The organism is Pseudarthrobacter sp. H2, from assembly GCF_050157045.1.
Classification (GTDB): Bacteria; Actinomycetota; Actinomycetes; order Actinomycetales; family Micrococcaceae; genus Arthrobacter.
This window is the reverse complement of record NZ_CP189594.1, coordinates 451,026-677,889: the sequence shown is the minus strand read 5'-3', so window position 1 is coordinate 677,889 and position 226,864 is coordinate 451,026. Positions and strand designations below refer to the sequence as shown.

210 protein-coding genes, 4 tRNA genes and 3 pseudogenes (2 of these 217 only partly in view) are annotated in these 226,864 nt (G+C 67.3%); 78 read left to right on the top strand and 139 right to left on the bottom strand.

The window, feature by feature from the left end:
• Positions 1-131, top strand: the 3' end of a protein-coding gene (locus ACQCSZ_RS03235) for an Lrp/AsnC family transcriptional regulator (protein WP_211880745.1). Its footprint begins 373 nt before the window's first position; only the last 131 of its 504 coding nucleotides appear in the window; the start codon falls outside the window, past its left edge; it ends in the stop codon at positions 129-131.
• Between the two features lie 54 nt (positions 132-185).
• Here the strand turns inward: ACQCSZ_RS03235 and ACQCSZ_RS03230 are convergent, their stop codons facing one another.
• Positions 186-1,427: an MFS transporter gene (locus tag ACQCSZ_RS03230; protein ID WP_427006669.1), complete on the bottom strand. Its 1,242-nt coding sequence runs from the start codon at positions 1,425-1,427 to the stop codon at positions 186-188.
• A 176-nt stretch (positions 1,428-1,603) separates the two neighbouring features.
• Here ACQCSZ_RS03230 and ACQCSZ_RS03225 point away from each other — a divergent pair, with 176 nt between their 5' ends.
• The gene (locus ACQCSZ_RS03225; RefSeq protein WP_427006668.1) at positions 1,604-2,101 is read left to right on the top strand and encodes an Lrp/AsnC family transcriptional regulator; all 498 of its coding nucleotides are present in this window, start codon (positions 1,604-1,606) and stop codon (positions 2,099-2,101) included.
• Between the two features lie 37 nt (positions 2,102-2,138).
• Positions 2,139-3,134, top strand: coding sequence for a magnesium/cobalt transporter CorA (corA, locus tag ACQCSZ_RS03220; RefSeq protein WP_211880743.1), 996 nt, complete (start codon positions 2,139-2,141; stop codon positions 3,132-3,134).
• A 63-nt stretch (positions 3,135-3,197) separates the two neighbouring features.
• Here the strand turns inward: corA and ACQCSZ_RS03215 are convergent, their stop codons facing one another.
• The 6 genes from ACQCSZ_RS03215 to ACQCSZ_RS03190 form a co-directional block, all read right to left on the bottom strand.
• Positions 3,198-3,521 carry a hypothetical protein gene (locus tag ACQCSZ_RS03215; RefSeq protein WP_427006667.1) on the bottom strand — a complete coding sequence of 108 codons (324 nt, stop codon included), beginning with the start codon at positions 3,519-3,521 and terminating at the stop codon, positions 3,198-3,200.
• Between the two features lie 48 nt (positions 3,522-3,569).
• On the bottom strand, positions 3,570-5,165 hold the full coding sequence (locus ACQCSZ_RS03210) for an ABC-F family ATP-binding cassette domain-containing protein (protein ID WP_427006666.1): 1,596 nt from the start codon (positions 5,163-5,165) through the stop codon (positions 3,570-3,572).
• A 71-nt stretch (positions 5,166-5,236) separates the two neighbouring features.
• Positions 5,237-6,340: a methyltransferase gene (locus tag ACQCSZ_RS03205; protein ID WP_427008475.1), complete on the bottom strand. Its 1,104-nt coding sequence runs from the start codon at positions 6,338-6,340 to the stop codon at positions 5,237-5,239.
• 350 nt (positions 6,341-6,690) lie between these two features.
• Positions 6,691-7,155 carry a GatB/YqeY domain-containing protein gene (locus ACQCSZ_RS03200; RefSeq protein ID WP_427006665.1) on the bottom strand — a complete coding sequence of 155 codons (465 nt, stop codon included), beginning with the start codon at positions 7,153-7,155 and terminating at the stop codon, positions 6,691-6,693.
• Positions 7,156-7,246: 91 nt separating this feature from the next.
• The gene (locus tag ACQCSZ_RS03195) at positions 7,247-8,149 is read right to left on the bottom strand and encodes an MFS transporter (RefSeq protein ID WP_427006664.1); all 903 of its coding nucleotides are present in this window, start codon (positions 8,147-8,149) and stop codon (positions 7,247-7,249) included.
• A 460-nt stretch (positions 8,150-8,609) separates the two neighbouring features.
• Complete coding sequence (locus tag ACQCSZ_RS03190) at positions 8,610-9,842, bottom strand: amidohydrolase (protein ID WP_427006663.1); 1,233 nt, start codon at positions 9,840-9,842, stop codon at positions 8,610-8,612.
• Between the two features lie 420 nt (positions 9,843-10,262).
• Here ACQCSZ_RS03190 and ACQCSZ_RS03185 point away from each other — a divergent pair, with 420 nt between their 5' ends.
• Positions 10,263-11,390, top strand: a complete 1,128-nt coding sequence (locus ACQCSZ_RS03185) for an EAL domain-containing protein (RefSeq protein ID WP_427006662.1) — start codon at positions 10,263-10,265, stop codon at positions 11,388-11,390.
• A 75-nt stretch (positions 11,391-11,465) separates the two neighbouring features.
• On the opposite strand, the gene ACQCSZ_RS03180 is transcribed toward ACQCSZ_RS03185, so the two are convergent.
• The 6 genes from ACQCSZ_RS03180 to galU form a co-directional block, all read right to left on the bottom strand.
• Positions 11,466-11,999: a recombinase family protein gene (locus ACQCSZ_RS03180; RefSeq protein ID WP_427006661.1), complete on the bottom strand. Its 534-nt coding sequence runs from the start codon at positions 11,997-11,999 to the stop codon at positions 11,466-11,468.
• 389 nt (positions 12,000-12,388) lie between these two features.
• Positions 12,389-12,461: transfer RNA gene (locus tag ACQCSZ_RS03175), tRNA-Ala, on the bottom strand.
• 46 nt (positions 12,462-12,507) lie between these two features.
• Positions 12,508-13,308, bottom strand: a complete 801-nt coding sequence (locus ACQCSZ_RS03170; RefSeq protein ID WP_427006660.1) for an SDR family oxidoreductase — start codon at positions 13,306-13,308, stop codon at positions 12,508-12,510.
• A gap of 24 nt (positions 13,309-13,332) precedes the next feature.
• Positions 13,333-14,352 (bottom strand): hypothetical protein, encoded by a 1,020-nt coding sequence (locus ACQCSZ_RS03165; protein ID WP_427006659.1) that lies wholly within the window; start codon positions 14,350-14,352, stop codon positions 13,333-13,335.
• 117 nt (positions 14,353-14,469) lie between these two features.
• A complete protein-coding gene (locus tag ACQCSZ_RS03160) occupies positions 14,470-15,090 on the bottom strand; it encodes a GNAT family N-acetyltransferase (RefSeq protein WP_427006658.1) in 621 nt (206 codons plus the stop codon).
• A 5-nt stretch (positions 15,091-15,095) separates the two neighbouring features.
• A complete protein-coding gene (gene galU / locus ACQCSZ_RS03155; RefSeq protein ID WP_427006657.1) occupies positions 15,096-16,013 on the bottom strand; it encodes a UTP--glucose-1-phosphate uridylyltransferase GalU in 918 nt (305 codons plus the stop codon).
• A 96-nt stretch (positions 16,014-16,109) separates the two neighbouring features.
• On the opposite strand from galU, the gene ACQCSZ_RS03150 reads away from it, so the two are divergent.
• The 3 genes from ACQCSZ_RS03150 to ACQCSZ_RS03140 all read left to right on the top strand — a co-directional run bounded on the left by ACQCSZ_RS03150 (position 16,110) and on the right by ACQCSZ_RS03140 (position 18,067).
• Positions 16,110-16,736 carry a 5-formyltetrahydrofolate cyclo-ligase gene (locus ACQCSZ_RS03150; protein WP_427006656.1) on the top strand — a complete coding sequence of 209 codons (627 nt, stop codon included), beginning with the start codon at positions 16,110-16,112 and terminating at the stop codon, positions 16,734-16,736.
• A gap of 128 nt (positions 16,737-16,864) precedes the next feature.
• Positions 16,865-17,125: an FmdB family zinc ribbon protein gene (locus tag ACQCSZ_RS03145; protein WP_427006655.1), complete on the top strand. Its 261-nt coding sequence runs from the start codon at positions 16,865-16,867 to the stop codon at positions 17,123-17,125.
• Between the two features lie 111 nt (positions 17,126-17,236).
• Positions 17,237-18,067 (top strand): RcpC/CpaB family pilus assembly protein, encoded by an 831-nt coding sequence (locus tag ACQCSZ_RS03140; protein WP_427006654.1) that lies wholly within the window; start codon positions 17,237-17,239, stop codon positions 18,065-18,067.
• Here ACQCSZ_RS03140 and ACQCSZ_RS03135 read toward each other — a convergent pair.
• The 9 genes from ACQCSZ_RS03135 to ACQCSZ_RS03095 all read right to left on the bottom strand — a co-directional run bounded on the left by ACQCSZ_RS03135 (position 18,060) and on the right by ACQCSZ_RS03095 (position 31,799).
• Entirely contained in the window at positions 18,060-19,685 is a 1,626-nt protein-coding gene (locus ACQCSZ_RS03135) for a hypothetical protein (RefSeq protein WP_427006653.1), read from the bottom strand. The genes ACQCSZ_RS03140 and ACQCSZ_RS03135 overlap by 8 nt on opposite strands.
• A complete protein-coding gene (locus tag ACQCSZ_RS03130; RefSeq protein ID WP_427006652.1) occupies positions 19,682-20,284 on the bottom strand; it encodes an IS607 family transposase in 603 nt (200 codons plus the stop codon). Before ACQCSZ_RS03130 ends, ACQCSZ_RS03135 begins: the two co-directional genes overlap by 4 nt.
• Positions 20,285-20,428: 144 nt before the next feature.
• Positions 20,429-24,604, bottom strand: coding sequence for an AAA family ATPase (locus tag ACQCSZ_RS03125; RefSeq protein WP_427006651.1), 4,176 nt, complete (start codon positions 24,602-24,604; stop codon positions 20,429-20,431).
• Between the two features lie 244 nt (positions 24,605-24,848).
• Positions 24,849-26,438, bottom strand: a complete 1,590-nt coding sequence (guaA, locus tag ACQCSZ_RS03120) for a glutamine-hydrolyzing GMP synthase (protein WP_427006650.1) — start codon at positions 26,436-26,438, stop codon at positions 24,849-24,851.
• 297 nt (positions 26,439-26,735) lie between these two features.
• A complete protein-coding gene (locus tag ACQCSZ_RS03115) occupies positions 26,736-27,248 on the bottom strand; it encodes a DUF3817 domain-containing protein (RefSeq protein WP_427006649.1) in 513 nt (170 codons plus the stop codon).
• The gene (locus ACQCSZ_RS03110; RefSeq protein ID WP_427006648.1) at positions 27,245-28,108 is read right to left on the bottom strand and encodes an SURF1 family protein; all 864 of its coding nucleotides are present in this window, start codon (positions 28,106-28,108) and stop codon (positions 27,245-27,247) included. The genes ACQCSZ_RS03115 and ACQCSZ_RS03110 overlap by 4 nt, the downstream gene beginning before the upstream one ends.
• Before the next feature lie 164 nt (positions 28,109-28,272).
• Positions 28,273-28,761, bottom strand: a complete 489-nt coding sequence (locus ACQCSZ_RS03105) for a PTS sugar transporter subunit IIA (protein WP_211876580.1) — start codon at positions 28,759-28,761, stop codon at positions 28,273-28,275.
• Positions 28,762-28,837: 76 nt separating this feature from the next.
• Positions 28,838-30,589, bottom strand: a complete 1,752-nt coding sequence (locus tag ACQCSZ_RS03100) for a glycerol-3-phosphate dehydrogenase/oxidase (RefSeq protein ID WP_427006647.1) — start codon at positions 30,587-30,589, stop codon at positions 28,838-28,840.
• A 73-nt stretch (positions 30,590-30,662) separates the two neighbouring features.
• A complete protein-coding gene (locus tag ACQCSZ_RS03095) occupies positions 30,663-31,799 on the bottom strand; it encodes a GuaB3 family IMP dehydrogenase-related protein (RefSeq protein WP_427006646.1) in 1,137 nt (378 codons plus the stop codon).
• Positions 31,800-32,075: 276 nt separating this feature from the next.
• Between ACQCSZ_RS03095 and ACQCSZ_RS03090 the strand changes: the two genes are divergently transcribed.
• Entirely contained in the window at positions 32,076-32,720 is a 645-nt protein-coding gene (locus ACQCSZ_RS03090; protein ID WP_427006645.1) for a DUF3105 domain-containing protein, read from the top strand.
• Between the two features lie 208 nt (positions 32,721-32,928).
• On the top strand, positions 32,929-33,387 hold the full coding sequence (locus ACQCSZ_RS03085; RefSeq protein WP_427006644.1) for a DUF305 domain-containing protein: 459 nt from the start codon (positions 32,929-32,931) through the stop codon (positions 33,385-33,387).
• Positions 33,388-33,447: 60 nt separating this feature from the next.
• On the opposite strand, the gene ACQCSZ_RS03080 is transcribed toward ACQCSZ_RS03085, so the two are convergent.
• Positions 33,448-34,185: a hypothetical protein gene (locus ACQCSZ_RS03080; RefSeq protein WP_427006643.1), complete on the bottom strand. Its 738-nt coding sequence runs from the start codon at positions 34,183-34,185 to the stop codon at positions 33,448-33,450.
• Positions 34,186-34,429: 244 nt separating this feature from the next.
• Between ACQCSZ_RS03080 and ACQCSZ_RS03075 the strand changes: the two genes are divergently transcribed.
• The 7 genes from ACQCSZ_RS03075 to ACQCSZ_RS03045 all read left to right on the top strand — a co-directional run bounded on the left by ACQCSZ_RS03075 (position 34,430) and on the right by ACQCSZ_RS03045 (position 38,987).
• On the top strand, positions 34,430-34,612 hold the full coding sequence (locus ACQCSZ_RS03075) for a hypothetical protein (protein ID WP_427006642.1): 183 nt from the start codon (positions 34,430-34,432) through the stop codon (positions 34,610-34,612).
• Positions 34,613-34,637: 25 nt separating this feature from the next.
• Positions 34,638-34,937, top strand: a complete 300-nt coding sequence (locus ACQCSZ_RS03070) for a hypothetical protein (RefSeq protein ID WP_427006641.1) — start codon at positions 34,638-34,640, stop codon at positions 34,935-34,937.
• 107 nt (positions 34,938-35,044) lie between these two features.
• A complete protein-coding gene (locus tag ACQCSZ_RS03065; RefSeq protein WP_427006640.1) occupies positions 35,045-36,622 on the top strand; it encodes a hypothetical protein in 1,578 nt (525 codons plus the stop codon).
• A gap of 602 nt (positions 36,623-37,224) precedes the next feature.
• The gene (locus ACQCSZ_RS03060; RefSeq protein ID WP_427006639.1) at positions 37,225-37,653 is read left to right on the top strand and encodes an RNA polymerase sigma factor; all 429 of its coding nucleotides are present in this window, start codon (positions 37,225-37,227) and stop codon (positions 37,651-37,653) included.
• Positions 37,650-37,922, top strand: a complete 273-nt coding sequence (locus ACQCSZ_RS03055) for a hypothetical protein (RefSeq protein ID WP_427006638.1) — start codon at positions 37,650-37,652, stop codon at positions 37,920-37,922. Before ACQCSZ_RS03060 ends, ACQCSZ_RS03055 begins: the two co-directional genes overlap by 4 nt.
• 313 nt (positions 37,923-38,235) lie before the next feature.
• Positions 38,236-38,487 carry a hypothetical protein gene (locus tag ACQCSZ_RS03050; protein ID WP_427006637.1) on the top strand — a complete coding sequence of 84 codons (252 nt, stop codon included), beginning with the start codon at positions 38,236-38,238 and terminating at the stop codon, positions 38,485-38,487.
• Between the two features lie 215 nt (positions 38,488-38,702).
• Complete coding sequence (locus ACQCSZ_RS03045) at positions 38,703-38,987, top strand: DUF1540 domain-containing protein (RefSeq protein WP_427006636.1); 285 nt, start codon at positions 38,703-38,705, stop codon at positions 38,985-38,987.
• Here the strand turns inward: ACQCSZ_RS03045 and ACQCSZ_RS03040 are convergent.
• From ACQCSZ_RS03040 to ACQCSZ_RS03030, 3 genes and pseudogenes are all read right to left on the bottom strand, one after another.
• Positions 38,886-39,566 (bottom strand): hypothetical protein, encoded by a 681-nt coding sequence (locus ACQCSZ_RS03040; protein ID WP_427006635.1) that lies wholly within the window; start codon positions 39,564-39,566, stop codon positions 38,886-38,888. The two genes, ACQCSZ_RS03045 and ACQCSZ_RS03040, sit on opposite strands and share 102 nt — an antisense overlap.
• 42 nt (positions 39,567-39,608) lie before the next feature.
• Positions 39,609-40,484: pseudogene (locus tag ACQCSZ_RS03035) on the bottom strand (Dyp-type peroxidase); the annotation flags it as partial.
• A gap of 1,177 nt (positions 40,485-41,661) precedes the next feature.
• On the bottom strand, positions 41,662-43,548 hold the full coding sequence (locus tag ACQCSZ_RS03030; protein ID WP_427006634.1) for an ABC transporter ATP-binding protein: 1,887 nt from the start codon (positions 43,546-43,548) through the stop codon (positions 41,662-41,664).
• 196 nt (positions 43,549-43,744) lie between these two features.
• On the opposite strand from ACQCSZ_RS03030, the gene ACQCSZ_RS03025 reads away from it, so the two are divergent.
• Genes ACQCSZ_RS03025 through ACQCSZ_RS03010 form a run of 4 tightly spaced genes read left to right on the top strand, consistent with a single transcriptional unit; the run spans position 43,745 to position 47,493 of the window.
• A complete protein-coding gene (locus tag ACQCSZ_RS03025) occupies positions 43,745-43,873 on the top strand; it encodes a hypothetical protein (RefSeq protein WP_427006633.1) in 129 nt (42 codons plus the stop codon).
• 2 nt (positions 43,874-43,875) lie between these two features.
• On the top strand, positions 43,876-45,405 hold the full coding sequence (locus tag ACQCSZ_RS03020) for an aldehyde dehydrogenase family protein (RefSeq protein ID WP_427006632.1): 1,530 nt from the start codon (positions 43,876-43,878) through the stop codon (positions 45,403-45,405).
• Positions 45,398-46,663, top strand: coding sequence for a CaiB/BaiF CoA transferase family protein (locus ACQCSZ_RS03015; protein ID WP_427006631.1), 1,266 nt, complete (start codon positions 45,398-45,400; stop codon positions 46,661-46,663). The genes ACQCSZ_RS03020 and ACQCSZ_RS03015 overlap by 8 nt, the downstream gene beginning before the upstream one ends.
• An 11-nt stretch (positions 46,664-46,674) precedes the next feature.
• Positions 46,675-47,493 (top strand): enoyl-CoA hydratase/isomerase family protein, encoded by an 819-nt coding sequence (locus ACQCSZ_RS03010; RefSeq protein ID WP_427006630.1) that lies wholly within the window; start codon positions 46,675-46,677, stop codon positions 47,491-47,493.
• Here ACQCSZ_RS03010 and ACQCSZ_RS03005 read toward each other — a convergent pair.
• The 5 genes and pseudogenes from ACQCSZ_RS03005 to mmsB all read right to left on the bottom strand — a co-directional run bounded on the left by ACQCSZ_RS03005 (position 47,465) and on the right by mmsB (position 51,404).
• On the bottom strand, positions 47,465-47,719 hold the full coding sequence (locus ACQCSZ_RS03005; protein WP_427006629.1) for a hypothetical protein: 255 nt from the start codon (positions 47,717-47,719) through the stop codon (positions 47,465-47,467). The genes ACQCSZ_RS03010 and ACQCSZ_RS03005 overlap by 29 nt on opposite strands.
• A gap of 32 nt (positions 47,720-47,751) precedes the next feature.
• Positions 47,752-48,159, bottom strand: a complete 408-nt coding sequence (locus tag ACQCSZ_RS03000) for a tRNA-dihydrouridine synthase (protein ID WP_427006628.1) — start codon at positions 48,157-48,159, stop codon at positions 47,752-47,754.
• 168 nt (positions 48,160-48,327) lie between these two features.
• Positions 48,328-49,251: pseudogene (locus ACQCSZ_RS02995) on the bottom strand (IS982 family transposase).
• Positions 49,252-49,437: 186 nt separating this feature from the next.
• Complete coding sequence (locus ACQCSZ_RS02990) at positions 49,438-50,298, bottom strand: quinone oxidoreductase family protein (protein WP_427006627.1); 861 nt, start codon at positions 50,296-50,298, stop codon at positions 49,438-49,440.
• A gap of 203 nt (positions 50,299-50,501) precedes the next feature.
• Positions 50,502-51,404, bottom strand: coding sequence for a 3-hydroxyisobutyrate dehydrogenase (gene mmsB / locus ACQCSZ_RS02985; protein WP_427006626.1), 903 nt, complete (start codon positions 51,402-51,404; stop codon positions 50,502-50,504).
• Between the two features lie 127 nt (positions 51,405-51,531).
• On the opposite strand from mmsB, the gene ACQCSZ_RS02980 reads away from it, so the two are divergent.
• Entirely contained in the window at positions 51,532-52,452 is a 921-nt protein-coding gene (locus ACQCSZ_RS02980; protein ID WP_427008474.1) for a LysR family transcriptional regulator, read from the top strand.
• Positions 52,453-52,565: 113 nt separating this feature from the next.
• Here ACQCSZ_RS02980 and ACQCSZ_RS02975 read toward each other — a convergent pair whose 3' ends face one another.
• The 3 genes from ACQCSZ_RS02975 to ACQCSZ_RS02965 form a co-directional block, all read right to left on the bottom strand.
• On the bottom strand, positions 52,566-53,978 hold the full coding sequence (locus ACQCSZ_RS02975) for an MFS transporter (RefSeq protein ID WP_427006625.1): 1,413 nt from the start codon (positions 53,976-53,978) through the stop codon (positions 52,566-52,568).
• Positions 53,979-54,238: 260 nt separating this feature from the next.
• The gene (gene guaB / locus ACQCSZ_RS02970) at positions 54,239-55,750 is read right to left on the bottom strand and encodes an IMP dehydrogenase (RefSeq protein ID WP_427006624.1); all 1,512 of its coding nucleotides are present in this window, start codon (positions 55,748-55,750) and stop codon (positions 54,239-54,241) included.
• Between the two features lie 223 nt (positions 55,751-55,973).
• Positions 55,974-58,103 (bottom strand): acyltransferase family protein, encoded by a 2,130-nt coding sequence (locus tag ACQCSZ_RS02965; RefSeq protein WP_427006623.1) that lies wholly within the window; start codon positions 58,101-58,103, stop codon positions 55,974-55,976.
• Between the two features lie 270 nt (positions 58,104-58,373).
• Here ACQCSZ_RS02965 and ACQCSZ_RS02960 point away from each other — a divergent pair, with 270 nt between their 5' ends.
• The gene (locus tag ACQCSZ_RS02960; protein WP_427006622.1) at positions 58,374-59,324 is read left to right on the top strand and encodes a DUF389 domain-containing protein; all 951 of its coding nucleotides are present in this window, start codon (positions 58,374-58,376) and stop codon (positions 59,322-59,324) included.
• An 87-nt stretch (positions 59,325-59,411) separates the two neighbouring features.
• Here the strand turns inward: ACQCSZ_RS02960 and groL are convergent, their stop codons facing one another.
• From groL to ACQCSZ_RS02945, 3 genes are all read right to left on the bottom strand, one after another.
• Entirely contained in the window at positions 59,412-61,022 is a 1,611-nt protein-coding gene (groL, locus tag ACQCSZ_RS02955; RefSeq protein ID WP_427006621.1) for a chaperonin GroEL, read from the bottom strand.
• Positions 61,023-61,106: 84 nt separating this feature from the next.
• Positions 61,107-61,403 (bottom strand): co-chaperone GroES, encoded by a 297-nt coding sequence (groES, locus tag ACQCSZ_RS02950; protein ID WP_427006620.1) that lies wholly within the window; start codon positions 61,401-61,403, stop codon positions 61,107-61,109.
• Positions 61,404-61,642: 239 nt separating this feature from the next.
• Entirely contained in the window at positions 61,643-62,122 is a 480-nt protein-coding gene (locus tag ACQCSZ_RS02945) for a hypothetical protein (RefSeq protein WP_427006619.1), read from the bottom strand.
• A 54-nt stretch (positions 62,123-62,176) separates the two neighbouring features.
• Between ACQCSZ_RS02945 and ACQCSZ_RS02940 the strand changes: the two genes are divergently transcribed.
• Positions 62,177-63,412 (top strand): THUMP-like domain-containing protein, encoded by a 1,236-nt coding sequence (locus ACQCSZ_RS02940; RefSeq protein ID WP_427006618.1) that lies wholly within the window; start codon positions 62,177-62,179, stop codon positions 63,410-63,412.
• Between the two features lie 63 nt (positions 63,413-63,475).
• On the opposite strand, the gene ACQCSZ_RS02935 is transcribed toward ACQCSZ_RS02940, so the two are convergent.
• Entirely contained in the window at positions 63,476-64,318 is an 843-nt protein-coding gene (locus ACQCSZ_RS02935) for a shikimate 5-dehydrogenase (RefSeq protein ID WP_427006617.1), read from the bottom strand.
• A 62-nt stretch (positions 64,319-64,380) separates the two neighbouring features.
• Positions 64,381-65,829, bottom strand: coding sequence for a glycoside hydrolase family 3 N-terminal domain-containing protein (locus ACQCSZ_RS02930; RefSeq protein WP_427008473.1), 1,449 nt, complete (start codon positions 65,827-65,829; stop codon positions 64,381-64,383).
• A gap of 385 nt (positions 65,830-66,214) precedes the next feature.
• Between ACQCSZ_RS02930 and ACQCSZ_RS02925 the strand changes: the two genes are divergently transcribed.
• Entirely contained in the window at positions 66,215-67,366 is a 1,152-nt protein-coding gene (locus ACQCSZ_RS02925) for a glutamate--cysteine ligase (RefSeq protein WP_427006616.1), read from the top strand.
• 250 nt (positions 67,367-67,616) lie between these two features.
• Positions 67,617-67,817: a hypothetical protein gene (locus tag ACQCSZ_RS02920; protein WP_427006615.1), complete on the top strand. Its 201-nt coding sequence runs from the start codon at positions 67,617-67,619 to the stop codon at positions 67,815-67,817.
• A 1,350-nt stretch (positions 67,818-69,167) separates the two neighbouring features.
• On the opposite strand, the gene ACQCSZ_RS02915 is transcribed toward ACQCSZ_RS02920, so the two are convergent.
• Entirely contained in the window at positions 69,168-69,755 is a 588-nt protein-coding gene (locus ACQCSZ_RS02915; protein ID WP_427006614.1) for an adenylate kinase, read from the bottom strand.
• A 66-nt stretch (positions 69,756-69,821) separates the two neighbouring features.
• A complete protein-coding gene (gene exaC / locus ACQCSZ_RS02910) occupies positions 69,822-71,345 on the bottom strand; it encodes an acetaldehyde dehydrogenase ExaC (protein WP_427006613.1) in 1,524 nt (507 codons plus the stop codon).
• A gap of 665 nt (positions 71,346-72,010) precedes the next feature.
• Here exaC and ACQCSZ_RS02905 point away from each other — a divergent pair.
• Entirely contained in the window at positions 72,011-72,349 is a 339-nt protein-coding gene (locus tag ACQCSZ_RS02905; protein WP_427006612.1) for an RNA polymerase sigma factor, read from the top strand.
• Here ACQCSZ_RS02905 and tsaD read toward each other — a convergent pair.
• The 6 genes from tsaD to ACQCSZ_RS02875 all read right to left on the bottom strand — a co-directional run bounded on the left by tsaD (position 72,330) and on the right by ACQCSZ_RS02875 (position 77,898).
• Complete coding sequence (tsaD, locus tag ACQCSZ_RS02900) at positions 72,330-73,466, bottom strand: tRNA (adenosine(37)-N6)-threonylcarbamoyltransferase complex transferase subunit TsaD (protein WP_427006611.1); 1,137 nt, start codon at positions 73,464-73,466, stop codon at positions 72,330-72,332. The two genes, ACQCSZ_RS02905 and tsaD, sit on opposite strands and share 20 nt — an antisense overlap.
• On the bottom strand, positions 73,463-73,930 hold the full coding sequence (gene rimI, locus ACQCSZ_RS02895; protein WP_427008472.1) for a ribosomal protein S18-alanine N-acetyltransferase: 468 nt from the start codon (positions 73,928-73,930) through the stop codon (positions 73,463-73,465). Before rimI ends, tsaD begins: the two co-directional genes overlap by 4 nt.
• Before the next feature lie 50 nt (positions 73,931-73,980).
• Positions 73,981-74,652 carry a tRNA (adenosine(37)-N6)-threonylcarbamoyltransferase complex dimerization subunit type 1 TsaB gene (gene tsaB / locus ACQCSZ_RS02890; protein WP_427006610.1) on the bottom strand — a complete coding sequence of 224 codons (672 nt, stop codon included), beginning with the start codon at positions 74,650-74,652 and terminating at the stop codon, positions 73,981-73,983.
• Entirely contained in the window at positions 74,652-75,308 is a 657-nt protein-coding gene (tsaE, locus tag ACQCSZ_RS02885; RefSeq protein WP_427006609.1) for a tRNA (adenosine(37)-N6)-threonylcarbamoyltransferase complex ATPase subunit type 1 TsaE, read from the bottom strand. The genes tsaB and tsaE overlap by 1 nt, the downstream gene beginning before the upstream one ends.
• Positions 75,305-76,594: an alanine racemase gene (alr, locus tag ACQCSZ_RS02880; protein ID WP_427006608.1), complete on the bottom strand. Its 1,290-nt coding sequence runs from the start codon at positions 76,592-76,594 to the stop codon at positions 75,305-75,307. Before alr ends, tsaE begins: the two co-directional genes overlap by 4 nt.
• 215 nt (positions 76,595-76,809) lie before the next feature.
• Entirely contained in the window at positions 76,810-77,898 is a 1,089-nt protein-coding gene (locus tag ACQCSZ_RS02875; RefSeq protein WP_427006607.1) for a carbohydrate kinase family protein, read from the bottom strand.
• 129 nt (positions 77,899-78,027) lie between these two features.
• Here ACQCSZ_RS02875 and ACQCSZ_RS02870 point away from each other — a divergent pair, with 129 nt between their 5' ends.
• From ACQCSZ_RS02870 to ACQCSZ_RS02860, 3 genes are all read left to right on the top strand, one after another.
• On the top strand, positions 78,028-79,518 hold the full coding sequence (locus tag ACQCSZ_RS02870; RefSeq protein ID WP_427006606.1) for a 6-phospho-beta-glucosidase: 1,491 nt from the start codon (positions 78,028-78,030) through the stop codon (positions 79,516-79,518).
• A 143-nt stretch (positions 79,519-79,661) separates the two neighbouring features.
• Positions 79,662-80,927, top strand: a complete 1,266-nt coding sequence (gene mshA, locus ACQCSZ_RS02865) for a D-inositol-3-phosphate glycosyltransferase (RefSeq protein ID WP_427006605.1) — start codon at positions 79,662-79,664, stop codon at positions 80,925-80,927.
• Between the two features lie 65 nt (positions 80,928-80,992).
• Positions 80,993-82,777, top strand: coding sequence for a formate--tetrahydrofolate ligase (locus ACQCSZ_RS02860; protein ID WP_427006604.1), 1,785 nt, complete (start codon positions 80,993-80,995; stop codon positions 82,775-82,777).
• A gap of 701 nt (positions 82,778-83,478) precedes the next feature.
• On the opposite strand, the gene ACQCSZ_RS02855 is transcribed toward ACQCSZ_RS02860, so the two are convergent.
• On the bottom strand, positions 83,479-84,018 hold the full coding sequence (locus tag ACQCSZ_RS02855) for a DUF2306 domain-containing protein (RefSeq protein ID WP_427006603.1): 540 nt from the start codon (positions 84,016-84,018) through the stop codon (positions 83,479-83,481).
• Between the two features lie 92 nt (positions 84,019-84,110).
• Here ACQCSZ_RS02855 and ACQCSZ_RS02850 point away from each other — a divergent pair, with 92 nt between their 5' ends.
• Entirely contained in the window at positions 84,111-84,734 is a 624-nt protein-coding gene (locus ACQCSZ_RS02850; protein ID WP_427006602.1) for a MerR family transcriptional regulator, read from the top strand.
• A gap of 81 nt (positions 84,735-84,815) precedes the next feature.
• Here the strand turns inward: ACQCSZ_RS02850 and ACQCSZ_RS02845 are convergent, their stop codons facing one another.
• From ACQCSZ_RS02845 to glmS, 8 genes are all read right to left on the bottom strand, one after another.
• On the bottom strand, positions 84,816-85,901 hold the full coding sequence (locus ACQCSZ_RS02845; protein ID WP_427006601.1) for an inositol-3-phosphate synthase: 1,086 nt from the start codon (positions 85,899-85,901) through the stop codon (positions 84,816-84,818).
• A 151-nt stretch (positions 85,902-86,052) separates the two neighbouring features.
• On the bottom strand, positions 86,053-87,108 hold the full coding sequence (gene mgrA / locus ACQCSZ_RS02840; RefSeq protein ID WP_427006600.1) for an L-glyceraldehyde 3-phosphate reductase: 1,056 nt from the start codon (positions 87,106-87,108) through the stop codon (positions 86,053-86,055).
• Between the two features lie 29 nt (positions 87,109-87,137).
• Positions 87,138-88,928 (bottom strand): malto-oligosyltrehalose trehalohydrolase, encoded by a 1,791-nt coding sequence (gene treZ / locus ACQCSZ_RS02835; RefSeq protein WP_427006599.1) that lies wholly within the window; start codon positions 88,926-88,928, stop codon positions 87,138-87,140.
• Between the two features lie 40 nt (positions 88,929-88,968).
• Complete coding sequence (gene treY / locus ACQCSZ_RS02830; protein ID WP_427006598.1) at positions 88,969-91,296, bottom strand: malto-oligosyltrehalose synthase; 2,328 nt, start codon at positions 91,294-91,296, stop codon at positions 88,969-88,971.
• A complete protein-coding gene (gene glgX / locus ACQCSZ_RS02825) occupies positions 91,293-93,686 on the bottom strand; it encodes a glycogen debranching protein GlgX (protein WP_427006597.1) in 2,394 nt (797 codons plus the stop codon). The genes treY and glgX overlap by 4 nt, the downstream gene beginning before the upstream one ends.
• Before the next feature lie 111 nt (positions 93,687-93,797).
• Positions 93,798-95,324, bottom strand: a complete 1,527-nt coding sequence (locus ACQCSZ_RS02820; protein WP_427008471.1) for an NAD(P)H-hydrate epimerase — start codon at positions 95,322-95,324, stop codon at positions 93,798-93,800.
• A 92-nt stretch (positions 95,325-95,416) separates the two neighbouring features.
• Positions 95,417-95,764 (bottom strand): holo-ACP synthase, encoded by a 348-nt coding sequence (locus ACQCSZ_RS02815; RefSeq protein ID WP_211876623.1) that lies wholly within the window; start codon positions 95,762-95,764, stop codon positions 95,417-95,419.
• 4 nt (positions 95,765-95,768) lie between these two features.
• A complete protein-coding gene (gene glmS / locus ACQCSZ_RS02810; RefSeq protein ID WP_427006596.1) occupies positions 95,769-97,661 on the bottom strand; it encodes a glutamine--fructose-6-phosphate transaminase (isomerizing) in 1,893 nt (630 codons plus the stop codon).
• Positions 97,662-97,765: 104 nt separating this feature from the next.
• On the opposite strand from glmS, the gene coaA reads away from it, so the two are divergent.
• Positions 97,766-98,731, top strand: coding sequence for a type I pantothenate kinase (coaA, locus tag ACQCSZ_RS02805; protein ID WP_427006595.1), 966 nt, complete (start codon positions 97,766-97,768; stop codon positions 98,729-98,731).
• Between the two features lie 5 nt (positions 98,732-98,736).
• A complete protein-coding gene (locus ACQCSZ_RS02800) occupies positions 98,737-99,630 on the top strand; it encodes a D-alanyl-D-alanine carboxypeptidase family protein (RefSeq protein ID WP_427006594.1) in 894 nt (297 codons plus the stop codon).
• 35 nt (positions 99,631-99,665) lie between these two features.
• Here ACQCSZ_RS02800 and glmM read toward each other — a convergent pair whose 3' ends face one another.
• Entirely contained in the window at positions 99,666-101,027 is a 1,362-nt protein-coding gene (glmM, locus tag ACQCSZ_RS02795) for a phosphoglucosamine mutase (RefSeq protein ID WP_427006593.1), read from the bottom strand.
• Positions 101,028-101,244: 217 nt separating this feature from the next.
• Here glmM and ACQCSZ_RS02790 point away from each other — a divergent pair, with 217 nt between their 5' ends.
• Both ACQCSZ_RS02790 and ACQCSZ_RS02785 read left to right on the top strand, forming a co-directional pair.
• Positions 101,245-102,483 (top strand): glycosyltransferase, encoded by a 1,239-nt coding sequence (locus tag ACQCSZ_RS02790; protein WP_427006592.1) that lies wholly within the window; start codon positions 101,245-101,247, stop codon positions 102,481-102,483.
• Complete coding sequence (locus tag ACQCSZ_RS02785; RefSeq protein WP_427006591.1) at positions 102,480-104,429, top strand: ArnT family glycosyltransferase; 1,950 nt, start codon at positions 102,480-102,482, stop codon at positions 104,427-104,429. Before ACQCSZ_RS02790 ends, ACQCSZ_RS02785 begins: the two co-directional genes overlap by 4 nt.
• Before the next feature lie 148 nt (positions 104,430-104,577).
• Here the strand turns inward: ACQCSZ_RS02785 and rpsI are convergent, their stop codons facing one another.
• Positions 104,578-105,087, bottom strand: coding sequence for a 30S ribosomal protein S9 (gene rpsI / locus ACQCSZ_RS02780; protein ID WP_427006590.1), 510 nt, complete (start codon positions 105,085-105,087; stop codon positions 104,578-104,580).
• Positions 105,088-105,123: 36 nt separating this feature from the next.
• Complete coding sequence (gene rplM / locus ACQCSZ_RS02775) at positions 105,124-105,567, bottom strand: 50S ribosomal protein L13 (protein WP_211876635.1); 444 nt, start codon at positions 105,565-105,567, stop codon at positions 105,124-105,126.
• Positions 105,568-105,862: 295 nt separating this feature from the next.
• Between rplM and ACQCSZ_RS02770 the strand changes: the two genes are divergently transcribed.
• From ACQCSZ_RS02770 to ACQCSZ_RS02715, 12 genes are all read left to right on the top strand, one after another.
• Positions 105,863-106,528, top strand: a complete 666-nt coding sequence (locus ACQCSZ_RS02770) for a prepilin peptidase (RefSeq protein WP_427006589.1) — start codon at positions 105,863-105,865, stop codon at positions 106,526-106,528.
• A 270-nt stretch (positions 106,529-106,798) separates the two neighbouring features.
• Positions 106,799-106,990: a Flp family type IVb pilin gene (locus tag ACQCSZ_RS02765; RefSeq protein ID WP_427006588.1), complete on the top strand. Its 192-nt coding sequence runs from the start codon at positions 106,799-106,801 to the stop codon at positions 106,988-106,990.
• A gap of 241 nt (positions 106,991-107,231) precedes the next feature.
• The gene (locus tag ACQCSZ_RS02760) at positions 107,232-107,687 is read left to right on the top strand and encodes a TadE/TadG family type IV pilus assembly protein (protein ID WP_427006587.1); all 456 of its coding nucleotides are present in this window, start codon (positions 107,232-107,234) and stop codon (positions 107,685-107,687) included.
• 8 nt (positions 107,688-107,695) lie between these two features.
• Positions 107,696-108,706, top strand: coding sequence for a pilus assembly protein TadG-related protein (locus ACQCSZ_RS02755; protein ID WP_427006586.1), 1,011 nt, complete (start codon positions 107,696-107,698; stop codon positions 108,704-108,706).
• A gap of 47 nt (positions 108,707-108,753) precedes the next feature.
• On the top strand, positions 108,754-109,503 hold the full coding sequence (gene cpaB / locus ACQCSZ_RS02750) for a Flp pilus assembly protein CpaB (RefSeq protein ID WP_427006585.1): 750 nt from the start codon (positions 108,754-108,756) through the stop codon (positions 109,501-109,503).
• Positions 109,500-110,696 (top strand): AAA family ATPase, encoded by a 1,197-nt coding sequence (locus ACQCSZ_RS02745; RefSeq protein WP_427006584.1) that lies wholly within the window; start codon positions 109,500-109,502, stop codon positions 110,694-110,696. Before cpaB ends, ACQCSZ_RS02745 begins: the two co-directional genes overlap by 4 nt.
• On the top strand, positions 110,693-112,138 hold the full coding sequence (locus tag ACQCSZ_RS02740; protein ID WP_427006583.1) for a CpaF family protein: 1,446 nt from the start codon (positions 110,693-110,695) through the stop codon (positions 112,136-112,138). The genes ACQCSZ_RS02745 and ACQCSZ_RS02740 overlap by 4 nt, the downstream gene beginning before the upstream one ends.
• Complete coding sequence (locus ACQCSZ_RS02735; RefSeq protein WP_427006582.1) at positions 112,135-113,082, top strand: type II secretion system F family protein; 948 nt, start codon at positions 112,135-112,137, stop codon at positions 113,080-113,082. Before ACQCSZ_RS02740 ends, ACQCSZ_RS02735 begins: the two co-directional genes overlap by 4 nt.
• A 31-nt stretch (positions 113,083-113,113) precedes the next feature.
• The gene (locus ACQCSZ_RS02730) at positions 113,114-113,983 is read left to right on the top strand and encodes a type II secretion system F family protein (RefSeq protein WP_427006581.1); all 870 of its coding nucleotides are present in this window, start codon (positions 113,114-113,116) and stop codon (positions 113,981-113,983) included.
• Between the two features lie 2 nt (positions 113,984-113,985).
• Positions 113,986-114,435, top strand: coding sequence for a TadE/TadG family type IV pilus assembly protein (locus tag ACQCSZ_RS02725; protein WP_427006580.1), 450 nt, complete (start codon positions 113,986-113,988; stop codon positions 114,433-114,435).
• Between the two features lie 53 nt (positions 114,436-114,488).
• Complete coding sequence (locus ACQCSZ_RS02720) at positions 114,489-115,877, top strand: pilus assembly protein TadG-related protein (RefSeq protein ID WP_427006579.1); 1,389 nt, start codon at positions 114,489-114,491, stop codon at positions 115,875-115,877.
• 123 nt (positions 115,878-116,000) lie between these two features.
• Positions 116,001-116,450, top strand: a complete 450-nt coding sequence (locus tag ACQCSZ_RS02715) for an Hpt domain-containing protein (protein WP_427006578.1) — start codon at positions 116,001-116,003, stop codon at positions 116,448-116,450.
• Here the strand turns inward: ACQCSZ_RS02715 and ACQCSZ_RS02710 are convergent.
• On the bottom strand, positions 116,447-117,223 hold the full coding sequence (locus ACQCSZ_RS02710) for a response regulator transcription factor (protein ID WP_427006577.1): 777 nt from the start codon (positions 117,221-117,223) through the stop codon (positions 116,447-116,449). The two genes, ACQCSZ_RS02715 and ACQCSZ_RS02710, sit on opposite strands and share 4 nt — an antisense overlap.
• 208 nt (positions 117,224-117,431) lie before the next feature.
• Between ACQCSZ_RS02710 and ACQCSZ_RS02705 the strand changes: the two genes are divergently transcribed.
• Complete coding sequence (locus ACQCSZ_RS02705) at positions 117,432-119,126, top strand: sensor histidine kinase (protein ID WP_427006576.1); 1,695 nt, start codon at positions 117,432-117,434, stop codon at positions 119,124-119,126.
• Positions 119,127-119,219: 93 nt separating this feature from the next.
• Positions 119,220-119,714 carry a transposase gene (locus ACQCSZ_RS02700; protein WP_427008470.1) on the top strand — a complete coding sequence of 165 codons (495 nt, stop codon included), beginning with the start codon at positions 119,220-119,222 and terminating at the stop codon, positions 119,712-119,714.
• Between the two features lie 257 nt (positions 119,715-119,971).
• Here ACQCSZ_RS02700 and ACQCSZ_RS02695 read toward each other — a convergent pair whose 3' ends face one another.
• Positions 119,972-121,432 carry a S8 family peptidase gene (locus tag ACQCSZ_RS02695; protein ID WP_427006575.1) on the bottom strand — a complete coding sequence of 487 codons (1,461 nt, stop codon included), beginning with the start codon at positions 121,430-121,432 and terminating at the stop codon, positions 119,972-119,974.
• 176 nt (positions 121,433-121,608) lie between these two features.
• Between ACQCSZ_RS02695 and ACQCSZ_RS02690 the strand changes: the two genes are divergently transcribed.
• Positions 121,609-123,003 carry an IS1380 family transposase gene (locus ACQCSZ_RS02690; RefSeq protein WP_427006574.1) on the top strand — a complete coding sequence of 465 codons (1,395 nt, stop codon included), beginning with the start codon at positions 121,609-121,611 and terminating at the stop codon, positions 123,001-123,003.
• A gap of 434 nt (positions 123,004-123,437) precedes the next feature.
• Here the strand turns inward: ACQCSZ_RS02690 and ACQCSZ_RS02685 are convergent, their stop codons facing one another.
• The 31 genes from ACQCSZ_RS02685 to rpsJ form a co-directional block, all read right to left on the bottom strand.
• On the bottom strand, positions 123,438-124,328 hold the full coding sequence (locus tag ACQCSZ_RS02685) for a tRNA pseudouridine synthase A (RefSeq protein ID WP_427006573.1): 891 nt from the start codon (positions 124,326-124,328) through the stop codon (positions 123,438-123,440).
• A 31-nt stretch (positions 124,329-124,359) separates the two neighbouring features.
• Entirely contained in the window at positions 124,360-124,944 is a 585-nt protein-coding gene (rplQ, locus tag ACQCSZ_RS02680) for a 50S ribosomal protein L17 (protein ID WP_427006572.1), read from the bottom strand.
• 78 nt (positions 124,945-125,022) lie between these two features.
• Positions 125,023-126,033 (bottom strand): DNA-directed RNA polymerase subunit alpha, encoded by a 1,011-nt coding sequence (locus ACQCSZ_RS02675; protein WP_136321891.1) that lies wholly within the window; start codon positions 126,031-126,033, stop codon positions 125,023-125,025.
• A 132-nt stretch (positions 126,034-126,165) separates the two neighbouring features.
• Positions 126,166-126,567: a 30S ribosomal protein S11 gene (gene rpsK / locus ACQCSZ_RS02670; protein ID WP_246527167.1), complete on the bottom strand. Its 402-nt coding sequence runs from the start codon at positions 126,565-126,567 to the stop codon at positions 126,166-126,168.
• Between the two features lie 51 nt (positions 126,568-126,618).
• Entirely contained in the window at positions 126,619-126,993 is a 375-nt protein-coding gene (rpsM, locus tag ACQCSZ_RS02665; protein WP_136321890.1) for a 30S ribosomal protein S13, read from the bottom strand.
• 183 nt (positions 126,994-127,176) lie between these two features.
• A complete protein-coding gene (gene rpmJ / locus ACQCSZ_RS02660; RefSeq protein WP_009358722.1) occupies positions 127,177-127,290 on the bottom strand; it encodes a 50S ribosomal protein L36 in 114 nt (37 codons plus the stop codon).
• Positions 127,291-127,359: 69 nt separating this feature from the next.
• Positions 127,360-127,581, bottom strand: a complete 222-nt coding sequence (infA, locus tag ACQCSZ_RS02655) for a translation initiation factor IF-1 (protein WP_011775571.1) — start codon at positions 127,579-127,581, stop codon at positions 127,360-127,362.
• Positions 127,582-127,749: 168 nt separating this feature from the next.
• Complete coding sequence (locus tag ACQCSZ_RS02650; RefSeq protein WP_427006571.1) at positions 127,750-128,718, bottom strand: P1 family peptidase; 969 nt, start codon at positions 128,716-128,718, stop codon at positions 127,750-127,752.
• A 110-nt stretch (positions 128,719-128,828) separates the two neighbouring features.
• On the bottom strand, positions 128,829-129,656 hold the full coding sequence (map, locus tag ACQCSZ_RS02645; protein ID WP_427006570.1) for a type I methionyl aminopeptidase: 828 nt from the start codon (positions 129,654-129,656) through the stop codon (positions 128,829-128,831).
• 124 nt (positions 129,657-129,780) lie between these two features.
• Positions 129,781-130,350, bottom strand: a complete 570-nt coding sequence (locus ACQCSZ_RS02640; RefSeq protein ID WP_427006569.1) for an adenylate kinase — start codon at positions 130,348-130,350, stop codon at positions 129,781-129,783.
• Between the two features lie 5 nt (positions 130,351-130,355).
• A complete protein-coding gene (gene secY, locus ACQCSZ_RS02635) occupies positions 130,356-131,666 on the bottom strand; it encodes a preprotein translocase subunit SecY (protein WP_427006568.1) in 1,311 nt (436 codons plus the stop codon).
• Positions 131,667-131,847: 181 nt separating this feature from the next.
• Positions 131,848-132,342, bottom strand: coding sequence for a 50S ribosomal protein L15 (rplO, locus tag ACQCSZ_RS02630; RefSeq protein WP_058931722.1), 495 nt, complete (start codon positions 132,340-132,342; stop codon positions 131,848-131,850).
• Positions 132,342-132,548 (bottom strand): 50S ribosomal protein L30, encoded by a 207-nt coding sequence (rpmD, locus tag ACQCSZ_RS02625; RefSeq protein ID WP_211876664.1) that lies wholly within the window; start codon positions 132,546-132,548, stop codon positions 132,342-132,344. The genes rplO and rpmD overlap by 1 nt, the downstream gene beginning before the upstream one ends.
• Positions 132,549-132,551: 3 nt before the next feature.
• Positions 132,552-133,235 carry a 30S ribosomal protein S5 gene (gene rpsE / locus ACQCSZ_RS02620; RefSeq protein ID WP_211876665.1) on the bottom strand — a complete coding sequence of 228 codons (684 nt, stop codon included), beginning with the start codon at positions 133,233-133,235 and terminating at the stop codon, positions 132,552-132,554.
• Between the two features lie 26 nt (positions 133,236-133,261).
• Positions 133,262-133,645, bottom strand: coding sequence for a 50S ribosomal protein L18 (gene rplR, locus ACQCSZ_RS02615; RefSeq protein WP_211876666.1), 384 nt, complete (start codon positions 133,643-133,645; stop codon positions 133,262-133,264).
• A gap of 2 nt (positions 133,646-133,647) precedes the next feature.
• On the bottom strand, positions 133,648-134,184 hold the full coding sequence (gene rplF / locus ACQCSZ_RS02610) for a 50S ribosomal protein L6 (RefSeq protein ID WP_427006567.1): 537 nt from the start codon (positions 134,182-134,184) through the stop codon (positions 133,648-133,650).
• Positions 134,185-134,202: 18 nt separating this feature from the next.
• Positions 134,203-134,601 carry a 30S ribosomal protein S8 gene (gene rpsH / locus ACQCSZ_RS02605; RefSeq protein ID WP_056425243.1) on the bottom strand — a complete coding sequence of 133 codons (399 nt, stop codon included), beginning with the start codon at positions 134,599-134,601 and terminating at the stop codon, positions 134,203-134,205.
• Between the two features lie 91 nt (positions 134,602-134,692).
• The gene (gene rplE / locus ACQCSZ_RS02600) at positions 134,693-135,274 is read right to left on the bottom strand and encodes a 50S ribosomal protein L5 (RefSeq protein ID WP_211876668.1); all 582 of its coding nucleotides are present in this window, start codon (positions 135,272-135,274) and stop codon (positions 134,693-134,695) included.
• Positions 135,274-135,633, bottom strand: coding sequence for a 50S ribosomal protein L24 (rplX, locus tag ACQCSZ_RS02595; protein ID WP_024366125.1), 360 nt, complete (start codon positions 135,631-135,633; stop codon positions 135,274-135,276). Before rplX ends, rplE begins: the two co-directional genes overlap by 1 nt.
• Before the next feature lie 3 nt (positions 135,634-135,636).
• Positions 135,637-136,005: a 50S ribosomal protein L14 gene (gene rplN, locus ACQCSZ_RS02590; protein WP_024366126.1), complete on the bottom strand. Its 369-nt coding sequence runs from the start codon at positions 136,003-136,005 to the stop codon at positions 135,637-135,639.
• Between the two features lie 692 nt (positions 136,006-136,697).
• Positions 136,698-137,006: a 30S ribosomal protein S17 gene (gene rpsQ, locus ACQCSZ_RS02585; RefSeq protein WP_211876669.1), complete on the bottom strand. Its 309-nt coding sequence runs from the start codon at positions 137,004-137,006 to the stop codon at positions 136,698-136,700.
• Positions 137,003-137,338: a 50S ribosomal protein L29 gene (gene rpmC / locus ACQCSZ_RS02580; RefSeq protein WP_211876670.1), complete on the bottom strand. Its 336-nt coding sequence runs from the start codon at positions 137,336-137,338 to the stop codon at positions 137,003-137,005. The genes rpsQ and rpmC overlap by 4 nt, the downstream gene beginning before the upstream one ends.
• Before the next feature lie 2 nt (positions 137,339-137,340).
• Entirely contained in the window at positions 137,341-137,757 is a 417-nt protein-coding gene (gene rplP, locus ACQCSZ_RS02575; RefSeq protein ID WP_211876671.1) for a 50S ribosomal protein L16, read from the bottom strand.
• Entirely contained in the window at positions 137,758-138,591 is an 834-nt protein-coding gene (gene rpsC / locus ACQCSZ_RS02570; RefSeq protein WP_427006566.1) for a 30S ribosomal protein S3, read from the bottom strand.
• Positions 138,592-138,957, bottom strand: a complete 366-nt coding sequence (rplV, locus tag ACQCSZ_RS02565; RefSeq protein ID WP_069949298.1) for a 50S ribosomal protein L22 — start codon at positions 138,955-138,957, stop codon at positions 138,592-138,594.
• Between the two features lie 38 nt (positions 138,958-138,995).
• Positions 138,996-139,277 carry a 30S ribosomal protein S19 gene (rpsS, locus tag ACQCSZ_RS02560; RefSeq protein WP_211876675.1) on the bottom strand — a complete coding sequence of 94 codons (282 nt, stop codon included), beginning with the start codon at positions 139,275-139,277 and terminating at the stop codon, positions 138,996-138,998.
• 12 nt (positions 139,278-139,289) lie between these two features.
• The gene (rplB, locus tag ACQCSZ_RS02555; protein WP_211876677.1) at positions 139,290-140,129 is read right to left on the bottom strand and encodes a 50S ribosomal protein L2; all 840 of its coding nucleotides are present in this window, start codon (positions 140,127-140,129) and stop codon (positions 139,290-139,292) included.
• A gap of 29 nt (positions 140,130-140,158) precedes the next feature.
• Positions 140,159-140,464 carry a 50S ribosomal protein L23 gene (gene rplW, locus ACQCSZ_RS02550; protein ID WP_024366132.1) on the bottom strand — a complete coding sequence of 102 codons (306 nt, stop codon included), beginning with the start codon at positions 140,462-140,464 and terminating at the stop codon, positions 140,159-140,161.
• Positions 140,461-141,084, bottom strand: a complete 624-nt coding sequence (gene rplD / locus ACQCSZ_RS02545) for a 50S ribosomal protein L4 (RefSeq protein WP_211876681.1) — start codon at positions 141,082-141,084, stop codon at positions 140,461-140,463. The genes rplW and rplD overlap by 4 nt, the downstream gene beginning before the upstream one ends.
• A 4-nt stretch (positions 141,085-141,088) precedes the next feature.
• Complete coding sequence (gene rplC, locus ACQCSZ_RS02540) at positions 141,089-141,739, bottom strand: 50S ribosomal protein L3 (protein WP_024366134.1); 651 nt, start codon at positions 141,737-141,739, stop codon at positions 141,089-141,091.
• Positions 141,740-141,756: 17 nt separating this feature from the next.
• Positions 141,757-142,065, bottom strand: coding sequence for a 30S ribosomal protein S10 (gene rpsJ, locus ACQCSZ_RS02535; protein WP_038464699.1), 309 nt, complete (start codon positions 142,063-142,065; stop codon positions 141,757-141,759).
• A gap of 601 nt (positions 142,066-142,666) precedes the next feature.
• On the opposite strand from rpsJ, the gene ACQCSZ_RS02530 reads away from it, so the two are divergent.
• On the top strand, positions 142,667-144,115 hold the full coding sequence (locus ACQCSZ_RS02530) for a GH1 family beta-glucosidase (RefSeq protein WP_427006565.1): 1,449 nt from the start codon (positions 142,667-142,669) through the stop codon (positions 144,113-144,115).
• Between the two features lie 9 nt (positions 144,116-144,124).
• On the opposite strand, the gene ACQCSZ_RS02525 is transcribed toward ACQCSZ_RS02530, so the two are convergent.
• The 7 genes from ACQCSZ_RS02525 to rpoB all read right to left on the bottom strand — a co-directional run bounded on the left by ACQCSZ_RS02525 (position 144,125) and on the right by rpoB (position 156,851).
• Positions 144,125-144,256, bottom strand: coding sequence for a hypothetical protein (locus tag ACQCSZ_RS02525; RefSeq protein WP_427006564.1), 132 nt, complete (start codon positions 144,254-144,256; stop codon positions 144,125-144,127).
• A gap of 133 nt (positions 144,257-144,389) precedes the next feature.
• A complete protein-coding gene (gene tuf / locus ACQCSZ_RS02520) occupies positions 144,390-145,580 on the bottom strand; it encodes an elongation factor Tu (protein WP_211876684.1) in 1,191 nt (396 codons plus the stop codon).
• A gap of 263 nt (positions 145,581-145,843) precedes the next feature.
• The gene (fusA, locus tag ACQCSZ_RS02515) at positions 145,844-147,958 is read right to left on the bottom strand and encodes an elongation factor G (protein WP_427006563.1); all 2,115 of its coding nucleotides are present in this window, start codon (positions 147,956-147,958) and stop codon (positions 145,844-145,846) included.
• Positions 147,959-148,026: 68 nt separating this feature from the next.
• The gene (gene rpsG, locus ACQCSZ_RS02510; protein WP_011692813.1) at positions 148,027-148,497 is read right to left on the bottom strand and encodes a 30S ribosomal protein S7; all 471 of its coding nucleotides are present in this window, start codon (positions 148,495-148,497) and stop codon (positions 148,027-148,029) included.
• 1 nt (position 148,498) lies between these two features.
• Positions 148,499-148,873, bottom strand: coding sequence for a 30S ribosomal protein S12 (rpsL, locus tag ACQCSZ_RS02505; protein ID WP_011692814.1), 375 nt, complete (start codon positions 148,871-148,873; stop codon positions 148,499-148,501).
• Positions 148,874-149,328: 455 nt separating this feature from the next.
• Positions 149,329-153,228 carry a DNA-directed RNA polymerase subunit beta' gene (locus ACQCSZ_RS02500; RefSeq protein ID WP_427006562.1) on the bottom strand — a complete coding sequence of 1,300 codons (3,900 nt, stop codon included), beginning with the start codon at positions 153,226-153,228 and terminating at the stop codon, positions 149,329-149,331.
• A 104-nt stretch (positions 153,229-153,332) separates the two neighbouring features.
• Positions 153,333-156,851 carry a DNA-directed RNA polymerase subunit beta gene (rpoB, locus tag ACQCSZ_RS02495; protein WP_427006561.1) on the bottom strand — a complete coding sequence of 1,173 codons (3,519 nt, stop codon included), beginning with the start codon at positions 156,849-156,851 and terminating at the stop codon, positions 153,333-153,335.
• Positions 156,852-157,288: 437 nt separating this feature from the next.
• Between rpoB and ACQCSZ_RS02490 the strand changes: the two genes are divergently transcribed.
• Both ACQCSZ_RS02490 and ACQCSZ_RS02485 read left to right on the top strand, forming a co-directional pair.
• On the top strand, positions 157,289-158,488 hold the full coding sequence (locus ACQCSZ_RS02490) for an acetyl-CoA C-acetyltransferase (protein ID WP_427006560.1): 1,200 nt from the start codon (positions 157,289-157,291) through the stop codon (positions 158,486-158,488).
• Positions 158,489-158,495: 7 nt separating this feature from the next.
• A complete protein-coding gene (locus ACQCSZ_RS02485; protein ID WP_427006559.1) occupies positions 158,496-158,969 on the top strand; it encodes an aminoacyl-tRNA deacylase in 474 nt (157 codons plus the stop codon).
• A gap of 174 nt (positions 158,970-159,143) precedes the next feature.
• Here ACQCSZ_RS02485 and rplL read toward each other — a convergent pair whose 3' ends face one another.
• From rplL to ACQCSZ_RS02445, 8 genes are all read right to left on the bottom strand, one after another.
• Positions 159,144-159,518, bottom strand: coding sequence for a 50S ribosomal protein L7/L12 (gene rplL / locus ACQCSZ_RS02480; RefSeq protein ID WP_211876692.1), 375 nt, complete (start codon positions 159,516-159,518; stop codon positions 159,144-159,146).
• Between the two features lie 73 nt (positions 159,519-159,591).
• Positions 159,592-160,215 (bottom strand): 50S ribosomal protein L10, encoded by a 624-nt coding sequence (gene rplJ / locus ACQCSZ_RS02475; protein ID WP_427006558.1) that lies wholly within the window; start codon positions 160,213-160,215, stop codon positions 159,592-159,594.
• Between the two features lie 336 nt (positions 160,216-160,551).
• On the bottom strand, positions 160,552-161,661 hold the full coding sequence (locus ACQCSZ_RS02470; RefSeq protein ID WP_427006557.1) for a GNAT family N-acetyltransferase: 1,110 nt from the start codon (positions 161,659-161,661) through the stop codon (positions 160,552-160,554).
• A gap of 221 nt (positions 161,662-161,882) precedes the next feature.
• On the bottom strand, positions 161,883-162,590 hold the full coding sequence (gene rplA / locus ACQCSZ_RS02465; RefSeq protein ID WP_211876698.1) for a 50S ribosomal protein L1: 708 nt from the start codon (positions 162,588-162,590) through the stop codon (positions 161,883-161,885).
• A gap of 140 nt (positions 162,591-162,730) precedes the next feature.
• A complete protein-coding gene (gene rplK / locus ACQCSZ_RS02460) occupies positions 162,731-163,162 on the bottom strand; it encodes a 50S ribosomal protein L11 (RefSeq protein WP_024365990.1) in 432 nt (143 codons plus the stop codon).
• Between the two features lie 130 nt (positions 163,163-163,292).
• Positions 163,293-164,207 carry a transcription termination/antitermination protein NusG gene (nusG, locus tag ACQCSZ_RS02455; RefSeq protein ID WP_427006556.1) on the bottom strand — a complete coding sequence of 305 codons (915 nt, stop codon included), beginning with the start codon at positions 164,205-164,207 and terminating at the stop codon, positions 163,293-163,295.
• 113 nt (positions 164,208-164,320) lie between these two features.
• A complete protein-coding gene (gene secE / locus ACQCSZ_RS02450) occupies positions 164,321-164,605 on the bottom strand; it encodes a preprotein translocase subunit SecE (protein WP_427006555.1) in 285 nt (94 codons plus the stop codon).
• 78 nt (positions 164,606-164,683) lie between these two features.
• Positions 164,684-164,756: transfer RNA gene (locus ACQCSZ_RS02445), tRNA-Trp, on the bottom strand.
• Between the two features lie 275 nt (positions 164,757-165,031).
• Here ACQCSZ_RS02445 and ACQCSZ_RS02440 point away from each other — a divergent pair.
• On the top strand, positions 165,032-166,249 hold the full coding sequence (locus ACQCSZ_RS02440; protein ID WP_427006554.1) for a pyridoxal phosphate-dependent aminotransferase: 1,218 nt from the start codon (positions 165,032-165,034) through the stop codon (positions 166,247-166,249).
• 467 nt (positions 166,250-166,716) lie between these two features.
• On the opposite strand, the gene ACQCSZ_RS02435 is transcribed toward ACQCSZ_RS02440, so the two are convergent.
• Together ACQCSZ_RS02435 and ACQCSZ_RS02430 are read right to left on the bottom strand one after the other, a co-directional pair.
• Positions 166,717-167,391: a LuxR C-terminal-related transcriptional regulator gene (locus ACQCSZ_RS02435; RefSeq protein WP_427006553.1), complete on the bottom strand. Its 675-nt coding sequence runs from the start codon at positions 167,389-167,391 to the stop codon at positions 166,717-166,719.
• Complete coding sequence (locus tag ACQCSZ_RS02430; protein ID WP_427006552.1) at positions 167,388-168,833, bottom strand: PspC domain-containing protein; 1,446 nt, start codon at positions 168,831-168,833, stop codon at positions 167,388-167,390. The genes ACQCSZ_RS02435 and ACQCSZ_RS02430 overlap by 4 nt, the downstream gene beginning before the upstream one ends.
• A gap of 124 nt (positions 168,834-168,957) precedes the next feature.
• On the opposite strand from ACQCSZ_RS02430, the gene ACQCSZ_RS02425 reads away from it, so the two are divergent.
• The 5 genes from ACQCSZ_RS02425 to ACQCSZ_RS02405 all read left to right on the top strand — a co-directional run bounded on the left by ACQCSZ_RS02425 (position 168,958) and on the right by ACQCSZ_RS02405 (position 173,147).
• Positions 168,958-170,490: a PspC domain-containing protein gene (locus tag ACQCSZ_RS02425; RefSeq protein ID WP_427006551.1), complete on the top strand. Its 1,533-nt coding sequence runs from the start codon at positions 168,958-168,960 to the stop codon at positions 170,488-170,490.
• Between the two features lies 1 nt (position 170,491).
• Complete coding sequence (locus ACQCSZ_RS02420; protein ID WP_427006550.1) at positions 170,492-170,839, top strand: hypothetical protein; 348 nt, start codon at positions 170,492-170,494, stop codon at positions 170,837-170,839.
• 3 nt (positions 170,840-170,842) lie between these two features.
• Positions 170,843-171,097 carry a PspC domain-containing protein gene (locus ACQCSZ_RS02415; protein WP_211876731.1) on the top strand — a complete coding sequence of 85 codons (255 nt, stop codon included), beginning with the start codon at positions 170,843-170,845 and terminating at the stop codon, positions 171,095-171,097.
• A 219-nt stretch (positions 171,098-171,316) separates the two neighbouring features.
• On the top strand, positions 171,317-172,342 hold the full coding sequence (locus ACQCSZ_RS02410) for a 6-phosphofructokinase (RefSeq protein ID WP_427006549.1): 1,026 nt from the start codon (positions 171,317-171,319) through the stop codon (positions 172,340-172,342).
• Between the two features lie 97 nt (positions 172,343-172,439).
• Entirely contained in the window at positions 172,440-173,147 is a 708-nt protein-coding gene (locus tag ACQCSZ_RS02405) for a GNAT family N-acetyltransferase (protein ID WP_427006548.1), read from the top strand.
• A gap of 18 nt (positions 173,148-173,165) precedes the next feature.
• On the opposite strand, the gene ACQCSZ_RS02400 is transcribed toward ACQCSZ_RS02405, so the two are convergent.
• From ACQCSZ_RS02400 to ACQCSZ_RS02375, 6 genes are all read right to left on the bottom strand, one after another.
• Positions 173,166-174,758, bottom strand: a complete 1,593-nt coding sequence (locus ACQCSZ_RS02400) for a DHA2 family efflux MFS transporter permease subunit (protein ID WP_427006547.1) — start codon at positions 174,756-174,758, stop codon at positions 173,166-173,168.
• Positions 174,759-174,951: 193 nt separating this feature from the next.
• Positions 174,952-175,365: an ankyrin repeat domain-containing protein gene (locus ACQCSZ_RS02395; protein WP_427008469.1), complete on the bottom strand. Its 414-nt coding sequence runs from the start codon at positions 175,363-175,365 to the stop codon at positions 174,952-174,954.
• Between the two features lie 41 nt (positions 175,366-175,406).
• Positions 175,407-176,489, bottom strand: coding sequence for a YgfZ/GcvT domain-containing protein (locus tag ACQCSZ_RS02390; protein WP_427006546.1), 1,083 nt, complete (start codon positions 176,487-176,489; stop codon positions 175,407-175,409).
• A gap of 22 nt (positions 176,490-176,511) precedes the next feature.
• A complete protein-coding gene (locus tag ACQCSZ_RS02385; protein ID WP_427006545.1) occupies positions 176,512-177,240 on the bottom strand; it encodes a flavodoxin family protein in 729 nt (242 codons plus the stop codon).
• A 67-nt stretch (positions 177,241-177,307) separates the two neighbouring features.
• Complete coding sequence (locus ACQCSZ_RS02380; protein ID WP_427006544.1) at positions 177,308-177,922, bottom strand: FABP family protein; 615 nt, start codon at positions 177,920-177,922, stop codon at positions 177,308-177,310.
• 183 nt (positions 177,923-178,105) lie between these two features.
• On the bottom strand, positions 178,106-178,840 hold the full coding sequence (locus ACQCSZ_RS02375; RefSeq protein ID WP_427006543.1) for a permease: 735 nt from the start codon (positions 178,838-178,840) through the stop codon (positions 178,106-178,108).
• A 233-nt stretch (positions 178,841-179,073) separates the two neighbouring features.
• On the opposite strand from ACQCSZ_RS02375, the gene ACQCSZ_RS02370 reads away from it, so the two are divergent.
• The 9 genes from ACQCSZ_RS02370 (at position 179,074) to ACQCSZ_RS02330 (ending at position 188,627) form a co-directional block, all read left to right on the top strand.
• A complete protein-coding gene (locus ACQCSZ_RS02370; protein WP_427006542.1) occupies positions 179,074-179,772 on the top strand; it encodes a winged helix-turn-helix transcriptional regulator in 699 nt (232 codons plus the stop codon).
• A gap of 460 nt (positions 179,773-180,232) precedes the next feature.
• On the top strand, positions 180,233-181,270 hold the full coding sequence (mshD, locus tag ACQCSZ_RS02365) for a mycothiol synthase (RefSeq protein ID WP_427006541.1): 1,038 nt from the start codon (positions 180,233-180,235) through the stop codon (positions 181,268-181,270).
• A 102-nt stretch (positions 181,271-181,372) separates the two neighbouring features.
• A complete protein-coding gene (locus tag ACQCSZ_RS02360; RefSeq protein WP_427006540.1) occupies positions 181,373-183,712 on the top strand; it encodes an RNA degradosome polyphosphate kinase in 2,340 nt (779 codons plus the stop codon).
• A gap of 11 nt (positions 183,713-183,723) precedes the next feature.
• Positions 183,724-184,707 (top strand): NUDIX hydrolase, encoded by a 984-nt coding sequence (locus ACQCSZ_RS02355; protein ID WP_427006539.1) that lies wholly within the window; start codon positions 183,724-183,726, stop codon positions 184,705-184,707.
• Between the two features lie 78 nt (positions 184,708-184,785).
• Positions 184,786-185,589: a thymidylate synthase gene (locus ACQCSZ_RS02350; protein WP_427006538.1), complete on the top strand. Its 804-nt coding sequence runs from the start codon at positions 184,786-184,788 to the stop codon at positions 185,587-185,589.
• Entirely contained in the window at positions 185,586-186,182 is a 597-nt protein-coding gene (locus tag ACQCSZ_RS02345) for a dihydrofolate reductase (RefSeq protein ID WP_427006537.1), read from the top strand. The genes ACQCSZ_RS02350 and ACQCSZ_RS02345 overlap by 4 nt, the downstream gene beginning before the upstream one ends.
• 2 nt (positions 186,183-186,184) lie before the next feature.
• A complete protein-coding gene (locus ACQCSZ_RS02340; protein ID WP_427006536.1) occupies positions 186,185-186,424 on the top strand; it encodes an NF038396 family protein in 240 nt (79 codons plus the stop codon).
• A gap of 40 nt (positions 186,425-186,464) precedes the next feature.
• Complete coding sequence (gene asd, locus ACQCSZ_RS02335; RefSeq protein WP_427006535.1) at positions 186,465-187,607, top strand: aspartate-semialdehyde dehydrogenase; 1,143 nt, start codon at positions 186,465-186,467, stop codon at positions 187,605-187,607.
• A gap of 96 nt (positions 187,608-187,703) precedes the next feature.
• On the top strand, positions 187,704-188,627 hold the full coding sequence (locus tag ACQCSZ_RS02330) for an IS982 family transposase (RefSeq protein ID WP_427006534.1): 924 nt from the start codon (positions 187,704-187,706) through the stop codon (positions 188,625-188,627).
• Positions 188,628-188,645: 18 nt separating this feature from the next.
• On the opposite strand, the gene ACQCSZ_RS02325 is transcribed toward ACQCSZ_RS02330, so the two are convergent.
• Positions 188,646-189,821 (bottom strand): winged helix DNA-binding domain-containing protein, encoded by a 1,176-nt coding sequence (locus tag ACQCSZ_RS02325; protein WP_427006533.1) that lies wholly within the window; start codon positions 189,819-189,821, stop codon positions 188,646-188,648.
• A 97-nt stretch (positions 189,822-189,918) separates the two neighbouring features.
• Here ACQCSZ_RS02325 and ACQCSZ_RS02320 point away from each other — a divergent pair, with 97 nt between their 5' ends.
• Positions 189,919-190,458 (top strand): hypothetical protein, encoded by a 540-nt coding sequence (locus tag ACQCSZ_RS02320; RefSeq protein ID WP_427006532.1) that lies wholly within the window; start codon positions 189,919-189,921, stop codon positions 190,456-190,458.
• Positions 190,459-190,725: 267 nt separating this feature from the next.
• On the opposite strand, the gene ACQCSZ_RS02315 is transcribed toward ACQCSZ_RS02320, so the two are convergent.
• The 4 genes from ACQCSZ_RS02315 to ACQCSZ_RS02300 are packed head-to-tail and all read right to left on the bottom strand — an operon-like array spanning position 190,726 to position 194,087.
• Positions 190,726-191,793, bottom strand: a complete 1,068-nt coding sequence (locus ACQCSZ_RS02315; RefSeq protein WP_427006531.1) for a UDP-N-acetylmuramate dehydrogenase — start codon at positions 191,791-191,793, stop codon at positions 190,726-190,728.
• A gap of 59 nt (positions 191,794-191,852) precedes the next feature.
• The gene (locus ACQCSZ_RS02310) at positions 191,853-193,130 is read right to left on the bottom strand and encodes an MFS transporter (protein WP_427006530.1); all 1,278 of its coding nucleotides are present in this window, start codon (positions 193,128-193,130) and stop codon (positions 191,853-191,855) included.
• 16 nt (positions 193,131-193,146) lie between these two features.
• On the bottom strand, positions 193,147-193,599 hold the full coding sequence (locus tag ACQCSZ_RS02305; RefSeq protein ID WP_211876772.1) for a MaoC family dehydratase: 453 nt from the start codon (positions 193,597-193,599) through the stop codon (positions 193,147-193,149).
• A gap of 2 nt (positions 193,600-193,601) precedes the next feature.
• Positions 193,602-194,087: an FAS1-like dehydratase domain-containing protein gene (locus ACQCSZ_RS02300; RefSeq protein WP_427006529.1), complete on the bottom strand. Its 486-nt coding sequence runs from the start codon at positions 194,085-194,087 to the stop codon at positions 193,602-193,604.
• Positions 194,088-194,228: 141 nt separating this feature from the next.
• Between ACQCSZ_RS02300 and ACQCSZ_RS02295 the strand changes: the two genes are divergently transcribed.
• Together ACQCSZ_RS02295 and ACQCSZ_RS02290 are read left to right on the top strand one after the other, a co-directional pair.
• Positions 194,229-194,606 (top strand): ArsR/SmtB family transcription factor, encoded by a 378-nt coding sequence (locus ACQCSZ_RS02295; RefSeq protein WP_427006528.1) that lies wholly within the window; start codon positions 194,229-194,231, stop codon positions 194,604-194,606.
• Positions 194,603-196,258 carry a SulP family inorganic anion transporter gene (locus ACQCSZ_RS02290; protein WP_427006527.1) on the top strand — a complete coding sequence of 552 codons (1,656 nt, stop codon included), beginning with the start codon at positions 194,603-194,605 and terminating at the stop codon, positions 196,256-196,258. The genes ACQCSZ_RS02295 and ACQCSZ_RS02290 overlap by 4 nt, the downstream gene beginning before the upstream one ends.
• Here ACQCSZ_RS02290 and ACQCSZ_RS02285 read toward each other — a convergent pair.
• The 5 genes from ACQCSZ_RS02285 to ACQCSZ_RS02265 form a co-directional block, all read right to left on the bottom strand.
• Complete coding sequence (locus ACQCSZ_RS02285) at positions 196,248-196,472, bottom strand: DUF3188 domain-containing protein (protein WP_427006526.1); 225 nt, start codon at positions 196,470-196,472, stop codon at positions 196,248-196,250. The two genes, ACQCSZ_RS02290 and ACQCSZ_RS02285, sit on opposite strands and share 11 nt — an antisense overlap.
• Positions 196,473-196,561: 89 nt before the next feature.
• Positions 196,562-197,425, bottom strand: coding sequence for an HpcH/HpaI aldolase/citrate lyase family protein (locus ACQCSZ_RS02280; RefSeq protein WP_427006525.1), 864 nt, complete (start codon positions 197,423-197,425; stop codon positions 196,562-196,564).
• 99 nt (positions 197,426-197,524) lie between these two features.
• Positions 197,525-200,509: a hypothetical protein gene (locus ACQCSZ_RS02275; protein ID WP_427006524.1), complete on the bottom strand. Its 2,985-nt coding sequence runs from the start codon at positions 200,507-200,509 to the stop codon at positions 197,525-197,527.
• A 128-nt stretch (positions 200,510-200,637) separates the two neighbouring features.
• Positions 200,638-201,600 (bottom strand): aldo/keto reductase, encoded by a 963-nt coding sequence (locus ACQCSZ_RS02270; protein ID WP_427006523.1) that lies wholly within the window; start codon positions 201,598-201,600, stop codon positions 200,638-200,640.
• Positions 201,597-203,291: a glycoside hydrolase family 13 protein gene (locus ACQCSZ_RS02265; RefSeq protein ID WP_427006522.1), complete on the bottom strand. Its 1,695-nt coding sequence runs from the start codon at positions 203,289-203,291 to the stop codon at positions 201,597-201,599. The genes ACQCSZ_RS02270 and ACQCSZ_RS02265 overlap by 4 nt, the downstream gene beginning before the upstream one ends.
• Positions 203,292-203,397: 106 nt before the next feature.
• On the opposite strand from ACQCSZ_RS02265, the gene ACQCSZ_RS02260 reads away from it, so the two are divergent.
• Complete coding sequence (locus tag ACQCSZ_RS02260) at positions 203,398-204,600, top strand: ROK family protein (protein ID WP_427006521.1); 1,203 nt, start codon at positions 203,398-203,400, stop codon at positions 204,598-204,600.
• A gap of 26 nt (positions 204,601-204,626) precedes the next feature.
• Here the strand turns inward: ACQCSZ_RS02260 and ACQCSZ_RS02255 are convergent, their stop codons facing one another.
• From ACQCSZ_RS02255 to ACQCSZ_RS02220, 8 genes and pseudogenes are all read right to left on the bottom strand, one after another.
• Positions 204,627-206,198 carry a Na+/H+ antiporter gene (locus ACQCSZ_RS02255; RefSeq protein ID WP_427006520.1) on the bottom strand — a complete coding sequence of 524 codons (1,572 nt, stop codon included), beginning with the start codon at positions 206,196-206,198 and terminating at the stop codon, positions 204,627-204,629.
• A 123-nt stretch (positions 206,199-206,321) separates the two neighbouring features.
• Positions 206,322-206,987: an NAD(P)H-binding protein gene (locus tag ACQCSZ_RS02250; RefSeq protein WP_427006519.1), complete on the bottom strand. Its 666-nt coding sequence runs from the start codon at positions 206,985-206,987 to the stop codon at positions 206,322-206,324.
• 202 nt (positions 206,988-207,189) lie between these two features.
• A pseudogene (gene yidC, locus ACQCSZ_RS02245) lies at positions 207,190-207,996 on the bottom strand (membrane protein insertase YidC); the annotation flags it as partial.
• A 74-nt stretch (positions 207,997-208,070) separates the two neighbouring features.
• Positions 208,071-208,457, bottom strand: a complete 387-nt coding sequence (locus ACQCSZ_RS02240; RefSeq protein ID WP_427006518.1) for a hypothetical protein — start codon at positions 208,455-208,457, stop codon at positions 208,071-208,073.
• 182 nt (positions 208,458-208,639) lie between these two features.
• Positions 208,640-208,713: transfer RNA gene (locus ACQCSZ_RS02235), tRNA-Met, on the bottom strand.
• 61 nt (positions 208,714-208,774) lie between these two features.
• A tRNA-Thr gene (locus tag ACQCSZ_RS02230) sits at positions 208,775-208,846 on the bottom strand.
• 231 nt (positions 208,847-209,077) lie between these two features.
• A complete protein-coding gene (locus ACQCSZ_RS02225; protein WP_427006517.1) occupies positions 209,078-211,285 on the bottom strand; it encodes a DEAD/DEAH box helicase in 2,208 nt (735 codons plus the stop codon).
• Positions 211,286-211,759: 474 nt separating this feature from the next.
• Positions 211,760-212,413, bottom strand: coding sequence for an MOSC domain-containing protein (locus tag ACQCSZ_RS02220; protein ID WP_427006516.1), 654 nt, complete (start codon positions 212,411-212,413; stop codon positions 211,760-211,762).
• A 245-nt stretch (positions 212,414-212,658) separates the two neighbouring features.
• On the opposite strand from ACQCSZ_RS02220, the gene ACQCSZ_RS02215 reads away from it, so the two are divergent.
• From ACQCSZ_RS02215 to ACQCSZ_RS02200, 4 genes are read left to right on the top strand one after another with little or no spacing between them, the layout of a single operon-like run.
• Complete coding sequence (locus tag ACQCSZ_RS02215) at positions 212,659-213,279, top strand: Tat pathway signal protein (protein WP_427006515.1); 621 nt, start codon at positions 212,659-212,661, stop codon at positions 213,277-213,279.
• 2 nt (positions 213,280-213,281) lie between these two features.
• Positions 213,282-214,508, top strand: a complete 1,227-nt coding sequence (locus ACQCSZ_RS02210) for a glutathionylspermidine synthase family protein (RefSeq protein ID WP_427006514.1) — start codon at positions 213,282-213,284, stop codon at positions 214,506-214,508.
• Positions 214,505-216,028, top strand: coding sequence for an APC family permease (locus ACQCSZ_RS02205; protein WP_427006513.1), 1,524 nt, complete (start codon positions 214,505-214,507; stop codon positions 216,026-216,028). Before ACQCSZ_RS02210 ends, ACQCSZ_RS02205 begins: the two co-directional genes overlap by 4 nt.
• 21 nt (positions 216,029-216,049) lie before the next feature.
• Positions 216,050-217,240 carry an acyl-CoA dehydrogenase family protein gene (locus ACQCSZ_RS02200; protein ID WP_427006512.1) on the top strand — a complete coding sequence of 397 codons (1,191 nt, stop codon included), beginning with the start codon at positions 216,050-216,052 and terminating at the stop codon, positions 217,238-217,240.
• A gap of 85 nt (positions 217,241-217,325) precedes the next feature.
• Here the strand turns inward: ACQCSZ_RS02200 and ACQCSZ_RS02195 are convergent, their stop codons facing one another.
• The 5 genes from ACQCSZ_RS02195 to ACQCSZ_RS02175 all read right to left on the bottom strand — a co-directional run bounded on the left by ACQCSZ_RS02195 (position 217,326) and on the right by ACQCSZ_RS02175 (position 223,429).
• Positions 217,326-218,711, bottom strand: a complete 1,386-nt coding sequence (locus ACQCSZ_RS02195) for an MFS transporter (protein WP_427006511.1) — start codon at positions 218,709-218,711, stop codon at positions 217,326-217,328.
• On the bottom strand, positions 218,708-219,247 hold the full coding sequence (locus ACQCSZ_RS02190; protein ID WP_427006510.1) for a winged helix-turn-helix transcriptional regulator: 540 nt from the start codon (positions 219,245-219,247) through the stop codon (positions 218,708-218,710). The genes ACQCSZ_RS02195 and ACQCSZ_RS02190 overlap by 4 nt, the downstream gene beginning before the upstream one ends.
• Before the next feature lie 231 nt (positions 219,248-219,478).
• Positions 219,479-220,759, bottom strand: a complete 1,281-nt coding sequence (locus ACQCSZ_RS02185; protein WP_427006509.1) for a glycosyltransferase 87 family protein — start codon at positions 220,757-220,759, stop codon at positions 219,479-219,481.
• A 6-nt stretch (positions 220,760-220,765) separates the two neighbouring features.
• Positions 220,766-221,968, bottom strand: coding sequence for a cystathionine gamma-synthase (locus ACQCSZ_RS02180; RefSeq protein WP_427006508.1), 1,203 nt, complete (start codon positions 221,966-221,968; stop codon positions 220,766-220,768).
• Positions 221,969-222,040: 72 nt separating this feature from the next.
• On the bottom strand, positions 222,041-223,429 hold the full coding sequence (locus ACQCSZ_RS02175; RefSeq protein ID WP_427006507.1) for a cystathionine beta-synthase: 1,389 nt from the start codon (positions 223,427-223,429) through the stop codon (positions 222,041-222,043).
• Between the two features lie 146 nt (positions 223,430-223,575).
• Between ACQCSZ_RS02175 and ACQCSZ_RS02170 the strand changes: the two genes are divergently transcribed.
• Positions 223,576-224,799: an SLC13 family permease gene (locus tag ACQCSZ_RS02170; RefSeq protein WP_427008468.1), complete on the top strand. Its 1,224-nt coding sequence runs from the start codon at positions 223,576-223,578 to the stop codon at positions 224,797-224,799.
• 82 nt (positions 224,800-224,881) lie between these two features.
• On the opposite strand, the gene ACQCSZ_RS02165 is transcribed toward ACQCSZ_RS02170, so the two are convergent.
• Positions 224,882-225,340: a VOC family protein gene (locus ACQCSZ_RS02165; RefSeq protein WP_427006506.1), complete on the bottom strand. Its 459-nt coding sequence runs from the start codon at positions 225,338-225,340 to the stop codon at positions 224,882-224,884.
• A 241-nt stretch (positions 225,341-225,581) separates the two neighbouring features.
• On the opposite strand from ACQCSZ_RS02165, the gene ACQCSZ_RS02160 reads away from it, so the two are divergent.
• Together ACQCSZ_RS02160 and ACQCSZ_RS02155 are read left to right on the top strand one after the other, a co-directional pair.
• Positions 225,582-226,658: an NAD(P)-dependent alcohol dehydrogenase gene (locus ACQCSZ_RS02160; RefSeq protein ID WP_427006505.1), complete on the top strand. Its 1,077-nt coding sequence runs from the start codon at positions 225,582-225,584 to the stop codon at positions 226,656-226,658.
• 146 nt (positions 226,659-226,804) lie between these two features.
• Positions 226,805-226,864 carry the 5' end (the start) of a DNA-3-methyladenine glycosylase family protein gene (locus tag ACQCSZ_RS02155; protein WP_427006504.1) on the top strand. Its footprint extends 921 nt past the window's final position, so 60 of the gene's 981 nt are visible here — the first part of the coding sequence; it begins with the start codon at positions 226,805-226,807; the stop codon falls past the right edge of the window.

The following is a 226,864-nucleotide window of genomic DNA, read 5'->3' as shown; positions in this document are numbered from 1 at the left end:
CGGTGGCCACCACGGAGGATCTGCGCGACTGGGTGCTGGACAACCTGGCCACGGATCCCGTGGTGGGCCATACCGAGACCACCCTGGTCTTTGACCATATCCAGGGCAACCACGGCCCGCTGCCGGAATAGCCCGCCGGACCACGCTGCCGGACGAGCCGCGGCGGCCGCGGCGGCTGGCCGGCGTCAGGACCGCCGGCGCAGCGCCGTGCGGAGGGTGACAGCCGCCAGCGTGAACGCCGCAATTGAACACAGCACGACGAAGCCGGCCACGGCCGCCTGGAGGCCGAAGGCTGCCGCCGCGAGTCCCAGCCCGATGACGGGGAATGCACTTCCGAGGTACGTGATGACGTAGACGGTGCTGATGATCTGGGCGTGACGGGCCGCCTCGACCTTGCCCGCGACATCGTTGAAGACGGTCCGGAAGGCGATGCCCTGCCCGATCCCGGCGGTGATGCTGGCCAGGATCAGCAGCCAGGGGCCGCTCCACGCGGCGGCCGCGGCGATCAGCAGCACGGACGCCCCGAGCACGGCCAGGCCCGCGGGAACCACGAAGCTGCCACGCACAGCCAGCAGTTGGCTGAGCGCGGAGGATCCGAGCGTGAGCCCCGCCAGCAGCCCGATCAGGGGCCGTGAATCGGCGTGGACGATCTGCGCGAAGTACCCGGGCGCGAGTGAGAGGCAGAAGCCGAAGACCGCGAAGCTGAGGAACCCGACGGCCGAGGCCAGCCAGAAGGATCCCAGGGCCGCGCGGGAAACGGAGGGGCGGCGGGGCGCCAGGACCTTCAGCGGCTGCGGACCGGCAGCCTGGCTGATGGCGGGGCGCGCCTTGAGCAGGTACAGCGGGACCAGCAGGGCGGCCAGCAGGAAGGAATGCAGGTAGTACGGCGTGGACGTCGGCCCGGGCAGGAGCGAGAGGACTCCCCCGATGGCCGGCCCGGCGGCGACCCCGCCGGCGGAGGCCAGGAGGGTGAACCGCGAGGCCCATTCGGGCCGGCTTGGCAGCAGCTCACGCAGGGCGGCGGAGCTCGCGCCGGTGGCAAGCGCCACCGCGATGCCCTGCAGCGCCCGGCCGGCGGAGAGCGCCAGCAGGCTGTCCGCCGTGGCGAAGACGGAGCCGCCGGCGAGGCCCACCAGCACAGCCAGCACGAGGGCAGCCCGGCGGCCGATGTGGTCCGACCAGTGGCCGGTCAGCATGAGCGTGGCCACGAGGGCCAGCACGTAGGCGGAGAAGGCCACCGTGACGTCCAGCGCGGTGATGCCAAGCTTCGCCTGCAGCAGCGGGTAGAGCGGGGTGGCCAGATTCGCGCCGACGAGCAGCGTGAAGATCACGACGCCGGCCACGGCCAGCCGTGCCGTGGTGGAAGCGTCCCAGCCCCGGCGTGCAGCCGTGGCGGGGCGCATGCGGAGTTCGCTGAAGACAGTCATGTCGGTGCCCTTGCGTGGTGCCGGGCCGCGCTTTCCCTCTTGTGGAGGAACCAGCCGGCCCGATTGAAGATTGATACCTACAGAATGAGGCACCAGCGACGAACCGGATTATGTTTTGTGCCAAAATTGATCAAAACAGTCAATCGTGGGCCGCCACAGTGAGCCGGAGTGATGATGTGAACAGCCTGGACCCCACCGACCTGAAGATCCTGCTGGAACTGATCCGGGATCCGCGGATCCAGATCGGCGAGCTGAGCGAAAACCTCGGGATCGCGCGGAACACCGCCCAGTCCCGGGTGCGCCGGATGCTGCGCTCCGGCCTGCTGCACGACGGCGGCCGGGAGATCGACCTCGAGGCGGTGGGCTACGACGTCGTCGCCTTCGTGACGATCGAGGTGACCCACCGGGAGCTCGACGGGGTGGTGGGTGCCCTGCGCCTGATCCCGCAGGTCCTCGAGGTCCACGAGATCTCGGGCCGCGGCGATGTCTGGTGCCGGGTGGTGGCCACGGACACGCACGGCCTGCAGTCCGCCTTGCGTTCCATCCTCAGGATCAAGGGCGTGATCCGGACGGAGACCGTGCTGGCCCTGCACACGCACATCCCGTACCGCACGGAGCCGCTCATCAGCCGGCTGGCCCAGGGCAGCGCGCTGGCGCCCGGCCGCGCGAAGTGATGCACGGCACCGCTGCCGCAGGCTGGATAATTGGCCCGTGACTATCATCGATAACGCCGTCTACGTTGACGGCGTCCGCAGTGCCGAGCCGCAGAGCCTCGAGCAGACTTTCGAGACCCTGGCCAGGCACGGCGGCATGGCCTGGATCGGGCTGTACCGGCCGACGGAAAGCGAGATGGCCGCCGTCGCGGCCGAGTTCGGCCTGCACGAACTGGCCGTGGAAGACGCCATCTCCGCGCATCAGCGGCCCAAGCTGGAGCGCTACGGCGACAACCTGTTCACGGTGCTGCGGCCGGCCCGGTATCTGGATGACACCGAAACGGTGGAGTTCGGCGAACTGCACGTCTTCACCGGCAAGAACTTCGTCGTCACGGTCCGGCACGCCGAAACGGGCAGCGTCGCGCAGGTCCGCCGCCGGCTGGAGGGGCGGCCGGACCTCCTGGGCCACGGCCCCGAGGCGGTCCTGTATGCCCTCGTGGACCAGGTCGTGGACGACTATGTCCCGGTCGTCCTCGGGCTGGAAAATGACATCGACGAGATCGAGGACCAGCTCTTCAGCGGCGATCCCAGGGTATCCCGGCGCATCTATGAGCTGGCCCGGGAAGTCATCCAGTTCCAGCGCGCCCTCCACCCGCTCCCTGCCATGATGCAGCTGCTGCGGCGCGGGTTCGAGAAATACGGGGTGGACACGGAGCTCCAGCACAACCTCCGGGACGTCGAGGACCACGTGGAGCGCCTGATCTCCCGCGCCGATTCCTTCCGCGACCTGCTGCAGAACGCCCTCACCCTCGACGGAACGCTGACGGCAAACCGCCAGAATGAGGCCAGCGCGAAGCAGAATGAGCAGGTCAAGAAGATCTCCTCCTGGGCGGCGATCTTCTTTGCGCCCTCCTTCGTGGCGGGCGTCTACGGCATGAACTTTGACCATATGCCGGAACTGCATTGGGCCCTGGGCTACCCCATGGCGATCGGCCTGATGGCGGCCACGGCGGCGCTGATGTACGGAATCTTCAAGAAGAAGGGCTGGCTGTAGCCCTGTCCCGGCGTGCCACTACGATATCTGCCCCTACCGTATCTGCCCCTGCTGTATCTTCCCCTAAAGGGAGGTCCGCCGGTTGCGCGCCAGGGCCACGAGCCGGGAGAACGCCAGAATGAAGACCGCCTCGATCAACACCATCAGCCCGAGCAGCAGCCACTGGCCGCTGCCGACGAAGGCGACCGCCCCGATGAGGACCAGCGTGGTTCCGAGGACCAGCGCATAGACGGCGAAGCCGAGCGCCACGCGGGCGCTGCGCACCCCCGTGCGGAAGCCGAACCCCTGGGGCTCGCCGCCGGGGTACCCTCCGATTCGGTCGGGGCCTGCGGGCTTGAGCCTGTCGAACTCTTCCCAGGGGTCCCGGTCCTGATCCTGCTCGGTCATAGTTTCATTATCCCGCGGATCCGGCGGTTCTGCAGTGTCCGCAGGCCCTCAGGCGGCGCGCACGTCGATTTCACCGCGTTCTGCGCCATCGGCGCCGAAGACGAGGTGCCGGTTGGCGATCTTTTCGGTGAAGAAGCGGTCGTGGCTGACCACCACGACGGCGCCGGGGAAGTGGAGCAGCGCCCGCTCCATGACCTGGGTGCTGGACATGTCCAGGTGGTTGGTCGGTTCGTCCAGCAGCAGCACGGAGGCTCCGGAGAGCAGGCATTGGGCCATGGCGACACGCGCCTGCTGGCCGCCGGAGAGGTTTCCGATCCGCTGCTTGAGGTCGGCCTCGGAGAACTGGAACATCGTCAGGAAGCGGTTCACCGACTTTTTCGTCGCCGTGAAGGCGAGGCTGCCCGGCATCGCATTGACGGCGTGGGTGACCGTGTCGTCCGGGTCGAGGTCCTCGAGCACCTGGTTGTAGGACACCACGGAAGTCCCGGCGGCCCACGCCACCGTGCCGGAATCGGCGGGTTCCTCCCCGGTCAGCACGCGCAGCAGGGTGCTCTTGCCGCTGCCGTTCGACCCCAGGACGGCAATCCGGTTGCCCCGCCTGATTTCCAGGCTCAGCCCTGTGAAGAGTGCCTTCCCGCCGTAGGACTTTCCGAGCCCTTCGATGCGGCACAGCACGTCCTTGACGTGCAGGCCCCCGTAGATCTCGGTGATGATCTGGTCCACGGGCCGGGGTGCCCGGGACTTCTTGATCCGGGCCAGCTGGTTGCCCAGGCTGCTGCCGGCCGCCTTCGCGGCCTCACGGCGGTCGGCGATGCCCTCGGCCTCGAACGCCAGCAGTTCGGACTCGTGCACGAACTGCGCCTCGAGGGTCTTGAGCCGGAACTGTTTCTGGATGACGTACTCACCGAAATTGCCGGGGTACTCGTGGAGGTGGAAGTTCTCCACCTCGATGATCCGGGTGACGACGGCGTCCAGGAACTTCCGGTCATGCGAGACGATGACCGCGGCGCCCCGGAAGTCCCGGAACCAGGCCTCGAGCCACTCGACGCCGGCCACGTCCAGGTAGTTGGTGGGCTCGTCCAGCAGCAGCACGTCGGGGGCCTCGAGCAGGATTTTAGCCAGGGCCGCGCGGTTGCGCCAGCCGCCGGAGAGTTCGTCGATCGCGCAGACGCGGTGGGCCTCGTTGAACCCGAGCGTGGTCAGTACGGTGTCGATGCGCCGTTCGTAGTCCCAGCCGTCGAGGCGGTCCATGTCCTCGAACAGGCCGGCCTGGCGGTTGACCAGCCGGTCCAGTTCCGCGGCGTCCGAGGGGTCCGCCGCGATGTCGGCGTCGATCGAGGCCAGCTCGGCTTCAATGGACTTGATGTCGGAGAACAGCCCGTCAAGCACGTCCGTGATCGTGGCGTCGCCGTTCAGCTCGGAGAACTGCGAAAAGTACCCCACCTTCGTCCCCAGTTCAAGGGTGACGGTACCGGTGTCCGGCGCCACCTGGTCAAGGATCAGCTTCAGGATGGTCGACTTTCCCGAGCCGTTCCTGCCGATCAGCCCGACCCTGTCCTTCGCTTCGAGGCGGAAAAACGCCTCCCGCAGGATCTGTGTGTTGTCGAAGCGGACGCTGACGTCTTGCAGCCGGATCAGGCTCATGGGTGTTTCTCTCTCGAATGGGGGTTGTGAGGCCGGGAACGGCATTGCGCGACTTCGCGGCGGGGGCGGGACTAGCGGGGAACGAGCCGCCACAGGGAGGTGACCTCGGCAGCGCGCGCCTCGAACAGCGGATCGCTGCGGTCGGATGCCTTCGGATGTGTTGGCTTGGTGTCGAGCCGTTCCAGCACCGTCAGCCCGGCCGAGTCAATCGCGGACAGCAGATCGTTCCGGGACCGCAGGCCAAGGTGCTCGGCCAGGTCCGAGAGGACGAGCCAGCCCTCGCCCCCCGGCTCCAGATGGTCGGCGAGCCCGTTCAGGAAGCGGAACAGCATCCGGCTGCCGGGGTCGTAGACGGCGCTGTCCAGGGACGAATGCGGCGTGGCCGGAATCCACGGCGGGTTGCACACGATGAGCGGTGCGCGTCCGGGCGGGAACATGTCGGTCAGTACGGCCTCGGCGCGGTCCTGCACCCCGAGGTTCCGGAAATTCTCGCGGGCGCAGGCGATGGCACGGGGTTCGTTGTCCGTTGCCACCACGCGGCGGACGCCGCGGCGGGCGAGGACGGCGGCAAGCACTCCGGTGCCCGTTCCGACGTCGAACGCCAGCGTGTCGGCTGGCAGCGCAGCGGCGGCCACGAGGTCCACATACTCGCTCCGGGTCGGGAAGAACGTGCCGTAGTGCGGGTGGATGCGGCCCTTCAGGGCGCCGACGTAGACGCCGTTCCGTCGCCACTCGTGGGCTCCGATTGCGCCCACCAGCTCATGCAGGGACACAATCGAAGGTTCGCCGATTGCGCCGTACGCCTCGGCGACAGTCTCGCGGAGATCCGGGGCCCGCCGCAGCGGCACCACGGCGCCCGGATCCAGCGGAACCAGGAGCAGGCCGAGAATGCGTGCACGATGCGAGCGGGACTGGCGATATCGGTAGAACCCATCGGCCGGAGTGCCGGCGGCCTTCTTCGTTCCGGCGCCCAGACGGCGGTCCATGGCGTTGAGGATCTGCCGTGCGTTGTGGAAGTCACCGTGCCAGAGCATCGCGATGCCCTGGGACGCCATCCGGTTCGCGTCGTCGGCCGTGAGCGAGTCGGTGACCACTTCGACGCGCGTCGGCGCCGGCCTGCCGTTGGCCGAAAGCCATCGGGCCGTCCTGCTGCCGCCGGCCTCGGCCCAGGCCACGACGGCGTGCCCGTCCGGCGTGGCAGCGTCCGGCGTGGCAGCGTCCGGGGCCTGGAGGCCCGGCGCCGGGATTCCCAAGGGGCTTTGCGCGTCGGTAGTGATAAAGGTCCATTCCCAGCGTCCGAGGGCAGGTCGGAGACTGACGTTTGCCCGGAATTCCGCGGCGTCCGGCCATCTGGCCCAGGTTTCCGGAGGGTCGTCCGGCCGCGAACCGGTCTGGATCGCTGGCCAGCCATGTCGTTCAAGCCGCTTTCTCAGGATACAGGTGGGCATGGCCGCCGTCCGCCACGGCCGGAGCAGGGAGCTTCCGGCCGGCCCGGCCTTGTTACCCGGCCTGTTACCCGGCCCTATTACCCGGCGATGCGATTTCGCACGATCTCGCTGACGGCCTTGCCGTCGAAGCGTCCGGCGACCTTGGCGGTGACAGGCTTCATCACGGCGCCCAACTGCCGGATGGACAGCTCGACGCCGTCGGCCTTCAGGGCAGCAATGACGTCGTCGACGATGGCTTCCACCTCGGCGGCACTCAGTGCCTTCGGCAGATACGCCTCGATGACCTCGGCTTCGGCGATTTCGGCTGCGGCACGGTCTGCCTCGCCGGCCTCCGTGTAGATCCGGGCGGTGTCGTGCCGCTTGGCGGCTTCCTTCTGCAGCAGGGCCGTCACCTGGGCATCATCAAGCTCGACCGGCGTCTTGCCGGACTTCTCCCGGGTTTCGATTTCTCCGAGGACGTTGCGCACCGTGGTGAGCGCAACCTTGTCGTGGTCCTTCATGTGCCTGACGACGTCAGCGTGGAGGCGTTCTTTCAATGTCATGGCGTTCCTCGTTTCGTTGGCTGCCCCTCCCGCGGGGCACTCCGGGCGTGATGCCGTGCCGGTCCTTGCGGGCCGGCACGGCGGTGACTTTCTAGCTTCCGATCGATGGTGTCGCCGGGACCTCGGGCCGCTTGACAGACCGCTCGTCGGGCACCGTGACCATGATGGCGATGATGGCGACAACCACCATGAGCAGGTTGAACAGGATGCCGACGGCACCGCCGAACCGCAGGCCGACGTTCTCCTGGTTCCCGATGAACAGGCCCCAGGAGCGGATGGTGGCCGGGTCCATGGCCTGGGCCGCGACGTAGAGGGCCGCCGAGACGGCCACGCCGATAGCGTTGCCCAGCGAGGAGGCCATCTTGTAGATGCCCGCTGCGGCCCCGGCCTCATCGTCCGGCACGTTGGACAGTGCGGCGTCCGTGGACGGCGTCGCGTAGAAACCCAGGCCGACGCCGAACAGGGTGAAGCCGATGACGGAAAGGACAATGTACTGCCCGATGAGGGTGAACGTCATGGACGTCATGAGGATCCCGACGCCGGCGATCGCGCTGCCCCAGATCATGGGCCGCTTCGGCCCGAAACGCTGGAGCAGCTTCTCCCCGACGCGGATGGTGGCCAGGATCGCCACCAGGTAGCCGAGGGTCAGCAGGCCCGACTGCAGCGAGGACATGCCCGCGGCGACCTGGACCAGGCCGAGGGAGACGATGAGCGTGCCGGCCGCGCCGTTGAGGAGGAAGTTCGACAGGGTGGCGCCGGCGAACGTTGAGTTGCGGAACAGCGTGAGGTTCAGGACCGGGTTGTTCCGGCTCGTCTCGATTCCGAAGAACACGAGCGTCGCGACGACCGCGGCGGCGATGAGCCCGATGCCGGCCCAGCTGAGCCAGCCGATCAGCGGCCCCTGCGAGATGTACACGTTGAGGGCCACAAGCGCGACGACGAGGCTCACCATGCCGCCCCAGTCGAACGTTCCACCGGCTTTCGCGGCTGACATTGGACTCCGGCGTGCCCCGCAGCAGGAACAGGGCGAGGACCGAAAGCACGATCGAGATCCAGAAGATGGACCGCCAGCCCAGGAACGACGTCGCCATCAGGCCACCGAGCAGGGCGGCCGCCGTGAGGCCGCCGGCGTTCTCCGGGGTCAGGGCGATCAGGAGCGATCCGAGGATGCTCAGGTAGATGCCGGTGTTCATGATCCTGACGCGGCCCAGCCGGTCCGCGAGCCCGCCGGCAACCACAATGAAAATGCCTGAGAACAGCGAGGTGACGGACACCGCGAGGTTCCCCAGTGTCCGTTCGATCCCGAGTGATCCCTGGATGCCCGGGATGACATTGAGCAGGGTCTGCGCGAACAGCCAGAAGTTGATGACGGCCAGGACGATGCCGATCAGCCAGGCATCGTTCGGTTTCCATTGAGTTTCGGTCTTTGCTGTGGACTGGGCAGTGCTCATGGTTTACGCCTCCTGGGAGAGGTAGGACAGTGCGGCGACGACATGGGCCTGGACGCCCATGGACAGGGTCGGGTCGATCACGGGGGCGAAGAACGGGGAGTGGTTCCCCGGGATGTCCTGGGCCACTGTTCCCTTCGCGGCCGCGGCCCGGTAAGTCTCCGGGTCCACACCGCCGAGGAGCCAGAATGTGTACGGCACACCGAAGGCGTCCGGAATGCGGCTGAAGTCCTCGGAGGCGGTCTGCCTCTCGGCATGGTGCACCGGGTCCGCTCCGAAGTGGGCGGAGAACGCGGCCCTGACCTGCTCTGTCACCCCCGCGTCGTTGCTGGTGAGCGGGAACTGGTCGTAGTACTCGAAATCAGGTTCCCGGGGCGATCCGGCGGTAAGGCACTCCCCCTTGACGATCCGCTCAATGGAGGCGAGCACCGCGGCCCGGACCTGGTTGTCGTAGGTGCGGATGTTCAGCAGCAGGGTTGCGCGGTCGGGGATGATGTTCGATTTCGCGCCGGCGTTGAGCGCCCCCACGGTGACGACGGCGAAGTCGCCCGGCTTCGTCTCCCGCGAGACGACGGTCTGGAGCCGGAGCACGATCGAGGCGGCCAGCACCACCGGGTCAACGGACATGTGCGGCATCGAGCCGTGCGCGCCCTTCCCGTACACGGTGACCTTGAGGGAATCCCCGGCCGAGAGGACCGGCCCGGCCGTGGTGGCGACGGTCCCCGCCGGCATCGGCATCACGTGCTGGGCGAGGGCGATGTCGGGCCGCGGCACTTTGGCGACGAGTCCGTCGTCGACCATTGCCTTGGATCCTGCTCCGACCTCTTCGGCCGGCTGGAACAGCGCGATGTACGTCCCGGACCAGGCTCCGCGCCCGTCCGCCATGAGCTTCGCGGCGCCGAGCAGCGCACTGACGTGCATGTCGTGCCCGCACGCGTGCATGACGCCGTCCACCGCCGAGGCATAGGGCAGCCCCGTGGCCTCGGTGACGGGCAGTGCGTCCATGTCGGCGCGCGCAAGGACCGTTGGGCCGTCCCCGTTCGCGAGGACACCGACGACGCCGGTGCCGCCGATGCGGGTCACGGCATAGCCGAAGGAAGCGAGTTTCTCCTCGACGAGCCTGGAGGTCTCATGCTCCTCGAGGCTCAGTTCGGGATGCCGGTGCAGCTGTGTGTACGTTTCCCGGAGCCAGCCGAGCTCGGAATCAAGGCCTGCCAGGACTGTGTCGGAACGGCTCATGCGCATCGCTCTCCCTCGGAGTCCGGGCGCCCGGGCGGCCCGGGCGCAACTGGCAGAATCAGCATAGACCCGGCGAGGAACCTTTAGGGGTGTCCCTGGGTGCTTGGGATTTTTCTTCGGGAGAGGCGCCGGACGGCGGGTTTGTTTACGTTGAGGCGGTGGACTCGGTCTTTGATTTTGAACACGAGTTTTAACCGCAGCGATGCGCCGCATGGTGAGACTTTCAAAGCTGGTTGGCTGCCATTTCGCAGTGATATGTTTCACCGCGTTGGTTGTTCCACATCCACAAGGGTCACACGTGGTCCGTACCGTGGTACTATCCGTTCACGGCCTTCCGCCCTCCGGGATCCGGGATTCTGGGTTCTGGACGAGGCGGGCCGGTTCCGGGCTCAGCCGGAACGGGGAACAAAGGAATAGCCCATGTCTATGGATCCGTCGTCCTTGCCAGCATCCTCCGAAAGCCAACCTCCCGCAGACCCGGCACCCGGCGGGCCTCGCCGCGATGCCGCTTTGGGGATACGCCGCCAGGCCTCGGCCATCATCGACACAGTGCTCTCAGACCCCGTGCCGGAGCAACGCCATGTCAGGGATCAGCTTCGCGAACACGTTGCCGCCCATCCCGGGCACCCGGAAACGGCGCTGACCGAACACCTGATTTCCCTCAGGTCCCTGACCAGGATCCCCGCCGGCGCCTCGAAGGTGCGGCCCCCGGCGGCCGGGTCCGCCATTCAGCCGCAGACCGGAACCCCGGCTCCGGCAGCGGCGGAGCGCGCCTCGCGGATCGAGACGGTCCTGAAAGGCAGGATGCTGCTGACCGCTTTTCAGCCGATCTACGAACTCTCCACCGGCTCCGCTGTCGGCGTCGAAGCGTTCACACGGTTCGTCTCCGACGGGAGCGACAACGCGGGCTACTGGTTCGCGGAAGCCGCCGAGGCGCAGCTGGGAAGCGAACTGGAATTCGCGGCGCTGGAGTCCGCACTTGCCGCCGCGCAGCACCTGCCGACCCACCTGTACGTGGCGTTAAAGCTGTCCCCGGCCACCTGTTTGGACCCCCTGCTGCCGGGCTTGCTTGAGGAATCCATGCTGGCCCCTGACCGCATGATCCTTGAACTCACCGACGCCCTGACCGCGGAGCAGCCCGCCGCCCTGGGCGCCGCGCTGGCACCCCTGCGGCAGCGCGGAGTCCGGCTCGCGATCGACCATGCCGGCTCCTACTTCGACTCGATCCGCCACATCCGGCAGCTCCAACCCGACATCATCAAACTGGACCGCAACCTCATCGCCGGAATCGATACGGACACCCTCCGCCATGCCTTCGGCGAGGTCATGGTCGGCTTCGCCGAGCAGCTCGGAGCAGCGCTCATCGCCGCCGGGATCGAAACCAATGACGAACTGGCAGCTGTCGCCGGTCTCGGCGTGACAGCCGTGCAAGGCTACTTCCTCGGCCGGCCCACCACCCGCCCCCAGGACTGGGCCCACTGGATCCTCCCGGCTCCCTCAAAGACGGGATCGGTTATCTCTCCCCCAATAGCTTCGATTTGGTATTGACCACGGTCATACAGCGCCCTGCTCTCCTTGGCACTATTCCGTACGGCTTGGGCGGCCTGTAATGAGCGGTCTCGTTTATGTTGTCTTCTGCGCTATGCGGTACACGGTGCTGCGCGCGGCTCCGAAGAGCTCGGCGATCTCGGCAGTGGTGTGCTGACCTCCCCTATAAAGGGAGACGAGATGGGCTTCCTGGCTTTTTGTGAGTTTGGGCTGTTTGCCCCGCAGTCGGCCTTTGGCTGTGGCGACCTGCATGCCTTCCCGGGTATGGGCACGGAGGAGATCGGATTCGAATTCGGCGACCATGGCCAGGACGTTGAAGAGCAGCCGGCCGACAGGGTCGGTGGGATCGTGTACGGATCCACCAATGCTCAGCTTCGCTTCCCGTCTGGTGAGATCTTCAATGATGTCCTTGGCATCCGGGAGGGACCGAGCGAGCCGGTCGAGCTTGGTAATGACTAGGGTGTCGCCGGCACGCACAGCCGCGAGGGCTTCGCCCAGCCCCGGCCCGCGGCAATCCCATCCGCAATCTCCTGCCCGGTCGTCTCCTGGCTCGGTATGCCCGGTCCGGCAATGATCCCCGGCTCGGTAATTTTCCGGGGGCCCGGGCATGTCCTGCTCATGTGAGCGCCGGATGCAGCCCTTGGAAGGCTTCGCCCCCGGCAAGCCATGAACGGCCCTCAGACGACCTGGCAGTCCTCGTCCCGGGTTTTGGCTCGTAGGCCGCCCCAGAAAGGGCTGACGCCCTCCAAAGCGCCCGCGGCAGTCCTCGGCGCCGTCTCAATAGTGACGGTTGCCGGGTTTTCCGCCTTGGCATCGGCCATGGCCTCACTGCGATCGATTTCCAGCCGGCTGCAGGCGCCTTCGGCACGGTCCGCAGGCCTGGGTACGATGAGCCGATGACACACACGGCTGCGGCCCCTTCGGCTGCAATTTCCGGCCAAAGTGTTACCAGAGTGATTATCACAAGCACTCAAAGGTTCAGGAACCCCTGAAAACGGTGGAGCTAAGGAGATTCGAACTCCTGACCTCTTCGATGCGAACGAAGCGCTCTACCAACTGAGCTATAGCCCCAAAGCAACGCCGGTCCTGAAGGAACGGCGTTGCCGGTATCCCTAGGCTACAAACTATCGGCGTTCATTGCCAGCCAGCCACGGAATGTCTCGGTTCCGTGGCGTTCTTCAGGCGCCAGGTTCAGGCCCGCACGCAGGTATTTGCCCATGGCGCCCGGCACCGGCAGCCGCACGGGACGGCCACGTGAGCCGCGGGCCTGCTTCCAGTCCAGGGCCAGCTCCCCCATCTCCGCGATCTCCGGTCCCCCGACGGTCCGGACACGGTGCCGCACGCCCGAGGGCGCCGCCAGGGCCGTTTCCAGCAGGGCCGCGGCGACGTCCGAGGGTGAGATGGGCTGGAACCGGGCGCCCTTCAGCACGGGGATGATCCCCAGCGGCGAGCCGGCGGCGAAGATGCCCGCCAGCAGGGAGTGGAACTGCGTGGCCCGGACCGCGATAGTTTCCAGCCCGGACCGCTCGTAGGCCTGCTCCTTGGCCGCCCTCGTCCGGTAGTAGCCGAAGCTGCTCCGGTCACAGTTGATGATGGACAGCACCACCGCCCTCGCCACCCCGGCGTCCTGGGCAGCGGCGAGAAGCCGGGCCCCGCCGTCGGCGAAATTCTTCAGGGCCTTCCCAGACCGCGCCTCAAGGCAGTCGATGACGACGTCGGCGCCGGCCAGGGCTGCCGCCAGCCCTTCCCCCGTCGTGACGTCGCCCCGGAAGTACTCCGCGCCGTCGTGCTGGCCGGCGTCCCCGGCCGGCGGCGGATGACGGCTGACGGCGGCGACCGCATGTCCGCCGGCAACAGCCCGGCGCACCACCTCCCGCCCCACCTGGCCCGTTCCGCCCGCAACGCAGATTCGGGTCATGGCCCGAGGCTGCCGGTTTCCGGGTCAGGCGCGGCGGCGCTGGAGGACATCGTCGAGGTTGCTCAAAGCGCTCTGGCCCTTGCCGGGCTGCGCGTCGGACGCTGCCGGGGCCTCGGCGGCAAGCGCCCGTCCCGCGCCCTGCGAGAGTCCCTGCTTGAGCGAGGGCTTCCCGACGGCTTTGGGGGCTTCCGGAAGATCGAGCGGTCCGGGGGCCGCACGCTCGGCCTTGGGTGCTTCAACGTAGGTGGGCTTGGGGATTTCCACCGGCTCCCAGCTGGACCCTGCCGGGGACAGCCGTACGGAGGTGTCCCCGGACGCCGCGGCTTCGGCCATGGCGGCCTGCCGCAGCTCCTGGGCGGTCAGCGCCTGCGGAGCGGTTTTCGGGGCGGCTTCCGGGGCGCCGGCGCCTGACTCGGCGTCGAAAAGCTGGCTCTCGGGCCGTTTCGCCGGCTCGCGGACTTCCGGGGCGTGGACGCCGGGCGTGCGTGCCGGAGCGGACTGCGGCGCCCGCGACTGCAGCGACGGGCTTGCCCCGGGGGCACTCATCGCCGCCCGGAACGCCGCCTCCACCTTGCGCCGACGGTCCCGCACGGCAAGCCGGCGGAGCAGCACGACGGCGCCGGCAGCGCCCGGGAGCGCCACGGCCGGCAGCCAGGCGGTGCCGATTCCAAAAATAAGAAGGGCCGCAGAAAGGACGCCGGTGAGCAGGGACAGCACGCCTGCCAGCGCCAGGGCCAGGCGCCCGTAGCGGATCCTGAACGCCGGGCCGGCTGCCGGACGTTTGGGGGCCCCGCCGACGTCGGCCGTGCGCTTGACGGGTTCGGTGCGCTGGGTGCTGGTCATCGGATTCTCCTGCTGGGCCGTCATCTTCATGACCCTCCCGGCTAGGGGGTCTGCGGGTTCAAGCTCTATGACATCCGCCAGGAACTCGCCCGCAGGCTGCAGCTGGTAGCGCCCGTTCCGCAGAACGTAGGGCGCCACCCACACAATCCAGAGCGCAACAGCAATGACAAGGATCACAGAGCTGCTAAGAGGGAAGTCCACAATCAAAACGGTACGAGCAACACCGGGAACGGCGCCGCATTATCCGCGGTGTGTCGTGGGGCGAGTGGCAAACGACTGGATTTACGCCGGAACGCCGGGCCGGGACCTCACCGGCGGTCAGGCCTGGCGGCTTCGAAGCCACCGTGCGAGGAGCCCCTCCGGGACTTCCTCCGAGGTCAGCGCAAAGGTGCGGTGATCGGCCCATTCGCCATTGATGTGCAGGAACCGCGGACGGTATCCCTCATCCCGGAATCCGAGTTTCTCCACCACGCGCAGGCTGGGTCCGTTTTCCGGCCTGATGTTGATCTCCATCCGGTGCAGGCCCAGGGTACCGAAGCAGTAATCCGTTGCCATCGCCACGGCCGTGGGCGCGATGCCCTGGCCAGCCCGGTCCCTGGCCACCCAGTAGCCCAGGGTTGCCGACATCGCCGAACCCCACACGATCGATGAGACCGTCAGCTGGCCCACGATCACCGGATCCTGGATACCCGGCGTCCACGCCGTGATGACGAAGGGCAGGGCCGTGGCCTGGGCAGCCTGGACCTTGAGGGAGCGCACCATCTGCCGGTAGTCGGGCAGGCCGCCGCCGGGTGCGGGGTTCGATGCTTCCCAGGGTGCCAGCCACTCGCTGTTCCGCGAGCGGAGCGCCGTCCACTCCCTGCGGTCCCGGTACCGGATCGGGCGCAGCACAATATCGCCGCTCTCCAGCGTCACCGGCCATTTGAAGTCGCCCCCCACGGGAATTACTTGGTCAGGCTGGGAGTCAGGCTGGCGGCGAAGCCTGGCAGCCATTCGCGCAGGCCGGGCCCGAGGTCGTCGCTGTCGCAGGCAAGCTGGACGCAGGCCTTCAGGTAGCTGAGCTTGTCGCCGGTGTCGTAGCGGCGGCCGCGGAAGACAACGCCATACACTCCGTAGCCCTCGCCTTCGCCGGACGCCAGTTCCTGCAGCGCGTCTGTGAGCTGGATTTCCCCGCCGCGTCCGGGCGCGGTGCGTTCCAGCACTTCAAACACGGCCGGGTGCAGGACATAGCGGCCGATCACGGCCAGGTTCGACGGCGCGTCCGCGGCGTCGGGCTTCTCCACAAGGTGCTTGACGCGGACATAGTCCGCACCCTCGACGACGTCGACGTCGGCGCAGCCGTAGGCGCTGATCTGGGACGGCTCCACTTCGATCAGGGCGATGACCGATCCGCCGGTCGTGGCCTGGACCTCGATCATGGTGCTGAGCAGTTCATCGCGGGCATCGATCAGGTCATCGCCGAGGAGGACGGCAAATGGCTCGTAGCCCACGTGCTGTTTCGCCCGGAGGACGGCATGGCCAAGGCCCATGGGATCGCCCTGGCGCACGTAGTGGATGTCACCGAGGTTGCTGGCGGCCTGGATGGACTCCAGCTTGGCGGTGTCGCCCTTGGCTTCGAGCGAGGCTTCGAGCGAAGGGACGCGGTCGAAGTGGTCTTCCAGCGCGCGCTTGTTGCGGCCGGTGATCATCAGGATGTCGCTCAGGCCGACATTGACGGCTTCCTCCACGACGTACTGGATGGCTGGCTTGTCGACGACGGGCAGCATTTCCTTCGGCATGGCCTTGGTGGCCGGAAGGAACCTGGTACCGAGGCCCGCCGCGGGGATGACGGCCTTGCGGACGGAAGCGTTGGGTGTACTCACTCGACTAATCTAACGGAGGTACCAAACATTCGGTAATCATTCCGGCCCCTTGGAAGTCCCCTTCCCGGGCTGCAGCAGGCGGAAAGACAGGACATCATGGCGTCAAAGGAAGACATCCGGTCCGGCCACAGGCTCGGGCGTGCCACGCTCTCCCCGGCAGCGCGGGAAGCTGCCGCGGCGGGCATCGCCCGCCACGGGCTGGACTGGGCAGCCGGACTCGCCGGCGGCCGGCCCGGCACCTTTACCGCCTATCTCGGCGTGGGTTCCGAACCGCCGACCCTTCCCCTGCTGGCGGCCCTGCACGGCGCCGGACACCGGGTGCTGCTTCCGGTCTGCGAGCCGGAACTCGAGCTCAGCTGGGTGTACTGGACTCCGGACTCCGGGTTTGTCCGCAGCCGCTACGCCCCCATCCAGGAACCCGTCGGAGAACGCCACGGGACTGCGGCGGTGCGGCACGCCGCCGGCATCTTCCTGCCGGCCACCGCCGTCGATCTCTCCGGCAACCGGATCGGCCAGGGCGGCGGCTATTACGACAAGTTCCTGGCCGCGCTCCAGGACGCCGCTGGACTGCCCCCGCACGACGCCGCCCCGGTGCCGACGGCCGCCGTCGTCTACGACACCGAGGTGCTTCCTGCCGGCAGCATTCCGGCCGAGTCGTTCGACCGGAAGGTGTCCGCCGCCCTGACGCCGGGTGGGGTGGTCCGGCTTGGTCAGGCCGCGTAGCCGGGGTGATAGAATTAGCACTCAGGCCCTGCGACTGCTAAGTGACGGAACCTGTCGATAGAGATATCGGCGGTGATCCTGACTGGACAGCACGGGACCTGCTCGTTTGTCCCTAAGGAGGATTTCCAGTGCCCACGTATGCATACGCCTGCAAGGAATGCAGCCACGCCTTCGAGATCGTGCAGTCATTCACCGACAGTTCCCTGACGGCCTGCCCCGAGTGCCGCGGCACCCTGCGCAAGAAGTTCAACAGCGTCGGCGTGGTGTTCAAGGGTTCCGGCTTCTACCGTACCGACTCCCGTGACGCCAAGGGCAGCAACGTGCCGGCCGCGCCGGCCGCCGCAGCACCCGCGCCCGTTGCGGCGCCTGCCGCCGCTGCCGCCAGCTAGGACCTTCTCCCGGCCGGCTTCCGCCGGCCGCGGCTGCTGCCGCCGATCAGGTTTTCCACATAGCCGTTCCGGCGGCTGCTTCCGCACCCGACGGCTGGGTAGCGTGGCGGCATGCCTATACTCCCCTGCCCCGCTGGAAACCCTGCAGCATTCCTTGGCCCTGCCGCGCTCCCTGGGACGGCCGCGCTCCTTGGGACGGCCTTCCGCACCGCTCTTCCGGCTGGACGCCCCGCCCGGCCCTGGCAGCACCCAGGGGGCCGGGCGCGCACCCGGAAACCGGGCCGCCGCCAACCCGGCCGCCGCCTGGCCGGCTGGCTGAACCGCAACCGCAGGCTGGCGGTGGCCCTCCTGCTGTGCGTCGCCGCGTCCCTGGCGGTGCACCAACTCACGCCGGCGCCCGCGGCGACCGTGGCCGCGTTGGCCGCCGTCGGCGATCTTCCGGCCGGCAAGACCCTCGCACCCGAAGACGTAGTGGCCCTGGATGTTCCGCCCGGCCTCGTGCCCGGCGGGAGTTTCAGCACCCCGGCGGCGGTCCAGGGCAAGCAGCTGGCAGTGGCACTCCGCAAGGGCCAGCTGCTGTCCGACGCCCAGCTACTGGGACCTGGCCTGCTGGCAGGAAGCCCGCCCGGCTCGGCGGCCGTACCGCTCCGGCTGGCAGACCCGGACTCCATCCAGCTGCTCTCCCCCGGACAGCTGGTCAACGTGGTGATGACCAGCGGCAGCGGGTTCGAACAGCCGGCAGCGTCCCAGGTCCTGGCCGCTGCGGTCCCCGTGCTGTGGACCTCCGCGCAGGGCGGGAAGGCTGGCCCGTGGCCGGCGAGCGGCGAGGCGGAGGGCCTGATTGTCGTGGCAGCCGACCCCGGGCAGGCGCTCCGGCTTGCCGGCGCCTCCACCTTGGGCAAGCTGTTCTTCGTGCTCGTGGGAACCACCGTTCCTAGTTAGTACGAATTGGTTTCGTACTTGCTCCCCGAACGGTCCTGGGAGCCGCGCACCTTCTGGTTCCTGGCGGGCCGGAACGGTTCGTGACCGTCGGGCGAGGCAGGCCTGTGAGGGGTGCGGTGCCGGGCGGTGCCGTACCGGGCCTGGGACTGGGTTGGCCCGCGCTCGTCCTCTGTCGGGTGCGGGGTCCGTCCTCCCGTCGCCTGATGCGGAAACCGCGGGCACGTCGTCCGATAGCGACGGCCGCGCCGTGATGGCGGGTGACGGTGCTGTCGGTCGTTTGTTGGAGTGGTTTGCGCCAGTGCCGGGCGCCCCACTGTGAGGTGTACGCCGGGTCAACGACGATGATGTGGAGGCCGCGGTTGGCGGCCATGGACACGAGCCGGTCCCGGAATCTTGCGGTGGGGATGCCGGCGACGGTGCGGCGGAAGGTTTTGCCGCGGGTGCCGTGTCCCATGGTTTCGCGGCCGGTGGCGCGGGCGTCGTGGAAGTTCAGGTTTTCGATGGCGACGGCCGCGCAGCCCGCGTTCCTGGCGGCGTCCAGCAGCGCTGTGACCGCTGCACGGAGCCTGCCGTCCCGGGTGGCCGCGGGGATGTCGTTCAGGTCCAGCGGGATACTCAGGGGCGCCCCGACGGGGTTACCTGAAGGGTCGATCACGCACGCGGCCAGATGGTCCGCATTCAGATCAACGCCGAGCACGGACGAGCCGTGCAGGCTGTGAAGGGAGGGGGCCGGCAGGTCCCGGTATCCCCAGGACGCGTCGATGTACCAGCGCCCGGTCCCGGGGTCGTGGCTGATGTCGTAGCGGATATTCATGTTGGACGCGGCACGGTCGCGCCACTCGCCGGCGCGGTGATGGAACAGCACCGGGACGCAAAGATGCAACCGCGCACCATGCTCCGCGGCCATCACGGCGGGGACTTTCAGGGACAGCCGCCCGCCGGGGTCGATGCGGATGGTCTCGTTGCCCCACCGCTTCCCCGATTCACCGTCGGCGGTCAGGAACAGCCGGGCGGCAGCCCATCGGGCCTCCCACCCGGCCGGCGTGAGGCCTGCCGCTTGAAGGTTGTTCCGGGCGCGCCACAGCCGGCCGCCGCCGACGACGATGCCGGGCTTCCCGGCCGCGAGCCGTGCCGTGGCGTCCGTGAGCCGGTCCTGCAGGGCCGCGAGGCGCCGGGTCTTCCGGTGCCGCTCCGCCGCGGTCCTGTAACCCTTGATGCGGTCCACGGTTCCGCCGCAGGGCACGGCGGCCCGCTTCTGAATGGCGGCGCAGGCGGCCCGCAGCGTGCCGACCTCCGCTGCGAGGCCACGCATGCCGAGCTGGTACTGGTCCTCCGTGGCACGGGTGATGCTCCCGGCCCACCGCGAGGACGACAGAGCGGTCAGGGCCCGCTTACGCTCCGTCCGGCCGCGCGCGGCGGCAGGAACCGTCCCCATCCGGACCCGGTCGGCCAGGTCTTTCCGGTACAGGGATCCCAGGTGCGTGCCGACCGCCAGCAGGACGGTTTCCTCCCCGGGCGTGGGGTGGATCCGGGTGCGGATCCGCACCCCGGCGGGCGCAGCAGCAACGAACGCCGGGGCAATGACCCGGAGCCCTGAGGCGCTGCGCAGTGCCGTCATCCGCCGGCCTCCCTGGCGCCGCCCGCCGGCGTCGTTGCTGCAGCGGCGAGGGCGGCCTTCGCCCGGTGCGCGGCAGAGCGCCGCCCGTACAGGCGGGCGCAAAACGAGGTGAGGACTTCTGCCATGTCGCGGACCAGGTCGTCGTCCGGTTCCTGCGGGTCGATGACGACCAGACGCCGTCCGGACGCTTCAAGGGCTGATTCAACGAGTTCGGTGTTCATCCTGCCGAGCCGGTCACGGTGCTCAACGATGATCGTCTTGACAGCCGGGTCCGCGAGGAGGCGGCGGATCTTGGTGCGCGCACCGTTCATCCCTGACGCGACTTCGGATTCCGCTCGCACGACCGTCAGCCCTGTGGTGTCGGCCCAGGCCTGCAGGCGCGCCATTTGCCGGTCCAGATCCGCTTTTTGCTCATGGGAGGACACCCGCGCGTACAGGCCAAGACCTCCCGTCGCTGCGGAGGTCGAGCTTTCGGGGTTGACGATGATGAGCCTGGGCCCGACACGGCGCGCCGGAACCGGGAGCGTGCCGTCCTTGAACCATTTGTAGGCCGTCTGCGGGTGGATACCCTGCGAAATGGCCCAGTCCTTCAAACGCATAGCATCAAGATACTACGCAACTCGCACTTAATCGCTCTAGGATGTACTCAAACGTGTTAAACGTTCAACAGGTCAAACCCCGGACTAGCGGCCCGGCCTCAGCGGCCGGCCGGGGTCGCTGTCACCGAGGTCCCGGAACGCAGCCTAGCCCCAGTGCGGAGGCTTCTGCTCCTGAAGCCACGAGTCGTGGTCGTAGCTGTTCGGCTGGTCGCCCCAGCGGCGCGGATCGTCCTCGGCCGCCTTGTTCGGGAGCACTCCGGCAACCGAGGCGTGAACTGCCTGCCGGGGTGCGTCCTCGGCCGGCTCGCGCCGTTCCCGTACGTCATTCCCGTCGTCAGTGTGCCCGCCGTCGCCGTTGTAGCTGCTGCTGTTGTGGACTTCGCCGTCTGCACCCATGCCCTCGGCCTCCTTACCGCCTGCTGCTGTTCCTTGCTGCTCTGTTCGTTGCTGCTCCGCGCTTGCCAGCCACGCCGACGGCGCCTGCTCCGACCATTCCGGTGCGGACGGTTCCGGCCCGGAATATGTCCCGGCCTCAGGACCGTCTACCTGGCGCGCGGCCAGGTTCTCGACGTCGTCCTCGAAGAATCCCGGCGAGGTGCGCATCCGCCGCGGGACCTCCGGATTTTCCAGCCCGAGATACCCGCCGATCCGGTCGGCGCACGCCGAAGGGTCGGTGAACACCTCTATGGTCCATAGTGGCATATAGCGCCAGCCAAGACGCTCCAGCACCTGCGGCCGGAGCCTGCTGCGTTCGCGCACGGTCATCCGCCGGTACTGCTCGGTGCCGTCAGACTCGATGGCGACGGGCCGGGGAATTTCCGCGTCGTCCTGGCCGATGGTGCTCAGCGGGTCGGCGGCCGCCACCATGTTCAGCGCGCCGTCGTACTGGTGCCAGACCCTCGCGCCGCGGGCGCGGAGCCTGTCGCCCAGGTCGGCCACCAGCGGATCGGCGCCGAGCGCCTGCTCGCTGGCGGCAGCCCGGGAGGCGGGGCTGCCCAGATCAGAATTCCCCGCAATCTCACGGTCAATCAGTTCGTAGAAGTCCACCGCCCCGTGGCTGAGCCGGGTGACGTCCAGGTCCTCGGGGCGGAAGCAGCTGAGCACGTGCAGGGACCGCCTCGAACGCGTCATCGCCAGGGCGAACTTGGCGCGTCCGCCTTCCGCGGAGAGCGGGCCCAGGTTGTGGAGCGCGCGCCCGTGCGGGGTGCGGCCGTATCCCGGCGAGAAGATCACGTGGTCGCGGACCAGGCCCTGCGCCCGCTCGAGGTCCACCACCCGGAACGATTCGTCGCCGGCGGTGAAGAAGCCCGCCAGCTGCGGGTAGTTGGGCAGCTGCAGCCGGATGGATTCGCCGATCCGGGCCGCATGCCGCAGGCTGCCCGTGACCACTGCCAGTGACGTCCGGGGCCGGAGACTGGCGTGTTCGAAGACCAGCTCCACCGCGCGGTTGACTTCGGCGACAACCGATTCGACGCCGTCGTGGTCCGCGCTGGGCAGTCCCGTGCCGTCCGGCAGGTACTCGACCGTCAGGGCACGGTCCAGGCCGGTGGCGGACTGCCCCTCCGGGAGCCGGCGGAGCGCGCCGTCGTAGAAGCCCTTGCTGAGCTGCCGCACGAGGTCCTCGTCCACCGCCCGGTACACGGTGCGCAGGTTCCACACGGGCAGCACGGCAGAGAGCGCCCGGTAGGCGCTTTCCACGCCCTGGTGGGAGGTCTCCCCCGCGGCAAGCCGCTCCACCCCGACGGTGAAGGTCCGGGGACTGGCGATCCGGTCATCACCGAAGGCAATGACCTGCCTGGCACGGGCGATTGCCGGCAGGACGGCCTGCAGCGAGGTCGCCTCGGCGTCCAGGATGACGACGGCGTCGAACGTCTGCTCCACCGGGAGCAGGCCGGTCATGAGGTAGGGGCTGGCCGACCACACGGGCACGAGCATGGGCAGCAGCTCCGAGGCCTGGCCGGTCAGGGCTGCGAGGGTCACCCTGCCGTCCTTCAGCAGGCTGCGCAGGAGGTCGGCCTGCCGCGGGTGCTCCGCGATGGCCGCGCCCCAGCGTTCGGTCAGCTTCCAGCGCAGCCGGGCCGCGCCGCTGGCGATGTGGGCGTTGTCCGCGAGGCGGTACTCCGCTTCGAGCTGGCGCAGCGCGTCGCCGTCGGACATGGCGAGGTAGCCGTCGCCGCTGATCATGGCTTCCAGCGCCGACTGCCACCAGGCCAGCTCGAGTTCGGCCGCCACCGACTCCGCCGGGACCTCCCGCTCGGCCAGGTCGGCGAGGAGCTCGCCCAGGCCGTGCTCGCGCATGTTCTCCACGAGCAGTGTCCGCTCCGGCAGGGTCTCCAGCGTGCCGGTATCGGCAACCAGCCGGCCCAGCCGTTCCATCAGCTGGTCGTAGCCGGTGCTGTGCAGCCCGCCGCCGTCCGCGGTGAATTTGACCGCCTGCCCCAGCTCGGCCAGTTCAGACTCCAGCTCGCGGTACAGGGCGGTGATTTCGGCGAGACCGGAGGGAACGGCCGGGTGGCGCTGCGTGGTGGCGTAGCCGGACCAGGCGGCGCGCTGCTCCTGGACCAGGACCAGGGAGCTGTGGAGATCCGCGATGTGCACGCCCGGCCGGACGTATTCCTTGGCCACGCGGCGGAGGCGGGAGCGCTGCATCGACGGCATCTCGATGTTCCGTTCGCGGCGCCAGGCGGAGGCCGCGGTGGCGGAAATAAGGTCGTGGACCGGGCGGTCAAAGATGTCCGGGGTGAACTTGTCGAGGCTTTCGCGGACCGCAACCAGAAGGTCGATCTGCTCGCCCCATTCGGCGAAGGTGCTGCCCAGCCGGATCTCGGCGTGTTCGGCGACGCCGTTCATGCGCCCGCGCAGCAGCGGCAGTTTCTCCGCCACCGAGCGGGCCACCTGCTGGGCCTCCTCGGTTTCCTTGCGGGTCAGGAGCCTCGCCCCGTGCCAGGGGCTCGTGGTCGACGCACGGCTGAAGCTGCCCAGTTCGGCGGCCCGGCGGAGCCGCCCGGCCAGTTCCTCGCGGTCCCGGATGTTGTCCAGCACGCTGCGCTTGAGCCGGACGGTGGTGGCGGGGGCGGGCTGGATGGAGGTCAGCGCGGCCAGGGACTGCATGGCCTCGTACGGGGAGCAGCCCCAGCGCTGGCGGACGTTGTGGAGCGATGCCACGTGGTCCATCAGGGCGTGGCGGTGTCCGGTCAGGGTGGCGTGCAGGTTCGCCAGCTGGGGCTGGAGGGACTTCTCGTTGCGCACGATGGCACGGACCAGCTGGCCCTTGAGCTGCAGCGGGGTCGCGTGGCCGGAGAGCTGCAACAGAACGGATTCGAGTCCGAGCGTGTCCAGCTGGCCGCCGAGCTCGGCGAGGCTGGCGCGCCGGTCCGCGACCACCAGGACGGTCTTTCCTTCATCGACGAGTGCGCCGATGGTGTTGATGGCCGTCTGGGTCTGGCCCGTGCCCGGCGGGCTGCTGACCACGAGCGAGTCCCCCGCGCGGACGGCATCCACCACGTACTGCTGCTCGGCATCGGCGTCGAGCAGCAGCAGCTCGTCGGCCGGGTCCCGCTCGTCGGTGCTGGGGAAACGGCCGGCCGCAAGTTCCGGCACGTCCACGGGGCCGCCGGCGGCGGCCGCCAGCCTGGTCACGAGCGCGTTGTTGGGGTTGATCCACGGGTCATCCAGGTTTCCGGCCAGGTCGGCGAAGGTGGAGACGAGCAGGTTGTGCTCGACCTCGGCGCCGTGGATCGGCTGGATGAGCGTACCGAGCCGGTCCAGGACCGGCCCCGGATCATACCGTGCGGTGCTGTACGCCATCCGGGTCACGGCGTTGACGTCGAAGACGATCCCATGGACGAATTTGAGGTGGCGGACCAGGGCGGGGTTGATCTGTGCCTGTTCCGTCAGCTGCAGTTCATAGTCGTCCTCGCCGGGACGGACCGTGAGTGAAATCGCGGCGAGCATCACCGGGGCGGAGATCCGCTGCGGCTTGCCCCCGACGGCGGACGTCCAGACGACGGTGCCGGCCGAGAAGTATCCGGCGTCAATGCCGCGGTCGTTGGCGAGTTCGAAGATCTTGGACCGCAGGTTGCGGGAGGCCCGGGCCGCGACGACGTACTGCTGGCGGTCACGGATCAGGGTGGAGAGCCTTGTCCGCCGGCCGGCCATCAGCTGGGCGAGCCCGGAGGGGTGGGCGTGAGTCAGCTCGATGGAGCCCTCGGGCGTTTTGGTGAACCGCAGCATCGTATCTGCCCCGGTGACGGGCTTAAGCCCCGTCAGCCATTTCCTGAGCTCCTCGGAGTCCTCGGGGTGGCCTTGACCAACTGACACTGCTGCCTTCTTTTCTCTGCTCGCGTTTTCTCTGCCTGCGTTTATTCTGCCTGCGTGTTTTCTGTCTGCGTTTTCTGTTCTCGCGCGGGACGCCTTGGACCATACGGGCATGCATCCGAGAGTAGCCCGAATCCGGCGCCGGTGAGGCACCGCAACACTGGCGCGGGGCAAATTGAACCCGAATTCGAAGATACTCCAAGGTAGAAGAAGGGCCGGCCTCAAAGGAGGCCGGCCCGTCACAACGCTATTCCCACTCGATGGTTCCCGGCGGCTTGCTGGTCACGTCCAGCACCACTCTGTTGACCCCGTCCACCTCGTTGGTGATCCGGTTGGAGATCCTGGCCAGCAGATCGTACGGCAGCCGTGACCAGTCGGCCGTCATGGCGTCCTCGGAGGACACGGGCCGCAGCACGATCGGGTGGCCGTAGGTGCGGCCGTCGCCCATGACGCCGACGCTGCGGACATCCGCCAGCAGCACCACCGGCATCTGCCACACCTCGTCGTCCAGGCCGGCAGCGGTCAGTTCCGCGCGGGCAATCGCGTCCGCCTTGCGCAGCAGGTCCAGCCGCTCCTTGGTGACCTCGCCGACGATCCGGATGCCGAGGCCGGGCCCGGGGAACGGCTGGCGTCCGACGATCTCCTGGGGCAGGCCAAGCTGCGCACCGACGGCGCGGACCTCGTCCTTGAACAGGGCCCGCAGGGGCTCGACGAGTTCGAACTGCAGGTCCTCCGGCAGGCCGCCCACGTTGTGGTGGCTCTTGATGTTGGCCGCACCTTCGCCGCCGCCGGATTCGACGACGTCGGGGTACAGGGTGCCCTGGACGAGGAACTTGATCTTCTCGCCGTGCGCGGCCGCCTCGGCGATGATGGCCTGCTCGGCCTCCTCGAAGGCGCGGATGAATTCGCGGCCGATGATCTTGCGCTTGGTTTCCGGGTCGCTGACGCCGGCGAGTGCCGCCTGGAAGCGCTCCTGCTCGTTGGCGACGTAGAGCTTGACGCCCGTCGCGGCGACGAAGTCGCGTTCGACCTGCTCGGCTTCGCCTTCGCGCAGCAGGCCGTGGTCCACGAAGACACAGGTCAGCTGCTCGCCGACAGCCCGCTGGACGAGGGCTGCGGCGACGGCGGAATCAACACCGCCGGAGAGTCCGCAGATCACCCGGTCCCCGCCGATCTGTTCCCGGATCCGTTCGATCTGCTCCTCGAGGATGTTGCCCGCGGTCCAGTTCGGTTCGATCCCGGCACCCTTGAACAGGAAGTTCTCCAGGACCTCCTGGCCGTAGGCCGAGTGCTTGACCTCGGGGTGCCACTGGACGCCGTAGAGGCACTTCTCTTCGTTGGCGAAGGCTGCCACCTCGGCGCCGGCCGTCGTCGCGAGGACCTCAAAGCCAAGGGGCGCCTCGTGGACGGAGTCGCCGTGGCTCATCCAGGTGCTCTGGTGCTGGGGCATGCCCGCCAGGATGGAGCGCCCCTCGCCGATCGTGGTGGTCTCGGTGGCGCCGTACTCGCGGAGTCCGGTCTGGGCCACCTTGCCGCCGAGGGCGTTGGCCATGGCCTGGAAGCCGTAGCAGATCCCGAAGACCGGGATTCCGGCTTCGAAGAGGTCCGCGCCGACGCTCGGGGCGCCTTCGGCGTAGACGCTTGCGGGGCCGCCGGAGAGGATGATGGCGGCAGGGTTCTTGGCCAGCAGCTGCTCGGTGCTGTAGGTATGCGGAACCACTTCCGAATACACATTCGCTTCCCGGACGCGGCGGGCAATCAGCTGCGCGTACTGGGCACCGTAGTCAACAACCAGGACGGGCTTGTGGGACGTCTGGGATGCAGTGGGAGTAGTCACCCTCCCAGCGTACTTTGCGCCGCCGCCCGGCCGCACCTCGGGACGCGGGAGCGGGCCCGTATTCCGGCCCCGGGTAAGCGAACTCACATCAGGGGCGGGCCACCCCGGCAAGGTCGGACCGGCAAGGTCGGACCGGCAAGGTCGGACCGGCAAGGTCGGACCGGCAAGTCGGACCGGCAAGTCGGACCGGCCGCGGGGGGCAGATCAGGGCGGATCGGGCGCCCCGAAGCGCCCTGATCTGCACTTTGGCGTCCGACGGCGGCCGGCGGGGAGCCGCGTCCGGGCGGACAGCTGCGCTCAGTAGCGCTGCGGCGCCTGCGGGTTCGCGGCGAGTTCGGCCTCGACCTGGGCGTGGAACTTTTTCTCGACGAAGAAGGACAGGAACGGAACGACGCCGCCGAGCGCCATCGTGATGAGCTTGGCGAACGGCCAGCGCATGAGGGACCACAGACGGAAATTGGACACCAGGTACACGACGTACATCCAGCCGTGCACGATCAGGATCGTGACGGAGAGGTTCAGGCCGCCGATGACGCCTGCCGGCTCGGCGTCGGCGAATCCCAGCCCGAACGGCGTGCCGGTGACGGCGTTGGTGCCGCCGGCGAAGAGGTACTGGCCGAAGCCGTACCGGGTGATCAGCTCGGCACACAGCAGAAGCAGCATGGAGCCCGTCAGGTAGGCCAGGACCTTGTAAAACTTCAGGGCCGAGAGGATCTGGGCCCCGGTACCGCCGAAGCGGCGTTTCTTACCCGGCGCTGTTCCCGTTCCGTTGGCGGACTGCGGCTGGACGGCCGGCTGGGGCTCGATCATGATTGCACCTTCGGGTCTGTTGGGTTGCGGTTGCTGGAATTCGTGCCGGCAGGTTCGCCGGCGGCGGCCGCCTCGTCGGCGTCGAGGGCGTCCTCAAGGGTGCGGCGGTAGTCATCCTTCACGAGGCGCCACCAGATGAACAGCGCGAATCCGGCGAAAACAACCCATTCCACGGAATAGAAGAGGTTCAGCCAGTTGACCTTCTGCGCGGGGGGCTGGGGCCCCACCCGAAGCGGTTTGATCTCCCCGGCGGACGCAGCCGCGCCGACCTCGGTACTGCCGGCCCGTTCGGAGGCCGCCGCGACGAGGCCGGGGTAGCTGCTGACCTCCCAGACGTTGATCAGTTCCGCCACGGAGGCCGCGCTGGCACGTCCGGGCCCGGGATCGGTCTTCGGCAGGGGGGCTTCGGAGGGCAGCAGCCTTCCGGTCAGTTCAATGGCGCCCGACGGCGGCGCGGTGGCGTCCGCAGGATCCGCGACCCAGCCCCGCGCCACCGGGATCCAGGTCTGGGCGGAGGCGCCGGCGCCGGCGAGGACCGGGGCGTCCTTCACGGCGAAGGCGGAGACTACCCAGTAGCCTTTCGCGCCGTCGTCGAAGCGGTCCGGGACGAGGACCTGTTTCTGCGGATCGTAGCTGCCGGTGGCGGAGACCATCTGGTCCGCGACCGAACCATGGAAGAAGTCACCAGGCTCCAGGACCGCGGTGAGCGGTTTGACCTCCTCGGTCGTGGTGCTGATCGGAGCCTCCGCCTGGGTTGAGCGGCCGAACTGCCACTGGCTCAGCAGCACGAAGACCCCAGAAATGGCGATCGCAAACACAAGGCCTGCGATCCAGCGGGGTTTGAGGGCGGTTTTCAGCACCCCTTAACCGTACTTCGTCGGCGCGTAGAACAACGAAACGGGCCCGGGGCCCCGAGAAGGGCCTGCCCCAGGAGCCGGGGCCCCGAGAAGGGCCTGCCCCTGGAGTGGGGCAGCCGGGTCCCTGCGTGGCGACGGAGTCGACACGCAAGGGCCTGCCCGAATCTTCAGTGGTCGAAGAAGACCAGGCTTGAATTGATCAGTTCGGCGATCACTTCGGCGTCGTAGGCCCGGCGGAGCGACTCGCGGAACGATTCCTTGGACAGCGAGCGGGCCAGCGTGGCCAGCACCTCAAGGTGGTCGGAGAAGGAGCTGGCTGGGGTCGCGATCAGCAGGATGACCGTGGCCGGGCCGTCGGCGGCGCCGAAGTCGAGGGACCGGCCATACTTCGTGACGCCCACGGCGATCGACGTCCGCGAAACGAGTTCGCTGCGGGCGTGGGGCAACCCGATCCCGCCCGGGAGCCCGGTGGCGAGCTGATGCTCCCGGGAGCTGACCTGCCGGAGGAATCCCTCCAGATCGGAGATCCGGCCCGCGGCATACATCCGTTCCGCGAGCTGGGCCGTGGCGTCGAGTTTGTCGGTAGCGTCAAGCTCCAGGATCACCATCTCGGGGGTGGTGAGTTCGGCGTCATACCGGTCCAGTGGTTCCGCCAAGTGGTGTCCCTTCGAAGTGGCATCGGTGCAGTCCCGCAGCAGGCAGAGGATCAGCGCAACAGACCGGCACAGCCGGTCAACGCAACGGAACGATGTCCTCCACGCCCAGCCGTGCGGCGTCGGCGGATTCGTCGTCCGGCTGCTGCTGGCTCAGCCGTTCGGCGTCGACCCGTGCCAGATAGTGCTTGATTTCGCCCTCGCGCTGCGCCTCGCTCCAGCCGAGAACATCCCCCATCAGTTTAGCCACCACGGGGGCGGCGGACACACCCCGGTCCCACGCCTCGATCGAAATCCGGGTACGGCGGGTCAGCACATCCTGCACGTGGCGGGCGCCCTCGTGCGAGGCGGCGTATACGGCCTCGGCCGCGAGGTAGTCGTCGGCGCCCGGCAACGGTTCTCCCAGCTCGGGGTTTGCGGTGATGAGGGCCAGCACTTCGGGGGTCATGGAGCCGTAGCGGTTGAGCAGGTGTTCGATCCGCGCCACGTGGACGCCGGTCTCGTCGGCCATCCGGTTCCGCCGGTTCCAGGCGGCCTTGAAGCCGCTGGCACCGAGCAGCGGGATGGACTCGGTGCAGCTGGGCGGGACGCGCTCGTCCATGCTGCGGGTCGCCTCGTCCACGGCATCCTTGGCCATCACCCGGTAGGTGGTCCACTTGCCGCCGGCCACGACGACGAGCCCCGGCACCGGATGCGCCACGACGTGCTCGCGGGAGAGCTTCGCCGTCGATTCGCTCTCGCCCGCCAGCAGCGGACGCAGGCCCGCGTAGACCCCTTCGACGTCCTCGCGGGTCAGCGGGCGCTTGAGGACCTTGTTCACATGCTCCAGGAGGTAATCGATGTCCTTGCTGGACGCCGCCGGGTGGGCCTTGTCCAGGTGCCAGTCGGTATCGGTGGTGCCGATGATCCAGTGCCGGCCCCAGGGAATGACGAACAGCACGGACTTCTCGGTCCGCAGGATCAGCCCCACGGTCGACTGGAAGCGGTCCCGCGGCACCACGAGGTGGATTCCCTTCGAGGCGCGCACCTTGAGCTGGCCGCGGTCCGTCACCATGGCCTGGGTCTCGTCGGTCCAGACCCCGGTGGCGTTGATGACCTGCTTGGCCCGGATCTTGAAGGTCGAGCCGTCCTCGTGGTTGACCACCTTGGCCCCGACCACGCGTTCGCCTTCCCGCAGGAAGTCCACCACGGACGTCTGGTTCACCGCGTGGGCGCCGTAGTGCGCCGCGGTGCGGACCAGGTTGGCGACGTATTTGGCGTCATCGACCTGGCCGTCGTAGTACCGGATGGACCCGACGAAGGCGTCGTCCTTGAGGCTCGGCGCGGCACGCAGGGTCCCGCGGCGGCTCAGGTGCTTGTGGAAGGGCACCCCGCGGCCGTGCCCTCCGGTGATGGACATGGCGTCGTACAAGGCGATGCCGGCGCCCACATACGGGCGCTCAAGGAAGGGTTTGGTCAGGGGGTACAGGAACGGGACCGGCCGGGCGAGGTGCGGGGCGAGGACCGAGAGGATCAGGCCGCGCTCGTGCAGGGCCTCTTTGACCAGGCCAAAGTCCAGCATCTCCAGGTAGCGCAGGCCTCCGTGGATCAGCTTCGAGGACCGCGAGGAGGTGCCCGCGGCCCAGTCGTTGGCCTCCACGATCCCGACGCTCAGTCCCCGGGTGATCGCGTCCAGGGCCGAGCCGGCGCCGACGATGCCGCCGCCCACGATCAGGATGTCGAGTTCCTTGCCCGGTTCCGTCGTGCCCTTGAGGACCGCGAGTGAAGCTTCACGTTCCGCGGGCCCCAGGGCACCACCGGCCATGGGGGAACCGCCGGGAAAACTGTCCATGTCACGCCTCCATCCGGATCAAACCTCGTAGGGCACCAGACTACGTCCAAGTGCCCCGGATGGGCAGGGGGGTTCAGTTGCCTGCGTACGGCGACACGACGACGTCGACGCGCTGGAATTCCTTCAGGTCCGAGTAGCCGGTGGTCGCCATCGAACGGCGCAGCGCACCGATCAGGTTGGACGTGCCGTTGGTGTTGTGGCCCGGCCCGAAGAGCACCTCTTCGAGCGGCCCCACGGTGCCGACGTTGACCCGGTCGCCGCGGGGAAGTTCGAGGTGGTGCGCCTCCTGGCCCCAGTGCCAGCCCTTGCCGGGGGCCTCCTCGGCCCGGGCCAGGGCGCTGCCCAGCATCACGGCGTCGGCGCCCATCGCGATGGCCTTGACGATGTCACCGGAGGCGCCCATGCCGCCGTCGGCGATGACATGGACGTAGCGTCCGCCGGACTCGTCCATGTAGTCGCGGCGGGCAGCGGCGACGTCGGAGATCGAGGAGGCCATCGGCGAGTGGATGCCCAGGGCGCGGCGGGTGGTGGTGGTCGCTCCCCCGCCGAAGCCGACCAGGACGCCCGCGGCGCCGGTGCGCATGAGGTGCAGCGCCGGGGTGTAGCTCGCCGCCCCGCCGACAATCACGGGGACGTCGAGTTCGTAGATGAACTGCTTGAGGTTCAGCGGTTCGTGGTCCTTCGAGACGTGCTCGGCGGAAACGGTGGTTCCGCGGATCACGAAGATGTCGACGCCGGCGGCAACCACGGTCTTGTAGTGTTCCTGGGTCCGCTGCGGGGTCAGCGAGCCGGCCACGGTGACGCCGGCGGCGCGGATCTCTGCCAGCCGTGAGGTGATCAGCCCGGGCTGGATGGGCGCCTTGTAGAGGTCCTGCATCCGGCGGGTGACGGCCGGGCTGTTGGTCTCATCCGCGAGGCCCGCGATCTCGTCCAGGACGGACTGCGGATCCTCATACCGGGTCCACAGGCCCTCAAGGTCGAGCACACCGAGCCCGCCGAGACGGCCCAGGGCGATGACGGTTTCCGGCGACATGGCCGAATCCATCGGCGCCGCGATGACCGGCATGTCGAACTGGTAGGCATCAATCTGCCACGAGACGGATACGTCCTTGGGGTCACGCGTACGTCGGTTGGGGACGATCGCAATGTCATCCAGGGAGTAGGCACGACGCCCACGCTTGCCACGGCCAATCTCAATCTCGTAAGTCACTGCTCTAGGTTATCCCAGCCGCGGGACCTGGCACCGATGGCCCGCCCGGCTGCCCCGCAATGCCTGTCCCCGGGCCGGCCGCATCCTCTGCCGGCCAAGGCCAGGCCGCGCCCGATTGCCGCATCGGGCCGGAATACGACGCCGCATAGCGGCCACCTGTGGCCACCCGCCGCCCACTGGCCCGCGGGACCGGCGCCTTTCTCCGTACCCGCCCGGACGATAGAATCCACAGTTGAACGTTCAAATAATACGCAGCGGGCAAGGGAGTCCATCTTCATGAGCGGCAACACGGCAAAACAGGCGCGGCAGGAGGCGGCGGCCCGGCTCGAGGCCGTCAAAGCGGCGCAGGCCCGGGCATCACGGAAGCGCAAGCTGCTCTGGGCCGGCGGCGGTACCGTCGCCGTGGCGGTGGTGGGATCCCTGGTCGCGGTTGCGCTGATCAATGATCCGCCCCCGCCCCCGGCAGCGAGCATCCAGATCGCCGGCCTTCAGACGTTCGAGAACCTGACCTCCAAGCACGTGGCCACTCCGGTGACGTACCCGCAGTCCCCGGCCGTCGGCGGGGACCATGCCAGCGCCTGGCTTAACTGCGGCGTCTACTCCCAGCCGGTTCCGGCCGAGAACGCCGTCCACGCGCTGGAGCACGGCGCGGTCTGGGCGACCTATGACCCGGCCGCCGTCTCCGGGGCCGAGGTTGAGAACCTGCGGAAGGCGCTGCCCGGCACCTACACCGTCCTCTCACCGCTGGCAGGCACCGCCTCACCGATCATGCTGTCCGCCTGGGGCGCCCAGGTCGGCGTGGACTCCCCCGCCGACGAGCGGATCAAGGCCTTCGTCTCCAAGTTCTGGCAGTCATCGAATGCCCCCGAACCCGGTGCCGCCTGCACCGGAGGCATCAACGCTCCCGGCCGCACCGCGTGAGCGCAGCGGCTGCCGCCGGTACGGCCGGGAGCCGGGTGCGGCGGCCGCTGGCCGTCCTCGCCGCCGTCGTGCTCGCCGTCCTCGCCGGCTGGGCCCTGGGCCGCCTGACCGCACCGGCCCCTGCCTTTCCCCCTGCTTTCCCTTCTGGGGCACCGCCGAGGCCGGCTTCGCCCGGGACATGCAGGTCCATCACCTGCAGGCGGTGGAGATGAGCATGCTCATCCGGGACCGCACGGACGACCCGGACATCCGCCGGCTCGCGTATGACATCGCCCGGTCGCAGCAGCAGCAGGCCGGACAGATGTTCGGCTGGCTCTCCGTCTGGGGGCTGCCGCAGGCGTCCACCGCGCCCGCCATGGCGTGGATGACCGACGGCGGCCACGCCGCGCACGGCAGCGGCGCGGACGCCTCCACGCCCACAACGGAAACCCTGATGCCCGGCATGGCCACCCCTGCGGAACTGGCGGCCCTCGAAGCCTCCACCGGCGCGGCGGCCGAACGCCTCTACCTGGAGCTGATGATCCGGCACCACCAGGCCGGAGTGGCCATGGCCCGGGCCGTCCTGGACCGCACCGAGAACGTGGCCGTGACGTCCCTGGCGCGGTCGGTCGTCACCGCCCAGCAGTCGGAGGCCGACTACATGTTCGAACTCCTCACGGCCCGGTAGGCAGGAAATGCGGCGGGCCGGTGGTCCCGCGCCGCCACCGGCCCGCCGCGGAGCCTTCCGTCAGTGGAACTTGTTCGGGAAGGCGCCGATGATGCCGGAGCTGAGCTCGTCCGCCATCATCATCATGTGGGCCTCCGCCTGGTCGTAGACGGCAATGCCGTGGGCGTAGTTCCCGACCAGTTCGTCGCTGCCGTACACGATGGTCTGGTCAATGTGCCCCTTCATCATGTCCCGCATGTGGTCCTGCGGCCAGAACCTGGGGTTGGCTTTGGCGAGGAAGTCCGCGATCTCCTGGGCGTTCGCATGGACGGCGGTGGTTGCCGATTTGAGGGCTGCCGGGTCATTGGCCTTCGCCGCCTGGAACAGCGCCACGAAGTCGGTGATGTGCGCCTTCAGCAGGGTGGTCAACTGGTCGCCGGCAGCCCTGCCGTAGAAGGGCTTGATGGCGTCGCCGATGTCCGCCTGGTTCTGCAGCAGCCGCGAGGCGGTGGTGGTGAAGCCGGCGGAGCCGGAAGCGAAGTCGACGACGGCGAGCCGCGTCCACTCCATGTGCTGCGCCCACAGCGTGCGCATGCCCTCGCGGAGGGCCGCCTGCGCAGCGGGAATCCTGCCGGAACTGGCGTCAGCGCCGGCGGAGTGGCCGTGGGCCACGGCAACGGCGGGCACCGCCTGGGCGCCGGCGGCCGGCTGCAGGCCCTGCGCCGGGGAGTAGGCGATGAGCAGGCCGGCCAGCAAGGCCAGCACGGCCAGCGGCATGGAGCTCCAGAGGCGTCGCGGACGAGAAGCGAAGTAGCTCATGACATGTCTCCTGTCTTGCGGTGGGGATACGCCGGCGCCTCCGGGGCGGCCTGCGCATGGCAGGCACTGCTCCGGGGGCCGGTTGGGCGAAGACGTCCATGGCTACTTAGTGGCCGCTCGGCGCCGGATCTTACCGGAGGCGGCCCGCGGCACCGTGCGGGGAACCGGGGTACGACCCGTTGAACTTTTAACACGTTTGAGTACACCCGAGAGCGATTAAGTGCGAGATGCGTGGCATGGTGCCATGCGTTTGAAAGACTGGGCCATTTCGCAGGGTATCCACCAGCAGAGCGCCTACAAATGGTTCAAGGACGGGACACTGCCCGCCCCGGCGCAACGCGTCGGCCCCAAAATCGTCATCGTCAACCCCGAGGACTCCGTCAGCAACCGGCGGCCTTGGCCTGTACGCACGGGTGTCCTCCCCTGACCGGAAGCAGGACCTTGAGCGGCACATGGCGCGCCTGCAGGCCTGGGCAGATACGACCGGGCTGACGGTCGTGCGTGCGGAATCCGGAGTCGCGTCAGGGATGAACGGTGCGCGGCCCAGGATCCGTCGCCTGCTGGCGGACCGGGCACCCGGATACGGCGTCGCCGACGCCGCCGGCCCCGCCCGGATGTCGGCGGGCCGGCGCCGCCGGGGCTCCGCCGGCGACGGCTGGTTCCTGATCCCCAACGGCGGGGCCTTCGCCCGGGGGTGGGTACGCGGGGGGATGCCGCGTGCTTTGGTTGCGCCAGGGAGGTTTTCCACATAGGCCGGGCGGGCCCTGGTCCCTGCGCACCCTGGCTTGTAGCGTCGGATCATGATGATTCACGCTGGTGTCGACGTCGGAATTCCTGCCCGCCGCGAGGATGCCGGGGAGTGACAGCAGCGCGCAGCGCATCGGGGCTGCGGGTCATTGCCCCGGCGTTCGTCGCCGCCGTGCCCGCGGGCGTGCGGATCCGCACCCGCCTTCACCCCACGCCCGGGGAGGAAACCACCCTGCTGGCGGTCGGCACGCACCTGGGATCCCTGTACCGGAAAGACCTGGCCGCCCGGGGCCGGACGGACCGTAAGCGGGCCCTGACCGCCGTGTCATCCTCGCGGTGGGCCGGGAGCATCACCCGCGCCACGAAGGACCAGTACCAGTCCGGCATGCGTGCCCTCGCCGCGGAGATCAGCACGCTGCGCGCCGCCTGCGCCGCCATCGGGAAGCGGGCCGCCGTGCCCTGCGGGGAAACCGTTGACCGCACCAAGGGCTACCGGACCCCCGCGGAGCGGCACCAGAAGACCCGGCGCCTCGCCGCCCTGCAGGACCGGCTCACGGACGCGGAGGCACGGCTCGCGGCCGGGAAGCCCGGCATCGCCGTCGGCGGCGGCCGGCTGTGGCGCGCCCGCAACAACCTCCAGGCGGCGGGGCTCACGCCCGCCGGGTGGGAGGCCCGATGGGCGGCCTCCCGGCTGTTCCTGACCGCTGACGGTGAATCGGGGAAGCGGTGGGGCAACGAAACCATCCGCATCGACCCCGGCGGGCACCTGTCCCTGACAGTCCCCGCCGTGATGGCCGCGGAGCATGGTGCGCAACTGCACCTCGCAGCCCCGGTCCTGTTCCATCACCGCGCCGGCGAATGGCGCGACCGCGCCGCATCCGACCAGGACATCCGCTACGACATCAGCCACAACCCCGAGACCGGGCGCTGGTACGTGGACGCGTCCTGGGGATACCGGGACCTGCAGGTCCCGTCCCCGGACAGCCTGAACGGCTCGCCCGTCCTGGGCGTTGACCTGAACGCCGATCATCTGGCCGGTTGCGTCATCGACCCGTCCGGGAACCCCGTCGGGGCGCCCCTGAGCATCCCGCTGGACCTGAAAGACCTCCCGGCAACCACCCGGGACGGCGGGCTCCGGGCGGCGGTCACCGCGCTGCTGGACGCCGCCAGGGATGCGGGCTGCGCGGCCGTCGCCATCGAGAACCTGAATTTCCAGGACGCCCGCTCCACCGGCCGCGAAACCATGGGCCGCGGCACCCGCGGCAAAACCTTCCGCCGCACCGTCGCTGGCATCCCCACCGGAAAATTCCGGGACCGGCTCGTGTCCATGGCCGCCAACCGCGGCCTCCACATCATCGTCGTTGACCCGGCGTACACCTCACAGTGGGGCGCCCGGCACTGGCGCCAACCACTCCAACAAACGACCGGCAGCACCGTCACCGGCCACCACGGCGCGGCCGTCGCTATCGGACGGCGTGCTGCCGCCGGTTTCCGTATCAGGCGACGGGAGGACGGACCCCGCACCCGACAGAGGACGAGCGCGGGCCAGCCCAGTCCCAGGCCCGGTACGGCACCGCCCGGCACCGAACCCCTCACAGGCCTGGCCCGCCCGGCGGTCACGAACCGTCCCGGCCCGCCAGGAACCAGAAGGTGTGCGGCTCCCAGGACCGTCCGGGGAGCAAGTACGTGACTAATCCGTACTAACCAGGAACGGTACGGGCTGCAGGAAATTCGTTCAGCTTTTCCGGTAAGACGGCGGCCGCCCGATGACACTCACCAGTTATGAGAAACCATCATGCGGCGCCCCCGGCTTCCTGCCCGGACGACGGGGTAATCCACCACCCGGAACCCGGTGGCCGGAACAGTACCGTCGATTGGCGCCGGAAGCTGCTGCGGTCGGCAGGCTTTCCTGATAGGCTCGCGCATCTGCTGGCAGGAACACCCGGGACCGACATTCATGCCCTGCTCAATCTGGTGGACCGCGGTTGCCCGCCGGAACTGGCGGCCCGAATCCTCGGGCCGTTCCCTGACCCTGGCTGGCGGGAGTGATCCGATGGCTTTCCTGGATGGCCCCGAGCTGGCGGATGCGGACCCGGTGCGGACGGAACGCGTCCGCGACGATTGGGTGGAGCTGCTCAGCTCGCCGGGACCCGGCCGCGACGACGCCCTGGCCAGGCTGCACGGACTCCTTCTCAAGGCCGCCCGCCACCAGGTGTCGCAGATGATTGCCAGGCTGCCCGCCATCGGCCAGGCGCGCTGGACGATATTGTCAACCAGGCGGCGGACGAAGCCATGGTCGCAGTGCTGGGCAAGTTGTCCAGCTTCCAGGGCCGGAGCCAGTTCACCACCTGGGCGTACAAATTCGGCATCCTGCACGCCGCCGTCGAGGTCCGCCGCAATCTGTGGCACAACCGCGAGGTGCCACTGGAATCGATGCCCGAGCCGGCCGCCGTCGGGACCTCCCCCGAGCAACTGGCCGAGGCAGCCGACTTTTCCAAGGCTGTCAGCGCCGCCATCGACCAGGTGCTGACCAAGCATCAGCGCAGGGTCGTGTTGGCGCTTCTTGTTGACGACGTTCCTGTCGATGTCCTCGCAGACAGGCTGGGCACCACGCGCAATGCCTTATACAAGACGCTCCACGATGCCCGGGGGCGGCTCCGCGCGCACCTGACGGTTGCCGGTTATCTGGTGCCGACCCCCGCGGAGGAGGTGATCCCATGACGAAACCGCACCGCGCTTTGACGGACCAGGCAGCCGAGCGGTTGACCCTGGCCGCCGAGCCGTGGCTTTCGTGCGATGACTGCTTCGAGCAGATTGATGAGTATGTCGAGCGGTTGCTGGCCGGCAGTTCCGCGCCCATGCCGGCGATGCGCGCCCACCTGATCGGGTGTGCCGCCTGCCGCGAGGAGGCCCGGTCACTGCTGCTCCTGGTAGCGGAGGATGAGGGCCTTGATCCCGGCCCCGGGCTGCGCCGCCTCACCGCTGGGTAGGAACTACCGGAAAACCGGCGACCCCCCGCTGCGCCGCTGAGCAGTCACCGGTGGTGGATCCGGCCCAGGCGGTGTTGCGCGGGTCGCATGTGGCCTATGGTGGTCGGGGGCCACAGCGCCGTGACCCCGGATCAGAGCGGGGGAAAATTTTGACCGAGAAGCTTGGAGTACTTTTCCGGGTGGACCTCGACTGCGCCAAGCGCAGCTCGCCGCCCGGGCCACGGGACCATCCAGACCGCCCTGGACCTGTTCCCGGACTGAGTCCGGCCATACCGTCCGCCGGCCCCCATCGACCCGGGAAGCGTTGATCAGGATGAACATCAAGGACCAGTGGAACCGCCTCGATCCCGCTACGCAGAAATGGCTCATCGAGCATCCAGGGTGCCAGATCCTGCCCCGCACGATCACGGCAATCATCTGCAGTGCGACCGGCGCAACCGACGACTCGGACCGGCATGGCGAGACGGCGTTGTCGCAGGAAGACCGCGACTTCATCAATGCCAAGGCCAGCGAGTCCAGGACCGGCGCCCCGGAATACCGCTACATTGACTCAGCACAACCCTGAGCCGCCACGCGGCCCAAGTGGCACAGCCCCTTCTTCCGCATTCCGGGCCGCTGCCTTCCGTACCTGCGGCCCGACAGGGGGCCAGCGGCGCGGCCACACCCGCTGCTGACCGGATTAGGGCACACAATTGGGTCTTTTTGATTGCGCCGGACGGGCCTACGGTGGGCCCGGTGAGCTGTCCGTCCCGGGCAGCCGAAGCGTGGAAGATGAGACCCATGACAACGCACGTCGCAGACTGCACCGTAGCGAATTGTTCCTTCAACGATCACTCTGAATGCAACGCCGTCGGCATCACCGTCGGCGGCCGTGAAGACCACGCTTCCTGCGCCACTTTCATTGATACCGGCACCCACGGGGGCCTGCCCAAGGTCCTGGCCGATGTCGGAGCGTGCCAGCGTTCAGAATGCGTGCACAACGACCACCTGATGTGTCAAGCTCCCGAAGTCCACATCGGCCCGGGCGCTGACAACGCCGACTGTCTGACCTACGCGCACGGGTAGGGCGGTGCTCCGTGACAACGGAGACCTGGTTGTCCATCCGCCCGTCCAGCGCCGCAGTGTGCTGTTGATCAGCCCGACCAGGACACTCGTCCACCAGCAGGTTTGCGAGATGCACAACGCCGCGAGCAACCGCACGCGCAGCCCTGTGGCCATCTTCGTGAACAGTGTTCCCGTCGGCAGGAGACGCAGCCGCTTCATGGATTGCGCCAGGGCCAGTCCGTTGAGCATGAGCACCAGGATGCACAGGAGTTTGACCTGCGTCAGCGGGCTGGACAGATCCGGACGCAACATCGCCCCGGAAGCGAGCAGGAGGGCCAGGCCGCCCCAGATCAGCGGCTGCGCGGCGGACTCGAGGCGGCGGGTGTCGTGGACGTCCCGGCGGCCAAGGAGCCACAACAGGCCCACCCAGTCGAGCACCAGGATGACTCCGAAGGACAGCACGAGTGCGAGAATATGGCACGCGAGGGCGATGCGGTGGATCTCCGCCCCGCAGTCGAGGAAGCCGCCGAGCAGCACCGACGCCAGCCAGGCCGCCGAACACAGCAGCGCCGGCAGCACCGTTTTCAGGGACTGCCGCACTCCCGGACGCGCTGCCGCTGCCGGGTTCGGCGACGGCGGGTTTCATGCGAAGAGCCCCTCACCGATAAAGCCGCCCGCGCTGGTTCCCGGGGGGACGGCGAACAGGCCCGAGCCGGTGTGTTTGAGGTATTCCAGGGCCATCGTGTCTTCTTTCGCCATGGCCAGCTGCATGGGCACGTAGTGGGTCCGCGGGTCCTTGACGAACGCGATGAAGAACAGGCCCGCGTCGAGGTGGCCCAGGCCGTCCGAGCCGTCGGTGTAGTTGTAGCCGCGCCGGAGCATCTTCACGCCGTCGTTCCGGCTCGAGTGGGCCAGGCGGACGTGGGAGTCCAGCGGGATCAGCGGCTCCCCGCTGCGCCCCGTGGTCTCGAAGTCGGGGGCGGTGAATTCCGCGCCGCCGGACAACGGCGCACCGGTGCCCTTGGTGCGGCCGATCAGGCCTTCCTGCTCGCGCAGCGAGGTCCGGTCCCAGATTTCGATGTGCATCCGGATCCAGCGGGACACCAGGTAGGTGCCGCCGGCCATCCAGGCCTCGCCAGGCCGGGTTCCGGCCCCGGCCCACACATGCTCATCAAGCAGGGCGGTGTCTTCGGCCTTGAGGTTGTTGGTCCCGTCCTTGAAGCCGAAGAGATTCCGCGGGGTGGTCTGGGACCGCGAGGTGGAGGCGGTCCGGCCGAAGCCCAGCTGCGACCAGCGGACACGCGTTTTCCCGAATCCTATCCGCGCGAGGTTCCGGATCGCATGGACCGCCACCTGGGGGTCGTCCGCGCAGGCCTGGACCACGATGTCGCCGCCGGTGCGTCCTGGCTTGAGATCATCGCCCGGGAAGTGCGGCAGGTCGATGAGGGCGTCCGGGCGGCGTCCGTCCAGGCCGAAGCGGACCTTGCCGTCCTTCTCGAACAGGCCCGGACCGGAGCCTGCGCCCGGGACCGCTGCAGCCGGGCCCGACAATGTCCGAAAGATCTTCCAGGACACCCTGGAGCGCACCCACATCGCCGACGGCGACACCTTCGTCTCGCTGGGCGGGGACTCGCTGTCCTACGTGGCAGCGTCCGTCAGGCTGGAGCACGCGTTGGGGCATCTCCCGCGGGACTGGCACGTGACGCCGGTCCGGGACCTTGAACCGCGCAGCCGGGATTCGCCGGTCCGGAAGCTGCGACGGTTCTTCGCGCCGCTCGAAACCAGCATCGTGCTCAGGGCAGTGTCGATCGTCCTTATCATCAGCACGCACGTCGGCTTCTTGAGCTGGCAGGGCACAGCCCATGTGCTCATGGCGGTGGCCGGGTACAACTTCACCCGCTTCCAGCTTTCCGGGGAGCGGCTCCCGCGCCTGAAGCGTCAGCTGGCCAGCCTGGCCAGAATCGTCGTGCCGGGCATGGCCTTCATCGGCGCGGCCTACCTGATCACGTACAACTACACGCCCGCCAACATCGTGCTCCTGAACGCCATCCTCGGGCCCGAGGCCGTGACCACGCAGTGGCACTTCTGGTTTATCGAAGTGCTTGCCTACCTGCTCGTGGCCATGACGGCCCTGCTCGCCGTTCCCTGGGCGGACCGCGCCGAGCGGCACTTCCCCCTCCTCTTCCCCCTGGCCCTTGCCGGAGCCGGGCTCCTCACCCGCTATGAACTGATCGATCCCGGCGTGCCGCACAAGGCGCCGGCCCTCTGGCTCTTCGCGCTGGGCTGGGCCATTGCGCGGACAAGGCACACGGCCCAGCGCTTCGCCGTCTCGGCCGTTGCTGCCCTGACCGTTCCCGGGTTCTTCGACAACGCGAACCGGGAATGCACGCTCCTCGTCGGGATCCTGCTGCTCATCTGGCTGCGCGGCATTCCCGTGCCGAAGGGCCTCCGGCGCCTGACTGTGGTGTTGGCCAACTCCTCCCTCTACGCATACCTCGTGCACTGGCTGGTCTTCCCGCTCCTGACCGGAATCAGCCCCGCGCTGGCCGTCGCGGCCTCGCTCTCCGCCGGAGTTGCCTACCGGGCGCTTACCCTGCACTTGATGGGTGCGCCGAGCCGATGGCGGAACCGGACAAAGCGGGAGCCGTCGCGAGGCCCCGCTGCCGGAACCTGCCCGGACCAGGAAAGCCTGCCCTCACTCGGCGCTGACGTCTCCGGTCTCCACGACGCTCAGCTGCGATTCGAACATCCGGAAATACCGGCCCCGCAACGCCACGAGCTCCTTGTGCGTGCCCTGTTCCACGACCCTGCCGTCCTCGAGCATGTAGACCACGTCGGCTTTCTCGATCGTGGCCAGCCGGTGGCTGATGGCGATGATCGTGCTGCTGCGGTCGGCGAAGAGCCGGGTGAAGATCCGGTGTTCGGCCAGGGCGTCGATGGCGGAGGTTGGCTCGTCCATGACCATGAACGAGGCGTTCCGGTAGAAGTTCCGGGCCATGGCGAGCCGCTGCCACTGGCCGCCGGAGAGGCCGCTGCCCTTCCGGCCGCGCGGGTCCTCCATCCAGTTGCTGACGTGGTTGTCCAGTCCGTTCGGCAGCCTGGTGAGGAAGTCCAGGGCCTCCGCGTCGCCGGCGGACCCGCGGATCCGGGCGTCATCCCGCGGCGCATCGACGTCGCCGAAGAAAATGTTCTCCGCGGCGGTGGCGAATTCGTACTTGAGGAACTCCTGGCTGAGCACCGCCAGGTGCCGGTGCCAGGATTTGACGTCGACGGCGGCGAGGTCGACGCCGTCGAGCAGCACCTGCCCGGAATCCGGCCGGTAGAGCCCGGCCAGGATCCGGATCAGCGTGGACTTGCCCGCGCCGTTCTCCCCCACGATGGCGATGTGCTGGCCTTCCCGGATGGTCAGGGAAATGCCTTTGATGACCTCGAGGTCGCTGCCGGTGTAGGTGAACCGGATGTCCCGCAGTTCGACGGTCGTCGGGGCCTGCAGCAGCGGCGGGGCATGCTCCGCAGGGACAGGGAGGGCCATGAACAGTTCGTAGTCCTTGAGGTTCGCCAGGTCCTCGTCGATCGAGCTGAGCGAGGAGACCAGGCTGTTCGCGGTGGACAGGGCGCGGCTGACGATCTGCTGGACGTATAGGAACTGCCCGACGGGCTGGGCCCGGGCGATGATCTGGCCCACCACCCAGATCAGGGACACCACCTCCGCGCCGTACTGCAGGGCATCGGCGGCCAGTTGCTTGGGGATGTAGCGCTTCTGGAAGTCCAGCCGGCGTTTTTCATCGGCGTCCCGCAGCCGGGAGCGCAGCCCCATCAGGTGGCCGACGATCCCGTAGAGGCGCATCTCGGCAATGTGCTGCGGGCGCAGCAGGTTGGTTTCGATCATGCGGCGCTGCCGGCGCGAATCGACCTGGGTGTTCCAGTGCGCGATCTGCTCGCGGGACAGCCTGAACTGCAGGTAGACGCTGGGGACGATCGCGACCAGGACGATCACCGCGATCCACCAGCTGACCAGCAGCAGCGCCCCGATGGCCAGGATCACCGAGACCAGCTGGGTGAAGATCGCGGCGATGCGGTCCAGCACCCGGGCGTAGGAATCGGAGAAGCGCTTGGCCCGGTCGTAGAGGTCGACGGTCTCTTTGTCGTCGTACCGCCAGAACTCGAGGGCCAGGAAACGCTCGTACATCAGGTCGCCCACGATCGCGCCGACCCGGAAGCTCATGAGCTGCTGGATGTGGCGGTCCACGCTGCTGAACGCGCCCCAGAAGAGCCCCAGGGCCGCCGTGATGATGACATACAGGACGGCCCGTGGGCCGGCGTCGGGATCTCCCGCATAGCCAGCCGCCAGCGCCGTGGTGGTGAGCGCCGCGAAGTAGGTGGTGACGAGCGGCAGCACGGCCGAGATCAGCGACCCGCCGACCTTCATGATGACGGCGGCGGGTGACGCCCGGAAGCTGACCTTCAGGACTTGCCCGACGGCGCGCGCGTAGGGGCGGAGGGCCAGCTTCCGCGGCGGTTCCTTGCTCAGCCTCACCGAGGCCGGGTGCCCCGGTCCGGCGGGCTGTCTCTTTTCAGACATGCCCTCAGCCTAGATCAGCGGGCGCGTGAAACGCCCCGGCCGGGCCACGGCGATAAGGAGGAGCTGTCCGTCCTGACTGTGCATTCATGCACACGGCCTCTGCCATTTCTTCGCTTGAATGCACAGAATCAGGGTGTGATGGTTGGTTCAGCAGGTCACTGTTTGTCCCTGGTTTCGAAGCAAAGGAGCTTGCATCATGGCGACGATCGACACTGAATCGGCCGAGGCAATCCGTCTCGCTGCCGCACGGGAATTCCGGGATTCCATCCCATCGGTGCGCATGAAGTGCCACCTGCCCCACTCCATAACCAACCCGAAAGTATGACAATGTCGAGCACACTTATCTTTCCCTCTGCAACCCAGCGGCCGGGCGCTGCAACCGCTGTCACGGACACGCTCATGTGGATTGACGGTGACGCCGTGGAGTCCCTGACCTCGGAATGGCGCACCGTGTACAACCCCGCGCAGCGTGAAACCGCCATTGCGCGCGTTCCGTCGGCCGCGCCGGCGGACGTTGATCGTGCCGTCAAAGCCGCACGTCGGGCCTTTCCCGCCTGGCGGGCCCTGCATTTCAGTGCCAGGCAGCGGGCCCTGGCCCAGATCGCCGATGAACTGGAGAGCCGCGCCGAAGATTTGGCCAGACTCACCGCGCTGGACACGGGTAATGCGATCCGCACCCAGGCCCGGCCTGAAGTAAGGTCGCTGATTTCGCTCTTCCGGTACTTCGCCGGAGTGGCAGGGGAAGTCAAAGGAACCACACTGCCGGCGGGCGATGACCAGCTGCAGTACACGCGGCTGGAGCCGTTGGGCGTCGTGGCCTGCATCCTGCCGTGGAATTCGCCGCTCATGATCGCCGCTTTCAAGGTTCCGGCCGCATTGGCTGCGGGCAATACCGTGATCATGAAGGCAGCGGACGATGCCCCGCTGAGCGTCCTGCTCCTGGCGGAAATCTGTAACCGGCACCTTCCTGCCGGCGTGGTTAATGTCCTGACCGGACGGGGCTCCGTTATTGGCTCTGCGCTTGCCGATCATCCGGGTGTGGACAAGGTTTCCTTTACAGGTTCCACGGAGGTCGGAAGGCAGGTGGCCGGGCAGGCCGGGGCACGGCTTGCGCACATGTCCCTTGAGCTGGGCGGGAAGAACCCTTCAATAGTTTTCCCCGATGCCGTGGACGACGAACTGATTGATTCCCTGCTGCTGGCCTCCCGCTTCACCAGGCAGGGGCAGAGCTGCACCGCGGGATCACGGTTGTTCCTGCACGAGGACATCCACGATGAAGTCCTGGAGAGGTTGGTGGCCAAGCTGGCCGCATTGCGTGTCGGTGACCCGCTCGACGAGGCCACGGACATGGGCGCCGTCATCAACAACAAGCAGCACAAGCAGATCAGCAACTTCCTGGCCGAAGGCCGGTCGACTCCGGGGATGAAGGCAGTACTCGGCGGTTTTGAGCCGGAGGATGGGCGCCTCACCGAAGGCTACTACCACGTGCCAACGGTCTTCAGCGGAGCGCGCAACGAGTTCAGGCTGGCCCAGGAAGAGATCTTCGGTCCCGTGCTCGTGGCCATCCCATGGCGGGACACCGACGATGTTGTGCGCATGGCGAACGATACCCACTTCGGGCTGGCAGCCTACGTCTGGAGCCACAACCTGGACCAGGCGCTGGGAACGGCACACCGGCTTGAAGCCGGCTGGGTGCAGGTCAACCAGGGCGGCGGGCAGGTTGCAGGCCAGTCGTACGGCGGTTACAAGCAGAGCGGGATCGGGCGCGAGGCCTCCTTGGAGGGAATGCTGGCCGGGTTCACGCAGACCAAGCAGATCAATGTCCGGCTTCGCCGCGAGGGAGCTTCCCATGCCTGATCAGGAAACACCGGTCCCGGGGCGGGCCAACGGCCCCGCCCTGCCCCTTGAAGGCGTCAAGGTCCTGGACCTGAGCCGCGCCCTGGCCGGACCATATGCGACGGCACTCCTGACAGATCTTGGTGCGGACGTCACCAAGGTGGAGAGCATCAAGGGCGGCGACTCGACCAGGCAATGGCCACCTTTTGAAAACGATCAAAGCCTCTACTTCGACTCGGCAAACCGCGGAAAATCTTCGCTCGCATTGGACTTCTACAGTGCGGACGGAAAGGCGCTGTTGTGGAAGCTGGCCCTGGCGTCCGACGTCGTCGTCGAGAACTTCCGGCCGGGTGTCCTCAGCAAGATGGGCCTGGATCCCGCCGAACTCCGCGCAGCCAAACCGGAGCTCATCATCGCTTCCGTCAGCGGCTTCGGAACCACCGGCCCTCTGAGCCAGGCCGCCGGTCTGGACCAGGTGGCGCAGGGAATGTCCGGGCTCATGTCCGTTACCGGGGCTGACTCCGAGAACATGTTCCGGGTGGGCGTGCCCATCATCGACATGGTCTCCGGAATTTTCACGGCCTTCGGAATCGCAGCGGCCCTTGCCGGCCGTGAACGTCACGGAGCCGGGATGGACGTGTCGACGTCCTTGCTGGAGTCGGCCCTTTCCATCTCCAGCTTCCAAGGACAACGCTTCCTGAGCCTGGGCGAGGTGGCGACGCCCCAGGGGAACAACCATCCGGTGCTCTCGCCGTACGGTGTGTTCAAAACGGCAGATGTGCCGGTCATCATCGCCGTCGGCAACGAGAAGCAGTGGCAACAACTGTGTGAGCTCCTGGGCCAGCCCCAGCTGGCGCTCGATCCCCTGTATGTCACCGGCAAACTGCGCACACTCAACCGGGAGAAGCTCAAGGGCAAAGTGGAGCATCTGCTTGCCCAGCGGGGAGGCAAGGAGTGGGTGTCATCGTTCCGCGAGGCAAAAATTCCGGCCGGACCCATTTACACGTTCAAAGAGGTATTTGAGGATACCCAGGTTCAGGCCCTGGAGATGGTGCAGCAGCTGCGGCGTTCTGACGGTACCGCGCTCCCGCTGTTGCGGGGCCCCCTTTCCCTCAATGGGAAAGCGCCGGAGATCCGCAAGGCGCCCCCGGCACTCGGGGAAGACACCCTGCGGGTGCTCGCGGAACTGGAACTGAGCGAAAGCCAGATTCAAGGCCTTCTGGACTCCGGCATTGTCATGGCCGCGCCGGCGCCCGCCCTGGCGGCGGCAGTCTCATGAAAGGCAGTCTCATGAAAGGCAGTGACGTGCTCGCTCCGCAAGGAACGCTGAACGTTGTCCGCGAGGGCGCCGCGGCCACCATCCTTCTGGACAACCAGAAGATGCGCAACGCCGTCACCAAGGACATGTGGCAGCAGTTCGTGCCCACCCTGCACATGCTCGGCGCAGACCCGGCCGTCAAGGTTGTGGTGGTCCGGGGGGCAGGCGATCACTTCTCGGCCGGCGCCGACATCAGCGCGCTGCGCGAGATACTGCTTGACCAGGACACGGGACGGCACGACGGCGGCCACGTTTCCGCGGCAGAACAGGCTTTGGCCGACTTCCCAAAACCCACCATTGCGGCCATCGACGGGTACTGCGCCGGCGGCGCATGGCAGATTGCGGGTGCCTGCGACATCCGGATGGCTTCGGACCGCGCGGCCTTTGGCCTCACCCCTGCGAAAATCGGCATTGTCTACCCGCTGTCCGGCATCCAGCGCCTGGTCCGTCTCGTAGGTCCGGCAACCGCCAAGTTCCTGCTGTTCAGCGGTGATTTCATTGACGCCCGCGAAGCCGCAGCCCTGGGCCTGGTAACCCGCGTCATTCCCCAGGACCGCTTCTGGCCAGAGATCGAGGCCTTCGCCCAGCGGCTGGCCACCCGCTCCCAGCTCTCGATCCACGCCATGAAGGACCTGGTGGATGCCATCGCCGAAGGAGCTGCGGACGTTGCGGAGCGCAGTGATTTCTGGCAGCTGGAGATGGCGGCCAGTACCGATGCTGAAGAGGGCATCAGCGCTTTTCTGGCCAAGGAGGCGCCGGTTTTCAGCTGGACCCCGCATCGCCCATGTTGACCGCGTCAAAAACCGGCACATCCCGCGCCCAGACGGCGGCAAAACCGAGATCGTCTGCCTGACGTACCAGTTCGGCCATGCTGGTGAGGTCGGGCACGCCGGCAGGACGCCCGTCCGCCGCCGTCCGTGCTCGACCCGCAGGTGACAAGTCGTTGTCGAGCGGCAACTCCAGGCCGAGGGTCATGCGATCCGGCCGGATCAACGTCATTGCATCGTGCTGTTTCACGGGTTGGATCCTTACTGCTGCCGGGGATCCTGTCAGCGTTTGCGCTGTTTGACGGCGTAGCCGTACTGCTCTGGCCAGTCCGGATCGACTTCGAGTGTGTGGGCGGCGTGCCTGGCCCAGTAGGGGTTGCGCAGGAGTTCGCGGCCCAGGAGGATCGCGTCGGCCTGTCCGGAGATGAGGATTTCCTCGGCCTGGTGCGGGTTGGTGATCATGCCGACGGCTGCGGTGGGCATGCCGGTCTGGTCCCGGACCTGGTGGGCGAAGGGGACCTGGTAGTGGGGCTCCACGAAGATCCAAGCCCCCGGCACCATCCCGCCGGTGGACACGTCCAGCAGATCCACGCCGTGCTCCAGGAGTTCCTTGGAGAGCCGCACGGTGTCTTCTCCGGTCCAGCCTTCGCGGGGGTCTTCGGGATTCTCGGTCAGCAAGTCAACATCCACCCACCACTTCCGTGTCCTTCGCGAAGCAGGTGTCATTCACCAGCACTACCAGGGGACGTCCCGGATCAACAGGCTACGCCGTGATGAGCTCGACGAGATCTTTCCCGGGCTCCTCGACGCAATTCTCGCCTCGCCCAGCAGCCACTAGATGAATTATTCCAAGGGCTGTCAGTGGTCGTAGGCGGTCAGTGAGCGGCGGACGGCTTGTCCTGTCTGGTCGTTGTGCCAGATCGCGGCGGTCATGGCCAGCAGGCGCTGGATGATCCGGGCGGTGACGCCTGCCGGTGTGCGTCCGCCGTGATGTTCGAGGTCGAGCTGGCCTTTGAGGGTGTCGTTGATCGATTCGATGATCTGCCGCAGGGGTTTGAAGAACCGGGATCCTGCCCGCGGTTTTTCTCCCTTGCGGGCCGGGCGGAGCAACTCGATGCCGGTCTGGTCGAGGGTTTCTTCGAAGCCGGCACCGTAGTAGTTCTTGTCGCCGATGAAGATCTGGCGGTGCCCGTCGGCACGGACCCTGGCCATCGCCGGGGTGCCGGCGAGGATGTCCAGGAACGTCTGGCGTTCGTCGGCCTTGGCCCCGGTCAGGGCATACCCGATCGGGAGCCCGTGCAGGGTGCAGACCAGGTGCAGGCGCAGGCCCCAGAAATACCGGCTGTGGGAGGCGCAGTAGCCGTATTCGGCCCACCCGGCCATCTCGGAGCGGCGGACGGTTTCTTTGGACCGGGCGCATTCAACCGGGGTCGAGTCGACCACCCAGACATCGTCACAGCCGATATCGCTTTGTTGGACGAGGACGCCGATGAGTCAGTTCATGGTCGGGAAGAGCCGGCGCAGGCGCTTGTTGTATCCTGCCTGGCCCGGCAGGTACGGGAACATTGTGGCCAGATTCTTGTGGGCATGGCGCAGCCAGCGGGCCTCGCTGGCGAACCCGAGCAACGCCTGCATGAGAGCCAGGGTCATCACTTCGGCGTCCGTGATCCGCGGACTGATGCCGATCCGGGGCCGGGCCGGGACCCGTTCCGGATGCGCCTTCAGCAGATCATCGGCGGCGACATAGAATGCTGTTGCGAGGGTGTCCAGATCGGTGTCCACGTGAGCCTCCAGGTTCGGCGTTGGGTAGATAACACCGATTCTGGGCACCCTCCACCCCTCACCAGGGCACGACATACCGCCCGGACCCCTTGGAATTATTCATCTAGCCCCGGACACACAAGAAAGTTCCCGCAGCACTGAAGCTGCGGGAACTTTCTTGTCCGGAGGCCCCCAACCGTCCGGAAGTCAGCTGAGTGCCACGACCGTCTTGCCGACGGCGGTCCCCTCGCTTTGGCGGAGGTGTGCGTCGATCAGGTTGTCCCACCCGACAACCGTCGGAGGCGTGACGACGAGGCCGTTCCGGGCCAGGTGCATGACGTCGTGGATGAGGGTGCGCACGTGCTGGGGGGCGGTGCGGGCCAGCCGGAGGATGCTGAAGCCGGACACCGTCTTGTTGGTGGCCCGCAGGTCACCGAAGCCGGGCGTGGCAGGATCCGGCTGCCCTGCAGCCCCGCCGTAGGAAACCAGCCGGCCTCCGATGGCCAGGTTCGACGCCGATTCCGCCAGGAGCGTGCCGCCGAGCGAATCAAGGATGACATCAAAGCCGGAGCCGGCTGCCGCCGTCGCGTTCGCGAAGAACCCGGCGTCACGGACCACGGGAACGTAGCCGGGCGCGAGCGCCTCGGCCTTCGCCGGCGAGCCGATCCCACCCACCACCAGGCCCGCGCCGTGCCGGGCCAGGACCGCTGCCAAGGCCGTTCCGACACCGCCGGCGGCGCTGGTGACCAGCACCTTGTCGCCGGGAGCCACGTGGGCGCGCCGGGCGAGGCCCAGGGCGGTCGCCCAGGTAAGCGGGATGATCGTTGCGGTCGCAGGGTCCAGGCCTGCCGGCACGCCAGTAGCCAGCTGTGCATCTGCCAGCACATACTCGGCGAAAGCGCCGCCGTCGGGCGTAAACGCCACCACGCTGTCACCCGGCGCCAGTCCCTCGACACCCTCGCCCAGCGGGCCCTCGATGGCGCCGGCCACCTCCATCCCGGGGACAAACGGCCATTCACTTGCATAGCCGGGAGCACCGCGGCGTGCGAGGACGTCCGTGAAGTTCAATCCGGCGTACGCGGATCAGTACCTGGCCGGGGCCCGGGACCGGAACCTCCCGGTCAGCGAAGTCCAGGACGCTGGCATCCCCGGGCTGTGTAATCTCCAGAGCTTTCATAAGTCTTAGCAGTACGGGAGTTCTCGTACCCCATTCCCTTCTGTTGACTGCATGTCTTGTTTCACGGACGAGCCAGTCGACTCCGCAGCTTGGTCTACGTGGTGGAATTGAGCCTTCCGTCAGCAACCTTGATGATCATCGAGCAGTCCTTGCCGGACTCACCTGCGTCGATGAGTTGCTGGAACAGCCGCTGGACGTGCTTGCCGATTTCGAGCGGCGTGCCGGTGCCCTCGGCAGCACTGATCGCCAGGCTGATGTCCTTGTTGGCCAGCTCGGTGGTGAACGTGGGTGCGAAGTCGTAGTTCGAGGCCGCGGTGGGGACCACCCCGGCCACGGGGTACCAGGTGCGCAGGGCCCAGCTGTCGCCGGAGGAGACGGAGGCGATGTCCCAGAAGACCTGCTTGTCCAGGCCGAGCCTGTCGGCCAGGACGGCGCCCTCGGCGGTCGATGCCAGGTTGATGAAGAGCATGAGGTTATTGCAGATCTTGGCGGCCTGGCCGGTGGTGGCGCCGCCGGTCGGGATGATGTTCGCCGCCATCGGACGGATGTATTCGGTGGCCTCGGCCACGGCACCGGCCTCGCCGCCGATCATGAAGGTCAGGGTTGCGGCCTTCGCGCCGCTCATCCCGCCGGAGACCGGGGCGTCGACGAAGCGGAAGCCGGCGGCAGCGGCGGCGTCGTGCAGGGCCTGGGCGGAGGCGATGTCGATGGTGGAGGAATCCACCAGGAGCGTGCGGGTAGCCGCATGGGCCAGGACGCCGTCCGCGCCGAGGTAGACGGCGCGGGCGTGCTCGCCCTTGGGGAGCATGGTGAAGACGACGTCGGCGCCGTCGACGGCTTCTGAAATGCTTCCGGCCGGCTTCACGCCGCCTTCTTCAGCGGCTGCGAGGGCGGCCGGGTTAAGGTCGAATCCCCGGACGTCGTGTCCGGCCTTCGCCAAATTCACTGACATCAAGCCGCCCATGTTTCCCAGGCCGATCCAGCCGATTACTGCCATGGCGTAAGCTCCTTTGCTTAGTGTCCAGCCGGTGCGGCCGGACGTTCTATGTCAACGATCACACCCTGCTAGAGTGCAAACAAGGAAAGAAAACACAGAGGGCATGTGCATCAATGCACAGGTCGCAATGGAGAGGCACACCGTGGACGTAAAGCGGCTCCCAAGCCCGGATGACTTGCTGATCCTGCTGACGGTGGCCCGCCTGGGGCGCTTCAATGCCGTGGCAGAGACGTTGGGCACCACGCACACCACCGTTTCCCGCAGAATCCTGGCGCTCGACAAACAGCTGGGGGGCCGAACCCTGGAGCGAAGCCCGCACGGGTGGGAGCTGACCCAGCTCGGGGCTTCTGCGGTGGCCGCCGCAGAGGAAATCGAGGAAACTTTGGGATCCCTCTTTGGCCTCATCAACCTGGACAAGGACAAGCTTTCCGGGGTAGTCAGGGTCAGCACCACCGACGGCTTTGCGGTCGAATTCGTCACCCCTGCGTTGGTCCGCCTGCAGCAGCGGCATCCGCAGCTGAACGTGGAGATACTCAGCGCCACCCGCAAGGTCAGCCAGAACCGGTCCGGTGTGGACCTGGAAATCGTGGTGGGAAGAACAGACGTCAGTAGCGCGCAGACCATCTTCCTCAGCAACTACTACCTGAGGCTCTACGCCGGCACCGAGTACGCTGCCGAACACGGGTTGCCGGAAACGCTCGCCGACATGAAGCATCACGGACTCGTCACGTACGTTGAGTCCGCCCTCCAGGTGAGCGACCTGTCCCCCCGTTCGGCGCAGCTGCCCGCACCGAAGTCAACATTCCAAGCGACCAGCGTCTTCGCCCAAGTGGAAGCAGTGCGCCGCGGCGGCGGAATCGGACTGCTTCCGAACTTCCTGGTAGCGGGGAGAACCGGGTTTGTGCCGGTGCTGCCGGATGATTTCCAGCGCCAGCTCCCGATTTGGGCGGTGGCGCGCCCTGAGTCGCTGCGCTCTGCTGCAGTCCGGGCGGTGATCGTGGCGCTGCAGGAGGAAGTTGAAATGCGCCAGGCAGTGTTGTGGTTCTGAGGCCACTGCCACTGGTGGAGCCTCCCGCAGCGTCACCCGCTCCGGAAGGCACAGATGCCCGGGCCCGCGTTGCCGCAGGCCCGGGCATCTTGTGGTGATCTGGCTCCGGGTAACTAGTTCTTCGCTGCCGTCCGGAGCCCGGCGGCCTTGATATCTGCAGCGGCGAGGTCGGCGGTGCCCTGCGCGTCGGCGGCGTCGACGGCCTGCAGTGAGATGCCGCGGGTTTCCTTCATGAAGTACACCGCCACCGCCGTCACGGCGCAGGCTGCCAGGAGGTACAGGGCAATCGGCGTGGATGATTTGAACGTGCCCAGCAGCGACGTCGCGATGATCGGTGCCATCGAGCCGGCCACGATCGAGGTGACCTGATAGCCCAGCGAGACCCCTGAATAGCGCATCCGGGTGGGGAACATCTCGGCCATGATCGACGGCTGGCCGGCGTACATCAGGGCGTGGAACAGAAGGCCGATGGTGATGGCCGCGAGGATCATGAAGTCGTTGGCCGTGTCCATCATGGGGAATGCGATAAAGCCCCACGTTCCGGCGAGGACCACACCCGCCATGTACACCGGACGCCGGCCGATCGAGTCCGAGAGCCTGCCGACCAGCGGCACGGCAACGAAATGGATGGCGTGGGCCGCGAGCAGCAGCAACAGGATCCGGGAGGTGTCCGTCTGGACCACCACCTTCAGGTACGTGATGGAGAAGGTGACCACCAGGTAGTAGAGGATGTTTTCCGCAAAGCGCAGGCCCATGGCGGTGAAGACACCGCGGGGATACCGGCGGAAGACTTCGCCAACGCCGTAGCCCTTCTTTTCGATAGTGACTTCCTTGCGGGCCTCCACGAAGATCGGGGCGTCCGTGACCTTGGTGCGGATGTAGTACCCGATGACGACGATCACCGCTGACAGCCAGAAGGCCACGCGCCAACCCCAGCCGAGGAAGTCTGCAGGGGACAGCACGGAGGAGAGCGTGAACAGCACCCCGGTGGCCAGCAGGTTGCCCATCGGGACCGCGGCCTGCGGCCAGCTGGACCAGAATCCGCGCGAGCGGTCGGGGCTGTGTTCAGCCACGAGCAGCACCGCACCGCCCCATTCCCCGCCGACGGCGAAACCCTGCACAAAGCGCAGGAACACGAGCAGGCACGGCGCCCAGTAGCCTGTCTCGGCAAAGCCGGGGAGGCAGCCCATAAGGAAGGTGGACGTGCCCACCAGGATGATGCTCAGCTGCAGCAGCTGCTTCCGGCCGAATTTGTCCCCGAAGTGGCCAAAGACGATGCCGCCGATGGGGCGGGCAACGAAGCCGACAGCGTAGGTGAGGAAGGCCGCGATGATGCCGTCCAACTCTGTCCCTGAATTGGGGAAGAACATCTTTCCGAACACCAGGGTGGCTGCCGAAGCATAGAGAAAGAACTCATACCACTCAACGACTGTTCCGGCCATCGAGGCAGTAACGACTTTTTTCAGCCCTGAAGCCTTGACGTCCGGCTCCCCGTCCCGCCCTGCGGCGGAGTATCTCGTAGTCATATGTGAACCCCTTCGGCGTCTTCGTCGACGCCAGTGAAAGTCAATAGCGACCGTGAGTGATGTGCGCCACGGGCGCCGCTTGCAACGAGTATGGCCCGCGATTGGAGCACGCTCAAGTCAAGAAAATGCAGAGGCTATCTGCAAAAATAGCGCCCGCTCAGTCGCCGTGCGGCGCAGACTCGGTTCGGAGCCTGGGGAACAGCAAAGGCCGTTAAACAGCTGTTCCCCGCGGAAACTCCGCGGGGAACAGCTGTCTTCGGCTAGCGTGAACCGTAGTTGGGTGCCTCCACCGTCATCTGGATGTCATGCGGGTGGGATTCCTTCAGGCCAGCCGGTGTGATCCGGACGAACTTTCCGCGGGCCTTGAGCTCGGGAATTGTCGGGGCTCCCGTGTAGAACATGGTCTGGCGGAGCCCGCCGACCAGCTGGTACGCGACGGAGGCCAGCGGGCCGCGGTAGGCCACACGGCCTTCGATGCCTTCCGGGATGAGTTTGTCATCGCCGGAGACGTCGGCCTGGAAGTAGCGGTCCTTGGAGTAGGAGGTGTTCTTGCCGCGGGTCTGCATCGCCCCGAGCGAACCCATGCCGCGGTAGAGCTTGAACTGCTTGCCGTTGACGAAGATCAGGTCGCCCGGGGACTCGTCGCAGCCTGCCAGCAGGGAGCCGAGCATGACGGTGTCGGCGCCGGCGACCAGCGCCTTGCCGATGTCTCCCGAGTACTGCAGGCCGCCGTCGGCGATCAGCGGCACGCCGGCGGGGATGGCCGCCTTCGCGGATTCGTAGATGGCCGTGATCTGCGGAACGCCGACGCCGGCGACGACGCGGGTGGTGCAGATGGAGCCGGGCCCGACGCCGACCTTGATGCCGTCGGCGCCGGCGTCGATGAGCGCCTGGGCGCCTTCGCGGGTGGCGGCCTGGCCGCCGATGATGTCCACGTGTGCAACGGCGGGGTCCGACTTCAGGCGGTGGATCATGTCCAGCACGCCCTGTGAGTGGCCGTTGGCGGTGTCCACGAAGAGGGCGTCCACGCCGGCGTCGACGAGCGCCATGGCACGTTCCCAGCCGTCGCCGAAGAAGCCGATGGCCGCGCCGACGCGCAGGCGGCCTTCCTCGTCTTTGGTGGCGAGCGGGTACTGCTCGGCCTTGGTGAAGTCCTTGGTGGTGATGAGGCCCTTGAGCCGGCCCTGCTCGTCGACGAGCGGGAGCTTCTCGATCTTGTTGGTCGCGAGCTTGTGCGAGGCTTCCTCGCGGCTGATGCCGACGTGCCCGGTGACGAGGGGCATCTTGGTCATGACGTCGCTGACGAGGCGGATCGGGAAGTCCGCCTCCGGGACGAAGCGGGTGTCGCGGTTGGTGACGATGCCCAGCAGCCTCATGCCCTCGTCCACCACCGGCAGGCCGGAGACCCGGTAATGCGAGCAGATCTCGTCCAGTTCGGCCAGCGTGGCCTCGGGGCCGATGGTGAGCGGGTTGGTGATCATGCCGGATTCGCTGCGCTTGACCCGGTCGATCTGGTCCGCCTGGTCGGCGATGGAGAGGTTGCGGTGCACGACGCCGAGGCCGCCCTGGCGGGCCATGGCGATCGCCATCCGGGACTCGGTGACGGTGTCCATCGCGGCGGACAGCAGCGGCGTCTGGACCGTGATGCGCTTGGAAATCCGGGACGAGGTGTTCGCTTCGGAGGGAATCACCTCCGTGTGGCCGGGCAGGAGCAGCACGTCGTCATAGGTCAGGCCGATGAAGCCGAAGGGGTTGTGTTCGGGCTGGGTCATGAGTGCGCCTCTTACCTTGGGTTACGGGGTTTCACGGGTAGGGGTTGCAGCAGATGACCAGCCCGTCATTACGGGCATGGCCTGTGCAGAAGTGTTGAGTAAATAGTAGAACCTCGGCGGCGATCCCCATATTCCGGGGCGGCAATGTGAGGTACGGCATGAGCCCTGGCGGGTGCGGCCCGGCGGGTGCGGCGGGCGCGGCCGCCGGCGGGTGCGGCCCGGCTCAGTTCCAGCCCGTGGCCGCGAGCAGCCGCTGCTCGAACATCGGAATCATGGTCTGGACATACGTCTTGGTCAGGTGGTTGTCGTCCTTGTAGACGTACACGTTGCCCACCACCGCTGGGCATGTTCCCCCCGCGCAGATGAAATCGCTCAGGTCCATCAGGTGCAGCCCCGCCACCTTGCCCCGGTACCCGTCCAGGGGCGAGGAAGCCGCCAGGGACTCCTGCAGCGGCATGTTGCATTCCGGTGCGGTCGGGCCGTTCTTCTGGACGCATTCGGGCATGTTCATGGTGAAGCGCGGGTTGTCGCGGATCCCGACCACTTCCATGCCGGCGTCGGTGAAGGGCCGGACGCCTTCCAGGTACCCGGGCACCTCGGTTTCGAACGGCGCCTCGACGTGGGTCATCGACGCTACCGTGAAGACGGCGTCCGGGCGGTGCTCCAGGACGTACGCGGCACTTGCCTGATTGAAGGCGTTGCACCCGGCGTCCCGGTCCGGGCTCTCGCCGCCGAACCGGCAGTTGCCCTTCAGTAAGGTCACGACTTCCCAGCCGTGGATCTTCGCGATCGGGCCGAGGGCTGCCATGTACTGCTGGGCATGCGAGTCCCCGAGCACCACGATCCGCTTGGTGACGGTGTCCGGCGGGCTGTTCTGCAGGCAGCCGGACAGCTCGGGATCGGCGGGGACGTTGGCACCGGTGCACAGCCCGTCGATATCGGCCCACTCGTTCTTCATGGCGGCTGGAGCCGGAATGAGCTTCGCGTCCGGCGTCGGCTTGCCCGCATTCTCCGGCGCGAGGGCGGCGGCGCCGGGGGTCAGTTCCCGGGGCTGCGACGCGGCCGCGGCCTCCTCGGCCAGCAGTTGGGTCTGCCAGACGGACACGGGCGCCGCGAGCAGGGCGCCGCAGGCGGTGATGACGACGGCGGTGCGCCAAGTGCGGCGTTCCGGCCAGTGCCACTCGCGCAGCGGCTTTTCCACGAAGCGCGTGGTCAGCACGGCCAGCACAAGCGAGGCGGCGACAATCATGAGGCCCTGCACCAGGCTCGGGGAGGTGATCCCTTTCCCGGTGAGGGCCAGGACCAGCAATGGCCAGTGCCAGAGGTAGAGGGCGTAGGAGTTGTCGCCCAGGGAAACGAGGGGCTTCCAGCTGAGCAGGCGGTCCACGCCCAGGCGGCTGCCGCTTTGCCCGGCGACGATGATCGCGGCCGCCGCCAGCGTCGGCCACAGCGCCACGAAGCCGGGGAAGGAACGGTCCACGCTCAGCAGCAGCCCGCAGGAGAGCATGGCGGCCAGCCCGGCCCAGCCCAGCGCCACCCTCAGGATCTTGCCGGGCCTGAGGTAGGGCAGGGCCAGGGCCAGCAGCGAGCCGAGGGCGAACTCCCAGAGCCGGGCGCGCGTGTCGAAGTAGGCGTACGCCTGGTTGGTGGCCGTCTGGTCGATGGAGTACACGAGGGACGCCACGAAGATTGTGCCGAAGCCGGCCGCCAGCAGCAGCCGGTAGTTCAGCAGCCGGTCAGTCAGTCGGTCAAGCCGGCGGCCGGTTTCCGCATCCGGCACACTCCGGGGCCGGAGCAGGCGCCGGAGCAGGCTGCGGAGCAGTGCCGTGCCGGCAAACACGAGCGGCCAGAGCAGGAAGACCTGCCCCTGGATGGACAGCGACCAGAAGTGCTGCAGGGGGCTGGCACCGGAGTGGTCCTGCGCGTAGTATTCGACGGCGCTGTCCCCGAGGAGCCAGTTCTGCCGGTAGAGCAGGGAGGCCCAGGCCTGGTCCAGGACCTCCGGCCAGCGGCTTTGCGGAAGGATGGCCCAGGTCCCGGCGAGGACGCCGAGGACCACCACGACGACGGCGGGCAGCAGCCGCTTGAGCAGGTGCAGCCAGTGGCGCACGAGACGGAGGGGTTTGCCGCTTTCCACCTTCCGGGCAAAGCTGAGCGTCATCAGGAAAGCCGAAATGAGCAGGAAGATGTCCACGCCCCCGGAGACCCGTCCGAGCCACACATGGTAGGTGACCACCATGAGGACCGCGAGGGCGCGGAGGCCCTGGACCTCGGGGCGGTAGCCGGATGTCCGGCGCGCGGGAGAGCCCGCGTCCGCCGTCCGCGGACTGCCCGTGGCTCGCTCGTTCGACACAAAATCCCCCTGGCCGGTTTCCAAAACATCAATGTTACCGAGCCGTAATTTTCCTGGCCAATCGTCGCGGCCGCCGGCCCGACCTCCCCAGGCCCCTTCGCACCCGGAGGACATGCCCAGCCTTGGCGCCCGGGACCGGGCATAGCCGGAATATGTCCATGCGCCGACACGGGCGCGGGGCATGTCCAGCGGTGCCGGGGCTGGGCCTGAACCCGAGCCGAACCCACGACGAAGACCGCTAGTCTTTTACGAGTCGGAGGAGGCCGCCTTGTGATCGTGCAGTTGCGGATTTGTGTCCCGGACGAGTTGTCCGGGTCGGTGGTCGAGAAATGCTCCGGGCAGCTTGGCGTCGCGGAAGTGGCCCTCCCCCCGGGCGCCTCGGTGATGCCTCCGGGGGACGTCATCCTGGTTCTCCTCGCACGGGAGTCCGTGGAGCGGCTGGTGGAGGAACTCCAGGCCCTTGGCGTTCCGGAACGGGGGTCAATCTCCGTCACGACGCCCGAGCTGGTGGTCTCGGCCCGCGCAGGACAGGCAGAGGCGGCAGCTCCCGGCGAGGGCGCCGACGCCGTGATCTGGGAGGAGGTGTCCCGCCAGACCGGCGAAGATTCCCGGCTGACGTGGAGCTTCCTGGCGTTCCTGGTGCTGGCCACCCAGCTGGCGGCCATCGGCATCGTCACCGACTCGCCCATCGCCATCGTCGGCGCCATGGCGGTGGGCCCCGAGTTCGGTCCGCTGGCGGCGCTGGCCGTGGCGCTGGTGCGGCGCCAGGGCCGGCTCGGGCGCGGCGCCGCCCTGGCCCTCGGCGTCGGCTTCCCCGTCGCCATGCTCGCGGCAGCCCTTGCCGCGTGGCTGTCGGTGCCGCTGGGTCTGTTTCCGGCCGACGTTTTGGAGCGCGGCTCCGCCGTCGAGTTCATCTACCACCCCGGCCCGTATTCCCTGATTGTCGCCGTGCTGGCCGGGACCGCCGGGATGCTCTCCGTGATCGGCCGGCGCTCGGCGGCGCTGATCGGCGTGTTCATCTCGGTGACCACAGTTCCCGCCGCCGGCTATGTGGCCGTGGCGCTGGTCCTGGGCGAATACGGGAAGGCGGCCGGCTCCGCCCTCCAGCTGTTCCTGAACCTGGTGGGAATCGTGGCCGCGGCCACAGCGGTGCTGGTGTTCTACCGGCTCATCCAGCGCCGGAGCCGTGCCGGCACAAAAACAGGGGGCCGGACCAGCTGATGCTGGTCCGGCCCCCTGTCCTGAAGCGGAGTCCGGAACACCGGCGCCGGAAGCGCCGGTGGGCCGCCTTAGCGCCGGTGGTCCGCCTTAGTGCTGGTGGCCCGCGTGCGCGTCATCATCGGCGGGCTTCTCGACCACGAGGGTTTCCGTGGTGAGGACCAGTGCCGCAATGGACGCTGCGTTGCGCAGGGCCGCACGCGTCACCTTGACGGGGTCGATAACGCCGGCCTCAATCAGGTCTTCGTACTCGCCGGTCTTGGCGTTGAAGCCCTGGTTGTTGGCGGATTCGGCCACCTTGGCGACGACGACGTAGCCGTCGAAGCCGGCGTTCTGGGCGATCCAGCGCAGCGGCTGGGTCAGTGCCCGGCGGACGATGCCGACAGCAGCAGCCGCGTCACCTTCGAGGGCCTGCACGGCGGAGTCCTCATCGAGCGCCTTGAGGGCGTGGATGAGGGCGGCGCCGCCGCCGGCCACGATGCCTTCTTCGAGGGCAGCGCGGGTGGAGGACACGGCGTCCTCGATGCGGTGCTTCTTTTCCTTCAGCTCAACCTCGGTGGCAGCGCCGACCTTGATCACGCCGATGCCGCCGGCCAGCTTGGCCAGGCGTTCCTGCAGCTTTTCCTTGTCCCAGTCGGAATCCGTGCGGGTCAGCTCGGCGCGCAGCTGGGAAACCCGGGCTGCGACATCCTCGGCCGAACCGGCGCCGTCGACGATGGTGGTGTTGTCCTTCGTGACGGTGATGCGCCGGGCGGTACCCAGCACCTCGAGGCCTACCGTGTCCAGGCTAAGGCCCAGTTCCGGTGAGACAACCTGTGCACCCGTGAGGGTGGCGATGTCCTGCAGCATGGCCTTGCGGCGGTCACCGAAGCCCGGGGCCTTGACGGCAACGACGTTCAGGGTGCCGCGGATGCGGTTGACGATCAGCGTGGAGAGGGCCTCGCCGTCGACGTCCTCGGCGATGATGAACAGCGGCTTGGAGCTCTGCAGCGCCTTTTCCAGCAGCGGCAGGAAATCCTGGACCGAGGAGATCTTGCCCTGGTTGATCAGGATCAGGGCATCTTCGAGCACTGCTTCCTGGCGTTCGGCGTCGGTGACGAAGTACGGGGACAGGTAGCCCTTGTCGAACTGCATGCCCTCGGTCAGGACCAGTTCGGTCTGCGTGGTGGAGGATTCCTCAATGGTGATCACACCATCCTTGCCGACCTTCCCGAATGCCTCGGCCAGCAGTTCGCCGATCTCATCGCTCTGCGCGGAGATGGAGGCGACGTTGGCGACCTGGGTGCCGCCAACCGGGCGGGCGTTTTCGAGCAGGCGGGCGGCGACGGCCTCCACAGAGACCTCGATGCCCCGCTTGATCTCGCCCGGGGCTGCGCCGGCAGCAACGTTGCGCAGGCCTTCCTTGACCAGGGCCTGGGCCAGCACGGTGGCGGTGGTGGTGCCGTCACCGGCAACATCGTTGGTCTTGGTGGCGACCTCCTTGGCAAGCTGCGCGCCAAGGTTCTCGTACGGGTCGTCCAGCTCGACTTCACGGGCGATCGTGACACCGTCGTTGGTGATCGTGGGTGCGCCCCACTTCTTGTCCAGCACGACGTTGCGGCCGCGCGGGCCAAGCGTCACCTTGACAGTGTTGGCGAGCTTATCGATGCCGGCTTCAAGCGACCGGCGGGCAGCGTCGTTAAACGCAAGCTGCTTTGCCATGGTTTTGTCCTTTCAAGACAGAACCCCGCGCAACGGACCTATCAGACGTGAATCAGACGGATCGGCGGCGCGGGGTCCGGAGAGTTACTTTACGACGATCGCCAGAACGTCGCGGGCGGACAGCACGAGGTACTCGGTGCCGCCGGTCTTGACTTCAGTTCCGCCGTACTTGGAGTAGATGACGACGTCGCCGGTGGAGACATCGATCGGAACGCGGTTGCCGTTGTCGTCAAAGCGGCCGGGGCCTACTGCAACAACTTCGCCTTCCTGCGGCTTTTCCTGCGCGGAGTCCGGGATGACCAGGCCGGAAGCCGTGGTCTGCTCGGCTTCGAGCGGGCGGACAACAATACGATCCTCAAGAGGCTTAATAGAGACCGACAAGGACCTCTCCTATTCGTCAGCAAATTCGTGGACAGTAAAACTGTGGTCCCGTGGCTGGCAAACCGTCGTCGCGGTGCCGGCAGCAAGCCTGGCGGGCAGTTCTTCGTGTGTTAGCACCCTCCTAGGGAGAGTGCTAATCACGACTCTATGTAAGGAGTTAGCACTCGGTCAAGGCGAGTGCCAGAAATCCGCTCCGGATGAACGCCCGTGTCCTGCCGGAAGGGGGCTGCCCGCGCGTGCTACTGCCCGGCGAGGTCCTCGAAATCCACGTCCTCGCCGTTGGCTTCGTCGTCGTCCCTGCCGGGCTCATTCCGGTGGCGGTACAGCATGAGCCCCCCGGCGGCCGCGAGGACGACGCCGATGACCAGGCCCATGATGCCGCCGAGGCGGGCGGCGGCGTAGGTGCCGCGGATCGATGCGGCCTCCTCGGTGGCGTCCCTGACGTCCTTGCCGCCGACCGAATAGACGGTGGCGTTGAAGGAATCCAGGAAGAAGATGATGACCAGCAGTGCAACGCAGACGATTGCGATGACGCTTCCGGCGATCAGTGCCGGTCGGGCAAACCTGGCAAGCCCCCGGCGGCCGCGGTGGTCCTCTTCGGCGTCCTGCCGCGCTGCGCTTTGGTCGGACCCGTTCAGCCCGCCGAGCCCGCCGTCGCTGCGCTGATCGTTGCTGCCGTTCCCTGCCGTGCCACTGTCTTCCGCGCCGCTGTCTTCCATGCCGTCAAGACTATCGGGCGTCCGGAGGAGGGCGCCTCCACTACGCTTGTCCCCATGGCTGACGCACCGCAGGATCAGATCGCCCCGCTCCTCAATCCCGAGGGGTGGGAGCTGCTGGCGTCGCTGGGACCGTACCGCGAGGACGAGGCTTTCCGGCTCAATGCCTCGCTCCGGAAGGCCGGCCACTCCCCCGAGCTGGTCTCCGCCGTGCTGACCCAGTCGCGGCTCCGGACCAGGGCCGAGGCCAAGTTCGGCGAGTTCGCCCGCCAGATGATCTTCACCCGGGCCGGCCTGGAGCAGGCCACCCGGCTCACCGTGGCGGCCCGGCATGCGCAGCGGTTCGCCGAGGCGGGCATCGCCCATGTGGCGGACCTCGGCTGCGGGCTCGGCGCCGACGCGATGGCGCTGGCCTCCCTGGACATCACTGTCACGGCGGTGGAACTGGACGAAACCACGGCCGCGTGCGCCACCATGAACCTGATCCCGTTCCGGAACGCCACCGTGGTCCACTCGGATGCCACCTCCGTTTCGCTGGAGGGGATCGACGGCGTCTGGCTGGACCCGGCCCGCCGCACCACGTCCACTTCGGGCACCAAGCGGCTCTGGGATCCGGAGGACTTCTCCCCGCCGCTGTCCTTCGTGGAGTCCCTGGCCGCCTCCGGCCTGGCCGTGGGTGTGAAGATGGGCCCGGGCATGCCGCACGACTCGGTGCCGGCGGGCTGCGAGGCCCAGTGGGTCTCGGTGGGCGGGGACGTCACCGAGGTGGCGCTGTGGTTCAACGCGGTGCGGCGCCCCGGCATCCGGCGGGCAGCCCTGGTGCTGGGCCCGCAGGGCGCGGCGGAACTCACCAGCGGCGAGGACTTCGACGGCGGGCCGGTCGCCCCGGTCGGCCCCGTGGCGGGATACCTGTACGAGCCCGACGGCGCCGTCATCCGCGCCGGGCTGGTGGCCGACGTCGCCCTCGCGCTGGGCGGCCACCTGCTCGATGAGCACATCGCCTACATCTGCGCCCCGGAGCTGCAGGACACCCCGTTTGCCCGGGCCTACAAGGTTCTGGAGGTGATGCCGCTCAACGTGAAGGCCCTCAAAGCCTGGGTCAGGGACCACGGCATCGGCGTCCTGGACATCAAGAAACGCGGCACCTCGGTCACCCCGGAAGAGCTGCGCAAGCAGTTGCTCCCCGCGGGGAAGACTGCAGGGAAGAACAAGAAGACGGCCACCCTGGTGCTCACCAGGATCGGTGAGGACAAGGTGGCCATCGCGGTGGAGCCTGTCCAGCTCCCGGCCTGACTCCGGGCCGCCGGGTTGCTGCTGCCGGCCTGCCGGGTTGCAGTTGCCGCAGCTACCTGCGCGCTACTGGGCCCGCATGAACTCCTCGGCGGCCCGGATCTGCTCGTCGGTGGGCCGGATCCCGGTGTACAGCACGAACTGCTCCAGCGCCTGGATGGTGGCGACCTCGGCTCCGGTGATCACGGTCTTGCCCGCCGCGCGCGCAGCCTTGACCAGCGGCGTCTCCGCCGGCAGCGCGACGACGTCGAACACCACCGTGGCGGCCTCCACCGCCGCCTGCGGGAAGGACAGCGCATCGGCGTCGGGTCCGCCGGCCATGCTCCCTGTCATACCGATAGGGGTGACGTTGATGAGCATGTCGGCGGCGCCCTCCGTCTCCGCGGCGGGAACTTCCGCGCGCCAGGCGAAGCCGTAGAGCCCGGCGAGCGCGCGCCCCGCTGCCTCGTTGCGGGCGATCACGGTCACGTCCGTGAAGCCGGCGTCGCGCAGCGCCGCCACCGTGGCCTTGGCCATCCCGCCGGAGCCGGACACCCACACCGACGAGGTTGTGGGCACGGCGTTGCGCTGCAGCAGCCGCTCGATCGCGGTGTAGTCGGTGTTGTAGGCGGTGAGCGTCCCGCCGTCGTTGACGATGGTGTTGACCGACTCGATGGCCTTCGCGGACGGGTCCAGGACGTCGACCAGGGCGATGACGTCCTCCTTGTACGGCATCGACACGGCGCAGCCGCGGATCCCGAGGCCGCGGACGCCGGCGATCGCCAGCGCGAGATCCGTGGGTGCGAAGGCCTTGTAGATCCAGTTCAGGCCAAGCTGTTCATAGAGGTGGTTGTGGAAACGCGTCCCGTTGTTGCTCGGCCGGGCCGAGAGCGAGATGCACAGGGTCATGTCTTTGTTCAGAATGGGCACAGCTCCATTAAACGCCAGCCCGGCGGAACGCCGGCTAAGCCACGGCTCATTTGCCGGCGCCCTCAGCCGCAGCCCGACCCCGGCTGATAGGGCCCGACGGCGACGGGCAGCTTCCCGGGGGCCGTCGCCTTGCCGGCGAGCACCGCCGCCAGCGCATCGAAGGCTCCCTGGCTGCGGCCGTACAGGGCGATCTTCGCCGGGGCAGCCGAGCCAGCGAGCGGCCACGGCGCGTCGAGCGCAACGGCCACGTCCGGTACTGTTTTCTCCGGCGCTGCCGGGGCTCCGCCGGGACCGATCAGCGAAACCAGCGGGCCGTCGCCGACGCTGATCCCGGCGGCACGGGCCGCGGTGGTGAACCGCGACCGGTCCTCCTCGGAGCCTCCCGTCACGCGGACACTGGCGGGCACGACGGGTCCGTGGCAGGGGCCGGCCAGCACGGTGATCGCAGCCTCCGAGACTTTCCGTGACAGTCCGGTGCCGCTTCCCGGCGCCGTTCCCGCCGGAGTGCCGGTCCGGCCGCGCCAGATCATCATGGTGGCCACCCGCTGCGCGGCCTCGGCCAGCCGGTCCGGCGGCAGGGTGCCGCTCTTGACCGCGGTGACGATGGCGGCGTGGGCCACGGCGACGTCCGCCGGCATCAGCAGCAGGTCCGCGCCCGCGGCGAGCGCAAGAGGCGCGGCGGAGTCGAGGGGGAACTGCTTCCGGACCGCCCCCATGTTGAGCGCATCCGTCACGGCCACCCCGTGGAAGCCCATCCGGCGCAGCTCCGCGTAGGCCGCCTTGGACACGGACGCGGGGACCCCCGGTTCCAGCGCGGGCACGGCGATGTGGCCGGTCATGACCATGGGCAGGCCGGCGCGGATGGCTGCCTGGAAGGGCACCAGGTCCCTGGCCCGGAGCTGCTCCAGCGAGGCGCCCTGGACGGGGAGGTCCGCGTGGGAATCGACGACCACCGAGCCGTGGCCGGGAAAGTGCTTTGCGGCGGGCAGCAGCCCGGCAGCCAGCATCCCTTGCGAGAAGGCGACCCCGAGGTCCGCCGCGGCGTCGGCACTGCCGGACATCGACCGGGCGCCGATGGTCGGATCGGCCGGTCCCATGGTGACATCCATGGCCGGGGCGAAATCGGTGGTGAAGCCGAGCGCTGCCAGCTCCGAGGCCAAGGCCTGGCCGGCGTCGGACGCCAGCGGGGCGCTTCCGGCGGCGCCGTAGCTCATCGGGGCAGGCCACTCGGTCAGGGGGGCGCGCAGCCGGGCCACCAGCCCGCCTTCCTGGTCGACGCCGATCAGCCCGGGCCAGCCGCGGCCGTCCGCGCGCGCGGCCGCCTGGAGCCGGCCGGTGACGCTGCGCATGGCGGCGGTGTCCACCTGGCCTCCCGGGGTCCCCGGGACGTTGTCGCCCATGATGATGGAACCGGCCAGATGCAGCCGCTCGATGGTCGCGGCGTGGGCCTCATGGTCCAGTCCGGGGTAAAACGGCAGCAGGACCTGCCCGGCCCGCTGCTCAAGGCTCATCGCGGCGACGGCCTTACCTGCGGCGTCGGCGTCCTGTTGCTGCGGCCCCCAGCCGAGCGGCCGGGATCCGGGGGCCGCGGGCTGCGCAGTGGCCGGTGCCGGCGCCGGGGTCCCGGGGGCCGCAGGACTGCCGGAACTGCCTGCCGGCGGGGGCGCCGAGCAGGAGGCTGTTCCCAGGACCAGGCCCAGAACTGCCGTCAAGACCGCTGCGGTCGGGGTTCTTTTGTGAAAAATTTCACCGGTTCGCTGTAACTTGACCACCGTCTCGATGCTACTCCTGCCATAGACTTGGACCACCGTTGCCCTGCCAACCGTACGGCGACTCCGCCCGTGACTTTGCCGGCTGGGGTCACGGAAACGGACAGCAGAACAGTGAAGGGACCACATGAAGATTGATTTCGCTTCATCCAGGCAATCAACTCTCGGTGTGGAATGGGAACTCGCCCTCGTCGACGCCGAAACGGGGGAACTGGCCTCCGTCGCCAACGAAGTGCTTAGCGGCGTGGTCGCGAGGCATCCGGAGCTGAACGAGGATGACGAGCACCCGCACATCAAGCAGGAGCTGCTGCTGAACACGGTGGAGCTCGTCACCGGGATCTGCACCACCGTGGCAGAGGCGAAAGCGGACCTGGGTAGTTCGCTCGCGGCGGTCCGTGAGGTCACCGATCCGATGGGCGTCGAGGTCTTCTGCGCCGGCAGCCATCCCTTCAGCCCCCCGCAGCTTCAGCCTGTGACGGACAAGGCCCGGTACGCGAAGCTCATTGACCGCACCCAGTGGTGGGGCCGGCAGCTGGTCATCTACGGCGTCCACGTCCACGTCGGCCTCGACAGCCGCGACAAGGTCCTTCCCATCGTGGATGGCCTGGTGAACTATTTCCCGCAGTTCCAGGCACTCTCCGCCTCCAGCCCGTTCTGGGGCGGCGAGGACACCGGTTACGCGTCCCAGCGGGCCCTGATGTTCCAGCAGCTGCCCACCGCGGGCCTGCCCTTCCAGTTCTCCAGCTGGGAAGAATACGAGTCCTACGTCCGGGACATGTTCACCACCGGCGTGATCGATACGATCTCCGAAATCCGCTGGGACATCCGTCCGGTGCCTGCCCTCGGCACCATCGAGATGCGCATCTGCGACGGGTTGGCGACCCTCGAGGAAGTCGGCGCCATCGCCGCCCTGACGCAGTGCCTCGTGGACGACTTCTCCACCCTGTTGGACAACGGCGGCACCATTGCCACCATGCCGCCCTGGCACGTGCAGGAAAACAAATGGCGGGCCGCCCGGTATGGCCTGGATGCCATCATCATCCTCGACACCGAGGGCAATGAGCAGCTCGTCACCGAGCACATCCGCGAGACGGTCGCGCGGCTCGAGCCCGTCGCGGCCAGGCTCGGCTGCAGCGCGGAACTGCTCGACGTCCTGAAGATCATCGAGCGCGGCGCGGGCTACCAGCGGCAGCGCCGCGTCGCCGCCGAGAACGGCGGGGACCTGCGCGCCGTCGTCCTGGACCTCGTCAAGCAGATGCGCAAGGGCCCGGACGCCTAGGTGAATTCCAAGGGTGGTTGCAACACTCACGGATAGTCCCCAGAGCCTGACCTGCAGAAGGCCCTCGTTCAGATACGTCTGGACGGAGGGCCTTCTTGTGTTCGGGCGCGCCGGCTGTGTCTACGCGGTGCTAGCGGCGGTTGACTTTGAGATGGTCCCGGCGACGACATCGACGTAGTTGGTGATGGCGTCCCGGTTGCGGGTGAGGCAGTCGATGCGTTGGTTCATCCGGTCACGCTGCAACTCTAGGATGTCCAGCAACTCGGGGGTGGGACAGCCAAAGGGCGAACGGACTCCCCTTGGCCGGGTCTTCTCGGTACCCGGGGTCCTCCCTGTCGTCGTCGTCACGCTCCTCTACGTCATGGCGCACAACGTCCTCTACACGTACATCGCATCGTTCCTCGCACCGGTGGGCCTCGGCGGCAGCGTCAGCGCCGTGCTGCTCGTGTAGGGTCCCGCTTCCCTGGTCAGCGTTTGGATGGGGTTTCGCCTTCGGCGGAGCGGGTAAGCCTGCTCCAGACGGCCGCCACCGACGCGGCCGGACCGGCGGCAGACATCGTCCAGTCCGTCATGGTGACGGGCTGGAACGTAGGCATCGCCGGCGGAGGGATCGCGGGCGGACTCCTGCTCAGCGGCCTCGGAACCTCCTCACTGGCATGGGCAACCCTCGCGCTGCAGCCGCAGCGGCCGCTACCGGCGCTGCCGGCACAAGGCGGTCCGTCCGGCCTTCCTGACGGACCGCCGTTTACGTTAGCCAGCGGACTATCCCCTCGCTGTTTGAAGTTCCAATGTTGAACGACCTGGCACCTCATCCGGACCTACCGCCTGTGACTGTTGGCCAGGAATGGTGTCTATGCACCAGGGGATCAGGACGTATGGCGCCGTGCGGGGCTTCGGGTGAGAGTCCACTAACGTGAACGATGCCACCTGCCAGACGCCGGTATGCTTGCGATTGGGGCCACATCTGTCCCTTTCCGCCTGCCGACAATGGAGCCACCGTGCCTGATCCCCGGTCGCTGTCCCACAGCCCCGTGACGGTGGCAGCCACGCCTGCGGCCCGGCGTTTCACAGCCTCGAAGCAGCTTGGCATCAGGTCCGGGCAAGGGGCCCTTCGCAGAATCATTGAACCCGCCCTACTTAGGACGTACAGAATGGCCGATGGACACTTTTCAGCCCCAGGAATGCCCAGCATTGGCGAGTGGGATTCCCTTGCCGGAGCGATTGTGGACGTCTATCTCCACCATGACTTTCACCGGCGGGGTGTCGTCGAAGACGTCATGCCCGACTCTTCCGGCCGTTGGATAGCCGCAGAGAGTTCGTGTTCCCGCGAATTCATCGACAAGGCGAGCGGATACACGTTGCGGACGGAACCCCGGGCACTGCCCTAGCCCTGCGGCTGCCACGGTGCCCCGATTGATTGGGCGGGGAATGTTATTGCGGCGAAGCCGGCGCCGAACCGTGGCACTGCGGTAGCGCGGTTGCCCGCTGGACTTCGGGGGATTTCCGCGGATTACGGACCACCGGATTTCGCCCTGGTGTAAGGGCGCGTTCGGTGAGGACTCCGGAAGGCTCACCTGATCCGCTGACCGGCTGCGGCCAATCCCGTTGAAGCGGCCGCGAGCACTTCGCGGTCCAGCAGTTGGACGCCGGAGACACTGCGAATTGCCGAGTGCGCATCTGGGCTTCGTGAGCGCCGCAGGTGGTCGGGCCTGTCGGATTCCGCAGGCGGTATCCGACAGGCCCGACCACCGTTGGTCGATCACCCGTGCCGGCAGTTAATGGTGCCGGCAGTTAATAAGGACTACCGTCCGCTTACGACCGAGGCCTTGAGAGGGTGTTCGAGGATGCTCATCACTCTGTCGGTGACCTCGTCGACGCCGCCGATGCCGTCAACCTGGGTCAGGATGCCGCGCTCGGCGTACTTGGCCACCACGGCTTCCGTCTGGGTGTGGTACAGGTCCAGGCGGTGGCGGATGACGGCCTCGTTGTCATCGCTGCGCCCGGTGTCCCGCGCACGGCCCAGCAGGCGCTTGACGAGTTCCTCGTCGTCGGCCGTGAGCTGCAGGACGACGTCGAGCTCCTGGTCGCCGTCGGCGAGGATCCCGTCGAGGTAGTCCGCCTGCGCGGTGGTGCGCGGGTAGCCGTCGAGCAGGAAGCCCGCTTCGACGTCGTCCTCGCTGAGGCGGTCTCGGACCATCTTGTTGGTGACGCTGTCGGGCACGAAATCTCCGTTATCCATGTACCGCTTGGCTTCTATGCCCAGCGGAGTCTCACCCTTGACGTTGGCGCGGAAGATGTCGCCGGTGGAGACCGCAACGACGCCGAGGCGCTCCGAAATGCGTTCCGCCTGCGTTCCCTTGCCGGATCCGGGAGGTCCGATTATCAACATTCTCGTCATTCAAATAACCCTTCGTGGTGCCGTTTGTTGAACGCTTGCGCCGGTCCTCGACCAGGCCTAGAAGAAGCCGAGCTTGTTTTCGGAGTGGCTGACCAGGAGGTTCTTGGTCTGCTGGTAGTGGTCCAGCATCATGGCGTGGTTTTCACGTCCGATGCCGGAGGACTTGTAGCCGCCGAACGCAGCCCCGGCCGGGTAGGCGTGGTAGTTGTTCACCCAGACACGGCCGGCCTGGATTTCCCGGCCCGCCCGGTAGGCGACGTTGCCGTTGCGGGACCAGACCCCGGCACCGAGCCCGTAGAGGGTGTCGTTGGCGATGCCGATGGCGTCGTTGTAGTCGCTGAAGCGTGCCACGGAGACCACCGGGCCGAAAATCTCCTCCTGGAAGATCCGCATCTTGTTGTTCCCTTCGAAGATGGTCGGCTGGACGTAGAAGCCGCCGGCCAGATCCCCGTCGAGTTCGGTCTGTGCACCGCCGGCGAGGATCTTGCCACCTTCCTGGAGCCCGATGTCGATGTAGGAGAGGATTTTCTCCATCTGGCCTACCGAGGCTTGGGCACCGATCTGGGTTCCGGTGTCCAGCGGGTTGCCCTGGATGATCTTCTGCGTCCGGGCCACCGCGTCGGCCATGAAGGATTCGTAGATGCCGTCCTGGACCAGTGCTCGGGACGGGCTGCTGCAGACCTCGCCCTGGTTGAAGGCATAAAGCGTGAAGCCCTCCAGCGCCTTGTCGTAGAAGGCGTCGTTGGAGTCGGCAACATCGTTGAAGAAGATGTTGGGGCTCTTGCCGCCGAGTTCCAGCGTGACCGGGATCAGGTTCTGGCTGGCGTACTGGCTGATCAGCCGCCCGGTGGAGGTTTCGCCGGTGAAGGCGATCTTGCGGATCCGCGGGCTGGAGGCCAGCGGCTTGCCCACCTCCGAGCCGAAGCCATTGACAATGTTCAGCAGGCCCGGCGGGAGCAGGTCAGCGATAAGTTCAGCCAGGACAAGGATGGAGGCGGGGGTATTAGAAGCCGGCTTGAGGACCACGGCGTTGCCGGCCGCCAGGGCAGGAGCCATTTTCCACACGGCCATCAGGATGGGGAAGTTCCACGGAATGATCTGGCCCACCACACCGAGCGGCTCGTGGAAGTGGTAGGACGTGGTGTCGTCGTCGAGCTGGGACAGCCGGCCCTCCTGGGCACGGATCGCGGAGGCGAAGTAGCGGAAGTGGTCCGCGGCCAGCGGGATGTCCGCATTCAGGGTCTCGCGGATCGGCTTGCCGTTGTCCCAGGTTTCGGCCACGGCCAGCAGTTCCAGGTTCTCGTCGATCCGGTCGGCGATCCTGTTCAGCACGGCGGCCCGCTCGGTGGCCGAAGCTTTGCCCCACGCCGGAGCGGCCCTGTGGGCGGCATCCAGCGCCAGCTCGACATCCGCAGCGGCGCCGCGGGCCACCTCGGTGAACTGCTTGCCGTTTACGGGGGAGACGTTCTCGATGTATTGGCCGGTTGTCGGAGCCACCCATTCGCCGCCGATCCAGTTCTCGTAGCGGTCCTTGAAGATGACCTTCGATCCTTCTTGGCCGGGCTGTACATAAACAGTCATGATTACTCCTCTGGAAAACAGACGTCTTCGTCCTGGCCCCATGCTAGAACTTCAAAGGTTGCGACCAGGCTGCAAGGGGACCTGACAGCTGTTGGCCAGCCCCCGCTTAACCCGAGCCCTCAGCCCATCGATATGCTCGCCAGGCATTTGTTGGTCTGTGAGTGGGCGGTTTCCGCGGCGCCCCGCGGAACCGGAGTCGGCCCCAATGCAATCTGCCCTGGTGTCTCGACGGACAAGGTCTGGGCGACGTGGCGCGGGATCGAACGGGACGGGGCATCAAGCCGGATTGCTTCGCCGCTAAATGAGAAAGCCGATGCCATCCTCGGTCCAGACCTCAGTGGTCGATTCTGCGCCTAACAACCGCCGAACCACCGGAAGACCTCCCGGGAGCGGTGGCCGGTGCTACCCGTCCACGACAGTCCCGCGGCTCCTGTCGAGGAACATCTTCGACAGCTTCCATGCCGAGATTCCGGGCCACCTCCACTAGCGTCCTGGCCTCCGCGCGAGCCGCGGTGCACGCGCACTCACGTGCGAACGTTCGGTAGCGTCGAGGGCCCTGCCGCCTCCGACCCGTATATGCTTGGGTATTTCCCCCGTTGAGGGACCACTAGCGCAATTGCGGAAGTCTCCGTGAACTCTTTTGCGGGGAACGGGCAATACCTAGTGTGAGCACAGACATCAGGCGGTCCAGGGACAGTCCCGCAGATTTCGGGGAGTTGTACTACAGACACGCTTCAGTCATCTACAGATACGCCGCCAGACGGGCCGGCGGCTTCGCCGCCGACGACGTCACGTCCGAAACCTTTCTGGTCGACTGGGAACAGCTGGAGACCTACGACCTCGACCGGGATGATGCCCGGCCCTGGCTCTTCGGCATCGCCATCCGGCACGTCGGCCGCGCTCCGGGGCCGGCCGGCGCTACTGACACAAGGACACCCTCACAGACATCCGGGCAGCACGTTCGGCTCCTGGCTCCGTCCGGCGTCAGGCGGAGACGGTGGTGACCGGCATGGAGGAATCGGGCGCAAAGCCGATGCCGCTCGGTGCCGCCCCGGCCATCACCAGCTGGGCGCCGAGCGCGGCCACCATGGCACCGTTGTCGGTGCACAGGGACAGCGGCGGGACCGTCAGCCGGATCCCGGCCGCACTACAGCGCTGCTCGGTGAGCTGGCGCAGCCGTGAGTTGGCGGCGACTCCCCCGCCCAGCAGGAGCTCGGTGATGCCGTGTTCGCGGCAGGCGAGCACCGCCTTGGACGTGATCACGTCCACTACGGCTTCCTGGAATGCCGCGGCGATGTCCGCCACGGGCACCTCCTCGCCGCGGGCCTCGAACTGCTCCACGCAGCGGGCGACGGCGGTCTTGAGCCCGCTGAAGGACCAGTCGTAGCGGTGCGGGCCGGGTTCCTCCGCTGTCCCCATGTACTTAGGCTGGCTGAGTCCGCGGGGGAAGCGGATCGCCTTCGCGTTGCCGCTGGGCGCCAGAGCGTCGATGGCGGGGCCGCCCGGATAGCCCAGGCCCAGCAGCCGTGCGACCTTGTCATAGGCCTCGCCGGCCGCGTCGTCGATCGTGGAGCCGAGCAGTTCGACGTCGTCCGTGATGCTCCGGATCCGCAGGATTTCGGTGTGTCCGCCGGACACCAGCAGCGCACCCAAATTTTCCGGCAAGGAGTTTTCCGGCAAACCGTTCTCCGGCAGTGAGCCGGGACCGGCGTTCGGGTCGCGGACGCCGTCCTGGAGCAGGCCGACGCCGACGTGCGCCACGAGGTGGTTGATGGCATACAGGGGCTTGCCGGTGGCGACGGCGAGCGCCTTGGCAGCGCATACGCCGACCATCAGCGCTCCCGCGAGCCCGGGCCCTGAGGTGACGGCGATCGCGTCGACCTCCTCCAAGGTGACGTCCGCGTCCGCCAGCGCCTGCCGGAGCGTGGGCACGAAGGCGTCGAGGTGGGCGCGGGAGGCGATCTCCGGGATCACCCCGCCGAAGCGGACATGTTCCTCCATCGAGGAGGACACGGTGTTGGTCAGCAGGGCCGTTCCGCGGACAATCCCGACGCCGGTCTCGTCGCAGGAGGATTCGATGCCAAGGACCAGCGGCCGGTCACTGTGCTGGGTGCGGTTCATGGGCGGTCTGCTTCCCGGGGCTGGTCGGAGGGTGGTTCGGTATCCAGCCGGAGCCGCATGATCAGGGCGTCGACGCCGTCGCGGTAGTACCGGGGCCGGACGTGGATCTGTTCGAAGCCGAAGCGGCGGTAGAGCTGCTGGGCGCGGGGGTTGTCCGCGCGGACTTCCAGCAGCACGTCCTCGGCATGGCGCCGCCGGCTTTCCCTGATGAGCTCGGCGAGCAGGGCCGAGCCGATGCCGTTGCCTTCCTGCTCCGGCACGACGGCGATGGTCTGGACGTCCGCGATCGGCTCGATGCACATCAGCCCGGCGTAGCCCACGATCCCGCCGGCGAGTTCGGCGACGAGGTAGCGGCGAGTCTCCCGCTGGGCCAGCTCATCGACGAACATCTGCAACGGCCAGGCGTCCACCGGGAACAGCCTGCGCTCCAGTTCGTGGACGGCCGGGATGTCGGCGGCGTTCATGTCGCGCAGCGTCGCCCCGCCCGGCAGCGTGAACACCCCGCCCCGCCGGTTCACAGCGCCCGCTTCCGGGGGCCGGGCACCTGGGCGTCGGACTCCCGCAGGTACAGCGGGGTCGAGTCCAACAGCGCCTCCCCGGCGTCGAGCCGCGCGAGGGCGAACTGGCCCAGCGAGAGCGCCTCCGGCTGCCGGGAGCTGAATTCGGGCACGGCCTTGACGATGTCGGCGTAGATCCCGGCCCCGGCACCGTAGACCGGGAGGTCGGGGAGGTCCGCGGCGAATCCGACGTGCGGTCCGTCCAGCAGCTGCGGCAACTGGGCGTCGGCGAGGGTGTACCGGGCCCAGTAGACCTCCTTGCGCCGCGCATCGGTGGCGACGATGAACTCCGGCGCAGCATCGGTGGACTCGGCGACTTCGAGGGCGATCGCGTCCAGGCTCATGACGCCGTACAGCGGTTTGTTCCAGACGAAGGCGAGCGTGCGGGCGGTAACGATGCCCGAACGCAGGCCCGTGAAGGGGCCCGGGCCCACCCCGGTGACGATGGCGTCGACGTCGGCGCCGTCCAGGCCTGCCTCGGCCATCAGCTGCTCGATGCCCGGGGCCAGGACTTCCGCGTGGCTGCGGGTGTCCTCGGTGGCGAAGCTGGCCACCACGGACTCCGGGGCGTCATCGGAGACGAGTGCGGCGCTGGCCACGGCCGAGGTGTCGATGGCGAGGATCAGCATCAGGAGTTCCCTTCCGGGATGGTGGGAGGGGTTTCCGGGACGGAAGCCGAAGAGGTCTCCGGGAGGGCCCCGGGCAGGACCGGGGGCTCGGCCCAGCGCGGGCCGAAGCCGCGGATCACCACGGTGCGGGGCTCGTCGTCGTCGTCGGTGTCAAAGTCTAGGACACCGACGGGCTGGTCCGGCGTGTCCGGGCCGTGCACGGATGCACCTGCCCCGCCGCCGCCGCCGCTGCCGCCCAGCGGGCGGTACAGGTCCACCTCCAGCCGGCTGTCGCCCAGGTGTTCGACCCTGTTGCGGCCCCATTCGACGACGGTGACGGCGCTGTCCATCGTGTTTTCCAGGTCGATGTCATCGATTTCGGCGGCGGATTCGAGCCGGTACGCGTCCACGTGCACGAGGTCCGGGCCGCCCGGCCGGGGCCCGTCCGGCAGGTTCGGGTGGATGCGGACCAGGACGAAGGTCGGCGAGATGATGCCGGCGCGCACGCCCAGCCCTTCGCCGAGCCCCTGGGTGAACGTGGTTTTCCCCGCCCCGAGTTCGCCGGTGAGGATCACGAGGTCCCCGGCCGCAAGCTGGGCGCCGAGGGCCGCCGCGAGGGCGTGCGTCTGGTCCGCCGTCCGGACGTCGAGCGTCCGTTCCCAGGCCGCCGCGCTCACGGCCTGGCCTGATCGGTGATGGCGGCCCCGGCGTTGATGGCGGCCCCCGCGGTGATGGAGGCCCCGGCGGTGATATCGGCCCCGGCGGCCGGCTCTTCGTTGATGTAGCGGCGCGGCACCCGGGGGCTGATCCGCGTCACGATCTCGTAGTTGTTGGTCCCGGCGGCCCGGGCCCAGTCCTCCGCCGTCGGGCCGCCGTCGGCGCCGTTGCCGAACAGCACGGCCTCGGCTCCGAGGATGCTCGGCCCGCCGGCGGCCACGTTGCGCGGCCCGAGGTCGATCACCATCTGGTCCATCGCGATCCGGCCGACGACCGGGTAGGTCACGCCCTCCACCCGGACCGGTCCGCCGGTGGCCACGCGCGGAACCCCGTCGGCGTAGCCCAGCGGGATCAGCCCCAGGGTGCTCGCGCCGCCGGTGCGGTAGTTCAGTCCGTAGGAGACGCCCTGGCCGGCAGGCACGTCCTTGCAGTGCGAGACGAGCGTGCGGACCGTCATGGCCGGCCGCAGTCCCAGCTCGGCGGAGCTTTGCCCTTCGAAGGGGGACAGCCCGTAGATGCCCAGGCCCACGCGGACCAGGTCGAAGTGCGTGTCGGGGCGGGACAGGGTGGCCGGGGTGTTGGCGAGGTGGCGCACCTCGGGGTCGACGCCGGCGTCCCTGGCGATGGCGAGGACCTCGCGGAAGGCCGCGAGCTGGTCGTCGGTTTCGGGCCGCTCGGGTTCGTCGGCGACGGCCAGGTGCGAGAAGATGCCCACCACCCGCAGCAGTCCCTGGTCCTGGTACTCGACCGCCTCGCCCACCAGGGCGTCCCACGCCTCCGGGGTGGCGCCATTGCGGCCCAGGCCGGTGTCCGCCTTCAGATGGATGCGGGCAGGCCGTTCCTGCTCCCGGGCCGCCGCCACGATCCGCTCCAGTTCCCAGCCCGAGCAGCCGATGTCGATGCCGGCGGCCACGGCGGCGCCGAAGTTGCTCTCCGGCGTGTGCAGCCAGGCCAGCAGGGGTGCCTCGATGCCGGCCGCGCGCAGCGCCAGCGCCTCGGAAATGTGGGCCACGCCCAGCCAGCCGGCACCGGCGCTGAGGGCGGCCCGGGCCACGGGAACGGCGCCGTGGCCGTACGCGTCGGCCTTGACCACTGCCATGACCTGGGCGGGCGACGCCACCGCCGCCAGCCGGCGCACGTTGTGCCGGATGGCCTCGAGGTCGATTACTGCCGAGCGCTCCTCGGGATGGGCCGGCGCTGCCGCCGTAGGGGTCTGGATATCACCTGTTGCTGCGGGGTAAGTCACGTATTGATTCTAGGGGCGGCAGTGGGCGCCTGATAATTCCGGCCCGGATGGCAGCACCGCGTGGAGGACATGCTCATTTTTCGCACCGCGCGCGGGACATGCTCATTGCCCGCACCGGGAACCGGGCACAAGGGGATCATGTCCATGCGCCGGCCCGGGCGGAGGGCATGTCCGGCGCGCCGGATCCCGCGCCGAATCCTGCCGCGCGGGGCCCCTCAGGCGTCCGAAAGGTGCGCGATGGTCGCCGTCGCCCGGCGCAGCGCTTCCGGCGGCACATCCCGGACGATGTCGGCCAGGAAGTGGTAGCGGCGCAGCCACTGGCTGCCCTGGCGTTCCTTCCGGGCGTTGGCCCGCTGCCACCAGTCGGCGATGTCGCCCCAGCCCGGCGCCGCGAGCGAGCCGCCGACTTCCTGCACGGCCAGGGCGGCGCACAGGTTGGCGAAACGGAGCCTGTCCCCGAGCGGCCAGCCGGCCAGGCAGCCCACGATGAAGGCCGCGCCGAAGCAGTCCCCCGCGCCGGTCGGATCGTAGGCGGAGACCGGCAGGGAGGGCACCCATTCCTCCTCGCCGGTTTCGGAATCGACGGCCATGGCGCCCTGGGGGCCCAGCGTCACGACGGCCACCGGCACCTTGTCCGCGAGTGAATACAGCGCCGACCAGGGGTTGTCCCGCCCGGTAAAGGCCATCGCCTCGTGCTGGTTGGGCATGAACGCGTGGAAGTACTGCAGGTTCTCCAGCCGGGCGGCAGACCAGGCACCGGTGGGATCCCAGCCGACGTCGCCGAAAAGCCGGACGCCGGCCGCGCGGGCATCCAGGGCCCACGGTTCCATTTCCTCGCCGAGGTCCGCGACGGCGGCGAGCGCCGGCGGCGGGCACCCGATCAGCTGGGTCGAGGTCACCGGCGCCGGATGGCCGTGGGTGACCATGGAGCGGTCCTTCTCGACGCTGAGGGACACCGCGACGGGCGAGTGCCAGCCCGGAATCCGCCGGGACAGGGACAGGTCCACGTGTTCCTGCCCGGCCAGGATCTTCCAGTTGTAGTCGCCGTAGCCGTCGTCGCCGAACGCGGCGGCCAGTCCGGTCCGCAGCCCGAGCCGGGCCGCGGCGATGGCCTGGTTGGCCACTCCGCCGGGGCAGCTGCCCATCCCCTCGCTCCAGATTTCGGTGCCGGCCCGGGGCGCGTGCGGCAGCCCGGTGAAGATGATGTCCTGGAACACCGTGCCGCTCAGGAGCAGGTCGAAGCCCTCCGACGCCGGTCCGCGGACGGCGGCCAGCGGATCGTAGCGCCGCGGTGTCGGGTCCATGTACGGCACACTACGCCGTCCTTCTACCCGTGGAAAGGCGCGGCCCGGGGCCGGTGGACGCCCGTGGGAGCCGCCCCGCAGCGGGACAGCACAGCAGCGGCAAGGAACAGGTGCGAATAGACTGTGCGCATGCGGCTCATGATTGCCGGCGGCGGCGGATTCCGGGTCCCGCTGATCTACCGGGCGCTCTCCTCCGGGCCTTTCGCGGGGCTGGTCCGCGAGCTGGTGCTGTACGACGTCGACGCCGGCCGGCTCGCCGCCGTCGACGCGGTCCTGGCCTCGCTCGCCGGGCAGCCCGGGAGCGCTTCCTTCCCCGCGGTCCGGGCCACCACGTCCCTGCCCGAGGCGCTCGACGGCACGGACATGGTGTTTGCCGCGATCCGCCCGGGCGGCACCGCCGGGCGAACGGCCGACGAGCGGATCGCCCTGGACCTGGGGGTCCTGGGCCAGGAGACCACCGGGGCCGGCGGGATCTCCTACGCCCTGCGGTCCATCCCCCGCATGCTGGAGCTCGCGGCCCAGATGCGGCGGCGGTGCCCGGAGGCATGGCTGCTGAACTTCACCAACCCCGCGGGTATCGTCACGGAGGCGCTGCTCCCCGTCCTCGGCCCGAAGGTGGTCGGCATCTGCGATTCCGCCGGCGGCCTGGTGCACCGGGCGGCGCGGGCCGCCGGCGGCGCGCTCCCGCAGGGAAGGCTCGGGGGAAAGCCCGGGGGAACGCTCGACGGCGTGGGCTACTACGGGCTGAACCATCTGGGCTGGCTTTACCGGCTGGAGTCCGGCGGCCGGGACGTCCTGCCGGAGCTGCTGGCGGACGGCGCGGCCCTGGCAGGCTTCGAGGAGGGCCGGCTGTTCGGCCAGGAGTTCCTCAAAAGGCTTGGCTGCCTGCCCAACGAGTACCTCTATTACTACTACGACACCGCCCGCGCCCTGGCCGCCATCCGCGCCTCCGGACGGACCCGCGGCGAATCCATCGACCGGCAGCAGTCGGAGCTCTATCCCCGGCTGGCAGCCGCGGGGCCGGACGCGTACCGGCTCTGGGAGTCCGCCCGCAGGTCCCGCGAAGAGGGCTACCTCGCCGAGGCCCGGCCGGCCGGCGAGCGCCGGGACGAGACGGACCTGGCCGGCGGCGGCTACGAACGCGTCGCGCTGGCGGTCATGCGGGCCCTGTCCGGCGGCGGCGGGGCCGAGCTGATCCTCAACACGGCCAACACGGTGCCGGGCGCGGGTCCCGGCGCAGTCCCGGCGGTCCCCGGCCTGCCGGCGGACGCCGTCGTCGAAGTCCCGTGCAAGGTGACCCCCGACGGCGTCGTGCCGCTGCCGCAGGACCGTCCGGCCCCGGCGCAGCTGGCGCTGATGCGGCGGGTCAAGGATGTGGAGCGGCTCGTGGTGGAGGCCGCCGGACAGGGCGCCGGACAGGGCCGGCGGGAGGCGGCCCTCTCGGCCTTCGCCCGGCACCCCCTGGTCGATTCGGAGCTTCTGGCCGGAAAGCTCCTCGCCGGTTACGAGGCCGCGTTCCCGGAGCTCGGGGCGCTCTGGGGCGTCCGCGGAGTGCCCACGGAACGGTGCGCCGACGGGGCCACGCGGCGCAAAGTGGTTCCCGACGCGACAATTCCCTGACGCGGCCGGCATTCGCATTCCGGTAGCGTCAGGGAATCCGCGCGTCGCACTCGGTGCAGCCGCCGGCCGGCCGGCGCCGTGCCCGCCTCCGGCACAGGAGTAATGTTTTATCGACATGCAGTCCACGCAGGGAAGGGGGAACAATGTCACTGGTCCGCCGTGTCGCGTTCCTCTCCCTGCACACCTCCCCGATGGAACAGCCCGGCTCGGGCGACGCCGGGGGCATGAACGTGTACATCCGGGCGCTGGCCGCGGCCCTGGCGGAGACCGGCGTCGAGGTGGAGATCTTCACGCGGTCCACCGCCGCCGGGCAGCCCGCCGTCGAGCATCCCTCCCCGGGCGTGTGCGTCCACAATGTCCTGGCCGGGCCGCCGCGGAAGCTGCCCAAGGAGGAACTCCCGGAGCTGCTGCACACCATGGTGGCCGAGATCGACCGGATCCGCCAGCTCCAGCCGCACGGCCGCTACGACCTGATCCATTCGCACTACTGGGTATCCGGGGTCGCGGGGCTGGAGCTTTCGCAGCTGTGGGGGCTGCCGCTCGTGCACACCATGCACACCATGGCCAAGGTCAAGAACCTGCTGCTGGAGTCCGGTGAGCAGCCGGAGCCGCGGCGGCGCGAGGACGGCGAGCACCGGATCGTCGACGGCGCCACCCGCCTGGTCGCCAATACGGGGACCGAAGCCGCCGAGCTGGTCTCGCACTACAACGCGGACATCGACCACATCGACGTCGCTCCCCCGGGCGTGGACCTGGCCGTCTTCACGCCCGCCTTCCGGAGCCGGGCACGGGCCGGGCACGGCGTGCCGCCGGGGAAGTTCCATCTGCTCTTCGCCGGCCGGATCCAGCGGCTCAAGGGCCCGCAGATCCTGGTCAAGGCGGCCGAACTGCTGCGTTCCCGCCGCCCGGACATCGACCTGCAGGTGACCATCCTGGGTGCCATCAGCGGCGCGAAGGACTTCAACCTCAAGTCGCTGATCAGCGCAGCCGGGATGGACGACGTCGCCACCCACCACCCGCCGGTCAGCGCACCGGAGCTGGCCGGCTGGTTCCGCTCGGCCGACGTCGTGGTGATGCCCTCCTACAGCGAATCCTTCGGCCTGGTGGCCCTGGAGGCGCAGGCGTGCGGGACGCCGGTGGTCGCCACCAAGGTGGGCGGGCTCTCCCGTGCCATCTTCGACGGCCGGACCGGGCTGCTGGTGGAAGGACACAAACCCGGCCACTGGGCCGACGCCCTCGAGGCCCTCTACGACGATCCCGCCACCCGGGAGGATATGGGCCGGGCCGCCTCGGTGCACGCCGAGGGGTTCGGCTGGCAACGCACCGCCGCCATCACGCTGGAGAGCTACCACACCGCCCTGAGCCAGCACTTTGGAAGCCTGCACATCCCGGTGGGCCACGCGCCCTGAGCCGGACCCCCTGGCCGGCAGCACCGGACCGGTACACCGCCGACGCCACGAGCCGAAGGACAACGATGTCTGAAGATGCATTTGCCGGAGACCAGCCTGCGGGAGACCCGGCCGCGGGCGCCGCGCCTGCCGGAGGCCCGGCCGCGGTGACGGCCGGCGGCGGGGCCGTCCCGAGTGACCTGGCGATTGCGCAGCAGTCCGCCATGCGCCCGATCGAGGAGATCGCCGCCGCGGCGGGCATCAACGCCGAAGCCCTGGAGCTCTACGGCCGCTACAAGGCCAAGATCGACCCGGCGCAGCTCACGGTCCCGGCTTCCGGTGCTGCCCGCGCCCCCGGCAAGGTGGTGCTCGTGTCCGCGATGTCGCCCACGCCCGCGGGGGAAGGCAAGTCCACCACCACGGTGGGGCTGGCGGATTCCCTGGCCCGCGCGGGGCATCGGGTCATGATCGCGCTGCGCGAACCGTCGCTGGGCCCCATCCTCGGCATGAAGGGCGGCGCCACCGGCGGCGGCTACTCCCAGGTGCTGCCCATGGACCAGATCAACCTGCACTTCACCGGGGACTTCCACGCCGTCACCTCCGCGAACAACGCCCTGATGGCCCTCGTGGACAACCACATCTTCCAGGGCAATGAGCTGAACATCGATCCGCGCCGGATGACCTTCAAGCGGGTGCTGGACATGAATGACCGCTCGCTCCGGGAGGTCGTGATCGGGCTGGGCGGCCCGGCGCAGGGCGTGCCGCGGCAGGACGGCTTCGACATCACGGTCGCCTCCGAGATCATGGCGGTGTTCTGCCTCGCCACGGATCTCGCCGACCTCCGCGGCCGGCTGGGCCGGATCACCTTCGGCTACACGTACGACCGGCTGCCGGTCACGGTCTCGGACCTGGGCGTGCAAGGGGCGCTGACCCTGTTGCTCCGGGATGCGATCAAGCCGAACCTGGTGCAGAGCATCGCCGGCACCCCCGCCCTGGTGCACGGCGGGCCCTTCGCGAACATCGCCCACGGCTGCAACTCCCTCATCGCCACGCTGACGGCCCGGCGCCTGGCGGACATCGTGGTGACCGAGGCCGGCTTCGGCGCGGACCTCGGCGCCGAAAAGTACATGGACATCAAGGCGAGGGTGGCCGACGTCGCGCCGTCCGCCGTCGTGCTAGTCGCAACGGTCCGTGCGCTGAAGATGCACGGCGGCGTGGCCATGGACCGGCTCGGGGAGCCCAACGTGGAGGCGCTGGCCGCCGGTGTGGCCAATCTCCAGCGCCACATCCGCAACGTCGAGAAGTTCGGCATCACGCCGGTGGTCGCGATCAACAAGTTCGGCACCGACAGCCGGGCCGAACTGGACTGGCTGCTGGACTGGTGTGCGGCCGCGGGCGTCCCGGCCGCGGTGGCCGATGTCTGGGGACGCGGCGGTGGCGGGGACGGCGGGGACGAACTGGCGGCCAGGGTCCTGGCCGCGCTCGACGCCCCGCACAGCTTCAAACACCTGTACCCGCTCGAACTGTCTGTGGAGGACAAGATCCGCACCATCGTGCAGGAGGTGTACGGCGCGGACGGCGTGGACTTCTCCGTCCCGGCGCTGAAACGGCTCGCGGAAATCGAGAAGAACGGCTGGTCGCATCTCCCGGTCTGCATGGCCAAGACCCAGTATTCATTCAGCGACGACGCCACGAAACTGGGCGCGCCGAAGGGCTTCACGGTCCACGTCCGGGACCTCATCCCCAAGACCGGGGCGGGATTCATCGTGGCCCTGACGGGCGCCGTGATGACGATGCCCGGCCTGCCCAAGGTGCCGGCGGCGATGCGGATGGACGTCGACCCTGACGGCAATCCCGTCGGCCTCTTCTAGACCCTCCCTCACCTCCCGCGGCTTCCACCCCGACCCTCCCTCACCTCCTACAGAGGCTGCCATGCCTGTGGATAACTTCTGCACCCTTGGCCTGATTCCGCCAGAATGCGACTATGCAAAAACGAACGGCGCTTCCCAACCCGCTGAACTCGGCACCCTTCACCATCGCTTCCTCACGGCAGCTGGGGGTGCCGGACAACAGACTCAGACAGGCCGACGTCGAGCACGTCAGCCGCGGGCTGTACCGCCGGAGTTTCGATCTTGAGGCAGCGGCGCGCGCGCTTTCCGGCGTGTCGCCTGGCGCATGGATCTCTCATGTCACATCCGCCAGACGCAGGTCTTCCGGAACCCCAGCTTCAGCTCCCCTTGCGGCCGGACAGCCCCGCCAGCCCGACAGCCGATCTCGGGTATCGCTATCGGCGGCTCGCCATCCAGTACGACGGCGGCCATCACCTCCTCGAGGATCAGATCCTGAGCGACCGCCGCCGGGACAAGGCCTTTGAATCTGCGGGATGGACCATTACTCATCGTGAAGAAGGACGATCTGGCCGACGGATTCGGACAGGCCGTGGTGAAGATCAAGCGAATGCTGCGCACCGCCTGGCTTGACTATCCGGCGGCATCCGGCTTTGTCGACGCGGGGTGAATGGGTGCCGCCGTTCACCCGCGAGACGTGCGGGAGCGTCGCGCACCCCCGCGCTTCACGCGGCGGGGCCCCTGACGGCCTGTTCGGATCGTGGAACCGGGCCGGCGGGGACGGCATTCCGCTTCGCTCCGGCCGGGCGCGGGGTCCCGCCACGCTTAAGCGAGAAGAAAATCACGGCGACGCCGAGCGCCACAAGCCCCGCAACATACACTGCGGTGGGCGCGTCCTCCGCAAGGAGCCGGGGAATCGCCCGTCCTGGCATCCCTGCTGCGAAGGCGAACGCCACGGCAATGCCGATGTAGCTGCCGATCATGTTTCCCCGATGGGACCGGATGTCGGCCCGGATGGCAGCGACCAGCCCCAGGGTAACGGTCAGAAGAGTGAACGCGGAAAGTCCGTGCAGCCAGGTGAAGTGCCCTTCGCTCACGATCCAGAAGCTGCTGACGCAGACGTAGTACATTGCGGCAACCCACAGCAGGCCCATTGTGCGGTGGATCCGGTCGCGGCGGCGCCTGAGGACTTGGAGGGGCGCGAGCGCGAGGACAAAAAGCGCGGCAACGACGTGGCTGACCAGCAGTGCATTCCAATGCTCCATGGCTTTAGGATAGAGCCACTATCCAATGAATGTACATCAGGATAGCGGGCGCGGCGTCCGCTATCCAAGGGTTCCGGTCCAGGAGGCGCGCCGTGCAGCTCAAGGAACTAAGCGAGCAGACCGGAGTTTCCGCCGCCAGCATCAAGTACTACCTGCGCGAGGGCCTCCTGCCGGCCGGGGAGAGCGTCCACGCAACGCGGGCGCAATACTCGGACCGGCACGTGAGCCGCCTCAGACTGATCCAGGCCCTGCGCAAGGTGGCGGGCCTGAACATTGAGCAGATCCGGAACCTTCTTCAGCTGGCCGACTGCGGCGCTCCCCGCCTCGAGCTTCTCGCCGCCGTCCAGCGAACGGTGCTGGGCCTGGATGCGGTCAGTACCGACCGCGGTGACATCCGCACGGAGGCGGGCGACGCCGTCGTGCGGTTGCGGAACTGGCCGGACGTACCCAGCGATGCCCGGAACGCCTTGAACGCGCACCTGTCGCTGATGGAAAGCCTCGGCGTGCCCGTTCCCGTCGAGCTGCTGGATGCCTACAGCAAGGCGCTTGACGACATTGGATCCCTGGACATTTCGGCCACCACGGCGCCGGAGGACGTCAACCAGCTGATCCTGACCGCCGCCGTCGGGATGCATCTGCACAGCCGGCTGGTGCTCAAGCTGCTGGCGCTGGCCCAGGCGAGCCACGCCATCCGCCGCTACGAGCCTGGCACTTAACGAAGCCGCTCCCCCACACCGCGAAACGTGAGGGAGCGTCCACCCCCACACCGCGAAACGTGAGGGAGCGTCGGAAGGGGGTTAGCGCTCCAGGTCGCCGCGGATGAAGGCCTCGACCTTTTCACGGGCGAGGTCGTCGTTGAACTGCTCCGGCGGGGACTTCATGAAGTAGCTCGATGCCGAGAGCAGCGGGCCGCCGATGCCGCGGTCCAGGCCGATCTTGGCGGCGCGGATGGCGTCGATGATCACGCCGGCGGAGTTGGGCGAGTCCCAGACCTCGAGCTTGTATTCCAGCGACACCGGGGCGTCGCCGAAGTTGCGGCCCTCGAGGCGCACGAAGGCCCACTTGCGGTCGTCCAGCCACTGCACGTAGTCCGACGGGCCGATGTGGACGTCGCGCGGGGCGATCTCGGCTTCCACGTTGGAGGTCACGGCCTGGGTCTTGGAGATCTTCTTGGACTCGAGGCGGTCGCGCTCCAGCATGTTCTTGAAGTCCATGTTGCCGCCGACATTGAGCTGGTAGGTGCGGTCCAGCGTGACGCCGCGGTCTTCGAAGAGCTTGGCCATGACCCGGTGCGTGATGGTGGCACCGATCTGGCTCTTGATGTCGTCGCCCACGATCGGCACGCCGGCGGCGGTGAACTTGTCCGCCCAGGCCTTGGTGCCGGCGATGAAGACCGGCAGGGCGTTGACGAAGCCCACGCCGGCGTCGATGGCGCACTGGGCGTAGAACTCGGCGGCTTCCTGCGACCCGACGGGCAGGTAGCAGACCATGACGTCGACCTTGGCGTCCTTGAGGACCTGGACGACATCGACGGGCTCCTCGGCGGACTGCTCGATGGTCTCGAGGTAGTACTTGCCGAGCCCGTCGAGGGTCGGCCCGCGCTGGACGGTGACGCCGGTCGGCGGGACATCGGCGATCTTGATGGTGTTGTTCTCGCTCGCCAGGATGGCCTCGGACAGGTCCAGGCCCACCTTCTTGCCGTCGACGTCGAAAGCGGCAACAAAGTCAACGTCGTTGACGTGGTACTTGCCGAACTCCACGTGCATCAGACCCGGGATCGTGGCCTGGGGGTCGGCATCCCGGTAGTACTGGACGCCCTGGACCAGCGAAGTGGCACAGTTACCTACGCCAACGATTGCAACACGAATCGGATTTGAAGACACGGAACTCCTTTAGGAACAAACTTCACGCACCCGGTGGGGACGCACTCTGATGTGCGACGGCGGCAGACGGGCACGGGGCCGTACGGCACCCTAGCATTGTAGTCAACGCCGCCGCGGCCGCGCTTGTTCCCGTCCCCGGCCGAGATCTCTGTTACGTTAGCGGGTCCGGCTCTCGCTGCGCCCACAGGTTGATGTCCGACTCGACGGCGAACTCGTCGATCGCGGTGAGCTCACCGGCCGAGAAGTCGAGCCGGTTGATGGCGGCGAGCGTGTCCTCGAGCTGCCGGACGCTGGAGGCGCCCACGAGGGCGGAGGTCACGGACGAGCCCCTGGGCTGCCCGCGGAGGATCCAGGCGATGGCCAGCTGCGCCAGCGACTGCCCGCGGCCTTCGGCGATGCGGTTGAGGCCGCGCACCCGGTCCAGCCTCTCCTCGGTGATGGTGGATCCGGCCAGGGATTTCGCCTGGTCGGCGCGCGATCCGGCCGGAATGCCCTGGAGGTAGCGGTCGGTGAGCAGGCCCTGCGCCAGCGGGGAGAACGCGATGGAGCCCGCGCCCACCTGCTCCAGTGCCTCGTAGAGGTTGGGGGTGCCGTTTTCGGTCCAGCGGTTCAGCATGGAGTAGCTGGGCTGGTGGATCAGCAGCGGCGTGCCCAGTTCCTTCAGGATCCGTGCGGCTTCCAGGGTCTGCTCGGGCGTGTAGGAGGAGATGCCGGCGTACAGGGCCCTGCCGGAGCGGACAGCCGAATCCAGGGCGCCCATGGTCTCCTCCAGCGGCGTCTCCGGGTCCGGGCGGTGGCTGTAGAAGATGTCCACGTAGTCCAGGCCCATCCGGTCCAGTGACTGGTCCAGGCTCGCGAGCAGGTACTTCCGGGACCCCCATTCCCCGTACGGGCCCGGCCACATGTCGTAGCCGGCCTTGGTCGAGATGATGAGTTCGTCCCGGTAGGGCCCGAAATCGTCCCGCAGGTGCCGGCCGAAGTTGGTCTCGGCGGACCCTGCCCGGGGGCCGTAGTTGTTGGCGAGGTCGAAGTGGTTGACGCCGAGGTCGAAGGCGCGGCGCAGGATGGCCCGCTGGACCTCGAAGGGTTTGTCATCGCCGAAGTTGTGCCACAGGCCCAGGGAGATGGCGGGGAGTTTCAGGCCGCTGCGTCCCACCCGGCGGTAGGGCATGGAGTCGTAGCGGGTGTCTGCTGCGGAATAAGCCATGGGTACTATCCTGTCGTAGGTAGCGAGGGTTACGGGGTGAGAATTGCGGCGCTGTGGCCGGGAAGGTCCAGCAGGCCGGCCGGCCCGCCCGGGTCAAGCCGGACGCCGTCGTCGGTGGCCAGCGCGAGCCGTGCCCCGGTCACGGCAACGCGCCGCGGTTCGGGCGAGAAGTTCATCGCCACCTGGACGGGGCCGCGCCGCAGCAGGAGCCAGCGGTCCTCCTCGCTGAAGTCCACCTCGGTGCCGTCGAAGCCGGGTCCGGCGAGCTCCGGCGTCGCGCGGCGCAGCGCGATGAGTGCCCGGTAGAGCTCCAGGAGCCGGGCGTGGACGCCGTCGGCGGCTTCGGACCAGTCCAGCTTGGAGCGGGTGAAGGTGTCCGGGTCCTGCGGGTCGGGCACGACGGCGGGATCCCAGCCCATCCGCTCGAACTCCCTGATCCGGCCGTCCGCGGTGGCCTTGCCCAGCTCCGGTTCAGGGTGCGAGGTGAAGAACTGCCAGGGCGTGGTGGCGCCGTACTCCTCGCCCATGAACAGCATGGGGGTGAACGGGGACGTCAGGGTGGCGACGGCGGCGAGCGCCAGCGGCCCGTAGCCCAGCGACGCGGACAGCCGGTCTCCGGTGGCGCGGTTGCCGATCTGGTCGTGGTTCTGGCTGCAGACCACGAGGGCGGCGGGGTGGACCAGTGCGGCGTCGATCGGCCGGCCGTGGTGCCGTCCGCGGAAGCTCGAGTAGCTGCCGTCGTGGAAGAAGCCCCTGGCCAGGACCTTGGCGAGGGCTCCCAGCGAGCCGAAGTCACCGTAGTAGCCGGTGGTCTCGCCGCTGACGTTGACATGGACGGCGTGGTGGAAGTCGTCGCTCCACTGCCCGGCGAGGCCGTAGCCGTTGACGCCGCGCGGGTAGAGCAGGCGCGGGTTGTTCAGGTCCGATTCGGCGATCAATGTGGCGGGGCGTCCCGTTTCCGCGGCGACGGCGTCGGCGAGGGCCCCGAATTCCTCCAGGAGGTGGACCGCCCGCTCGTCCTTGAAGGCGTGCACGGCGTCCAGGCGCAGGCCGTCCACGTGGTATTCGCGCAGCCACATGGCGGCGTTGTCCAGGATGTAGCGGCGCACCTCGTCCGAGCCGGGCCCGTCCAGGTTGACGGACTCCCCCCAGGTGTTGCCCTCGCCGGACTTGAGGTACGGCCCGAAGCGGGCCAAGTAGTTCCCGCTGGGACCCAGATGGTTGTAGACCACGTCCTGGATGACGCCCAGGCCGGCGGCGTGCGCGGCGTCCACGAAGCGCTGGTAGGCGGCGGGGCCGCCGTAGCCTTCGTGGACCGTGTACCAGGCGACGCCGTCGTAGCCCCAGTTGTGGGTGCCGTTGAAGCCGTTGACCGGCAGCAGCTCGACGAAATCGACGCCGAGCCCGGCGAGGTAGCCCAGCTTCCCGATGGCCGCGTCCAGGGTCCCTCCGGGGGTGAAGGTTCCCAGATGGAGCTCGTAGATCACGGCGCCCCGAAGCTCCCGCCCCGCCCACTGCCCGTCCGCCCACTGGTGGCTGCCGGCGTCGAAGGTCCGCGAGAGCGAGTGGACGCCCGCGGGCTGGCGCCGGGACCGCGGATCCGGCAGCGGCGTCGGGTCCTGGTCGAGCAGGTAGCCGTAGTCGACGTCGCCGGCGGCGGGGGCGCCGACGGCGGTCCACCAGCCGGCTCCGGCTCCCCCGTCCCCGGCCGACCCGGCGCGGCTCATCGGGTACCTCTGTCCGTCGGCGAGGAGGGTCACTGCCTCGGCGTCCGGCGCCCAGAGATCGAAGCGTCCGGTTCCGTGTACTGGCAAGGTCATGGCATTTTTCCGTTCCCCATGTCGGTTGTTCAAGGAGTCCCTAGGCCGCGGGTACCAGCAGGGCGACCGGGTAGGTCTCCAGAATCTGCCCGACGTCGACCTTGCCCGGGCCAAAGGAGCGGCCTGTCAGCTCGTCCGTCATCGCGGCACCAAGAACGATGGCGCTGTCCTGCCAGCCGCCCTTCTGCTCGAGTCCGCGGGGCAGCCGGGTCGCCAGCGTGAGCGCGCCGGGCGCGGAAGCGCTGCCGCGGTCAAAGGCGAGCAGGTGCCCTGCCGCGGCGCCCGTGGCGTGCACCGCCGCGTAGCCGGTGAACAGCTCCGGCCGGTCCCGGCGCAGGCGCAGCGCCCGCGAGGTCACCAGCAGCTTGGCCGTTTCGTCGAGGAACGACGCCGGCCGGACGCCGGCGTCGAGCGCGGCCAGGGCCTCGCGGCGCGCGCCGAAGTCGACCTGCCTGCGGTTGTCCGGATCGGTCAGCGAACGGTCCCAGAATTCGGTGCCCTGGTAGACGTCCGGAACGCCGGGCATGGTCAGCTGCACCAGCTTGGCCGCCAGCGCGTTGGAGGCGCCATAGGGCTCCAGCAGGACCGCGAGGGCCTCCAGTTCCGCGCGCACCCCGCCGTTGTCGAAGGCGGCGTCGACGGCGGCCGCCAGGGTCTGCTCGAAGGCCGCGTCGGGGTCCGTCCAGTTGGTCGAGTTGCCGGCCTCGCGGGCGGCCTTCCGGGCGTAGGACTGCAGCCGTTCCCGGTCCGCGGGCCAGACGCCGGCAACGGCCTGCCACAGCAGGTTCGCCAGCGGCCCGTCGGGCAGCGGTGCCAGCCGCCGAAGCCGGCCCAGGGCGGCAGTCCACTCCGGCGCCAGCTCCGCGAGCACCGAGATCCGGGCCCGGGTGTCCTCGCTGCGTTTCGTGTCGTGGGTGCTGAGCGTGGTCATGGACAGCGGGAGCGCTGCCTGCCGGTGCGCCATCCGGGCGTGGAACCCGTCCGGGGTGAGCGCGAATTCGGTGGGATCGGCGCCCACTTCGGTCAGCGTGCCGAGGCGGGTGTAGCGGAAGAACGCGGTGTCCTCCACCCCCTTGGCCATGACCATGCCGGAGGTCTGCTGGAAGCGGCGCGCCAGCTCCGAAGAAGCGTCGAGCAGGAGCGGCAGCAGCAGCCCGACGGCGGGTCCGAGCTCCGGCCGGCGGCGGACGGCGAGTCCGCAGGCCCCCTTGAGGACCTCTTCGCCTTCCGGCAGGTAGCTGCGGTAGACCGGGAACGCGGCAATGATTTCGGCCAGCGCATCGGCGGCCGGTTCACCGCCCAGGCCCGTGCCGGCGGGTACCAGGCGGGCCAGCCGGAGCATCTCCGCATGCAGGGTCCCGTCGGTGATCCTGCGCTTGGTTCCGCGGATCATCTCCTCGTAGTCGGCGGGCCGGCCGCCGCGGAGTTCGGCGTCGAGCGCATCGAGCGGTGCCTGCCCGGCGGCGTCGACGAAGACCCGGTCCACGTCCGCGAGGGCGTCGTAGCCGGTGGTCCCCTCGCAGTCGAAGCCGGCGGGGAGCACCTCCCCCGGTTCGAGGATCTTCTCGATCAGCAGGTAAGCCCCGCCGGTGGCCTCCCGCAGGCGGCGCAGGTAGCCTGCGGGGTCGGCCAGGCCGTCCGGGTGGTCGATCCGCAGCCCGTCGACGAGCCCTTCCCGGAACCAGCGGAGCACCTCGGCGTGGGCTTCGTCGAAGACCCCCGGGAGCTCCACCCGGATCCCGGCCAGGGTGCTGACGGCGAAAAACCGGCGGTAGTTCAGCTCGTTGTCAGCCCGCCGCCAGCCGATCAGCTCGTAGTGCTGCCGGCCGTGGACCTCGCGCGGGGCGTCGGCAGTGGAGTCACCTGCGGTGTAGCTGCCGTCGGCCAGCGGGAAGCGGTGGTCGTAGTAGCGCAGCTCCCCGTCCCGGATCTGGAGCGCGTCCAGGTCCGAGTCCTCCCCCAGCACGGGGATCCGGATGCGGCCGCCGCCAAAGTCCCAGTCGACGTCGAACGCCCGGGCGTAGCGGGACTGCCGGCCTTCCTTGAGCAGCGACCACCACCACGGGTTCTGCGCCGGGGTCGCGACGCCGACGTGGTTGGGCACGATGTCCACGAGCACCCCCAGGCCGGCCTCCCGCGCCGCCCGCGACACCGCCGCGAGCCCCTCGGCCCCGCCGCGGTCGGGGTCGACGGCGGCGGGATCGGTGACGTCGTAGCCGTGGTCCGAGCCCCGCTCGGCCGTCAGGACCGGCGAGAGGTAGACCCAGTCCGCGCCCAGCGACTTCAGGTACGGCACGGTGTCCGCGGCGTCCTGCAGCGTAAAGCCGGGACGGATCTGCAGCCGGTAGGTGGAGACCGGCGTCCTCATGATGTGGAGTCCTTCGGGGCTGCCGGACCCTTCGCCGCCCGTTTCTCCGCGGCCTGGTTCTCCGGAGCGGCCTTCTTCCGAGCGGCCTTCTCCGGGGCGGCTTTCTTCCGAGCTGCTTTCGTCGTGGCGGCTTTCGTCGTGGCGGAACCCGCCGCAGCCTCCGCCGCCGCAGCCGCCGCCCTTGCGGCCTCCGCCGCCGCGGCCGCCGCGGATGCCTCGTCTTCCAGAGCCTCCGCCATGGCGGCCAGGGAGGCAGCGGCGGAGTAGTCCACCTCCACCTCGGGCCCCGAGTAGGCCCGCAGCACCACCATGGACTTGGCCGCCAGTTTCACCACCGAGCCTGCCTTGAGCGGTTCGTCCTTGTCGGCCTGGTCCGCGGTGTCGACCAGCAGGTCCCAGAACGGCGAATACTCTTCGGCCGGCAGCACGAAGTCCACGTTGTCGTCGTGGGCATTGAAACAGAGCAGGAAGCTGTCGTCCGTGATCCGGCGTCCGCGCGCATCCTGTTCCTGGATGCCGTGCCCGTTGTAGAAGACGCCGATCGTGCGGCCGAAGCCGCTGTCCCAGTCCTCGGGCAGCATTTCGGTGCCGTCCGTTGTCAGCCAGACAATGTCCGGCAGCTTTTCGCCCTCGCCGCGGCGCACCGGGCGGCCGTCGAAGAAGCGGCTGCGGCGGAACGTCGGGTGGTCGTGGCGGATCTTGTTGACGACGGCGGTGAACTCCACCAGCGGCTGGTCCACGGCGTCCCAGTGGATCCAGCTCAGCTCGGAGTCCTGGCAGTAGGTGTTGTTGTTGCCCTGCTGGGTACGGCCCAGTTCGTCGCCGTGCAGCAGCATCGGCACCCCCTGCGACAGCAGCAGCGTAGCGATGAAGTTGCGCTGCTGGCGGGCGCGGAGGGTCAGCACGGTGTCGTCGTCGGTGTCCCCTTCCTGGCCGCAGTTCCAGGAGCGGTTGTGCGATTCGCCGTCGTTGTTGCCTTCGCCGTTGGCGTCGTTGTGCTTCTCGTTGTAGGACACGAGGTCGCGCATGGTGAACCCGTCGTGTGCCGTGACGAAGTTGATGGACGCCACCGGTCGCCGGGCCGAGCTCTCGTACAGGTCCGCGGAGCCGGTCAGGCGCGAGGCGAATTCGCCCAGGGTGGACGGTTCGCCGCGCCAGAAGTCACGGACGGTGTCCCGGTACTTGCCGTTCCACTCGGTCCACTGCGGCGGGAAATTGCCCACCTGGTAGCCGCCGGGTCCGACGTCCCACGGCTCGGCGATCAGTTTGACCTGGGAGACGATGGGGTCCTGCTGGATGAGTTCGAAGAAGGTGGAGAGCTTGTCGACGTCGTAGAACTCGCGGGCGAGCGTGGAGGCGAGGTCAAAGCGGAAGCCGTCAACGTGCATTTCCGTCACCCAGTACCGCAGGGAGTCCATCAGCAGCTGGAGGGAGTGGGGGTGCCGGACGTTGAGCGAGTTTCCGGTGCCGGTGTAGTCCATGTAGTGCTTGAGGTCATCATCGACCAGGCGGTAATACGCGGCGTTGTCGATGCCCTTGAAGGACAGCGTGGGGCCAAGGTGGTTGCCCTCCGCGGTGTGGTTGTAGACCACGTCCAGGATCACCTCGATGCCGGCCCTGTGCAGGTCCCGGACCATGGCCTTGAACTCCTGGACCTGGTGCCCGACGTCGCCGGAGGAGCTGTAGGTGTTCTGCGGCGCGAAGAAGCCGATGGTGTTGTAGCCCCAGTAGTTGTTGAGGCCCTTCTCCACGAGCGTGCCGTCGTTGATGAACTGGTGGACGGGCATGAGCTCGATGGCGGTGATCCCGAGCTTCTTGAGGTGCTCGACCACGGCGGGGTGCGCCACCCCGGCGTAGGTGCCGCGTTGTTCTTCCGGGATGTCCGGGTGCAGCTCGGTCAGGCCCTTGACATGGGCCTCGTAGATCACCGACTGGTGGTAGGGAATGCGCAGCTGGCGGTCACCGTCCCATTCGAAAAACGGGTTGATGACCACCCCGTGCATGGTGTGAGGGGCGGAGTCCGCGTCGTTCCGTGACAGGGGGTCGCCGAAATTGTACGAAAAGAGCGCCGGGTCCCAGTCGATCTGGCCCTGGATGGCCTTCGCGTACGGGTCCATCAGCAGCTTGTTGGCATTGAAACGGCTGCCCTGTTCCGGCTCGTACGGTCCGTGGACCCGGTAGCCGTATTTCTGGCCGGGCTGGACCTGCGGCAGGTAGCAGTGCCACACATAGCCGTCCACCTCCGTCAGCTCGATCAGGGTCTCGGTCAGGTCATCAGCCAGGAGGCAGAGCTCGACCTTTTCCGCCCGCTCGCTGAACAAAGCGAAGTTGGTGCCGGTGCCGTCAAAAGTGGCTCCCAGCGGGTAAGCCGATCCGGGCCAGACTTCCATAAGTACTCCTCGTGCGTGGCGGTAATCTCTAGACAGACTACTGGTAAGTAGGGTTAGTATTCCTGTTTTGGCGCCTTGCGGCCGCTTGTTGACCCGGTGATGACAGCTTGCCTACAGCGTGCGGATCACCTCGGGAATGCTGCCGGCGATGGCGCCTGCGGTCACCGGGCCGCCCCCGGAGGCCAGCGCCCCGGCACGGCCGTGCAGGCTGGCCGCCATGGCCGCGATCGCCGCCCACCTCGCGTCGGGATCGATGCCCCGTTCAGCGAAGCGCCCGACGTCGGCACCCAGTTGCGCCAGCAGCGCACCGATGACTCCGGCCAGGACGTCGCCACTGCCGGCCGTGGCGAGCCAGGGCGTACCTTCGGCCTGGCTGTAGAAGTCCTGGTAAGGGGAGGCCACGAGGGTGGTCGCACCTTTGAGCAGCACGGTGGCTTCGGTCAGGCCGGCGGCGCGCCGCACAGCGCCGAGCGTGGCGGCCTCCACCGCCGGGCGGTCCAGTTCCACCCCGAGGCGCTTCAGCAGGGCCGCCAGTTCGCCGGCGTGGGGCGTCAGGACCACCTGCGGGGCCAGCACCTCAGGCAGGGCCGGCAGTGCGCCGGCGTCGGCAATCGTCGGCAGGCCCGAGTCTGCGGCGTCGCGGGCGCGCTGCAGCTGCTGCTCATCGGATTCGTCCAGCCCGGAGCCCACGAGCCAGGCCTGGACGTGCGCATCGGCCACCGCTCCGGTGCTGCACACGATCTCGGGGCACCACCGGCGGACGAGGTCGGCGACGTCGGGGGGCCCGAGATAGCGCACCATGCCCGCGCCGGCGGCGAGGGCTCCCCGGCAGGCCAGCACGGCGGCGCCCGGATAGGCGGCGGAGCCTGCCACCACCCCGAGCACGCCCCGGGAGTACTTGTGTGCCCGCCGCCCGGGGTGCGGCAGCAGGGCGGCAAGGTCCCCGGCCTCCAGCCGCTGCAGGGCCGGCCACGGAAGACCGGCCTCGATGCCGATGGGGAGCACCTGCACACGCCCGGCAAAGTCCGCCCCCGGGTCGGCCAGCAGGCCGGCCTTGGCGGCGCCAAAGGTCACGGTCACGTCGGCGGTGAGCACCGGCGCCGGTGCTTCCCCGGTGTCCGCGTCCACCCCGCTCGGTATGTCGCAGGCAACCACCAGCCGGGGGCGTGCCCGTTCCAGGGCCGCCATCAGGTCGGCCGCGGGGCCCCGCAGTCCGCCCCGGGCGCCGGTCCCCAGGACGGCATCAATCACGACGTCGGCGCGGGCCGCGGCCGCCGCCTGCTCCGCGCCGTTCCCGGCCGTGAGGGCAACGGCGCGGCCGCCCGCCTTGCGGAACGCGGCCAGCCCGGCAGCGTGGGCGTCCCCGCCGGTGAGCACCGCCGTCGTCCGCATGCCCCGGCCGGCCAGCAGCACGGCCGCGAACAGCCCGTCGCCGCCGTTGTTGCCCTTGCCCGCCAGCACGGTGACGCTGGAGCCGTAGAGCCGCTGCCCGCGGCTGCGCAGCTCGCGGATCACGGTGTTGGCGAGGCCGTAGGCGGCGCGCTGCATGAGGACAGCGTCCGCGCCGGCGTCCAGGCCCGCTTCGAGAACGCGCTTTTCAGCCTCCCGTATCTGGGTTCCGGTGTAGGCGCTGATCATGGTTTTTCCGTCCATTCAGTGCGGTCGCTGGGAAGTCCGGATCTGTTCGGGCGGGCTCTGTTCGGGGTGGTGGCGCGCCCAGCCGGCGTTTCTCAGCCTTCGGCGACGACCGTCGCGGTGGCGATCCCGCCGTCGTGGCTCATCGACAGGTGCCAGCGCTTGACGCCCTTGGACTCCGCCACGGCCAGCACGGTCCCCTTGACCTGGACCGTGGGACCGTTCTGGTCCAGCCCGATCCAGCAGTCCTGCCAGTTCATGCCCGCCGGAGCCCCCAGCACCTTGGCCACGGCCTCCTTGGCGGCGAACCGGGCGGCCAGGGACCGGGTGTTCAGGTCACGTTCGGCCGGGACGAACAGCCGGTCGCGCAGCCCGGGGGTGCGCTCCAGCTGCCGGCCGAACCGCTCGATGTCTACGACGTCTACGCCAATGCCAACAATCATGGCGCTATTCTACGGTGACGCTCTTGGCCAGGTTGCGCGGCTGGTCCACGTCGTATCCCTTGGCGGAGGCGAGGGCGAGGGCGAAGATCTGCAGCGGGACCGTGCTGAGCAGCGGGGCCAGGAGCGTGGGGGTCTCCGGGATGTAGAAGACGTGCTCGGCGTACGCCTTGACGGCCTCGTCGCCTTCTTCGGCGATCACGATGGTCTTGGCGCCGCGCGCCCGGACTTCCTGGATGTTGGAGACCACCTTGGCGTGCAGGGAATCCCGCCCGCGCGGTGACGGGACCACCACGAAGACCGGCTGGCCCTCTTCGATCAGCGCGATCGGGCCGTGCTTGAGCTCACCGGCGGCGAAGCCTTCGGCGTGGATGTAGGCGAGCTCCTTGAGCTTGAGCGCGCCTTCCATGGCGACCGGGAAGCCGACGTGGCGGCCCAGGAACAGCACGGACTTGGCGTCGGCCATGGACCGGCCCAGCTCCTTGATCTGGCCCTCGTTGTCGAGGATCCGCTGGATCTTGGCCGGGATCTTGCCCAGGTCGGCCAGGATGTCCTTGATCTCGCCCTGGAACTTGTTCCCCCGCAGCTGCGCCAGGTACAGGCCCAGCAGGTAGGCGGCGGTGATCTGCGCCAGGAAGGCCTTGGTGGAGGCCACCGCGATCTCCGGTCCGGCGTGCGTGTACAGCACGGCGTCGGATTCGCGCGGGATCGTGGAGCCGTTGGTGTTGCAGATCGAGACCGTCTTGGCGCCCTGTTCCTTGGCGTAGCGGACAGCCATCAGGGTATCCATGGTTTCGCCGGACTGGGAGATCGAGACGATCAGGGTGTTCTGGTCGACGATCGGATCCCGGTAGCGGAATTCGTGCGAGAGCTCCACCTCGGTGGGGATCCGGCACCAGTGCTCGATCGCGTACTTCGCGACCTGCCCGGCGTACGCGGAGGTTCCGCAGGCCAGCACGATGATCTTGTTGGCGTTCTTGAGCAGCTGCGGGTCGATCCGGAGCTCGTCGAGCGTCAGCTTGCCGTGGACGTCGGAACGGCCCAGGAGCGTCTGGAGCACCGCGTCCGGCTGGTCGTGGATTTCTTTTTCCATGAAGGACGGGAAGCCGCCCTTTTCCGCCGAGGCCGGATCCCAGTCGACGTGGTATTCCTTGCCTTCGGCCGGGGCGCCGTAGAAGTCCGTGATCTCCACCGAATCGGCGGTGATGGTGACGATCTGGTCCTGGCCGAGCTCGACGGCGCGCCGCGTGTAGTCGATGAATCCGGAGACGTCGGAGCCCAGGAAGTTCTCGCCGTCGCCGAGTCCGACGACGAGCGGGGAGTTCCGGCGGGCAGCCACGACGACGTCGGGCTGGTCGGCGTGCACGGCGAGCAGGGTGAAGGCGCCGTCGAGGCGCTGGCAGGCAAGCTGCATGGCCCTGGTCAGCCCGCCGTCGGAGTCCCCGCCGCCGAGCTGGTTCCGGTAGATGTCGGCCAGCAGGGCGGCGGCCACCTCGGTGTCCGTCTCGGAGAGGAACGTCACACCCTTGCCCACGAGCTCCAGCTTGAGTTCGGCAAAGTTTTCGATGATGCCGTTGTGGATCAGCGCCAGCTTGCCGCCGTCGGCCAGGTGCGGGTGCGCGTTCTGGTCCGTGGGGCCGCCGTGGGTTGCCCAGCGGGTGTGGCCGATGCCGGTCGACGCTTCAGGCAGCGGGTTGGCCTCCAGCTCGGCGATCAGGTTGGCCAGTTTGCCCGACTTCTTGCGGGACGAAATGGTCCCGTCCGACACGACCGCGATCCCCGCCGAGTCGTAGCCGCGGTACTCCAGGCGCCGCAGTCCTTCCAGGACAACGTCCAGGGCATTGTGTCCAGTATTTACCCGGCCAGCTGAGTGGCCCACATATCCAACGATTCCACACATGGAGACCAGCCTAGCGGGTTTCCCGGACAGGGGACGTAGGACCAGTCCAGCATGACGGGGCTGTCCATTTCGCTCTCGGCCCAGTCAAGGGCAGAATCTCTAGGGTGACTTTGCAACGCAATGAAGCGAACGGCGACGGCGTCTCCCCGTTCGTGGAGCTGGACCGGCAGACCTGGTCCCGGCTCGCCGCCCAGATGGAGCAGCCCCTCAATCAAGAGGATGTGCTCCGCCTGCGCGGCCTCGGCGACCCCCTCGACATGAAGGAGGTCAGCGAGGTCTACCTGCCCCTCTCCCGGCTTCTGCACCTCTATGTGGAGGCAGCGGGCCAGCTGCACGCGGCCACCACCACCTTCCTCGGCGAGCGGACCCAGCGCACGCCCTTCGTGATCGGCGTGGCCGGCTCCGTGGCGGTGGGCAAGTCGACCATCGCCCGCGTGCTCCGGGAAATGCTCCGGCGCTGGCCGGGCACCCCCAACGTCGAACTCATCACCACGGACGGGTTCCTGTATCCGCTGGCCGAGCTGCAGCGCCGCCAGCTGCTGGAACGCAAAGGCTTTCCGGAGTCGTATGACCGCCGGGCCCTGCTGCGCTTCGTGAGCGAAATAAAGAGCGGCGCGGAAGAAGTCCGTGCCCCGTGGTACTCGCACGTGACGTACGACATTGTCCCCGGCCGGGAAGTGGTGGTGCGCCGCCCCGATGTGCTGATCGTCGAGGGGCTGAACGTCCTGGCGCCGGCCCGGCCGCGGCAGGACGGCCGCCAGGGCCTGGCGCTGAGTGATTTCTTTGACTTCTCCATTTATGTCGACGCCAAGACGTCCTATATCGAGGAGTGGTACGTGGACCGCTTCCGCAAGCTGCGGAGCACGGCGTTCGCGCAGCCGGAGTCCTATTTCCACCGGTATGCCACGCTGTCCGATTCCGAGGCGGAGCAGACCGCCCGCGACATCTGGAAGCGCATCAATGAGCCGAACCTGGAGGAGAACGTCCTTCCCACCCGGGGCCGCGCGCAGCTGGTCCTCACCAAGGATGCGGACCATTCCATCCGCCGCATGCTGCTGAGGAAGGTCTGACACCGATGCGCCACGACGGCGGCGGTGACGTGGAAGCGGAGCAGGGACCCCGCCCGGAGGCCCCAAGCCGGAGGGCCTTCAGCCGCCTCCTGATGGCCGGATCCGCCCTTGCCGCCGGCGTCGTGCCATTGGCCGCCTGCTCCCCCGAACCGGACGGACTGCCGTCGCCCGGCGCCGGAACGCCGCCAGCCGCCGCCGGGACCGTGCCGCCGTCACCGGCGGCGCCCGCCGAAGGCACGACGCCGGTGCCGGCAACTCCGGCCGGATCCGCGCCGTCGGCCGCGGCGCCGGGCGGACAGCATTCCCTCAGCGACCCGGCGAGCCCCTGGGTGGTGGTCAACAAGCACCGCCCGCTCTCCCCCGCGGACTATGTCCCGGCCGATCTTGTCCGGCCGGCGGTGCGCCTGGCCGTCTCGGGCGAAGCGGCGTTGCTGAACAGCACGGCGGCGGCAGCGGCGGAGCGGCTGTTCGCGGCGGCGGCGGCAGACGGCGTCGTCCTGACCCTGGCCAGCGGGTACCGTTCCTTCGCGACCCAGACGGCGACGTATGGGGGCTATGTGAACACGCGGGGACAGGCCGACGCGGACACCGCGTCCGCCCGGCCGGGCTATTCCGAGCATCAGACGGGGTGGGCCTTCGACATCGGCGACGGCGGCGGGGCCTGCAGCTTCCAGCCCTGCTTCGCCGAACAGCCCGCCGCCCTCTGGGCCCGGGACAACGCCCGCCGCTTCGGCTTCATTGTCCGCTATCCCTCGACGTTCCAGGAAACCACCGGGTACTACTACGAGCCGTGGCACCTGCGCTACATCGGGGTGGAGGCGGCAACGGACATGGCGACCCGCGGAATCGCGACCCTCGAGGAGTACTTCGGCCTGGAAGCAGCGCCGGGGTACCTCTGAGGCTGCGGCGCGGCGGTTGCGGCGCGGCCCCTACGTCAGTCGGCGACCAGCGCCAGGGCGAGTTCGGTCCGCACAACCTGCGCCAGGCGTTCGGCAACGTCCTGGGCCGTGGCCTGGTCCGCGGCCTCGACCATCACCCGGACCACAGGTTCGGTTCCGGACGGGCGCAGCAGAACCCGTCCGGTCTCGCCCAGCTCGGCTTCGGCAGTCGCCACCGCCGCGGCGACGGCTTCGTCGCCGTTCACGCGGGTGCGGTCAACCCCCTTGACGTTGATCAGGACCTGCGGAAGCTTGGTCATCACCTTGGCGAGCTCCTTGAGGGGCCGCCCGGTGAGGGCCACCTGGGCTGCGAGCTGCAGCCCAGTCAGCACGCCGTCGCCCGTCGTGGCGTGGTCGGCAAAGATCACGTGGCCGGACTGCTCGCCGCCCAGGTTGAAGCCGCCGTCGCGCATTTCCTCCAGGACGTAGCGGTCACCCACTCCGGTCTCGCGCAGGCTGATGCCGGCATCGCGCAGCGCGATCTTCAATCCGAGGTTGCTCATCACCGTAGCCACCAGGACGTCGTCCTTAAGCTTGCCCGAGGCCTTCAGCGCCACTGCGAGGATGGCCATGATTTCATCGCCGTCCACCTCGTTGCCTTCGTGGTCCACGGCCAGGCAGCGGTCGGCGTCGCCGTCGTGCGCGATGCCCAGATCCGCGCCGTGCGCCAGGACGGCGCTCTTGAGCGGACCCAGGTGGGTGGAGCCGACGCCGTCGTTGATGTTCAGGCCGTCCGGTTCGGCGCCAATGACCACCACGTCCGCGCCGGCATCCTTGAACACCTGCGGGGAACAGCCGCTGGCCGCACCATGGGCGCAGTCCAGGACCACCTTGAGGCCATCCAGGCGGTGCGGGAGCGTCCCGAGCAGATGCACAATGTAACGGTCCTCGGCATCGGAGAAGCGCTGGATGCGCCCCACTTCGCCGCCCACGGGACGGAACGCTTCCTTGCCCATCTGTTCTTCGATGGCGTTTTCGACGTCGTCGGGCAGCTTCTGGCCGCCGCGGGCAAAGAACTTGATGCCGTTGTCCGGTGCGGGATTGTGCGAGGCGGAGATCATCACGCCAAAGTCCGCGTCCAGGTCTGCCACCAGGTAGGCCGCGGCAGGAGTGGGGAGCACTCCGGCGTCGTACACGTCGATCCCGGAGCTGGCCAGCCCGGCTTCAACCGCGGCGCCAATGAATTCGCCGCTGGCGCGCGGATCACGGGCCACCACGGCTCGTGGCCGGGTTCCGGCCGTATTGCGGGCGTGGCCAAGCACGACGGCAGCGGCCTGGGCCAGCTGCAACGCCAGTTCGGCGGTCAGCAGGCCATTGGCCAAACCCCGGACACCATCTGTTCCAAATAATCTAGACATCGGGTCAAGTTTAGACGACGGGGTGGAGAAGTCCGGCACTTCGACCCTGCCGCACGGGGCCGGGCCGGCAGATCCCCGTCCGATGACCGGCGTGGGCAGGCCAGGTGACCCTGCTCCGTCACAAATCGCTGATCGGCTACTTGGTTTATGCCTTTGAGTACTCTACTTTTCCAAAAAACCTCGCGTGCCCATTAGATATCCACTTATGCTTCCGTTCATGACAGCTAGCTCTGGGGGCTTGGCGCTCGAAATCGTTGTACCGGTCTTTAACGAACAAAAGGTACTCGAAAACAGCATCAGAACGCTCGAAAATTACTTGGTCCAGGAAATGCCTGCAACATGGCAAATCACCATCGCCGACAATGCCAGCACCGATAATACGGCCGTTATCGCCACGCGGCTGGCCGCGCAATTGCCCAACGTGGTTTACCGCAGGCTTGACGTCAAAGGGCGCGGCTTCGCTTTGCGGGATGCTTGGGGCGCCTCCACCGCCAAAGTCCTTGCCTACCTGGACGTGGACCTCTCGACGGATCTCGCCGCGCTGCCGCCGCTGGTGGCTCCGCTGCTGTCCGGCCATTCGGATATTTCCATCGGAACCAGGCTTGGGCAGAGTTCCCGGGTCAGCCGCGGTCCGAGGCGCGAGTTTATTTCGCGGTCCTACAACTACCTCCTCAAGCGGACCATGCAGGTCAAGTTTTCGGACGCCCAATGCGGGTTCAAGGCCATCCGCGCCGATGTGGCCAAGAGGCTCCTCCCCCATGTTGAGGACAACGGCTGGTTCTTCGACACGGAATTGCTGATCATCGCGGAGCGCTCGGGCCTGCGCATCCACGAGATTCCCGTGGACTGGGTCGACGACCCTGACAGCAGAGTCAATATCCGGCAGACCGCGTTGGATGACCTCCGTGGCCTGGTACGCGTTGCGGGCTCGCTGTTGAAGGGGAGCATTCCGGTCCAGGCGATATATGCCGAGTTGGGCCGCAGGCCCATCATCCCGCCCGGGCGGCCGAGCTTCTTCGGCCAGGTGCTCCGGTTCGGGTTGGTCGGCGGGGCCTCCACCATCGCCTTTGCTTTGCTGTATCTGATGCTTCAGCCACCATTCGGGGCACAGCCGGCGAATTTCCTGGCGCTGCTTCTGACCGCAGTCGGAAACACCGCGGCCAACCGCCGGTTCACGTTTGGCATCAGCGGCCCGGTGCGGCTTTTCACCCAACAGTTCCAAGGACTCGTGGTCTTCCTGCTGGCCTGGACCATCACTTCGTCCGCACTGGGTGTTCTCCACGCCGTCAATGCCGATGCCTCTCCCAGTCACGAGTTGTTGGTCCTGACGGGAGCCAACATTCTGGCAACCCTTCTCCGGTTCGTCCTGCTCCGTCTCTGGGTGTTCAGGGTGCGCCGCCACGATGACAGCGTTGCCGGGCTTGCGCCCCGGCCCGTCGAAGAGCCGGCGCTGTGAGTACCCCGGCGGCCCGCACCCGCGAGTCAGCGCGGCGCGACGGTGCTACGGCGGGCTACCGTGCGTCACCCCGCTGGCGGATGCCACGGCGCGTCGCTGGATTCCTGCGGGGTCCGTCGGCGGATCCGGCCTGGGAACGGCCCGCGCTGTTGGTTCTGCTGGCCTTCGCAACTCTGCTCTACACCTGGGGGCTGGACCGCAACGGGTGGGCCAACTCGTACTATTCCGCGGCAGCGATGTCAGGCTCCCAGGACTGGACTGCCTTTTTGTTCGGCTCGTCCGATCCCGGCAATGCGATCACCGTGGACAAGCCCCCCCTCAGTAACTGGGTGATGTCGCTGTCGGTCCGCATGTTCGGCCTGAACCCGTGGAGCGTCCTCCTCCCGCAAGCCGTCATGGGCATCACCTGTGTGTATCTGCTGTACCGCATGGTCCGGAAACGGTTCGATGCCCGCACCGGGCTCCTTGCCGGAGCCTTCCTGGCCGTCATTCCCGTCGCCACGGTCATGTTCCGTTACAACAACCCGGATGCGCTCCTTACCCTGCTCATGATCGGGATTGCCTACTGCACCCTGGAATCCATAGAGCGCGGCCAACTTCGCTGGCTGCTCGTGGCCGGGTTGCTGACGGGCGCCGCGCTCCTCACCAAGCAGCTCCAGGTCCTGCTGCTTCTGCCGTCCATCGCGCTCGTCTATTTGCTGTTCGCCCGCACCTCAGCGTTCAAACGCTTTCTGCATCTCCTGGCGGCGCTCGCCACAGCCGTGGTGGCCGGCGGGTGGTGGTTCGTGTTGGTCCAGTTCACGGATCCTTCCCAACGGCCGTTCATCGGAGGCTCGCGGAACAACAGCGCCATCGAGCTCACTTTTGGTTACAACGGACTGGACCGTCTGACCGGGGATGACGCCATCAGAACAACGCCCGCCGGCATGGCCGGGTCGGCTGATCAGCTCGATGCCGGCTTCCAGCGGTTCCTGCAGCCACATTTCTCCGGACAGAGCGGGTGGTTCCTCCCCTTGGCCGTGGCGGGTCTGTGCCTGGGGATCTGGTGGGTCTGGCGGCGCCAGGCTCCCCCTCCCGCCCGGGCGCTTCTCCTGCTCTGCTGCGTCTGGTTTGCCAGCGCCGTGACCGTGGTCGCCTTCATGTCAGGTATCGTGCACTCCTACTACATCCTGACCGCCGTACCGCCCATGTGCGCCCTGGCGGCAGTTGCCTTCGTGCATTTTCTGGGTGGACTCCACAAATCCCGCACCCGCATTTTCGCCGCAGTCACCTTGACGGTGAGCATGATTTTTGTCTTTATCACCGTTTCCCGTTCGACGGCGGATTTTCCGGGTTTGCCCCAGGCCATGCAGGTAATTTGGAGTGTTGTCATCGCCGGAATTCTCCTACGGGCCCCAAATCCCGTAGTGGCGCGGGTCACCGGAGGGCTCCTGGTTGCCACACTGTTTCTTGGTCCCGTTCTCTGGTCGCTTGACACGGTCCTGAACGCGCATAAGGGGGCCGGCGTTGTTTCCGGGCCCAGTGTCCTTGGCACGCGCACCGACGACCGCACCCGCGCTGCGCCCGACTCGCCCCCGAGCATTCTGGCGGTCATGTATGGGGATCTGCCGTCACCCCTTTTGCTTGAGAGACTGCGCAGTCATCCGCCGTCAACGACCTGGGCGGCGGCCGTTGTGGGTTCGGAAACGGCTGCCAATTATCAGCTTGAGTCCGGCCGGGCGGTGCTGCCGCTCGGAGGCTTCGACGGCACGGACCCGTTTCCAACGCTGGAGCAGTTCAAGGTCCTCGTGGGACAGGGCCGCGTGGGCTCCGTCGTGATCCAGAATCTGCCGCCGCTGACCCTGGAAGGCCGGGGCGAGTCCGCCCGGATCGTCGAGTGGGTGAGGGAACGCTTCACTGCCGAGCGCATCGACAGTGCAGACTACTTCCAACTGGCCAAGAAGTAGGCGCAGAAAACGACGGAAGCCCGTCCCGCCAGATGGCGGGACGGGCTTCCGGGTAAGCGGGTTTAGCGCTTGGGGATCCGGGCGCTGGAAAGCGCCGCGGGGCCCAACAGGCGGCCGCGCCAGCGGCCGCCTGTTGGGAAGGCGCTTCTTAGCGCTTGGAGTACTGCTGAGCCTTACGGGCCTTCTTGAGGCCGGCCTTCTTGCGCTCGATGACGCGTGCGTCACGGCGGAGGTAACCGGCCTTCTTCAGGGTCGCGCGGTTGTTCTCGGTGTCGATCTCGTTCAGTGAACGGGCGATGCCGAGGCGCAGGGCGCCGGCCTGGCCGGAAATGCCGCCACCGTGGATGCGGGCAATGACGTCGTAGGCGCCGTCAAGATCGAGGATCTTGAAGGGCTCGTTGACGTCCTGCTGGTGCAGCTTGTTCGGGAAGTAGTTCGCCAGCTCGCGTCCGTTGATGGTCCACTTGCCGGTGCCGGGCACAATGCGAACACGTGCGACGGCTTCCTTGCGGCGGCCAACTGCTGCGCCGGCGACGGTCAGGGCCGGGCGTTCCTTCTTGGGCGCTTCTGCTTCCGCAGGACCGCTTTCCGAGGTGTAGCTGGTCAGGTTGTCCTCAGCCACGACGGCCTCGGTGGTCAGTTCTTCGTTCTGAGCCACGATTCTCCTTGATTAAAAGTTGGTTGGTGGCCAGGACTACTGGGCGACCTGGGTGATTTCAAAAGTCTTGGGCTGCTGGGCGGCGTGGGGGTGCTCGGCACCCCGGTAAACCTTCAGCTTGCCCAGCTGCTGTGCAGCGAGGGAGTTCTTGGGCAGCATGCCCTTGATGGCCTTCTCCACAGCGCGGACCGGGTTGGATTCCAGCAGCTCTGCGTAGTTCATGGAGGTCAGGCCGCCCGGGTAGCCGGAGTGGCGGTATGCGCGCTTCTGCTCCAGCTTGGCGCCGGTGAGGGCAACCTTTTCAGCGTTGATGATGATGACGAAGTCGCCCATGTCCATGTGGGACGCGAAGGTGGCCTTGTGCTTGCCGCGCAGCAGGATTGCGGTCTGGCTCGCGAGACGACCAAGGACAACGTCTGTGGCGTCAATGACGTGCCACTGGCGGTTGATATCGCCGGGCTTCGGGGTGTACGTACGCACGGTGTTTGCCTCGTTCTTGTTCTGGCGTTCTTGTTTTAGGCGTCACTCGGGGGTGCACCTACTATCTATGCGCTACCGGAACAGAGGTGAGGGCTCTATGTAACCAGTCATCCTGGGGTCTCGAATGTGCACGTTGAGTAGTCATCCTGCAACCGGATTCCCAAGCGGGCACGCATCATCGAGAAAGGACACGCACAACGACTACCAAGAATAGCCGACGGCGGGTCTCTGGGTCAAAATGGGGTGTCCGGATGCATCCTGCCCGCCGCCGGCCCGTCGCATCCCTGGAGGAACTGTGTCCGATCCCGCCGCCGCCGGCTCCGCTTCCCTGCTTTTCATGGCCGGGATCGCAGCCTTGGGCCTATGCCTCACCCTGCTCGTCGAGTTCCTCCTCCCGCGCCTGCTCCCCCGGCTGACGGTTTCGTCCGGTACCGCGTCGAGAATCACGACGGCGGCTGCCGCCTTTGGACTCTCGGCACTCCTCGCATGGCGCTTCGGCACCTCCGCCGAGCTTCCGGCCTACCTGGTCCTGGCCGTCACCGGCGTGCAGCTGGCCCGCATCGACATCCTGCACCACCTGCTGCCGAACCGGCTGGTACTCCCCCTGCTGGGCGCCGGACTACTCCTTCTATCCTTCCCCGCGGCAGTAGCCGGCGACGCCGGAAGCCTGCTCCGCGGCGTCGCCGGCGCCGTAACATTGTTCGTTTTGTACCTCATTCTGGCCCTGACCAGCAGAAATGGCATCGGAATGGGGGATGTGAAGCTCGCGGCGCCCCTCGGCCTGTACTTGGGCTACCTAGGTTGGTCCCAGCTGTTCTACGGCGGGGCGCTGGGCTTCGTTGCGGGCGGCATCGCCTCGGTGGTCCTTGTACTGAAGAACCGCGGAAACAAGCCGAAAGAAGTCGCCTACGGGCCGTCGATGCTGGCGGCAGGTCTCGCCGTCATCGTGCTGATGCACTAGGCCGGCCGGGCGCTCCGGCGCGGGAAGCATTAGTAAGACTGCTGATCAAAACGAGTAGTTTGTCGCCGCACCCCGGTGCCAACTGAGTACATCATCATTTTGGCCTAAGTGGTGCCCCGGTTTTCCGTATCTAAAGTCGAGTATCCGGTTTCATTGCCGGGCCATTAATCGCCGTGCAATTGTTGTCCCAACGGAACTCCAGGGGATAGCAAACGGAGATTTGCTGGAATTCCGTAACATTTATTCGACACTCTGGAAAAGGAAATTAAAATGACTGGTCTCATGGTCTCAATGCTTGCTTTTGTCTCTGGCGTCAAGAACAAATTCGAATCCGAAAAGGGCGCAACCGCCGTTGAATACGGCCTCATGGTCGCACTCATCGCCGCCGCCATCGCCACCATCGTCACCACGATGGGCACCCAGCTCGGCACCCTCTTCACGGGCATCACGGGCCGGCTCTAGAAAGATACGCGTCGAAGCCCAGGGGCGGGGGCGGCGGTGGTTCGGGCTTCAGCCCCGCTGCCGTCGCACCTGCTCCTGGGCTTTTCCGATGTACACGATGGTGCCGTGACTGAGTTGGAGGGGTTGTGCAAGGTCTCAAGGTGCAAGGTCCCAAGAAATGCGGGGCAGCCATGCGGCGGGCGTGGGAAGCCGGCCGAGGTCACCTGGCTGCTGGCGTTCAACCCGTGATCGACGGCTTGTAATGGCTGCCCGGCGTCGGGCGGCCGGACGCTCCGGATCCGGCAAGGAAAAGGGCGCTGTCGCGGTTGAATTCGCCCTGGTCCTGCCGATTTTCCTGATGCTGGTGCTCGGGATCTTCGAGTTCGGCAGGGGATTCAATATCCAGGTTTCGCTCTCGGAAGCCGCCCGGGAATCAGCCCGCTACGCGGCTGTCCATTCATCGGACACGGGCTTCAGCGTTGGGGACGTCCAGAACGCCGGCGTCGCCGCGGCTCCGTCCGTGGCTCTCACGGCCGCGAACGTCGGCATTACCTACCGGAACCTCGACGGCACCGCGGCGGCCTCGTGTGCGGCCGGCGTCAACGTGGTCAGCACCATCAGCTTTCCGACGGGCTTCCTGACCGGGCTCGAACGGCTGCTCGGCGTCTCCCAACCCTTCACCGTCACAGGTATAGGAGTCATGAGATGCGGAGGTTAGGCCGGGTCGTGAAAGCGGGCACGCGGGACGAGCGCGGAGTCATCGCACCCTTGACGGCGCTCCTGATGGTGGCCTTACTCGGCATGACTGCCTTCGCCGTTGACACGGCCATGATGTACTCCGAACACGCCCAACTTCAAAATGGTGCTGACTCGTCCGCCCTGGCTATCGCCCAGGCCTGCGCCAAAGACCCCTCTTCGGCCGATTGTGCCTCCGCAAACGCCGCTGCGACAGCTCTGGCGGGCGGCAACGCGCTGGATGGTGTCAGCCATGTTGCCTCCGTGAACTTCGGTACCGGAACGGTCGAGGTGACAACGCAGGCGAGGGACACCGCGGGAAACAACCACTTCTCGCTGGTTTTCGCCCGAGCGCTGGGCATCGACACGGCAGACATCCGGGCCTCGGCGGAGGCGAGGATCGAGGGCTACTCGGCCGCCGATGTTGTACCTCTGACTTTCTCCAAGTGCGAGTCCGACCCCGGCTTCACCAAAGGTCTCCAGTTCTTCCCGGAGCATGGCAGCGCCATGGCTGATCAGCCGGGCTGGAAGTGCACCACACCCTCGTCCTCCGGCCTTGAAGTCCCGGGGGGCTTCGGCTGGTTGGACCAAAGCAGTCCCTGCACCTCCTCTGTCACCGTGGGGAGCTACGCCCGGACAGACCCGGGAGGAAACTTCCCTTCGGAGTGCACCGCCATGTTTGCGCGCTGGAAGACGGCGCTCGAGGCTGGAAAGCCTGTTGATGTACTCGTCCCCATTTTCGACAACGTCACGGGCAGCGGGAGCGGCGCCAAATTCCGCATCGAGGCATTCGCGCACATTTCCATCCGGGGCTGGCATTTCAACGGTGGCGGCAGCACCTACTACAGGCCGGACGCTTCGGCGCTGAGCTCCAGCCTGGGCCTTAGTAACCCGGATACCGGTCTCTTCGGCAAGTTCATCAAGAAAGTCACCCTGGCTGACGCAGCGGCAATGGGCGGCCCCACAACCTACGGAGCGATGGGGGTCCGACTCTCGAAGTAGCCGCGACCACGCGAATCGGTTCCAATCCGCCAAAGGAGAAAGCAAAAGTGAAAACTCGCCTACTGGGAGGCATCGTCGCAATTGTGCTGGCAATAGTCGGCACGCTGCTATTGGTCTCATACGTTCAAGCATCCGAAGCCAGGGCCCAACAGGACCTGCAGCCCGTTGAAGTGCTCGTAGTCCAAGCCCAGATCCCGAGGGGATCCGATCTTGAAAAAATCAAATCCGCCGTCAAATCAACCTCCCTTCCCTCGGCTTCGGTCCCCAATGGAGCGCTCAAGAGCCTGGACGGGCTCAGCGCCAAGGTGGCAGCTGTTGACCTGCTGCCCGGCGAGCCTCTGCTCGGGGCCCGACTGGCGGATCCGGACACCCTGTCCGCGCCGGGGTCCGTCCCTGTTCCCGACGGGATGCAGGAGATCTCCGTGCAGTTGGAGGCGCAGCGGGTCGTCGGCGGACGTATCGCCGCCGGCGACACCGTCGGCATCGTCGTCCTCTTCGACAAGGGCGCGCTGAAGGACTCCCCCGACGTCGAATCCGGCCAGCAGGTCTTTCACAAGGTCCTGGTCACCAGTGTCCAGCGGTCGATGGACAAGGCATCGACTGGCAGCAACCCTGCCACCCAGGCAAATACGGAGCTGCCCACCGGGCAGCTGATCGTCACGTTTGCCCGCAACGACGCCGATTCTGTCAAGATCGCCTTTGGGGCCCACTTTGGAAGCTTGTGGCTCACCAAAGAACCGTCAACAGCCACCGAAGGCTCCCCGGTTGTGGTCAAGAAGCCGGAACTGTACCGATGAGCCGCTACGTACTGATCACCTCGGATCCAGGATTTGAACGGCGCGTAAGGCAGGCGGCTTCCGGATTGCACGGCAGCTTCCACGCGATCGCTGCCGACTACCTCCCGCCGGGTCCCGACGACCTGCTCAGGGTACTCACCGGCGACCCTGTCGAAGTCATCTTGCTGGGGCCCGGATTGCAGATGGAAGACGCCATCCGTCTCGCCAGCCTCTTCGACCTCCAATATCCGGAAATCAGCGTCGTCCTGGTTACCGAAAGCGAAGAGGGGGTTGCCCTGCCCGCGATGCGGGCCGGCATCAGGGATTTGCTCCAGCCGGGTTCGGATGTGGAAACCATCCGTTCCTTGCTGGAACGGGCAAGTCTCGCAGCCGCCGGGCGGCGCCGCGGCCTTGGCAGCTCGGTCGAGGGACTGCCCAGTCGTGGCCGGATTATCTCGGTCATGTCGCCCAAGGGCGGGGTCGGCAAGACAACCATCACCACCAACCTGGCCGTGGGGTTGGGCAAGGAAGCTCCCATGGGCGTGGTGGTGGTGGACCTTGACCTCCAGTTCGGCGATGTTGCTACGGCGCTGATGCTGGAACCGGAAAGAACCCTCGCTGATGCGGTGGTCGGGGCCGCCGTTCAGGACAGCGTGGTACTGAAGTCCTATTTGACGTTGCACCCATCCGGCATCTATGCGCTCTGTGCCCCGCTGCGCCCGACTGACGCCGACCAGATATCGGGAGAACAGGTAGGACGCCTCCTCAGCCAGCTCTCCAACGAATTCCAGTACGTCGTGGTTGACACGGCGCCGGGTCTCGGCGAGCACGTTCTGGCCACACTGGAACTGGCCACCGACGCCGTGTGGATCTGCGGCATGGACATTCCCAGCATCCGCGGGCTTCGGACTGGATTCGGCCTCCTCGCCGAACTCGACCTTGTGCCTGAGAACCGTCACCTCGTGCTCAATTTTGCCGATCGACGGACCGGGCTGACACTGCAGGACGTTGAGGCCACCATCGGGTCTCCGGTGGACGTAGTCCTGCCGCGGTCGCGGGCCGTGCCGTTTTCCACGAACAAAGGCGTTCCGCTGCTGCAGGACGGCACCAGGGATCCGGTGACAAAGGGACTGCGCCAACTTGTCGAACGGTTCAGCGCCGGCTGGGAGTCCCGCCCCCACAAGAAACTTCACAGAAGGGCAGTGGTCCAATGAACCTCGCCAAACGTTTGGAATCTCTTCGCGGCGCCGACACCGAAGCCGCAACAAAACCAGGAGCCTCAAGCGGCCCCTGGGCCAGTGGAGCAGCGTCCGCAGCCGAGGTACCCCCCGCCAGACCCGCACCGAAGACCCACGGCACCGACGCCAGCGAAGCCTTGAACGCCATCAAGGACCGCGCTGCCGCCGCCCTCTACGAACGCATGGGCAGCCGGATCACCGATGCCTCCCTGGACGAGGCAGAGCTGCAAAGCTACGTCAAGGATGAGCTCCGGGCCATCGTGGACGAAGATGAGATTCCGTTGACAGCCCCCGAACGGCACCGGCTCGTGCAGGAGATCATCGACGACGTCCTGGGACTCGGACCCCTCCAGAAGTTCCTGAACGAGGTGGCCGTCACTGAGATCATGGTCAACGGGCCGGACAAGGTGTACGTGGAACGTGACGGCAGACTGTTCCTGACGAATGCCAGGTTCGGCTCGGAAGAGCACCTGCGTCGGATCATCGAACGGATCGTCACGAAGGTGGGGCGGCGCATCGACGAGTCATCGCCCATGGTGGATGCCCGACTCTCCGACGGATCGCGCGTCAATGCGATTATTCCCCCCCTTGCAGTGAACGGGGCGTCGCTAACGATTCGTAAGTTCGGACAGGTGCCCTTGACCGTCGACAACCTCATCTCGTTCGGAACTCTGACTCCGGAAATGGCGGAGCTGTTGCACGCCTGTGTCCAGGCGCGGCTGAATATCCTGGTTTCCGGCGGTACGGGCACCGGGAAGACGACTCTTCTGAACGTCCTCTCGTCGTTCATTCCGGCCGACGAACGCATTGTCACCATTGAGGATGCCGTGGAACTCCAGCTGCAGCAGGAGCACGTCGTGCGGCTCGAAAGCCGGCCACGCAATATTGAAGGTAAGGGCGAAATCGCCATCCGGGACTTGGTCCGGAACTCACTTCGCATGCGGCCTGACCGGATTGTCATCGGCGAAGTCCGCGGTGGTGAATCGCTGGACATGTTGCAGGCGATGAACACCGGACACGACGGTTCGATTTCCACGGTGCACGCCAATTCGCCCCGGGATGCCGTTGCGCGGCTTGAAACCTTGGTGCTCATGGCCGGAATGGACCTGCCGCTGCGCGCAATCCGCGAACAGATTGCATCGGCGGTCAACCTCATCGTCCATATCTCCCGGCTCAGGGACGGCACCCGGCGGGTCACCCACGTCACCGAGGTCCAGGGGATGGAAGGGGACATCGTCACTCTCCAGGATGCGTTCACTTTCGACTACAGCGCCGGGCAGGATGCCAACGGGAAGTTCCTGGGCCGTCCCGTACCCACCGGCGTCAGGCCTCGCTTTATCGACCATTTTGCCGAGCTTGGCATCCATGTGTCACCGGCCGTCTTCGGAGGCCTGCACGCGGGTGGTGGATACCGGTGACTGCCACAAGCCCCATCTTTTTCGCCCTGGGCGTTGGCCTGTGCCTTGTGGCTCTGAGCATCCTGCTGTTTTCCACGATGGGAATCGGCAAGGCCGGGATCGCCATGTCCCGGCGCCGGCCCGGGGTCAAGGAGGAGCACTCCCTTCTGACCCGTATGACGGACTCCGCCGCGACCTTCGTGGCTCACAATGTCGGCCGGAACGCCAGTTTTGGTACTAGGGAATCCCTGGAGCAGGCCGGGCTGCGTCTTCGGCAGGCAGATTTCATCCTGCTGGTCTGCTGCATCGGCGTCACGGTGGGCATTGTCGGGTTCATCCTGGCCGGCGTCGTCATGGGGCTGCTGTTCCTTGTTCTCACGCCGTTCGGCGCGATGCTCTTCCTGAGGATCCTCACCAACCGCAGGCGTGCGAAGTTTGAGGACCAGCTCGGGGACACGCTGCAGATGCTGGCCGGAGGCCTGCGGGCCGGCCACAGCCTCTTGCGGTCCGTCGATGCCGTGGCCCAGGAGGCGGAATCGCCAACGTCGGAGGAATTCGCCCGGCTGGTCAACGAAACGCGGCTGGGCCGGGACCTGAAGGACTCAATGCTTCATGCTGCCAGGCGCCTGAAGAGCGAGGATTTCGACTGGACGGGTCAAGCCATCGAGATACACCGTGAGGTGGGCGGAGACCTGGCAGAAGTTCTCGATCGAGTCGGTGAAACCATCAGGGAGCGCGCCGAGGTCAAGGGACAGGTCCAGTCGCTGAGCGCCGAAGGCAAACTTTCCGCCTACATCCTGGTTGCCCTGCCCGTTGGCATGTTCCTGTTCCTCAACGCAACGAGCCCTTCCTTCATCGGCGTCATGTACTCGAATTTCCTTGGCTGGATGTTGCTCGGCGCTGCCGTGGTGATGCTGGCCCTCGGGTCCTTGTGGCTCAGCCGCGTCGTAAAGATCAAGTTCTAGGAGGATCCCTGTGAGTGTAATGGCGTGGCTAATGATCGGGCTCATCATCGTTCCGATTTCCGCAATGGTGTGGTCATTCATCTCAATCGACCGCAATGGTTTGGCCGCGGTCCGAAGCAACCTCGGCCGGGGTTTTCGCTCCGCCGAGGAAGGCGCCCCAACGGCAGAGTCACGCGGACCGGCTGGCCTGGGCGTCCGGCTGACACCCACGGGTTACGCGGGGTGGCTGGATAAACTCCTGGCCAAAACCGGACGACCGGCGGGAATGCCCCTCGAACGCCTCTTGATCGCGAAGCCTATCCTGGCCCTGGCAGGGGCATTTTTCAGCATCCTGTTGGCTGCAAAATCTCCGACCGGCGTCCTTCTTCTGATTACAATCCTCCTGCCGGTGCTGGCCTACTTTGTTCCGGACATCCTCATCCATGGCCGGGGTGCGGAGCGGCAGAAGGCCATCGCGATGGAATTGCCCAACACCCTCGACCAGATGCTGATTTCGGTCGAGGCCGGCTTGGGCTTCGAATCAGCGATGGCCCGGGTGGCCCAGAACGGCAAGGGCCCGCTTGCAGCGGAGCTCGTCCGCACGCTCCAGGACATGCAGGTAGGGCGAAGTCGCAAGGATGCCTATCTGGCCCTGGCCCAAAGGTCCGATGCACGGGATCTGCGGAACTTCGTGCGGTCCGTGGTACAGGCGGACAGTTACGGAATCGCCCTGGCAGGAGTCCTTCGGACGCAGGCCCAGCAGATGAGGGTCAAGCGGCGTCAACGCGCCGAAGAAAAGGCAATGAAATTGCCCATCGTGGTCTTGTTCCCCCTCATGTTTTGCATCTTGCCCGCCCTGTTCATTGTCATCATGGGGCCTGCCGTCATCAATATCATGAACAACTTAATGGGAGCGATGTAGAGATGATTAGGTTCCGGGCAGGAAGTCCACCGCATCGGCATGATCGGCAGCGGGGTGCGACAGCTGTTGAATTTGCCCTCATTGTTCCCTTGCTCATGTCCATGGTCCTTGGGGTGATCGACTTTGGGATGGCGTTGGGGCAAAACATCAGCCTGCAGAGCGCGGCGCGGGAGGGCGCGCGGCAGGGTGTGACGCAAGGCGACGTCCTCGCGTCCATCAGCCAGGCGAAGGGCCTGCTGGACGATGCCCAGCTCCAGGCTGCGTTCAAGGTGGATTCCTCGGCAGGGGCTCCCGGCGTCATGGTTGTCTGTCTGCGCTACCCGCAGTCGTCCCTGTCGGGTTTCTACTCCTGGGCACTCGGCGGCTTCTTCGAGGCCAAAGCCGTCATGAAGATGGAAGGCACCGCGGCAGTGGCAGCGGGCGCAAAGAATGGAGGATCATGCACTCCGTAACGCCAGGATCGACCCGGGACCGCCGTCGTCACATCGAACAGGAAGAGGCCCGAATGAACCGCAAGGATCCGCGCAGCCGGGCGTTCCGGGAGCGCGGAGCCGCTACGGTGATTTTTGCCCTGATGCTTCCCGTGCTCTTTGGGTCGATTGCCCTGGCGGTCGATTTCGGCCGGCTGGTCTACGAGCGCCAGCACCTGAGTAACGCGCTGGACGCTGCCGCGCTGGCGGGTGCGGCCTCGCTCCCCGCCAACCCGGTTGCCGCCGAGGATGCTGCGGTGGCGTTTGCCAAGGCCAACGACCCTGAAGCGGTCCCCACGGTCTCCTTCTCGTGCGTGGTCGCTTCCTCCGGGGCCGCCAAGACCGTGGCCAGCGGCTGGTCCAGCGTCTGCGACCCCGGACCGATCACCGGGGCCAAGTGCAACGAGACGATCTGCGCGATCCCGTGCACCCCGGGAAGCGGTCACACCTGCAACACGATCACCGCGACCGCTGCCAAGGCTGTCCCCTTCTCCTTCGCCCCCGCGATCGGGATCAACACCGGAAACACCGGGTCGCTCACCTCCGCTGCGTGCAAGGGGTCGTGCGGCGCTCAAAGCCCCAACCCCATGGACGTCGCCATAATCGCTGACCGCACCAGCAGTATGAGCGACCAGAACATCATTGACATGAAGATCGGGATTAAGAACACTCTCCTGACCATGTCCAAGGATCAGCAGTACGTGGCATTTGGAACCATCCACAGGAGCAGCCCCATCGTCGGCGGTTGCCAGACCAATCCGTCCGGCTCTGCCACTACTGGCCCTTGGATTCCGGTTCCGTTCTCGTACGACTACAACAATCCAGGCCCTACGCCGACCGCCAACGGCAGCAGCACGCTCGTCCAAGCAATATCCTGCTTGAACAAGTCGTCGGGCTTTGGCACATACCTTGCAGCGCCGTTGAAGGCCGCCGCACGCTACGTGCTCGATCCCATCAACCAGGTGGGCCTGCCCGCGCGCACTGGAACGGCGCGCAAGGCCATCATCCTGGAAACGGATGGCCAGCCGAACGAGACCAATATGCCGGGTACCACGGCAGTAGACGATTCCCGGGACGTCGGCAGTTCAACCGCTGCAACCGCCTGCGACAATCTGAAGGCCGTCGCGGCTGATGCAAAGAGCAAAGGAATCCTCGTCATCACGGTCGGCTTCGGAGCCGCGAATACCGCACCCTGCGGCGCGTCACTTGTTCGCGACGTCCTCGCCGCCGCAGCATCGAAGGACCCCCAGGGCAACTTCAGCGACGCCGACAACGACTGCCAGTCCCAGGCGAAGAGGAATACGGAAAACTTTGACGGAGACTACTTCTTCTGCGCCGACACCGGAAACGAGCTCGGTCCGATCTTTGTCTCGGCGATCAATGCGATCAGTGGGAACTCCCGCCTGGTCCGGATACCGTCATGACGGCCTGTCCTGCACGCGCCCGGCCGCACACCCTGCCGCAGCCTTCTCGCGGATTACCGCAAGGTTTCCGCAGAAACCCCCGGCGTGCGGTGGGTCCGCGGGATCAGGCGGTAGCGTAGGCACATGTCATTTCTTGCCACCGCCCCGGACGATGGACATGCGGGCACGTACCCGGGTCCCGAGGCCTCAGCCCGCGGGGCGGGACCGGCCGAGGGGGCTGCGCCCCTCGTCGACCCGGCAACGCTCCAGGAGCTGGGGGCACAACTGGACAACCCCGTCGTGGCCAACGACTTCGCGAGGGACTACGCCAGGATGTGGGACCACCGCTACAGGTCCCTGGCTGCGGCCCTTGACCGCGGTGACGCAGCCGGATCCCTGGACGCCGTACTGAGCCTGAAAATATCCTCGGCAATGGTCGGCGGCCTCTGCCTGGCCGGCCTCGCCGGAGAGCTTGAGGATGCCATCCGATGCGGCGACATGGACCGCGCGCGGTCGTTCCTGCCTGAGGTGGCAGATCGTGGCAGGGAAACAGTGGACGAGCTGCAGGCCGGCCATGATGTCAGGGAAAGCTAATCCCGGCCGGGTGCGAGCCGGTACCCCACGCCACGGACGGTCTGGAGCCAACGCGGCTGCAGCGGATCCTCGCGCAGCTTCCGCCTGAGGTTACCGATGTGCACTTCGACGGCGCGTTCATCCGATTCGCTGATGTACGCATCCTCGCGGTAATGCTGCCCCCGCACCACCCGGACCAGTTCGGCCTTGGAGCGGACAGCACCGCCCGCCTTCAGCAGCGCGAGCAGGAGATCGAACTCGCTGCGGGTCAGGCTGGCCGGCACACCGTCAAGGGCGACCGAGCGGGTGTCCGGATCCAGCGCGAGCCCGTTGTGGCGCAGCACCCGGTCCGGGGACAGCGCAGGCCCGCGTCCCGCCGGGCCGTCCCCGGGGCCCGGCGCCGGCCTCCCGGCAGCGGCTTCCTGCCGTGGCCGCCGCATCATCGCGGCCACCCGGGCGCGCAGTTCGCGGGGCCGGAACGGTTTGGCCATGAAATCGTCGGCACCCGTGTGGAGTGCCGTCAGCGTGTCCAGCTCGTCAGTCCGCGCCGTCAGCATCACGACGTAGGCGTCGCTGAACTCCCGGATCCGGCGGAGGACCTCGAACCCGTCAATATCGGGAAGGCCCACGTCCAGGGTGACGACGCTGGCTTCCCGGCGGCGGACCACATCGACCCCTTCCCGCCCGCCGGCGGCGGTGTGCACTTCAAAGCCCGCCTGGCTCAACACGGCTTCAACAAGGTTCCGAACGTCCTCATCGTCCTCAACGACGACGGCGACTCCGAGCTCGCTCATGGCCCCCCTCCCATCTGGCATTGCTCCCCAACACATTGCGGACGCGCGGGTATTGTGACCGGCATCAGACCGCGCGGCTCTGTCAGAATACCCACGCCGGAGGGAAGATGCCGTTGCGGCACGGGCCGGGCCACAAAAACTTTAGTTACGTGCCAAGCTGCGTGACGGGAGATGTTAAATTGAAGCGGGAGGAAAGGGCGCGGCTTCGTTGACTGAACAGCAGTGGGTCCGTCATGCGGACGGATGCTTCCGGGCCCTGGTCCCGCAGGCGAGGGTGGTGGCGTGCCAGCTTCCGTTGACCCTCATCATCGCCGGGCTCTATATTGCGGCTCCCGTGGCCTGGCCCGGGCTGCTGGACGGCGGCCTGTGCCTGTCGGCGCTGGCCCTCCACACAATGCTCATCCTGGCCTGCCTCACCGTCCCCTGGCAGCGCTTCGGCCCGCTGGCTCCGCTCATCGTCCCTGTCGCGGACCTCCTGGTCATCGGCCTTATCTGCGCTGCCAACATCGAGAACCTGCCGGACCCCGGCGTGTTGTCGGTCCTTCCCGTGGTCTGGATCTCGGCCTCCCGCCTGTCGTCCCGGGCGAGCATTTCGTTGAGCTTCGCCGGCACCCTGCTGGCCGGCCTGCCGTACGTTTTCGCGCCCGGTCCCGCGCCCGCGCAGGTCCGGCTCGCCGGGGTACTCCTGCTGCCGCTGATGATGCTGGCCGTCTCCCTGGCCATGCGGTTCGCCAGGGCCCAGCTGCGCAACCAGCAGTCGCGGATGGCGTCCAAGGAGACCGAACTGCAGGCCCTGCTCGCGGACAGCCGGGATCGCGAGCGGCTGCTGAACACAATCCTGGACACGGTCGACGTCGGCATCGTGGCGGTCGACGCCGAGGGGCACCGGCTGCTGACCAACAGCTGGCAGTCCCAGCTGGAGGCCTCCGCGGCACGGTCCGGCGTGGCGGATACCGTCGCGCCGGATGCGCCGGATACGACGGAGGACGTGCCGGTGCTGACCGGCCAGGACCGGCAGACGCCCCTCCCCCAGGGGCGGCGCCCCATCCGGCGCGCGCTGAAGGGCGAATCCTTTGCCGACTACCTGGTGTACTTCGGCGAGGCGCCCGCCGGCAGGGTCCTTTCCACGGGCGGACGCCCGCTCAAGAACGACGACGGCGGCTTCCGCGGGGCTGTCATCGTGTTCAACGAGGTCACCGGCCTGGTCGAAGCCCTCGCGGCCAAGGAGGACGTGGTCTCCACCGTCTCGCACGAATTCCGTACGCCCCTGACCTCGATCATCGGCAACCTGGACCTGGTGCTCGGCGACGCGGAGGATCTGGCTGCTCCGGCCCTCCGCCGGATCGAGGTGGCCCAACGAAATGCCGAGCGGCTGCTGGCCCTCGTCTCGGATCTGCTGCTGTCCGCAAATTCGGCCGTCCATGTCTTTCCCCGCCGGACCGACCTGGCCAGCCTGGTGGAGGCCAGCCTCGGCTCGGCGCACGCCCATGCGGAGTCATCGAAAGTCGCCCTCTCCATGGACGTGCCCGCCCCGCTGTGGGCCCATGTGGATCCGCTTCGGATCAGCCAGGCCCTGGACAACCTGGTCTCCAACGCCATCAAGTATTCGCCCGACGGCGGCTCCGTCAGGATCTCGGCGAGCACCGAGAACGGCTGGGTACGGCTCCAGGTGGTGGACGACGGCATGGGCATGACCGCCGCGGATGCCGGACGCGTGTTTACCCGGTTCTTCCGGAGTCCCGCCGTCCGGGAGGGCTCGATTCCGGGGGCCGGCCTCGGGCTGTCCATCACCAAGGCCATCGTGGAAGGCCACGGCGGATCCATCTCCTGCACCACGCTGCCGGGCTGTGGCAGTACGTTCACCCTGGAGCTTCCCGCCGAGGGCCCGCCGCCGGCCTTCTAGCCGCCCGCCATCCGGCCGCCGGAGATCCGAGCTGCGGAGATCCTAGCTGCGTGGGTCGGTTGTGGTTCGGCGGTTCCGCGGGTTTGAGCCGTGATGGCCCGGGGCCGGGTCTCCTTTTCCTGGAAAGGAGACCCGGCCTCTTGGAGTTTTCGCGAAAGAAAGCCTGGAAGGCTCCTACGGGGCGCGGTTCGGTGCTGCAGCTTCGGTCCCGGGACACCGTCCCCCGGCCGTGTTCAGGCGGTCGAAGTAGACGAGGCTTTCATCGGCGGCGTTGTCCGCGGGAAGCCCGGACTCGGTCCTGGCAAGATCTCCGTGCTGATCGCCGCCGAGCATCTGGACCACAACAGAATCGGTCGCATCCGCCTCGAGCCCGGGCCTGCCGACCGTAGAATCGCGCTGGTGAAATTCGGCCAGCGTGTCCTCGCCCCTGGTTCCACTATCCGCACCGACGCAGCGACACAGCTGAGGCGCTTCGCCAAGCTTGGCTACGAGCAGGAATACTTCACTCAGTTCGGCTCGGACATCCCGGCACACGTCAACATGCCCGCAGTGCACATGGCTGGCCTCTCAGCTCAAGCGCGGGATTGACGGCACTCTCCACCAGGGCATCTCCCGGGAACAGCCGGGCTACTATCTGGACGAGTTCACATTCCGCTTCAACCGCAGGACATCGGCCAGCCGCGCGGGCTGTTGTTCTACCGGCTACTCCAACAGTCCGTCAATAGCGCGCGGACCGAAGTGAGCATGGCTGTATATCTGGATCGGTTTGGCCTTCGGCGACGGAGGTGAGTTCCCCGTATGGTCGTCGCCGTGTTCTTGGGTCTCCTGTTAGCGTTTGGTGGACCCTAGCGTATGCGCGCGATGCGATCCACAGCGGCGTGCATGGCATCTGTCGCGGCGTTAGCCATCTTGGCTCGCGCGTCGGGATCCTCAATTATTTGGGCAATTTCATTAACTGCCAAGGCGGCGAGGAGATCGCGTTGGGGAGCAGTGATTCCCCGTACGAGAGCGAGCCAGCCGGGGTCGACCGGTACGGGTCCACGGCCGGGAATCCATACCTTGCCGGGACTATTATCGATCAGTCCGAACAGGATATAGACAAGACTGACGTATTTCTCGTTCTTTACCCGGAGGGACTGGTCTATAAGAATCGCCCGCAGGTCAGGCATCACGCCGATACGGTCACCGGGAGGGTTCGCGCTTGCGGTGTTGAGGGTGGGTGAGCTCATCATATTGCGGAGGCCTTGCGGGTGGAACACCTGGCCGTCCTGGCTCTTGCGCCAGGACTGAAGCAGGACTGCCGCACCCGCCACTATTGGAGAGGCGCCCGAGGTGCCACTGAATTTGGGGGTATATTCGGTCGTTGATGTGCCTTGCCACCCGTCGCCCGTTGTGTCGATATTGTTGCCCCAGCCGTAGCAGTCGATTCGGCTCCCATGGTTGGAGAAATTTAGCCGAGAGTGCGGAACGGTCGAGCTTGCAGCGCCGACCATGATTGCGCCGGAATCCCGAAAATCGGGGCTCTGGCGATTGAGGACGTTGCGATTGGCGGAGTCTTGGAAGGTGTCAAGGTCGTGACCGCCGTTTCCGCCGGCTTCGATGACGATGATGCCCGCATCAGCGGCGTGACGAATGGCGTCGAATACCGCCGTCTCCACTTCGACCGGCATGTTTTCCCAGTCACCGATCCTGGTCTGCGCTTCGAGCAACAGCACATCGCCCGCGCTCATCGCCTGCGCGGCAGACAGGATCGCAGCAGCCGAGTTGTAGCTGGCTGGGTCGCGCCACTGCGAGACGACGCGCCCAGCCGCGCCAGGTGCGATTCCGACGTCGCCGACGGCGTTATCGACCGCGAGCACTTCGCCAAGGACAGCGGTTCCGTGTCCGTGATAGTCCGTGCTGACGCCGGAGATGAGGGTGATTTTCGCGGCCGCAAGATCCTCGTGGTCGAGTGTCCAGCCCCGTTCGAGATCGACGAATCGGATGCCTGCACCGTCGGTCAGCGACCAAGTCCACCGCGCGTCGATGCCGGCCGGAGCTGCGCTTAGATAGCCTTGATCCTTGCTGCGCCCATCGTCTGCAGGATTGACGGGCGGCGGCACCGGTCCGCCCTCGACATACGCTGCCTCTACTAGGTCGAGGGTCTCCAGCCTACTCACCACGATGGCTGCCGACGCTCGATCCGGCGTTTCTACGGACAGATAGCGATTGAACGGCGCCAGAGCGGCGGCTCGCAGGTTCTCTTCATCTGCGAAATAGGGCCTGAATTCTGCCTCAGGCACGACGCGGCGGAGCTCGGAGAACAAACCCGCGCTTTTGTCGTGCTCGTTACCCGGGACGCTTGGTAGCACTGCCTCCGCTAGCCTCGGTCTTTCATGAGGGAGTGGCTGGAACGCGTGTTTAAAGCCTGAAAGGTGCCCTGACGTGGGAAAATGTAGTTACCACACAACATTTTTCATGACACATCAGGAGCACCCTGCAGGTGAGTTACTTTACCGGCTTTTACCCGTCTGTCCGTGTTGATTCTTCCGGGGACGGGGTGGTGTCGCAGGCTGGCGGGGTGATCCTGACGTCGATGGTGAAGGGGGCTGGTCTTGGCGCTGGTTTGTCGGAGGCTTTGGAGCCGTGGCGCAAGCCCTTTGCCACGCACGACCCGGGCAAAATCCTCACCGACCTCGCCCTGTCGTTGGCCACGGGCGGCGACAGTGTGTCTGACATTGACCGGCTTCGCAACCAGCCCGAGGTGTACGGGCTCGTGGCCTCGGATCCGACGATCAGCCGGCTGTTCAAGATCCTGGCAACAGTAAAGCCTGCCAGGGCGCTGGCGGCCATCAACGGCGCCCGCGCCAAGGCTCGGGCCCATGTGTGGGCGCAAGCCGGGAAGGATTCACCCCTGCACGCGGTGAGCGCCGGGAATCCGCTGGTCATCGACCTCGACGCGTCCCTCCTGAATTCCCATTCAGAGAAGGAAGACGCCCGTCCAACGTGGAAGAAGGGCTTCGGATTCCACCCGCTGTGTTCCTTCCTTGACCACGGGATTCTGGGCACCGGTGAGCCGCTGGTGACCCTGCTGCGGCCCGGCAATGCCGGCTCCAACACGGTCAGTGATCACATCCAGGTCGTGAAGGACTCTGTCAAACAACTCCCGAAAGGGTACCGGTCGGGGAGGAAGATTATGATCCGCACCGATTCCGCCGGCGGCACGCACGGGTTCCTGGACTGGCTGACTGCCAAGGGTCGCAACTTCTCCTACTCCGTGGGGTTCCCGATCCACGGTGCGGTGGCCGCTGTCCTGCCCCTGGTCGCCAAAGACGGGTGGACCAAGGCGTACGACAGCGACGGGGTTGAGCGTGACGGCGCCTGGGTCGCCGACATCACCGGCATGCTGGACCTGTCCTCATGGCCTGCCGGGATGCGGGTCATCGTCCGCAAGGAAATCCCGCACGTCGGCGCCCAGCTGCGGATCACCGACATCGACGGGCACCGGTACACGGCCATCGCGACGAACCAGGAAAAGGGCCAGCTGGCCACGTTGGAGGTCCGCCACCGGCTCCGGGCACGCTGCGAGGACAGGATCCGCAACGCCAAAGACACCGGCCTGGCCAACCTGCCCTTCCACGCCTTTACCGGCAATGAACTCTGGTGCCACGTGGTCATGCTCGCCGCTGAGATCATGGCCTGGACCCAAATGATTGCCTTCACCGGCACAAAGGCCAGACGCTGGGAGCCTAAGAAACTCCGCGCCAGGCTGTTCGAAATCGGCGGCAAAATCGCCAGCCACGCCCGCCAAACCACCTTGCACCTGGCCGCGACAGCACCGGACGTGACGCTGCTGCTCAAAGGAATGAAACGCCTCGCAGTACTGAGCCCGCCATAACCTGGACCGCCAACCGTCCGCCGCTCATCCAGAAAGCACCAGCATCACTGACCGGTGTGGAACCTGTCACCGACAACCGCCATCAGGCCAGCGGTCCAAATGTCACACCCAAATGCCACCATAGGAACCGTCAGGCAGCCGGTAAGCCCAGACCCACTGGAAACCACGCCTCATGAAAGATCGAGGCTAGCTTCACCACCACGCGAACACGAACGGAAGCAGGATCGAAACGAGGCGACCGATCGTCATCTTCTGACATGGGACATCCTTATTTTGTGCCGGATGGGGCGCGAGGATTCGCCCTGCCGTCAGTTTCCTGAGGTAGGCGCCGGACCCATCCTGTTCCCCTAATTTTGCCGATGGGTCAGAGAATATTGGGGGGAGCGTTACGAAGGCGTTACAGGCGCCTTGCTCGGCATCAGCCGGATCGCGGGTTAGGTGCGCAGGGCCCGGGTCAGCTCGGCCCGGGCCAGCAGCTCGTTATCCGACGGATAGGCCACCTCCTCGAGCACCAGGGGATGGGGTGCCGAGAGCACGGACCTGGCGTCACGCTTCTTCGCCAGCAGCCGCTCGTACAGCCACCCCGGCTCCTCGATGCCGGCGCCCACGAACAGGGCCGACCCCACGAGGGAGCGCACCATGTTGTGGCAGAAGGCGTCAGCCTGGACGGTGGCGACAATGATGCCGTCGGAACCGCGGCTGAATTCAAAGCGCTGCAGTTCCCGGATGGTGGTGGCGCCTTCGCGCGGCTTGCAGTAGGACCGGAAGTCCTGGAGCCCGAGCAGTTCCTCGGCGCCCTCGTTCAGCAGCCCGACGTCGAGCGGTTCCCTGTGCCAGAGGGTGAAGGCGCGGCCCAGCGGGTCCCACAGCGCCGGGCCGTCGGCGATCCGGTAGCTGTAGCGGCGCCAGAGGGCGGAAAAACGGGCGTCGAAGCCAACAGGTGCCAGTGCGACCCGGTGGACCTCGACAGCCCCGGTAAGATCCCCCAGCCCCCGGCTCAGGGCGCCGCGGAGGCGGCGGAGCAGGGCCGCGGCCGGATCGAGCTCGACCCCTCGGTTCAAGCCCAGCCATTCCTCCTCGGTCAGGTCCAGATGGACCACCTGGCCGCGGGCGTGCACGCCGGCGTCGGTCCGGCCGGCCACGGTGACGCGGACCGGCCGGCGGACCAGCAGCGCCAGCGCTTCCTCCAGGACACCCTGGACGGTGCGGAGCGCGGGCTGCACGCCCCAGCCGCTGAAGGGGCCGCCGTCGTACGCAAGATCAAGCCGGATACGCAAAAACCCGCCGCCCCCCAGGACGGGGGCAGCGGGTTTCTGGTGGTTCATAGACTTAAGTCTATAAGAAGAATTCAGCGAATTACTTCGCGTCCTTCTCGGGCTTGGCGGCTGCTTCCTCGGCGGCCGGAGCCTCTTCGGTTTCAGCAGCTTCAGCCTCAGGAGCAGTCTCAGCAGCTTCAGTCTCGACAACCTCAGCTTCAGCAGCTTCGGTCTCGGCGGCCGGAGCAGCCTTGTCGGCATCACGCTTGTCTGCATCACGCTTGGCAGCGGAGGTCGCCTCGGCTACCACGGCCTGCTTCGCGGAAACCGGCTCAAGAACCAGTTCGATGACAGCCATGGGAGCGTTGTCGCCCTTGCGGTTGCCGATCTTGGTGATGCGGGTGTAGCCGCCGTTGCGGTTCTCCACTGCCTGTGCAATGTCGGTGAACAGCTCGTGGACGATGCCCTTGTTGCTGATCAGGCCGAGTACACGACGGCGGGAAGACAGGTCGCCGCGCTTGGCGAAAGTCACCAGACGCTCGGCGTACGGCTTCAGCCGCTTGGCCTTGGTCACCGTGGTGGTGATCCGCTTGTGCTCGAACAGTGCGGCGGACAGGTTCGCGAGCATAAGACGCTCGTGAGCCGCTCCGCCTCCGAGGCGCGGACCCTTAGCGGGGGTAGGCATTATAGTTTCTCCTCATATGGAAGCCGTCGGGCTGCGCACACCATGGTGCATCGAGCCCCGCCGGCCAGGATCTGTTGGTTAGAGCTCGTCGTCGCTGAACGCGGCGTCGTCCTCTTCAATTGCTGCGGCGCGTGCTGCGAGGTCAAATCCGGGAGGCGAGTCCTTGAGGGACAGGCCCAGTTCAACCAGCTTTGCCTTGACCTCATCGATGGACTTCGCACCGAAGTTACGGATGTCCATGAGGTCGGCCTCGGAGCGCGCAACGAGTTCACCCACGGTGTGGATGCCCTCACGCTTGAGGCAGTTGTACGAACGGACCGTGAGGTCCAGGTCCTCGATCGGCAGGGCCATGTCTGCTGCCAGGGCAGCATCCGTCGGCGACGGGCCAATCTCGATACCTTCTGCTGCGGTGTTCAGCTCGCGGGCCAGACCGAACAGTTCCACCAGGGTGGTGCCTGCCGAAGCAACGGCATCGCGCGGGGCGATGGCCTGCTTGGTCTCGACGTCGACAATGAGCTTGTCGAAGTCAGTGCGCTGCTCGACACGGGTGGCTTCCACGCGGAAAGTAACCTTCAGCACCGGCGAGTAGATCGAGTCAACCGGAATGCGGCCGATCTCGGAATCGCCGGACTTGTTCTGAGCTGCCGAAACGTAGCCGCGGCCGCGCTCGATGGTCAGTTCGAGCTCGAACTTGCCCTTCGAGTTCAGCGTGGCGATGTGCAGATCCGGGTTGTGGAATTCGACGCCGGCCGGCGGAGCGATGTCCGCGGCCGTGACGACTCCCGGGCCCTGCTTGCGCAGGTAGGCGACAACCGGCTCGTCGTGCTCGGAGGAAACCGACAGGCTCTTGATGTTCAGGATGATCTCGGTGACATCTTCCTTGACACCCGGAACCGTGGTGAACTCGTGCAGCACGCCATCGATCCGGATGCTGGTTACAGCGGCACCGGGGATGGAGGAGAGCAGGGTACGGCGGAGGGAGTTTCCGAGTGTGTAACCAAAGCCCGGCTCCAGCGGTTCAATAATGAAACGGGAGCGGTTTTCGGAGACGACCTCTTCGGAGAGGGTGGGGCGCTGTGCAATGAGCACTTAGGTTTCCTTTCGGCGAGCATCCGCTATATGACGCAACACAGGTGGTGGAAAAATCGGTCTGAAGACTTAACGCGGCTGGGCCTGCCCGGACCGGTGAGGGTCCGGGCAAGCTCCTGCTGCCGGAAAGACTTAGACGCGGCGGCGCTTCGGCGGACGGCAGCCGTTGTGCGCGGCGGGGGTGACATCCTGGATGGATCCAACCTCGAGGCCAGCGGCCTGCAGCGAACGGATAGCGGTCTCGCGTCCGGAACCCGGTCCCTTGACGAATACGTCGACCTTTTTCATGCCGTGCTCCTGCGCGCGCTTTGCGGCGGCTTCGGCAGCCATCTGGGCGGCAAACGGGGTGGACTTACGTGAGCCCTTGAAGCCCACCTCACCGGAGGAAGCCCAGGAGATGACAGCACCGTTCGGATCCGTGATGGAAACGATGGTGTTGTTAAAGGTGCTCTTGATGTGCGCCTGGCCCAGCGCGATGTTCTTCTTGTCCTTCTTACGCGGCTTGCGAACCGCGCCACGAGTCTTCGGGGGCATTATTTCTCCTACAGAAAGTTATCGGGGAAGCCGAGTTAATCCCTCAGGGATTTAACGGGTCTTCTTCTTGCCGGCGACGGTACGCTTCGGGCCCTTGCGGGTACGGGCGTTGGTCTTCGTACGCTGTCCACGTACGGGCAGGCCCTTGCGGTGGCGCAGGCCTTCGTAGCTGCCGATCTCGACCTTGCGGCGGATATCAGCTGCTACTTCGCGGCGAAGGTCACCCTCAACCTTGTAGTTGCCTTCAATGTAGTCACGCAGCTGGACCAGCTCGGCATCGCTGAGATCCTTGACGCGGATGTCAGCGCTGATGCCGGTGGCAGCCAGGGTTTCGTGTGCACGGGTCTTGCCCACGCCGTAGATGTAAGTAAGCGCAATTTCCAACCGCTTTTCGCGGGGAATGTCTACGCCAGCGAGACGAGCCATAGTGGCAGTGCTCCTTGAATAAACCGGAGGTCGTAGGCAGTACACCCGCACGTTCCGTGCGGCCCCAGCCTCCGACCGGGGGTTAGCTGTCCGGACTCGTTCCTGCTCAATGTCCCAGATCAGCTTGTGCTGCCTTTTATTTACTTGCGTGGGTTAGCAACCCAGGGTTTCCCGGAAGGGAAATTAGCCCTGGCGCTGCTTGTGGCGCGGGTTCTCGCAGATCACCATGACCCGGCCATTACGGCGGATCACTTTGCACTTTTCGCAGATCTGCTTGACGCTCGGCTTGACCTTCATGGCGTTCCTTTGCGTGTTGCAGTTGGTCAGCTGGACCGGCCTTCGGCTGTTGCCTTGGCCGCCCAGTGTTTACTTGTAGCGGTAGACGATACGACCACGTGTCAGGTCGTACGGGCTCAGCTCCACCACTACCCGGTCCTCAGGGAGAATCCTGATGTAGTGCTGGCGCATCTTTCCAGAGATGTGTGCCAGAACGACGTGCTTGTTGGTGAGCTCAACGCGAAACATCGCGTTGGGCAGCGCCTCAGTCACAACGCCCTCGATCTCAATGACCCCGTCCTTCTTGGCCATACCCTCCGCTAACTGTTGTTTGCCACAGCCTTTTCCGATGGACACCGGACATGGCTGCGGACGTTTTGATTGATTGATCGTCACCTACCGGCCGCAAATGGGCGTGGCTGGGCAGACAACCAACAAGCAACATTACTACATAGGTATGTAATCGCGAAATTCTACAGACTAACGCACAGAGCGACCGTATGCACCTATTTCGCCGGCCGGAGTGATCACGCTCCCGGCGCTGCTGATCCCGTCCAGGATCGCCAAACGCACGACGTCGGCTGCCGCGCTCTGCAGGGTAATGAGGCTCATCTGCCGGGCGGTCCCGGTGCTGCGGTCCAGTGGCGCCTCCCCCGTGGCCAAGCAAAAGACGGTGTCCCCATCGGCCAGGGTATGGCTCGGATTCAGGGCCCGCGCCAGTCCGGCATGCGCGGCAGAGGCGGTCCGTTTGCATTCCGCCTTGTCCAGGACTGCGTTGGTCGCTACGACGACGAGAGTCGTGTTGAGCGGCTGCGCACCCGGCGCTCCGGTCCCGCCCTCCCGGTGATTGAGCTTGTCGAAATCGTCCGAACGCGGATCAAACGGCAGTCCCAGCGCGTTCACGACTGCCAGTGCGCCGACCACCACGCCGTTCTCCAGGGTGATGGAGGCGGTCCCCACTCCCCCCTTGTATGTGCCCCGGCCGATTGCGGCTCCGGTGCCGGCGCCCACGTTGCCGCGGCCGACGTCGTGCCCGTCCATTTGTGCGGCGGCGGCGGCGGTCGCCGCGTAGCCCATGTCCGCGTCCGGGCGGGCAGCGAAGTCGCCGCCGCGGCCGAGGTCGAAGATGGCGGCTGCGGGGACGATCGGCACCACGCCGCCGGGGACCGGAAAGCCCCGGCCGTTCTCCTCGCACCAGCGCTGGGCTCCGTGGGCGGACACCAGGCCGAAGGCGCTGCCCCCGGTGAGCACCACGGCGTCGACGGTCTGGCTCAAGGTGGTGGGATCCAGCGCGTCGGTCTCGTGCGTCCCCGGGCCGCCGCCCCGGACATCGACGGAGCCCACGGTGCCCGGCGGCGGCAACACCACGGTCACCCCGCTCAACCAGCCGTCGTCGGACTTCTGGACATGCCCCACCCGGACCCCGGTGACATCGGTGATGGCTCCCATGGCTCCATTGTGGACCACGACGCCCAACTGACTCGCACTTGTTGTCGTTCTGAGCGCTCAGAACGACAACAAGTGCGAGCTACATGGGCTAAACGGGGGCATGGGACATGTCACGGAATCGGGACCGGCACGACGCCGAGCGGCACCAGGCCGGCCGCCCCGCCGTCGGGCGCCGAGAGCACCCAGATGCCCTTTTCGTGGACCGCGACGGAGTGCTCCCACTGGCAGGAACGCTTGCCGTCGGTCGTCACCACGGTCCAGTCGTCGTCCAGGACGGCCGTGTCGATGCTCCCGCGGACCAGCATGGGCTCAATCGCCAGGCAGAGTCCGGGCCGGATCCTGGGCCCGCGGTGGCTCGTGCGGTAGTTCAGCACGTCCGGGGCCATGTGCATTTCGGAGCCGATCCCGTGGCCGACGTAGTCCTCGAGGATCCCCAGCGGCTTGCCGGGCACGGAGGACACGTAGTCGTCCACGGCGCTGCCGATGTCGCCGACGAACTTGCCGGTGGCGAGGGCGGCGATCCCGTGCCACATCGCCGATTCGGTGACGTCCGAGAGCCGGACGTCCTCGGGATCGGCGGTGCCCACGATCACGGTCCGGGCCGAATCGGAGTGCCAGCCGTCCACTATTGCCCCGCCGTCGATCGAGATGATGTCCCCGTCCTGCAGGACACGGTCGCCCGGGATGCCGTGCACGACTTCCTCGTTGACCGAGGTGCAGACGGTGGCCGGGAAGCCCTGGTAGCCGAGGAAATTAGAGGTCGCCCCCGCCTCCCGGAGCACGGCGGCGAACACGGCGTCGAGATCCCTGGTGGTCTTGCCGGGGAGGGCCGCGGCGACGGCGGCGTCGAGGGCGCGGCTGAGGACAAGCCCGGCCTCGTGCATGGTGCGCATCTGGGCGTTTGTCTTGTATTCGATGCGGGGCTGGCCGAAGGCCATCTGCAGCTTCCTTTCGGTGGGGCTTTCAGTGGGGCCGCGCTGCCTGCTGGCGCGGGCGCGGCGGAAAAATGGCTGAGGCTCCCCCCGATGTTCCGGGAGGAGCCTCAAGTAACATACGCCTGGATCAGGCCGGCTTGACTTCTTTGATGGCCTGCATGACGCGGTCCGTGACCTCGTCGATGCCGCCGATGCCGTCCACCCGGGTCAGGATGCCGCGCTCGGCGTACTTCGCCACCACGGCTTCCGTCTGCGTGTGGTAGAGGTCCAGGCGGTGGCGGATGACTGCTTCGTTGTCATCGCTGCGCCCGGTCTCCCGCGCACGGCCCAGCAGGCGCTTGACGAGTTCCTCGTCGTCGGCCGTGAGCTGCAGGACGACGTCGAGCTTCTGGTCGCCGTCGGCCAAAATCCCGTCGAGGTAGTCCACCTGCGCCGTGGTGCGGGGGTAGCCGTCGAGCAGGAATCCTGCCTCGACGTCGTCCTCGCTGAGCCGGTCGCGCACCATCTTGTTGGTCACGCTGTCCGGCACGAAATCGCCGGCGTCCATGTACCGCTTGGCTTCGATGCCCAGCGGTGTCTCACCCTTGACGTTGGCGCGGAAGATGTCGCCGGTGGAGATCGCAACGACGCCGAGGCGCTCCGAAATGCGTTCCGCCTGCGTTCCCTTGCCGGACCCGGGAGGTCCGATTATCAACATTTTCGTCATCGCAAAAGCCCTTCGTAGTGACGTTGCTGTAGCTGCGCGTCAATTTGCTTGACGGTCTCCAGCCCGACGCCCACCATGATCAGGATCGAGGTGCCGCCGAACGGGAAGTTCTGGTTGGCGTTGATCAGGACCAGTGCAACCAGCGGAATCAGGGCTACGAGACCCAGGTAGAAGGCGCCGGGCAGGGTGATCCTGGAAAGAACGTACTGAAGATAGTCCGCCGTCGGCCTGCCGGCACGGATGCCGGGGATGAAGCCGCCGTACTTCTTCATGTTGTCCGAGACCTCTTCGGGGTTGAAGGTGATCGCGACGTAGAAGTACGTGAAGAAGACAATCATGGCGAAGTAGAGGGCCATGTAGATGGGGTGGTCGCCGCGGGTCATGTTGTTGTTGATCCACTCGACCCAGGGCTGCATCTGCTCGCCGGCCTTCGGCTGGTTGAACTGCGAGATCAGGCCCGGCAGGTACAGCATCGAGGAGGCGAAGATGACGGGCACGACGCCGGCCATGTTCACCTTGATGGGGATGTACGTGCTGGTGCCGCCCACGGTGCGGCGGCCGATCATGCGCTTGGCGTACTGCACGGGGATGCGGCGCTGGGACTGCTCCACGAAGACCACAAGTGCCACGGTCAGCAGGCCGATGGCAAGCACCATGAAGAAGGTCCCGGGGCCCTGCGACTTCCAGATCGCGCCGAGCGAGCCGGGGAAACCTGCGGCGATGGACGTGAAGATGAGCAGCGACATGCCGTTGCCCACGCCCTTTTCGGTGACGAGCTCGCCCATCCACATGATCAGGCCGGTGCCGGCCGTCAGCGTGATGATGAGCAGGATCGTCGTGATGATGGACGCGTCCGGGATGATCGGCAGCTGGCAGTTGGGCAGCAACTGGCCGGAACGGGCCAACGACACCAGCGTCGTGGCGTTCAGCAGGCCCAGGGCGATCGTGAGGTAGCGGGTGTACTGGGTCAGCTTCGACTGGCCCGAGGCGCCCTCCTCGTACAGGCTCTGGAAGCGGGGAATGACCACCCGGAGCAGCTGGACGATGATGCTTGCCGTGATGTACGGCATGATCCCGAGGGCGAAGATGGAGACCTGCAGCAGTGCACCGCCACTGAACAGGTTGACGAGCTGGTAGATCCCGCCCGAGGTCTGACCGTTCTGCAAGCATTGCTGGACATTCTGGTAGTTCACACCAGGCGAGGGAATGAAGGCACCCAAGCGGAAGATTGTGATGATTCCCAGCGTGAACAACAACTTGCGTCGCAGATCAGGCGTGCGAAAGGCCCGGCCGAATGCGCTAAGCAAGCGTCCTCCTGAGGATAAGTAGAGTCGTGTGAGAGGTCAAATAAACCTAACAACCGAGTCTAGCGGGTGGACGCGCCCCGCGGGCAATCGGCGCGGCCCGGAAAACGAAAAAAACTCCCGGTACCGGGGCCTGAGCCCCGGTACCGGGAGTTCCACAACGGGCAGCTGCCCCGCCGCCTCCTTAGAGGGCGGTGGTGCTTCCGCCTGCTGCGGCAATCTTTTCTGCGGCGCTGGCCGAGAATGCATGGACGGTGACATCGACCTTGACGGTGATGTCGCCGGTGCCAAGCACCTTCACGGGCTGATTCTTGCGAACGGCACCCTTTTCGACCAGGTTCTCCACGGTGACAGCGCCACCTTCCGGGAACAGCTCGTTGAGCTTGTCCAGGTTGACAACCTGGAACTCGACCCGGAACGGGTTCTTGAAGCCGCGCAGCTTCGGCAGGCGCATGTGCAGCGGCAGCTGGCCGCCGGCAAAGCCAGCCTTGATCTGGTAACGGGCCTTCGTACCCTTGGTACCGCGACCGGCGGTCTTACCCTTGGAGCCTTCACCACGACCAACGCGGGTCTTGGCGGTCTTGGCACCCGGGGCGGGACGCAGGTGGTGAACCTTCAGTGCGTTCTGCTTCTCAGCAGCGGCGCCCTGTGCCTTTTCGGCGGTGTTCTTCTCTGCCATTACTTCGCCTCCTCTACCTTTACCAGGTGCGGAACCGTGTTGAGCATACCCACGGTCACGGCGTCGGCGGTGCGGACAACGGTGTGTCCGATCCGCTTCAGGCCGAGGGACCGCAGGGTGTCGCGCTGGTTCTGCTTGCCGCCAATGGCGGACTTGATCTGAGTGATCTCCAACTGAAGGTCGGAGACAAGCACGTTCTTAGCCATGGCTCAGGCACCTGCCTTCTGGTTCAGAAGGGCGCGCACCATTGCCGGCGGAGCGATCTCGTCGAGCGGGAGGCCGCGGCGTGCTGCCACGGCTGCAGGCTCTTCGAGACGCTTCAGGGCATCAACGGTCGCGTGAACGATGTTGATGGCGTTGGAGGAACCGAGCGACTTGGAGAGGATGTCGTGGATGCCCACGCACTCCAGTACTGCACGGACCGGGCCACCGGCGATCACACCGGTACCGGCGGAAGCCGGACGCAGCATGACAACGCCTGCGGCGGCCTCACCCTGCACACGGTGCGGAATGGTGCTGCCGATGCGGGGGACGCGGAAGAAGGACTTCTTGGCCTCTTCAACACCCTTCGCGATGGCGGCAGGAACTTCCTTGGCCTTGCCGTAGCCGACGCCGACCATACCGTTGCCGTCACCGACGACGACGAGGGCGGTGAAGCTGAAGCGACGACCACCCTTGACGACCTTGGAAACACGGTTGATGGTTACGACGCGCTCTACGAACTGGCTCTTTTCGGCTTCGCGGCCACCGTCGCGGCCGCCACGGCCACCACGTTCGCCACGGCCCTGGCCCTGGCCGCCACGCTCGCCACGACGAGCGCCACCACGGCGGTCGTCAGCGGCAGCAGCAGGCGCAGCGGTCTCAGTTGCCGGAGCAGCTACAGCTTCAGTCACCTGAATGTCCTTTTCGTTATTTTCGGTCACAGTGACAGCCCACCTTCACGGGCGCCGTCAGCGACGGCGGCGATCCGGCCGTGGTACTTGTTACCACCGCGGTCGAAGACAACTGCTTCGATGCCGGCAGCCTTGGCACGCTCGGCAGCCAGTTCGCCAACGCGCTTGGCCTTGGCGGTCTTGTCACCGTCGAATGCCCGAAGGTCGGCTTCCATTGTGGAGGCGCTCGCCACGGTCAGGCCCTTGGTGTCATCGACAACCTGGACGAAGATGTGGCGTGCGGAACGGTTGACGACCAGACGAGGACGTACAGCCGTACCGGAGATGCGCTTGCGGATACGAAGCTGGCGGCGGCTGCGCTGGGCAGACTTGCTCTTGTTCGTACGCTTCTTGTTAATTGCGATGGCCATGGTTACTTACCAGCCTTTCCGACCTTGCGGCGGAGGACTTCGCCGGCGTAGCGAATGCCCTTGCCCTTGTAGGGGTCCGGCTTCCGCAGCTTGCGAATGTTGGCAGCAACCTCGCCGACCTGCTGCTTGGAGATACCTGAAACAGAGAGCTTGGTCGGGGTCTCTACTGCAAAGGTGATGCCGTCCGGTGCCGAGACATTAACCGGGTGGCTGTAGCCCAGAGCGAACTCCAGGTCAGAACCCCTGGCCTGGACGCGGTAACCGGTACCGACAATCTCAAGCTTCTTCTCGTAGCCTGCGGTGACACCCTGGATCATGTTGGCGATCAGGGTGCGGGTCAGGCCGTGCAGCGAACGTGAGGCGCGCTCGTCGTTCGGGCGGGCGACAGTCAGGGTGCCTTCTTCCAGGGATACCTCGATCGGGCTGGGCACAGTGTGGCTCAGCTCGCCTTTGGAACCCTTGACGCTGACGACAGAGCCGTCAACCTTGACCTCAACGCCGGCAGGAACGGTGATGGGGAGACGTCCAATACGTGACATTATTCTCTTCCTTTCCCGTTACCAGACGTAAGCGAGGACTTCGCCGCCCACGCCCTTCTTGCCGGCCTGCTTGTCAGTCAAGAGGCCGGAAGAGGTGGACAGGATTGCGACACCCAGGCCACCGAGCACGTGCGGCAGGTTGGTGGACTTTGCGTAAACGCGCAGTCCCGGCTTGGAAATACGACGAACGCCAGCGATTGAACGCTCGCGGTTCGGACCGAACTTGAGCTCGAGGGTCAGCTTCTTGCCGACCTCGGCGTCTTCTTCTTTCCAGGAGGCGATGTAACCTTCAGCCTTCAGGATGTCGGCAACGCGTGCCTTGAGCTTGCTGTAAGGCATAGACACGGAATCGTGGTATGCCGAGTTTGCGTTGCGCAGACGCGTAAGCATGTCTGCGACGGGATCTGTCATTGTCATGTGGGCTCTTGCCCTTCCTCATAACGGTTTCCGCCGTGCTGTCCTGAACTTGGTTCAGCACCAGCGCGGGCGGACCTTTTACGTAGCTAGATTAGTCTTCGGCCTTGAACGGGAAGCCAAGCGCCTTGAGCAGCGCGCGGCCTTCGTCGTCGGTCTTGGCAGTGGTCACGACAGTGATGTCCATGCCGCGGACGCGGTCGATGGAATCCTGGTCGATTTCGTGGAACATAACCTGCTCGGTCAGACCGAAGGTGTAGTTTCCGTTACCGTCGAACTGCTTGCCGCTGAGGCCACGGAAGTCGCGGATACGCGGCAGGGCCAGCGTAACCAGACGGTCCAGGAACTCCCACATGCGGTCCCCACGCAGAGTCGCGTGTGCACCGATCGGCATGCCTTCGCGCAGCTTGAACTGTGCGATCGACTTGCGGGCCTTGGTAACCTGCGGCTTCTGGCCGGTGATCAGGGTCAGATCGCGGACAGCGCCGTCGATCAGCTTGGAGTCCTTGGCGGCATCTCCAACACCCATGTTCACAACGACCTTGACCAGACGGGGAACCTGGTTGACGTTCTGGTACTTGAATTCCTCAGTCAGCGTGTTCTTGATGGAATCGGCGTACTTGGTCTTCAGACGAGGAACGATCTTGCTTGCCGGAGTCTCGAGAGTCTCAGTCATTAGATGTCCTTCCCTGAGCTCTTGGCCACGCGGACACGCACTTCACGCTTCACGCCATCGCGCTCAACGGTCTCGGTGCGGAAACCGACGCGGGTGGGCTTCTTGGTGGACGGGTCAACCAGAGCCACGTTGGAGATGTGGATTGAAGCCTCGACGACCTCGATGCCACCGGTCTTGGTGCCGCGCTGCGACTGACCGACCTTGGTGTGCTTGGTCACGCGGTTAATGCCTTCAACCAACACGCGGTTGGTCTCGGGGAACACGCGCAGGACCTTGCCCTGCTTGCCCTTGTCGCCGCCGCGCTCAGCCTTGGCGCCAGTGATGACCTGAACCAGGTCACCCTTTTTGATCTTAGCCATGGACTAGAGCACCTCCGGAGCCAGAGAAACGATCTTCATGAACTTCTTGTCGCGAAGTTCACGACCAACCGGTCCGAAGATACGGGTACCGCGGGGGTCACCGTCTGCCTTCAGGATCACAGCTGCGTTCTCGTCAAACTTGATATAGGAACCATCCGCACGGCGGCGTTCCTTCTTGGTACGGACGATGACAGCCTTGACGACATCGCCCTTCTTTACGTTGCCGCCCGGAATTGCGTCCTTGACGGTAGCGACGATTACGTCGCCAATGCCTGCGTAGCGACGGCCAGATCCACCGAGAACGCGAATGGTAAGGATTTCCTTAGCACCCGTGTTGTCGGCGACCTTGAGTCGCGACTCCTGCTGAATCACTATTTACTCCTTGCGTCGCGCTGGTTCTCAGACCGAAAATCTTCCTACGGAATGAGCCTTGCGGAACGGTTGATCGGGGTGTCTCTTGACCTGCCTGGATTTTGCCAGACCAGGCCTAAACGCCCGTGCCAAAAACATTTGCTTCCCAGGCGGTTCCCGACTGATCGGGGCGCGAGGGGGCACTATGCCGTGGCACGATTGTTTACGAGGTTGATGATGACGCGCGAACGGCGCCATACAAACTCAAAATCTTAGCACGCTTTGGGCCCACCCCATATCACACGTCGGCGGCGTCCGGCGTCGGGATGGCGCGAACGGGCACTTGAGGCCCCGAAAACCGCGTCACGCACCGCAGGCTCTTGGCTCCGCCACCGGCCCGCTCCCCCGACGACGGCGTCACGCACCGCAGGCTTTTGGCCCCGCCACCGGCCCGATCCCCCGGAAAACCGGGCCGCCGCCGTCGGGCAGCCCTCAAAAGACTGCACCCCATGACGCCGGGCCGGCGCGAACGGGCACTTGAGGCCCCGAAAACCGCGATTCCGGGGCGCCAAATGCCCGTTCGGGCGTGGGTCGGGCGTGACGTGCGGGCCAGCGCCCGGCGCGCGGCGCGTCGCGTGCGGGCCGGACACGGAGAAACCCCCGCTCCCAGAAGGGAACGGGGGTTCTCTGTACTTACAGCGAAGCTGCAGGTGTTACTTGGCCTTTTCGAGGATCTCGACCAGGCGCCACCGCTTGGTAGCGGACAGCGGGCGGGTCTCGGCGAGGAGTACCAGGTCGCCGATGCCGGCGCTGTTCTCTTCGTCGTGAGCCTTGATCTTCGTGTTGCGGCGCAGGACCTTGCCGTAGAGGGCGTGCTTCACGCGGTCCTCGACCTGGACAACGATGGTCTTTTCCATCTTGTCCGAGACCACATAGCCGCGCTTCGTCTTACGGTCACCGCGCACGTCAGCCGTAGCTGCGCCGGAAACAGTTTCCGTCACGTTCTCGTCCTTTTCACTCACTTGGCGTCCTCCTCGGTCGCAGCCTCGGCCGGCTCTTCAGCCTTCTCAGCCTTGGCTGCGGACTTCTTGGACTTCTTTTCTTCCTTGGCTTCCACAACCGGTGCGGCAACCTCGGCACGAATGCCCAGCTCGCGTTCACGGAGAACGGTGTAGATGCGGGCGATGTCCTTCTTTACCGCGCGCAGCCGACCGTGGTTCTCCAGCTGACCGGTGGCGGACTGGAAACGCAGGTTGAACAGCTCTTCCTTGGCCTTGCGGAGTTCTTCAACGAGTCGCTCGTTGTCGAAACCGTCCAGCTGTGCGGATGCAAGTTCCTTGGATCCTACTGCCATTTCTATTCACCACCTTCGCGACGCAGAATGCGTGCCTTCAACGGGAGCTTGTGGATTGCCAGGCGCAGGGCCTCGCGGGCTACCGATTCCTCGACACCGGAGATCTCAAAGAGAACCCGGCCCGGCTTGACGTTGGATACCCACCATTCCGGAGAACCCTTACCGGAACCCATACGGGTTTCGGCAGGCTTCTTCGTCAGCGGGCGGTCCGGGTAGATGTTGATCCAGACCTTGCCGCCACGCTTGATGTGGCGGGTCATCGCGATACGGGCAGATTCGATCTGGCGGTTCGTGACGTATGCCGGGCTCATGGCCTGGATGCCCCACTCACCGAAGGAGACCTTGGTGCCACCCGTTGCAGCGCCGGAACGACCCGGGTGGTGCTGCTTACGGTGCTTGACTCGACGTGGGATAAGCATTTAAGCCTGTCCTCCTTCTACTGCAGCAGGTGCAGCCTCAACAGCCGGAGCTTCGGCAGCAGCAGGTGCTGCTTCAGCCGGACGGTCGGTACGACGGCGGCGGTCACCACGGTCAGCGCCACCCGGGCGGCCCGGGCGGTCGCTGGCACCACGGCCGCGGGACGGAGCAGCAGCTGCCTGCTGGGCCAGTTCCTTGGCGGTGACGTCACCCTTGTAGATCCAGACCTTCACGCCGATGCGGCCGAAGGTGGTCTTGGCCTCGTAGAAGCCGTAGTCGATGTTCGCGCGGAGGGTGTGCAGGGGCACACGGCCTTCGCGGTAGAACTCCGAGCGGGACATTTCTGCGCCGCCCAGTCGACCCGAGCAAGCGATACGGATGCCCTTGGCACCTGCACGCTGTGCGGACTGCATGGCCTTCTTCATCGCACGGCGGAAAGCCACGCGGGAAGTCAGCTGCTCAGCAACGCCCTGGGCGACAAGCTGGGCTTCCATCTCGGGGTTCTTGACCTCGAGGATGTTCAGCTGGACCTGCTTGCCCGTGAGCTTTTCGAGCTCGCCGCGGATGCGGTCTGCTTCTGCACCGCGGCGGCCGATGACGATGCCCGGACGTGCCGTGTGGATATCCACGCGGACACGGTCGCGGGTGCGCTCGATTTCAACCTTGGCGATACCGGCGCGCTCCATGCCCGTGGACATGAGCTGGCGGATGCGGATGTCTTCGCGGACGAAGTCCTTGTACCGCTGGCCGGCCTTGGTGCTGTCAGCAAACCAGTGCGATACGTGATCGGTGGTGATGCCGAGTCGGAACCCGTGCGGGTTAACTTTCTGTCCCACTTAGCGAGCCTCCTCTTTCTCCGGGGTAGCAACTACCACGGTGATGTGGCTCGTGCGCTTCTTGATCTGAAATGCACGACCCTGGGCTCGCGGCTGGAACCGCTTCATGGTCGGGCCTTCATCAACATACATTTCGCTGATGATGAGGTCACCTTCGTCAAACGCCACACCGTCGCGGTCCGCGAGGACCCGGGCGTTGGAGATTGCCGACTGAACTACCTTGAAAACCGGCTCCGAAGCTGCCTGCGGGGCAAACTTCAGAATTGCCAGAGCCTCATTCGCTTGCTTACCACGAACAAGGTTGACGACGCGCCGGGCCTTCATAGGCGTTACGCGGATGTGACGCGCAATTGCCTTGGCTTCCATTGCTTTCCTTCTCTCGTCTTTGACGTAAGTGCAGGCGCCTAGCGGCGCTTGCCCTTACGGTCGTCCTTGACATGGCCGCGGAATGTCCGCGTTTGAGCGAATTCGCCGAGCTTGTGCCCGACCATCGACTCGGTGACAAACACCGGAATGTGCTTGCGTCCGTCGTGCACGGCGATCGTGTGTCCGAGCATGTCGGGGATGATCATCGAACGGCGGGACCAGGTCTTGATGACGTTCTTGGTGCCCTTTTCGTTTTCCCTGGCTACCTTCACAAAGAGGTGCTGGTCAACGAAAGGACCTTTTTTCAGGCTGCGTGGCATGTGTCCAGGCTCCTATCGCTTGTTCTTGCCAGTACGACGGCGACGAACAATAAGCTTGTCGCTCTCTTTGTTGGGACGGCGGGTGCGACCTTCGCGCTTACCGTTGGGGTTGACGGGGTGACGTCCACCGGACGTCTTACCCTCGCCACCACCGTGCGGGTGGTCAACCGGGTTCATGGCGACACCACGGACGGTCGGGCGGACGCCCTTCCAGCGCATGCGGCCGGCCTTGCCCCAGTTGATGTTCGACTGCTCGGCGTTGCCGACCTCGCCGACGGTTGCGCGGCAGCGCACGTCAACGTTGCGGATTTCGCCGGAAGGCAGACGCAGCTGGGCGAAACGGCCTTCCTTGGCAACGAGCTGGATCGACGCGCCGGCGGAGCGGCCCATCTTGGCGCCGCCGCCCGGGCGCAGTTCGACTGCGTGGATAACGGTACCGACCGGGATGTTGCGCAGCGGCAGGTTGTTGCCGGGCTTGATGTCAGCGTCGGCACCTGCCTCTACGGTGTCACCCTGGGCCAGCTTGTTCGGGGCGATGATGTAACGCTTGGTGCCATCAATGTAGTGCAGGAGGGCGATGCGAGCCGTACGGTTCGGATCGTACTCAATTTCGGCAACGCGGGCGTTGACGCCGTCCTTGTCGTGGCGACGGAAGTCGATCAGACGGTACTGGCGCTTGTGTCCACCACCCTTGTGACGGGTCGTGATCTTACCGGTGTTGTTACGGCCGCCCTTTTTGGGCAGCGGACGTACCAACGACTTTTCCGGCGTCGAACGCGTGATTTCGGTGAAGTCCGCTACGCTCGAGCCGCGACGGCCCGGGGTAGTCGGCTTGTATTTACGGATTCCCATAATTTATTTCCTCGTTAAAGTGGTCTCCGCTACGAGAGCGGACCGCCGAAGATGTCGATAGTGCCTTCTTTGAGGCTCACAATTGCACGCTTGGTGTTCTTGCGGGTACCCCATCCGAATTTGGTGCGCTTGCGCTTACCGGCACGGTTGATGGTGTTGATCGAGTCGACCTTGACGGAGAAGATTTTCTCCACGGCCAGCTTGATCTCGGTCTTGTTCGAGCGGGGGTCCACCAGGAAGGTGTACTTGCCCTCATCGATCAGGCCGTAGCTCTTTTCCGAGACGACAGGTGCAAGCACGACGTCGCGCGGGTCTTTGATGGTGGCTGCACTCACTTGGCGTCCTCCTCGTTCTTTGCCACTGCCCGGTCAGCAACGAATGCTTCGTAGGCAGCCTTGGTGAAGACGACGTCATCGGAAACGAGTACGTCGTAGGTGTTCAGCTGGTCTGCGTACAGAACGTGAACATCCGTGAGGTTGCGCACGGAAAGTGCCGCAACATCGTTGGCGCGCTCGATGACGACGAGCAGGTTCTTGCGCTCGGAGATGCCGCGCAGCGTTGCCAGCGCGGCGCTGGAGGACGGCTTGGTGCCGGCTACCAGTTCAGCGACAACGTGGATGCGGCCGTTACGGGCGCGGTCAGAGAGTGCGCCGCGCAGGGCAGCAGCAATCATCTTCTTGGGGGTGCGCTGGCTGTAGTCACGCGGCGTGGGGCCGTGGACTACGCCACCACCGGTCATGTGAGGAGCACGGATTGAACCCTGACGGGCGCGGCCGGTGCCCTTCTGCTTGAACGGCTTGCGACCTGCACCGGAAACCTCGGCGCGGGTCTTGGTCTTGTGGGTACCCTGGCGAGCAGCAGCGAGCTGGGCAACGACGACCTGGTGCAGCAGCGGCACGTTGGTCTGTACGTCGAAGATCTCTGCAGGCAGGTCAACCTTGACAGTGCTAGTCATTGAACTAGGCTCCCTTCACGGCGGTGCGTACGAGGACGACCTGGCCGCGGGCACCGGGAACGGCGCCCTTGATCAGGAGCAGCGACTTCTCGACGTCAACCGCGTGGACCGTGAGGTTCAGCGTGGTGTGACGGACGGCGCCCATGCGGCCGGCCATTTTCATGCCCTTGAAGACGCGGCTCGGGGTGGATGCGCCACCGATTGAACCGGGCTTACGGTGGTTCTTGTGGGCACCGTGGGAAGCTCCAACGCCGTGGAAGCCGTGACGCTTCATAACACCGGCGAAGCCCTTACCCTTGGTGGTGCCAACGACGTCGATCTTCTGGCCGGCTTCGAAGAGCTCCACGGAGAGCTCCTGGCCCAGCTCGTAAGAGTCAGCATCTGCAGTGCGCAGTTCTACGACGTGGCGGCGAGGCGTGACGCCTGCCTTTTCAAAGTGACCAGCCAGCGGCTTGGTGACCTTGCGGGGATCGATCTGGCCGTAGCCGATCTGAACGGCGACATAGCCATCAGTGTCTGCATTGCGCAGCTGCGTGATGACGTTCGAGTCAGCCTGGACCACAGTGACGGGGATGAGCTTGTTGTTCTCGTCCCAGACCTGGGTCATGCCGAGCTTCGTGCCCAGCAGGCCCTTTACGTTACGGGTTGCGGTCATAGTCTCTCAGCACCTCCCTACAGCTTGATTTCGATGTTCACGTCGGCCGGCAGGTCGAGACGCATGAGCGAGTCAACAGCCTTGGGCGTGGGGTCGATGATGTCGATCAGACGCTTGTGAGTACGCATTTCGAAGTGCTCACGGCTGTCCTTGTACTTGTGCGGAGAGCGGATGACGCAGTAGATGTTCTTCTCCGTCGGCAGCGGCACGGGGCCAACTACCGTGGCGCCTGCGCGCGTGACCGTCTCAACGATCTTCCGTGCTGAAACGTCAATGACCTCGTGGTCGTATGACTTCAGCCGGATGCGGATTTTTTGTCCCGCCATGTCGCCTGACTCTCTTTCAGTTAGTGCTGCTCTGGTTAGGGCTGCTCTGTTTACTTGCCTGTTGCATGTGGCTGCCGAAGCATTTGAAGTCTTAACTACCACCCGCCGCACAAGCTGAATCCGGATGAATCCGGGTTCCTCAACCTGCCGGCGTAACCGACCCCCGCGGTCGGGCGTGTCGCGCTTTTCAGGCCTACACGTCCGCAGTTCCATGGGGAGGGGTTATGTTTGGTCTCCGACTTGGACCCTGACACCCGGCATTATCCGGATCGGGACGCGAAGGAGCGCTTGAACAACTCATCTAGTATGCCCGAATTACCGGGCAGAAGCGAATCAGCCCCCGCCGGTGGCGAGCCGCCGCCGTGCCCCGGAGGCCCCGCGGGAGCCCGCCACCGACGACGGCGTCACGCAGCGCCGGGTCTTGGCCCCGCCGCCGGCCTCCTCCCCCGGAAAACCGGCCCGCCGCCGTCGGGCACGCCCCAAAAGACTGCACCGGGTGACGCCGGGACGCCGGCTTTTGCCGCAGACCTCTGCCGCGGGCACTTGCCGCCGGCTCCCGGGCTCCATTGCCTTCGTCCGCCATCAAACGGATGATAGGGACATGACCGTGCAGGACGCTGTATCGGTTCAGGCGCTGGCCGCGCGCCTGGGCCCCCACTTCACCCTGGGAGTCGCCTCGGCAGCCTTCCAGATCGAGGGTTCCCTCGCAGCCGGGGGCCGCGGCCCGTCCGGCTGGGATGCCTTCGCCGAGAAACCCGGCAGCATCATGCACGGCCACTCCCCCGCGATCGCCTGCGATCACTACAACCGGACACCCGAAGACGTCGAGCTGATGCGTGCCCTCGGCATCGATTCCTACCGCTTCTCCCTCTCCTGGCCCCGGATCCAGCCGGACGGGACCGGGGCTTTCAACGGCGAGGGCCTGGACTTCTACGACCGGCTGATCGACCAGTTGCTGGCCGCCGGCATCTCCCCCATGGCCACCCTGTACCACTGGGACACGCCGCTGCCCCTCGAGCGCCGCGGCGGCTGGATGAACCGGACGACGGCGGAGCGCTTCGCCGAGTACTGCGCGGCGGCCGGCAGGCGGTTCGGTGACCGGGTGGCGCAGTGGGTGACGCTGAACGAACCAGTCTCCGTGACCCTCAACGGCTATGCCCTCGGGGTCCACGCACCGGGCCGCACCCTGCTGTTTGACGCCCTGCCCTCGGTCCACCACCAGCTGCTGGGCCATGGCCTTGCCGTGCAGGCCCTGCGCGCGGCAGGCGTCAAGGGTGCGGTGGGCGTCGCCAACCTGCATTCGCCGGTCCGGCCGGCCACGCGCAAGTTTACCGACCGGCTGCTGGCCAGGGTCTTTGACCTGATGATGAACAGGATTTATGCGGACCCCATTCTTTTGGGCCACTACCCGAAGCCGCCCCTGGTCGCGAGGCCGTGGTTCCGCTCACTGGGAAAAATCGCCGATGCCGACCTGCGGAACATCCACCAACCGCTGGACTTTTACGGGCTCAACTACTACTGCCCCGTCAAGGTGGCCACCGGGCCGGGAACTGACCACAGCCCCGTGGGCACCACGGATGCCATGTCCCGGTTGCACTTCCACACGGCGGCCTTTCCCGAGTACGGCACCACCGGATTCGGCTGGCCCGTGGCGCCGGAGCACCTGGGGATATTGCTGCGCGAACTGAAGGACCGATACGGTGAGGCCTTGCCCCCGCTGTACATCACCGAGAGCGGGGCGAGCTTCCCCGAACCGGACCACGTCTCCGGCCCCATTGCCGATGCCGAGCGGATCAGCTACTTGGCGGCCCACCTTGGCCATGCCCTGGCTGCCACGGCCCCGGGCGGCATCGCCGCCGACGTCGAACTGCTGGGCTACTACGTGTGGACGCTGATGGACAACTTCGAGTGGGCAGCCGGCTACTCCCAGCGCTTCGGCCTGGTGCACGTGGATTTCAAGACCCTCGAGCGCACCCCGAAGGATTCCTACTACTGGTACCAGGCGCTCAGCCGGGCCCGCCGGCGCGGACAGGCGACAGAGCCGCGCTGAACCCTACCGCTACTTGCTGCCGTTCCTGTTCGCCCGGCGGATACGCCTGGCACGCTCGATCTCGACACGGAAATGCTTCCGCACCCAGAACACACCGGCGACGACGGCGGCCACCACCAGCAGGAAAATAAACCAGTCCATCAGGGAATCCCTTCGTATGCAGCAACGGTAACAAAGAGAACAGCCCCGCTGCAGTGCAGCGGGGCTGTTCCTTCTTCACGGCGGCCGTCAGACGGGCAAACCGATCGGAGATCTAAACACAGATCTTCAAGTATTACTTGATGATCTTGGTGACACGTCCCGAACCGACGGTGCGGCCGCCTTCGCGGATAGCGAAGCCGAGGCCCTCTTCCATGGCGATGGGCTGGATGAGCGCAACGGTCATCTCAGTGTTGTCGCCGGGCATAACCATTTCCGTGCCTTCCGGCAGGGTGATAACGCCGGTTACGTCCGTGGTGCGGAAGTAGAACTGCGGGCGGTAGTTGGAGTAGAACGGGTTGTGACGTCCGCCTTCGTCCTTGGAGAGGATGTAGACGTTGGCCTCGAAGTCGGTGTGCGGGGTGATGGAACCCGGCTTGACGACAACCTGGCCACGCTCTACGTCATCGCGCTTCAGACCGCGGAGCAGGAGGCCACAGTTCTCGCCGGCCCATGCTTCGTCGAGCTGCTTGTGGAACATCTCGATACCGGTGACCGTGGTCTTCTGGATCGGGCGGATGCCGACGATCTCGACCTCGGAGTTGATGGCGAGGGTTCCACGCTCGGCGCGGCCCGTTACAACGGTGCCACGGCCGGTGATCGTGAAGACGTCTTCGATCGGCATCAGGAACGGCTTGTCACGGTCACGGACGGGGTCCGGAACGGAGTTGTCGACAGCTTCCATGAGGTCCTCGACGGACTTGACCCAAACCGGGTCGCCTTCGAGGGCCTTCAGGCCGGAAACGCGGACAACCGGAGCCTCGTCGCCGTCGAAGCCCTGAGCCGAAAGCAGCTCGCGAACTTCCATTTCGACGAGGTCGAGGAGTTCTTCGTCATCGACCATGTCCGACTTGTTCAGCGCGACCAGCAGGTAGGGAACGCCAACCTGGCGGGCAAGCAGAACGTGCTCGCGGGTCTGGGCCATCGGGCCGTCAGTGGCGGCAACCACGAGGATTGCACCGTCCATCTGGGCAGCACCGGTGATCATGTTCTTGATGTAGTCAGCGTGACCCGGAGCGTCTACGTGGGCGTAGTGGCGCTTCTCGGTCTGGTACTCAACGTGGGAAATGTTGATGGTAATGCCGCGCTGACGCTCTTCGGGAGCAGAGTCAATAGACGCGAAGTCGCGCTGCTCGTTGAGAGTCGGGTACTTGTCGTACAGCACCTTGGAAATGGCGGCCGTCAACGTCGTCTTACCGTGGTCAACGTGACCAATGGTACCGATGTTAACGTGCGGCTTAGTCCGCTCGAACTTTGCCTTTGCCACAGGTTCCTCCTAGAACGTTTTCAAATGACTTACCCTTCGGCCGCGCTTGTCGCGGCAGAAACTCAGGTAAGTCTACTTGGGGGGCTTTGGATTGGTGAAATTGCAGAGTCAGGAACTAATACTAGTGCCTAGAGCCTGTTCGTGCTGGCGGCCGGGGCCCGGCTTGACCGGACTGCATCAGACCGGGAACCGGCCACCAGCACCAGGCGAATCTCCGGAACCGGAGACGCACCCGAGTTTTTCGCTTTGAAAAGTCCTGGGGACTATTCGCCGCGGTTCTTCTGGATGATCTCGTCGGCAAACGCCTTCGGGACCTCGGCGTAGCTGTGGAACGTCATGGAGTACACAGCGCGGCCCTGGGTCTTGGAACGCAGGTCACCGATGTAGCCGAACATGCCGGACAGCGGGACGTGGGCACGGATGACCTTGACGCCTGCGGCATCCTCCATGGACTGCATCTGGCCACGGCGGGAGTTGAGGTCACCGATGACTTCACCCATGTATTCCTCAGGGGTGCGGACCTCGACATCCATCAGCGGTTCGAGCAGGACAGGGTTCGCCTTGCGGGCGGCTTCCTTGAAAGCCATCCGGCCGGCGATCTTGAACGCCATTTCCGAGGAGTCAACATCGTGGTACGCGCCGTCAATCAGCGTGGCCTTGATGCCGACAACCGGGTAGCCGGCCAGGACGCCATCGTTCAGTGCATCCTGGATACCGGCGTCGACCGACGGGATGTACTCGCGCGGGATACGGCCACCGGTGACCTTGTTCTCGAACTCGTACAGCTCGCCGTCGGACGTGTCCAGCGGCGCGATCGCGATCTGGATCTTTGCGAACTGGCCCGAACCACCGGTCTGCTTCTTGTGCGTGTAGTCGTGACGCGCAACAACATTCTTGATGGTTTCGCGGTAGGCAACCTGCGGCTTGCCGACGTTTGCCTCGACCTTGAATTCGCGGCGCATGCGGTCCACCAGGATGTCCAGGTGGAGCTCGCCCATGCCGGCGATGATGGTCTGGCCGGTGTCTTCGTTGAGGGAGACCTGGAAGGTCGGGTCCTCAGCGGAGAGCTTCTGGATGGCCGTGGAGAGCTTCTCCTGGTCACCCTTGGTGTTCGGTTCGATGGCAACCGAGATCACGGGCTCCGGGAAGCTCATGGACTCGAGGACGATCTGGTTGCTGGAGTCACACAGGGTGTCGCCCGTGGTGGTGTCCTTCAGCCCGATCGCTGCGTAGATGTGGCCGGCTGTAGCGCCGTCAACGGGCATTTCCTTGTTGGCGTGCATCTGGAACAGCTTGCCGATGCGCTCCTTCTTGCCCTTGGTGGAGTTGACCACCTGGGAGCCTGCTTCGACGTGACCGGAGTACACGCGGATGAAGGTGAGCTGGCCGAAGAACGGGTGCGTAGCAATCTTGAACGCCAGGGCCGAGAACGGCTCCTCGGAGGACGGCTTGCGCGTCAGTTCCTTCTCTTCGTCGCGAGGATCGTGACCGATCATCGGCGGGACGTCGAGCGGGTTCGGCAGGTAGTCGACGACGGCGTCAAGCATCGGCTGAACGCCGCGGTTCTTGAAGGCGGAGCCACAAAGAACCGGGTAGAGCTCGGAGTTGATGGTCATCTTGCGGATGCCGGCCTTGAGTTCCTCAACGGTGAGTTCTTCACCTTCGAGGTACTTCTCCATGAGCTCTTCGGTAGCGTCAGCCACCGTCTCAACGAGGGCAGCCCGGTATTCCTTGGCCTTCTCCAGCAGATCCGCGGGGATCTCCTGGATCTCGTACTTGGCACCCATGGTGACATCACCCTTGGAGTCACCGGGCCACACCAGTGCGCGCATCTCGAGGAGATCCACGACGCCGATGAAGTCGTTCTCGGCACCGATCGGCAGCTGCATTACGAGCGGCTTGGCGCCGAGGCGGCCGATGATGGTGTCAACGGTGAAGTAGAAGTCAGCGCCGAGCTTGTCCATCTTGTTGACGAAACAGATACGCGGAACGTTGTACTTGTCAGCCTGGCGCCAGACAGTCTCCGACTGCGGCTCCACGCCTTCCTTGCCGTCGAACACGGCAACTGCACCGTCGAGGACGCGCAGGGAGCGCTCAACCTCAACCGTGAAGTCCACGTGGCCGGGGGTGTCAATGATGTTGATCTGGTTGTTGTCCCAGAAGCAGGTCACGGCGGCAGACGTGATGGTGATGCCGCGTTCCTTTTCCTGTTCCATCCAGTCGGTCGTCGAAGCGCCGTCGTGCGTTTCGCCGATCTTGTGGTTCACACCTGTGTAGAACAGGATGCGCTCGGTGGTGGTGGTCTTGCCGGCATCGATGTGGGCCATGATGCCGATGTTGCGGACCTTACTAAGGTCGGTAAGCACGTCCTGTGCCACGGTGTCTCCCTTTCGGATGGATTACGCGTTCGCCGCCGACTCATCGAGCCGGCGGCGTCCGGGAAGTTTTACCAGCGGTAGTGTGCGAAGGCCTTGTTGGACTCGGCCATCTTGTGGGTGTCTTCGCGACGCTTCACAGCGGCACCCAGGCCGTTGGAGGCATCCAGGATTTCGTTCTGGAGGCGCTCGGTCATCGTCTTTTCGCGGCGGGCCTTGGAGTAGCCGACCAGCCAGCGGAGGGCGAGGGCGGTGGAGCGGCCCGGCTTGACCTCAACGGGAACCTGGTAGGTGGCGCCACCGACACGGCGGGAGCGGACCTCGAGGGAAGGCTTGACGTTCTCCATGGCCTTCTTGAGGGCTGCTACGGGGTCGCCGCCGGACTTGGCGCGTGCGCCTTCGAGTGCACCGTAAACGATGCGCTCAGCGGTGGACTTCTTGCCGTCTACCAGCACCTTGTTGATCAGCTGGGTGACCAGCGGGGAGCCGTATACGGGATCTAGAACTAGCGGCCGCTTGGGGGCCGGACCCTTGCGAGGCATATTACTTCTTCTCCATCTTTGCGCCGTAGCGGCTGCGGGCCTGCTTACGGTTCTTGACACCCTGGGTATCGAGGGCGCCGCGGACGATCTTGTAGCGGACACCCGGAAGGTCCTTCACACGACCGCCACGTACGAGCACAATGGAGTGCTCCTGGAGGTTGTGGCCTACACCGGGGATGTAAGCGGTGACTTCAACGCCACCGTTGAGGCGCACACGTGCGACCTTACGCAGAGCCGAGTTCGGCTTCTTCGGGGTTGTCGTGTAAACGCGGGTGCAGACACCGCGGCGCATCGGGCTGCCGTTAAGCGCGGGTGCCTTGGTCTTTTTGACCTTAGGCGTGCGGCCCTTGCGGACCAGCTGGTTAATCGTAGGCACTCTCGTGTTCTCCGTTTTATCCGGAGCGGCCGCTGACAGCCGCTCTCTTGTCGCTGCACCCCGCCGCCGGAGCTTTGAAGTTCTCTCGGGAGCGGCTGAGGCGAAGCCTTAATAGTCGGACCGCACGCCGGGTTCCGGGGATTCTCATCCCGGACTGCCCCTAGGCATGCGAAAATGTGGCATACGTTGCACAGGAACCCTGCAAACCGGAAACGTCGTCCTGGTCCAGCCTTTCAGCTGCAACCGGCGCACTCATCCACTGCCACAATAACAATTAGTCTCAAGTCTAACACGGACCGCCCCCGCCCCTTAATCGGGTCCGATCCCCCAACTGGCTCGCAGTTGTTGTCGTTATGGGCGCCCATAACGACAACAACTGCGAGCCAGTTGGGGGAATGAGCGAGGCCCCGCCCCCACAGCGTGGGAACGGGGCCTTCGGTCACTCAGAGCCGGGGTCAGCGGAAGTCGTTGCCCAGGTCGTAGTCATCCAGCGGGATGGCGTGGAACTCGGGAGCCCCGTCGCCGCCCAGGGAATCGTAGGAGAAGTCACTGAATGCGCTGGGGCCGGTGAACAGGTTGGCCTTTGCTTCTTCAGTGGGCTCCACCGTGACGTTGGTGTAGCGCGGGAGACCCGTGCCTGCCGGGATGAGCTTGCCGATGATGACGTTTTCCTTGAGGCCGAGCAGCGGATCGCTCTTGCCTTCCATGGCCGCCTGCGTCAGGACGCGGGTGGTTTCCTGGAAGGAAGCGGCGGACAGCCAGGACTCGGTCGCCAGGGACGCCTTCGTGATGCCCATGAGCTCAGGACGGCCGGAAGCCGGCGTCTTGCCCTCCGAGACAACGCGGCGGTTGGCTTCCTCGAAGCGGCTGCGCTCGGCGAGCTCGCCGGGCAGCAGATCCGATTCGCCGGACTCGATGACCGTGACGCGGCGCAGCATCTGGCGGACGATAACCTCGACGTGCTTGTCGTGGATGCCGATGCCCTGGCTGCGGTACACGCCCTGGACCTCGTCCACCAGGAACTTCTGCGCGGCGCGGGGACCCATGATGCGCAGAACCTGCTTGGGGTCGACCGGCCCGTTGATGAGCTTCTGTCCGACACTGACGTGCTCGCCGTCCTCGATGAGAAGGCGTGAGCGGCGCAGGACCGGGTAGGCGATCTCTTCGGAGCCGTCATCGGGGGTGATGACCAGGCGCATCTGGCGCTCGGACTCTTCGATGGCGATGCGGCCGGCTGCTTCGGCAATCGGTGCGACACCCTTCGGAGTACGGGCTTCGAAGAGCTCCTGGATACGGGGCAGACCTTGGGTGATGTCGTCGCCACCGCTGGCGGAAACAGCACCACCGGTGTGGAACGTACGCATGGTCAGCTGGGTACCGGGCTCACCGATGGACTGTGCGGCGATGATGCCCACGGCCTCACCGATGTCGACGGTCTTGCCGGTGGCCAGCGAGCGGCCGTAGCACAGGGCGCAGGTGCCGACGCTGGACTCACAGGTGAGTACGGAGCGGACCTTGACCTCGGTGATGCCTGCTGCGAACAGCTCCGCGATGACGACGTCGCCGCAGTCGGTGCCGCCGGCTGCCAGGACCTTGCCCTTGGAGTCAACGACATCCACGGCCAGGGTGCGGGCGTACGCGCTGTTCTCGACGTTCTCGTCCAGGACCAGCTCGCCGTTCGCGTCAGCGACCGCGATGGCGGTCATGAGGCCGCGCTCGGTGCCGCAGTCCTCTTCCCGGACAATGACGTCCTGCGAAACGTCCACCAGGCGACGGGTCAGGTAACCCGAGTTGGCGGTACGCAGCGCGGTGTCAGCCAGGCCCTTCCGGGCACCGTGCGTGGCGATGAAGTATTCCAGCACCGACAGGCCCTCGCGGTAGGAGGACTTGATCGGACGCGGGATGATCTCACCCTTAGGGTTGGCCACCAGGCCACGGATACCCGCGATCTGACGGACCTGCATCCAGTTACCACGTGCACCGGAGGACACCATGCGGTTGATGGTGTTCATCGGGGACAGGCTGTCACGCATCGCCTGCGCGATTTCGTTGGTTGCCTTGTTCCAGATCTCGATCAGTTCCTGGCGGCGCTCGTCGTCGTCGATCAGGCCCTTGTCGTACTGGCCCTGAATCTTGGCGGCCATGGTCTCGTAGCCGGCGAGGATCCGCGGCTTGTCCTTGGGCACCTCGATGTCGGAGATGGCGACGGTGACGCCCGAGCGGGTGGCCCAGTAGAAACCGGCATCCTTCAGGTTGTCCAGCGTCGCCGCGACCACAACCTTCGGGTAGCGCTCGGCGAGGTCGTTGACGATCGTGGACAGTTCGCCCTTGTCCGCAACGTTTTCAACCCACGGGTAGTCCGCGGGCAGCGTCTGGTTGAAGACGACCTGTCCGAGGGAGGTCTCGACCAGTGCGATCTGGCCGGGCTCCCAGCCTTCCGGAGCTTCCCAGCCGGCGTAAGGGATGAAGCCCTCGAGCCGGATCTTGACCTTGGAGTTCAGGTGCAGCTCGCGCAGGTCGTAGGCCATGATGGCTTCCGCCACGGAGGAGAAGATCCGGCCTTCGCCCGCCGAACCGACACGCTTGGTGGTCAGGTGGTAGAGACCGATGATCATATCCTGCGAAGGCAGCGTCACCGGGCGGCCGTCGGAGGGCTTCAGGATGTTGTTCGAGGACAGCATCAGGATGCGGGCCTCCGCCTGGGCCTCGGGGCTCAGCGGCAGGTGGACTGCCATCTGGTCGCCGTCGAAGTCAGCGTTGAAGGCGCCACAGACCAGCGGGTGCAGCTGGATTGCCTTGCCTTCAACAAGCTGCGGTTCGAACGCCTGGATGCCGAGGCGGTGCAGGGTGGGTGCACGGTTGAGCAGCACCGGGTGTTCGGTGATGATCTCTTCCAGCACGTCCCAGACCTGCGGACGGTAACGCTCGACCATGCGCTTGGCCGACTTGATGTTCTGTGCGTGGTTGAGGTCAACCAGGCGCTTCATCACGAACGGCTTGAAGAGCTCCAGTGCCATCTGCTTGGGCAGGCCGCACTGGTGCAGCTTCAGCTGCGGGCCGACGACGATGACCGAACGGCCGGAGTAGTCGACGCGCTTGCCGAGGAGGTTCTGGCGGAAACGGCCCTGCTTGCCCTTGAGCATGTCGCTCAGGGACTTCAGCGGACGGTTGCCCGGTCCGGTGACCGGACGGCCGCGGCGGCCGTTGTCGAAGAGGCTGTCAACGGCTTCCTGAAGCATGCGCTTCTCGTTGTTGACGATGATCTCCGGGGCACCGAGGTCAAGCAGGCGCTTGAGGCGGTTGTTGCGGTTGATCACGCGGCGGTAGAGGTCGTTGAGGTCGGAGGTCGCGAAGCGGCCGCCGTCCAGCTGGACCATCGGGCGCAGTTCCGGCGGGATCACCGGGACGGCGTCCAGCACCATGCCGAGCGGGCTGTTGTTGGTGGTCAGGAACGCGTTGACCACCTTGAGCCGCTTCAGGGCGCGGGTCTTGCGCTGGCCCTTGCCGTTGGCGATGATGTCGCGCAGCATGTCCGACTCGGCCTGCATGTCGAAGTTCTCCAGGCGCTTCTTGATGGCCTCGGCACCCATGGAGCCTTCGAAGTACATGCCGTAGCGGTCACGGAGTTCGCGGTACAGGCCTTCGTCACCTTCGAGGTCGGCGACCTTGAGGTTCTTGAACCGGTCCCAGACTTGCTCGAGGCGCTCGATTTCGGCGTCCGCACGCTTGCGGACGTTGGCCATCTGGCGGTCGGCGGAGTCGCGGGCCTTCTTCTTGTCGGCAGCCTTGGCGCCTTCGCCTTCGAGGCGGGCAATCTCGTTCTCGAGGTCGCGGGCGATCGTGGCGATGTCCGAGTCGCGGTTGTCGATCAGCTGCTTCTTCTCGATGTCGTGCTCAACCTGGAGGTTGGGCAGTTCCTCGTGGCGGCTGTCGGCGTCGACGCTCGTGATCATGTAGGCGGCGAAGTAGATGACCTTCTCGAGGTCCTTCGGCGCCAGGTCCAGGAGGTAGCCCAGGCGGGACGGGACACCCTTGAAGTACCAGATGTGCGTGACAGGCGCGGCCAGCTCGATGTGGCCCATGCGCTCACGGCGCACCTTGGCGCGGGTGACCTCAACGCCACACCGCTCGCAGATGATGCCCTTGAAGCGCACGCGCTTGTACTTGCCGCAGTAGCATTCCCAGTCGCGGGAAGGGCCGAAGATCTTCTCGCAGAAGAGGCCGTCCTTCTCGGGCTTGAGCGTGCGGTAGTTGATGGTTTCCGGCTTCTTAACCTCGCCGTAAGACCAGCCACGGATGTCTTCCGCGGTGGCGAGGCCGATCTGCATGAGGCCGAAGGAGGATTCGCTGGACATATGGTCCCTGTTCTCTCTTGTTCTCTAAATTCTGAAGTCTTGGTTACGGGAAGAGGGAGGTGGTGTACGACGGCGGGTGGTCACCCGCCGTCGTACGCCGCCTGCTAAACCTCTTCTACGGAACTGGGCTCTGCACGAGACAGATCGATGCCCAGTTCTTCCGCAGCCGTGAAGACTGCGTCATCAGAGTCACGCATTTCAATTGTGGTTCCGTCCGTGGAAAGAACTTCCACGTTCAGGCACAGCGACTGCATTTCCTTGATCAAGACCTTGAAGGACTCAGGAACGCCCGGCTCCGGGATGTTCTCGCCCTTGACGATGGCTTCGTAGACCTTCACACGACCGTGGATATCATCGGACTTGATCGTGAGGAGTTCCTGGAGCGTGTACGCGGCGCCGTAGGCCTCGAGCGCCCACACTTCCATCTCACCGAAGCGCTGGCCACCGAACTGAGCCTTACCACCCAGCGGCTGCTGCGTGATCATGGAGTACGGGCCGGTGGAGCGGGCGTGGATCTTGTCGTCCACCAGGTGGTGGAGCTTCAGGATGTACATGTAGCCGACCGCGATCGGATCCGGGAACGGCTCACCGGAGCGGCCGTCGAACAGACGCGTCTTGCCCGAGGCGTCGATCAGGCGGACGCCGTCGCGGGTGACGTTGGTGGAGTCGAGCAGGCCCGTGATTTCCTCTTCACGCGCACCGTCGAAGACCGGCGTCGCCACAGTGGTCTGGCCACTCTCGCGCGGCAGGTTCGGCAGCTGCTTCATCCACTCGGGCTCGCCCTCGATCTTCCAGCCGGTCTTGGCAACCCAGCCGAGGTGCGTTTCCAGCACCTGGCCGACGTTCATGCGGCCCGGAACACCCAGCGGGTTCAGGACGATATCAACGGGGGTGCCGTCGGCAAGGAAGGGCATGTCCTCGATCGGGAGGATCTTGGAGATGACGCCCTTGTTGCCGTGGCGGCCGGCGAGCTTGTCGCCGTCGGTGATCTTGCGCTTGGCCGCAACGTACACGCGGACCAGCTGGTTGACGCCCGGGGGCAGCTCGTCGTCGTTGTCCCGGTCGAACACGCGGACGCCGATGACGGTGCCGGACTCGCCGTGCGGGACCTTCAGGGAGGTGTCGCGCACTTCGCGGGACTTCTCGCCGAAGATGGCGCGCAGCAGGCGCTCTTCCGGGGTCAGCTCGGTCTCGCCCTTGGGCGTGACCTTTCCGACCAGGATGTCGCCGGCTTCAACCTCGGCGCCGATGTGGATGATGCCGCGCTCGTCCAGGCCTGCCAGGACTTCCTCGGACACGTTGGGGATGTCCCGGGTGATTTCCTCGGCACCAAGCTTGGTGTCGCGGGCATCGATCTCGTGCTCCTCGATGTGGATGGAGGACAGGACGTCCTCGGCCACGATGCGCTGGGAGAGGATGATGGCATCCTCGAAGTTGTGGCCCTCCCAGGACATGAATGCCACGAGCAGGTTCTTGCCGAGGGCGAGTTCACCCTGGTCCGTTGCCGGGCCGTCGGCGATGATGCCGCCGACCTCCAGGCGCTGGCCTTCGTTCACCAGGACACGGTTGTTGTAGCAGTTGCCCTGGTTGGAGCGGGCGAACTTGTTGATCCGGTAGTTGGTTTCCGTACCGTCGTCGTTGAGCATGATGACCAGCTCGGCGGAGACCTCGGTCACCACGCCCGCCTTCTTCGCGATGACAACGTCACCGGCGTCGACGGCGGCGGCGCGCTCCATGCCGGTGCCGACGAACGGCGCCTCGGAACGGACCAGCGGCACGGCCTGGCGCTGCATGTTCGCACCCATGAGGGCGCGGTTGGCATCGTCATGCTCGAGGAACGGGATCAGGGCGGTTGCCACGGACACCATCTGGCGCGGGGAAACGTCCATGAACTCGACCTCGGCGGCGGGAACCAGCACGGGCTCGCCTCCACCACCACGGGCGCGGACCAGGACGGTCTCCTCGGCGAACCTCTTGTTCTCATCCAGCGGAGCGTTGGCCTGTGCGATCAGGACCTCTGCCTCGTCGTCGGCCGTCAGGTACTGGACCTCATCGGCGACAACGCCTTCGGAGACAAGACGGTACGGCGTCTCGATGAAGCCGAACGGGTTGATGCGGCCGTAGGAGGCCAGCGAACCGATCAGGCCGATGTTCGGGCCTTCAGGGGTTTCGATGGGGCACATGCGTCCGTAGTGGGACGGGTGAACGTCGCGGACTTCCATGCCGGCGCGGTCACGGGACAGACCACCCGGGCCCAGCGCGGACAGGCGGCGTTTGTGGGTCAGACCCGAGAGCGGGTTGTTCTGGTCCATGAACTGGGACAGCTGGGATGTTCCGAAGAACTCCTTGATGGCTGCCACAACCGGGCGGATGTTGATCAGCGTCTGCGGCGTGATGGCCTCGACGTCCTGGGTGGTCATACGCTCGCGGACAACGCGCTCCATGCGGGACAGGCCGGTGCGGACCTGGTTCTCGATGAGCTCGCCGACGGCGCGGATGCGGCGGTTGCCGAAGTGGTCGATGTCATCGATCTCGACGCGCAGTTCGTGGTCCTGGCCGTCGCGCTTGCCCGTGAGGGTCTTCTCGCCGGCGTGCAGGGCAACCAGGAACTTGATCATGGCAACGATGTCCTCAACGTGCAGGACGGAGGCTTCCTTGTCAGCAAGGGAGCGGTCGATGCCAAGCTTGCGGTTGATCTTGTAACGGCCGACCTTGGCCAGATCGTAGCGCTTGGAGTTGAAGTACAGGTTGTCCAGCAGGGACTGGGCAGCCTCGACCGTGGGCGGCTCGCCCGGTCGCAGCTTCCGGTAGATGTCCAGCAAGGCGTCTTCGCGGGTCTCGGTGGCGTCCTTCTCCAGCGTTGCGCGCATGGAGTCGTACTGGCCGAATTCCTCGAGGATCTGGCCTTCGGTCCAGCCGAGGGCCTTCAGCAGCACCGTGACGGACTGCTTGCGCTTGCGGTCAAGGCGGACGCCGACCTGGTCGCGCTTGTCGATTTCGAGTTCGAACCAGGCGCCGCGGGACGGGATGATCTTCGCGGTGAAGATGTCCTTGTCGCTGGTCTTGTCCGGGGTGCGCTCAAAGTAGGCGCCCGGGGAACGGACCAGCTGGGAGACGACGACACGCTCGGTGCCGTTGACGACGAAGGTGCCCTTCTCGGTCATCAGCGGGAAGTCACCCATGAACACGGTCTGCTGCTTGATTTCGCCCGTGTTGTTGTTCATGAACTCGGCCTTGACGTACAGCGGAGCCGAGTACGTGGCGTCCCGGTCCTTGCACTCGGCCATGGTGTATTTGGGGTCAGCGAACTCCGGCTCGGAGAAGCTCAGGGACATGGTGCCCTGGAAATCCTCGATCGGGGAGATCTCTTCAAAGATGTCGGACAGACCGGAGGAGGTGGCGACACTCAGGTCGCCTTCTTCGGCGGCTTTCGCTACACGGGCGTGCCAGCGTTCGTTGCCGACGAGCCAGTCGAAGCTGTCCGTTTGCAGGGCAAGCAGATTCGGAACGTCAAGAGGTTCGTGAATCTTAGCGAATGAGAGCCGCCGGGTTGCACCGTCGGTGCTGTCGGCATTGATAGCGGTTGCTGCGTTGTTTACATTAGAGGTGCTCGAGGCGACCAAGAGGGATCCTTCCACAGACCTTCAGGCGTTTTCAGATCTCCCCCGTTATGGACCCTGCGGAGTGACTCCGCAGCGCTACCAATCCGGTTCCGCTATATGACCCGGGACCCGCGCTGCCCATGGTGGTGCACGTTGTAGACGGCACATTGATGGCGCAACTGCCGGGCTAAGCCCACCGCTATATGAAGGCTGAAGGTAAACAGGGAAGACGCAAATATCTACGATACGGCAAAGCAACCTACTTGTCTACCCCACTTCCGGCGGGATTGCAAGCACCGCGCTGCCCGGAGGGAGTAGCGAAGGCAGCAGCAGAGGCAGCAGCGGGTGGAGCAGCGGAAGCAGCAGCAGAGGAGCGCGATGGCTCCATGATGGGCGTCACGATAACCTAGGAGTGTCCCGTTAATGATCGGACGAGAAACCCCATCGGAGAGAAAACCATGAGCAACCCCGCGGACAACAATGATGTTGTCATCCTCGCCGCCGCCCGCACCCCCCAGGGCCGGCTCAACGGCCAGCTGGCCGGTTTCACGGCCGTTGAACTGGGCGCCCACGCCATCAGGGCGGCGCTGGCCGCCGGCGGGGTGAAGGCCGGGCAGGTGGACTCGGTGATCATGGGCCAGGTGCTGCAGGCCGGGGCGGGCCAGAACCCGGCGCGGCAGAGCGCCATTGCCGCCGGCATCGGCTGGAACGTCCCCACCGTCACCATCAACAAGGTCTGCCTTTCGGGCCTCACGGCCGTGATCGACGCCGCCCGGATGATCCGCAGCGGTGACGCCACCGTCGTCGTCGCCGGCGGCCAGGAGTCCATGAGCCGTGCCCCGCACATCCTGCCGGGCTCCCGGCAGGGCTGGACCTACGGTTCCATCCAGGCGCTCGACGTCGCCGCCCACGACGGACTGACGGACGCCTTCGACGGGCAGTCCATGGGCCTGTCCACGGAAAGCAGGAACCTCACCCTCGGCATCGACAGGACCTCGCAGGACGAGGTCGCGGCAGCGTCCCACCAGCGCGCAGCGCGTGCGGCGAAGGACGGCGTCTTCGACGGCGAAATCGCCCCGATCAGCGTCAAGCAGCGCAAGGGCGATCCGACCGTCCTGACCGCGGACGAAGGCATCCGGCCGGACACGACCGTCGGCTCCCTGGCCGGCCTGCGGGCGGCGTTCGCCACAGACGGCACCATCACCGCCGGCAACTCCTCTCCCCTGTCCGACGGCGCCGCCGCCCTGGTGCTCTGCTCCCGGAAATTCGCGCAGGACAACGGCCTGGAGTACCTGGCCGTCGTCGGCAAGCCCGGCCAGGTTGCCGGGCCGGACAACTCCCTGCACTCGCAGCCGTCCAACGCCATCAGGAACGCGCTTCAGCGGGCCGGCTGGTCCACCGCGGACCTGGACTTCATCGAAATCAACGAGGCCTTCGGTTCCGTGGCCGTCCAGTCCCTCAAGGACCTCGGCTACCCGCTGGATCAATGCAACATCCACGGCGGCGCGATCGCCCTGGGGCACCCGATCGGCGCCTCCGGTGCCCGCCTGGCGCTCCATGCCGCGCACGAGCTGAAGCGGCGCGGCACCGGAAAAGCCGCGGTGTCGCTGTGCGGCGGCGGCGGCCAGGGCGAAGCACTGCTGCTCTACCGCGACTGAGCGGATCATGACAGCCAGCAAGCCGGGCGACGGGCCGGCCGACGCCGCCGCCCGGGGGCTCGAGGTCCGGCTGGTGGAACGGCTCGCCGCGAACAGCCTCGAGGAAGCGGCCCGGATCCTGGGCATCGAGGCCGCGGACATCGTGAAATCACTCGTGGTCAAACACAAGGACGGCAGCTTCCTGTTCGCCCTGGTTCCCGGGGACCGGCAGATTTCCTGGCCGAAGCTCCGGAAACTGCTCGGCGTCAACAAGCTCTCACTCCCGACGGCGGAGACGGCCTTCGACGCCACCGGCTACGAGCGCGGCACGATCACGCCGCTGGGCAGCACCTCGCCCTGGCCGGTGTACGCCGACCGGAGCATCACGGGCCGCCGGATCTCGCTGGGCGCCGGCGAGCACGGCTACAGCGCGTTCGTGGAAGCGGATGCGCTCACGGCGGCGCTGGACGCCGTCGTCGCGGACATCACCGAGCCCATCTAGCTCTCAGTTGTTGTCGTTTTGAGCGCCCAGAACGGCAACAACTGCGAGTTAGTTGGGCTGGGACGCACGTACCTGGGCCGGGACGCAGGAAACCCCGCCCACCGGAGTGGACGGGGTTTCCCGGAGCAGAACGGAAACGCAGTGCGCTTCCATCCGGCTCCCGGTGGAAGCGTGTTACTTGAGGGTAACGCGAGCGCCGGCTTCTTCGAGCTGGGCAACAGCCTTCTCGGCTGCTTCCTTGGTGACGCCTTCGAGGATAGCCTTGGGGGCGCTGTCAACCAGGTCCTTGGCTTCCTTGAGGCCCAGGGAAGTGATGGCGCGAACTTCCTTGATCACTGCGATCTTCTTGTCGCCCGGGTGTTCCAGGATGACGTCGAATGCCGTCTGCTCTTCTTCTTCTGCAGCAGCGCCGGCAGCGGGGCCAGCAACTGCGACAGCAGCAGCGGTAACTTCGAAGGTCTCTTCGAAGAGCTTGACGAACTCGGAGAGTTCGATGATGGTCAGTTCCTTGAAAGCTTCAATGAGCTCTTCGTTGGTGAGCTTCGCCATGGTGTGGCGTCCTTCCTATAGTGGTGCCCGGCCGCCTGGGGCGTGCCGTCGCACCGGAGTCTGGTGTAGAGAGTCAGTTCTCTTCGGGGGCTGCGGCGTCAGCCGAAGCTTCGACCTCTGCTGCTGCATCTGCTGCGGGAGCGTCAGCCGGAGCAACAGCCTCGGCCGGGGCTTCTTCAGCGGCGGGTGCCTCGGCTTCTGCCGGTGCACCGTTCTCTTCTTCAAGCTTGAGGCGCAGTGCGTCGATGATGCGTACAGCGGCGGCAGCAGGAGCCTTGAGGATGCCTGCAACCTTGGCGAGCTGCAGCTCGCGGGACTCGAGGGCTGCCAGGGCAGCAACTTCGCTCGCGTTCAGTGCCTTGCCCTCAAAGTAACCGGTCTTGATAACCAGCTGCTTGTTGGCCTTGGCAAAATCCGTCAGGCTCTTGGCAGCGGCAACTGCGTCACCCTTGATGAACGCGATTGCAGTGGGGCCGGCGAGCTGGTCGTTGAATGCTTCGACACCAGCTTCCTTGGCTGCAATGGCGGTCAGGGTGTTCTTGACGACCGAGAACTTGGTGTCCTGGCCGAGAGAGACACGCAGCTGCTTGAGCTGTGCAACGGTGAGCCCACGGTATTCGGTCAGGACAGCGGCGTTCGATTCCTTGAAATCGTTAGTGATCTCAGCTACTGCTGAAACCTTGCTAGGCGTTGCCATAACCCTCCTTCCGGGGATAGTGCCGGTATTGCCCGGTCCCCGCTCAGATGAGCTAAAACTAAAAACGCCCCGCGCAGATGCACGGGGCTTGTCTCGACGCGGTCATTGACCGCGGAGCTTTGCTTCGTTCACCTGCGCCGGCCGCCCTATGTTCAGGGTCCTTCGTCCGGAAACCCACTGGCCCTCCCCGGCACGACTGCAGAATTGAGTCTTGCTTGGGAGAGTGGATTTCCAACAACCGACGGTCTTTGGTCCTCCCAGCTTACGGGACGCGGTGTGTGCACGCCAAATCGGGGCGGGCTGGCAGGCCTGCCCCCGCTCACTGGACTGACGGAGTCAGCTGACCGACGGCCCGAAGTCCGGCAGTTCCTTCTCCCAGATGCCCGTGACGCCGGCGGTGGTGAAGCCGAGCTGCTGGTTCACCTTGAGCAGGTAGCGGTTGTCCGGGGCATTCCAGGTATAGAGGACCCGTGCGTCCGGGAACTGTTCGCTGAGCCGTTCCATGTTGGCGACCTTGATCAGCAGGCCCAGCTTGTTGCCCCGGTGCTCCTGCAGCACCACAGTGTCGTCCTGGAAGACCACGTCGGGCCGCAGGGCAAGGACACTGATGGTGGTCAGGCCCACGAGTGTCCCGCTGGCGAGGTGTTCGACGGCGGTGACCACCGTCCGGCGCCCCTGCGCGATGGTGGCATCCTCCGCCTCACGCAGGATGCCGCCGTCGAACACCATGTCCGCGGCCTCAACCCCCGGAACCCCGTCCTCCCCGGCCCGGTTTTCCAGGGCCGCGACGGCCTCGAGCCATTGGTCCGGGCACCGGTCGGTCCAGTGGTGCAGGCGGTAGCGGCCGGCGTTGGCCTCCTCGGCCTCGGTCTCCAGTTCGGCGACGAGCATGCTGTCCAGGGGAAGGGCGCAGGCGCTGAACTGCTCAATGTGCTGCAGGGTGTAGCCGGTGAGCCGGGCGAACTCGACCTCCCGGCTGCCCAGCGGCACGAAGCCGAACCCGCTGCCGGGCACCAGTTGCTCGGCGGCGCCGTCGGTCAGCGAGGCGCCGGGATGGTTGGTGTCGATCAGGATCCTGTGCCGGCCTTCGTCGCGGGCGAAGTGCTCCGCAGCCTCCAGCAGCTGCCTGCCGACACCCTGGCCCTGGAACTCCGGCAGGATGTCGAGGGTGACCTCGGCGAGGTCGAGGTCGTCCGCGAGCGGCAGGGCGATGTCCGCGGCCCCGACGATCTCGCCGTCGACCTTTGCCACGAGGATGACCTGGCGCTCATAGGGATCGGCGAGCTCGAGCAGCTTTTCCTGCGGGGCGTAGGCGAGGTCGTCGCTGCCCCAGGTCTGCATGCGCACCTTGCGCCCCACTTCGACGGCGGCCAGGAAGTCGGCGGCGTCCGGCCCGTCGAGGGAATCGGGTATCCACAGCTGTTCAATCCACACGTCACTTGCCATAGAGGGCATCATCCCAGCCGTTCTGCCACCCATCGGTGCCCGAGGCCCGGCTCCAGCCGGGACTTTCAACCGCCAGCATATGCCGGTTTCCGCCGGCGTTCCATGGGGCGCGGTCCGAGCGGGGGCGCCGCGCCTCGGGAACGCGTCGCCGGGAATGCAGGAAGACCGCCCCGCAGCTTGCGGGACGGTCTTCCTGGTGCTCCTTGCGGAACTGTTGAGGATTAGACCTCGGTCAGGACCTTGGTGACGTTGGGGTCAACCGAGATGCCCGGGCCAAACGTCGTGGCGACGGTGGCCTTCTGGATGTAGCGGCCCTTGGAAGCGGACGGCTTGAGGCGAAGGACCTCTTCGAGGGCAGCAGCGTAGTTCTCGGCCAGCTTGAGGGCGTCGAACGAAACCTTGCCGATGATGAAGTGCAGGTTGGAGTGCTTGTCGACGCGGAAGTCGATCTTGCCACCCTTGATGTCGTTGACGGCCTTGGCGACGTCAGCGGTCACGGTGCCGGTCTTCGGGTTCGGCATCAGGTTGCGCGGGCCCAGGACCTTACCGAGGCGGCCGACCTTGCCCATAAGGTCAGGGGTGGCGACGGCTGCGTCGAAGTCGGTCCAGCCGGCTGCGATCTTTTCGATCAGGTCATCGGAACCCACGAAGTCGGCGCCGGCTGCGATTGCTGCGTCAGCCTTGTCGCCCGTGGCGAAGACGAGGACGCGGGCAACCTTACCGGTGCCGTGGGGCAGTATAACGGTGCCGCGGACCATCTGGTCGGCCTTGCGGGGGTCGACGCCGAGGCGGAACGCAACCTCAACGGTGGCGTCAAACTTGGACGGGTTGGTGTCCTTGGCCAGCGTCACTGCCTCGAACGGCGCGTAGAACTTCTCCGCGTCGATCTTGGCTGCGGCTGCCTCATATGCTTTGCTGCGCTTTGCCATGCTGCTTATTTCTCCTTGTGCAGTTGTGGTCTGCGGACCGCGCTGGGCCCTGCCACAGTCGGGACTCCGAACGGTTCATCCGTACCGGATTTCCAACATTTCAATGTTTGGTGGTGCCGGTCGCCCGGCGGTAAAGGCTATTAGCCTTCGACGGTGATACCCATGGAACGGGCGGTGCCGGCGATGATCTTCGCTGCGCCTTCGAGGCTCGTGGCGTTGAGGTCTTCCATCTTGGTGGTGGCGATCTCGTTGACCTGGGCCTGGGTCAGCTTGGCAACCTTGACGGTGTGCGGGGTCGGTGAACCCTTGGCAACGCCTGCAGCCTTCTTGATGAGCTCCGCAGCCGGCGGGGTTTTGGTGATGAACGTGAAGGAACGGTCCTCGTAGACCGTGATTTCAACGGGGATAACGTTGCCGCGCTGGGCTTCTGTCGCAGCGTTGTACGCCTTGCAGAATTCCATGATGTTGACACCGTGCTGGCCAAGCGCAGGACCGATCGGCGGAGCCGGGTTAGCGGCACCTGCCTGGATCTGCAGCTTGATGAGGCCGGTGACCTTCTTCTTGGGAGCCAATGTAGGGTCCTTCTCTCAATAACGTCCTGGGGCACAGGAGCGTGCCTCAGGTTGGTGGCCGCCATGGCGAGGCGGCCGGCCGCTCCGGGACTGCTAAGCGGGCAGCCCGGGGCGAATTCTGTGCGGAAAGCTAGATCTTGCTGACCTGGTTGAACGCCAGGGTGACGGGGGTCTCGCGCTCGAAGATGGAGACCAGCACCACGAGGGTCTGCGAATCGATCTTGATCTCGGAGATCGTGGCGGGAAGGGTCTCGAACGGACCTTCCTTGACGATGACCGACTCGCCGACCTCGAAGTCGACGTCGACCTGTGCGGCAGCGTGCTTGACCGGCTTGCCCTTCTCGGCCTGCTCCTCTTCGAAGACCGGCGCGAGCATGGAGAAGACCTCATCGAGGCGCAGCGGCACGGGGTTGTGGGCGTTGCCCACGAAGCCGGTCACACCGGGGGTGTGGCGGACGGCACCCCAGGAGGCATCCGTCAGGTCCATGCGGACCAGGACGTAGCCGGGGATGCGGACGCGGTTGATGATCTTGCGCTGGGCATTCTTGATCTCGACGACTTCCTCCATCGGAACCTGGATCTCGAAGATGTAATCTTCCATGTCCAGGGTCTGGATGCGGGTCTCGAGGTTTGCCTTGACGCGGTTTTCGTAACCCGCGTAGGAGTGGATGACATACCAGTCACCCTCCTGGCGGCGCAGCTTGGCCTTGAACTCATCGGCCGGATCGACCTCGGCGGCGGCAGCGGCGGCTTCGAGAGCGTCCGCGTCCTCGCCGGACTCGACGTCGGCGGACTCGTCCTCGGCGTCCTCGCCGGACTCGACGTCGGCGGACTCGTCCTCGCCGTCCTCAGCGTCGCCGCCTTCGGCTGCCTCAGCGTCGCCGCCTTCGGCTGCCTCGGCGTCGGAGTCCTCAGCAACGGCCTCGTCAGTGACATCGGATGCGGGTGCAGCAGACTCAGCCTCGGACTCTTCCACGGCTTCCGCCGCGGCGTCCTGGCTCTTATCCAGCTCAGTCTCAGTTACCTCGAGCTCCTGCTCAGACACTTGGTCTCCTGCTTCCTCATTGCCTAACATGCCTATTTAAATGACTCAATTCCGCACACCCCGCAGAATCCCCGGTTTCCCGGGGAATCCACACAGGCTGCGGACCGGTCGCCTTAGCGGTCCTTGGCGCCCTGACCGCCGAAGACCCAGCTCACTCCGGTCCCGAAGGCCAGATCGAGCAGGGTGACGATGAGCATCATGATGGTCACGAACACCAGTACCACGAGCGTGTAATTGACCAGTTCCTTGCGGGTCGGTGCCACGACCTTCTTCAGTTCGCCGATCACCTGGCGGACGAAGAGTGCGATTCGGGCGAAGAAGCCAGCCTTGGCGGCATTCTTCGCGGGGCGGCCTTTGGAGCTGCTCGCAGCTGTTTCGGTCACCTGGTCCTCACTCATCCTCGCAATGTCGGATTCCCGGTTCTGGACTGAACCATGGTTGCTGCGCTGGTTCCGGATTTCCCGGAACAGCATGCGCAGGGCAGACAGGACTCGAACCTGCAACCTGCGGTTTTGGAGACCGCTGCGCTACCAATTGCGCCACTACCCTATGGATTGAAACCCCGCTCCGGCCACGCGTTCCCAGTCTTCACTGAGGCGCAGGCCATCATCGTGTTTTCAACACCGGAGAACCAGTCTACGCAACAACTGCGCCTACGTCGAACCGGCCTCTCCCGGACCGCTGGCGTGCCTGCGAAAGTGGGCCGAATGCCTCCGGTCACATTTGTCTACCGGCACACCGGACGATCCGCTGAACAGCATAGAGTAGATCCCGTCGAATCCCACAACCAGCCTCCCCAGCTGCAAGCGAAGAATGGACCCGCCATGCCTGCCGCCCGCATCTCCCAGCGCATTTCCGCCATAGCCGAATCCGCCACCCTGGCCGTCGATGCCAAGGCGAAGGCATTGAAGGCGGCGGGCCGGCCCGTCATAGGCTTCGGCGCCGGAGAACCCGATTTCCCCACTCCGGGCTACATCGTGCAGGCCGCCATTGAAGCCGCCGGCCAGCCGAAGTACCACCGCTACTCCCCCGCCGGCGGCCTGCCCGAGCTCAGGCAGGCCATCGCGGACAAGACCTTCAGGGATTCGGGCTACCGGGCCGAGGCGTCACAGGTGCTGGTGACCAACGGGGGCAAGCAAGCCGTGTACAACACCTTCGCGACCCTGCTGGATCCGGGCGACGAGGTCATTGTCCCCACCCCGTACTGGACCACCTACCCGGAGGCCATCCGGCTCGGCGGCGGCGTGCCGGTGGAGGTCTTCGCCGGGCCGGAGCAGGGGTATCTGGTCACCGTGGAGCAACTGGAAGCGGCCCGCACGGACCGGACCAAGGTCCTGCTTTTCGTTTCCCCGTCCAACCCCACCGGCGCCGTCTATTCGCCGGAACAGGTCAGGGAAATCGGCCAGTGGGCGGCATCCAAGGGACTGTGGGTGGTCACCGATGAGATCTATGAGCACCTGACGTACGACGGCGTGCCGTTCACCTCGATTGCCACGGCAGTTCCCGAACTGGGCGACAAGGTGGTCATCCTCAACGGGGTCGCCAAGACGTACGCCATGACCGGCTGGCGGGTGGGCTGGATGATCGGCCCGGTCGACGTCATCAAGGCCGCCACCAACCTGCAGTCGCACGCCACCTCCAACGTCTCGAACATCCCGCAGGTCGCGGCCCTCGCCGCGGTCTCCGGCCCGCTGACCGCGGTCGATGAGATGAAGGTCGCCTTTGACCGGCGCCGCAAGGCGATCGTGGCCGGCCTGAACGCGATTGAGGGCGTTGAATGCCCGACGCCGAAGGGCGCCTTCTACGTATACGCTGACGTCCGCGCCCTGCTCGGCAAGGAGTTCCCGTCCGTGGACGGTCCGGTCCGGCCCTCGACGTCCGCGGAACTGGCCGCCCTGATCCTCGACGAGGTCGAAGTTGCGGTGGTTCCGGGCGAGGCCTTCGGCCCCTCCGGTTACCTCCGCCTGTCCTACGCACTGGGCGACGAGGACCTGGCCACGGGCGTCGGCCGTCTGCAGGACTTCCTCGGCAAGGCCAAATAGGACCCTCCCTCCGCTTTCGCAGCGGAATCCCGAACGCTCCCTCACATTTGGCAGGTAAAAGACAGGCGCTCCCTCACCCGATGTGAGGGAGCGTCTGTCTTTGGGCAGCCGTGGAGTCTCATGACTTAATGGACGCTTCCGTCGCATGACCCCGTAGACACCCTCTCCCAGGAACCCGTGGACTCCGGGGGCGGTGCCTGCTGCTGCGCAGGGGCAATCCCGACCCGGATATCAGCATCCGCCATGCCCTGGCCACCTGGCCCGGGCCTCCCGCGCGGCGCCTCGTTCCTGGCGATGCGCCATTGCCCTGTCACTACCGGGATTCCGGCAGCGACAGGAAATCCGCGCGTCGCGGGGCGGGTTGCGCGTCACCAGCCACACCAGACCACGAAAGGACCACCGGGCAGCAGGATCCGCGGGAGGGTCCGGCGGGGGTCAGCAGGATCCGCGGGAGGATCCGGCGGGGGTCAGAGCAGGCGGCGCTCGGCTGCCCAGCGGGTCAGTTCGTGCCGGCTGGAGAGCTGGAGCTTGCGCAGCACGGCCGAGACGTGGGTTTCCACGGTCTTGATCGAGATGAACAACTCCTTGGCGACTTCCTTGTAGCTGTAGCCGCGGGCGATCAGGCGCATCACTTCGAGTTCGCGGGCGGAGAGCCGGTCCAGTTCGTCGTCGGCGATGTCGGCCGGGGCGGTCCCGAAGGCGTCCAGGACAAAGCCCGCCAGCCGGGGTGAAAAGACGGCGTCGCCGCCGGCCACCCGGCGGACGGCGTCGGAAATTTCCGCGCCGGAAATGGTCTTGGTGACGTAGCCGCGCGCCCCGGCCCGGATGACGGAGACCACATCCTCCGCGGCGTCCGAGACACTCAGCGCCAAAAACCTGGTGGTGGCCAGCAGCGGTGCGGAGCCAGCCAGCACCTCGCGCCCGCCGCCGCCGAGGCCGCCGGGCAGGTGGACGTCCAGCAGCACGACGTCGGGGCGGGCCGCGGCGATGACCGCGACGGCTTCCTCCACCGTGCCCGCCTCGCCGGCAACCACGATGCCGGAATCCAGATCGGCCTTCAGCCCGGACCGGAAGATGGCGTGGTCATCCACGATCACCACCCGGATCGTCCGGGCCGTGCTGCCTGCTGCCGCGTTGCTCACGGTGTTCCCTCTCGTTGATCGGTGGATGATGCCACGGATGGTGCCGCGGATGCTGCCGTTGCCCCGGCAGGGGCCGGTGCCGGCGCGGCGGGCGGTGCCGTCGCTGGCTCCGTCGGAGAATCCGTCGGGGACACCGGCAGCCTGAGCCGCACCTCGGTGCCGTCCGGGCCGCTGCTGATGGCTGCGGTGCCCCCGTGCCGGCGCATCCGCCCCACGATCGACTCGCGGACGCCGAGGCGGTCCGCGGGGACGGAGTCCGGATCGAATCCGGGCCCGCGGTCCTTCACGAAGACCTCAGCGGCGCCGTCGGTGACTTCCAGGTACACGGACACGGCCCCGCCGCCGTGGCGCGCGGCGTTCAGCATCGCCTCGCGGGCCGCATGGACGAGGGCCTCGTGGCGTTCGGTCATGGCGCAGTCTCCGACGCTGACCACGTCAACGGCGAGCCCCAGCGAATCCTCCACCTCCGCGGCGGCGGCCTTGATGCCGTCCGAAAGGTGGCCGGCTTCCTGGCCCGGATCCCGGTACAGCCAGGCCCGCAGCTCCCGCTCCTGCGCGCGGGCAAGCCGGAGCACATCGTGCTCGTTCCCGGCGCGCCGCTGGATCAACGCCAGGGTCTGCAGCACGGAATCGTGCAGGTGCGCGGCGATCTCGGCCCGCTCGGTGGCACGGACCCGGCCGGCGCGTTCGGCTTCCAGATCGCGCCAGAACTTCAGGCCCCAGGGAAGCAGCACCAGGGCGACGCCGCCCAGGACCGCCACTGAGGACAGCAGGGCAAGCCAGGTCTGCTCCCAGGAGCCGGATCCGGACACCATAACCAGCACGCCGGCGACCACGAGCGCCAGCCCGGCCGCGAGCCGGGCCCAGCCGCCGGCCTGGTCGGCCTTGGTCTTGTCCACGAGGCCCGCCCGGCGGGTCTCGTCCAGCTGCATCCAGGCGATCGCCGCGCCGCCCAGGATCGCCGCGACCGGAATGAGGGTGCCCAGCGGCACGTCGACGCCGAACATCCGGGCGATCAGGATTCCGGCGGCCAGCAACAGTCCGGCGCCCAGCAGGATCTCCTTGCCGAAGGGCAGTCCCGGGAACCTGGCCCGGCGGGACCCTGCCGCTGCGGCGGCCGGACCCTGCGGCGCTGCCGGACCCTGCGGCGATGCCAGGGCCGCGGGCACGCCGGGCGCCGCGGCGGGTGCGCTCACCGCCGGGGCAATGGGCGACGCCGGCCGCCGGGCGTTGCGCCTGGCGCTTTCGTCCGCGGTGGGCACCATGATCCAGAGCCAGGCGTAGAACGCGAGGCCTGCGCCGCCGGCGAGTGCGGCCACCACCATGCCGATCCGGACCATCCGCACCGGCCAGCCCAGATGGTTGGCGAGTCCCGCGCACACCCCGGCGATCACTCGGTCGCTGCTGCGGACCAGCGGCGGGCGGGTCGGGGCGGTTGTCATGGGTTAATCCAAGCATGCTTCAGGGTTCCCCGGAGGCGTTTCCGGCGGCAACCGGGGTCAACTCAGGGACAGTTCAGGGTGGTCCCCGGTAGAGCGGGATCCGCGGAAACGGGAGGATCGAAGTATGAATCCGCACACTCCGCACCCAGGTGAAGGCCAGGACCCCTCCGAGGCTCCCTCCGGCCTCCCCCAGCACGCAACAGGCCCGTCCGGCAGCACGCCTGCCGACAATACTGCCGCCGGCGCGCCCGCTGCAGGCGAGCCCCGGCCCGAGGCGCCGCCGCTCTATCCGCCGGGCGCCCCGGCCGGTCCCGGAACGCCACCCCCGCCGCCGTACTTCGGCGCGGCACCTCCGCAGGGCGGCGTCCAGCAACCGAACTTCTTCGACTGGGTCCGCAGCCAGGGAATCCACCGCGGCCGCGAGCGCTGGATCGGTGGCGTCGCCAGCGGCATCGCCCAACGGCTCGGCATCGACCCCCTCATTGTCCGCGGCGTCCTGATCGTGCTGACGGTGTTCGCGGGCGTCGGCGTACTCCTCTACGGCCTCGCCTGGGCGCTGCTGCCCGAACCGGACGGACGCATCCACCTCCAGGAGGCCGGCGCAGGCCGATGGACCGCCGGCATGACCGGAGCGCTGGTCACCACGGTCATCGGCTTCCCAGGCCTCGGCGGCGGCGTGTGGGGCTGGGAGGGGCACGGTTTCGGTGCCTTCGTCTGGACAGTCTTCTGGGTGGGGGGCGCCATCTACCTCATCTACTACCTGACCCAACGCAACAAGACCAGGAACGGGACCATCCCCATGGCCTCGCACCACGGGCCCGGCGGCCCGGTCAACCTGGCCAAGACAGCCAGCGCGGGCAGCACCGGCGCCGCCACCTTCGCCGCCCAGTCCCCGGGCCAGGGCCAGGGCCAGGCCTGGGGGCCGGGGACCGCAGGCCCCACGCTTCCCCCGCCCGGCGGCTACAGCCCAGTGCCCGGCGGCTACGGCCCGATGCCCGGCGGAACTCCTGCCCCGGCTGCCAAGCCCCGGAACCCGGGCCCCGGCACACCTGCCGTCGCGGTCACCGCGGGGCTGGCCCTGCTGGTGGGCGGCGGCATCAAGGCCCTGGACACCGCCCACGTGATCAATCTCGGCAACGCCGGCAACGCCGTGGTCTGGGCGGCCGGAGCGGCGGTCCTCGGCCTCGGGATCCTCTTCGCCGGACTCAGGGGCCGCACGTCCGGCATCCTCGGCTTCTTCGCCGTCGTCGCCCTGGTCCTCGGGGGGACCTTCAATGTGCTGCCGAACGCCGACAGGTTCCGCGCCCAGAACGCCGACTGGACACCATCCGGCATGGAGCAGGCCCGCAGCGGCTTCGAGATCACAGGCGGGACCGGCACCGCAGACCTGACCCAGCTCGCCCTGAACCCTCCCCTGGGTACCGACGTCGTCGTTCCCATCCACGCGACAGCCAGCAACCTGACGGTGGTCATCCCGGCCACGGTGCCCGTGCACATCGAGGCGGACATGACCATGGGCAACCTCAACGAAGCCAACGGAAACCACAGCGGCATGACGACCCGGCAGAGCGACTACAACGCAGGCAAGCCCGGAGCCCGGCTGGTCCTGAAGATCTCCGGCACCGTGAGCAATGTGACCATCCAGGAAAGGAACTGACATGAGCAGCTATGACCCGCCGGCAGGAAGTACGCCAGGATCGCCGGCTCCCCTCCAGCCCGAAGCGCAGGATCCGGAAGCGCCCAAAGGGCAGATGCAGGCAGGGCAGGTGCAGGCACAGCAAGTGCAGGACGGAGTCCGCTTGCCGGCCCGCGTCGGCACGGTGGTCTGGGGGCTGGTTGTGCTGGCCCTGGCCGCCCTGATCATCATCGCCGGGCTGGGCATCGTTGCCCTGGACGGAACCTATGTCCTGATCGGGCTGATGATCGGAGCCGGGGCCGCCCTGGTGGTCGGGGGCCTCCTGTCGGCCCGGGGACGTGACAAAGAACCAACAAGAGGGAAGTCTTGAACCATGGATAAGTTCTTCAGCACCGTCAGGGGCCTTGGCCTGAAACGTGGACCGCAGCGCTGGCTGGGCGGAGTCTGCGGCGGGATCGCAGCCAAACTGAACGTGGATGTGGCCTACGTCCGGATCGCGTTCCTGCTGCTGGGCCTGCTCCCCGGGCCCGCCTTCGTCGTCTACCTCGCGGCGTGGCTGTTGCTGCCGGACCAGCGGAACGCCATCGCCCTCGAATCCTTCCTCGCGAAGCGCTCCAACCGGCCCTGACGGCCGCTTCGCCGCCACAGCCCCGGGAGCCCCGGGACCCCGGCCGCCGGCTCGGCCACCCAGGTCCCGGCCTGGCCCGAGCCCCTGGTGCCCCTGCCACGACGGCAGGGGCACCTCCTGTAACCGTTTGTGTCGTGGCCCACACTCCCCACTAGACTCTAGGTGAGCTCAGCGTGGCGCTCTGCCTGTATACCTTCGAACCAGGATTTGAGCCGAGACATGAAAATTGGAATCCTCACCAGCGGCGGAGACTGCCCCGGACTGAATGCCGTCATCCGTGGCGCCGTCCTGAAGGGCATCGCCGTCCACGGCCAGGAATTCGTAGGCTTCCTGGACGGCTGGCGCGGCGTCGTCGAGGGCGACACCATCGACATCCCCCGCGCCATGGTCCGGGGCATCGCGAAGCAGGGCGGCACCATCCTGGGGACGTCCCGCACCAACCCCTTCGACAACGGCGGCGGCCCCGACGTCATCAAGGCCAACATGGAGCGGCTGGGCATTGACGCCATCATCGCCATCGGCGGCGAAGGCACCCTGGCCGCGGCGAAGCGGCTGACCGACGCCGGACTGAAGATCGTCGGAGTCCCCAAGACCGTCGACAACGACCTCGACGCCACCGACTACACCTTCGGCTTCGATACCGCCGTCGAGATCGCCACCGAGGCGATCGACCGCCTGCGCACAACGGGCGAATCCCACCACCGCTGCATGATCGCCGAGGTCATGGGCCGGCACGTGGGCTGGATCGCGCTGCACGCCGGCATGGCCTCGGGCGCGCATGCCATCCTGATCCCGGAGCAGAAGGCCTCGATGGACCAGATCACCGAGTGGGTCATCTCCGCCCGGGACCGCGGCCGCGCGCCGCTCGTGGTCGTCGCCGAGGGGTTCGTCCCCGAAGGCCAGGAGACGCCCCACTCCGAACGCGGCCTGGACACCTTCGGCCGCCCGCGCCTCGGCGGCATCGCCGAACTGCTGGCCCCCGAACTTGAAGCCCGGACGGGCATCGAGACCCGGGCCACGGTGCTCGGCCACATCCAGCGCGGCGGGGTTCCGACCGCCTTCGACCGGGTCCTCGCCACCCGGCTGGGGATGGCCGCCATCGACTCGGTAGTGGACCGGCGCTGGGGCACCATGGTGTCCCTCAACGGCACCGACATCGTGCACGTCGGCTTCGAGGCAGCACTTGGCAACGTGAAGGCGGTCCCGCAGGACCGCTACGATGAGGCCGCGGTCCTTTTCGGCTGAAGCTGCTTCGCCCAGGCGCGGCCTCGGCCAGGAGTGCTTCAGCCCGCCGCGGGCGGGCCCCGGCGGGCGGACCCCCGCCGGTGGGTAGGGTTGAGTCATGACTCTTGAGCCCGGTTCCGCTGACATCATCCAGCTTGCGTGGGCGCGGCATCTGGGATTCGACGACGCCGACTTCGCCGCCGCCGCCGGCGCCCGGCTCACCCGTGCGGATGATTCGCGCCGCTCGGTCGACTTCGTCCGGCTGTTCGGCAGTTCCGCCCTTGTCGGGCCGCAGTGGGCGCTCGATGCCGCCGCCGGGATCCCTGACGAGGAGCTCGCCCAGCATGTCACCCTCCTGACCGTCACCCGGCCGCACGGCGGGCACGGCCTGGGTGCGGCGGCACTCTTCTTTGCCGACGAGCTGCCCCTGCTGCAGCCCGCCGAGGAGCTCACCGTCTCGCACGGGAACCCCGAGGCCGTGTTGCTGGAAGGCCGCTGCCCGCCCGATGATGTGAATGAGGTCCGCCTGTCCGGGCTGCCGCACCGCTTCACCATCATGCGCGACGACGGCGGGCCGGTGCCCGTGGCTTGCGGCGCCTATGCGGAATGGGAGGGGATCCTGGCGGACCTCGGCGTGCTCGTGGACCCGGACTGGCGCCGCCGCGGGCTGGGCTCGCTGGCCGCCTCGATCGCGGCCCACGAGGCCCTGGCCTCGGGGCTGACACTCCAGTGGCGCTCCGATGTCAGCAATAAGGGCTCACTGGCCATCGCCCGGAGCCTGGGCTTCGCTGCCGGCGGCATCCTGACCAGCGTGCGGCTGGGCTGACCAGGATGCCTGCCTGCGTCAGCTGGGTTTGATCTGGGCCCGCCCGCCGTCTGACGTCCCGGCAGCGCCGGCTTCCAACGTCCCGGCAGCACCGGCAACGCCGGCATCCAACGTCCCGGCAGCAGCGCCGGGCGTCCCCCAGCCGTGCACCGGCTTGGGCTTGGCGAAGAACAGGACCGCGGCCGCGCCGAGCAGGATCACGGCGGCGGGCAGCAGGATCGACTGGCCCATCGCCGTCGAGAATCCCGCGTGGAGCGGCCCGGGCAGCGAGCCGCCGAAGGCCATCGGGCTGCCCTGGCCGGATCCTCCCGGGGCAGCGGGAAGTTCCGCCGCCAGCCGGGCCTGGATCAGGACCGCGATCGCGGCGCTGCCGAGGACCGCACCGATCTGCCGGGTGGTGTTGTACACGCCGGAGCCGGCCCCCGCCTGCCGGGGCGGCAGGTTGCGGGTGGCGGTGGAGCTCAGGGGCGCCCAGATGCCGGCGTTCGCGAAGCCCAGCACGGCGCTCGGGAGCAGGAACAGCCAGATCGGCGTGTCCGGGTGCATCAGGGCGGCGTTCCAGAACAGCGCCGCCGACATCAGGAGCAGGCCGCCCGCGGTGATGTACTTCGGGTTGACCCGGTCGATGATCTTGCCGACGACGGGTGCGAGTCCTCCCGAGATCAGCGCCATCGGGACCATCATGAGGGCCGACTGGGTGGGGGTCAGGCCGCGGACCATCTGGTAGTAGAAGATCAGCGGCAGGCTGAAGGCCGTGACCGTGAAGCCCACCGTGGTGATGCCGATGTTGGCCAGCGAGAAATTGCGGTCCTTGAACAGACCCAGCGGCAGCAGCGGTTCGCCGTTATAGAACCGCGGGTTCACCCGCTGCCAGAACACGAACGCCGCGAGGACGAGGATCCCGGCGATGATGAGTCCCCAGACCGTGACGGGGCCGGTGATGGTGCCCCAGTTGAACGTCTCGCCTTCCTGGATGCCGAACACCAGCAGGAACAGCCCGACGGCGCTGAGCAGCACGCCGGGGATATCGAACTTGTGCGGGTGGGTGCTCAGCGCGGGGACGAAGCGCAGGGCAACGAAGAAGCCCGCGATGCCCACCGGAACGTTGATGAAGAAGATCCATTCCCAGCCCAGCCCGTCCACGAGGACGCCGCCCAGGATCGGGCCCACCAGTGTCGCGATGCCTGCCGTGGCGCCCCAGATGCCCATGGCGGCGCCGCGGCGGTCCGGCGGGAAGATCCGGGTGATGACCGCCATGGTCTGCGGCGTCATGAGCGCGGCTCCCAACCCTTGAAGCACGCGGGCCTCGATCAGGGTCCGGACGTCACCGGACAGCCCGCACCAGAGCGAGGCGACGGTGAAGACCACCAGGCCGGAGAGGTAGAGCTTCTTGGGGCCGAAGCGGTCACCGAGCCTGCCGGTGATCAGCAGCGGGACGGCGTAGGCGAGCAGATACGCGCTCGTCACCCAGATCACCGAATTGATGTCGGCGTCCAGGCCTTCCATAATGCGTGGATTGGCCACCGAGACGATGGTGGTGTCGATCAGGATCATGAAGAAGCCGATCACCAGCGACCAAAGGGCAGGCCACGGCCTGGTTACGTTTTCCATGGGATTCCTTATTGTGCTGGGAGATGTGTTGCGGTGCCTGCTACCGCGGCCGGGCCATGCGGGCCGGGGTCTGGGCTAACAACGCCCTTTGGCCGCACCAGCTCCTCCCCCGCACCCAGGAAGTCGGACTGCTCCTGCAGCCGCCGGGTGAGCGCGTCCCGGCCGGCCGGCCCCGAAGGCCGGCCCCGAAAGGTCAGCCGAAGAGGGCCAGGATGTCTGCCCGCGCGAACATCTGCGCGGCGACCCGGGCGGAGGGGGTCCCCGCATCCGCGTCCGCGCCGGCGTCGAGCAACTCGCGGGCGACGTCCGCGTAGCCCTTGAACACCGCCCCGGCCAGGGGCGTCTGGCCCCGGTCGTTGGCGGCATTGGGGTCGCCGCCGTGCTGCAGGATCAGCCGGACAGTGTCCGGGTGGCCGTGGTAGGCCGCGAGCATGAGCAGGGAGTCCCCGGCGGCATTGGTCAGGTTGGCGGGGGCCCCCGCTGCCAGGTGGCTGCCGAGCAGCTCCGAGTTGCCTTCCCGCGCCGCGTCGAAGAGCGCATGGGCCAGGGCCAGCGTCTCGTCATCGGGTCCGCCGGCGGCGCCGGGCGGGTTATCGTCATTGCCCACGTCGTGATTGCCCACGTCGTCCTTGCTCAAATCGTCATTGCTCAATGCGTCCCCCTCAGGAATCCGGTCTGGCGCCCCACGACCTGCCCGGCGTCGGGAGCCACGATGACTTCCTGCGCCGCGGTGTAGGGCTCTTCGCCGTCAAGGACCGTCAGGACCTGGTCCGGGGCGACGGACCGCTTGATGACGGCCAGGGCCACGGGGCCCATCTCGTAGTGCTGCGCCACCGAGGTCACGGTGCCGACCTTGCGGTCGCCGGCGCGGACCTCGCTGCCGACGGTGGGCATGGTGTGCTGCGAGCCGTCGAGCTGCAGGAACACCAGGCGCCGCGGCGGGTGGCCCAGGTTGTGGACGCGGGCGATGGTTTCCTGGCCCTTGTAGCAGCCCTTGGCCAGGTGCACGGCGGTGCGCAGCAGGTCCAGTTCGTGCGGGATGGTCTTGTCATCGGTTTCCGCGCCCCACCGGGGCCGCCAGGCCGCGATGCGCAGCGCCTCGGCGGCCCAGGCGCCCGCCAGCGGCCGCCCGTCCGCCGTCGCCTCGAGGTCAGCGGCCGGGACCAGGTATTCGAACCACGGCCGTTCCAGGCCCGGGTGGGAGTCCTCGCCCACCACGGCGTAGGAGTAGCCGCCGGGGCCGACGTGCGGCCAGGGGTCCTCCCAGACGAGCAGCTGCGCCCACTCCGGGACGCGGCGGGTGGCGCCGAGCACGGCCCAGTCCGCGGAAACGTCGGCGATCTCGACCCGGAGCATGAACTTCATCCTGGTGAGCCACTCGGCCAGCGGCGCCGCCTCGGCGGCTTCGACGATCAGCCAGGTGGTCCCGCCGTCGTCCACCACCCTGGCGTCGAATTCAATCCGGCCCTGCACGCTGAGCAGCAGCAGTTCGCTCGACTGGCCGGGGGCGAGGCCGGTGAGCTGCTGGGATGACAGGGTGTTGAGCCAGCTCAGCCGGTCCGGCCCGGTGACGGTGACGACACCGCGGCAGGACAGGTCCACGACGGCGGTGCCCGCGGCCAGCGCCCGCTGCTCGCGCAGCGGCTCGCCGTAGTGGGATGCGACGCCGGCGTCGGCGCCGCCGGCCTCGACGGCGCCCGGGCGCGACAACAGGGGGCTCTTGGTAGTCATATGTAGTAGAAGTCCTCAGGGCTCAGCGGTATTCCGGATTTTCGAAGTCGAAGCGGGTGCCCGACTTCCAGGCCTCGGGAAGGTTCCCGTAGGCCGGGATGCCGCCGGCGTCCTTGAGCATCCGGGCCAGGTGGAGCAGGTTCCAGGTCATGAAGGTGGTGTTGCGGTTCGTGAAGTCGGTTTCCGGACCGCCGGAGCCTTCGTCGAGGTAGCTCGGACCGGGCCCCACCGGGCCGATCCAGCCGGCGTCGGCCTGCGGCGGGACGGTGAAGCCGATGTGCTGGAGGCTGTAGAGGACGTTCATGGCACAGTGCTTGATGCCGTCCTCGTTGCCGGTGATGAGGCAGCCCCCGGCCTTGGGGTAGTACGCCCACTGGCCCTTGGCGTTGAGCTCGCCGGAATGGGCGTAGAGCCGTTCGATCAGTTTCTTGGTCTGCGAGGAATTGTCCCCCAGCCAGATGGGTCCGGCGACGACGACGATGTCCGCCTCCCGGACGGCGGGATAGAGCCCGGGCCACTCGTCGGTTTCCCAGCCGTGCTCGCGCATGTCCGGGTAGACGCCGCTGGCGATGTCATGGTCCACGGTCCGGATGACGCGGGTGCTGACGCCCTGCTTCTCCATGATGCGCCGGCTGATCTCGATCAGGCCCTGCGTATTGGATTTCTCCGGGGACTTTTTGAGCGTGCCGTTGAAGAAGACGGCCGACAGGTCGCTGTAGTCGGACCCTGATTCATTTGATGCGGCATTCACTGTGTTGCTCCCTGCACTCGCTGCGGACAACGGAAAACGGGTGAGACCTCCAGCGCCAGCCGGCTGTTCAGCTTACTTTCTTGAGGATGGCGGAGGCGTGTGCCTCCAGGCCGCCTCCCGCCGTCGTGCCCTTGCCGGCGGCAACGTCCCAGCGCCAGAGCAGGTTCCCGTCCACGAGCCCGAAGATCCGGGTGGCCGCCGTGTATTCCTTGGAGTGGCTGCCCCGCATCACCATGTCGGTGCTGAGCTGGATCTGGGGTCCCTTGATCTGGCCGTAGTACAGCTCGGAGATCCCGCCCGGGTGCGCGATGGAGACGGAGATGTTGAAGCCGCCGTCCTCGTTCCGGAGGGCTTCGACCTCGTCGGCGCTCTTAAGCACGGGCACGATGTCAGCCGGAACCAGGCCCGGACCGCCGTCCTCTTCCCGCTGCTCGCGCTCAAGGGCCCAGAAACCGGTCTCGACCGTGAGCGGACGCAGCTTGGTGCCCTCGTCGTCGGTCAGCCAGCTCTCGGCGCGGTACTGCAGGTACGGCAGGCCGTTATGGGTGAAGGAGACGTGTTGCACGAAGTGCCCGGAATCCTCTTCCCCCGCCCCCAGCCGGCCACGGCCCTCCCACTCACCGATGAGCCAGGACAGGGGAACGATTTCGGGCGTCAGATCAGTAGGAATTTCAATCGGCACGGCAGCGACCTCTGGAAACTACAGGTTCTGGACGGGGTGCGGTTCGGGCTGTTTACCGCTGGCCCTTGAAGAGGCGCCAGACCACGAAACCGGCAAACCAGGCCATGGAAAGGCTCGCAACACCGAGCAGAACGAGGAAGAAGATTTCATATGCAAGTACGGACATGATGCCATCCTAACGCGTTAGTAGATAAGTAGTTTGTCTATGAAGTACGCCAGGGAACCGACGGCGGAGACCGGCCCCAACGCGATGCCCACGGCCGCCGGGAGGTTCAGCGGCTCACCGTGCAGGACCACCAGGCGGCGGAAGCTCACCAGCACGGCGCCCACCACAATACCCGCGACGGCGGCCGGGATGACGGCGATGTCGGAGAACACCAGCCCCGCCAGCGGGCCGGCCAGCCCGGCGCCGGCGATGCCCAGCGGGGCCACCACCCGGTCCGGCCAGCGGATCAGCCCGGCGAGGAGCGCGATGGCGGCGCTGACGGCGGCAACGAGGAACATTTCCCGGACCCCGTTGAAGCGGGAGCAGGCTATCCAGCCGGCGCCCAGGCAGGACAGCAGCACGCCGACGCAGGAACCCAGCGTCGACTCGAGCCGCTGCGCCTGGCCGGTGCCCCGGAGCAGCTGCATGACAAAGACGGCCAGCACCCCGGCCGCCAGGAACGCGGGGGTCCAGTCCAGAAATGCCGGAGCCGGCACGTAGGCGGCGGCCACCGCCGAGCCCACCCCGGGCAGGCCGATCAGCGCGGCGAGGGTCTTCTTGGCGGGGATGCCGAGGAAGTGCGGCCAGCCGATGCCCACGCCGACGGCGGTGAGCACCGCTACAGCCAGCAGGGCCTGCGGTGAGGAGTAGGCGCCGGCGACCACGGCTGCGAGCCCGGCCAGGCCGATGACGCCGATGCTCCACCACTTCACTGCTTCCCCGCCATCGTCGTACCTACGCTCATTGCGGACCCCAATTCGACTTGGCTCGTCTTCAGCAGGGCCGCGGGGCCCTGACGGATCAATCCTGCCCTATGTGACCGTTTTATGTCGCAAGGGGAGCCGCCGCCGGTGACGGGACCATGTCCAGGATGCGGCATTTGGGTATACTCGGATGAAAGCCCGGTTCAGACGCCCAACGATGCGCGGACACCCTTGGAGGAACCATGTCGCACATCCTGCTCCTGACGAACAGCACCGGATCATCGGTGGACGTCCTGCCTGCTCTGGAACTTTTGAACCACCGCGTGCATATCCTGCCCGCCGAGCCCACCGCACTGCTGGATACCGACCCCTGCGACATCGTCCTGCTGGACGCCCGCAAGGACCTGGTGGGCGCCCGCTCCCTCACCCAGCTGCTGAAGGCCACGGGCCTGAGCGCGCCGCTGATGCTGATCCTCACGGAGGGCGGCATGGCCGCTGTGTCCTCGGCCTGGGCCGTGGACGACATCGTGCTGGAGTCCGCCGGACCGGCAGAGGTCGAAGCCCGCATCCGCCTCGGCGTCGCGCGGGCCGTTCCGGAACAGGACCCCGCCCCGACGGAGATCCGCGCCGCCGGCGTCGTGATCGATGAGGCCAGCTACACCGCCCGCGTCAACGGGGCGGCACTGAACCTGACGTTCAAGGAATTCGAGCTGCTCAAGTACCTCGCGCAGCACCCGGGCCGGGTCTTCACCCGGGCGCAGCTGCTAACCGAGGTGTGGGGCTACGACTACTACGGTGGCACCCGCACGGTGGACGTCCATGTGCGGCGGCTGCGGGCCAAACTCGGCGCCGACCACGAGAACCTGATCAGCACGGTGCGCAACGTCGGCTACCGCCTGACCCTGGTCCGCCAGCCCCAGGAAGAACTGACCGAAGCCTGAGCGGACCCGCCTGGCAGATGTGGCGAATGGCGGATCAACAGCGCCCCAGCCAAGGGTGGGGCGGCGATGCGCCGCAGATGGTCGCTTGGTCTGGGTGCATGGTGGTCGGCGCCCGGACGCGCGGCGATTTGCCGGAAACGGCCGCCAAGCCAACGTGCTTAGCGGCCGTTTGCGGCAAGTGAGCGAACTTAGGGGGCCAGGCCGCCGTCGCAGGCATAAGACAGCCGGTGCGTATCGGAGAAGAGTCCGGGGCTTTCGCATCTGCGCCTGCGCCCGCGCAGTTCGTGCTTCGGTGGAGGACATACGGGTCGAACGTATCGCGGCCACCCCAGTGGTGGATCCCCCTCGCATCCTGCCCAACGAACTTACTCGGAAGAGCAGGTGAGATAACGACTATACGTCCCCGCTCCGGAACCTTCAAATCCGCTCGGGATCCGGGGCGGACGTATAGCCTTGCACCATGAGCCCTGCGCATCCGGAGAACTGGCCCGTCCTTGTCACCAGGGGAGCTGTGGCCGAACAGTTGCTGAGCGACGTCCGGGGCCTTGCGGCCGCCGCCGAGGAATCCGACGGCAACCCGCCGCTGTCCGAGCAGACCCTCGTGACGCTGCGGGCCGCCGACGCCGGTGACCACTCCCTCCTGACGCTGGCCCTGTACTCCCCCGACGACGGCGCCGGCGAAAAGCCCGGGACCGCGCAGGCCGGGACGGCGCAGGACCTGGCGGGCGTCGCCGTCGTCGTCGAGGAACCGGACGGCACGGGCGTCCTGGAGGTGGCCGTCCACCCGAGCTACCGCAACCAGGGCGTGGCGGACCGGCTCGTGCGCGAACTCAGGGACACCCGCGGCTTCGGGGGCCTGCTGGCCTGGTCCCATGGCAACCACGAGGCCGCGGCGGAACTCGCCGCAAGGTACGGCTTTGGCCCCGTGCGCGAGCTGTGGAAGATGCGGCTCAGCACGGCGGCGGCGCAACTGCCCGGCGTCGACCTGCCTGACGTTGTCCTGCCGGAGGTTGTCCTGCCTGATGTCCTCCTGCCGGCGGGTGTGACGCTCCGCGCCTTCGTGCCGGGCCGGGATGAGGACGACTGGCTTGCGGCCAACAAGGCCGCCTTCGCCCACCACCCGGAGCAGGGCAACATGACGCGTGCCGACCTGGACGCCAGGATGGCCGAGCCGTGGTTTGATCCCGCCGGTTTCCTGCTGGCCGTGGACGGCCCGGGCGCCCTCCTGGGGTTCCACTGGACCAAGGTGCACCCCCGGCATGGCGGCCACCCCGCGATCGGCGAGGTCTACGTCGTCGGCGTCACCCCGGCGGCGCAGGGCACCGGGCTGGGCAAGGCGCTGACAGTTGCCGGCATCAACTACCTTCAGGGCCTGGGGCTGCACGCCGTCATGCTGTACGTCGATGCGGACAACATTCCGGCCGTCTCCCTGTACCGGCGGCTCGGCTTCACCCGCTGGGACGTGGATGTGATGTACGGGCCGTTGCCCGGGGGCTAACCCACGCGGCGGACGGCCCGGCGTCCCGTCCGCCGCGCAGGCTCCCCGCGCGCTGATTGCTTGTAAGGTTGAAACTAAACCGCGCCGGCACTAGGAGAGACCATGCAACGGGACACTGCCCGGACAGCTACGCCGGAAACCGGGACTGCTGAACCAGCCACCGCGAAACCCGCAACCCCGGCGCCCGCAACACCCGCGGCCGCAACACCGGCGCCCGCAACCCCGGAAAACGCGACGATTCCGGCGCGTGCACGCTTCGGTTCCTCCGAGGTGCCGGCCTCGCGCGCCACCCAGGACCGGATCGACATCCCCGAGTTCGCCCCCAACCTGGAACCGGACGGCGAGATCAGCCCGGACCGGTTCCTGGACCGGGAACTGAGCTGGCTCGCCTTCAACTCCCGTGTCCTGGAACTGGCCGAAGACCCGGACCTGTACCTGCTGGAGCGGGTCGGCTTCCTGTCCATCTTCGCCTCCAACCTGGACGAGTTCTTCATGGTCCGCGTCGCCGGGCTGAAGCGCCGGATCGCCACCGGCCTCGCGGTGCCCTCCCCCGCCGGGCTGAGCCCCATGCAGGTCCTGGAGCAGATCGGCGAGGAAGCCCACCGGCTGCAGCAGCGCCATGCCCAGGTCTACGCCGAACAGATCCGCCCCGCCCTGGCCTACGAGCACATCCACCTCATGCACTGGGAGGAACTGGATTCCCAGGCCCAGGACCAGCTCAGCGCCATGTTCGCGGAGAAGGTCTTCCCGATCCTGACGCCCCTGGCCGTGGACCCGGCGCACCCCTTCCCCTACATTTCCGGGCTGTCCCTGAACCTGGCGGTGGTGGTCCGCAACCCGGTCAGCGACAAGGAACTTTTCGCCCGCCTCAAGGTCCCGGACCAGCTGCCCCGGCTGATCTCCGTGGACGGGCCCCGCGCCGGCTCCATTCCGGGCAGGGTGGCACGGTTCATCGCGCTCGAGGAAGTCATCGCCGTCCACCTGGACCAGCTGTTCGCCGGAATGGAGGTGCTCGAGCACCACACCTTCCGGGTCACCCGCAACGAAGACGTCGAAGTGGAAGAGGACGACGCCGAGAACCTGCTGCAGGCGCTGGAAAAGGAACTCCTGCGGCGGCGCTTCGGCCCGCCCGTGCGGCTCGAGGTCACCAACGACATCAACCCCAACATCCGGGCCCTGCTGATCCGGGAGCTCGGCGTCGAGGAGTCCGAGGTCTACACCGTCCCGGCCCCGCTGGACCTCCGCGGCCTCTCCGTCATCGCCGGCATTGACCGGGCTGACCTGCACTACCCCAAGCACGTCCCGCACACCTCGCTGTACCTCAACGAGTCGGAAACCTCCAAGCCGGCCAACATCTTCGCGGCCATGCGCCGGCGGGACATCCTCCTGCACCACCCCTACGATTCCTTCTCCACCTCCGTCCAAGCCTTCCTGGAACAGGCGGCCTCGGATCCCAAGGTGCAGGCCATCAAGCAGACCCTGTACCGCACCTCCGGCGACTCCCCGATCGTCGATGCGCTGGTCGACGCCGCCGAGGCCGGCAAGCAGGTGCTGGCGCTCGTGGAGATCAAGGCCCGCTTCGATGAGCAGGCCAACATCTCCTGGGCCCGGAAACTGGAGCAGGCCGGCGTCCACGTGGTCTACGGCATCGTGGGCCTCAAGACCCACTGCAAACTGTCCCTCGTGGTGCGCCAGGAAGTGGACGGGCTGCGCCGCTACTGCCACATCGGCACCGGCAACTACCACCCCCGCACGGCACGCTACTACGAGGACCTGGGCCTCCTCACGGCCAACGACCAGGTGGGCGAGGACCTCTCCAAGCTCTTCAACCAGCTCTCCGGCTACGCACCGAAGTCCACCTTCAAGAGGCTCCTCGTGGCGCCGCGCTCGGTCCGGTCCGGCCTGATCGACCGGATCGAGACGGAAATCCGCAATGCCAGGGCCGGCCTCGCCGCCCGCGTCCAGATCAAGGTCAACTCGATGGTGGATGAAGGCATCATCGATTCGCTCTACCGGGCCTCCCAGGCCGGCGTCCCGGTGGACATCATCGTGCGCGGCATCTGCTCCCTCCGCCCGGGGGTTCCCGGGCTCAGCGAGAACATCACCGTCCGCTCCGTCCTGGGCCGGTTCCTGGAGCACTCGCGCGTGTTCGCGTTCGCCAACGGCGGGAACCCCGTCGTCTACATCGGCTCGGCCGACATGATGCACCGCAACCTGGACCGCCGCGTGGAGGCCCTGGTGCAGCTCAGCAGCGGGTCTGACACGACCTACGTCCTGGACGTGCTGCGCCGCTACATGGACCCGGGCACGGCCAGCTGGCACCTGGACAACCGCGGGGAATGGACGCGCCACCACCTCGGCGAAGCGGGCCGGAACCTGGAGGATGTGCAGTCCTGGCTGCTCGCCTCCCGCTCACGGCAGCGCGCTGCTGGTCTGCGGTAGGGACTCTGGCATTGAGTAGCGATACGCTGGTTGCGGACCAGACCGACCACCCCGGCGAGGCGATAGCCGTCACCGCGGCAGGCGCGCTGCCGTGGCGCCTTGACCCGGGCGACAAGGCGAAGCTTGAGGTCCTGCTGATCCACCGCCCGCGGTACGACGACTGGTCCTGGCCCAAGGGCAAGATCGATCCCGGCGAGACCATTCCCGAGTGCGCCACCCGCGAGGTGGACGAGGAAATCGGCCTCAAGGCGCCGCTGGGCATCCCGCTTCCGCCGATCCACTACCACGTGCCCGCCGGGCTGAAGGTGGTCCACTACTGGGCCGTCGACGTCGACGGTGCCCCGCTCCTGCCGGACGGCAAGGAAGTGGACTCCGTCATGTGGTGTCCGCCGGAGAAGGCGGCCCGCCTGCTGAGCAACCCGAGCGACGTCGGCCCGCTGGACCATCTTGTGGCCGCGCATGCCCGGGGCGAACTGGAGACCTGGCCGCTGCTGATCGTCCGCCATGCCAAGGCCAAACCGCGGTCCTCCTGGAGCAAGGCCGAAGGGGACCGCCCGCTCGCTGCCACCGGAATGCGGCAGGCGCAGGCGGTCGGAAGGCTCCTGCAGAGCTGGAAGCCCGGCCGGATTGTCTCGAGCCCCTGGCTGCGGTGTGTGGCCACGATCGCCCCGTATGCCAAGGCCTCGGACGCGAAGGTGAAGGTGAAGCTGAGCGAGGCCCTCACCGAGCACCGGCACGCCCGGCACCCGCACAAGACGGCCGGCGTCGTCGAAGCCATGTTCGACAAGCAGCGGGCCGTGGCGCTCTGCACGCACCGTCCCGCCCTGCCCACGGTCCTGGCGCAGCTTGGCAAGCACATGAGCTCGCGGCTGCGGACACTGCTGCCGTCCGCGGACCCGTACCTGGCGCCGGGCGAAGTCATCGTGTGCCATGTTGCGCGGTCGAGCAAGAACAAGGTGGTGGCGGTCGAGCGGTTCAGGCCCTTCGACGACTGAGGTCCCTGACGGCGGGCGCTTAACAGTGGGCGCTTAACAGTGCGCGGGACCCGGCGGAGACCTCAGTAGACTGGGACGGTGAGCATTCCAACGCCCTATGAAGACCTGCTGCGTGATGTCCTGGAACACGGCACCCACAAATCCGACCGCACCGGGACGGGCACCATCAGCGTGTTCGGCCGCCAGCTGCGCTTTGACCTGGGCAAGAGCTTCCCCCTGATCACCACCAAGCGCGTCCATTTCAAGTCCGTTGCCGTGGAGCTGCTCTGGTTCCTGCGCGGGGAGTCGAACGTGAAGTGGATGCAGGACCAGGGCGTCACGATCTGGAACGAATGGGCCGACGCCGAGGGTGAACTCGGCCCGGTCTACGGCGTCCAGTGGCGCTCCTGGCCCACCCCCGACGGCGGCCATATCGACCAGATCGCGGAGCTGGTGGAGAACCTCAGGGCCAATCCGGATTCCCGCCGCCACATCGTGTCGGCCTGGAACGTTTCGGAACTCAAGAACATGGCGCTCCCCCCGTGCCACGCGTTCTTCCAGTTCTACGTGTCCGACGGGAAACTCTCCTGCCAGCTGTACCAGCGTTCGGCGGACACCTTCCTGGGCGTGCCGTTCAACATCGCGTCCTACGCGCTGCTGACCTGCATGCTGGCCCAGCAGACGGGCCTGGAACCCGGCGAATTCGTCTGGACCGGCGGCGACGTCCACATCTATGACAACCACATGGACCAGGTCCTCAAGCAGCTGGCCCGCGAACCCTACGACTACCCTCAACTGAGAATCACCCGCAAACCGGACTCCATCTTCGACTACACCCTCGATGATTTCGAAGTGGTCGGATACCAGCACCACCCGACGATTAAGGCCCCGATAGCCGTATGAGCAACCACGAAAACCCGCAGCAGGACCCGGCGCCCACCCCCTTCACCGAGGACCTGGCAGCTTCGCTCACCGGCCTCGGCGTGATCTGGGCCCAGACCAGCACCGGCGTCATCGGCAAGGACGGCGGAATGCCGTGGCAGCTGCCCGAGGACATGAAACACTTCGCCCGGCTCACCACCGGCCACCCGGTCATCATGGGCCGGAAAACCTGGGAATCCTTCCCGGAGAAGTACCGCCCCCTCCCCGGCCGCACCAACATCGTCATCACCCGCCAGGAGGGCTGGGGCGGCACGCCCGGGGCCGAGGGCGCCACCGCGGTGAAGTCCCTCGACGATGCGCTGCTCGAGTCCCAGTTCGCGCCCGGCCACGACATGGTCTGGATCATCGGCGGCGGCAACATCTTCGCCCAGTCGATGGACCTCGCCGACGTCGCCGTGGTCACCACGATCGATTCCACGGCCGAAGGCGACACCTTCGCCCCGGAACTCGGCTATGACTGGACCACCGGCGCGTCCCTGCCCTCCGACGGCTGGCTGACCGCCGCCAACGGCACCCGCTACCGCATGACCCAGTGGCGCCGGACCAAGGGCTAGCAATGCTGAAAAAACCCGAAACCCTCTTCGTCCTGGGCTACATGCTGCTGCCCCTGCTGGCGCTGCTCTCCGCGGTTGTGGGGCTCACCATGATCCTGGGCGGCAACAAGATCCTCGGGGCGGTCGTGCTGGTGGTGGTGACCCAGGTCTTCACGTTCGGCGCCGTCTTTGCGCTGCGCAAGCGGAAATCGGCGCTCCTGCTAGAGCAAGGCACAGGGCAAGGCACTAAGCCGGCGCCGTAACCGACTGCGCTCCCGGCGCTCCAAAGTCTAAACTGGGCCAATGACTACAGCAGCTACTCCGTCCGTTGGACTGGTCGGTTGGCGTGGCATGGTCGGCTCCGTCCTGATGCAGCGCATGCAGGACGAGGGCGACTTCGCCAACATCAACCCCGTATTTTTCTCCACCTCGAACGCCGGAGGTGCCGCCCCGTCGTTTGCCGGTCCCGCCGGCGGCGACGCAGGCAAGCTCGAGGACGCGTTCGACGTCGACACCCTGGCGAAGCTGCCGATCATCGTCACCGCCCAGGGCGGCGACTACACCAAGCAGGTCCACGGCGAGCTGCGCGGCCGCGGCTGGGACGGGCTCTGGATCGACGCGGCCTCCACCCTGCGCATGAACGACGACTCCATCATCGTGCTGGACCCGGTGAACCGGGACGTCATCGACGCCGGCCTTGCCGGCGGCGTGAAGGACTACATCGGCGGCAACTGCACCGTCTCGTGCATGCTGATGGGCCTCGGCGGCCTGTTCCGGAACGGCCTCGTCGAGTGGGGCACCTCCATGACGTACCAGGCGGCTTCCGGCGGGGGTGCCCGGCACATGCGCGAGCTCCTGAGCCAGTTCGGCACGCTCAACGCCGAGGTCAGCAGCGAACTGGAGGACCCGGCGTCGGCCATCCTGGAAATCGACCGCAAGGTCCTCGCGCACCAGCGCACCGACATCGACGCGACCCAGTTCGGCGTCCCGCTGGCCGGCTCCCTGATCCCGTGGATCGACGCGGACCTCGGCAACGGCCAGTCCAAGGAAGAGTGGAAGGCCGGGGTGGAGACGAACAAGATCCTCGGCACCTCCGGGGCCGACCACATCATCATGGACGGCCTGTGCATCCGGATCGGCGCCATGCGCTCCCACTCGCAGGCGCTCACGCTCAAGCTCCGCGAAGACATCCCCGTCGCCGAGATCGAGGCGCTGCTGGCCAAGGACAACGAGTGGGCCAAGGTGGTGCCCAACACCAAGGATGCCTCGATGGCGGACCTCACCCCGGTGGCGGCGTCCGGGACCCTGGACATCCCGGTGGGCCGCATCCGCAAGCTCGAAATGGGCCCGGAGTACATCAGCGCGTTCACCGTGGGCGACCAGCTCCTGTGGGGCGCCGCCGAACCGCTGCGCCGCATGCTCAACATCGCCACCGGCACCCTCTAGACGAGTAATTCCAAGGGGTCTTCCTGGCGTGGCTTTGACGGTAGCGGGCAAGGGTGTCCAGAATCGGCGTACCCTACGTCGAACTTGGAGGCTCACGTGGAAACCGATCTGGACACCCTTGCAACAGCATTCTATGCCGCCGCCGATGACCTGCTGAAGGCGCATCCGGAACGGGTCCCGGCCCGGCCCCGGATCGGGATCAGCCCGCGGATCACCGATGCCGAGCTGATCACGCTGGCCGTGATGCAGGCGTTGCTTGGCTTTACCAGCGAGGCCCGGTGGCTGCGCCATGCCCGCACAGCCCTGCGCACGATGTTCCCGTATCTGCCGGGCCAGTCCGGGTACAACAAGCGGCTGCGCCGGCTCTTTCCGACCATGAACTGGCTCATTGGCGTGCTGACGGAATGGAATGACATCTGCTGTGACGATGTCTGGGTGGTCGATTCGACCCCGGTTGAATGCGCCCGGTCCAAGGAAACCGTCCGCCGCTCGGAAATGGCCGGGTGGGCCGAATACGGCTACTGCGCCTCCCACAGCCGGTATTTCTGGGGCCTGCGCCTGCACCTGGTCTGCACCCTGCACGGGCTGCCCATCGGGTACGCCCTCACCGGGGCCAAGGCCGACGAACGCCAGACCTTCCTGGACATCCTCGCCGGGACCCCGGCGATGGCCAGGGTCCGTGCCGACGGGCACCGCCAGATCCTCATCGGGGACAGGAACTACTACGGTGCCGGGTTCGAAGAAACGATCGACCAGGCCGGGATCGAGCTGCTCCGCCCTGCCCGCACGGGGGAAGAACCACGGGCAGGATCCCGGTTCTTCAAGCCCCTGCGGCAGATCATCGAATCCATCAACGACACCCTCAAAGGCCAGCTCGACCTCGAACATCACGGCGGCCGCATCCCGGCAGGCGTCACCGCCCGGATCATCCAGCGCCTGCTGGCCATGACCGCGGCGATCTGGCACAACGACCATACGGGACAGGCCGTCCGCCGCTCACTCACCGCCTACGACCACTGACCCCTTGGAATTACTCGTCTAGGACTTTCCCGAAGCCAGGAATTTCCGGTACTTCGCGGCCTGCAGCCCAAAGGACTTTTGGGCGGCAGGCCGCAGTCCGTTAAGCGTGTCGAAGGGTTCGGGCACGACGGCGGCGCCCGCGCCGTTCCCTGCCACCGCCCAGGTGCCGACCACCTCGCCGCCGGCCACAATGGTCCGCTTGAACATCCCGTTGCCGCCGGGCACGATCTTGTTCGAATGCTCGGCCGGGAGCACGAGCGAGCGGTCCGCGTAACCCAGCAGGAACTCATCAAAGCCCGGCAGTGCCAGCACCGAGCGTGCGCCGGGGACGGCGCCGTCGAGCAGTGCGGCCGTCGCCGGCGAGAGCCAGTAGCTGGTCCCCTCGAATTCGAGTTCCACCAGTTCCTGCCGCACGCCGGCCAGGGCGGCGCGGACCTCCGTCAGCGGGATGCCGGACCACCAGGCGAAATCACGTTCCGTGGCAGGCCCGTGGCTGCGCACATAGCGCAGCAGCAGCTCGGAAATACCCGCCCCGCGGTCCAAGGTCCTGGACTCCGTGATCCACTCGTCAAATGCCACCACCAGTTGCTGCTTGCCCCGCAGCGGGCCCTGCACGAGCCAGCCGCGCTGGCAGAGGATTCCGAGCAGGTGGATCCCGCGCTGGCCCGCCGTGGACTGGCCGGCCGCCTGGAAGGCCTGGAACAGCTCCTCGCGTGTGGCCGCTCCGCCGCCGGAGACCAGCCGCAGCGCCGCCCCGCGGGCGGCCTCGACGTCATCGGAGGTGATTCCCAGCTGCCGGTGGCGTCCGGCCCTGCCTCGGATCAGGCGCTCGGAGGTGAGAGCCAGCATCCACCGCAGGTCCTCGGGGGCGAGCAGGTGCAGGGTGCCGCGCATCGGCCAGGAACGGACAATCTCTCCGCGGTCCAGGGCCGCACGGATGTCCCCGATGCCGGCGCCCGGGACCCGCTGCCCGACGGCCCACAGCGCCCCCTGGAGGTCCTGCGCCTGCATGGCGGCCATCCACCGCACGGCGTTCGGGACGGTCCTGCTGCCCGGCAGTCCCGGCAGTGCCTGCAGTGCCTGCGGGGTGTCCAGCAGTCCCTGCGAGGCGAGCCGCAGCCGGCCCATGATCCCGCGGCTGAGGCGGGTGCGCCCCCTGACTCCAGGGCTGGGCCGGCGCGCTGTTACTGCCATGGACCCATCGTAGGACCGGGGGCCGACAATCGCATGCTCCTGCTCGCGCACCGGCTGCTCACAGCCGCCGTCCAGCAGGCTTCCCTACCCTTGAGAGATGACCATGAGTGAGATGTGGCCGCAGCTGCGGCCCCTGTGCAGGAAGCTGGCCCTGCTGGGCTGGGCCGCCAGCGCTGCCGGCATGGCCGCCGGACTCGCCGTCGCGATCGCGAGCGGCACCCGTCTCTCCCCCATGATGAGCACCATGCAGCTGGTGGCCGGAGTGTGCATGGCGGTGTCCGTGGCGAGCTTCGTCACGGCGGCTGCGCTCCAGCCCCGGTCCGCAGCGCGGCGGCAGGACGGGCTGCGGGACCGGGATCTCCGGCCCGGTGATCTCCCCCACCATGATTTCCGGCATAGTGATTTCCAGCACGACGCCGGCGAGTTCCCGGCAACGGTGCAGAGTTTCCTGCTCGGCTCGCTCGCGCTGCTGGTTGGCGCCGTCGCTTTCGCAGGCGCAGGGCTGGTGCTGCAGAGCGGCCCCAGCGCCCAGTCGGTGGCGTTCTGCCAGGTCTTCCTGCTCGGCGCGGCTGCGTCCGGCTTCACCTTTATGCTGTTCAGCAGGCTCGTGCCGCCCCGCGGCAGGAACCAGGCCTAGGAGACGTCGGGGCAAAGGCAGTACGTCACCCGGTTCCACGGTTCGTGGCCAGGGGACGCAAAGCGCTCCTCGATGCGACAATTCCCTGGCGCGGCCGGTATTCCGGCTCTTCCCGACGCCGGAGTTTCCCCAGGTTTGGCGGCCGCGCCCGGCGGGTCGGCCAGAACGCCCGGTGATTCCCAGCGTCGTGGTTTCAAAGCTGGTGAAATTCAGCACGCACCTCTGAGCGGGGCAAGTTTTCGGCCGGCCAGGAGCCGGAACCCGGCTCTAGAGTTCGACGCCGATCAGCAGCGGCTCGGGGTGCAGCTCGATCCCGAAGCGTTCGACGACGCCGCGGCGCACCGCGCGGGCGATGGCCAGCAGGTCCGCGGTGCTCGCCCCGCCGCGGTTGGTGATGGCGAGGGTGTGCTTGGTGGACAGCGAGGCCCGTCCGCCGGACACGCTGTCCGGCTCAAGCCCGTAGCCCTTGCCGAAGCCGGACTTCTCGATCAGCCAGGCCGCCGAGAGCTTCACCAGCCCGTCCGCGCCGGCCGGGTAGCGGGGAGCGCCCTCCGGAAGCCGGTCCGCGACGCCGGCCGGAACGATCGGATTCGTGAAGAAGGATCCGGTGGAGTAGGTGTCCCGGTCCGCCGCGTCCCACACCATGCCCTTGGACGCGCGGAGCCGGAGCACCTCGCGCCGGACGTCATTGGAGTAGGCCCGCCGGCCCGGCTCCACGCCCAGCGACCGGGCCAGCTCGGCGTAGCGGACAGGGGCGCTCATCCGGCCCAGCGGCAGCTGGAACTCCACGGTGAGCACCACATAGCGCGGCGAGCCGCCGACGGTGTTCTGTTTCAGCACGGAGTCCCGGTAGCCGAATTTCAGCTCCGAGTTCGTGAAGGTCCGCACGGCGTTGCGTTCCCGGTCCCAGGTGCGCACCGCGGCGATCGTCTGCGAGACGTCGGAGCCGTAGGCGCCGACGTTCTGCACCGGGGTGGCCCCGGCGGCGCCCGGGATGCCGGACAGCGCCTCGATGCCGGACCACGCGTGCAGCACGGCGTGCCCCACGAAGTCGTCCCAGTTATGCCCGGCCTGCACCACGACGGCCGCCCCGCCACAGGAGTCCTCCGCGTCGACGGTGAACCCCTCCGAGGCGATCTTCAGCACCGTGCCGGGGAACCCGTCGTCGGACACCAGCAGGTTGGAGCCGCCGCCGATGATCAGCAGGGGCTCTGCGGCGGCGTCGGCCGAACGGACGGCGTCGATGACTTCGGCCTCGGTGCGGGCTTCGAGGTAGCTGCCGGCGGGACCGCCGACGGCGGCCGTGGTCAGGGCGGAAAGCAGAGTCTGGGTCACCTGACCAGCCTAGCCGGGATCGCGTGCCTGCCTGAAAGGCAGGACACTGCAGCCGCCGGCTACACCGGCAGCTTGCGGGCCACCGGGGAGAGCAGGAAGCTGACCACCAGCATCACCATGACGGCCAGCAGCGAGTGCAGGATGCCCACGTGTTCGGCCAGCAGGCCCAGTAGCGGCGGACCGCAGAGGAACGCGCCGTACCCGATCGTGGAGACCACGGAGACCCGCGCGGCGGCCCTGGCCGGATCGTCGGCGGCGGCGGACATGCCCACCGGGAACCCCAGCGAGGCGCCCAGCCCCCAGACGGCGAGCGCCACGAAGGCCAGCCATGGGACGGGGGCGAAGACGAACAGGCCAAGGCCCAGGACGGCGAGGGCGGCGCACCAGCGCATCACCGGGACGCGGCCGAAGCGGTCCAGGACGAGCGTCCCGGCGAAGCGGCCCACCGTCATGAACGTGACGAACAGGCCGTAGCCCGCGGCCCCGGCGGCCTCGGACTGGCCGTGGCCGTCCGCGAGCGCCAGCGCCACCCAGTCCCCCGCCGCGCCTTCGGCCAGGGCCAGCCCCAGCACGAGGACGCCCAGCAGGAGCGTCCGGCGGTCCCGCCAGGCCTGCGCGATCTGGCGCTTGTTGTCCAGTGGTTCCGCGGCCGTGCCGGTGTCCGGACGGATGACGGGCAGCGGGCCGGTGGACGGGTCCTCGAAGGTGTCCGGTCTGGCCGGCTTGAAGCCATGGTCCTGCAGCGGCGTGATGTCGGCGCGGAACCAGCGGGCGGCCGTGGCCACGGAGCCGGCCACGATCGCGCCCACCGCGGCCAGATGCCAGAAGACCGGGACCCCGGCCCCCGCGGCCCAGGCGCCCAGCCCGGCGCCCGCGACGGTCCCGAGGCTGAAGGACCCGTGCAGCCGGGGCATGATGTGCCGGCCCACCGCCCGTTCCACCGCGGCGCCCTCCACATTGGAGGCCGTATTCCAGCTGGCGGTGCCCAACCCGATGACGGCCAGGCCCGCGGCGACCGCGAGCGGGCTGGCGAGCACGGAGGTGCCGAAGCCGGCCAGGACGAGTCCGGCGCCGACCATGATGCTGCCGATCCGGATGGTGCGCCGGGAGCCGAAGCGCAGCACGATCAGGCCCGAGGCGGAGACGGAGATGAAGGAGCCCACCGTCATGCACAGCAGCAGCAGCCCGACGGTGCCCGGGGTCAGCTCGAGGCCGTTGCGGATCGCCGGCAGCCGGGACACCCAGCTCGCGAAGGCAAGGCCGCTGAACCCGTAGGCGGCAACCACGGCATTGCGCCACGCCGTGACTTCGGCGGCCTGGGGAGCGCGCCGGCTCACCGCACGCCCCAAGCGCTCAGCCCAGCCTGACGACGGCCTGCGCCTTCACCAGCACCTTCTGGCCGGCCGAGACGACGGTGAGGTCCACGCGGGCGGTGCCCGCCTCGGCGTCGAGCGCGCCGATGGCGCCGCTGACCTCGATCACGGCGCCGGGTTCCGGCGTTCCCGTGGTGTCGGCCACCGGGACGGGCTTGGTGAAGCGGGTCTGGAAATCCACGACGGCGGCGGGGTCGCCCGCCCAGTCGGTCACGAGCTGGACGGCCGCACCCATGGTGAACATGCCGTGGGCGATGACGCCGGGCAGCCCGACGCCGGTGGCGAAGGCCCCGTTCCAGTGGATGGGGTTGAAGTCCCCGGACGCGCCGGCATACTTGACCAGGTCCGTGCGGGTGACCTCGATGCTGCGGCTGCCGATGTCCTGGCCGACCGTGAGTTCTGAAAATTTGGGGCTCGTGGATGCAAGGCTCATGGCTACTGTCCCTCTCCGCGGACCAGGATGGATGAGGTGGCGGTGGCGACTGCCGCGCGGGAACCGCCGGCGGCGCCGTCGGTGGCTTCTCCAGGGGCAAGCGCGAAGATTTCCGAGCGGGTGGTGATCATTGCCCCGCCGCCCATGGCGCGGACGCCGTCGACGTGCAGCTCGGCGACGAGCCGGTCACCGGCGACGATGGGGCGGTGGTGGACGAAGCGCTGGTCGGCGTGGACCACGCGGGAAAAGTCGATGCCGGACTCGGGATCCTCGATCAGCTGGGCGTCGGCGCGCTGGGCGATGATGATGGCGAAGGTCGGCGGCGCCACGAGGTCGCTGTGGCCGAGGGCGGCGGCCGCGTCGACGTCGAAGTGGGCCGGGTGCGTGGCCTTGACCGCGCGCGCGAACTCGCGGATCTTCTCGCGGCCGACGTCGTACACCTCTGCGGCAGGGTAGCTGCGCCCCTGCAGGTCCGGATTGATAGTCATGGTTCAAGCCTAGTGCCACGCCTCCGGCGGCCGTCCCTGACACTCCTGCACGGCCCAGCACCGGAATGGTATGATGAAAACATCAATCCATCAACCCAGTTGTTCCGCCGCGGCTGCGGAGCAAGAGAGCCCAGGCCAGCCATGATTTCAGCGGCGCAGACCCCTTTGTACGAGATCAAGGCGAACCTTTTCAAGGCCCTCGCCCATCCGGCCCGGATCCGGGTGCTGGAACTGCTGGCCGCCGCCCCGGACGTCGCGGCGCCGGTCAGCTATCTCCTGGCCGAGACGGGCCTTGAGGCCTCCCATCTGTCCCAGCACCTGGCGACTCTCCGCCGGCACGGGGTGGTGACCTCTGTCCGGTCAGCGAATGCCGTCACCTACCGGCTGGCCCACCCGAAGATTTCAGAACTGCTGGCCATAGCCAGGATCTTCCTCCTGGACCGGCTGGCCGGCTCCAACGAGCAGTTGCGGCTCGCGCAGGAGTTGCCGGACGGGCATCTCCAGGGCTCCGCCTCGTGAGGGGCACATTCCCCGCACGGTTCCTGCCGTCCCGCCGCGACTACGACGGCCTGCGCTCCTCCTGGAAGACGGACCTGCTCGCCGGGATAACGGTGGGCATCGTGGCCCTCCCGCTGGCCCTCGCCTTCGGTGTGAGCTCGGGCGTCGGGGCCGAGGCCGGGCTGATCACCGCCGTGGTGGCCGGCCTGGTGGCCGCCGTCATGGGCGGCTCGCATGTCCAGGTCTCCGGGCCCACCGGTGCCATGGTGGTGGTCCTGGCCCCGGTGGTCGCCACCCACGGCGTCGGCAGCATCGCCCTGGTCTCGCTGCTGGCGGGGCTGCTGGTCATCATCCTGGGCATCAGCGGTCTGGGCCGGGCCGTGGCCTTCATCCCGCGGCCGGTGGTGGAGGGCTTCACCCTCGGCATCGCCTTGATCATCTTCCTCCAGCAGGTTCCGATGGCGACCGGCACGCAGGGAATCCCGGGCCACAACACCCTGCTGGCGGCGATCGAGAGCGCTTCCAGGGCCACGGCGCCGATGGTCCTGCAGACGCTCGGCGTCGTTGTGGGGGTTGCGGCCGTGATGTTCCTGCTCCCCAGGCTGCACAAATCCCTGCCGGCGAGCCTGATCGCGGTGCTGCTGGCCACTGTCGCATCCGAACTGCTCCGGCTGGACATCCCCCGGATCGGCGGGCTGCCGCATTCCCTGCCGGCGCCCTCGGTACCCTCCCTTGATCCTTCCGCACTCGGCGGGCTGCTCATGCCCGCGGTGTCCATCGCGACCCTGGCCGCCATCGAATCCCTGCTCTCGGCCCGGGTGTCCGCCGGCATGGTCGGCCCGGACGGCCGGCCCAGCGGGGCCTACAGCCCGGACCGCGAGCTCACGGGGCAGGGGCTGGCTTCCGTCGCGGCAGGGTTCTTCGGCGGCATGCCGGCCACCGGCGCGATCGCCCGGACCGCCGTCAACGTCCGCTCCGGCGCCAAGACCCGGCTCTCCGCGATCGTGCACGCCCTAGTGTTGCTGGCCATCATCTACCTCGCGGCCGGACTCGTCGGCAGGATCCCGCTGGCGGTCCTGGCCGGCATCCTGATGGTGACGGCAACACGCATGGTTTCAAGACACACGGTCACCGCCATCCTGCGCTCTACCCGCGCCGACGCCTTCGTGTTCATCCTGACCGCCATCATCACCGTGGCCTTCGACCTGATCGTGGCCATCGAGATCGGGTTTGTCGCCGCTGCCATCTTCACGTTGCGGAAGTTCGCCTCCCTGAGCGGGGTGCAGCGCGAGGAAATTCCGGGGGTACCCGTTCCCGGGGACGAGCACATTGCCGTCTTCCGGCTGGAGGGGGCCATGTTCTTCGGTGCCGCCGAACGGGTGCTGCAGGAAATCAGCAGGGTCAAGGACATCCAGGTGGCCATCATCCGGCTGTCACAGGTGCGGATGCTCGATGCCACGGGCGCCCACACCCTGGTTGAGGTCATCTCGGCCCTGGAGTTGAGGGGCGTCACGGTCCTGCTCAAGGGGGTCCAGCCGCAGCATCTGGAGCTCGTGACCAACGTCGGGGTGATCCGCTCGCTGCGGCACCACAAGCACCTGTTCACCGCCCTGCCCGCGGCCGTGGAGCACGCCCGGAGCCATGTCCGGCGGAACGCGGCTGTCAGCGCTTGAGGTTCTTCCGGATCGTCTGGCCGCGGACAACGATTCCCGCGATGTGCAGGATCAGCCCCAGACCGATCACCGGCAGGGACGCCACGGCCAGGCCCTGGTTGTGGGAGGTGTTGCCCACGATGTTCAGGATGATGCCGAGGGCAATCAGACCCATGGCGCTGAAGACGAGCACCTTGTAGGTGGTTGTCGCGGAGGCCCAGAATTCGTTCAGCACCGTGCCAGTCTACCGGCGCTCACCAAAAGACCCCGTGGACCGGATATCGGATATCGGCCACGGGGTCTCCCCAGTTCGTTCGGGTGCGGCTACAGCGCCGGCTGCACCCCAAAGGCCACCGCGAGCTTCATGATCTTCTCGGCGCGGCCCAGGCGCGGCAGGTCGGATCCGTCGCGGATCACGCGGCCGCTGGCCTCGAAGTCGGCCATGAAGTCCGTGGCCCAGGCGACGTCCGACGGCGTGGGGCTGATGACCTCGTTGATGATGGACGTCTGGTCGATGGCCAGGCAGAGCTTGCCGGTCATGCCCATCATGACGGTGATGGCGGTCTGCTCGCGCAGGATGGGGTGGTTCGTTCCCACCGTGGGCCCGTCGATCGGGCCGGGCAGGTTGCCGACGCGGCTGGCCACCACCAGCTTGGCACGCGGGTAGGCCATTGCCTCGGGGGTGGCCGCCATGCCGGTGTCGCGGCGGAAGTCGCCCGAGCCGAAGGCCAGGCGGAACGCGCCCTGGGCCCTGGCGATGTGGTTGGCTTCCTCGATGCCCAGGGCCGACTCGACGAGCGCGATGACCGGGGTCTTGCCGTCCATGCGGTGGAAGCTTTCGGTGACCTGGTCGGCGGACTCGGTCTTGGCGAGCATGACGCCCAGCAGTCCCGGGGTGCCGCGGAGCCCGGCGAGGTCATCGGCCCAGAAGGGGCTGGTCGCGTCGTTGATGCGGACCCAGGCGCTGCCGCCGGCGGTCAGCCAGTCGACGACGTGTTCACGCGCGGCGTCCTTCTGGGAAGGGTCCACGGCGTCTTCGATGTCAAGGACGACCGCATCCGCGCGTCCGGCGGCGGATTCGGCGAACAGCTCGGGTTTCATTGCGTTGACCAGCAGCCAGGAGCGGGCGATCTCGGCCGGGATGTTGCGGTGGGGCCGGACGGTTCCGGCGGTGGTGGTAGACGTCATGTATCTACGCTAGCCGCACCGGGGTACCTCCAGCCAAGTATTCCGGCCATCCGGGGGACCAATACGACCAAAATCACGCAACGACGGCGGTATCTGAGGCTAACCGCCGGGAACAGCCGCCGGGCTCCCTCGGTCCAGGACATGGAGCAGCCTCGCGAATTCGGAGCAGTCTTCCCCTGCGCCTTCATTACGGCAGGTCTCTGTGTCCATGGCCCGGGACAATTCATCCTGGCTCAGCCGGGACAACGCCCAGCCGAGGGGAGGGTCGATTCTCGGATGGCGGTCGGGAGCCAGCACGACGGTGCTCTTGCCTCCCAGCCTGCTCTTAAGCTCCTTAGAGGCCGCCGCGCACTCCCCGGAAGCAGGGCCACAGACGTCGTCGTCCGACGCAAGTCTCTGCAGCCAGCTGCTGGCGTCCGACTGGAGATTCTTGGCGCTGATGCCCAGCAGGGGAACAGCAAGTTCCCCTGCTGCCCTTGGCGGTCCGGTGAGGACATCAGCCCCGCGTGAGTTCCGGACATACAGGAAGACCGGCGCGAAATACGTCCCGCCGGCACCCACCGTCAGGTTGTGCTGCCTGAGTTCCTCCTGGAACAGCGGCCAGACGTCATTAACCGTGCCGAGCCCGGATCCTTCGGAGTAGCCGCCATCGATGGCCTGGTAGGAATTGCCCGGGGAACACCCGGATTCGGACCGGTAGGGGACCCTGCCTGCCGGCGAGATGATGGGAAACCGTGCGGAAATCATCGCAGCCGTCGACCACGACATGGCCAGGGGGCAGGCGTCCTGGCTCATCAGGTCGATGGAAAGTGGCGTCCCGCCATTGCGGCAACTCGCGTCCTTGGCAACACCGGTTCTCGCGGCGGAGCTCCCGTCAAGATCGATTTGGCTGATGAGGAGGCGGCATCCGATCCCGGACGCCGTGGAGTTCAGAATCAACGCACCGGTTGGGCCCGTCTGCGAGTCAGCAGGCCGCCAGGGTTCCGCCAGCTTCTTCGCCGCAGATTCCCAGGCCCGCTCCATGAGGGCGGCCCGGTCCTGCCAACCGTTCCGGTCATCGGCGGCTACCAGGAGGCCGGTCCCCGCGGCGACCATGTCCCTTGTGAGCGTCCCGGCAACTCCGACGGCCAGTGCATCCGGAGCAGCCATGCGGGTCACGAGGGCCAGCGGTGTCACACGGGTCCGCTGTGCTTCTTCCCCGTAGAGCTGCGCTACGACCAGGCCCAACGAGCCGCCGCTCACGCCGCTTGATAGCACCACGGACGTGGACCCGCACCGGTGCGACGCAAGTTCCGTGAAGGCGCTGGCAATCCAGACGGCCGCCCGGATGCCGCCGCCCTCGGCGGCCACGAAAATCACGGGACGGACCTTGGCCGCTGTCCCGGGAACGGAAATGGCGCAGCCGCCATTCGAGGCGGTCCACCGCCTAAAGTACTCATCCAGTTCCAGCCGCCTTTCGTTGGCCGAAGTGGGGCTCGATTGGCGGATCGCGTGCACGCGGCTGTCCCCTCCGTTGATGGACGTTACGACGAGGGTCAGGAGGATCAGGGTCACAATGGGGTTGGCCCGCAGGCCGAACTTCTCGAAAACCGGCATTGCCCGCTGTTCCTGCAGCTGGACTACGAGAAAACCAATGGCGATCGTCCATGCGAGAACACTGAGAACCGCGGTGGCAGGAACCCCGACCGTCCGTGCGGCCCAGTCCGGCGCCGCCTCGTACCATCCCAGCACCAGGCAGGAGACTGCCAGCGATGCCCAGGAAGCGTTCCTGGACAGTTTTCCGGATGCCACCCGCGGATCGAGAAGGCCTGCGAGCGGCCCGGTTGTTGTTGACGTCCATGTCCATCGCAGCAGCCGCGTGCCGGCGAAGAACCCGAAAAGCACAGCCAGCCATCCGAGGCCAAGGAAGACCGGCGGCCATCCCCAGTCCAGGTGCCATCCGCTCACTGCAGCCAATGCCAGCGGAGCCGAAAATGACCGGATGAGCGCCATGCCCGATACGACGAGGAACAGGCAGGCCAGTGCGTCGCCGCAGCGCCACACGGCGACGGCCCGCCCCCGGTCGCGCGTCCGGGGTGTTGGCTCGACGGAGGGGCTGACTGCCTTGATCAGCCATGAGGCAAGCACAACTGCAATCGGAATACCAATGACGACGAGCATCCCGACGCCCGGGGGCTCCGGAAGCCGCCGCGCCAGGGCGGCCGCGCTGAGTCCGGCGACCAGGAGCATAGGACCGTATGCCCACCACCACACGCTGGGCGCCTTCTTCGGTGCTGACTTCGCGAACAGTGCCCACGCCAGCTCAGACCTCCGCCTCCCGAGCACAAACAGACCCGCAGTCCCCGCCAGCACGGTGGCCCATGCCCACCACCAGTGGGCTTCCCCCAGACCCTGGGCAGCCCAGGACCTCTGCGCGTCCGGAAGCTGGTCGCTGACACCGGGGATGGGCAGCAGGGCCATCGCCGCGATGCCGGCGACCGCAGCAAGGTTCAGCCGGTGGAAGAGCAACGCCCGATAGACACCCTTCAACCGCCTCCGCAACCGCCGCCGCAGGACCTCATCGGCCCAGGCGAACAGCACCACGGCCAGCAGAGCGGCCCATTTGGCGTAGGCGGCAAGCCAAAGCGGTGCGTTCAGGAATGGGATCCCCGGATGCCCCGCGGAAAACACCATGAACACGGACTCGACGGCTTCGCAGGCGAATTCGAAGATGACCAGGCGCGTCACCCACTTCCGGCCACGGAAAATCCCCCGGAGCAGCAGGAAATAGCTCAGCGCGAACAACAAATCGACCGCCGCGTAGATGACCAGCAGCCCCGCGACCTCCGGGACGGCGGCCGGATGCAACCGGGCCCAGATGTCCCACGAGTCCCGCCGCGCATACGCCTCCAGCCCCTGCAGGCCGGCCGCTGACCGGCCCGCCCCGCCGTCCTGGGGTGCGGCTCCTTCAATGAGCCGGTCCAGCTCCGTCAAGGTGATCCAGAGCGAAATGGCAACAACTGTGAGCGTCGGGAACTTCCACCGGAAGATCCATCCGGCGTAGGCGGGCAATGGAGCGGCCGGCGCCACCTGTCCGTTCCCCATGACAACCCCCGCGTTGGATGCCGATCGCGCCGCGCCAGCGGAGACCCTGGACGCGTGGTTGAATCCTGCCCCCGCGATTTCGGCGTGTCAATCAATGTAAGTAACTGTTTTGCGGGCACGCCGCCGGGCTACGGGATGTCGCTGCCGCGTGCGGTGATCCAGAGCCGGTACCACTGCGCCCGGGTCATGGCCGCGGCCACCGCGGCGGCGCCGGCACAGGCCCTGATCCGGCCGGGGTTGGCGGTGCCGATCACCGGGGCGATCCCGGCCGGGTGCTTCATCAGCCAGCCCAGCAGGATCGATTCGCCGGTGGTTCCCTGCTCCGCGGCCAGGGCGGCCACGAGGGCCGCCGTGGCCGAGTCCGCCGCCGTCGGCATGGCGGCCGGGGCTCCGGTGTACAGCCCGCGGGCGAGCGCGCCGTAGGCCTGCACGGTGATGCCCTTGCGGACGCAGTGCTCCACCGTGCCGTGCGGGAAGCTGAAGTCCGTGCCGTCGGCATGGTTGACCAGCACGGTGCTCTCCAGCCAGGCCCGCGCCAGCAGGCTCATTTCCAGCTGGTTGGCGACCACCGGGGTCTCCAGCCGGTCCTGCAGCATCTCGATCTGCGGCCCGGACATGTTGGACACGCCGACGGCCCGCACCTTGCCTTCCGCCATCAGCTGCCCGACGGCGGACGCCACCTCCGCGGGGTCCATGAGCGGATCGGGGCGGTGCAGCATCAGCACGTCCACGTAGTCCGTGCGGAGGCGTGCCAGGCTTTCGTTGACCCGTTCCAGGATGGCGCCGCGGCTCAGGTCGTAGTACGTCCCGAGCCCCTGCTCGTTGAGGCGGATCCCGCATTTGGTCTGCAGCCGGATCCGTTCCCGCAGCCCGGGGGTCTGCGCCAGCACCTCGCCGAACACCGCCTCGGCCTTGCCGTTGCGGTAGATGTCCGCATGGTCGAACAGGGTGATCCCCGCCTCGAGGGCGGCGCCGACGGCGGCAGCCGCCTCGTCCACCTGCGCGGACGAGTACGGCTCCGCCGACCAGCTGCCGCCGAGGCCCATGCAGCCGTAGATCAGCTCCTGGCTTGACTGGGGCGAGGCGCTCACCGCAGCCAGACGGTGGTGTTGCCGGGGAGGAGCCTGCCGTCCAGCGGTCCGCTGCTGACCAGCACGGTGCCGGCGGGGAGCCCGACAGCCCCGCCGCCGAAGTTGGTCACGGACTGCCAGCCGCCGGGACGGCGGAAGTGCAGGACGCCGGCGTTGCCGGTATCCAGCCATTCCAGTTCCTCGGCGCCCTGCAGCTCGCGGCGGAGCCTGAGGGCCTGGCGGTAGAACTCCAGGGTGGACCCCTCGGCGCCGTCCTGGGCTGCCACGGCGTAGCGGCCGAACCAGGCCGGCTGCGGCAGGTGGGCGCCGCCGTCGCCGAAGCCGAAGGAGGCGCCGTCCGGGGTCCAGGGCAGCGGCACGCGGCAGCCGTCGCGGCCGATCTCGACCCCCTTGTTGCGGAAGAAGGCGGGATCCTGGCGCGCGGCGTCGGGGATCTCCGTGACTTCCTGCAGGCCCAGTTCCTCGCCCTGGTACAGGTAGGCGGAGCCCGGCAGAGCCAGCATCAGCAGCGTGGCGGCGCGGGCGCGGCGCAGGCCGAGTCCGGCGTCGAGCTCCCCGGCCGGGGCGCCGGCGAGCAGCCAGCCCTTGCCGTCCTGGCCTTTGGCATGCCGGCCGCCGCCCTTGGGCAGGCCGTAGCGGGTGGCGTGCCGGACGACGTCGTGGTTGGAAAAGACCCAGGTCGACGACGCGCCGGATACGGCCGCCTCGGCGAGGTTCCGGGTGATGATCTCGCGGAACGCCCCGGCGTCGAAGTCGGCCTGCAGGAGGTCGAAGTTGAACGCCTGGCCCAGGCCCTGCGGGCTGGCGTAGCGGCCGCGGCGGCTGGCGTGAACCCAGGCCTCGGCGACGGCGGTGCGCGGCGGGCTGTACTCGTTGAAGACCTCGCGCCATTCGGCGTAGATCTCGTGGACTTCGTCGCGGTCCCAGAACGGGTGGGAGCCGTCGGTGGCGGTGCCCTCGAGGCTGAGCTCGACCCTGGACAGCAGCGGCTCGGTGAGGTCCTTGGTCAGGGCGTGCGCCACGTCGACGCGGAAGCCGTCCACGCCGCGGTCGGACCAGAAGCGGAGGGTCTTCAGGAAGTCGTCGCGGATTTCGCGGCTGGACCAGTTCAGGTCCGGCTGCTCCTTGGCGAAGATGTGCATGTACCACTGGCCGGGGGTGCCGTCGGGTTCGGTGATGCGTTCCCAGGCGGGGCCGCCGAAGACGGATTCCCAGTCCGACGGCGGCAGCCCGCCGTCCGGCCCGAGCCCGTCCCGGAAGATGTAGCGCTCGCGCGCGGCCGAGCCCCGGGGGGATGCGAGGGCTTCCTTGAACCACGCGTGGCGGTTGGAGGAGTGGTTCGGGACGATGTCCGCGATCAGCTTGATGCCGGCGGCATGCAGCGCGGCGGACATCCCGTCGAAGTCAGCCAGGCTGCCCAGCTTGGGGTCCACGTCGCGGTAGTCGTCGACGTCGTAGCCTCCGTCGGCCAGGGCGGACGGGTAGAACGGGCTCAGCCAGACGGCGTCGATCCCGAGTTTTTTCAGGTAGGGGACCTTGGCCGTGATGCCCCTGATGTCCCCCAGTCCGTCGCCGTTGGAGTCGGAAAAGCTGCGCGGGTAGATCTGGTACACGGACGCCTGGCGCCACCAGTTGGGATCGGCGGAGAGGTTGGAACCGGACAGGGTTGCCAGTGTGGCGGTGTTGGACAAGGGAGCATCCTTCGGGGTTCGGAACCGGGTCTCTGGTATTTTAGATACAAGCTAAATATATTGTCCGGACAATTATCCGTCCCCTTGCAGGAGAGGTCAAGGTTCGATGCCCCAGGATCCCGCGCCGCGGCCGGCGGCCACCCCCCAGCTCCTGCGCCGCGTCAACGCCCTGGCCGTCCTGGGCCATATCCGCAGCACCGACGTCGCCACCGGGACCGGGCTGATGGCCCGGACCGGGCTGACCCGGGCCTCGGTCATCGCCGTCTGCGAGGACCTGATCCGGCGCGGCTGGATCCGCGAACTGGACAGCCCCCGAGGGGATGGTGAGGCCGCCGGCAGCCCCCGGAAGGGCCGGCCGGCCCGGCGCTTCGAACTCAATTCACGGGCCGGATTCGTGCTGGGCATCGACATCGGCGCCGCCACCACGACGGCGGCCGTCGCCGACCTCCGCGGCACCGTCGTCGGGCGCTCCAGCGAGAGCTTCCGGGCCGCCGACATCCCCGCGGCGGAGCGGATCGGCGTCGTGGACCGGGCCTGCCGGCAGGCGCTGGCGGCAGCGGGAGCGGCCCCGGGCAGGATCCTCGCGGCCGGTGCCGGCATTGCGGCGCCGGTGGACCGCAACGGCAACGTGCTGGCGTCCCGGCACTTCTGGAGCCTGTTCGACGTCGGGCTCCGCTCCGCGTTCCGGGAACTGCACGGCTGGACGGTGCTGCTGGAGAATGACGCCAATCTCGCCGTGCTCGGCGAACGCTGGCGCGGCTCCGGCGCGGGGGTGGACGACCTCGTGGTGCTGCTGGCGGGCGAACGCCTGGGCGCCGGGGTGCTGGAATCAGGCCGGCTGCTGCATGGCCGCGGCGGCGCGGCCGGCGAAATGGGCTACCTGGACCTGGTGGAGGGTGTCGGATCCAGCGACGGAATCGCCGCCCTCGCGAGGCAGTGGTCCGCGGCCGGCAACGGCACGCCCGGCGGATCCGCGGGCGCACGGCAGGTATTTGCGGACGCCGCCGCCGGGGACCCCGCCGCGCGCGCGGTCCTGGACCGGATTTCCGAGCGGATGGCGCGCGTCATCGCCACCATCTCCAGCTTCATCAACCCGGAGCAGCTCGTGATCGGCGGCGCCGTCGCCGCGTCCGCTGCCATGCTCCTGCCCGGCATCACCGCCGCACTGCCCCGTTTCACCGCCACTCCCCCGCGCGTGTCGGTCTCCCCGCTGGGCGACGCCATCGTCAGCATCGGGGCGATCCGGCACGCGCTGGACTATGTCGAGGCGAATGCCCTGGAACTGGAGCTGAGCCCGTCGCCGGAGTGAGCATGCACAGTGACCATGCAGCGCGGTCACTCCGGCATGATCATGGTGCGCAGGTCCAGCTGGCGCAGCACCCGGTCCGCGACTTCGGGGTCCATGTCCGGTTCATTCCGGGCGGCCACCACTTCCTGCCGGGCCGCATCGAGGGCGATCGTCTGGACCGCAATGGCAAGCTCGCGTCCGCGTTTGCGCTTCTCCCCCAGGCTTTCGTCCTTCAGGCTGCCGTCCAGCAGTTCGGCATGAAGCCGCGTCATCTTCTCCTTGACGAGCGCCACCTTTTCCGGCGGCAGCTCCCGCATCAGCTCGGTGTCCTTCAGCGCCGCGATGGCGGCCTGCTGCGCGCGGTGGGCCAGGAGCCGTGCGGCGTCGCGCTCCCGGGAGCCGTCCTCCGAAGCCTTCAGGAGCCGCATCAGCCACGGAAGCGTCAGCCCGGGCAGCACCAGGGTGGCCAGCAGCACCGCGCACGTGATCACCAGGAGCTGGCTGCGGGCCGGGAACGGGGTCCCGTCGGCCAGGGTCAGCGGCAGCGCCAAAGCGAGCGCCAGCGTCGCAAGGCCGCGCATCCCGCACCAGGTCAGGATGAGGACTTCCTTGGCGGAGGTGGGGCGCAGGCCGTCCTTCGTGGCCCGGGACAGTCCGGACATCATCGCCATCCACAGGAACCGCACCGCCAGCACCAGCACACAGACGACGACGGCCGTACCGATCATGCCGAAAATGCTGCTGCCTTCGTCCCGGATGACCTGCCGCACCTCCAGCCCCGCCAGCCCGAACGCCAGACCGGTCACCAGCAGCTCCACGACGTCCCAGAACGCGGTGCGCGTGACCCTCTCGGCGGCGTCCTGCGGCCTCGACTGGCGCTGTATCTCGAGGGCGGTGACGACGACGGCGATCACGCCGGAGGCATGCACCTCCTCCGCCAGGATGTAGGCCGCGAACGGCACCACGAGCGTGACGGCGCTGCGCGCCACCATGGAGGTGACGAGCCGGGTGATCAGGCTGGTGAGCCAGCCCATGGCAGTGCCCACCACGACGGCGACCGCGGCCCCCAGGAGGAACTGCAGCACGACGTCGGGCGCAATCCTGGTGCCCGACACCGTCGCGGCAACCGCTGCCTGGAAGATGACGATGGCGGCGGCGTCGTTGAAGAGGCCCTCGCTCTGCAGCACGGTGATGAGCCGCCGGGGCATATGGACGCGGCCCGCGATGGAGTCCACGGCGATGGGATCGGGCGGGGCCACCATGGCGCCGAGGGCGATCGCCGCGGGGATGCCGATGCCCGGGATCATGAGCCACGCCGCGCCGGCCACGACGGCCGTGGAGACCACCACGAGGGCGACGGCCAGCATGAGCAGGGTGCGCCAGCGGACCCGGAACACGGCCCAGGAGCTGCGCTGCGCCGTGGCGAACAGGAGGGGAGGAAGGAAGATGGGCAGGATCAGCTCCGGCGAAATCGCCAGCTCCGGGAAGCCCGGGAAGAAGGTCAGCGCGGCGGCCAGGATCAGCATCAGGACCGGGTAGGGCAGCCGCAGCCTGTCCCCCACACCCACCGCCACCACCGTGGCCAGCAGCAGTCCCACGATGAGTGCCAGCTGGTCCATGCGCTCTCTTTCCCCGGGGGTAGGGCCGCGATCCGTTCTGGATGCGCCGGCCGCCTCCACCACTTTACCGGGAGGCCGGCGGGAGCCGGCCGGGTGGCCCGGTGGCCGGGTGGCCGGCCGGAGCTACGGCTGGTCGGGTGGCTCCAGCGCTGCCGCGAGGGGCAGCGTGCCGTCCCGGAAGGTAATGGTGTGTCCGATGCTGGCCGGCAGCCCGAGCGCCGCGGCCGCCACCCGGGCGACGTTGGCGCGCGCGGTGGCGGTGCCGTCCGAGGTGTCGGCGGGATCGACGTCGATCAGCCCGTTGCCGGGCCCGTCCGTGAGGGTGCCGGGGCCGAGGATGGTCCAGTCCAGGCCCGTGCCGCGCAGGTAGGCGTCCGCGGCGGCCTTGGCCTCGGCATAGGCGAAGAAGCCGTTGTCCGGCGGCACCCCGTGGTCCGGCCGGGCGCCCAGGTAGGACACCATGACATACCGTCCGACGCCGGCCTGCACCGCCGCGTCCATCGACCGGATCGCGGCGTCCCGGTCCACCGCGTAGGTGCGCTCCGGGTCGCCGCCGCCCGCGCCGGCGGACCAGACCACGGCGTCGTGGTTGCGGAGGGCTTCGGCGATTTCCGCCGTCGTCGAGTGTTCCACGTCCAGGACCGACGGCGTGGCGCCGGTGGCGGCGACGTCGCCGGCGTGCTCCGGATTGCGGATCAGGGACGTGACGTCGTCCCCTTCCGCGGTGAGGACCCGGGAAAGTTCCAAGGCCACCTTGCCGTGGCCGCCGATGATTGCGATTCGCGTCATGGACCCATTCTGTCCCACTCCGGCCGCGGATAGCAGTTGTGCGGCCCGGTTCCGGCGGGAGGCGTCACGTGGCGCAGACTTTTGGCCGCCGCCGGACCGTCCGGCGGCGGCAATCCGCCCCGGCGTCCCCCGAGTCCGCCCGAAAGTCTGCGCCGCGTGACACCGTCCTCCGGCTGGTTCAACGCACGAGAGAAAATCAAGCAGCACCCCCGGGCCCACGCCGGTCACTGACGAAGAACTGCTGCGCCATGGTCCAGAGGTTGGTGGTGGTCCAGTAGATCAGGACGCCGATGGGGAAGATGATGCCGCCCACGCCGAAGACGACCGGCAGGATATACAGCATCATCTTCTGCTGCTTCATGAACGGGCTGGCCATGGCCTCTTCGGACATGTTCTTCGCCATGATCTGCTTCTGGGTGATGAACTGCGAGGCCGTCATGGCCAGGATCATCAGGATCGAGAGCACCCACACGGCCACCTCATTGCCGCCGGCACCGCCGTGCAGCAGGGACGCCGAAAGCGGGGCGCCGAAGATGCTGGATTCGTCGAACTGCCGGACCTGCTCATGGCTCATGGCACCGATGCCCTCGCCGCTCGCCTTGGCGGTGCTGATGCCCGAGAGGACCTGGAACAGGGCGAAGAAGAACGGCATCTGGATCAGCATCGGCAGACACGCCGAGAACGGGTTGGTCCCGTGCTTCTTGTACAGGGCCATCTGCTCCTGCGCCATGGCCTGGCGGGAGAGCTGGTCGGTCTTGCCCTTGTACTTGTCCTGCATCTTCTTCACGTCAGGCTGCAGCAGCCGCAGACGGCGCTGGGCCTGGACCTGCCTGACGAAGACCGGAATCAGGGCGGCACGGATGACCAGCACCAGCCCGATGATGGACAGCGTCCAGGTCCAGCCGTTGGCCGCCGGCAGGCCGATGGCGCTCAGTCCGTCATGGAATCCGACCATGATGACCGAGACCAGCCACTTGAACGGGAACATGATTTGTGCAAAGAAGTCCATACGACATCCCCATTCGTCAGGTGATCATCCCGCCCTTTTGGATCGCCACCGGTTCCCGCTCTCCCGCGGCGGCATCAGAAAAAAGGTGGCGATTGCAAGGAAAATCCCGAGAGCGCAAAAAGTCCCGGGATGGCGTAGCCGAACCCGCCAAGGTAGACGGCCAGGAACCAAACCACAGGCCAAACAAGCGCATCAAGCCAGCATGCCCACCGCTGGCCGCTCTTCAATAACAGGAATGCGCCCCCGGCGAGAACGGCCACGATCGTCGCCGTCAAAATCACCAGGGCCGGTCCCTTGAGGACGTCGCCATCGGTATAAACGCCAGCGGCGTCTCTTGCCAGCGTCTGCCCGAGGCCGACTGACGCCGCTACGACGAGCCATATTCCCCCGGCCAGCAGCATCACGTTCACAGTTTGCAGGGTGTTGTAGGGCGCTCCACCCAAGTGAATGTCCTTATCCAAGCCGTGCGCCATACTCGTCAGTCTGCCATTTATCGCCGGCCCCACCACGGACGAGGGTCGTCCGCGAGGGGTCGTCGCCAGCCACCGCCGCTGCCGTCGTCGTCGTCGTTCCAGTGATCGGGTGGGAGTTGGTTCTAGCAAAAGACCCCCGGAATCTCGCGGATTCCGGGGGTCTTAGTCTGTAGCGGTGGGGAGGCTCGATCTCCCGACCTCACGATTATGAGTCGTGCGCTCTAACCAACTGAGCTACACCGCCATAAATGAGGAAAACCCGTGCGAAGCCGGTCAAAACCGCCTTGACACAGGCCCTCATTCAGAGCCCCCCACCGGAATCGATCCGGTGACCTCGTTCTTACCAAGAACGCGCTCTACCACTGAGCTAGGGGGGCAACGAGTAAATACTCTACCGGAAGATTCCCGGTCCAACAAATCGGCGGGCGGAGGGCCCCGAAAGCGCCGAAATACCGGCAAACCGGGCCGTTTTTCGCCGCTAAACCGCCGAGGAAAGCCCTCCGCCGGAACCGGGCGCGAAGGAATGTGACGAAGCAAACTTAAGCAGGAACGGGCCGGCTGTGAGGCCGGCCCGTTCCCAGGGTCAATCAGTGCTTAGCAGCTGCTGGCTACCACTTGGTGCGGGGCTTGAAGCCGCCCTCGGTGCGCGGCTTGCGGGCCGCATCGGAGGAGACGCCGCGTTCGCTGAAGGAGCGTCCGCCGCGGTCAGCCGAGGAACGCTCGCCGCCGCCGGCGTAGCCGCCGCGGTCGCCGTCGCTCTTGCGGAATTCGCGCTTGAAGCCGCCGTTGCCCTTGAAGTTGCCGCCACGGTCCCCGCCGCCGGAGAAGCCGCCGCGGTCGCCGCCACGGCTGGCGCCCTGGTAGCCGCCACGGTCGCCGCCGCGGTCGCTCGCGGGTGAACGGCCCTTGTCCAGCTCGAGGTGGATCAGCTCGCCGCCGATCCGGGTGCGGGACAGTGCCTTGAGCTGGTCGGCGCTGAGGTCTGCGGGAAGCTCCACGAGGGAGTGGTCCGCGCGGATGTCGATGCCGCCGATCTGGGCCGAGGAGATGCCGCCCTCGTTGGCGATGGCGCCCACGATGGACCCCGGCATGACGCGCTGGCGGCGTCCGACGGCGATCCGGTAGGTGGCGTTGCCCTCGGTCAGGGTGCGGGTCGGGCCGCGTGAGCCGAAGCCGTCCTTGGCGCGCTCGCGCTTCTGGAATTCAGGAGCGGCCGGCAGTTCCTTGACCAGGAGCGGCTGTCCGCCCTGGGCCATGACGGCCAGTGCGGCAGCGATCTCGGCGGCCGGAACGTTGTGCTCCTGCTCGTAGGAGGCGATGAGGTCGCGGAAGGCCGCGACGTCCTCGGACTCAAGCGTTTCGGTGATCTTCTCGGCGAACTTGCCCAGGCGCAGCGTGTTGACGGTCTCGGCCGTCGGCAGGTGCATCTGCTCCACCGGCTGGCGGGTTGCCTTCTCGATGGAACGCAGCAGGTACTTCTCCCGCGGCGTCATGAACAGGATCGCGTCGCCGGAACGGCCTGCACGGCCGGTGCGGCCGATGCGGTGGACGTAGGACTCGGTGTCGTGCGGGATGTCGTAGTTGACCACGTGGCTGACGCGCTCCACGTCAAGGCCGCGGGCCGCGACGTCGGTGGCGACCAGGATGTCGATCTTGCCGTCACGCAGGGCCTCGACCGTGCGCTCACGCTGCTGCTGCGGGATGTCACCGTTGATGGCGGCAGCCTGGAAGCCGCGTGACCGCAGCTTGTCGGCGAGGTCCTCGGTGGCCATCTTGGTCCGCACGAACGCGATGACGCCCTCGAAGTCTTCGACCTCAAGGATGCGGGTCAGCGCGTCGAGCTTGTGCGGGCCCATGACCTGCAGGTAGCGCTGGCGGGTGTTGGCGCCCGTGGTGGTCTTGGACTTGACCTGGACCTCGGCCGGGTTGTTCAGGTACTGCTTGGACAGCCGGCGGATCTGGCTCGGCATCGTGGCGGAGAACAGTGCAACCTGGCGACCCTCGGGGGTCTGCTGGAAGATCTGCTCGACGTCCTCGGCGAAGCCCATGCGGAGCATCTCGTCGGCCTCGTCCAGCACCAGGTACTGGAGTTCGGACAGGTCCAGGGAGCCCTTGGCGATGTGGTCGATCACGCGGCCGGGGGTGCCGACAACAACCTGGGCGCCGCGGCGCAGGCCGGCCAGCTGGGGGCCGTAGGCGGAGCCGCCGTACACCGGGAGGACGGTGAAGTCATCGATGTGCTTGGCGTAGGAGGTGAAGGCTTCGGCAACCTGGAGCGCGAGCTCACGGGTGGGGGCCAGGACCAGGGCCTGGGTCTTGCGGGACGGGCCGTTGAGGTCGTGGAGCTCGGCCAGGCGGGACAGTGCCGGTACTGCGAATGCTGCAGTCTTACCGGTACCGGTCTGGGCCAGGCCCACGACGTCGCGGCCTTCGAGCAGCAGCGGGATGGTTGCTGCCTGGATCGGGGACGGCTTCTCGTAGCCGACGTCCTGCAGGGCGGCCAGGACACGGCCGTCGATGCCGAGGTCGACGAACTTGACGCCCTCGTCCTCGGCGTCCTCATCCTCGGATGCGGCCTTGGGGGCGGACTTCGCCTCGGCCTTGGTGTCGGCCGACTTGTCCTCGGCCTTGGCCTCGGCCTTGATGTCGTCCTGGGGGGCTGCCTCGGCAGCGGCCGGGGCCTCGGTGAATACCGGGGCCTGCGTGGTTACCGGGGCTTCGGTGGTGGATCCGGCTGCGGGGGCAGCCGTCTCAGAAGTCTCGACGTCGATCGCGACGGTTTCGGTTTCGACGGAGTTGTTCTGATTTTCGGGCATAGGTGAATTTTCCTCATCCATAGGGGCCAAGCGGCACAACCCGAGGTGAGCGGAGCCGCAGTACGCGTGACCGTAAGCAGCCGGGCATCCTTTGACCGGCCGGTCACAGAAGTCCGGCGCTTTCGCAATCCCGTGGCAGGACTTCGCGCTGCATCTCTTGGCTGCTATCTCAGCAGTCTGTACAGCGTTTTCTTTAGCCGGCTCTCCCTATGAAAATGCCCGCATCACATTTGCGGGCCCCAACACTTGCCAGTCCTGCCTCAAGAATTGGGCAGGAAAAAGGGATTTCCGGAGTGGGGGATATTTCAAGTGTAGGGCATGGATCCGCACATGGGTAACCCGGGAGGCCGACGGCGGCGGTGAGCTTGCGCACACGGCCCTCCGGCCCGGCGGGATGGAAGTCAGCGGGACGGCCGGCGCCGGAACGGCACGAGCGGCGGCACGAGCGGTGGCGGCCGGCGCCACGGCTGGCGCTCACTCGCCGAGCCGGCGGCGCAGCCTCTCGAATTCCTCGTGGTACTCGGGCTGGAGGCGGATCTCGCCGTCGGCGTCGGCGTCGCGCAGTGCCTCCATGTCGTCCAGGGTGGGGTCGGAGAACCATTTCCCGATCGTCACCCCGTGGGTGGGGACGAAGATCCGGTGGATGTGGTCCCCCGCCCGGATGGTGCCGGTGTGGACCACCCGGAGGTAGGTGCCCACCTTCCCGGCGTCGGCGAACCGCCTGGCCCATTCCGGCTCGCCCATCCGCCGCTGGAAGGTCGCGCAGGGCGTGCGCGGCGAGGTCACCTCGACCTCGACGTCGAGGCCGATCTTCCAGCGTTCCCCGATCACGGCGCTGGTGGCGTCGATGCCGGCGATCCGCAGGTTCTCGCCGAAGATGCCCGGCGGCAGTTCACGCCCGAGCTCCCCGGCCCAGTAGTCGGCGTCAGCCTGGGAGTAGGCGTACAGCGCCTGGTCCTCGCCCCCGTGATGGATCCGGCTCGCCTGGATGTCCCCGCGCAGGCCCAGCTTGTGCACCCGGACGGGGCCGTCCACGGGACGCTTGTCGATCGCCGTCACGCCCACGCTGCCCGCGTCCTCAAGCAGCTGGTGAACCCGGCAGACGGCAAGCACAGATGCGGTGTCCATGGCACCAGTGTAGGCCCGGCGCGGCTCAGGACAGGGCGTTGCGGCGGACCCGCTGACTTCTCCCCCGGTTTTCCTTGCGGCGGCCCGGAAGTTGGCTAGGCTGGCTGCGGATGCTGGCCCCGCTGCGCCTAGGCTGAACCAGCTCCAGCCCGAGCATCCCGGTCAACGGGTACCGAAGGGACGAGCAAGATTGCGCAGGACGGAACCGTCCTGCGGTTACGAGCAGGGGGAAGCGGGGGGACGCATTGGGCAGGCAAGAGGACCCGGAGGAGCCACAGCCGGACAGGAAGCAGCCGGACAGGAAGCAGCCGCCGTGGCAGGTCCCCCAGCCGGAACTCCGGCCTGAGCTGCTCAACCAGGCCCCGGCCGGCGCCGGGTCCGGCGCCCAGGCCCCGGCTTCTTCCGGTCCCCCGCCGGGCGCCATCTTTGACCCCTTTGAACGCGAACGTGAGCGTGACCTGGCGGGCGCGGCGGCACGGAAGAAGCGCTCGCAGCGCCGCACCGTCGTCGTCGGGCTCGGCGTGACAGCGCTCCTGGCCGGCACCATCACCGCCATTGTTGCCAGCAACGAAGCGGAGCCCGACTACGCCCAGGTCTGCTTCAACGACGAAACCGGCGAGCGCGTCGAGGACACGAACTGCGGCAACAGCAGCAGCGCGGGACGCAGCTCCGCGCTCTACGCGTGGTACTTCTATTCCCGCGGCGCCAGCGTGCCCGGCGTGGGCCAGAACCGCTCCGGCTACCCCAGCTACACGAAGACGGTACCGTCCGGCGCGAGGACGTCCACGGGGTACAGCACCAAGGGCGGCTCCGTCAGCCGGGGCGGCTTCGGCGGCAGCTCCAAGGGCGGAAGCACGGGAGGCTAGGCATGAAGCGACTGGTATCGGAGCCGCGGCCGGACTGGAAACGGCGGATCGAAGAGCAGGGCCTGGTTTTTTCCACCACCACCATGCCCGACGGCGGGAACGTCGAGTACTGGCATGAGGGCGCCTATTACGAATTCACCATGGATGAAGTGGAGGCCCTCGAACAGACCGCCGAGGACATGCACCTCATGTGCCTGGAAGCCGCGAAGTTCCTCGCCACCGGCGCGATGGGCACGATCGGCATCGGAGCGGAGGCGCTGGAGCTGGCGGCGGAGTCCCTGCAGGCCGGCGACGCGGACATCTACGGCCGCTTCGACTTCGTCTACGACTGCCGGGGCGGACCGGCCAAGATGCTGGAATACAACGCCGACACCCCCACCGGGCTGATCGAGGCCGCCGTCGCGCAGTGGTTCTGGCTCCAGGATGTCTTCCCCGAAAAGGACCAGTGGAACGGCATCCACGAGGCCCTGATCCGGCAGTGGAAGAAACTGCAGTACCGCACCGGGATGAGCACGCTGCATGTTGCCCACTCCGAGGCGGAGGAATCCGGCGAGGACTGGATGACCGCGGCCTACATGCGCGACGTCGCCGGCCAGGCCGGCTGGACCACGATCGGGATCAACATGTCCGACATCGGCTGGGACCCGAACCTCAACCGCTTCGTGGACCTGGACAACTTTCTGATCAGCACCATCTTCAAGCTCTACCCCTGGGAGCTGATGATGAAGGAGCCGTTCGGGCACCGGCTGCTCCAGCGCGCCCACAATCCGCGCTGGCTGGAGCCGGCCTGGAAGATGCTCCTGTCCAACAAGGCCCTGCTCGCCGCCCTCTGGCACCTCTACCCGGAGCATCCCAACCTGCTCCCCGCCTACCTGGACGGCCCCGGCCCGCTGAAGGAATGGGTGGCCAAGCCGCTGCACGGCCGTGAAGGGGACAACATCAGGATCCACGCCGCCGGCATCGAGCTCGAGCAGCCCGGCGGCTACGGCCGCGAAGGCTGGTGCTACCAGCAGTTCCAGGCCCTGCCCGACTTCGACGGCAACCGTCCGGTCCTCGGGCTGTGGGTGGTGGACGGCGAATCCGTCGGCTGCGGCATCCGCGAGTCCGACGGTCCCATCACCGACTACTTCTGCCGCTTCGTGCCGAACACCATCGACGCCCCGGCGCCGCTCTCGGCGGCTTCGGCCCAGGGCCGGGCCTACTCCAGCAAGGCAGGTATCGCACCATGAGCACCCCGACGACGACGGCGGCCGGCGGCCCGGGCGGACCGGGCGGCCCGTCCGCGGTTCCCGCCAAGGGACTGCGGGCCGGAATCCTTGACCTCGGCGACTCGGTCATGCTGGGGCTGGCCTCCACCGCGCCGGTCTATTCGCTCGCGGCGACCCTGGGCCTGATCGTGGCGGTGAACGGCAATTACACTCCCCTGATCCTGCTGCTGGGGTTCGTTCCGGTGCTGTTCATCGCCTACGCCTTCCGCGAGCTCAACAGCGCCATGCCGGACTGTGGCACCACGTTCATCTGGGCGCGGCGGGCCTTCGGCCCCTGGGCCGGCTGGCTGGGCGGCTGGGGCGTGGCGCTGGCCGGCGTCGTGGTCCTTGCCAACCTCGCCCAGGTCGCCGGACAGTACCTGTGGCTCCTGATCGGGGACGGGTCCCTGGCCGCAAACTCCCTCGTGGTGACCGCCACCGGGGTTGTCTTCATTGCTTTCATGACCCTGGTGAACTACCGCGGCATCCGGCTCGGGGAGCATGTCCAGCGCGTCCTGACGTATGTGCAGTATGGGTCCCTGGGCATCTTCGCGCTGGCGATCGTTGTGCGGATTGCCGGCGGAGCGCCCGGCGGGGCCATAGCCGGCCAGGCGTTTGACCTGGAGTGGTTCAACGCAGTCGGTGCATTCGCCGACCCGGGCGCCGTCGTGCACGGCGCGCTGCTGGCCCTGTTCATCTACTGGGGCTGGGACACCTGCCTGGCCCTGAACGAGGAAACCGAGAACCCGGCCAGGACCCCGGGCCGCGGCGCCGTCATCTCCGCGTTCGTGCTCGTGGCGATCTACGTGTCCGTGGCGCTGCTGGTGATGATGTATGCCTCGGTGGGCACGGAAGGGATCGGCCTGGGCAACGAGGCCAACCGGAGCGACGTCTTCCTGGCCATGAAGGACGCGGTGCTGGGCCCGTGGGGCTGGCTGATCGTCGTCGCCGTGCTGGCCTCGGTGCTGTCCTCGACCCAGACCACGATCCTCCCCACCGCCCGCGGCACCCTGTCAATGGGCGTGCACGGGGCGCTGCCGGCGAAGTTCGGCGAGGTCCACCCGCGCTACCAGAGCCCCGGATTCTCCACCCAGGTCATGGGCGCCGCGGCGATCGGCTACTACGTGCTGATGAGCCTCGTGAGCGAGAACCTGCTCTCCGACTCAATCAGCTCCATCAGCCTGTTCATCGCCTTCTATTACGCCCTCACCGGGTTCGCCTGCGTCCGGTACTTCCGCGGGACCCTCCGCGGTTCGGCCCGCAACCTCTGGTTCCGCGGCATCCTGCCGATGCTCGGCGCACTCCTGCTCACCGCCGCGTTCTTCATCTCGGCCGTGCAGATGTGGGATCCGGGCTACGGCGACACCCGGATCCTCGGCGTCGGCGGGGCGTTCGTCAGCGGCGTGGTGCTGCTGGCGCTCGGGGTGGTGCTGGCCGTGGCGTGCCGGTTCGCGCCATCCACCCGGGATTACTTCCGGAAGCAGCCCGCCCCCGCGGTGTAGCCGGCGCCGTAGGATGCTGGAATGAGCCGTCTTCCCGAAGTTGCCGATGTATCCGATGTCCTGGCGATCGATTCCCTGCTGAGCGCCGAAGAGCTGGCCGTGCGCGAGAAGGTCCGCGATTTCACCAACCAGCGGATCCGCCCCGGGATCGCAGGCTGGTACGACGCCGGCGTCTTCCCGCTCGAGCTGGCCCCGGAACTGGGCGAGCTCGGGGTGCTCGGCATGGCGCTGGAAGGCTACGGCTGCCCCGGCCGCTCCGCCGTCGAATACGGCCTGGCCGCGATGGAACTGGAGGCCGGCGACTCCGGCATCCGCACGTTCGTCTCGGTGCAGGGATCCCTGGCCATGACGGCCATCCACAAATGGGGCTCGGAGGAGCAGAAGCAGGAGTGGCTCCCCCGGATGGCCGCGGGCGAACTGATCGGCGCCTTCGCGCTCACCGAACCCGCGGCCGGCTCAGACCCGGCGTCGATGACCACCTTCGCCCGCCGCGACGGCACGGGCGGGAACGCCGGCTGGGTGCTGGACGGCGCCAAGCGCTGGATCGGGCTCGCGTCCGTCGCGGACGTGCTGGTGGTGTGGGCGATGACCGACGACGGCGTCCACGGCTTCCTGGTCCCCGCCGGAACTCCCGGGGTCACCGCGACGCCGATCGGGCAGAAGCTGTCGATGCGCGCCTCGATCCAGTGCGATATCACGTTCGACGGCGTCCGGCTGGGTCCGGAGGCCCTGCTGCCGGCCGCCCGCGGGCTGCGCGGGCCGTTCTCCTGCCTGAACGAGGCCCGGTACGGGATCGCGTGGGGCGCGATGGGCGCCGCCCGCGACTCCTACGAGGCCGCGCTGCGGTACTCCCAGGAGCGGCTGCAGTTCGGCCGGCCGCTCGCCGGGTACCAGCTCACGCAGGAGAAGCTCGTGAACATGCTGCTGGAGATCCAGAAGGGCACGCTGCTGGCCCTGCAGCTGGGGCGGCTCAAGGACGCCGGGAAGCTGCGGCCGGAGCAGATCTCGCTCGGCAAGCTCAACAATGTGCGCGAGGCGATCGCGGTCGCCCGGGAGGCCCGCACCATCCTGGGCGGGAACGGCATCACCCTGGACTACTCACCGCTGCGGCACGCCGCCAACCTCGAATCGGTCCGCACCTACGAGGGCACCGACGAGGTCCACACCCTGATCCTGGGCCAGCACATCACCGGCCTGGCCGCCTTCCGCTAGTTTCCCGCCGGCGAGATGGCACTTCGCGGCAATATCCGGCGCCGCGACTGCCGCGAAGTGCCATCTCGACGCCTTCCGGTCGTGGCTACGCGACTCCGGCCGGGACGGGTTCCTTGGCAGGGGCGTCCTTGCGGATGGTTGCGCTGATCACGGCGGCGATGGTGCACATGGCCGCCGCGGCGAACCAGGCGTAGGAGTACTGCCCGGTGGCGTCGCGGACGGCGCCGGCTGCCAGTGCTGCCGCGGCCGCGCCGAACTGGTGCGCGGCGAACACCCAGCCGAACACCACGCTGCCGTCGGCGCCAAACACCTGGCGGCAGATCGCGGCGGTGGGCGGGACGGTGGCCACCCAGTCCAGCCCGTAGATGACGACGAACACGATCATGCTGGGCTGGACGGTGGCGCTGAGCAGCAGCGGCAGCACCAGCAGCCCGATCCCGCGGAACTGGTAGTACACGGCCAGCAGGATCCGCGGGTTGAACCGGTCGGTGAGCCAGCCTGACGCGATGGTGCCCACGATGTCGAAGATCCCGACGACGGCGAGCAGACCGGCCGCGGTGGTTTCGGCCATGCCGTGGTCGTGGGCGGAGGGGATGAAGTGGGTGCCGATCAGCCCGTTGGTGGTGGCACCGCAGATGGCGAATCCGGCGACGAGCGCCCAGAACGTGCGCACCTTGCTGGCCCGTTTGAGGACCTGCAGGGCCCGGACGGCGGCGTTCCCGCCGGGCTCGTTCCCGCCGGGCATGGTCCCGCCCGGCGCGGCCGCCGCCCCGGGCGCGCCCGGCGTGACCGGGCCAGGAGCCGTCCGGAGTTCGCTTTCCTCCGGGGACTGGACCTCCGCGCCGTAAGGCAGGGCGCCGACGTCGGCCGGTGAGTTCTTCAGGAACTTCAGCACGAGCGGCACCACGGCCAGCGCGCCCCCGGCAATCAGCAGCGAGGCCTGCCGCCAGCCGGGATCCTGGGCCAGGAGGGCGATGAACGGCAGGAACACCAGCTGGCCCGCGGCGCTGCCTGCGGTGAGGATGCCGATCACCAGGCCGCGGCTCTTGGCGAACCAGGTGTTGGCGATGGTGGCGGCGAAGACCAGTGCCATGGATCCCGTCCCCAGCCCGATCAGCAGCCCCCAGGTCAGCAGGATCTGCCAGGACTGGTTCACCAGCACCGTCAACGCGCTGCCGGCACCTATCAGCACAAGGGCCACGGAGGTGACGGCGCGGATACCGAAGCGCTCCATCAGTGCGGCGGCGAACGGTGCCGTAAAGCCGAAGAGGACCAAGTTGATGCTGACGGCGGCCGAGAGGACGGTGGTGGACCAGCCGAATTCGTTCTGCAGCGGCACCATCAGCACGCCCGGCGCGGCACGGAAGCCGGCGGCGCCCACCAGCGCCAGGAAGGCCACGGCCGCCACGATCCAGGCCGGGTGGATCCGGCGCTTGGGAGTCTGGAGGAGGGTGGTCTTGGGAGCGCTCATGCCGCGGTTCCATTCTGGGAGGAGGTTTTCGCGAGCGTAGCCGGGGTGGAGGCCGCGGTGGCGAGGCGGACGGGGTCCGAGGTCCGGGTCAGGCTGTGCCAGCTGGTGTTCCCGGCCGTGAGCCGTTCCCCGCAGGCCGTGCAGCTGTCCGCGGAGGAGGTCCGCTGGCCGCAACCGCTGTGGATGACGAACATGTGGGCCTGCTCGGACGGCGCGGGCAGGTGCTTTTCGGACCAGAGCACGACGGCGTTCAGCACCGGCAGGGCGTCCTCGCCCTTGGCGGTGAGCGCGTACTCCTGGCGGGTGCGGCCGCCGTCGTCGTACGGCTGGCGGGCGAGCAGCCCCGACTCCACGAGGGCCGCCAGCCGGTGGCTGAGGACGGAATCGGCCGCGCCCAGCCGGTTCTTCATGGCCTCGAAGCGGCCGTTGCCGAAGAAGACCTCGCGGAGCACCAGCATGCCCCAGGGGTCGCCGAGGATGTCCAGGCCGCGGGCCATGCTGCAGTTGCGTTGGGACCAGTCGGATCGGAGTGCCATGCGGGAAAGCCTAGCTGACTCTTTTCAAGAAAGCCAGACCCTGCGCCGAACGGACACTTCGCGCCCGGTTTTTCCCGAATCCGGGGCGCGAACTGCCCGCTCGGGGAGTGGTGGGGCGGGGAGGGGTGGGCGGGGCGGGAGGGGCCTGCGCCGAACGGACACTTCGCGCCCGGATTTTCCCGATTCCGGGGCGCGAACTGCCCGCTCGGGGAGGGGCGGGGGCGGCCGGGGCTACCGGGGCGGGCGCAGCGCGGCCCGGGACGGCCGGTAGGCCAGCGCCCAATAGACCAGCATGGCCATGCCGCAGACCACGCCGAGGCTCGCGGCGATGAGCTGGCCCTGGGTCTGCGGGTCCTTGCCCCACTCCTGCGCCCCGGCCATGACCGCGAGGTACTTGGGTGTCAGGTAGAAGGCCACCGCCGAGGCTGCGACGATGATCCAGCCGGCGAGGCGCATCTTCCCGTCCCGGGACGGCACCCGGTGCATCGCGAACCCCATGCACGGCAGCGCCACGGTCATCCAGACCCAGTGGTGGGACCACGACACGGGGCTGACCAGCAGCATCAGCACGGCGGTGGCGGACACGGCCACGAAGTTCTCGTCCGCGGCGACGGCCCATTTGATTACGAGCACGGCCACGGCGGCCAGGGTCAGGGACAGCACCAGCCACACCACGGACGTCAGGCCGGAGTCCGGCAGGCCCAGGTGCAGCAGCAGCCCCTTGACGGAGAGGTTGTCCACATAGGCCGGTCCGCCGATCCGCCCGGTGTCCGGCAGGATCCTGGTCCAGAACGTCACCGAGGCCGTGGGCAGCAGGGCCCAGGCCAGGGCGATGGAGCCGAAGAACCCGACAGCCATCCAGCCGAGGGCCTTGAAGTCGCGGCGGACCAGGAAGTACAGCCCGAATGCGAGCGGCGTGAGCTTGATGCCGGCCGCGATCCCGATCAGGAGCCCCGCGGGCCAGCGGATCTCCCCCGCCCGCGCTTTCCCGTGCAGCGCGAAGTCGGCCAGGATCAGGCCCATCAGGATGATGTTGATCTGGCCGAAGTCGAAGGTGTCGCGCCACGGCCCCAGCAGCAGGATCGCCGCGGTTCCGGCGAGGGCCACGGCCCTGAAACGCCAGTCCGCAAACGCGTCCCGCCACCGGCCGAGGCCGAAGTAGTGCCGTGCCAGCCACGCCGAGACGACCGCCGCGCCCAGCAGCGCCGTCGTGGTGAAGACCAGGCTCCCCGCACCCTGGCCGAGCGACGCGAGGGCCGCGAACAGCAGCGCCGCGAAGGGCGGGTAGGTGAAGGGCAGCCCGTCGCGCGGCGCATAGAGCTCGTTGACGCCGGCCTCCCCGGTCTGCAGCACCCGGCTGCCGCCGTAGAAGTAGACCTCGAAGTCGTTCATCAGCGGGGTGTAGGCGGAGTACAGCACCACCAGGGCGGCGGCGACGGCGAGCGCGCCGGCCGCCGTCGCGAGCCAGCCGCGGGTGGTGGACGGGACGGCCCTGGTGGTGGCGGTTGTCACGGGCGGCTAGCTGCCTGACTCGGGGCCGGAGAGGCCGGAGAGGCCGGAGAAGGCCTGCTCAAGGTCGGCGATGAGGTCCTCGACGTCCTCGATGCCGCAGGAGAGCCGGATCAGGTTGACCGGGACGGCCAGTTCGGTGCCCTTGACCGAGGCGTGGGTCATCTCCGAGGGGTAGTTCATGAGGGATTCGATCCCGCCGAGGGACTCGGCGAGGGTGAACACGGAGGTCGATTCGGCCACCTTGCGCGCCGCCGCCTCGCCGCCCTTGAACTGCACGGAGATCATGCCGCCGAACTTCTTCATCTGCTTTTTGGCCAGCTCGTGGCCGGGGTGGGACGGCAGGCCCGGGTACAGCACGGCCTCCACCTCGGGGCGCTGGAGCAGCCATTCGGCCACGGCCTGGGCGTTGTCGCTGTGGCGGTCCATCCGGACGCCCAGGGTCTTGAGCCCGCGGGTGGTGAGGAAGGCGTCCATCGGGCCGGAGACGGCGCCGACGGCGAACTGCACGAAGCCGATCTTCTCGGCCAGGCCGGCGTCGTTGACCACAATCGCCCCGCCCACGACGTCGGAGTGCCCGCCGATGTACTTGGTGGTGGAGTGCACCACGATGTCGGCGCCGAGGGCGAGCGGGGTCTGCAGGTACGGGGAGGCGAAGGTGTTGTCGACCACCAGGAGGGCGCCGGCGTCGTGCGCCAGCGTGGCCAGGGCCGCGATGTCGGTGATCTTCATCAGCGGGTTCGACGGCGTCTCCACCCACACGAGGCGGGTCGTGCCGCCGTTGCTTCCGCCAGCGGCGATGGCGGCCGCCACGGCGTCGACGTCGGACATGTCCACCGGGGTGTTGGTGATGCCCCACTCCCCTAGGACGCGGCTGATCAGCCGGTAGGTTCCGCCGTAGGCGTCGTTGCCGAGCACGATGTGGTCGCCGGGACGGGCCAGGGCGCGGATCAGGGAGTCCTCGGCGGCCAGGCCGGAGCTGAAGGAGAACGCGGCGGTGCCGCCTTCCAGCGCCGCGAGCTGTTCCTGCAGGGAGTCGCGGGTGGGGTTGGTGCCGCGGCCGTACTCGTAGCCGGAGCGCAGGCCGCCGATGCCGTCCTGGGCATAGGTGGTGCTGAAGTGCACCGGGGGGACCACGGCGCCGGTGCGCGGCTCGAAGGCCTGGCCGGCGTGCACGGCGCGGGTGTTGAACCCTTGGTTTTCTTTAGACACGGAGTTCCTTTCGGCTGGTATCCGGTGATCGAGCTTGTCGAGATCCTTCTTTCGACAGGCTCAACCACCGGGTCAGTTGCTGAGGTAGGCGAGGAGGTCGTGGCGGGTCAGGATCCCCACCGGGGCGCCGACAAACGTCACCATGAGGGTGTCGGCGTCGGAGAGGAGTTCGCGGGCCGTCGAGATCGATTCGAGCGAACCGATCACGGGCAGGCGTTCCCCCATGTGTTCGGAGATCTTGTCGGACAGTTTCGCCTCGCCGCGGAAGAGCTTGGCGGTGAGGGTGCGTTCGTCGACGGCGCCCAGCACCTCGCCCATGACGACGGGCGGCTCCTGGGAGAGCACCGGGATGTGCGAGACGCCGTACTCGTTCATGATGTTGATGACGTCCCGGACGCTCTCGTTGGGGTGGATGTGGACCAGGTCCGGGAGTTCGCCGGTCTTGGCCTTGAGCACCTCGCCCACAGAGGAGGTTTCGTCGCTGCTGGCGAGGAAGCCGTAGGAGCGCATCCACTGGTCGTTGAAGATCTTGGCCAGGTAGCCGCGGCCGGAGTCCGGCAGGATGACGACGACGACGGCGTCCGCCGGGAGGTCCTTGGCAATCTGCAGCGCGGCGACGACGGCCATGCCGGAGGAACCGCCGACGAGCAGGCCTTCCTCGCGGGCCAGCCGGCGCGTCATGGCGAAGGAGTCGGCGTCGCTGACGGCGATGACGTCATCCGGGACGGACTTGTCGTAGTTGGCGGGCCACATGTCCTCGCCCACGCCCTCGACGAAATACGGCCGGCCCGTGCCGCCGGAGTACACGGACCCGGCGGGGTCGGCGCCGATGATCCTGACCACGCCGCCTGCGTCCGCCGGCCGGTGAGCGGAAACTTCCTTCAGGTACCGTCCGGTGCCGGTGATGGTGCCGCCGGTGCCGGCGCCGATCACGCAATGGGTGACCAGTCCGTCGGTGTCATTCCAGATCTCCGGGCCGGTGGTTTCGTAGTGGCTGGCCGGCGCCGCGGGGTTGGAGAACTGGTCCGGCTTGTACGCTCCGGGGATCTCGGTCACCAGCCGGTCCGAGACACCGTAGTAGCTCTGCGGGCTGTCCGGGGGGACAGCGGTGGGGGTCACCACCACTTCGGCCCCGTAGGCCTCGAGCACGGCCCGTTTGTCCTCGCCCACCTTGTCCGGCACAACGAAGATGCAGCGGTAGCCCTTCTGCTGGGCCACGAGGGCCAGGCCGACGCCGGTGTTGCCCGAAGTGGGTTCCACGATGGTCCCGCCGGGCAGCAGCTTGCCGGTGCGTTCGGCCTCGTCGATCATCTTCGCCGCGATGCGGTCCTTGATCGAGCCGCCGGGGTTCAGGTATTCCAGCTTCACCAGGACTGTCGCCCCGATGCCGTCGGTGACGTGGTTCAGTTTGACGAGCGGGGTGCGGCCGATGAGGTCCAGAACAGATTGGGCATACTTCATAGGTACAAAGTTACCGTCTCCGTGGCCCGGGGCACGTCGCGCCGGCGTCCGGCGGCCCGGGGTGCGACGTGCCAGGTGCGAGGATTAAGGCTGTGAAACGCTGGGGCCGGCCGACGAAGCTGAAGAGCTATCTGTTCCCCGCCGGCATGCTGCTGGCCGGGGCGGCTGCCTTGGCCTCCGGCCTGCTGCCGGGGCCGGCGTTCCAGGTGCTGGCCGCGCGCACCGTGCCGGTCCTGGCATTCGTGGTGGCCATGTCCCTCGTGACGGAACTCGTGGACGACGCCGGGCTGTTCCGGGTGGTCACGGAGCGTCTCGCCGCGCTGGGCCGGGGCCGGGTGGTCCTGCTCTGGCTGCTGGTGATCGGCCTGGCCGCCGTCTCCACGGTGTTCCTGTCGCTGGACACGACGGCGGTGCTGGTGACGCCCGTCGTCGTGCTGCTGGCCGTCCACGCCCGGATCCCGCCGCTGCCGTTCGCGCTGACCACCATCTGGCTGGCCAACACCGCGTCCTTGCTGCTACCGGTGTCCAACCTGACCAATCTGCTGGCCCAGGACCGGCTCAGGCTCAGCCCGGCCGCGTTCGCCGGACTGGTCTGGGCGCCGGCGCTGGTGGGAATCCTCGTCCCGTTGGGGATCCTGTGGCTGGCGTTCCGGCGGGATCTCCGCGGCCGGTACGGGCCGCAGCCGGTCCACCCGGTGCGGGACAGGGTGCTGCTCTCCTCGGCGGCCGGCGTCATGGTGATCCTGCTTCCGGCGCTGGTGTCCGGCGTGCCGGTGCAGATTCCGGCGCTGGCCGCGGCGGTGATCCTGCTGGCGCTGTTCCTGTGGCGCCACCTGCTTCCGGCGCTGGTGTCCGGCGTGCCGGTGCAGATTCCGGCGCTGGCCGCGGCGGTGATCCTGCTGGCGCTGTTCCTGTGGCGCCGCCGTTCGGCGCTGCGCTGGTCCATGATCCCGTGGCGGCCGCTCATGCTCACCTCGGGGCTGTTCATGGTGGTCGAGGCCCTGCATGCCAACGGCCTGACCAGGTTGGTGTCAGGGATCGCCGGTCCCGGGGACGGCCTGCCCGCGCTGCCGCAGCTCGCGGGGCTGGGCGTGGGAGCATCGAATGCTGTCAACAACCTGCCGGCCTACCTCGCACTGGAACCCGCGGGCGGATCACCGGCCCGGCTGGCGGCCCTGCTGATCGGGGTGAACCTTGGCCCGCTGGTGACCCCGTGGGCGTCCCTCGCCACACTGCTCTGGCATGAGCGGCTCCGCACGCTCAACGTCGAGATCCGCTGGGGAGGCTTCGCGCTTGCCGGACTGGCCGCCGTCGTCCTCACCGTTCCGCTGGCCGTCGTGGCGCTGTGGCTCGTGGCCGGCCTGCACTGAACGGGCCGGCGCCGATCGGGCCTGCGGGCCGGCGCGGGCCCCGCACGCCGGCGTGCCGGCGGGGCCGCTCAGGCGGGGCCGCTCAGGCGCCGATGTCGTTGCCTCCTGCCGCGGCACCCGTGCCGGCAGCGTCGGAGGCTGATCCCTCGGCTCCGCCCCCGGGCGCGGCGTTCTGCCAAAGGCCCACGATATTGCCCTCAGTGTCCTTGAAGTAGGCGGCCCATCCCATGCTGCCCACTTCCTGGCGCGGCGTGACGGTACTGCCGCCCAGTTCCTCGATCTTTGCCAGGGCCTCGTCAATGTCATCAACGTCCACGGTGACAACCGGAGAGTTGACGGTTCCCTCGCGGCGGAACATGCCGCCGTTGATGGATCCAGGGACGGAGGGCATGCCCGATTCGTCCGTCGGCGTGGTCTTGATCATGGTGTAGCTCAGTTCCGGCACCGGATTAACTTCCCATCCGAACGCCGAACTGTAGAACTTTCCGGCACGGACTTCGTCGTCGGCGGGGATCTCGAAGTGCACTACTCCTCGGGCCATTGCACTCACCTGACATTCGATCGTGTGGCCTGGCAGGCCTTGGCACGGGCGGTCCGCGCCACAGTCGGATTCTAGTCCCGGCAGTGGCGGAGGATAAGGGCCCGGAAAGGAGGCAGCCGCCTGCAGCGCCCGGTTCCGGTCCAGGCGCACGCTACGCCATTGACAGGTGTACGGCGTACACCCTAGACTTTTTGCATGAGGTGTACGTCGTACACCCAACATACACTCAAAGGAGATTCCGATGAATGCAACAAGGAGCATCACGATGAGGGCGGCCTCCTACCGGCAGTTCGGCCCGCCGGAGGTTGTCCGCATCGTGGACATCCCCAAACCATCACCGCGTCCGGATGAAGTCCTCATCAGGGTCCATGCGAGCACGCTCAGCGCCGCAGACCGCCGCTCCCGGCGCCGCAGCGTCCCGAGAGGACTGCAGGCGTTCGCCGCTCTGGCCCTCGGCGTCTTCGGGCCCCGGACGCCTGTCCTGGGGATGGATGCTGCCGGTGTGGTCGAGGCCGTGGGCGCGGAGGTGACCGCCTTCGTGCCGGGCGATGAGGTAGTCGCGATGCTCGGCGCCAGGTTCGGCGGTCATGCCGAGTACGTGACGGTCCCCCAGGACGGGGCCATCACGGCCAAACCACGCAACATGGGCTTCGAGGAGGCCGTCACGCTTGTTTTCGGCGGCCTCACGGCACACGGATTCCTGGCCCGGGCAGCCATCAGGACCGGCGACACCGTCCTCATCAATGGAGCCTCCGGTGCCGTGGGAACGGCTGCGGTACAGCTCGCGAAAAACCTCGGCGCCTACGTCACCGCCGTATGCAGCGGCGCCAACAGGGACCTGGTCACCTCACTGGGGGCAGACCGGGTGATCGACTACGCCACAGAGGACTTCGCCGCCGGGACCCGGACCTACGACGTGATCATGGACTGTGTCGGCAACGCCCCGTTCGAGCGGGTCGAAACGTGCCTCAACCCGGGCGGGGCGCTGCTGCTCGTCATCACAGACCTCAAGGGACTGCTCCGGGCGCCGGGCCGCAGCCGCAACAGCGGCAAACTGGTCACGGCCGGCAACCTCAGGCTCAGGTACACCGGTGAAGACCTGGCCTTCCTCGTCGGTCTCGCCGAATCGGGCCGGTACCGGGCGGTCATCGACCGCAGCTACGCCCTCAGCGACATCGTCCGGGCCCACCGCTTTGTCGACTCCGGACGCAAGCGGGGCAACGTCATCGTGCGGGTCGCGGGCAGCGCACCCGGGCAGAGCCTGACGAAGCGATCATCCGCAACCACGGAACCAGGCACCGGCGCGAAGGCGCCCTGAACGCCTCCTCACCCGTTCACCTGAACCCCTACATCGCCGGCAACCCGGCTCCGCCGCGGCACCTCCCACGCTCCGGCCCGCCTTCCGGCCAGCGGATACGGCCTGCGGATACGGCCCCGGCGGGCGGGACGTGGGACCATGTTCGAATGAGCCTCGCAGACGTCCCCGCCGGCGTTGCCGCCACGGCGGACGCCTCGCTGCGGTGG

Excerpts from the sequence above, each read along its gene's own strand:
- ACQCSZ_RS03230 (WP_427006669.1), bottom strand. The coding sequence starts at position 1,427 with ATGACTGTCTTCAGCGAACTCCGCATGCGCCCCGCCACGGCTGCACGC.
- ACQCSZ_RS03215 (WP_427006667.1), bottom strand. The coding sequence starts at position 3,521 with ATGACCGAGCAGGATCAGGACCGGGACCCCTGGGAAGAGTTCGACAGG.
- ACQCSZ_RS03210 (WP_427006666.1), bottom strand. The coding sequence starts at position 5,165 with ATGAGCCTGATCCGGCTGCAAGACGTCAGCGTCCGCTTCGACAACACA.
- ACQCSZ_RS03200 (WP_427006665.1), bottom strand. The coding sequence starts at position 7,155 with ATGACATTGAAAGAACGCCTCCACGCTGACGTCGTCAGGCACATGAAG.
- ACQCSZ_RS03195 (WP_427006664.1), bottom strand. The coding sequence starts at position 8,149 with ATGTCAGCCGCGAAAGCCGGTGGAACGTTCGACTGGGGCGGCATGGTG.
- ACQCSZ_RS03190 (WP_427006663.1), bottom strand. The coding sequence starts at position 9,842 with ATGAGCCGTTCCGACACAGTCCTGGCAGGCCTTGATTCCGAGCTCGGC.
- ACQCSZ_RS03185 (WP_427006662.1), top strand. The coding sequence starts at position 10,263 with ATGTCTATGGATCCGTCGTCCTTGCCAGCATCCTCCGAAAGCCAACCT.
- ACQCSZ_RS03180 (WP_427006661.1), bottom strand. The coding sequence starts at position 11,999 with ATGCCCGGGCCCCCGGAAAATTACCGAGCCGGGGATCATTGCCGGACC.
- ACQCSZ_RS03170 (WP_427006660.1), bottom strand. The coding sequence starts at position 13,308 with ATGACCCGAATCTGCGTTGCGGGCGGAACGGGCCAGGTGGGGCGGGAG.
- ACQCSZ_RS03150 (WP_427006656.1), top strand. The coding sequence starts at position 16,110 with ATGGCGTCAAAGGAAGACATCCGGTCCGGCCACAGGCTCGGGCGTGCC.
- ACQCSZ_RS03140 (WP_427006654.1), top strand. The coding sequence starts at position 17,237 with ATGCCTATACTCCCCTGCCCCGCTGGAAACCCTGCAGCATTCCTTGGC.
- ACQCSZ_RS03135 (WP_427006653.1), bottom strand. The coding sequence starts at position 19,685 with ATGACGGCACTGCGCAGCGCCTCAGGGCTCCGGGTCATTGCCCCGGCG.
- ACQCSZ_RS03130 (WP_427006652.1), bottom strand. The coding sequence starts at position 20,284 with ATGCGTTTGAAGGACTGGGCCATTTCGCAGGGTATCCACCCGCAGACG.
- ACQCSZ_RS03115 (WP_427006649.1), bottom strand. The coding sequence starts at position 27,248 with ATGATCGAGCCCCAGCCGGCCGTCCAGCCGCAGTCCGCCAACGGAACG.
- ACQCSZ_RS03100 (WP_427006647.1), bottom strand. The coding sequence starts at position 30,589 with ATGGACAGTTTTCCCGGCGGTTCCCCCATGGCCGGTGGTGCCCTGGGG.
- ACQCSZ_RS03090 (WP_427006645.1), top strand. The coding sequence starts at position 32,076 with ATGAGCGGCAACACGGCAAAACAGGCGCGGCAGGAGGCGGCGGCCCGG.
- ACQCSZ_RS03085 (WP_427006644.1), top strand. The coding sequence starts at position 32,929 with ATGAGCATGCTCATCCGGGACCGCACGGACGACCCGGACATCCGCCGG.
- ACQCSZ_RS03080 (WP_427006643.1), bottom strand. The coding sequence starts at position 34,185 with ATGAGCTACTTCGCTTCTCGTCCGCGACGCCTCTGGAGCTCCATGCCG.
- ACQCSZ_RS03075 (WP_427006642.1), top strand. The coding sequence starts at position 34,430 with ATGCGTTTGAAAGACTGGGCCATTTCGCAGGGTATCCACCAGCAGAGC.
- ACQCSZ_RS03070 (WP_427006641.1), top strand. The coding sequence starts at position 34,638 with ATGGCGCGCCTGCAGGCCTGGGCAGATACGACCGGGCTGACGGTCGTG.
- ACQCSZ_RS03060 (WP_427006639.1), top strand. The coding sequence starts at position 37,225 with ATGGTCGCAGTGCTGGGCAAGTTGTCCAGCTTCCAGGGCCGGAGCCAG.
- ACQCSZ_RS03055 (WP_427006638.1), top strand. The coding sequence starts at position 37,650 with ATGACGAAACCGCACCGCGCTTTGACGGACCAGGCAGCCGAGCGGTTG.
- ACQCSZ_RS03050 (WP_427006637.1), top strand. The coding sequence starts at position 38,236 with ATGAACATCAAGGACCAGTGGAACCGCCTCGATCCCGCTACGCAGAAA.
- ACQCSZ_RS03045 (WP_427006636.1), top strand. The coding sequence starts at position 38,703 with ATGACAACGCACGTCGCAGACTGCACCGTAGCGAATTGTTCCTTCAAC.
- ACQCSZ_RS03030 (WP_427006634.1), bottom strand. The coding sequence starts at position 43,548 with ATGTCTGAAAAGAGACAGCCCGCCGGACCGGGGCACCCGGCCTCGGTG.
- ACQCSZ_RS03025 (WP_427006633.1), top strand. The coding sequence starts at position 43,745 with ATGGCGACGATCGACACTGAATCGGCCGAGGCAATCCGTCTCGCTGCC.
- ACQCSZ_RS03020 (WP_427006632.1), top strand. The coding sequence starts at position 43,876 with ATGTCGAGCACACTTATCTTTCCCTCTGCAACCCAGCGGCCGGGCGCT.
- ACQCSZ_RS03015 (WP_427006631.1), top strand. The coding sequence starts at position 45,398 with ATGCCTGATCAGGAAACACCGGTCCCGGGGCGGGCCAACGGCCCCGCC.
- ACQCSZ_RS03010 (WP_427006630.1), top strand. The coding sequence starts at position 46,675 with ATGAAAGGCAGTGACGTGCTCGCTCCGCAAGGAACGCTGAACGTTGTC.
- mmsB (WP_427006626.1), bottom strand. The coding sequence starts at position 51,404 with ATGGCAGTAATCGGCTGGATCGGCCTGGGAAACATGGGCGGCTTGATG.
- ACQCSZ_RS02980 (WP_427008474.1), top strand. The coding sequence starts at position 51,532 with ATGGAGAGGCACACCGTGGACGTAAAGCGGCTCCCAAGCCCGGATGAC.
- ACQCSZ_RS02975 (WP_427006625.1), bottom strand. The coding sequence starts at position 53,978 with ATGACTACGAGATACTCCGCCGCAGGGCGGGACGGGGAGCCGGACGTC.
- guaB (WP_427006624.1), bottom strand. The coding sequence starts at position 55,750 with ATGACCCAGCCCGAACACAACCCCTTCGGCTTCATCGGCCTGACCTAT.
- groL (WP_427006621.1), bottom strand. The coding sequence starts at position 61,022 with ATGGCAAAGCAGCTTGCGTTTAACGACGCTGCCCGCCGGTCGCTTGAA.
- ACQCSZ_RS02945 (WP_427006619.1), bottom strand. The coding sequence starts at position 62,122 with ATGGAAGACAGCGGCGCGGAAGACAGTGGCACGGCAGGGAACGGCAGC.
- ACQCSZ_RS02940 (WP_427006618.1), top strand. The coding sequence starts at position 62,177 with ATGGCTGACGCACCGCAGGATCAGATCGCCCCGCTCCTCAATCCCGAG.
- ACQCSZ_RS02930 (WP_427008473.1), bottom strand. The coding sequence starts at position 65,829 with ATGAGCCTTGAGCAGCGGGCCGGGCAGGTCCTGCTGCCGTTTTACCCC.
- ACQCSZ_RS02925 (WP_427006616.1), top strand. The coding sequence starts at position 66,215 with ATGAAGATTGATTTCGCTTCATCCAGGCAATCAACTCTCGGTGTGGAA.
- ACQCSZ_RS02920 (WP_427006615.1), top strand. The coding sequence starts at position 67,617 with ATGTCCAGCAACTCGGGGGTGGGACAGCCAAAGGGCGAACGGACTCCC.
- ACQCSZ_RS02915 (WP_427006614.1), bottom strand. The coding sequence starts at position 69,755 with ATGTTGATAATCGGACCTCCCGGATCCGGCAAGGGAACGCAGGCGGAA.
- exaC (WP_427006613.1), bottom strand. The coding sequence starts at position 71,345 with ATGACTGTTTATGTACAGCCCGGCCAAGAAGGATCGAAGGTCATCTTC.
- tsaD (WP_427006611.1), bottom strand. The coding sequence starts at position 73,466 with ATGAACCGCACCCAGCACAGTGACCGGCCGCTGGTCCTTGGCATCGAA.
- rimI (WP_427008472.1), bottom strand. The coding sequence starts at position 73,930 with ATGAACGCCGCCGACATCCCGGCCGTCCACGAACTGGAGCGCAGGCTG.
- tsaB (WP_427006610.1), bottom strand. The coding sequence starts at position 74,652 with ATGCTGATCCTCGCCATCGACACCTCGGCCGTGGCCAGCGCCGCACTC.
- ACQCSZ_RS02875 (WP_427006607.1), bottom strand. The coding sequence starts at position 77,898 with ATGGACCCGACACCGCGGCGCTACGATCCGCTGGCCGCCGTCCGCGGA.
- ACQCSZ_RS02870 (WP_427006606.1), top strand. The coding sequence starts at position 78,028 with ATGCGGCTCATGATTGCCGGCGGCGGCGGATTCCGGGTCCCGCTGATC.
- mshA (WP_427006605.1), top strand. The coding sequence starts at position 79,662 with ATGTCACTGGTCCGCCGTGTCGCGTTCCTCTCCCTGCACACCTCCCCG.
- ACQCSZ_RS02860 (WP_427006604.1), top strand. The coding sequence starts at position 80,993 with ATGTCTGAAGATGCATTTGCCGGAGACCAGCCTGCGGGAGACCCGGCC.
- ACQCSZ_RS02855 (WP_427006603.1), bottom strand. The coding sequence starts at position 84,018 with ATGGAGCATTGGAATGCACTGCTGGTCAGCCACGTCGTTGCCGCGCTT.
- mgrA (WP_427006600.1), bottom strand. The coding sequence starts at position 87,108 with ATGGCTTATTCCGCAGCAGACACCCGCTACGACTCCATGCCCTACCGC.
- treZ (WP_427006599.1), bottom strand. The coding sequence starts at position 88,928 with ATGACCTTGCCAGTACACGGAACCGGACGCTTCGATCTCTGGGCGCCG.
- treY (WP_427006598.1), bottom strand. The coding sequence starts at position 91,296 with ATGAGGACGCCGGTCTCCACCTACCGGCTGCAGATCCGTCCCGGCTTT.
- glgX (WP_427006597.1), bottom strand. The coding sequence starts at position 93,686 with ATGGAAGTCTGGCCCGGATCGGCTTACCCGCTGGGAGCCACTTTTGAC.
- ACQCSZ_RS02820 (WP_427008471.1), bottom strand. The coding sequence starts at position 95,324 with ATGATCAGCGCCTACACCGGAACCCAGATACGGGAGGCTGAAAAGCGC.
- ACQCSZ_RS02815 (WP_211876623.1), bottom strand. The coding sequence starts at position 95,764 with ATGATTGTTGGCATTGGCGTAGACGTCGTAGACATCGAGCGGTTCGGC.
- glmS (WP_427006596.1), bottom strand. The coding sequence starts at position 97,661 with ATGTGTGGAATCGTTGGATATGTGGGCCACTCAGCTGGCCGGGTAAAT.
- ACQCSZ_RS02800 (WP_427006594.1), top strand. The coding sequence starts at position 98,737 with ATGCGCCACGACGGCGGCGGTGACGTGGAAGCGGAGCAGGGACCCCGC.
- glmM (WP_427006593.1), bottom strand. The coding sequence starts at position 101,027 with ATGTCTAGATTATTTGGAACAGATGGTGTCCGGGGTTTGGCCAATGGC.
- ACQCSZ_RS02790 (WP_427006592.1), top strand. The coding sequence starts at position 101,245 with ATGACAGCTAGCTCTGGGGGCTTGGCGCTCGAAATCGTTGTACCGGTC.
- ACQCSZ_RS02765 (WP_427006588.1), top strand. The coding sequence starts at position 106,799 with ATGACTGGTCTCATGGTCTCAATGCTTGCTTTTGTCTCTGGCGTCAAG.
- ACQCSZ_RS02760 (WP_427006587.1), top strand. The coding sequence starts at position 107,232 with ATGGCTGCCCGGCGTCGGGCGGCCGGACGCTCCGGATCCGGCAAGGAA.
- ACQCSZ_RS02745 (WP_427006584.1), top strand. The coding sequence starts at position 109,500 with ATGAGCCGCTACGTACTGATCACCTCGGATCCAGGATTTGAACGGCGC.
- ACQCSZ_RS02740 (WP_427006583.1), top strand. The coding sequence starts at position 110,693 with ATGAACCTCGCCAAACGTTTGGAATCTCTTCGCGGCGCCGACACCGAA.
- ACQCSZ_RS02730 (WP_427006581.1), top strand. The coding sequence starts at position 113,114 with ATGATCGGGCTCATCATCGTTCCGATTTCCGCAATGGTGTGGTCATTC.
- ACQCSZ_RS02725 (WP_427006580.1), top strand. The coding sequence starts at position 113,986 with ATGATTAGGTTCCGGGCAGGAAGTCCACCGCATCGGCATGATCGGCAG.
- ACQCSZ_RS02720 (WP_427006579.1), top strand. The coding sequence starts at position 114,489 with ATGAACCGCAAGGATCCGCGCAGCCGGGCGTTCCGGGAGCGCGGAGCC.
- ACQCSZ_RS02715 (WP_427006578.1), top strand. The coding sequence starts at position 116,001 with ATGTCATTTCTTGCCACCGCCCCGGACGATGGACATGCGGGCACGTAC.
- ACQCSZ_RS02710 (WP_427006577.1), bottom strand. The coding sequence starts at position 117,223 with ATGAGCGAGCTCGGAGTCGCCGTCGTCGTTGAGGACGATGAGGACGTT.
- ACQCSZ_RS02700 (WP_427008470.1), top strand. The coding sequence starts at position 119,220 with ATGGCCCGGGGCCGGGTCTCCTTTTCCTGGAAAGGAGACCCGGCCTCT.
- ACQCSZ_RS02685 (WP_427006573.1), bottom strand. The coding sequence starts at position 124,328 with ATGAACCACCAGAAACCCGCTGCCCCCGTCCTGGGGGGCGGCGGGTTT.
- rplQ (WP_427006572.1), bottom strand. The coding sequence starts at position 124,944 with ATGCCTACCCCCGCTAAGGGTCCGCGCCTCGGAGGCGGAGCGGCTCAC.
- rpsK (WP_246527167.1), bottom strand. The coding sequence starts at position 126,567 with ATGCCCCCGAAGACTCGTGGCGCGGTTCGCAAGCCGCGTAAGAAGGAC.
- rpsM (WP_136321890.1), bottom strand. The coding sequence starts at position 126,993 with ATGGCTCGTCTCGCTGGCGTAGACATTCCCCGCGAAAAGCGGTTGGAA.
- rpmJ (WP_009358722.1), bottom strand. The coding sequence starts at position 127,290 with ATGAAGGTCAAGCCGAGCGTCAAGCAGATCTGCGAAAAGTGCAAAGTG.
- infA (WP_011775571.1), bottom strand. The coding sequence starts at position 127,581 with ATGGCCAAGAAGGACGGGGTCATTGAGATCGAGGGCGTTGTGACTGAG.
- ACQCSZ_RS02650 (WP_427006571.1), bottom strand. The coding sequence starts at position 128,718 with ATGGGAGCCATCACCGATGTCACCGGGGTCCGGGTGGGGCATGTCCAG.
- map (WP_427006570.1), bottom strand. The coding sequence starts at position 129,656 with ATGGCCTTCGGCCAGCCCCGCATCGAATACAAGACAAACGCCCAGATG.
- ACQCSZ_RS02640 (WP_427006569.1), bottom strand. The coding sequence starts at position 130,350 with ATGTTGATAATCGGACCTCCCGGGTCCGGCAAGGGAACGCAGGCGGAA.
- rplO (WP_058931722.1), bottom strand. The coding sequence starts at position 132,342 with ATGGCAGAGAAGAACACCGCCGAAAAGGCACAGGGCGCCGCTGCTGAG.
- rpmD (WP_211876664.1), bottom strand. The coding sequence starts at position 132,548 with ATGGCTAAGAACGTGCTTGTCTCCGACCTTCAGTTGGAGATCACTCAG.
- rplR (WP_211876666.1), bottom strand. The coding sequence starts at position 133,645 with ATGGCCATCGCAATTAACAAGAAGCGTACGAACAAGAGCAAGTCTGCC.
- rplF (WP_427006567.1), bottom strand. The coding sequence starts at position 134,184 with ATGTCACGTATTGGACGTCTCCCCATCACCGTTCCTGCCGGCGTTGAG.
- rpsH (WP_056425243.1), bottom strand. The coding sequence starts at position 134,601 with ATGACAATGACAGATCCCGTCGCAGACATGCTTACGCGTCTGCGCAAC.
- rplE (WP_211876668.1), bottom strand. The coding sequence starts at position 135,274 with ATGACTGAGACTCTCGAGACTCCGGCAAGCAAGATCGTTCCTCGTCTG.
- rplX (WP_024366125.1), bottom strand. The coding sequence starts at position 135,633 with ATGGCTAAGATCAAAAAGGGTGACCTGGTTCAGGTCATCACTGGCGCC.
- rpmC (WP_211876670.1), bottom strand. The coding sequence starts at position 137,338 with ATGGCAGTAGGATCCAAGGAACTTGCATCCGCACAGCTGGACGGTTTC.
- rplP (WP_211876671.1), bottom strand. The coding sequence starts at position 137,757 with ATGCTTATCCCACGTCGAGTCAAGCACCGTAAGCAGCACCACCCGGGT.
- rplV (WP_069949298.1), bottom strand. The coding sequence starts at position 138,957 with ATGGAAGCCAAGGCAATTGCGCGTCACATCCGCGTAACGCCTATGAAG.
- rpsS (WP_211876675.1), bottom strand. The coding sequence starts at position 139,277 with ATGCCACGCAGCCTGAAAAAAGGTCCTTTCGTTGACCAGCACCTCTTT.
- rplB (WP_211876677.1), bottom strand. The coding sequence starts at position 140,129 with ATGGGAATCCGTAAATACAAGCCGACTACCCCGGGCCGTCGCGGCTCG.
- rplD (WP_211876681.1), bottom strand. The coding sequence starts at position 141,084 with ATGACTAGCACTGTCAAGGTTGACCTGCCTGCAGAGATCTTCGACGTA.
- rplC (WP_024366134.1), bottom strand. The coding sequence starts at position 141,739 with ATGACCGCAACCCGTAACGTAAAGGGCCTGCTGGGCACGAAGCTCGGC.
- rpsJ (WP_038464699.1), bottom strand. The coding sequence starts at position 142,065 with ATGGCGGGACAAAAAATCCGCATCCGGCTGAAGTCATACGACCACGAG.
- ACQCSZ_RS02530 (WP_427006565.1), top strand. The coding sequence starts at position 142,667 with ATGACCGTGCAGGACGCTGTATCGGTTCAGGCGCTGGCCGCGCGCCTG.
- ACQCSZ_RS02525 (WP_427006564.1), bottom strand. The coding sequence starts at position 144,256 with ATGGACTGGTTTATTTTCCTGCTGGTGGTGGCCGCCGTCGTCGCCGGT.
- rpsG (WP_011692813.1), bottom strand. The coding sequence starts at position 148,497 with ATGCCTCGCAAGGGTCCGGCCCCCAAGCGGCCGCTAGTTCTAGATCCC.
- ACQCSZ_RS02500 (WP_427006562.1), bottom strand. The coding sequence starts at position 153,228 with ATGTCCAGCGAATCCTCCTTCGGCCTCATGCAGATCGGCCTCGCCACC.
- ACQCSZ_RS02490 (WP_427006560.1), top strand. The coding sequence starts at position 157,289 with ATGAGCAACCCCGCGGACAACAATGATGTTGTCATCCTCGCCGCCGCC.
- ACQCSZ_RS02485 (WP_427006559.1), top strand. The coding sequence starts at position 158,496 with ATGACAGCCAGCAAGCCGGGCGACGGGCCGGCCGACGCCGCCGCCCGG.
- rplL (WP_211876692.1), bottom strand. The coding sequence starts at position 159,518 with ATGGCGAAGCTCACCAACGAAGAGCTCATTGAAGCTTTCAAGGAACTG.
- rplJ (WP_427006558.1), bottom strand. The coding sequence starts at position 160,215 with ATGGCAACGCCTAGCAAGGTTTCAGCAGTAGCTGAGATCACTAACGAT.
- ACQCSZ_RS02470 (WP_427006557.1), bottom strand. The coding sequence starts at position 161,661 with ATGGCAAGTGACGTGTGGATTGAACAGCTGTGGATACCCGATTCCCTC.
- rplA (WP_211876698.1), bottom strand. The coding sequence starts at position 162,590 with ATGGCAAAGCGCAGCAAAGCATATGAGGCAGCCGCAGCCAAGATCGAC.
- secE (WP_427006555.1), bottom strand. The coding sequence starts at position 164,605 with ATGAGTGAGGACCAGGTGACCGAAACAGCTGCGAGCAGCTCCAAAGGC.
- ACQCSZ_RS02440 (WP_427006554.1), top strand. The coding sequence starts at position 165,032 with ATGCCTGCCGCCCGCATCTCCCAGCGCATTTCCGCCATAGCCGAATCC.
- ACQCSZ_RS02430 (WP_427006552.1), bottom strand. The coding sequence starts at position 168,833 with ATGACAACCGCCCCGACCCGCCCGCCGCTGGTCCGCAGCAGCGACCGA.
- ACQCSZ_RS02425 (WP_427006551.1), top strand. The coding sequence starts at position 168,958 with ATGAATCCGCACACTCCGCACCCAGGTGAAGGCCAGGACCCCTCCGAG.
- ACQCSZ_RS02420 (WP_427006550.1), top strand. The coding sequence starts at position 170,492 with ATGAGCAGCTATGACCCGCCGGCAGGAAGTACGCCAGGATCGCCGGCT.
- ACQCSZ_RS02415 (WP_211876731.1), top strand. The coding sequence starts at position 170,843 with ATGGATAAGTTCTTCAGCACCGTCAGGGGCCTTGGCCTGAAACGTGGA.
- ACQCSZ_RS02410 (WP_427006549.1), top strand. The coding sequence starts at position 171,317 with ATGAAAATTGGAATCCTCACCAGCGGCGGAGACTGCCCCGGACTGAAT.
- ACQCSZ_RS02405 (WP_427006548.1), top strand. The coding sequence starts at position 172,440 with ATGACTCTTGAGCCCGGTTCCGCTGACATCATCCAGCTTGCGTGGGCG.
- ACQCSZ_RS02400 (WP_427006547.1), bottom strand. The coding sequence starts at position 174,758 with ATGGAAAACGTAACCAGGCCGTGGCCTGCCCTTTGGTCGCTGGTGATC.
- ACQCSZ_RS02390 (WP_427006546.1), bottom strand. The coding sequence starts at position 176,489 with ATGACTACCAAGAGCCCCCTGTTGTCGCGCCCGGGCGCCGTCGAGGCC.
- ACQCSZ_RS02370 (WP_427006542.1), top strand. The coding sequence starts at position 179,074 with ATGTCGCACATCCTGCTCCTGACGAACAGCACCGGATCATCGGTGGAC.
- mshD (WP_427006541.1), top strand. The coding sequence starts at position 180,233 with ATGAGCCCTGCGCATCCGGAGAACTGGCCCGTCCTTGTCACCAGGGGA.
- ACQCSZ_RS02360 (WP_427006540.1), top strand. The coding sequence starts at position 181,373 with ATGCAACGGGACACTGCCCGGACAGCTACGCCGGAAACCGGGACTGCT.
- ACQCSZ_RS02345 (WP_427006537.1), top strand. The coding sequence starts at position 185,586 with ATGAGCAACCACGAAAACCCGCAGCAGGACCCGGCGCCCACCCCCTTC.
- ACQCSZ_RS02340 (WP_427006536.1), top strand. The coding sequence starts at position 186,185 with ATGCTGAAAAAACCCGAAACCCTCTTCGTCCTGGGCTACATGCTGCTG.
- asd (WP_427006535.1), top strand. The coding sequence starts at position 186,465 with ATGACTACAGCAGCTACTCCGTCCGTTGGACTGGTCGGTTGGCGTGGC.
- ACQCSZ_RS02325 (WP_427006533.1), bottom strand. The coding sequence starts at position 189,821 with ATGGCAGTAACAGCGCGCCGGCCCAGCCCTGGAGTCAGGGGGCGCACC.
- ACQCSZ_RS02320 (WP_427006532.1), top strand. The coding sequence starts at position 189,919 with ATGACCATGAGTGAGATGTGGCCGCAGCTGCGGCCCCTGTGCAGGAAG.
- ACQCSZ_RS02305 (WP_211876772.1), bottom strand. The coding sequence starts at position 193,599 with ATGAGCCTTGCATCCACGAGCCCCAAATTTTCAGAACTCACGGTCGGC.
- ACQCSZ_RS02300 (WP_427006529.1), bottom strand. The coding sequence starts at position 194,087 with ATGACTATCAATCCGGACCTGCAGGGGCGCAGCTACCCTGCCGCAGAG.
- ACQCSZ_RS02295 (WP_427006528.1), top strand. The coding sequence starts at position 194,229 with ATGATTTCAGCGGCGCAGACCCCTTTGTACGAGATCAAGGCGAACCTT.
- ACQCSZ_RS02280 (WP_427006525.1), bottom strand. The coding sequence starts at position 197,425 with ATGACGTCTACCACCACCGCCGGAACCGTCCGGCCCCACCGCAACATC.
- ACQCSZ_RS02275 (WP_427006524.1), bottom strand. The coding sequence starts at position 200,509 with ATGGGGAACGGACAGGTGGCGCCGGCCGCTCCATTGCCCGCCTACGCC.
- ACQCSZ_RS02260 (WP_427006521.1), top strand. The coding sequence starts at position 203,398 with ATGCCCCAGGATCCCGCGCCGCGGCCGGCGGCCACCCCCCAGCTCCTG.
- ACQCSZ_RS02255 (WP_427006520.1), bottom strand. The coding sequence starts at position 206,198 with ATGGACCAGCTGGCACTCATCGTGGGACTGCTGCTGGCCACGGTGGTG.
- ACQCSZ_RS02250 (WP_427006519.1), bottom strand. The coding sequence starts at position 206,987 with ATGACGCGAATCGCAATCATCGGCGGCCACGGCAAGGTGGCCTTGGAA.
- ACQCSZ_RS02225 (WP_427006517.1), bottom strand. The coding sequence starts at position 211,285 with ATGCCCGAAAATCAGAACAACTCCGTCGAAACCGAAACCGTCGCGATC.
- ACQCSZ_RS02220 (WP_427006516.1), bottom strand. The coding sequence starts at position 212,413 with ATGGACACCGCATCTGTGCTTGCCGTCTGCCGGGTTCACCAGCTGCTT.
- ACQCSZ_RS02210 (WP_427006514.1), top strand. The coding sequence starts at position 213,282 with ATGAAGCGACTGGTATCGGAGCCGCGGCCGGACTGGAAACGGCGGATC.
- ACQCSZ_RS02205 (WP_427006513.1), top strand. The coding sequence starts at position 214,505 with ATGAGCACCCCGACGACGACGGCGGCCGGCGGCCCGGGCGGACCGGGC.
- ACQCSZ_RS02200 (WP_427006512.1), top strand. The coding sequence starts at position 216,050 with ATGAGCCGTCTTCCCGAAGTTGCCGATGTATCCGATGTCCTGGCGATC.
- ACQCSZ_RS02195 (WP_427006511.1), bottom strand. The coding sequence starts at position 218,711 with ATGAGCGCTCCCAAGACCACCCTCCTCCAGACTCCCAAGCGCCGGATC.
- ACQCSZ_RS02190 (WP_427006510.1), bottom strand. The coding sequence starts at position 219,247 with ATGGCACTCCGATCCGACTGGTCCCAACGCAACTGCAGCATGGCCCGC.
- ACQCSZ_RS02175 (WP_427006507.1), bottom strand. The coding sequence starts at position 223,429 with ATGAAGTATGCCCAATCTGTTCTGGACCTCATCGGCCGCACCCCGCTC.
- ACQCSZ_RS02170 (WP_427008468.1), top strand. The coding sequence starts at position 223,576 with ATGCTGCTGGCCGGGGCGGCTGCCTTGGCCTCCGGCCTGCTGCCGGGG.
- ACQCSZ_RS02165 (WP_427006506.1), bottom strand. The coding sequence starts at position 225,340 with ATGGCCCGAGGAGTAGTGCACTTCGAGATCCCCGCCGACGACGAAGTC.
- ACQCSZ_RS02160 (WP_427006505.1), top strand. The coding sequence starts at position 225,582 with ATGAATGCAACAAGGAGCATCACGATGAGGGCGGCCTCCTACCGGCAG.